This is a genomic window from Corallococcus sp. BB11-1 (assembly GCF_026626625.1).
Classification (GTDB): Bacteria; Myxococcota; Myxococcia; order Myxococcales; family Myxococcaceae; genus Corallococcus; species Corallococcus soli.
In genome coordinates this window covers 1-230,686 of sequence record NZ_JAPNJY010000044.1, presented here as the reverse complement: position 1 = coordinate 230,686, position 230,686 = coordinate 1, and the positions used below count along the sequence as shown (strand labels likewise).

The following is a 230,686-nucleotide window of genomic DNA, read 5'->3' as shown; positions in this document are numbered from 1 at the left end:
GCGACCGCTTCCGCATCCCGGACATGCTCGCCAACCGCGCGGACACGTACAACCTGGGCGACATCCTGGACGGCAAGGAGGACCTGTTCGCGCTCAGCTACCTGGAGAACGCGCTCACCTCCAACCCGGTGCTGGCGCCGCTGGGCACGCGAGACCCCCAGGACGTGCACCGCCTCATCCGGATGGCGAAGGGCGAGGAGGTGCCCGCGGGCGAGCTGAAGCACGGCTACGCGGCGGCGGAGCTCCAGGAGATCGTCGCCGTCTTCCAGCGCCTGTTCCGCGTGCAGCAGGTGCTGCTCAAGGTGAACCTCCAGTACATCGCGTCCGCCGCGCAGGACGAGCGCTTCCGCTCGGAGCCCGCGTTCAAGTTGCAGGGCAGCTACCGCAACATGAACAAGATGGCGGAGAAGGTCGTCTCCGCGATGACGGACGACGAGCTGGAGCGTCGCATCGACGACCACTACCAGGGCGAGTCCCAGACGCTCACCACCGCCGCGGAGCAGAACCTGCTCAAGCTGGCGGAGATGCGCGGGCGCCTGACGCCGGAGAAGGCGAAGCGCTGGGAGGAGATCAAGCAGGGCTTCGCCCGCGTCAAGCGCATGGGGGGCAAGGAGGACGACCCCGTGGCGCGCGTCACCGGCCAACTGGGCGCCATCGAGGAGCAGCTGGGCGCGGTGCGCGACGCCGTGGTCCAGGCCGCGGCCCAGGCGGGCAGCGCCCCCGACGTCGACCCCATGGTGGAGGTGGCCCCGCACCTGGAGGCCCTGCGCGAGGCCGTCCTGGAGGTGGCCCGCGTGGGCCGCGAGGCCGCCGCGAAGCCGCCGCCGATTCCCCCGGCCCCGGCCCCGGTGGTCGTCCCGTCCGCTCCGGCGACGGACCTGGCGCCGTACCTCAAGCACCTGGCGCAGCTGCTCAAGGCGCTCACGGAGCGCGTGGCGACCGCATCCGAGGCGCCCACGCTGAGGAACGTCCCGCTGGCCGCGCCGGCCCCCGACTTCGGGCCGTACCTGGCGCAGCTCTCCCACGCCATCACCGCGCTGGCGGACCGGCCGGTGTCCGTGTCCATGCCGGCCCCGTCCCCGGCGGAGTCGCTGCAGCGCGCGGCGAGCGGCCCGACTCCGGCGGAGCTGAGCCGGCAGATCGAGCTGGTGGAAGGGGCGCTCCTGCCGTTGGAGCGCGCCGCCCGCCGCAACGTGCAGGGCGAAGGGGAGGGCATCAAGGCCCTCCAGGTCTGGCAGGGCATCACCGAGGCGCTGGAGCTGCTGCGCGGCATGCTGCGGCGCTAGCGTCCTCCCCGGAGCGGTTCGCGCCTACTTCTGGGGCGCGAACTGCTCCGCCCCGTCCACCGCCTTGTCGTCCAGCACCTTCTCCAGCGTGTCGGTGAGCTGCTGGCCGTCGCTGGCGGTGACGCGCAGCTGGAAGCTGCCTTCGCCCACGCCCTCGTCGGTGACGAAGTAGTTGTAGCTCTCGCGCCGCAGGCTCTTCCAGTCGCCGCCGCGCTTCCACTCCAGCTTCTTGATGGGCAGCCGGTGGTTGCGCACCTGGATGGCCGTCCACCAGGGGTTGCTGCCTTCCTTGAAGTGGTACTTCACGGGGCCGGCGACGTCGCAGGACACCGGCGTCCAGGTGATGTCCACCCGGCCGTCCTTCATCTCCGCCACCTTCTCGAAGGCCTCGCGGCTCAGGTCCAGGTGTCCCTTGTCGCAGTCCGGGCACTGGTCCACGATGCGCACGCGCAGGGAGCCCTTGGGCCCGACGACGTCCACGCACTGCCCGCAGGCGGCGCTGTTGTCGTACTGGTCGGCGTTCATCGCCGCCACCATCAGGTCGCCGCCCTTGTCGTAGCTGCAATTGCCGCTGCCGTTGGCGTCGTAGTAGGTCGCGATTCCCTTCTGCTCCTCGCCCAGGGTCACGCCGCCACCCGAGGCGGAATCACCGCAGCCTCCGCAGGCGAACGAGGCCAGGGCCACCAGCAACGAGGGGTTCCAGAGAGCGGGTCTGTTCATGCCGCGCAGCATACATGCGTGCTCCCGAGCCCTGGCCAGACGTCCCCGGGGGCCCTGCTCCTGTTCAGTGCCGCGCCCGAAAAAGACCCCGCCCGTCACCGGGACATTCCGGTGACGGGCGGGGACCCCCTTGCTGCATGCCCTGGGTGTCTCCCCCGGGGATTACCGGCCGCGGGCGGACGCGCTGGTGAGGGCGCGGGCCTGGCCAATCAGCTTGACGAACTCGGTGCGCTCCGTGTCGCTGCCCACGGCGCCCTCCGCCAGCTTCTGCGCGGTGGCCAGGCTCCAGCCCTCCGCGGCGGGCGCGGCGCGGAGGATGTCCGCGGTGGCGGCGACGGCGGCGGCGAAGCGGAAGTCGGGCGACGCGGCCTCCAGGGACGCCTTCATGTTGGCGTTCGTGAGCGGGAAGGCCTGCTCCTTGGCCTCCGTGCCGTTGGGCGCCTTGGCGCGGATGCGCACCGTGGCCAGCTCCTGCGCCTCACCCGTCAGCTCCACCTCGTACAGCGCCGTGACGGTGTGGCCCGCGCCAATCTCACCCGCGTCCACCTTGTCGTCGCGGAAGTCCTTGTCCGCGATGTCGCGGTTCTCGTAGCCCATCAGGCGGTAGCGGCTGACGGCCTTCGGGTTGAACTCCACCTGGAACTTCACGTCCTTGGCAATCACTTCCAGCGTGCCGGTGAGCTGCGTCTCGAAGACCTTGCGCGCCTCCTTCATGCTGTCCACGTAGAAGCTGTTGCCGTTGCCCTTGTCCGCCAGCTGCTCCATCAGCGAGTCGTGGTAGTTGCCCATGCCGAAGCCCACCGTGGTGAGGGTGACGCCCTCGGACACGTACTTCTGCACGCTGGCGAGCATGTCCTTCGCGCTCAGGTTGGGGCCGATGTTGGCGTCACCGTCGGTGAGCACCACCACGCGGGACACCACGCTGCCGGACGCCTTCTTCACCGCGTGCTTGTAGGCCGTCTCCATGCCGGAGCCCATGGCGGTGCCGCCGCCCGCGGCCAGCGTGTCCAGGGCCGCGTGGATCTTCTTCACGTCCGTGGCGGGCGTGGGCGCCAGCACGTCCTTCGTGGAGCCCGCGTAGGTGACGAGCGCCACGGTGTCGTTCTCGTTGAGGTTCTTCACCGCGACCTTGATGGACTCCAGCGCCAGCGGCAGCTTGTCCGACGACGCCATGGAGCCGCTGGTGTCCACCAGGAACACCAGGTGCGCGGGCTTGCGCTGCGAGCGGGAGACGACCTTGCCCTGCACGCCCACGCGCACGAAGTGGCGCCGCGCGTTGAAGGGCGAGGGCGCGCCCTCCAGGTGCACCGTGAAGGCCCCCTCCTCCGGCGGGGTGTAGCGGTACTTGAAGTAGTTGACGAACTCCTCCACGCGCACCGCGTGGGTGGGGGGCAGCTGGCCGTTCTGCAGGTAGCGCCGCGCCATGGAGTAGGAGGCCGTGTCCACGTCCGCCGCGAAGGTGGACAGCGCGTCCTTCGTCGTCTCGGTGAAGGCGTTGGGCTTGTAGGCCTCGAAGGTGTTGCCGCCCTCGGTCAGCGACTTGTCCTCCGCCAGCATCTCCTTCTTGGACTTCTCCATCACGGGGGCAGGGGCCACCACCCCTCCGCCCCCGGCGCCGACACCGGAGATGCCCAACGCCACGCCGGACGGCATCGGCTTCGCGGGCATCAAGGCCAGATGCTGGGACGGCGGCGCGCGGCGCACGGGCTCCGGCGCGGTGCTCGGAGGAGGCGGGGCGGAGAGCGCGGCGACGCGGTCGGTGGATTCATCCTCCACGGGACCGGGGGGCGTGGGGGCGTCATCCCTGGGCGCGGAGTTGGCGCGGGAAGGGCGCGCTTCGGCATGGGTCAGCGCCTGTGACTCCGCGGGGGAACGCGAGGTGGAGCACGCGGCCACGAGGCTGGCGGAGAGCAGGGCACCACTGAGGAAGGACACGCGGCGCTTGGAGAAGAAGGCGGACATGAAAGGCTCCCGGACTGGAAGTAGCAGGCGTGCCCTTCAAAACGACCGACGTCCGGAATGGGTTTATCCGGTGAATTTTTCCCGGCCCCGGGCGTGGCCCGCGCTTGCGTGGGGAAACCCCATTTGCGACGGTGTCCGCCCATGGAGACGACACGACCGTTCCGGATTCTGGGCATCCAGCAGATCGCCATCGGGGGGCTCGACAAGGGCGCCCTGCGCAGGCTGTGGGTGGACACCCTGGGCCTCCAGGCCCATGGCACCTACCGCAGCGAACGGGAGAACGTGGACGAGGACATCGTCGTGGCGGGCGCTGGCCCCTTCAAGGTGGAGGTGGACCTGATGCAGCCCGTCAACCCCGACGGCCGTCCGAAAGTGCACGACCCGGCGCTCAACCACGTGGGGCTGTGGGTGGACGACCTGGCCACGGCCGTGAAGTGGCTGGAGGGGCAGGGGATGCGCTTCGCGCCGGGCGGCATCCGCAAGGGCGCGGCGGGCTTCGACGTGTGCTTCATCCACCCGAAGGCCAGCGATCAGTTCCCGCTGAGCGGCGAGGGCGTGCTCATCGAACTGGTGCAGGCCCCGCCGGACGTCATCCGCGCCTTCGAGCAGGCCGCATCCACGGGCCACTGAGCGCCAGCTGGCGGATGCGCGCGAAGCCGTTCTTGAGCGCGCGCTCCGCTGGATCCACCGCGAGGCACAGCGCGTACGTGCACGCGATGAGCAGCGCCAGCAGGCCCGCGTACTGGAGCCACCCGCTGCGATCGCCCCAGACGCGTTGGAACGAGAAGCCGAACGTCCGGTAGAACAGCAGCATCTCGTGGAAGAAGTACGCGGACAGCGACGCGGTCCCGAACACCTCCAGGAAGCGCCGGCCCCGTGAGGGCTTCGCGTCCGGCGCCATCCGGCCCTCCACCCACAAGAGCCCGAGCAGCACCGCGCAGACCCACATGAAGCGGGTGGCGGAGTTGGACGGGTTGGTGACGAAGAAGCGATGTGGGGGATAGAGGCCGCTGAGCAGGTGCGGCATGAGCGTCCCGGCGAGCCCCACCGCGATGAGGAACACCAGGGCCCGGGACAGTCCCGCGCGGCCCCACGCGCCCGCGATGGTGCCGCAGAAGGCGCCCAGCCACGCGAAGCCGATCCACGGCAGCAGCGGGAAGGGGGACCAGGAGGACTTGCGCAGGAACGACGCCCACGGCTCGCCGGCGGTGTCGGTGAAGGGCGCGAGCGCGAACGCCACCATCGCCAGGACGAGCGCCGTGGTCGCGAGCACGCGCGGGCGCGGGGCCAGCAGCGCGGCCAGGGGCAGGGTGAGCAGCAGGCACAGGCCCACGCAGTGGAGGATGTCCAGGCGCAAGAGCCACACCGGCTCCTTCAGCACGGGGAACCACGCGGCGTTGACCAGCGCGGCGACGGCGAACACCTCCGCGATGCGGCGCAGGTTGCGACGCACGCGGTCCTCCAGCACGCCCCCCGCGGCGCTGCGCACCATCAGCAGCGAGAGCGCGAACCCGGCGGAGTAGATGAACGCGGGGGCCACCAGGCCGTCGATCTTCAACAACCAGCCGGTCCATACGCTCTTGCGCAGCTCGGGGGTGAGCAGCGCCAGCGCGTGGCACTGGATCATGAACAGGACGGAGATTCCGCGCAGCCAGTCGATGGCGCGCACGCGCTCGCGGGAGACAGGGGTCGGCAGGGGCAGGGTGCTCAAGGCGGCGCTACCCTATGTCGGTCCCGCGGGCGGTTGCACGCACCCGCGGGACCGGCGCCGTCACCGGAGCCGCAAGGGCCCTACCAGGTGACGGCGTCGAGGTACGCCGTTCCCTTCCAGGTGCCGCTCGTCTGGAACTCCACGCCCAGTTGATACAGGGGCGTGGTGGACCCCGAAGGCAGCTTCACGGTGACGGTGTTCCAGGCCCCCGCCTTGAGGCTGCCCACGGCGAACCAGGTGCCCGTCCAGCGCCAGTTCGCGGCCGCGCCCTCCAGCGCGTAGGGCTGCACGCCGAGGAGCTTGCTGCCGGTGGGGAGCCAGAAGCGGAACGTCACCGTCCTGCCCGCCGGCACGGCCGCGTTGGCCACGGCCACGGTGCCCTTGCCGGAGGTTCCGTTGAAGGTCACGGCCAGCGAACGGGTGCCCGCGTAGGCCTTGGAGGTGCTGGTGCTGACGGGCGAGAGGGCGGCGCCGGACGCGCTCCACCCCTGCGTGCTGGACTCGAAGCCGTACTTCGAAGGGTCGGAGGACGTGCCCGCATCGGACGAACCGGTGCCGCCATCCATCGTCCCCGCATCCGGCCGGGTGCCGCCGTCGGTGCCGCCGTCCACGCCGCCGTCGGTGGGGGGCGTGCCGGCGTCGACAGGTGGCGTGCCCGCATCGGGCGTACCGCCGCCCGGAGGCGGCAGGGTGGTGCCGGCCGCGGGGAGGGAGAGTCCGCCGGCCTGGAGGAACGCGCCCGCGCGCTTCTTGAGGTAGGGCTGCCCGTCGGTGGCGAGGTCGTTCTGGTAGGAGCTCTGGCCGCCCGCGCCCGCGCCGTACATCAGGGCGATGACGCCCACGTTGGCGAACTTGCGCCGGTGCGCGTCGCCGCTCGCGCCGAAGAAGTACTCGGTGCGGTTGTCCTTGTAGCCCTGGCGCGCCCCGCCGCTGTTGTTGACGTTGAGGTGGTTGGAGTTGCCCAGGGGGATCTGCCACAGCACCCAGCGCTTGCCGGTGGTCTGGTTGAACAGCCGCAGCCACTCCGCGTAGCGGTTGTAGGAGCGGGACGTGATGGACGCCGTGTCGCTCATGTCCCAGGTGTGGTCCGCGCCCTGCGTGAGCCGGTAGAAGTCCGCGTCGCGGTCCAGCGGATCCCCCACGAGCACGTCGTAGGTGGAGCCCGTGGCGTTGGCTGCGAGCCCCGCCGGGTTGATGAACGCGACGACCTTGTCCACCTCCGGCTGGAGCGGATCCGTGAGCGAGTTGAACGCGATGTCCTTGCCGCTGGCCCAGGCGGAGATGTGCAGCCCGAGCACGACGTTGTTCGCGCCCACCGCCTTGCGCAGCTGGAGGAACGCCAGGCTCCAGCCCGCGACGGTGTCGGGCAGGCCCGCGAGCTCCGGCATCCCGGAGGCGGCGATGGCCGCGGCGGCGTGGGAGTTGGAGTTCGTCTGGAACTGGAGGAAGCCGACGGCGTCGGGTTCGACGTGCACGACGACGGGGCCCCCGTAGGCCTTCGCGCGCTGGAGGAGCAGCTTCACGTCCTCGAAGTAGGCACGCATCGTGGTGGCGTTCTTCAGCTTCGCCAGCGTCTGCTGCTCGCCACCGCCCGGCTCACCGAAGAGCTGGTAGTAGGTGACGACCGGGACGAAGCCCTGCGCCTTCGTCTCGGTGAAGAAGCTGGTGGCCCAGGCACCGTCGCGGGCGCCGTAGCCCCAGTTGTCCGCCCAGCCCTTGGTGAAGTAGCGGTAGCGCGCGTCCCACGGGACGTCGCTGTCGCGCATCCAGTTCTGGCCGGCCTCCTCGAAGAGGCCCACCATCAGGCGGTTCTGGAACGCGGGAGGCACGGGGCCCTGCACACCCGTGGCGGCCTGGGCCGACAGCGCCCCCAGACACGTCAGCGTCAGCAGCGCCGCGAGGGCGCGTCGAATGGGGTTGGTCATGGAGGCGCTAGTACGCTTCAGCGCTCTCATGCCTTCCGGCTCCCGCGACTTCGCCCCCCCGGTCGTCAGGCCTCCTGTCACACCACCAGGGGCTCGCTCAGGGGGCGCAGAGCAGCCCGGGCTCGGGGGCTTCCCGGTCCTGGTACGCGAGCAGGCACGCGAGGGCTTCCGGATCCACGGAGTCCATCAGGTATGTGCGGCGCCACAACATCGCGGCGAAGCGCTTGGGGAGCTGTGCATCGGGCGCGATGAGCGCGCGGCGCACGCCGTTGCTGCCCTGCGCGGCACGGGCCTGCGCGGCCTCCAGCTTCGCGACCTCGTCGGCGCAGCCCTCCGGGCAGTTGTAGAGGAACACCGCGTGCCCGTGCTCCAGGTTGTGCAGCCACGAGCAGCGCGGCTGCTCCTCGGTGTAGCTCCGGCAGGGCAGCCACGTAGGGCAGTGCAGGCCGGAGTTGGGAGGGTTCTCGCCGTTGCCACACGCGGCGCTGCTGCACGAGCTTACGTGGCTGGCGTCGGTGACGCCCGACAGGGGGAAGACGAATGCCTCGCAGCCCTCCATGCCGCCCGGAGGCGGCTCGTCGGAGGAATCACAAGCAAGGCTCAACGCGAGGAGGAGGGCAGGGAGGGCGCGAAGCATCCGCCCCGTCATATCGCAATCCGCTCCCGCTCAGCCCGGAGCGACACCGCGTCGCTCCACGTCGACACCGTTCAGTCCCCGGAAGCCCATGCCCTCCAACAGCCGCAGGAAGTCCGCGGGCGGCAGGCTGCCACTGACGGCGTATCGCACGACGCCCTCCTCGGCGGTCTCCTCCAGCGTCGGTCGTTCCCCGCCCCGCATGAGCCCCTGGATTTCCAGGGGCACGCGGCTTCGCAGCGTGAAGTCCACCCGGCCGGGCAGGTAGCCGGTGTTGGCGGCGATGACGACGTGGTCCGGCATCCGCTGGGCCCACCGCACCGCGACCAGCGGATGCACCTGGGTCTCCGAGCTGAAGAGCAGCAGGGCCACGTTGCCCGCGAAGCGCGGCGGCGTCTTGGCGCAGCGGGCCACCTCGCGCTGGACCTCCAGGCGACAGTCGCGCAGCGCATCCACGCCCAGCACGCGGCTCTCGAGGATGTCCGAAGCGCTGCCCGCGCGGAGCAGCACCTGCATCGCCAGCGGCGTGGCGATCCGGTGCGAGCGCGTGGCCGCGTTCAACAGCGAGACGGTCTCCACCACGGCCGTCCGCTTCGCCCGCCGCAGCGCGTCCTTGAGGAAGGGCATCGGCGCATCCGGCCCCAGCGCCGCCACGGTGCCCAGCGCGGCCAGCCACTCCAGGGGTCCCGGCACGACGAAGTGCGACATGAGGACGTAGGTCAGCACGCTGGTGTTGGCGACGGGCTCGTGGCCGTGCGCGGTCAGCACCTGGACCTCGGGAGAGAACCCCTTCGCGCCCCGGCGGTCATGGCGATCCACGACGAGCGTGGGCACGCCCGGCAGCAGCGTCCCGCCCCAGCGGTTGCCCATGTCCAGCACCACCAGCGCCTCCGCGGGCGCCGTGCCCAGGCGCTCCAGGAAGGTCTCCGTGTGGAGGTCCTCTCCCTTGCCCGGTAGCCGTGCGGTCGGGCGCGCGCCCAGCGACTGGAGCGCTCGCAGCATCAGCACGCCGGACGCCAGCCCATCCGCGTCTGGATACGGCACGACGAGGACGTGCTTGCCCCGGCAGTCCTCCAGGAACCGCCGGGCCTTCGCCAGCTCCGGTTCCGGTGCGGGCCAGCTGACATCGCGGGTGTGTCCGAGCAGCATGGTGCAAAGCTGCCACTCCCTGTAGCTGCGCGGCAGGGACGGCTCGTCGTGGCCGGCTGCTCTCCGGACGACCCCCGGGCGCGCGAGGTCATCGCGCACGGACGTAGTGACCCTTTGCCTCATGGAAGGCCCCTCCACCTATCGGCTGGGCTATGTGGCCCACACTGGACCTGCGGCCGAAGTTCCACCTGGCGTCCCAGAAGGCGGGCGGTCGGCCGGGCGCGCACGCGGACTTCATCCTCCCGGAGGACTTCCGCGCCATGGTGTCCGCGCTCGACGGGCCGGCGGACTTCATGCTGGAGGCGAAGGAGAAGGACCGCGCCGTTCTTGCGTTGCGTCAGACAGCAGGACCGCGACGCTCACCCAGGGAGCAGGACGTGCGGCGTCCTTGACTTCACGGGTGCGAGGGCATGCCAGTTCCCCTAGTGTCCACGCCCATGACCCGCTACCTCCTCCAGCAACCCTTGATGCGCGCGGCCCTGGCCGCCCTGTCGCTCGTGGCCATCTCCGGTTGCGCGCAGACGACGCCCGCCCCCGCCTCGAAGTCCCCGGTCGCCGAGGCCACCCCCGCCGAGGCGAAGCAGTTCGCCGAGAAGCTGAACGCGGACCTGAAGAAGCTCTGGACCCGGCAGGCCACCGCCGACTGGATCAAGAGCACGTACATCACCGACGACACCGAGCGGAACGTGGCCGCCATCAACGAGGAGGTGATGGCCTACGTCAACGGCGCCATCAAGGAGTCGCGCCGCTTCGACGGGCTGACGCTGGACGCGGACACCGCGCGCATCCTGCACCTGCTGCGCGTCTCCCAGACGTTGCCCGCCCCGGCCAACGCCGCCCAGCGCGCGGAGCTGGCCGCCACCGCGGCGAAGCTGGATGGCCTGTTCGGCAAGGGCAAGTACTGCGGCAAGGACGGCAAGGCGAAGTGCCGCGACCTGGGGGATCTGTCCGACGTGATGGCGCAGAGCCGTGACGAGCCCACGCTGCTCGAAGCGTGGCAGGGCTGGCACTCCATCAGCCGCCCCATGCGACCGCTGTACACCCAGCTCGTCAACGCCTCCAACGCGGGCGCGAAGGACATCGGCTTCAACGACCTGGGCACGCTGTGGCGGTCGGGCTACGACATGCCGCCCGAGGAGTTCGAAAAGGAGGCGCAGCGCCTCTGGGGCCAGGTCAAGCCCATGTACGACGAGCTGCACTGCTATGTGCGCGGCCGGCTCGCGAAGCAGTACGGCGAGGCGAAGGTGCCCGCCGGCAAGCCCATCCCCGCGCACCTGCTGGGCAACATGTGGGCCCAGGAGTGGAACAACATCTACCCCCTGGTGGAGCCGTTCCCCGGGCAGGCCAGCCTGGACGTGGACGCCGCGCTGGTGAAGCAGGGCTATGACGCGCAGAAGATGGTGAAGCTGGGTGAGAAGTTCTTCACCTCGCTGGGCCTCAAGCCGCTGCCGCAGACCTTCTGGGAGCGCTCGCAGTTCACCAAGCCCCGCGACCGCGACGTCGTCTGCCACGCCTCCGCCTGGGACGTGACGTACGACAACGACCTGCGCGTCAAGATGTGCATCAAGCCCACCGAGGAGGACCTGGTCACCATCCACCACGAGCTGGGTCACAACTACTACTACACCTACTATTACAAGCTCCCGGTCCTCTTCCAGGCTGGCGCGAATGACGGCTTCCACGAGGCCATTGGTGACGCGCTCACGCTGTCCATCACGCCCTCCTACCTCCAGCAGGCGGGCCTGCTGAGCGCGGTGGAAAAGAACGACAAGAACGTCATCAACCTGCAGCTCAAGGACGCTCTGGAGAAGGTGGCCTTCCTGCCCTTCGGCCTGCTGGTGGACCAGTGGCGCTGGGATGTTTTCAGCGGGAAGGTGACGCCGGAGGACTACAACAAGAGCTGGTGGGCGCTGCGCCAGAAGTACCAGGGCGTGGGCGCGCCGGTGGACCGCACGGAGCAGGACTTCGACGCGGGCGCCAAGTACCACGTCCCGGCGAACGTGCCGTACACGCGCTACTTCCTGGCGCGCATCCTCCAGTTCCAGTTCCACAAGTCGCTCTGCGAGGCGGCCGGCATCACGGGCCCCCTGAACGAGTGCTCCATCTACGGCAACAAGGCGGCGGGGCAGCGGCTCCAGGCGATGCTGGAGCTGGGCGCGAGCAAGCCCTGGCCGGAGGCGATGTTCGCGATGACGGGCGGCCGGCAGATCGACGCGACGCCCATGCTGGAATACTTCGCGCCGCTGCGCCGCTGGCTCCAGGAACAGAACAAGGGACAGAAGTGCGGCTGGTGAGGTGAACAGGGAGTAGACAGCTTCTGGGAGGGGCGTCTAGGCTTGTCGCCGTCTTGTAGGGTTGACTCTCTGTGGGACCGGACGGCGACTCTCCCTGTCCGCGATGAAAGAAGAACAAGGCAATGGCGACCGGTACCGTGAAGTGGTTCAACGATGCGAAGGGCTTCGGTTTCATCACGCAGGATGGCGGCGGCGAGGACGTGTTCTGCCACCACACCGCGATCAATGCGGACGGCTTCCGCTCGCTGGCCGAGGGCCAGAAGGTGGAGTTCGAAGTCGCCAAGGGCCCCAAGGGCCTGCAGGCGCAGAACGTTCGCGCGATCTGAGCCGGTCGTCTTCCTGACGACTTCTTGAAGCACCCGGAAGGTCCGATCCCCCAGGATCGGGCCTTTCGTATTTCTGGGCGGTGGACTTCTGGTCGAACCGGTGCCTAGTGTGCGCCCGTCTTGTAGGGTTGACTCTCTGTAAGGACCGGACGGGCGTCCCTGCCCATCCGTGATGAAAGAAGAACAAGGCAATGGCGACTGGTACCGTGAAGTGGTTCAACGATGCGAAGGGCTTCGGTTTCATCACGCAGGACGGCGGGGGCGAGGATCTCTTCTGCCACCACACGTCGATCCAGGCGGATGGCTTTCGCTCGCTGGCCGAGGGCCAGAAGGTGGAGTTCGACGTCGCCAAGGGCCCCAAGGGCCTGCAGGCGCAGAACGTTCGCCCCATCTAGTCCCGTCGTCTTCCTGACGACGTCCTGATGCATCCTCAGAAGGTCCGATCCCCCGGGGTCGGGCCTTTTGTATTTTCCGGAGCCCGCATGCCCGCCCCTACCTCCCGCGTCGCGCGTCTGCGCTTCCTCCCGCTCATGGCCGCGCTCGGCTGCGCCACCACCTCCACCCCCACGGCCCCGGTGGACGCCCGGAGCGCGGTGGCCCCCGCGGCGCCGGTGACGCAGGAGGCGCTGGCCGCGCTCAAGGCGGAGCTGGTCGCGAAGCACGGCGAGGCGCAGAGGGCCCGCATCGAGCGGGGCGTGGAGCAGGTGGCCTCGCTGTGGCGCGCGGAGGATGGGGACCTGGCGGCGTTCGCGCGCGAGCAGTTCCTGCCGGAGGGGCCACTGCTGGACGCGACGTTCCGGCGCATGGAGGGCCTGTTCGAACAGTTCGACGGGCACATGAACGAGCTGGGCCGCGAGCTCCAGTGGTTCACGGACCTGGACCTGGGGCCGCTGCTGCCGGTGGAGCTGCTGCTGGCGGCGTATGACCCTTCCTCCAACGTCACGTCGGACCTGTTCCAGGCGAAGCCGGGCTTCGTCGCGCTGCTCAACTTCCCGCTCACCACGCTGGAGGAGCGGGTGAAGGCGGGCCCGTCCTGGACGCGGCGGCAGTGGGCGGAGGCGAAGCTCGCGTCGCGCTTCAACCGGCGCGTGCCCGCGGCGGTGGATCAGCAGGCGGCGAAGGCCATCGCGGCCGCGAACCTCTACATCGCCGAATACAACGTGTGGATGCACCACCTGGTGGACGCGAAGGGCCAGCGCCTGTTCCCCAAGGGTCTGCGGCTCATCAGTCACTGGAACCTGCGCGACGAGCTGAAGGCGGACTACACGGACGCGAAGGGGCTGGCCAAGCAGCGGATGATCGTCCAGGTGATGGAGCGCATCGTCACCCAGTCCATCCCCGCCGCCGTCATCGACAACCCGCGCGTGGACTGGGATCCGTTCACCAACGCGGTGACGGTGGCGCCGCCGGAGTCGGTGGAGGCGAACGCGCCGGAGCGCCCCGCGAAGGCGGACGTCGCGCCGGAGCCGGACACGCGCTACGCGAAGCTGCTCGCCACCTTCCAGGCGTCGCGGCGGGCGGATCCATATTCGCCGGTGGCCCCCACGCGCATCGCGCGCAGCTTCGAGCTGGAGCGGGGCCTGCCGGAGGAGCGGGTGCGTGCCCTGCTCACGGAGCTGCTCGGCTCGCCGCTGGTGCCGCGCGTGGCGAAGCTCATCGAGTCCCGGCTGGGCCGCCCGCTGGAGCCGCAGGACCTCTGGTATCCCGGCTTCCGGCCGGGCGCGAAGGTGCCGGAGGCGCAGCTGGATGCGCTGACGCGCAAGCGCTACCCCACGGCGGACGCGTTCGCGCGCGACATCCCCCGCATCCTCCAGGCCCTGGGCTTCACGCCGGAGAAGGCGAACGTGCTCGCGTCGTACATCCGCGTGGATGCGTCCCGGGGGGCGGGCCATGCCCAGCCGGCGCTGCGCCGGGGAGACTTCCCGCGCCTGCGCACGCGCGTGGAGCCAGGGGGCATGGACTACAAGGGCTACAACATCGCGGTGCACGAGCTGGGGCACAACGTGGAGCAGGTCTTCAGCCTGTACCAGGTGGACCACACGCTGCTGTCCGGCGTCCCCAACAACGCCTTCACCGAAGCGCTCGCGTTCGTCTTCCAGGCGCGCGACCTGGAGCTGCTGGGCCTGGGCCAGCCCGACGCGGCCAGCGAGCGCGAGCGGGTGCTCAACGACTTCTGGCAGTCCTGGGAGATCGCCGGCGTGGCGCTGGTGGACATGGCCACCTGGCACTGGATGTACGAACACCCGGACGCCACGCCCGCCGAGCTTCGCGAAGCGGTGGCCCAGGTGTCGCGCGACGTGTGGAACCAGTACTACGCGCCGGTGCTGGGCCGGAAGGACAGCCCGCTGCTGGGCATCTACAGCCACATGATCAGCTACCCGCTGTACCTGCCGGACTACCCGCTCGGGCACCTCATCGCGTTCCAGATCGAAGAGCACCTGAAGCAGTACGGACCGCTGGGCGCGGAGTTCGAACGCATGGCCATCCACGGCTCCGTCACGCCGGACGAATGGATGCGCCACGCCACCGGCGCCCCCGTCAGCGCGGAATCGTTGTTGCGGGCCACTGCCGCGGCCCTGTGATATCCGGGCCTTTCTTCATTCACCTCTACTGAAGGAATGGCCATGAATCCTATCTTCCGTGCGGTACTGCTGGGCTCGCTGTCGACGGTGGTCGGCTGTGCTTCGATGAAGGGCGGCACGAAGCCGGAGCCCACCGAGCCGACGACGCAGCCGCCTCCCGTGGCGTCGCTGGTCGACAACTGCGACCCCACGCAGAAGGAGATCTCCACGCAGGCCGACGCGCTGGCCAGCCCGTACGGCATCGACCAGCACGTGGCGAAGAACTTCGCGAACGGCAAGGTGTCCTGGCTGATGACGGACAGCGCGTACCAGAAGTTCGTGGTGCAGACGGGCGCGAAGAACTTCGGCCGCTGCAACGACGTGGCCTGCTACCTGTTCGCGGCGCCGTCGGAGACCATCCAGGGTGCGGTGGAGAAGTCGAAGACGGCGGACGGGAAGCATGATCCGGCGGTGCTGGGGCAGGCGCTCGGCCTGCCGGCGAAGAACTTCGAAGGGCCGCTGCGGATGATGACGCTGGACCTGGCGGACCGGAAGGTCTGCGCGCGGCTGCCGGTGGAGGCGGACCCCGGCGTGTGGAAGTGCACCACGCCCGAGGAGACGGACTGCTTCAAGTTCGGCGGCTACACGTCCGGCGGCGTGCCGGAGGTGATGGTCATCAACGCCCCGGTGGCTGACGCGCAGGTGGCGGAAATCCCGTGAGTGACGAGGAGGTGCTCCTCCAGAGCCCGCTCCTGTACCGCGTGCTGCGCGGTCGGGGCGGGGCGCTGTCCATCGAGGTGGTGGTGGGCGGCTTCGTCCAGTTCGAGGTGCGCGTGCTCCTGAACGACGAGGAGCGCGAGTCCTTCGCGCGGGAGGGGCGTGCCTTCGCGGACCGGCTGGCCCAGGCCATCATGGCGGATCCGCCCTTCGGCGGTCGGTCGGTGCGCTCGCCGGTGTGAAGCTCTCGCGGGGGCCCGTGTCGCACGGGCCCCCGTCGTGTTGAGCGCCGGGCCTACTGCCCGCCGGCGGTGTTGCCGGGCACATCCACCAGCTCCACCTCGAACTGGAGCACGGCGCCGGAGGGGATGCGCGAGCCCGTGGGCGGACGGTCGCCGTAGGCGGTGGCGGCGGGGCAGGTGAGCTTCGCCTTGCCGCCGACCTTCATCTTCTGCACGCCCTGGGTCCAGCAGGGGATGACGCCGTTGAGCGGGAACTCCACAGGCACGCCGCGCTTGAAGGAGCTGTCGAACTCCGTGCCGTCGATCAGCGTGCCCCGGTAGTGCACCTTCACGGTGTCGGTGGGGCGGGGGCTCTTGCCGGTGCCGGCCGTCAGCTCGCGGTAGAGGACGCCGGAGGGCAGCCGCGTGGTGGAGGGCTCCTTGGCGGCGCGCTCCAGCGTGGCGACGTTGGCCTGGGCCTGCCGGTTCTTGGCGAGCACCTGGATCCGACCGCTGAACTCCTTGGGGTCGACCGCGGGCGCCGTGCCGGTGAGCGCGTCCTGGAGTCCCCGCTGGACGATCTGGATCTCCTCGGGTGACAGCGCGAGCGTCGTCACGTTCTGGCCCAGCGACACGCCGAGCGAATAGAGCGTCTTCTGATCCTCGGTCTGGAGCTCCGGGGCGGGGGCCTTGGTGGCCCCGGCCGGAGCGGCCGGCTTGGACGTCTTCGTCGGGGCCTGTGCCTGGGCGAAGCCCGGAGCGCCGAGCGCCAGCACCAGGGCCGCCATCCACTGCATACGCATGCTTCCGCCTTTCACGAGCATGGGGGGACTATAGCCAACGCGCCCCGAGGGGCGGGGCGAACGTGCGCGGGCAGCTCGTGCACAGGACAGCGCGAAGAATCCAGCGAGCGGAAAAACGCGGAGTGCGCGCAGCCGTGGATCACGCCGTTTTCTTGCGCGCATGACGACTGACCGTACTGTGCCTCCAGGTCGCTGCACCCCCGCAGCAGCCTGTTGCACCAGCCGGAGGTCATGAGCCAATGAGCGAGAAGCGGAAGGCCAATCGAGCGCCCCTGGACATCTACCTCAACAAGTACATGGGCGGCGTGCCGTACATGACCCGCGCCGCGGACATCAGCCAGGAAGGCGTCAGCCTGTCGCGCCTCATCGAGCCCCAGCACGAAGCCCGTCGCGTCGGCCTCCAGTTCCAGCTCCCCGGCTCCGAGGAGATCATCTACGCCGAGGGTGAAGTCGTTCGCGAATGGAAGGAGTTGGGCCGCCGCGAGCAGTCGGGCGTGCGCTTCACCCTGCTCACCGAGCGGCACCGCAAGATGATCGACGCCTACGTCGACCGTCACGCGAACGAGAACTGACGCTCGGCGTTACCCTCCGCGTGTGCCACCGCGACTGCGCGGTGCCACCGGCGGTTCGCGGTGCGCATGGAAGTCGGGTCCGGTGGAGCCGCCCATGCCCCGGGTCGCCTTGACTTCGCGCGGAGTGGCCCCCTTGAATGCCCGGAGTGGTTTCCTGTGCGCTCGCCGCATCCTCGGCGACAGCGGGAGGAGTGCTCCGTGAGACGTTCGCTGTGGGGATTGTTGCTGGTCGTGCCGCTGACGGCGCTGGGCCAGGGCAAGGACGCGAAGGTCGCCGCACCCGCCACCACACCCGCCGCGGGTGAAGCCGCGCGCACCGTCGCCGCGCCTGGCGCTCCCGGCATCAACTGGGAAGGCCAGGTGCTGCGCGCCACGGGCTCCGGCGCACCGGACCTGAAGGCGGCCAATCCCGCGCAGGCGCGACTGGGCGCCGAGCGCGCCGCGAAGATGGACGCGTTCCGCAACCTGCTGGAGCGGGCCAAGGGCATCCAGGTGAGCGCCGGCCGCACCGTGGCCGACGAGTGGGCGCGCGAGGAGGTGAAGGGCCGCGTGGAGGGCGCCATCAAGGGCTACAAGGTCGTGGCCCGGCGCTACTTCTCCGACAGCGGCGTGGAGCTGGACGTGGAGGTCCCGCTCGCGGCGCTCTCCGCGGCGCTGATCCCCGCGCAGGACGCGGCCATCGTGCTCAACGCCGGAGGCGCGAAGAAGTACACCGGCCTCGTCGTGGACGCGCGAGGGTTGGGCCTCAAGCCCGTGCTCGCGCCCCGGCTGGTGGACGCGGCGGGCAAGCCGCTCTACGGCGCGACGGTGCTCACGGAAGAGGCCCGGAGCGCCACGGGCGTGGCGGCCTGGTTCGACAGCCTGGACGCCGCCAAGAAGGCTTCGCTGGTGGGGGACAAGCCGCTGGTGGTGAAGGCCGCGGAGCTCCAGGGCTCGGACCTGGTCCTGAGCGCGGAAGGGGCCCGCGCGCTCACCGAGGCGAACACGCGCTTCCTGGCCGAGGGCCGGGTCGCCATCGTCACGCAGTAGCCGCCGGTTTCGCGGCAGCCCGAGGAACGCCGATGCTCCTGATCCGTGCCATGCACTGCCCGCTGCTGGGGGACAAGACGCTCCAGACGCGGAAGGTCCCTGCGACGGGCGTGTCGGAGCGCCCCGTCGAACCGACCGTGGCGCCGTGATGCGCACCCGGTGGACGGCGGTGCTCCCGCTGGCGGCGCTGCTGACGGCCGGCTGCGCGGCGAAGCAGGAGCAGCCCGCGACGATGGCCCGGGCGCGTGAGCTGATGGCCGCAGCCGAGGGCAAGCGCGGCGACGTGGTGCTCCGGTGCGAGCCCGCGGACGCCGAGGTGCTGCTGGACGGCGTGCAGCAGGGCCTGTGCAGCGACTTCTCCAGTGCCTCCCGCAGCCTGCGCCTGGGCGACGCCGGCTTCCATCAGGTGCAGGTGAAGAAGCGGGGCTTCTGGCCCTACACGACCTACTACGAGCCCAGCGGGGCGCGGGTGACGCTGAAGGTCAAGCTGCGCCCCACGGCGCCCGAGGCTGGAGGCGACGCTCCGTGATGCGCCAGGGTGCAGGACACGCTGGAGTCTGATCTCGGAGGTGACGCCGGGGCCGTGGACGGAGAAGTCCATCCCGCTCCAGGCGTCCCGGCGGCTGGTGGTGGACGCGGAGCCAGGCCGCATTTGGGTCGGCACCCTGGAGCGCAAGGTGGCGGGCGACCCCTTTGGTCCGTTCTCGCGCGCAATCCGGAGCCGAAGACACCGTAGGATGGGGGGACCAGGAGGCGGTCATCGGACGTCGCAAGAAAGGCAGTGAGCGCGCGGTGAGGGCCCCCCAGAGGGCCCTGGAGTCCGTGGCCCCCCCGGAAGTCTCCCCCGTGCTGCACGTCGTGCACCCGGAGCCCGTGCCCCCGCCCGGCGACCCCGCGGCCCTGGACGAGGCGGCGGCGCGCCGGGTGGACCTGGTGTGGTCCGGCGCGATGGTGGGCTCGCTGGCGCTGGTGTTCGCGCTCCTGTCGGTGTTCGGCGGGGTGGCGGTGCCGGTGCTGCTGGCGCTGACGGGCGCGTACGCGTTCAACCCGGTGGTGACGCTGCTGGAGAAGCGCGGCCTGGACCGGACGCTGGGCACGACGGTGCTCTTCGTGGCGGGCACGCTGCTGATGGTGGGCGCGGGGCTGTACCTGGTGCCGGTGTTCCGCGACGAGGCGGCGAAGCTGCCCGGCTTCTTTTCGCGCGCCAGCACCCAGGTGGTGCCGCAGGTGGAGTCGCTGCTGGGCATGTCGCTGCCGGAGCTGGTGAGTCAGCGCACCGCGGAGCTGGGCGAGAAGGCCTCCGAGCTGCTCCAGAGCGCGGGCCCCACGGCGGCGCGGCTGGTGGCGAGCTTCGCCGGCAACACCGCGCGCTTCGTGACCACGCTGCTGGGCCTGTCGGTGGTGCCGGTGCTGGCGTTCTTCTTCCTCCAGGACTACCCGCGCCTCATGGGGAGCATCAAGGACCTGCTGCCGCGTCGCTCGGTGGCGCTGGTGAGCCAGCGCTTCCGCGAGGTGGACGAGGTGCTGTCCGCCTTCGTGCAGGGCCAGCTCGCGGTGGGCGCCATCCTGTCGGTCATCTACGCGGCGGGTCTGTCCGTGGCCCGCATCGACCTGGCCATCGCCATTGGCCTCATCGCCGGCTTCGGCAACATGGTGCCCTACCTGGGCACGGGCATCGGCGTGGTGCTCGCGATGATGGGCGTGCTGCTGTCGTGGCAGGGGCCGTGGCAGCTGGCGGTGGTGGCGGCGACCTTCGTGGTGGGGCAGATGCTGGAGGGCTTCGTCATCACCCCGCGCGTCGTGGGTGAGAAGGTGGGCCTGTCCGCCGTGGCGGTCATCCTCGCGGTGCTCGCGTTCGGAGAGCTGTTCGGCTTCGTGGGCATCCTGCTGGCGGTGCCGGCCAGCGCCATCCTGAAGGTCGTCCTGAGCGTGGTCATCCAGCGCTACCGCCGCACCGACCTCTACAAGGGAGGAGCCGGCGGTCCGTGACGGAGCTGGAGAAGCTGCACCAGGAGATCATCGCGTGCCGGGCCTGCCCCAGGCTCGTGGAGTGGCGCGAAGAGGTGGCCCGGGTGAAGCGGCGGGCCTACCGCGACTGGGAGTACTGGGGCAGGGCCGTCCCCGGCTTTGGCGACCCGAAGGCCCGGCTGATCATCGTGGGGCTGGCCCCCGCGGCGCACGGCGCGAACCGCACGGGCCGGTACTTCACCGGGGACCGCTCCGGGGAGTTCCTGATGGCGGGCCTGCACCGCGCGGGCTTCTCCAACCAGTCCCGGAGCGACCGCATCGACGACGGGCTCAAGCTGACGGACGCCTTCATCGTCGCCGCCGCCCGGTGTGCCCCGCCGGACAACAAGCCGCTGCCGGAGGAGCTGGCCCGGTGCGCACCGTTCCTGGACCGGGAGATGGCCCTCCTGCCCGGCCGGGTGCTGCTCGCCCTGGGGGCCATCGGGTGGAACGCCGCGCTGGCGTCCGCGACCCGCACGGGGGGCGTCATCCCTCCACCACGGCCCGCCTTCGGCCACGGCGCGGAGTTCCGGCTGCCGGACGGCCGGTGGCTCGTGGGCAGCTACCACGTCAGCCAGCAGAACACCCAGACGGGGAGGCTCACGCCCGCCATGTTCGACGCGGTGATGAAGCGGGTCCGCGTGTTGTTGGAGGACGCGGGGTAGGGCGCGCGCCGGGAAGAGAAGCCCCCGCGTTCGTGTTTCCTTGACAGGTGTGGGAGCCCGCTGTTATTCCCCGCGCCCATCCGCACGACGGGTCGTTAGCTCAGCGGTAGAGCACTACCTTGACACGGTAGGGGTCAGTGGTTCGATCCCACTACGACCCATCATCAGTAAGCGTTCCATCTCGCGGGCGGCAGGCTTCCAAAGAGCCTGCCGCCCGTGGCTTTTCCAGCGCAGGGGTTTTCAAGCCATGTCCGAATCCATCACGGTGACGCTCCCCGACGGCAGCCAGAAGCAGACGCCTCGGGGGACGACCATCGCGGACTTCGTGAAGGGCAGCATCGGTGTGGGGCTCGCGAAGGCGGCCCTGTTCGCCCGGGTGAACGGCCAGGACGTGGACCTGTCGCGCCCGCTGGACGAGGACGCGAAGCTCCAGATCTTCACGCCCAAGAGCCCGGAGGGCCTGGACCTCATCCGCCACGACGCCGCGCACGTGGTCGCCAGCGCCGTGCAGCGCCTGTTCCCCGGCACGCAGGTGACCATCGGTCCCGCGACGGAGGAGGGCTTCTACTACGACTTCTTCCGCGAGAAGCCCTTCACGCCGGAGGAGCTGGAGAAGATCGAAGCGGCCGCCAACGCGGAGCTCAAGCAGGACATGCCCTTCGTCCGCACGGAGGTCTCCATGGAGGACGCCGTGCGTCTCTTCGAGGAGAAGGGCGAGAAGTTCAAGGTGGAGATCGTCAAGGACATCGCCGCCAAGGGCGCCAAGACGCTCACGCTCTACACCCACGGCGACTGGGTGGACTTCTGCCTGGGGCCCCACGCGCCCAGCACGGGGAAGATCGGCGTCATCAAGATCCTCTCCTCCAGCGGCGCCTACTGGCGCGGCGACCACCGCAACCCGATGCTCCAGCGCGTGTACGGCACGGCGTTCTTCGACAAGAAGGCGCTGGATGCGTACATGACGCGCATCGAGGAAGCGAAGAAGCGCGACCACCGCAAGCTGGGCAAGGAGCTGGACCTCTTCCACTTCCACCCGTACGCGCCGGGCGCGGCCTTCTGGACGCCCAAGGGCACCACGCTCTACCAGACGCTGTCGGACTGGATGCGCTCGCTCACGGCCGGTGACGGCTACGTGGAGATCAAGACGCCCCTGATGTTCAACAAGGGGCTGTGGGAGACCAGCGGCCACTGGGGCAAGTACAAGGAGAACATGTTCCTGGTGCTCGACAGCGAGTCCGGCGAGCACGACTTCTCCCTCAAGCCGATGAACTGCCCGTCGCACCACCTGTTCTACGGCTTCAAGAAGCACAGCTACCGCGACCTGCCCCTGCGCCTGCACACCCAGGACGTGCTGCACCGCAACGAGGCGGCCGGGTCGCTGGGCGGCCTCACCCGCGTGCGCCAGTTCGCCCAGGACGACGCGCACATCTACTGCACGGAGGCCCAGATCACCGACGAGGTGAAGCGCTTCGTGAAGCTGCTGGATCGCGTCTACAAGGCGGTGGGCCTCACCTACGCGGTGAAGCTGTCCACGCGCCCCGTGCAGCGCCTGGGGGATGACTCGCTCTGGGACCGCGCGGAGGAGGGCCTCAAGGCCGCGCTGGAGTCGCTGGGCCTGGAGTACGAGCTGGCCCCGGGCGACGGCGCCTTCTACGGCCCGAAGATCGACTTCGCGGTGTCGGACAGCATCGGCCGGCGGTGGCAGCTGGGCACCATGCAACTGGACTACCTGGCGCCGGAGCGCTTCGACCTGACGTACGTGGGCGAGGACAACGCCCCGCACCGCCCGGTGGTCCTCCACCGCGCCATCTTCGGCTCCTTCGAGCGCTTCACCGCCATCCTCATCGAGCACTTCGCCGGCGCGTTCCCGGCGTGGCTGGCCCCGGTGCAGGCGACCCTGGTGTACGTGGCGGACCGTCAGCTGGACTACGCCCGCAAGGTGCGCGACGACCTGCGCGCCAAGGGCTACCGGGTGGAGCTGGACGAGCGCGGCATCACGCTCAACGCGAAGATCCGCGAGGCCCAGCTCCAGAAGATCCCCTTCACCCTGGTCGTGGGTGACAACGAGGTGGAAGCCGGCGCCGTGTCCCCCCGCCGCTACGGCGGCGAGGACCTCAAGTCGATGAAGCTCGCCGACTTCGAGGCGCTGCTGGCCAAGGAAGCGGCCCTGCCCTGACCCGGGGTAGGGGGTTGTAGGGACGGGGAGTACGCGGGACGGCGGGGGTTTCAGCGGTGGCTGTAGGAAACGCTACCCCCAACGGCTTGAAAGAGTGATAGAGGCTTCCGCTCAAAGCGTCCGCGAACCGTGTGTCGTGGACCGCCGTCAGCCGCGATGGCTGCCGTGCCGACAGGAAGCAGAAGGAAGGATTGGGACCATGCCCAAGTTGAAGACCCGCAGTGGCGCGAAGAAGCGCTTCCAGGTGAAGAAGAGCGGCCAGGTGAAGTTCGGCAAGGCCTTCAGCAAGCACCTGTTTACCTTCTCCAAGACGCCCAAGCAGAAGCGCGGCAACCGGGGTACCGGTCACCTGCGCGACATGGACGCGAAGAAGGTCATCAAGGAGCTGTTCCCCTACGGGGCCTGAGTTTTTCCTCGGGCTTGGACCATCCGTGAGTCCTGGCGGAGCGGCGTGAGGCCAGCACCCCAGGGTCACCTTCAAGAAGTCAGGAGTGTGTCATGCGCGTCAAAAAGGGATTCAAGGCTCGTCGTCGTCGTAATCGCATTCTCAAGCTGGCCAAGGGTTTCCGCGGCCGCCGCAAGAATTGCTACAAGCGCGCCAACCAGGCCGTGGAGCGCGCCCTGGACTACGCCACCCGCGACCGCGCGGTGCGCAAGCGCAACTTCCGCTCGCTGTGGATCGTCCGCATCAACGCGGCGGCGCGCACGGTGGGCCTGTCCTACTCGAAGCTGATCGCCGGGCTGGCGAAGGCGAAGATCGGCCTGGACCGCAAGGTCCTGTCCGACATGGCCATCGCGGACCCCGCGGGCTTTGCCGCCGTCGCCAACATCGCGAAGGCAGCCTGAGACCCGGCCGGCTCCTGAAGCCGGCCCCCTGAAGCCAAACGGGCTGCCTCCAACACGGGGGCGGCCCTTTTTTTTGCCCGGCGTCGGATGGCGCCCGGGGCGTGCAATGGAAGGCGGGAAGAGGACCATGCGAGACCGGTTGCAGGCGTTGGCGGACGCGGCGCGCCAGGAGATCGCGGGCGTGTCGGAGCCCTCGCAGGTGGAGGCGCTGCGCATCCGCTACCTGGGCAAGAAGGGCGAGCTGTCCGCCATCCTGGGCGGCATGGGCAAGCTGCCCCCGGACGAGCGGCGGGCGCTGGGCGAGGTGGCCAACACCGTCAAGGCGGAGCTGGAGCAGCTCCTGGCGGACGCCGTGCGCCGCGCGGAGGACGCCGCGCTGGAGGCCCAGCTCAAGGGCCCCAAGCTGGACGTGACGCTGCCAGGGCGCGCGGTGCTGCCCGGTGGACGGCACCCGGTGTCGCGCACGATGGAGGACATCGTCCGGACGTTCGCGCGGCTGGGGTTCGAGGTGGCCGTCGGGCCGGAGATTGAACTCGACTACTTCAACTTCGAGGCGCTGAACCTCCCCAAGGACCACCCCGCGCGGGACATGCAGGACACGTTCTACGTGGACGAGCCCACGCTGGGCCACGCGAAGAAGGCGGACAGCCCGTCGCTGCTTCGCACGCACACGTCGCCGGTGCAGGTGCGGCACATGCTGTCGCGCAAGCCGCCCATCCGCGCGGTGATGCCGGGCCGGGTGTACCGGCGCGATTCGGACATCACGCACACGCCCATGTTCCATCAGGTGGAGGGCCTGCTGGTGGACAAGGACGTGAGCTTCGCGGAGCTGAAGGGGACGCTGGACGCGTTCGTGCGGGCCTTCTTCGGTTCGGACACGCGCACGCGCTTCCGTCCGTCGTTCTTCCCCTTCACCGAGCCGTCGGCGGAGGTGGACGTCACCTGTGCGTCGTGTGGTGGCAAGGGCTGCCGCGTCTGCAAGCAGACGGGGTGGCTGGAGGTGCTGGGCAGCGGCATGGTGCACCCGAACGTCTTCACCGCGGCGGGCTACGACCCGAAGGAGGTGACGGGCTACGCGTTCGGCATGGGCGTGGAGCGCCTGGCCATGCTGCGCTACGGCATCGACGACCTGCGGATGATGTTCGAGAACGACGCACGCTTCCTCGCGCAGTTCTGATTCCAGCCGGATGGGCAAGAGGGTGGACCTGTGAAGATTTCGGTGAAGTGGCTGGGTGATTACGTGGCGCTGCCGCCGTCGGTGGACGAGCTGGCGCGCAAGCTGACCGCGGCGGGGCTGGAGATCGAGGGCGTGGAGCGCCCCGGCGAGGGCCTGCGCGGCGTGGTGGTGGCGCAGATCCGCGAGTCGGTGCAGCACCCCAACGCGGACAAGCTGTCCGTCACGCAGGTGGACATCGGCGGGTCGGCGCTGTTCCAGGTGGTGTGCGGCGCGAAGAACTTCAAGGTCGGCGACAAGGTGCCGCTGGCCACGGTGGGCGCGAAGCTGCCCAACGGCATGGAGATCAAGCAGGCCGCGCTCCGGGGCGTGGACAGCTTCGGCATGCTCTGCTCGGCGAAGGAGCTGGGCATCACCGAGGACTCGGCGGGCCTGCTCATCCTGCCGGCGGACACGAAGCTGGGCCTGCCCATCGCGGAGGCGCTGGGGCTGGATGACTCGGTGCTGGAGGTGAACGTCACGCCGAATCGGCCGGACGCGCTCTCCCACCTGGGCGTGGCCCGTGAGGTGGGCGTGGTGACGGGCGCGGCGCTGAAGGTGCCCGAGCCGAAGCCCGCGGAGTCCGGCAAGCCGGTGGCGGAGCTGGTGAAGGTGCGCATCGACGCGGCGGAGCGGTGTCCTCGCTACGCGGCGCGCGTGGTGGAGAACGTTACCGTCCAGCCGTCGCCGCAGTGGATGCAGGACCGGCTGAAGGCGTGCGGCGTGCGCGCCATCAACAACGTGGTGGACGTCACCAACTTCGTGCTCCTGGAGTACGGGCAGCCGCTGCACGCGTTCGATCTGGAGAAGGTGGCGGGCCAGGAGATCGTCGTGCGCACCGCGAAGGCGGGCGAGAAGCTGCGCACGCTGGATGACAAGGAGCGCACGCTGGACGCGGACGATCTGGTCATCGCGGACCGGGACCGCGCGCAGGCGCTGGCGGGCGTGATGGGCGGCGGGGACAGCGAGGTGACGCAGGGCACGAAGCGCATCGTCATCGAGTCCGCGCACTTCGTGGGCTCCGGCGTGCGCCGGTCGGCGAAGCGGTACGCGCTGCACACGGAGGCGTCGCACCGCTTCGAGCGCGGGGCGGACCTGGACGCGGTGTTGCCGGCGCTGGACCGGGCCGCGCAGCTCATCGCGGAGCTGTCGGGCGGCACGGTGGCGCCGGGCCGGGTGGACGTGCAGCCCTCCCCGAAGCCGCCGCGTCGGGTGACGCTGCGCTACGGGCGGGTGGAGAAGGTGCTGGGGGTGGTTGTGCCGGAGGCGGAGTGCCGGCGCATCTTGGGGGCGTTGGGGTTCAAGAACGTGGAGGACGGCGCGGGGCAGACGACGTTCGAGGTGCCCCGGGCGCGCGTGGACGTGGAGCGCGAGGAGGACCTGATGGAGGAGGTCGCCCGCGTCTTCGGCTACGACAACATCCCGGCCCGGCTGCCGCGCGGCCTGGACACCCTGGCGCCGGAGCCTGCGCAGATGGAGGCCGAGCGTCGGCTGCGCCACTCGCTGGGCGGGGTGGGACTGAACGAGGTGGTGAACTACTCGTTCGTGGCGCCGAAGTCGCTGGAGGTGCTGGGCGGGAAGGAAGCGCCCATCGCGCTGATGAACCCGCTGAGCGTCGAGCAGTCGGTGATGCGCACCAGCCTGCTGCCGGGCCTGTTGGAGAACCTGTCGCGCAGCGTGCGCCACCAGGTGGAGACGGTGGGGCTCTACGAGACGGGCCGGGCGTACTTCCGGGACGCGCAGGGCGGGCAGGGGATGAAGCCCGCGTCCCGCGAGGTGCCGCGCGTGGCGGGCCTGGTGTGGGGCGTCCGGGGCGGTCGGAGTTGGACGCAGAAGGACGCGCGCGTGGACTTCTACGACGCGAAGGGCGCGGTGGAGGCGCTGCTGCACGCGCTGCACGTGGAGGGCGCGACGTTCGCGCCGGCCGAGCCTCCGGCGTACCACCCGCGAAGCTGCGCGCAGGTGGCGCTGGCGGACGGGACGGTGCTGGGGCACGTGGGCGAGGTGCACCCGCGGGTGACGAAGGCGCTGGGGCTGCCGGAGGGCGTGTTCGTGTTCGAGCTGGACACGGAGCCGCTGTACGCGGCGGCGAAGCTGGTGCCGCAGGCGGCGGGGCTGCCGAAGTACCCGGCGGTGTTGCGCGACCTGGCGGTGGTGGTGCCGGTGGAGCTGCGCAACGAGGAGGTCCGCCAGGTCATCCTGGAGGTGGGGGCGCCGCTGGTGGAGGACGCGTTGGTGTTCGACGTGTACACGGGCAAGCCCATCCCCGAGGGGAAGAAGAACCTGGCGTACGCGCTGAGGTATCGCTCGGCCGAGCGGACGCTGACCGACGTGGAGGTCACGACGGCGCACCAGCGCATCATCGCCGAGGTGAACCAGCGGCTGGGGGCGGCCCTGCGCGCCTGAATTCCTGAATGAAGTCAGGACGTTGACACGGTTCGGGGAAGGCTGACACCATGCCCCGCGTTCACCGGCCAGCACGGGTGCCAGAGGACTCGCATGACGAAAGCGGACATCATCGAGGGGGTCTACGAGAAGGTCGGCTTCTCGAAGAAGGAGTCGGCGGAGATCGTCGAGCTCGTGTTCGACACCGTGAAGGAGACGCTGGAGCGCGGGGACAAGATCAAGATCTCCGGGTTCGGAAACTTCCAGGTGCGCCAGAAGAAGGCGCGCGTGGGGCGCAATCCGCAGACGGGCAAGGAGATCGAGATCAGCGCGCGTCGGGTGCTGACCTTCCGGCCGAGCCAGGTGCTCAAGAGCGCGTTGAACGGCGAGGCCCCTCCGGAGAACCACGCGGAGATCGACGCCCAGGAAGAAGCGGCGGCGGACGCGGCGGAAGCCCGGGGCGAGGACTTCGACGAGGGAATGGAAGAAGGCGACGAGTAAGTTTTCCCACGGAACCCTTCACCTCGCGCTTGACCCAGGAGAGCGGCGAGGGCATAAGGGCGCACCGTTTCACGACGGCGGTTTTCGGGGCGTAGCGCAGCCTGGTAGCGCACTTGCTTGGGGTGCAAGTGGTCGCAGGTTCAAATCCTGTCGCCCCGACCAAAATGAAGGCCCTGGAGTTTCCGGTGCAAGCCGGTGACTCCAGGGCCTTTGTTTTTCTAGGGCGCCATGGACCTGCTCCGGTTCGGTGGGCAGGTAGGCTGCGCTGATAGCCTCTTACCGCGTCTTCGAGAGCAACCTCCGCGCCCTCTGGAGACACACGCCAGGGCACACGGTGGCCGCGTCACACTGCTCATTCTTTCACCGAGACCTGATGAGGAGGCCGGGCCTCCAGGCTCTTCGTGGAAAGGGTGCCGAAAAGGCGGTTGCCCGTGTCCGTCGTCCCTACGCCCATGTATTGATTTTCGGAAACGCGGGCGAAGAAGAAGTGAACGCCCGGAAAGGCGCCTTCCAGGCGCTTCGCCGTAGTAGCCGGCCCCACGAGCGCGACCACGATGAGTCGGCCCGCGCCCCGCTCCTGGAGTTGGTTCAAGACGGGTTCGAGCGAGGCACCCGTGTTCACCACGGAGTCTATGAGGATGAAGGTACGGCCCTCGATGGAGGGCAACTGCGCCAGCTCCGCATCGGACAGGCCACGCTCACGCTGGGGCGAGATGTGCACGACGGGTGCCCGCCTCAGTACCTCGCGCACCCCGTCGGTGGCGTAGAGTCCGGCACGCAGCAAGGGCAGAAGGACGATTTCCTCTTCCCGCGCCACCTGCCACCCCTTCCTCAGCCCTTGGGGGTGTTGGATGTCGCAAGGCTCAAGATCCAATAGCTCCGCCAACTCACCGGCCAGGAATCTGCCCAGTTCGACGTGGGACTGCGTCAGCTCCCAGGGAGTGATGTCGGTGCGCCGCGAGCGGGTCGCGAGCAGGCGGATGAGGTGTCGGTCCGAATAGTGCTTCAGCGGCATGCTGTGCCTCTCTCGGTGTCGGAACGCCCACGACAGATCAGCCGGTGGGCGGATTCGAAGGTCAGCTGGGAGATTCCCGGTACTGGCTGTCCGGCTGGCGCGATGTGGTGAAGCGAGTGGTGGTCGTCAAGGTGGGACAACAGGTCCGCGCTCATCCGATGGTTCAAGACGACCACCGCATGGTTCGCAGCCAGCATCATCTCCGTGTCCACGTCCGAATCCCCCAGCGCCATCACTTCGGTCGCGATGCTCCGAAAACGCTGACAGACCCATCCCTTCTCCTCTCGACCGAACACGTACGGCAGGGCGGGATTGATTCCGCCAATCACGCCGATGTGTCCCAGTCCCTCTCGGTCGAGGAGTCCTCGCCAGATGCGGGGAATGCCCGCCGAGATGACGAAGACCGCCGCCTCCTCCGCCGCGCGTCGCAGGAAGCCCGCCGCCCCCGGGTACAGCGGTGCTTCTCGCGCCACGGCAGTGCCCACTTGCTCGAAGGTGGACGCCGACAGACCCAGATGGACCTCCGCGTGGTAGCGAAACGCGCTGAAACAATACCCGTCGCGCTTGAAACGATCCTGGATGGGTTGCGGATCCATTCCGGCTTGCTGGAGGAACAGCCGGCTGGTGTCGAGGGGCGACAGGGTCCGGTCTCCATCGGCGAGGACGACCGGCCGGCCCCGTACCGCCTGCAGCAGTGGCAGGATGGCGGCATCGAGCCGCTGGATATTGGAAGCCTCGTCTTGGGGAAGCAGGTTCATCAGGTCAGCAGCCCTGTCAGTTGGCGCGCGATGACTTGATCATCGCCCATGGGTAGCTCATGCAAGCGCATGTCATGCTCCCTGGCGATGCGAAGGCAGGCCTCCCGCTCGCCAGCAAGCTCCGCGTGAAGGAGGCTGCCGTCCAGATTGCGGCGCTTGGTCAGGTCATCGCGCCGACGCTGCAAGATGACCTCTGGAGGCCCTTCCAGCAGGATGAGTTCTCGGAAGAAGTGGCAGTCCAGTTCGGTGAAGACCTGCTCCACCTGCGCCGTGGCGGGATTCAAGAGGGTGGTGTGCCCATCGCAGAGAATGTCGCGCCCAGTGCCTTCCTGGCGCGTCTCCATCCACCGGATGGCTTCCTCCCGGTAGTGCTGCTTGACGTCGGGGGGAAGGCTGTCGAACCGGGCGAAGTCAGCGCCTGCCAGCTCCCGCAGGATGGCCGAGCCAACGACATAATCCACTTGAGGAAGAGCTGGCAGGATGGAACGGATGAGGGTGGTCTTTCCGACTCCCCGGACTCCCACCAGACAGATGCGTCGAGGTGATCGCGGCTTGGACATCTACTCCCCCTGTGATGACAGCGAACGCATGAGCCTGAACGAATCGCGATTGGACTTTTCGCTCTTGGAATGAAAGGTGCGGCACGCGCAACGGAAGTGCTCTTCCCCCGGATTGCCTTTGCGGAAGGGGAAACGACCCCAGGCCCCCCCACGTACGCCGACGCGGTCCGTATCCAGGCGCCCCACCGGGTCGATGACCTCACCTCGCTGGAAGGAGCGGAGGTCATCGCGCACCGATTCGTAGACGAGCCCATGCATGTCATGCAGACCCCAGGCGTTGGGTTTCAGCAGCCCCACCTCATGCAACTGGGCGTTGGAGTTCTGCTTGTTCCAGGCGAACTCGTTCAACCGTTCGGGGTCGTCTCCAAAGCAGTACGCTCCTGCGGAGCCGGCCCGGCAGGCGTACTCCCACTGCGCTTCAGTCGGCAGATCGAAGCCCCCACCGCCAGGGAGCGCGTTCAGCCGTTGTAGAAACTGTTGGATGTCGTGGAAGTCCACCTGAACGATGGGAAACTCGGGATGGCGATCCCGGTGGATCAGGTGCGGCAGGCTCCCCATGACGGTCTCCCACAGGGACTGGGTGACTGGTCTGCGGCCCAACATGAAGTCGCGCGATAACACCACCCGGTGCCGGGGGCGCTCCTGTCTGACCCGGTCGTCGCCCATCAGGAAGGCCCCGGCCTTCACGCGCACCATGCCGGTGAGCATTCGTTGCACGAGCGGATGGGAGGACGTGGTGAGCCGACGGGGTGCGCCCGCGGAGCGCGTCCCCTGGGAAGGGGGGGCCGCGCGAGCCGCAGGCTCCACACGCGGGGTAGGGTTCACCGAAACGGCCTTTTCGGCACCCTCCATCAGCGCGGTGAGGAGCGCTTCGTCGCTGGAGACGTCGTAGGGCTGCCAGATGTCGCCTGTCGAGGGAACCAGCAATCCCAGGCGTTCGCCTTCTTCACGGAGCCACTGCAGGGGATCACCACCGACGGCATGCTCCAGGTCCTGGAGGCTTCGCTGCCGTGCCGCCCCTTCGGCTCCCTCGGGTGCTTGCCGGGTGACTTCGTCCCGGAGCAGCGCTCCGACGTATTTCGACCGGTCCGGCACGAAGTCCAGTTCGGCGCGAACCGCGTCCAGGGCATGCCAGGCTTCGAGTCCTCCGACAATCCATGCATGAGGCTGCGAGGCGGCTTCCCCCGGTGCCTCGGGGTGCAGGACGCCGGGCCACTGCCAGAGGAAGCGTCCGAGAATGTGCCTGACGACGGGGGGGCACCAGAAGGACACGCCCAGCTCGCGCGACTCGTGGCGCCCCTTCTCGCCGCCGTAGGCGAGCAGGTTCTCCGAAGTGATGAGTCCTCGGCAACCATCCACGAGGAGGAGCTTGGCGTGGTTCTCCATGGGCTCGCGGCTGGTGAGCAACCGAGCACCCAGGATGGTTCGAGCGTCCTCCACGGCGGTACGCGCCCGTTGGAGCTGCTCTCGCGACTGCTTGTCCGTGGGCCTACGTCCTGCCCATTCCCGGCCCCACACCACCCGCACCCGCCGTGGGTTCCGGCTGCGGCCACTGAGATCCCGGAGGACCGCGCCATCAAGCGCACTGTCCGCGAGGCGGTCCGATGCGAGCAGCAGGTCGCTGCGCGCCGACCGCGCCTGGGCGACAAAGACATCGCGGGTCTGGTGCGCGTCGACCAGTTCGAGCCGGGTCCTTGCCAGGAAGGGATGCAGGGCCGCACGCACCGCCCGCAGTGTGGGCGCCCATCCTGGATGGGGTGTCCCTTGCTCGGGAGGCAGCGCACGCGCGAGCAGCCCGACCGCCTGCTTCAGGCGCTCCAGATGGTGCCTTGCGGATTCGAGGAGCGCGGGCGCTTGCGCTCCACCGCCGTCGAGGGCCTCCCGGAGTGATGCAACCGCCTGGATGGCGGCGTCACCCTCGATGTTGTCCGCGATCCGCTCCAGCAGCGTGAGCGCGAAGGTCCGGTCACGGCCCGCGAGACTGCATTCAAAAACGACGGAGCCCGGTCTGCTGCTGGCTGGATTCCAACTCCCCACCATCCAGTCTCCCTTGCTGGTCAGGAGGACCTTTTCATGGGAGCGATGACTGGCCGCGACCAGGATGCAGCGCTCGGCCAGATCCGCATCCAGCTCCTGGAGCCGTTGCCGGTAGGCCTCGAGGTCGCGTTGTTGCTCGGCGGGAAGCGCGTCGCTGGCGTGGCCGTAGACGACGAGGATGCGTGTGGAGCGGGGGGCTTCGCCAAGCGCCGCCGTCAGGCCCTCACCCTCGCGAAGATTGCCTGGGTTGAGGAAGGCGCTGGTGAGGAGCAGCCAGGGGATGCTCGTCCCTTCCGTGTCCGTGGCCCGCGCCAGTCCCTGGCAAAGCTCCGCCAGGGCGTCGAAGTGGCGGTCGGTGGGACCCGCCACCGGCCACACCCGTTGCCCGTGGGTGAACCAGCGGAGCCACTCCTCCTCCGCGGGCTTCGCGAGCAATTCGCCCAGGCGTTCCACCCGCTTCCTGACGAGCGGCTCCGGGCCGAGCGCGGCGGTCTCCACCGGAAGGCTTTCCACTTCGGCCACGAACCGCTCGAGGGGGCTGTGCGGAAGCTCGACGAGCCGGGTCCGGGGGGCCGCCTTCTGACCGAAGAGCTGGGGGGCGTATTGAAAGAGGGCAGGTTCCAACTCGGCGAGCTCATTCGGAAGGATTCGCTCCGCGTCTCCGTAGAGCGGGAAGCAGATGTCCTTGCGGCCACCCACGCGAAGCGGGCTTCCAAGGAAGGCCCGGCCTCGAGCGGGACCCTCCAGGTCCACCGCCCCCAGCTTTCGCACCAGGTCGGCAAGGTCGTGCTCCGCCGAGTCCAACAATGCCTGGGGGGCAGCGGCTGCCTCCAGCCGACAGTCGGCATGCTGCTTGTAGTCCCAGTCGAACTGGGTGGCCGTCGTGCGCGACAGCAGCACGCCTCCGATTCCCGACATCCACCACTCACCTGGAAGGGTCTGGACATCGAACAGCTCACGGGCGAGGCCCTCCCGTCCCAGGGCGTGATACCGGGCGGCGAGGGTGGGGGCGACGAGGATCGCGCCGGTGCTCCACTCCGGCACCGCCCAGCGCAGATCAATGAGTTCACGGGTGAGCTGGCGGGCCAGCAGGGGCTCTTTGGGTACTGGCCAGGGCGGATCCTGTTCGATTTGTGAAAGCGAGGAGCCCTGGATGATCCGCTCCACCCAGGCCAGCAACCAGAGGGCGTGGGGGTGGGCGCGCGGGATGCAGATGCTCGCCGAAACAAAGAAGCCGGGCAGCAGGACGAATGTCCTGCGCACGCCTCGCGGGGCGGCTCCCGAGGAGCGATTACCCATGGGTGGGCAGCTCCTCGGAGGAAAGAATCCGCGCGCAGCGCTTGTCGACGGCGGCTTCTTCGTAGGCCTTCCACACCGCGTGAAGCCAGTGCGCGTCTTCCATGTGGCGAAGGACGTGGGCCGAGCAACCCACGACGACCTGCCGGCAGCGCGTGCGGGAGAACATGACGTTCAGCCGTTCAGGCTCGGTCATGAAGCCCCATGCGTGTGCTCCCAGGCTGTTATTGCGCACGAGTGAGAGGACCGTCAGGTCGGCTTCCCGACCCTGATATTCATCCGTGGTGCGCACCACCTGTTCGAAGGCGGTGTCCGTGAGCCGTTTGCACGCATCACGCAGCTCTTGTGAATCGAGCAGCAATCGCTTCTGGTCGTTGTAGGGCGTCAGGATGACGAGATCCACCCGGCGCGCGGGATGGAGGCAGCGCAGATAACGGACGATGACGTCCCGTTCATGCATGTTGTCGCGGACGCCGCGCTTCTCCGGGTCCTCCGTTGCCTCCGGACGCTGGGTCATGTGCGGCGTGTCGAGCCAGAGCAGCGGTACGTCCAACTCCTGGGGGATGACTCCCGCCAGGGGCGCACCAGGCGGCTTGCGGTGGTGGAAGGGACGTCCGTAGAACACGTGTCCCACCAATTGTGAGAGCGGTGCCTCCATGCGGAATTGCTCCTCCAGGCGGTGCCGTGTCTCAAGGCGGTTGAACAGGTATTCGAAGGGGCGCAGCCAGCCACCCTCATCTGCGGAGAGGGGACCGTGCTCGCGCGCGAGCGCCTCCAGTGACAGGAAGGTGTCTCCGAAGCGCGCCAGCAGCTGTTCCCGGTGTTCGGGCTGGTCCCTTGCCAGCGCCAGGGTGGCCTGCCACGCGGTGATGGCCTCGCGTGTCCGGCGCTCCTGGTACGGCGGAAGCTGGCGCTGGTCGCCAATCATCAGCACGGTTCGCCCAAGGCACAGGGCATGGAGGAGTTCGGACGGATAGCACTTGCCCGCTTCCTCGATGATCACGAGGTCGAACGAAGTCTGTCCGACGAAGTCCGTCAAGGACGCATCCAGGGTGGTGCAGAAGTAGAGGTTGGAGGCCTTCTCCGCGAGCGAATGAAGCCGCTGGTCGTGCTGCTGGACCGTGGATGCCTGGAAGCGGGTCCAAGCGGAGGAGCCGGGTGCCCAGGTGAGTTCCGCCAAATCGCGCGCGAGCGTGGTGCCCAGGAAAGTGCGTTCCAACGCGTTGAGCCCGCGGCGCTGCCGTGCCAGCGATACCGAACGGAAGGCCCGGTAGGGCGCTGCCCCCGCGTCCAACTGCTCGGTGATCTTCCGGAGGATGTGGTCGAGCGCGAAGTGCTCCTTCGCGCAGATGAGCACGCGTCCGCCGGGAGAGGCCGCCAGGAACCGTCGGACCACCTGCACGGCCAGATGGGTCTTGCCGGTGCCGGGGGGACCCTGGACGGCGAAGACGCCCTCCCTGGAAAGGATGGCATCTTCCAGCGATTCTCTTTGCTGGGGGTTGTTCTTGAAGGGCGCCACCCGCGTGGCACCCAGGAGGTGCGGTGCCAGCCGCGGATGCTTGCCGGCGAAGGCGGTGAAGATCCGCTTGCGTCCCATCAACGCCAGATCTCCGGGGAGGAGGGGATGGACGAATCCCGAGGGCAGCGGCCTTACGCCTTCGTCCCGGACATAGATCAGCGGCTGGTCCTCATGGACGCCAATCCAGCGGACTCGCGCATCAGGTTCCTGGCGACGCGCCAGCGGCTGGGGTTGCCGTTGGGAAACGGCCAGCAGCGGCGTTGTCCGAGACGCCTCCAGGAGCGAATCCCAGAGTTCCTGGGGCGAGGGCCGCGTGAGGTCCGGGAAGTGGGGGTCCTTCCAGCGGGGCTCCAACTCGAGGATGAACTGTCCCTGGGGGTCGAGACCCATCCGGACGGCTTCCTCGCGACGCAGCATGCGATAGCGATACACCTGGGCAAGCTTGTCCAGGTGTTCTGCCTCGGTGAGCAGGTGGAAGATGGAGGGCGCGTCTGGTGCCTGCCGCGCGCGGTGCAATGCCTGCTGTTGCTCCGCCTGGATGAGTCTTTCGAGCGCGGTCCCTTCCTCGGAGTCCAGTGCCCCCAGGAGTGACTCCACGAACCGCGCATCCCCGTCCCTGGGCCTCGGTACTTGTCGGGAGGGCGAGAGGACCCAATCACGAACGTGGTGGAGGTCCCGGCGGCGCTCCTGCACCGTCAGTGGGCCCGGCGGGCGGGGAAGAAACCAGGTCACTGGTGGGACCCAGCGCCCCGACACGGGGAAGAAGGGGGCGAATCCGGCTATTTGATTCGCATGACAGTCGAGCAATGAGAGGAGTGCGGGCAGCAACTCCTCGTCGCGCCAGCGTTGGAATGAGCGGGGATCCGCTTCGGGTCCGGATGCGGTGCCGACAAGTCGCGCCTCGTCCGGAAACACGAGCTGGAGCCGGCCGGCTTCGTACCGGACATCGTTGCTGTGGAGCAGTCCGGTGGCGCGCGCGCGCAGGAGCCTGTGCCGGTGTCGCACATAGTCCTCGAACAGCATCCGATGGTTCGGATGGAGGTCAATGGAGCACTGGAGTGTGGCGCCCTGGCGTTCCCAGGAAAGGGGCGGCGGCGGTGGACTCATGGGGCGATCGGCCTATTCATCGCCATCAATTGGCGCTTCCGCGTTCCGGGCGGCAGCGGACATCGCGCGTGCCTTGAAGTCCTGCTGGGCGCCGGTGCGGTCGGCCCGGGTCTGGATGGCCCGGGCCCGTTCGACGGTCATTCGCACGGAGGTGCGCGAGTTCCGCACACCCGGCCTGTCGCGGTCGCCATCAGGTCCGCTTCGACCCGTCTGGCCATCTCGCCCCTCGTTGCCTCGGCTCATTTTCGCCTCCCGTTGGCTAGCATAGCTCAAGCAGGAAGCGCGCAAGCTCACCGCACCGGGGGGGGCATATTGATGGCAAGCGATTGCGCCAGGGCGGGTGGGAGGTCCGGCACCTCTTCACGGGCCTCGGATCTGACAATATTCACTTTCTGCGAGCCACCGAGGAAAGCTCCCACGGGTATAGCTGTGATCCCTCCGACCCTTGTCGTTCCAGCTGACGGAGTCTCTGAATCGGTTTCGGAATAAGCTCACTGGTGCTTTGACTTGATAGCGCTCCTCGCAAACGAACTGAATCCAGTCCTCATCCATGAGGTCGGAAATCTCATCCTGCTTGAGTCGAAAGTATGGTTTGCTTCCCAGGTCCTTCATTGTCATCTCCCGTCTCGATTGATGCTCTCCAGGATTGGAGAAAAACCTTACTCCGCAATCCTCTCTTTGATCATACCTCTATGGCATGAGCTCACGCTCCGCCATGTCGAAGGAGCCACGGATTCACGGTGACGCGCCCGCCTCCACGTCCGAGAGCGCGAAGTCATCCATGGTCAGCGTGCCGACCTGATCGATGGACAGCCCCATGCTGAGGGCCCGGGCCTCGGAGGGGGCCGCGGGTGTCGTCCACTCGGCGAAGGTGTAGCTGGTTCGCGCGGGCAGCAGAGGGCCCTGGGACCAGTAGATCCAGGCGCCCGCGCTGTTCCGGTAGTACGCCTTGAATCGCACCTGCGTGGTGGCCTTGTACCAGGCGGAGATTCGGTAGTGATGCCCCGCCGTGGGCGTCGGCGTGCAACTGCTGTCGTCCTGGCGGGTGATGAGCTTCCGGTCTCCGCTGGTGATCTGCGTGATGCGCACCTGCTGCGCCCAGCTGCCTCCGTGGGCGTCCTGTGTCCGCGTCCACGAGAAGGTGTTGGAGCCGAAGCCGCCGCGCTGCCAGCAGTCAGGCGTCCCGTCCCCGTTTGCATCCGACTCCAGCGAAGGGTTCTTCAGAAGTTGCGAAGGCGGCCAACTGACGGGGGGCTTCAGCACCCCGCCGATGACCGCATCCATGGTGGCGACCGTGGTGCCCCTCGACACCCGCGTGGCCAGCCAGTCCACGAACGCCGTCAACGTGGCGGGCGCGATGGAGTACGTCTGCGGCGGATTGCACGGCCCGCAGATGTGGTGGAAGACGATGGGCACCCAGCCGCCCCCTGATTCCTCGGCGCGCAGGACTTGGTTCTTCAGGTCCGTCAGCGTGGTGCTGGCCTGCACGGAGCCGTGGGTCCGGATGGCGTACGCGTCCGCAGGGGGCACGGGCTCGGCGTAGGGGTTGCCGGAGCCTCCGGTCGCCGTGCGCAGTCCTCCGCTTTCCCTCGCGGAGTTGTAGTTGCAATCAATGACGATCTGCCGCGTGGTCGCATCCTTGTCCCCGAAGGGGTACGCGAACGACGTGACGCGGAAGCCGGCGTTCAACAGGGCGACCCGGTCGTTGCAGATCTCCTTGCGCTGATCGTTCGCGGACAGCTCGGTGAGGTGCGGGTGGGTGAGCGTGTGGCCGCCAATCTCGTGCCCGGCGTCCCGGAGGGCGCGCACCTGCGCGAGCGTGAGCCGGCCAGACTGGCCCATCCGCGTGCTGTGGACGAAGAACGTCCCTCGCATTCCCCGAGCCTGCAGGATGGAGGCTCCTTGTGCCTGGCTGGCCAGGCCATCGTCGAAGTTCAGCGAGACGATGACCTGACCGGGCAGGAGGGCGATGGGTTCCATGGCGGGCGCTCCCCGTGCGCGCGCAGGCTGGGATGGATGGCCGCACCGGGCGCGCACGAGGCAACGGCGCGAAGGCCTCACCTCAAGGGTGTGCATGGTGAGCAGGTCCTGTCCCGCCCACCTGACCCTTCCGAACCTGGGGGCGTGTGCCCCGCCGCAACCCCTTCGTAACCAGGGCGCGGGGGCTCCCCATCCCCGCTGGCGAGCGTCACGGGGGCCGAAGGTGCCCGGCCCGCCTCACGCTCCTGCTACTCCAGCTTGGACGTATTGAGGACCTGAAGCTCCGTCGTCACCAGCGCCGGGTCCGCGAGGATGTCCGCCTCGTTGAAGAGGATGGGCCGCAGCTGCTTTCCGGCGAAGAGGTCCGTCTGATCCGCGAACCGGGGCGAGTCGGGGTCGGCGTTCTCGGAGTAGGAGAGGACCGCGTTCGCGCGGGGACCCTGGGGCGTGAACTCCATCACCATCAGGAAGCTCGTTCCGAAGTCGACGAGGTAGCCCTCCTTCTCGGTCAGCCCCGTGCCGGGTGACACGAGCGCTCCCTGCGGCTGCGGCTGGGGCAGCAGCGTCGCGTTCGCTCCCGAATAGCCGACGACGTTGGTGACGCCCTCGAAGGCGGCCCCTCCGTGCATCGGGATGACCCGGTCCTCCTTGCGCGCGAACTGCACGTCTCCCAGCCGGGTTCCCACAGCGATGCCCGCCTTCGTCAGGATCGCCACGGCTTCACCCAGCTTCTGGTTCACCGGATCCGTCCCCTCCACCGGGGCCGGCGTCAGCCCGGACGGCGTGGTGGCGGCCTGGAGCGGATCGAACGGCTGCGCGAAGAGATTGCCCTTCTGCGTCAGGTCCGAACGGCTGAACCCGTTCAGGAACTCGCGCCACACGATGGCGCCCTTGCGGTCCAGGTCCAGCCGGCCATCCCACGACGCCAACAACTGACAGGCCTCCGTGATGTCCACCGCGACGCCCTCGACCATCACGGGGTCCGCGCCCTGGCAGCGCTGCACGACGGGGGCTCGCAACTGCTCCGCCACCCAGGTGCGGTTGCTCAGGATGGCCTGCTCCAACTCGTCCAACGTGAAGCGCCCGTCGCTCCCGGACGCCGCTCCTTCTCCCTGCTCCGTGATGAGGGAGAGGTTCATGTGCGAACGGGTGCTGAGCCGGCCCCGTGTCCCGAAGATCTCATAGCCAAAGGGCAGGTCGAGCAACGGCGCCGCGGGGTTCGCGAAGGTCGCGGGATCGTTCGCGTTGAACACGTAGTCGTTCCGGACGAGCTGCGGCGCGACGGGCGCTGGCACCAGGCCCCTCGCTTCGCCGTCCAGGCCCACCCACTCGTCACGGGACGTGCTGCCGTCCAGCAGGATCAACCCCAGCGACGCGAACACCGGGGCGTCCGGCGTGGTTTCGAGCGAGGCGCGATAGGCCTCCACGGTCTGCGCGCTCAGCGCGGGGACGGGGGAGGCATCCACGTAGCGCGTGTCGCCGTCCGCGCTCGCCAGCAGGGTGTTGACCCAGGGCGCGCCTCGCACCGTGCGCTCCACCTGGGTGGCCTCCTCCAGGCTGCGGGCCACGTTCATGCGCAGCCAGTGCTCCGCGAAGCGATCATTGCCTTCGGTGGCGTCCCGCACCGTGTAGGCGAGCTCGCTCGACCAGTCCGCTCCGGGCCCGCTGAGCATCGGGCCGTGGTGGCTGCGCCAGTACGTGCGCTTCTCCGTTCCCAGGCTGCCGTCGTCCTGGCGCACGGCGATGGTGTGCTCCTGGCCCGTCATCCGGCGGACCTGGCCGTCGTACAGGTACGCCGTGGGGTCTCCCGGCACCAGCTTGAGCCGGTACAGCGTCAGGTGGCTCGATGCCGTCACCGTGTGCGTCCAGGCGACGTTCCGGTTGAAGCCGATGTTGATGACCGGCACACCCAGGAGCGACACACCGTACACGTCGAGCTTCCCCGGAATCGTCAGGTGGCTCTCGTGGAAGCGGAGACTTCCCTCCCAGGGGAAGTGGGGGTTGGCGACCAGCATGCCGCGGCCTCCGGCCGTCTTCTCCCGACCCAGGGCCCAGCCGTTGCTGCCCAGCTCGTCCTTGCGCGGCGACAGGGCGAGGGGACGCGACTGGGGACCCTGGCCTCCCGCGCTCACCAACGGCGGCTGCGCGTTCGCGACGTAGCCGAGCAGCGGAATGAGCGTGTCGAACAGCGACAGGTCCAGGTGGTACGCCAGCAGGTCGAAGGCGCTGATGGGCTTCACCCAGTTCGCGCCCTTGCACGGCGCGGGACGCTGATCCGCGGGCGTGTCCTTGAGGTACTGGTTGTAGCCCGCAGCGTAGCCCTTCACGAGCTCCTGCATCTCCTGGGACTGCGCGGCGAAGGTGGCCTCGGCGCGAGTCCGGAGCGCGAGCCCCCGGTACGTGAAGTCGCTCTCCACGTAGGCGTCCTGGGGTCCCCGACCGAAGTACCGCGCACGCTCGCCCCGGACCTTCAGGAACTGGTCCGCGAGGATGCAGACCGCGTCCTGCGCCTGCGTGTAGCCGACTCCCGCCCCCAGGGCCCGGTAGTCGTTGGCCTGGATGTGGGGGATGCCGTGGGTGGTCCGGTGGATCGTCGCCTTCAACCTCGAAGGCGCCGGCGTTTCATTGCCCTCACAACCGCAGAGCACCGTCAGTGTCAGGAACAGGGAAACAGGGGCGGATCGCATGACTCTTGCCTACCTCTTGGAGAGGGACCGACAAGGGCATTCCTAGTCTAGCCACCTATTCGTGGCTAGATAGGACATTGCCGTGCGCGCGTACGACGTCTGGGGTTGGGCGCCTATGTCAGCAGTCGCTTCAGCCGCTCCGCCAGCGTCCGCACGTTCGGGGCGCGCAGCACGCTGTAGTGGTTGCCGGGCACGTCCAGGAGCAGGAGTCCGTCCTGGGCGAGCGCACTCCAACCCCGGTCGTTCTGCTCCGCCGCCGGCCGCTCGCTGGCGCGCAGCACGACGATGCGGCCCGCGAGGGGCTGGGGCTGGTAGTGCTTCATGGCGCGCAGGTTGTTGGCGAAGACCTCGAAGAGGGTTCGCACCTGCGGCAGCTGCACCTGGGGGCTGAGCAGGCCTGACTCACGCCCCTGGACCATCAGGTCCTCGAGCGCCGCGTCCAGGCCCCGTTCGAGCACCGCCGGAGCGGGGATCCCCACGTCCTGACCGGAGAGTCCGCCCTGGTCGCTGGCGAACTGGGCCAGCACCTGACCGGGATCCTCGACGTCGATGCTGACGCGCACCTCGGTGGCGTTGCTCGGGTCGATGAGGGTCAGCACCTCCACGGTGTCACCGGCGGCCTGGAGCTGGCGGGCCATCTCGAAGGCCACCAACGCTCCCATGGACCAGCCTCCCAGGCGGTAGGGGCCCTGGGGTTGGACAGTGCGGATGAGCCCGACGTAGGTCGCCGCCATCTCTTCGATGGTGCTGGGTGACAGCGGCTTGCCATCCAGCCCCGGCGACTGGAGCGCGTAGAAGGGCTGATCCGTCCCCATCCCCTGCGCCAGCTCCGCGTAGCTCAGCACGTTGCCGCCGACGGGGTGGACGCAGAAGAACGGACGGCGGGTTCCTCCGCGCCGGATGGCGACGAGGGGCGAGAAGGTCTCGGGCAGCTCGCGCAGGAGCGCGGCCAGCTGCTCCACCGTGGGCGCCTGGAACAGCGCGGACAGCGGCAGCTCTCGCTTCAGGTGCTCGCGGATGCTTGCCATGAGCCTCACGGCGAGCAGCGAGTGGCCTCCCAGTTCGAAGAAGTGGCTCGTCACTCCGATGCGCTGGATGCCGAGCACCTCCTCCCAGATCGTGACCAGCTCCTGCTCCAGGTGATCTCTCGGCGCCTGGTACTCGCCCGTGGTCCGGGCGAGCCCCGCGTCGGGCGTGGGGAGCGCGTTGCGATCAATCTTGCCGTTGGGCGTGAGGGGGAAGGCGGCGAGGGGAACGAAGACCGACGGCACCATGTACTCGGGCAGCTTCTGCTGGAGGTGCGAGCGCAGGTCGTTGGGGTGGACGTTGGAGGCGACGACGTAGGCGACGAGGCGCGGGTCCCCGGTGGGCGAGTCGCGCCGGGCGAGGACGAGCGCCTGCTGGACGGCGGGGTGCTGGCGCAGGGTGGCTTCGACTTCGCCCAGCTCGATGCGGAAGCCTCGCAGCTTCACCATGAAGTCGGTGCGGCCCAGGTACTCCAGTTGCGCATCGGCGCGACGGCGCGCGAGGTCCCCGGTGCGGTACATGCGGGAGCCGGGCGTGGAGCTGAAGGGGTCCGGGACGAAGCGCTCGGCGGTGAGGTCCGCGCGGCCGAGGTAGCCGCGCGCGAGGCCGGCACCTGCCAGGTACAGCTCGCCCGGGACACCGATGGGCTGCGGGTGCAGGTGGTGGCTGAGGACGTAGGCGCTCGTCTCGGGAAGGGGCAGGCCGATGGTGGGCTCGGCGGGGCCTTGGGGGACGCGGGAGAAGGTGGAGTAGGTGGTGTCCTCGGTGGGGCCGTAGAGGTTGAAGACGTGCTCGACGGAGCCCGTGGCGTAGAGGGCGCGGGCGAGGGTGCCCGGGAGGGGCTCACCGGCGAGGTTGAGGGTGCGGGCGGAGGGCGGGATGGCGCCCCCGCGCAGCAACTCCGCGATGGCGGAGGGGACGGTGTTGATGAGCGTCACCTCGGAGGCGGCGGGCAGGCTCGGCAGGGCCAGGGCGTTGTCGGCGAGCAGGACGGCGCCGCCGCAGGCGAGGGGGGCGAAGAGCTCGAAGACGGAGAGGTCGAAGCAGACGGAGGTGGCGGCCAGCGTCCCCTTGAGCTGGGCGGGGGAGAAGGTGGCGAGGGCCCAGTCGAGGAAGGCCGTGGCGCTGGCGTGGGAGATGGCGACGCCCTTGGGCGTGCCGGTGGAGCCGGAGGTGTAGATGACGTAGGCGAGGTTTGCCTCCGTCACGTCGGAGCTGGGGGCGGACGCAGGCCGTGCGGCGACGCTCTCCGGGAGGGCGTCGAGGCAGAGGGTGTCGAGGCCCTGGGTGTCGAGCTGGAGCGAGTCGAGCAGCGCCTGGTGGGAGAGCAGCAGCCGTGCGCCGGAGTCAGCGAGGGTGAAGTCGAGGCGCTGGCGGGGGTAGGCGGGGTCGAGGGGCACGTAGGTGCCGCCGGCCTTGAGGATGGCGAGCAGTGCGACGAGGAGGTTGGCGGAGCGCTCCAGGCAGAGGGCGACGCGGACTTCGGGTCCGACGCCGAGGGAGCGCAGGTGGTGGGCGAGCTGGTTGGCGCGGGCCTCCAGCGTCGCGTAGGTGAGGCGCTCGGAGCCGACGACGAGGGCGGTGGCGTCGGGGGTGCGCGCCACCTGCTGGGCGACGAGGTCGTGGATGAGGCCGCGACGCAGCTGGGTGCGCGTGTCGTTCCACTCCACCAGCAGCGTGTGACGCTCGGCCGGCGTCAGCATGGGCAGCTCGGTGACGCGGGTGTCGGGACGGGCCACCGCGGACTCGACCAACACCTGGAGGTGCTGCACGAGCCGCTGGATCGTCTCTTCCCGGAAGAGCGCGGCGCTGTAGGTGATGGTGCCTTGCAGCCCTTCCGGTGACGTGGCGAAGGCGAACGTGAGGTCGAACTTCGCGGCGTGGTCCTCCACCTCCACGGGGCGGATGGACAGCGCTCCCTGGGGCGCGACGGGGCTCGAAGCGGGCGTGTTGTTCAACAGGAGCATCGCCTGGAAGAGCGGCGTGCGGCTCAGGTCTCGTCGCGGGTGCAGCTCCTCGACCAGCTTCTCGAACGGCACGTCCTGGTGGGCCTGGGCTCCCAGCGTCGTCTCTCGCGCACGGGCGAGCAACTGCCGGAACGTGGGCGCGTCCTCCATCCGGGCTCGCAGCGCCAGCGTGTTCACGAAGAAGCCGATGAGGCCTTCCAGCTCCTCGAAGCGACGGCCGGCGATGGGTGTGCCGATGACGACGTCATCCTGGCCGGAGTAGCGCGCGAGCAGGGCCTGCGTGGAGGCCAGCAGGACCATGAAGAGGGTCGCTCCCTCCTCCTGTCCCAGCGACTCCAGCGCCTGGCTCACCGAGACGGGAAGCCGGAAGTGGACGGCGCCTCCTCGCTCGGATTGCACGGGTGGACGTGGGAAGTCGGTGGGCAGCTCCAGCGCATGCGGCGCACCCGTGAGCTGCTGCTTCCACCACGCCACCTGCCGCTCCAGCACCTCGCCCTGCAACCACGAGCGCTGCCACACGGCGTAGTCGGCGTACTGGATCGGCAGTTCGGGCAGCGGCGAGGGACGGCCCTGACGGAAGGCCTCGTAGAGCGCGGACACCTCGCGCACCAGCACCCCGCTGGACCAGCCGTCGGACACCACGTGGTGGAGGTTGAGGAGCAGCACGTGCTGGTGCTCGGAGAGCCGCAGCAGGTGGGCTCGCAGGAGCGGGCCCCGAGCGAGCTCGAACGGTGTCGCGGCTTCTTCCCGGGCCAGGCGATGGGCCTCGGCCTCCGCGGTGGCGTGCGTGCTCAGGTCCACGACCGGCAGCCGGAAGGGCGTCGGCGGGTGGATGTGCTGCACGGGCGCGCCGCGTTCTTCATGCAGGGTGGTGCGCAGGGCTTCGTGGCGGCGCAGCAGCTCCGTGAAGGCCTGCTCCAACGCGCTCACTTCCAGCACGCCTTCGAGTCGCAGCGCGGCCGGGATGTTGTAGGCCGAGCCTCCGGGCTGGAGCTGTTCGAGCAGCCACAGCCGCTGCTGTGCGAAGGACAGCGGCAGGGATCCGTTCGTCCTCGTCGTGGCGACCAGGGCGGGCAGGGCCGTGACGCCGTGGGCCTGCTCCACTCGCAGGGCGAGCTGGTCCAGGACCGGCGCTTCAAAGAGGGCGCGCAGCGGCAGCTCCACCCCGAAGCTGGCGCGGACTCGGGACACCACCTGCGTGGCCAGGAGCGAGTGCCCTCCCAGCTCGAAGAAGTGGTCGTGACGGCTGATGCGATCGACTCGCAGCACCTGCGCCCACAGCTCGGCGAGCCGCTGTTCCGTGGACGTTCTGGGGACGACGTAGCGCTCACGCCTCGCGGTGCCTGCCTCCGGCACGGGCAGGGCCTTTCGGTCCACCTTGCCGTTGGGCGTGAGCGGGAAGGTGTCCAGCGCGACGAAGGTCGCGGGCACCATGTACTCGGGCAGCCGCTGCTTGAGGAACGCGCGCAGATCGTTCGGATCCAGCGCGGTGGTCGGCACCACGTACGCGACGAGGCGCTGGTCTCCCGGGACATCCTCGCGGACCAGGACCGTGACGTTCTGGATCGCGGGGTGGCCCTGGAGCGCGACTTCGATTTCACCCAGCTCGATGCGGAAGCCGCGCAGCTTCACCTGGAAGTCGATGCGGCCCAGGTACTCCAGCGTGCCGTCTTCCTTCCAACGGGCCTTGTCACCGGTGCGGTACATGCGCTCGCCAGCGTCGGTGCCGAAGGGATTGGGGACGAAACGCTCGGCGGTGAGGTGAGGACGGCCCAGGTAACCGCGCGCGAGGCCTTCGCCCGCGATGAAGAGCTCCCCTGCCACGCCCACGGGAACGGGGTGCAGACTCCCGTCCAACACGTAGGCCCGCGTGTTGAGCAGCGGTCCGCCCAGGGTGGGCTTCGAGCCCCGACGGACGGCGAAGGTGGTGGCGTCGACGGTGCACTCGGTGGGGCCGTAGACGTTGAAGGAGCGGGTGCGCTCGGAGACGGCCAGCGTGTTCCAGGTGGCCTCGTCGAGGGCTTCACCGCCGGGGACCAGCAGGGTGGGGGCGACGTTGCCTTCGAGCAGCCCGGCCTGGAGCAGCAGCCGCAGCAGGGACGGGGTGCAGTCGATGGCGGCGACCCGGTGCTGGCGCTGCCAGGCCACCATGGCCTCCGCGTCCTGACGCGTGGCTTCGGGGACGATGCACAGGCAGTGGCCGTCGAGCAGTTGGACGAGCTGCTGCACGGAGGCGTCGAAGGCCAGCGGAGCGTTGAGGCTGACGCGCGTGCCTGAGGGCAGGCCCTGGTAGACGGTCCGCTTCAGCGCCGCGCGGAGGTTGATGACGGAGCCGTGGCGCACCATCACGCCCTTGGGCGTGCCGGTGGAGCCGGAGGTGTAGATGACGTAGGCGAGGTGCTCCGGGGTGGCGATGGGCTCCAGGTCGTGTTGCGGCAGTGAGGCCCAGGGCGTCTCGCGCCCATCGACGCTCACCACGGAGAGGCCCTCCGGGAGCCCGGAGGTGGGGAGGTGGCGCTGGGTGAGGAGCACGGGGGACACGCAGTCCTGGAGCGCGAAGGCGCGGCGCTGCTCGGGCCACGACGGATCCAGCGGGACGTAGGCGCCACCGGCCTTCATGACGGCGAGCAGGGCGACGAGCATGTCCACGGAGCGCTCGAAGCAGAGCGCGACGCGGACCTCGGGCCCGACGCCCAGGGTGCGCAGGTGGCGTGCGAGCTGGTTGGCGCGAGCGTTGAGCTGCGCGAACGAGAGCACGGTGTCGTTGAAGCGCACGGCGGGCGCTTCCGGCGTGCGGGCGGCCTGCTGCGCGAAGGCGACGGGGAATGTGATGGTGGAGGTCTGTGCCTCACCGGTTTCGTTCCAGGTGTGAAGCAGTTGCTGGCGCTCATCGGACGTCAGCAGGGGCACTTCGGACAGGCGCAGGTCTGGCTGCGCGGTGAGGACTTCCAGCAGCGTCTGGAAGTGCGTGGCCATGCGCGCCGCGGTGGCCTGGGAGAGCAGGTCGACGCGGTACTGGAGCGAGCCGATGATCCCTTCCGGCGTCTCGTTCATGTCGAGCGAGAGCTCGAACTTCGCGAGGTCCTCCGCGTCGTCTCCCAAGGGGCGCAGGGACAGCGAGGGCAGTGCCTGGGCCTGCACCGGCAGATTCTGCATGGAAAAGAACGCCTGGAAGAGTGCTGAGCGGCTCAGGTCTCGCTGAGGCTGGAGTTCTTCGACCAGCTTCTCGAACGGGACATCCTGGTGCTCGAAGGCGCCGAGGGTGGATTCGCGCACCTGGGCCAGGAGCTGGCGGAAGGAGCGGGTGGTGTCCACACGGGCGCGCAGCACCAGCGTGTTGACGAAGAAGCCGATGAGACCTTCGGTCTCCATGTGACGGCGGCCCGCGATGGGCGTGCCGACGAGGAGGTCGTCCTGGCCGCTGTAGGACGACAGGAGGAGCTGCCACGAGGACAGCATCACCATGAAGGGTGTTGCGCCTTCGCGCTGCGCCAGGGACTCGACGGCCCGGCTCAGCTCACGCGACAGGCGCACCGGCACCTTGGCACCCCGGTTGGAGGGGACCGGCGGACGCGGGAAGTCCGTGGGCAGGTCCAACTGCGTGGGAGCTCCCGCGAGCTGCCGCTTCCACCAGCTCACCTGTCGCGCGAGCACGTCGCCCGCCAGCCACTGGCGCTGCCAGACGGCGTAGTCGGCGTACTGGATCGGCAGTTCGGGCAGGGGTGAGGGACGGCCCTGGCGGAAGGCCTCATAGAGGGCCGCCACTTCGCGCACCAGCACTCCGCTGGACCAACCGTCGGAGATGACGTGGTGCAGGTTGAGAAGCAGCACGTGCTGTTGCTCGGAGAGCCGCAGCAAGGTGGCTCGCAGGAGCGGACCTCGGGCGAGATCGAACGGACGCCGGGCATCGGCGTGCGCCAGGCGGCGGGCTTCCGTCTCCGGAGCCTCGTGCGTGCTCAGGTCGAGCACCGCGAGGGGGAAGGGCGCGGGCGCGTGGATGCGCTGCACGGGCGTGCCGCTCTCGTCATGCAGGGTGGTGCGCAGGGCTTCGTGACGGTGCACCAGCTCCGTGAAGGCCTGCTCCAGCGCGGCTGCGTCCAGGGCTCCGTCCAGCCAGAGGGCGAACGGGATGTTGTAGGACGGGTCTCCGGGCTGGAGCTGATCGAGGAACCACAGCCGCTGCTGCGCGAAGGACAGGGGCAGGGGGTCGTTCGTCCTCGGCATGGGCCGCGGGAAGGGCAGCGCGCCGGTGCTATCCGCGTGCTCGATGCGCAGGGCGAGCTGATCGAGGGTCGGCGCCTCGAAGAGGGCGCGCAGCGGCAGCTCCACCCCGAAGGCGGTGCGGATGCGGGACACCACCTGCGTGGCCAGGAGCGAGTGCCCTCCCAGTTCGAAGAAGTGAGCCTGACGGCTGATGCGCTCGACTCGCAGCACCTGCGACCACAGCTCGGCGAGCCGCTGTTCCGTGGACGTCCTGGGGGCGACGTAGTGCTCGCGTCGCGCGGTGTCTGCCTTCGGTGCAGGCAGGGCCTTGCGGTCCACCTTGCCGTTGGGCGTGAGCGGGAAGGTGTCCAGCGTGACGAAGGTCGCGGGCACCATGTACTCGGGCAGCCGCTGCTTGAGGAATGCGCGCAGGTCGCTGGGGTCGGGATTGGACGCGACGACGTAGGCGACGAGGCGCTGATCCCCCGGGACATCCTCACGGACCACGACCGTGACGTTCTGGATCGAGGGGTGGCCCTGGAGCGCGACTTCGATTTCGCCCAGCTCGATGCGGAAGCCGCGCAGCTTCACCTGGAAGTCGATGCGGCCCAGGTACTCCAGCGTGCCGTCTTCCTTCCACCGGGCCTTGTCGCCGGTACGGTACATGCGCTCGCCAGCGTCGGTGCTGAAGGGATTGGGGAGGAAGCGCTCGGCGGTGAGGTGGGGACGGTCCAGGTAGCCGCGAGCGAGGCCTTCGCCCGCGATGAAGAGCTCTCCGGCCACGCCCACGGGAACCGGTTGCAGGTTGGGGTTCAGCACGTAGGCCCGCGTGTTGAGCAGCGGGCCGCCCAGGGTGGGCTTCGAGCCCTGACGGACGGCGAAGGTGGTGGTGTCGACGGTGCACTCGGTGGGGCCGTAGACGTTGAAGGCGCGGGTGCGCTCGGAGGCGGCCAGCGTGTTCCAGGTGGCCTCGTCGAGGGCTTCACCACCGGGGACCAGCAGGGTGGGGGCAGCGTTGCCTTCAAGCAGCCCGGCCTGGAGCAGCAGCCGCAGCAGGGACGGGGTGCAGTCGATGGCGGCGACCCGGTGCTGGCGCTGCCAGGCCACCATGGCCTCCGCGTCCTGACGCGTGGCTTCGGGGACGATGCACAGGCAGTGGCCGTCGAGCAGTTGGACGAGCTGCTGCACGGAGGCGTCGAAGGCCAGCGGTGCGTTGAGGCTGACGCGCGTGCCGGTGGGCAGGCCCTGGTAGACGGTCCGCTTCAGCGCCGCGCGGAGGTTGATGACGGAGCCGTGGCGCACCATCACGCCCTTGGGCGTGCCGGTGGAGCCTGAGGTGTAGATGACGTAGGCGAGGTGCTCGGGGGTGGCGATGGGCTCCAGGTCGTGTTGCGGCAGTGAGGCCCAGGGCGTCTCGCGCCCATCGACGCTGACCACGGTGAGGCCCTCAGGGAGCCCGGACGTGGGGAGGTGTCGCTGGGTGAGGAGCACGGGAGACGCGCAGTCCTGGAGCGCGAAGGCGCGGCGCTGCTCGGGCCACGACGGATCCAGCGGGACGTAGGCGCCGCCGGCCTTCATGACGGCGAGCAGGGCGACGAGCATGTCCACGGAGCGCTCGAAGCAGAGCGCGACGCGGACTTCGGGCCCGACGCCCAGGGTGCGCAGGTGGCGTGCGAGCTGGTTGGCGCGGGCGTTGAGCTGCGCGAACGAGAGCACGGTGTCGTTGAAGCGCACGGCGGGCGCTTCCGGCGTGCGAGCAGCCTGCTGCGCGAAGGCGATGGGAAACGTGATGGCGGAGGCCGGCTCATCACCGGTTTCGTTCCAGGCGTGGAGCAGTTGCCGGCGCTCGCCGGACGTCAGCAGGGGCACTTCGGACAGGCGCAGGTCTGGCTGCGCGGTGAGGACTTCCAGCAGCGTCTGGAAGTGCGTGGCCATGCGCGCCGCGGTGGCCTGGGAGAGCAGGTCGACGCGGTACTGGAGCGAGCCGACGATGCCTTCCGGCGTCTCGTTCAAGTCGAGCGAGAGCTCGAACTTCGCGAGGCCCTCCTCGTCGTCTCCCAGGGGGCGCAGGGACAGCGAGGGCAGAGCCTGGGCCTGCACTGGCAGGTTCTGCATGGAGAAGAATGCCTGGAAGAGCGCTGAGCGGCTCAGGTCCCTTCGGGATTGCAGCTCCTCGACCAGCTTCTCGAACGGGACATCCTGGTGCTCGAAGGCGCCGAGGGTGGACTCGCGCACCTGGGCCAGGAGCTGGCGGAAGGAGCGGGTGGTGTCCACACGGGCGCGCAGCACCAACGTGTTGACGAAGAAGCCGATGAGGCCTTCGGTCTCCGCGTGACGGCGTCCCGCGATGGGCGTGCCGACCAGGAGGTCGTTCTGGCCGCTGTAGCGCGACAGGAGGAGCTGCCACGAGGACAGCAGCACCATGAAGGGTGTTGCGCCTTCGCGCTGCGCCAGGGACTCGACGGCCCGGCTCAGCTCGCGTGACAGGCGCACCGACACCTTGGCACCCAAGTTGGAGGGGACCGGCGGACGCGGGAAGTCCGTGGGCAGGTCCAACTGCGTGGGGGCGCCTTCCAGTTGCTGCTTCCACCACGCCACCTGCCGCGCGAGCACGTCGCCCGCCAGCCACTGGCGCTGCCAGAGGGCGTAGTCGGCGTACTGCACGGGCAGCTTAGGCAGGGGTGAGGGACGGCCCTGGCGGAAGGCCTCGTAGAGGGCCGCCATTTCGCGCACCAGCACTCCGCTGGACCAGCCGTCGGAGATGACGTGGTGCAGGTTGAGCAGCAGCACGTGCTGTTGCTCGGAGAGCCGCAGCAGGGTGGCACGCAGCAGCGGGCCTTGGACGAGGTCGAACGGACGGCTGGCGTCTTCCCGGGCCAGACGGCGCACTTCGGACTCGGGGGCTTCATGCTCGCTCAGGTCGAGCACCGCGAGGGGGAAGGGCGCGGGTGCGTGGATGCGCTGCACGGGCGTGCCGCCCTCGTCATGCAGGGTGGTGCGCAGGGTCTCATGGCGACGCACCAGCTCCGTGAACGCCCGCTCCAGTACGGCCGCGTCCAGGGCTCCGTCCAACCGGAGGGCGAACGGCATGTTGTAGGCCGCGGACCCGGGGTCGAGCTGTTCGAGGAACCACAGCCGCTGCTGCGCGAAGGACAGCGGCAGGGCCGTGTCCGTCCTCGGCGAGGACCTCAGTGCGGGCAGTGCGGTGGTGCTCCCGGCCTGGGTGATTCGCTGTGCGAGCTGTTCGAGGACCGGAGCCTCGAAGACGGCGCGCAGCGGCAGCTCCACCCCGAAGGTGGCGCGGACGCGGGACACCACCTGCGTGGCCAGCAGCGAGTGGCCGCCCAGCTCGAAGAAATGATCCTCACGGCCCACGCGCTCGACGCGGAGCACTTCGGACCAGAGCGCGGCGAGCTGCTGCTCCGTGGGCGTGTGCGGAGCGACGTAGCGCTCACCCTTCGCGGTGCCTGCCTCCGGCGCGGGCAGGGCCTTGCGGTCCACCTTGCCGTTGGGCGTGAGCGGGAAGGCGGCGAGGGGGACGAAGACCGACGGCACCATGTACTCGGGCAGCTTCTGCTGGAGGTGCGAGCGCAGGTCGTTGGGGTGGACGTTGGAGGCGACGACGTAGGCGACGAGGCGCGGGTCCCCGGTGGGTGAGTCGCGCCGGGCGAGGACGAGCGCCTGCTGGACGGCGGGGTGCTGGCGCAGGGTGGCTTCGACTTCGCCCAGCTCGATGCGGAAGCCGCGCAGCTTCACCATGAAGTCGGTGCGGCCCAGGTACTCCAGCTGGGCATCCGCGCGACGGCGTGCGAGGTCCCCGGTGCGGTACATGCGAGCGCCGGGCGTGGAGCTGAAGGGGTCCGGGACGAAGCGCTCGGCGGTGAGGTCCGCGCGGCCAAGGTAGCCGCGCGCGAGGCCTGCACCGGCCAGGTACAGCTCGCCCGGGACACCGATGGGCTGCGGGTGCAGGTGGTGGCTGAGGACGTAGGCGCTCGTCTCGGGAAGGGGCAGGCCGATGGTGGGCTCGGCGGGGCCTTGGGGGACGCGGGAGAAGGTGGAGTAGGTGGTGTCCTCGGTGGGGCCGTAGAGGTTGAAGACGTGCTCGACGGAGCCCGTGGCGTAGAGGGCGCGGGCGAGGGTGCCCGGGAGGGGCTCACCGGCGAGGTTGAGGGTGCGGGCGGAGGGTGGGATGGCGCCCCCGCGCAGCAGCTCGGCGATGGCGGAGGGGACGGTGTTGATGAGCGTCACCTCGGAGGCGGCGGGCAGGCCCTGGAGCGCGAGGGCGTTGTCGGCGAGCAGGACGGCGCCGCCGCAGGCGAGGGGGGCGAAGAGCTCGAAGACGGAGAGGTCGAAGCAGACGGAGGTGGCGGCCAGCGTCCCCTTGAGCTGTGCGGGGGAGAAGGTGGCGAGGGCCCAGTCGAGGAAGGCGGTGGCGCTGGCGTGGGAGATGGCGACGCCCTTGGGCCTGCCGGTGGAGCCGGAGGTGTAGATGACGTAGGCGAGGTTTGCCTCCGTCACGTCGGAGCTGGGGGCGGAAGCAGGCCGTGCGGCGACGCTCTCCGGGAGGGCGTCGAGGCAGAGGGTGTCGAGGCCCTGGGTGTCGAGCTGGAGCGAGTCGAGCAGCGACTTCTGGGAGAGCAGCAGCCGGGCGCCGGAGTCAGCGAGGGTGAAGTCGAGGCGCTGGCGGGGGTAGGCGGGGTCCAGGGGCACGTAGGTGCCGCCGGCCTTGAGGATGGCGAGCAGGGCGACGAGGAGGTTGGCGGAGCGCTCCAGGCAGAGGGCGACGCGGACTTCGGGTCCGACGCCGAGGGCGAGCAGGTGGTGGGCGAGCTGGTTGGCGCGGGCCTCCAGGGTCGCGTAGGTGAGGCGCTCGGAGCCGACGACGAGGGCGGTGGCGTCGGGGGTGCGCGCCACCTGCTGGGCGACGAGGTCGTGGATGAGGCCGCGACGCAACTGGGGGCGCGTGTCGTTCCACTCCACCAGCAGCGAGTGACGCTCGGCCGGCGTCAGCATCCGCAACTGGGACAGCGGCAGCTCCGGCGCCGCGATGGCCGCATCCAGCAGCACCATCAGGTGCGTGACCATGCGGGCCGCGGTGTCCGGATGGAACAGGGCGGTGGCGTAGGTGAGGCTGCCCGTGAAGCCCTGCTCCTCGCGCTGGAGCGTCAGGTCCAGATCGAACTTCGCCATCCCACTGTTGACGTCCACGGCCCGCAGGTTGAGTCCGGGCAGGGACAGCTCGGAGACGGGCGCGTTCTGCAGGACGAAGAGCACCTGGAAGAGGGGGCTGCGGCTCAGGTCGCGCGCCGGATGCAGCACCTCCACCAGCTTCTCGAAGGGCAGGTCCTGGTGCTCGTACGCGCCCAGCGTGGTGTCGCGAACCTGCGCCAGGAGCTGGCGGAAGCTGACGTCACCCTTCACCTGCGTGCGCAGCACCAGCGTGTTCACGAAGAAGCCGATCAGCGCTTCGGACTCCACGTGCCGGCGGCCCGCGATGGGCGAACCCACCGAGATGTCCTCCTGCCCCGAGTAGCGCTGCAACACGAGCTGCCAGACGGCCAGGAGCACCATGAAGGGCGTGACGCCCTCGCGCTTCGCCAGGGCCTCCACCGCGTCACTCATCGCTCGCGGCAGGTGCACCGGCACCACCGCGCCCTCGAAGGACTGCCGCGCGGGACGCTGCTTGTCCGTCGGCAGCTCCAGGTGCGCCGAGGCCCCCGTGAGCTGGCCGCGCCAGTAGTCGAGCTGCGCGTCGAGCACCGGGCCCCGCAGCCAGTTCCGCTGCCACGCGGAGTAGTCCGCGTACTGCACGGGCAGCGCCGGCAGCGGCGAGGGCTGACCCTGGAGGAAGGCCGCGTACAGCGCCGCGATCTCCCGCACCAGCACGCCCACGGACCAGCCGTCGGAGATGACGTGGTGGATGTTCAGGACCAGCACGTGCTCGGTGTCGCCCAGCTTCAGGAGCAACGTGCGCAGCAGCGGGCCCTGTGCCAGGTCGAATGGACGGCGGGCCTCCGCGGTGGCGAGGCGCAAGGCCTCCTCCTGTCGCGCGGACGCGTCGGGCAGGTGCGTCAGGTCCGTCACCGGCAGCGGCAACGGCGCGGGCGCGTGGATCTCCTGGAACGGCTCTCCCGCTTCGATGCGGAAGGTGGTGCGCAGGGATTCGTGGCGACGCACCAGCTCCTCGAAGCCGCGCTGGAGCGCGCCCACGTCCAGCGTGCCCTCCAGCCTCAGGGCCGCGGGGATGTTGTACGTCGTGTCCGTCGGGTCGAGCTGGTGGATGAACCACAGCCGTTGCTGCGCGAAGGACAGGGGCAGCACCGCGCTCCGGTCCGCGACCGTCAGCGGCGGGGCCCCGAAGGCCGGACGGCTGGGATCCTGGAACGCCTGGATCCGTTGCGCGAGCGCGGCCACGGTGGACGCCTCGAACAGGACGCGCAGGCCCAGCTCCACGTTGAAGGCCGTGCGCAGGCGCGCGACGACCTGCGTGGCGCGCAGCGAGTGACCGCCCAGCTCGAAGAAGTTGTCATTCACCCCCACGCGCTCGACGCCCAGGACGTCCGTGAAGATGCGGGCGAGGGTCTGCTCGGTGGCGCCTCGCGGGGCCACGTACTGGCCTCGCGTCACCACCGCGACTTCAGGCTCGGGCAGGGCCTTGCGGTCCGTCTTGCCGCTCGACGTCAGCGGCAGCACGCCCAGGTGCATGAAGACGGAGGGCACCATGTATTCGGGCAGGCGCTCCAGGAGGAAGGCCTTCAGCGCCGCGGCCTCCAGCGGGCCCGCGTCCCCGGTGACGTAGGCCACCAACCGTGCGTCGCCGGAGGCGTCCGGGCGCACCACGGCCACGGCCTCGCGCACGTCGGGATGCGCCTGGAGCGCGGCTTCGATTTCGCCCAGCTCGATGCGGAAGCCGCGCAGCTTCACCTGGAAGTCCGCTCGGCCCAGGTACTCCACCGTGCCGTCAGGCAGCCAGCGCGCCAGGTCGCCCGTGCGGTACATGCGCGCGCCGGGCGTGGCGCTGAACGGATCCGGAATGAAGCGCTCGGCGGTCAGGCCCGGGCGGCGCCAGTAGCCTCGGCCCACCTGCACGCCCGCGAGGAACAGCTCTCCGGGCACGCCCACCGGCACGGGCTGGCCATGGCGATCAAGGACGAGGAGCCGCGTGTTCGCTCCCGGGCGGCCGATGGGCACCCGGCGCAGGTCTTCCGAGCGCGGGCAATGCCAGTACGTCACTTCCACGGCCGTCTCGGTGGGGCCGTAGAGGTTGTGCACCTCCGCGACGGGCAGGCGCGCTTGGGCCCGCCGCACCAGGTCCGCGGGCAGGGCTTCGCCGCTGCACATCACCCGGCGCAGGTGCGTCAGGCCCTCCAGGCCCGGCTCCTCCACGAAGACGCGCAGCATGGACGGCACGAAGTGCGCGGTGGTGATGCGCTGCTCGGACAGCAGCCGCACCAGGTAGGCCGGATCCTGGTGGCCACCGGGCCGCGCCAACACCAGCCGCGCCCCCGTCATCAGCGGCCAGAAGAACTCCCAGACGGACACGTCGAAGCTGAACGGCGTCTTCTGCAACACCGAGTCTTCCGACGTGAGGCCGTCCTTCTCCTGCATCCAGCGCAGGCGGTTGACGACGCCCGCGTGGGCGTTCATCGCGCCCTTCGGGCGCCCGGTGCTGCCCGACGTGAAGATGACGTAGGCCAGCGCATCCGCGGTGGCCCGCGGCGCCGGGGCCGTCGTGGGGTGCCGGGCGATCTGTTCCCAGCCGGTGTCCAGGCTCACGACGTGCGGCCGTGCACCGGCCCCGCCGTCCAGGGGCAGCTTCGCGACGAGGTGCTCCTGCACCAGCAGCACGGAGGCCTCGGTGTCCTCCATCATCCACTGGAGGCGATCACGCGGATAGGCCGGATCCAACGGCACGTAGGCCGCGCCGGCCTTGAGCACGCCCAGCAGCGCGACGACCAGCTCCACCGAGCGCTCCAGGCACAGGCCCACCAGCGACTCGGGGCCCACGTTCAGCGCGCCCAGGTGGTGCGCGAGCTGGTTGGCCCTCGCGTCGAGCTGCGCGTAGGTGACGTGCTGTCCCTCGAACGTGACGGCGATGGCGTCCGGGCTCTTCGCGACCTGCTGCTCGAAGAGGTCGTGGATGCGCTCTCCGCGCGGGTACTCCACGCGCGTGTCGTTCCACTCCAGCAGCACCTGCTGACGCTCGTCCTCCGTGAGCAGGGGCAGGCGCGACAGCGGCTGGTCCGGCGACGCGACGACGGCCCGGGCCAACAGGGTCAGGTGTCCGGCGAGGCGGGCGGCGGTGGCCTCGTCGAAGAGGCGGGTGGCGTACTCGAGCCGGCAGTACAGGCCCTCGCGCTGCTCGTACACGTCCAGTCCCAGGTCGAACTTCGCGGTGCCCGTGGGCACCTCCACCTGCTTCAATTGGAGCGACTGCGGCGCGGAGGCGTCGGAGTCCGGCGTGTTGAGGACGTTGAGCAGGACCTGCACCACCGGGGTGCGGCTCTGGTCACGCGGCACCTGGAGCAGGTCCACCAGCCGCTCGAACGGGGCCTCCTGGCGCGCGTACGCGCCCAGCGCCTGCTGCCTCACGCGGCCCACCAGCTCGCGGAAGGTGGGGGCGCCTTCCAGCTTCGCGCGGAACGCCAGCGTGTTGACGAAGCAGCCGATGAGGCCCTCCACCTCCGGCCTCGTGCGAGCCGCGATGGGCGTGCCCACCGCGAAGTCGTCCTGGTTCGCGTAGCGTCCCAGCAGCGTCTGGTAGAGCGCCATCAGCACCATGAACGACGTGGCGCCTTCCTTGCGCCCCAGGGTCAGCAGGGGCTCCGACACCTCCCGGGGGATGTGGAAGCGGTGCACCTCGCCCGCGTAGGACTGCACGGCGGGGCGGGGGCGGTCCGTGGGCAGCTCCAGCGCGGGCACCCCGATGAGCTGGGCCTTCCACCAGCGCAACTGCTCGTCCAGCATCGCGCCTTCCAGCCACTTGCGCTGCCACACCGCGAAGTCCGCGTACTGCACCGGCAGGGCCGGGAGCGGCGAAGGCAGGCCCGCGCCGAAGCACGCGTAGAGGACCGTCAGCTCCTGCGCGAGCACCACCGTGCACCACGCGTCGGAGACGACATGGTGGAGCACCAGCCCCAGCACGTGCTCCTCCGCGCCCAGCCGCATCAGGTGCGCCCGCACCACCGGGCCCGTCGCCAGGTCGAACGGGATGTCGGAGAACTCCCGGCAGCGGCGCAGCATCCGCTCCTCGCGCTCCTCGCGCGTGTCACCCGGGATCTCCTCCAACGGCATGGGCAGATTGCCCGTCGGATGGACCACCTGCACCGGGCCGCCATTGGACAGCGCGTACGTGGTGCGCAGCACTTCGTGCCGCTTCACCAGCTCGTCCAGCGCGGCCTGGAGGGCCTTCGTGTCCAGCGGGCCGGTGAGCCGGAAGTTGACGGTGTTGTTGTAGGCGACGTTCGCCGGATCCAGCTGCTGGAGGTACCAGAGCCGCTCCTGCGGGAAGGAGAGCGGCAGCGACTGTGCCCTCGACGTGCGGGGGATGGGCGGCGGAGCGCCCGGCACCGACGCGGTCCTCTGCGCGGGCGGCGGCGGCCTGGCGGGGGACTCGGTGGCCGGGCGCGGCGCCACGGGCGGAGGCAGGCGGGCGGCGGGGAGGCTCACGGACTCCACGCGTCCATCCGCGCGCAGGCGCGCCGTGCGGCCCGTGCGGTACAGCTTCACGGCCCCGTCCAGCGGATGGGGCACCAGCCGGCGACGCTCCTCCTCGGCGGAGCGCCACAGCGCCCACGGCACGCCAGCTCCGCCCAGGGCCAGCTCACCCACCACGTTCGCGGGCACCGGCTGGCCCGCGTCGTCCAGCACCCAGACCTGGAGGCCCGTCGGGACACGCTCGCCGGGGGCCCGGGGCAGCAGCGCGCCTTCGACGGCGCCGCCCGCGAGCAGCACCTCCACGCCCGAGGCGCGTTGCAGCGCGGACGCCAGCTCCGACGACGCGCCTTCCAGCACCAGCGCCCCGAACGGCGCCAGCGCCTCGCGGGCTCCGGGCAGGTCGGTCAGCGCGCGGGCCAGCCGCGCCGTGGTGTTCAGCAGCACCGCTCCGGACTGGCGCGCCAGCTCCAGCAGCTCGCCCACGCCCTGCTCACCCTCCACCAGCACCTGCTCCTGCCGGGCAGCGGCCTCCGCCTCCGCCAGGGTGCGCACCTTCGCCAGCCGGCGCAGGCCCTCCAGCACCACCGGCGTCTCCAGGCCGAAGTCGATGAGGCACGTCACCTCGTCCACGTCCGCGGCGCGCACGTCGCGCAGCCGCTGCAGCCCGCTGTCCACCGTGCCGATGAGGCCCGTCACCTTCGCGTGGTGTTCGAAGGTGTGCTCCAGGAGCACGTCCAGGTCCTGCGAGGAGAACTTGTCGATCTCCCCCTGGTGGCCCTGCGCCGCCAGCAGCGACGCGGTGATGTCCGCGGAGCTGCGGAAGTAGCTCAGCAGGGGCTTGCGCACGATGCGCAGCACCTCCTGGTCGTCGTCGCCCAGGTACGTGTGGAGCATGCAGGTGATGTGGCCCCGGCCCGGGTGCCCGTTGCGGCGCCACGCCTCGCGGTACAGCGCCACCTTCGGCTTCAGCTCCTCCAGCGAGTGCGCGAAGAGGCCGGTGAGGATGCCCGCGCCCAGCTCGCCCGCGAGCCGGAAGGTCTCCGGGTTGGCGGTGGCGGTGAGCCACACCGGCAGCTCCTTCTGGATGGGCTTCGGACGCAGGCCCACCTCCACCATGGCGCCGTTGCCGCCCGGGCGCCGCAGCTGTTCGCCCCGCCACAGCGCGCGCAGCGTCTCCAGGTGCTTGAGCAGGATGTTGCGGCGATCCGCGTAGTTCTGCGGCGCGAAGGTGAAGTCCCGCACGTGCCAGCCCGTGGCCACCGACACGTCCACGCGTCCGGCGGACAGGTTGTCCACCACGGCCCACTGTTCGGCGACGAGCAGCGGATCATGCAGCGGCAGCACCACGCTGCCGGAGCGCAGGCGCACGTTGCGCGTGACGGCGGCCATCGCCGCGGCCACGACGGCCGGCTGCGGGTAGATGCCACCAAAGGAGTGGAAGTGCCGCTCGGGCGTCCACACGGCCGCGAAGCCGTTCGCGTCCGCGAACTTCGCGCCCTCCATCAGCAGCTCGTACTTCGGGCCGCTCATGGAGTCCTCGTCATTGGCGAAGTAGCTCAGGCTCACGTCGAGCGCGCGCGCACGCGGGCCCCCGCCGTTCAACCGCACGAGCTGCGCCGTCACCTGCTCGGACGGGAAGACCACGCGCAGGCCGCGCGAGAGCGCCCACAGCGCCTCCAGCTCCGGCCGCTCCGCCGTGGCCTCGGTGGCCGCGAGCCAGGCGCTGCCCTCGGCGGGACGCAGGCGCGCGTCCAGTCCGGCGAACAGCTCCGTCAGCGCGGCATGTCCCAGCGCCCACGCGGGCTGGCCCGCCCCCGCGGGCAGCAACCACGCGACGGTCTCCTCCAGGGCCGCGACCGTGCCAGTCACCGGCCCGTCCGAGTGCTCCAGCGCGTCCTCCACGTGCAGCACGCGCGAGGGCTCCAGGCGCGCGGCGGTGACGACGCCCTTCCACGTCACGATGCGCGGCGAGGAGGCGCCTTCCGGGGCGTAGACGGCGAGGTTGCCCAGGTCGGTGGGGCCGAGCGCCACCACGGCGGCGCCGGCCTCCAGCACGCCCCACAGGGCCGCGAGCTTCTCCGGCGACGGCCGCAGGCACACGACCACCGGCTCCCCGGGCTTCACGCCGTGCGCCCGCAGGCGGGACGCCAGCGCGCTGGCGCGGGTGGACAGCTCCGCCCACGTCCACGCGCGTCCTTCCCGGCTCAGGGCCACGGTGTCCGGATGACGGCGCGCGCGGTCGGCCAGGAGCGCGGGGAGCGCGGGCGCGGTGGGGACGGGGAGGGGACGGGGCCAGGCGCTGCGTTCGACCTCGGTGGCGAGCGACAGGCGGGAGAGCCGCTCATCGGGCGTCGCTAGCGCGGACGTCAGCAGCGTCTGGAAGTGCTCCATCATGCGCCGGGCGGTTGCCGCGTCGAAGAGTTCGGTGGCGTACTCCAACGCGCCGTGCAGGCCCGCGGGCCCCTCCGACAGGATGAGCGTCAGGTCGGACAGCGTCGCGCCCCATTGCACGGGCAGGCCGGGGATCTCCACGATGGACGTGCGCACGCCCATCGTGTCCTGCGCGTTGACGTGGGTGACGGCGTTGCTGTGGTAGACGAAGACGGTGTCGGCCATGCGGTCCTGGCCGATGTCCTTGCCCGGGACGAGCTGCTCCACCAGGTACTCGAACGGCACGTCCGGGCGGGCCTGCGCGTCCGTCACCTCCTGGCGCACGCGCTCCAGCAGCTCGCGGAAGGACGGGTCCCCCGCGAGGCTGGTGCGGAACGCCGCCGAGTGCGCCACGTAGCCGATGAGCGACAGCAGCTCCGGACGCGTGCGGTTGGCGATGGGCGTCCCGACGATGATGTCCGTCTGCCCCGTGTAGCGGTGAAGCAGCGCGTTCCACGCCGCCAGCACCGTCATGTAGCCGGTGAACCCCTCGCGCTTGCCAAAGGCCACCAGCTCCCGCGCGAGCGCCTGCGGGAACGCCACGTCCATGCGCTCCGACGTCAGCGGGCTCTTCTCCGGACGCGGACGGTCCGTGGGCACGCCCAACTGGCGCGGCATGCCCGCGAGCCGGGTGCGCCACCACTGCTCCTGCTCCGGCACCAGGTGTTCGGCGAGCGTGCGGCGCTGCCACGCGCCGAAGTCCGCGTACTGCACGCCCAGGGGCGGCAGCGGGGACGGCTTGCCCTGGAGGAAGGCCCCGTAGATCTGGCTCAGCTCGTGGATGAAGATCGCGATGGACAGCGTGTCGCAGACGACGTGGTGGATGCAGACGAGCAGCAGGCGCACGTCCTCCGCCTGCCGCAGCAGCGTGGTGCGCAGGACGGGGCCGTTCACCAGGTCGAAGGGACGCGCCGCGTCCTCGCGGGCGAGGCGCCAGGCTTCGGCTTCGCGCTCCTCGGGCGTGCCGGTGAGCTCCACGCGCTCCAGCGGGATGCGCACGTGCGGGTGGAAGCGCTGCACGGGACGGCCTTCCACCTTGTCATAGGTGGTCCGCAGCGCTTCGTGGCGGCGGACGATCTCCTGGATGGCGCGCTCCAGCGGCTCCTCCGCCGCCTTGCCCTCCAGCTTGAGGACGACGGGGATGTTGTAGGCGGACAGGCCGGGCAGGTGCTGCTCCAGGCGCCACACGCGCTCCTGCACGAAGGACAGGGGCAGCTCGCCCGCGCGGGACAGGGCCTCCAGCGGCAGCTCGCGCGTCTGCACGGCCGCGGGGGCCTGCTGCAACATCGGCTCGATGCGCGCGGCGATGCCCGCCACGGTGGGCGCTTCGAACAGGGCCGCCAGGGGCACCTGGACGCCGAACGTGTCACGCAGCTGGTTGAGCAGCTGCGCGGCCATCAGCGAGTTGCCGCCAATCTCCAGGAAGTTGTCGTCGCGACCGACGAAGTCCAGCGCCAGCCGTTCGCGCCAGAGCGCGGCCACGCGCTCCTCGATGTCGCCTCGCGGGGCGTCCGCGCGCGCGGGGGCTCCCGCCGTTTCAGCGGCAGGCGGCACGGCGACCCGGGCCAGGGGCGCCGATTCAGGGCCCTGGGCCACGGGGGCCGGCTGGGCGATCCCGGACCGCGCGGACGTGTCCGGCGAAGGCGCGGCGAGCGTTCCCTGCGAGGACGGGGAGACCGTCACCACGGGCGCCGGTGCCTGCGCAGGGACGGGCTCAGCGCGCGGTGCGGTGGCCGGCGCCGTCACGGGCGCGGTGGCGCGCGAGGCGTCCACCCAGACGCGCTTGCGCTGGAACGGGTAGGTGGGCAGGTGGATCCGCAGCCGCTGCTCGTGGGCGTAGAACGCCTTCCAGTCCAGGAAGAGCCCGGTGGTCCACAGCTCGCCCAGCGACGCGAGCAGGCCCGCGTGCTCCGGAGTGGAGCCGCCGCGCCGCACCGAGGGCACCGCCTTCACGCGGTCCTTGTCCTGGCCGAAGCACGCGCGCATCAGCGGGGTGAGGTCCTGGCCGGGCCCCACCTCCAGCAGCACGCTGCATCCCTCCTCCAGCAGCGCCCCCACGGAGTCCGTGAAGCGCACCGGCTGGCGCATCTGATCCGCCCAGTAGCGCGGCGCCGCCAGCTCGCCCGGGCGGGCCCAGGTGCCGGTGAGGCCGGAGACGTAGCGCACCGTCGGCTCGGCGCGGGCCAGCGAGCCCACGACCCGGGACAGCTCCGGCATCAGCGGCTCCACGTCCGCTGAATGGAACGCGTGCGGCGCGGGCATGCGCACCGCCCCCGCGTTGCGCCGCTTCAACTCCTCCTGCAACCGCTCAATCTCCTCCACCGGCCCGGAGACGACGCACCGATCCGGCGAGTTGTGGGCGGCCAGGGTCAGGCGGCCCTTCAGGAGCGGCACCACCTGCGCCTCGGACAGCGCCACCGCGAGCATCGCGCCCGGCGGCATGCGGTGCATCAGCTCACCGCGCGCCACGGCCAGCTTCAGCGCGTCCTCCAGCGACAGCACGCCGGCCACGCACGCGGCCGCGTACTCACCGAAGCTGTGACCCAGGACGGCATGGGGCCTCACGCCCCAGTCCATCCACATCCGCGCCAGGGACACCTCCACGGCGAACAGCGCGGGCAGCGCGACGCGCGTGTCGGCCAGCAGCGCGGACTCCGGAGCCTGGGGACCCGGCGTGGCCTGGAGCAGCGTGGTGACGCGCTCGCGCAGCGGGGCCTCCAGCAGCTCAAGGCACGCGTCCAGGTGCGCGCGGAAGGCGGGCTCCGCCTGGTACAGCTCGCGGCCCATGCCCACCTGCTGGGCACCCTGGCCGGGGAACACGAAGGCCACGCGGCGGCGGCGCGCGGACTCCGCGTCCTTCACCGTCACCGGCGTGTACGGCTTGCGCAGCTGCTTCGCCAGGTCCGCCGGGTCGCGGGCCACCACCGTGCGCCGATGGTCGAACCCCTTGCGGCCCACCGCGTGGGTGTAGGCCAGGTCCGCCATGGACAGGTCGGCCCGGGCCTCCGCGTGCGTCGCGAGCCGCTGGGACGCTGCCTCCAGCGCCTCGGGGGTGCGCGCGGAGAGCAGGACGACCTGGTGGGAACGCGTGGTGGAACCGCTGTGCGACATGGGGGCTTCCTCAAGCACGGCGTGGGCGTTGGTGCCGCCGACGCCAAAGGAACTGACGGCGGCGCGACGCGGCGTCTCGCCGGCGGGCCAGGGCCGCAAGGTGGTGTTGACGAAGAAGGGGCCCGCGTCGAAGTCGATCTGCGGGTTGGCCTTCTCGAAGTGCAGGCTGGGGGGAATCTCCCCGTGGTGCAGCGCGAGCGCGGCCTTCATCAGGCCCGCCAGCCCGGCCACCGTGTCCAGGTGGCCCATGTTGGTCTTCAGCGACGCCAGCGGGATGGTGCCCCGGTGCTCCGGCCCCAGCCCGTACGCCCGCTGGAGCGCCGCCACTTCAATCGGGTCGCCCAGCGGCGTGGCCGTGCCGTGCGCCTCCACGTACCCGATGTCCTTCGGCTGCACGCCCGCGCGTGACAGCGCCTGGGTGATGACGGAGACCTGGCCCAGCACGCTGGGCGCGGTGAAGCCGGACTTGTCCCGCCCGTCGTTGTTCGTCGCCGTGGCGCGGATGACGGCGTAGATGGAGTCGCCGTCCCGCACCGCGTCGTCCAGCCGCTTGAGCACCACCGTGGCCACGCCGTTGCCGGAGATGGTGCCCTTCGCCTTCGCGTCGAACGCGCGGCAGTGTCCGTCCGGAGAGTAGATGAGCCCCTCCTGGTACACGTACCCCGTGCGCTGGGCCGCGGTCATCCGCGTGGCCCCCGCGAGGGCCACGTCGGACAGGCCCGCCAGCAGGTTCTGGCACGCCAGGTGGACCGCCACGAGCCCGGTGGAGCACGCGGTGTAGACGAGCGTGCTCTCTCCGCGCAGGCCCAGCTTCCATGACGTCTTCTGCGCCATGCTCTGGTGCGTCGCGGTGCCGTACAGCTCGAAGAAGGCGGCGCCGTCCAGCGGCATGTGCTGCTGGACCGCCTGCGCGTAGCCGGAGTCGTTCGCGCCCGCGTACAGCGAGATGTCCCCGGGGAACTGCTCCGGTTCGATGCCCGCGTCCTCCAGCGCCGCCCAGGTGCATTGCAGGAACAGCCGCTGCTGCGGATCCGTCCACTGCGCCTCGCGCAGCGACATGTCGAAGAACGCGTGGTCGAACTGGTCGATGTCGTCCAGCACGCCGCCGGCGGGGACGAAGTTCGGGTGCTGCCACAGGTCCATGCCCTCGGGCAGGCCGGGCAGGTGCTCCAGCTCCTCCGGCGTGAAGCGGGAGATGGACTCCACGCCCTCGCGCAGGTTCTTCCAGAAGTCCTCCACGGAGCCCGCGCCGGGGAAGCGGCCCGCCATGCCGATGATGGCGATGTCGTTGCTCCCCGACGCCTGGGGCGCCTTCGCGCGTTGCGGCGCCACGGGCGCGGCCGCGGGCGCGGAGGTGCGGCCCAGGGCCCCGCCCGACTCACGCTCCAGGCGCTGGGCCAGGCCGTGGACGGTGGGGTGCTCGAAGAGCCACACCACGGGCAGCTCGTGGTTCAGCTCCTCACGCAGGCGCGCGGAGACGCGCACCACGGACAGCGACGTGCCGGCCAGGTCCTCGAAGAAGTGGTCGTGCACGCCCACGCGTTCGAGTCCCAGCTCGCGCGCCCAGAGGGCCGCGATCTTCTCCTCCAGCGGGTTGCCGGGCTCCACGAAGCGGCCCGGACCGGCGATGGCGCCCGGGACGGGCAGGGCCTTGCGGTCCAGCTTGCCGTTCGGATTCAGGGGCAGCGCGGGCAGCAGGACGAAGGCCGTCGGCACCATGAACTCGGGCAGCCGCTGGCGCACGTGCTCGCGAAGCTCCGCGGGGGTGACGGGCGTCCCCGCCGCGGCGTCCGTCAGCGCGGGCACGGCGTAGGCGACGAGCCGCTTGTCGCCAGGGATGTCCTCGCGCACCAGGACGGCGACCTCGCGCACGCCGGGCGAGGAGATGACGGCGGCCTCGACCTCCGACAGCTCGATGCGGAAGCCGCGCACCTTCACCTGCGTGTCGATGCGGCCCAGGAAGTCCACCGTGCCGTCGGGGCGCCAGCGCGCCAGGTCTCCCGTGCGGTAGAGCCGCTCGCCGGGAAGTCCGCCGAAGGCGTCTGGCACGAAGCGCTCGGCCGTCAGGTCCGCGCGGGAGAGGTAGCCCCGCGCGACGCCGTCTCCGCCGATGCACAGCTCACCGGGCACGCCCACCGGGACGGGCCGCAGGCGCGCGTCCAGGATGTACACCTGCGTGTTGCCGATGGGCGGACCAATGGAGACGCTGACGCCCACCGCCTCCGCCCGCGTCAACCGCGCCGCGGTGGCGTAGATGGTGGCCTCCGTGGGGCCGTAGGCGTTGACGACGGGGACGTGCAGCGTCTCCAGCACCTTGCGCGTGTGCGCGGGGGACAGGACGTCGCCGGCCACGATGATCTGCCGCAGGCCGCGCAGCAGCTCCAGGCCCACGTCCACCACCTGGGAGAAGAGCCCGGTGGAGAGCTGCAGCGTGGTGACGCCATGGCGCCGCAGCACGCTGCCCAGCAGCTCCAGGTCCGTGGGAGGCCTGGGCGGGAAGACGGCCAGCTTGCTGCCCGTCAGGAGCGCGACCCACAGCTCGATGCCGGAGATGTCGAAGGAGATGGGCGACATGAGGAGGAACGTCTCCTCGGGCCCCATGTCCATGTACTTCACGCCGTAGAGCATGCGCAGCACGCCCCGGTGCTCCACCGCCACGCCCTTGGGCCGGCCCGTGCTGCCGGACGTGAAGTCCACGTACGCCAGGTTGCGCGAGAGGGGCCGGACGCCCGTCGGCGTCACGGGCTGCGCGTCCAGGTGCAGCTCCTCCACGAAGAGGCACGGCACCGCGTCGGACACCGGCAGGCGAGGCCGCAGCGCTCGCGTGGTGAGCAGCAGCCGGGGCGGCGCGTCCTCCACCATGTAAGTCAGCCGCTGCGACGGGTACGCGGCGTCCAGCGGCACGTAGGCGCCGCCGGCCTTGAGGATGGCCAGCAGCGAGATGACGAGCTCGGAGGAGCGGTCCAGGCACACGGCCACCAGCGCGTCCAACCCCACGCCGTTCGCGCGCAAGAGGTGCGCGAGCTGGTTCGCGCGCGCGTCGAGCTGCGCGTAGGTGAAGCGCTCGTCCTCGAACTCGAGCGCCATCGCGTCCGGGCTCAGGGCCACCTGACGCTCGAACAGCTCCGGGATGGAGGCGTCGCTCGGGTAGTCCACCCGGGTGTCGTTCCAGTCCACCAGCATTTGCTGACGCTCGGCGGGCGTCAGCCACTCCAGCGAGGCCAGGGGCGCCTCCGGCGACGCGAGCACGGACTCCAGGAGCACGCGCAGGTGACCGGCCATGCGCACCGCCGTGGCGGGCTCGAACAGGTCGGTGCTGTATTCGAGCATGCCGCGCAGACCGTCCGGGGACTCGGAGAGCATCAGGCCCAGGTCGAACCGGGCCGTGGCGTTCTCCACCTCCACCGGGCGCAGCGTGAGGCCCGGGGCCTCCAGCTTCCCCTGGGGCGCGTTCTGCAGCGCCAGGAGCACCTGCACCAGCGGGTTGCGGCTCAGGTCGCGCTGGGGCTGGAGCTCCTCGACGAGCTTCTCGAAGGGCAGGTCCTGGTGCTCGTACGCGGCGAGGGTGGTGTCGCGCACCTGGGCGAGCAGCGCGCGGAACGAGTCCTGCCCGCGCACGCGTCCGCGCAGCACCAGCGTGTTGACGAAGAAGCCGACCAGCCCCTCCAGCTCACCGTGGCGGCGGCCCGCGACGGGCGAGCCGACGAGCAGCTCCTCCTGGCGCGTGTAGCGCGAGAGCAACAGTTGCCACACGGCCAGCAGCGCCATGAACGGCGTGGCGTTCTCCTGCCGCGCGAGCTTCACCAGCCCCTGGGTCAGCTCCAGCGGCAGGTGCACCGGCAGCAGGCCTCCGCGCGAGGAGCGCATGGCCGGGCGGGGCTTGTCGGTGAGCAGCTCCAGGACGTGCGGCGCCCCGGCGAGCTGCTCCTTCCACCACGTCACCTCCTGCGCGAGCACGTCGCCCTGGAGCCACTGGCGCTGCCACGCGGCGAAGTCGGCGTACTGCACCGGCAGCGGCGGCAGCGACGGCGTCTGCCCGGTGGCGAAGGCCGCGTAGCCAGCGGCCACCTCGCGCACCAGCACGCCCATGGACCAGCCGTCGGAGACGACGTGGTGCATGTTGAGCACGAGGACGTGGTGCTCCGCGTCCAGCCGCAGCAGGCGCGTGCGCAGCAGGGGGCCCGCGCCCAGGTCGAACGGCGCTCCAGCCTCCTCCGCGGACACCCGCCGCGCCTCGGCCTCGCGGGCTTCGGGCGGCACGGCGGTCAGGTCGGTGAGCGGCAGCGTCCAGGCCGCGGCCGGGTGGACCTGCTGGATGGGCTGGCCGTCCTTCAGCGCGAACGTGGTGCGCAGGGCTTCGTGGCGCGCGACCAGGTGCTCCAGGGCGCGGCGCAGGGACTCAATGTCCAGCGTGCCTTCCAGCCGGAGGGCCACCGGGATGTTGTACTGACTGGTCCCGGGCTGGAGCTGATCCACCAGCCACAGTCGCTGCTGGGAGAAGGACAGCGGCAGGTCCGCGTCGCGGCGCACGGGGCGCAGCGGCGGGAGCTGGGCCGTGGTCGCGCGCGAGAGCAGCAGCGCCTCCACGTGTCCGGTGAGCCGGGCCACGGTGGACGCGTCGAAGAGCGTGCGCAGCGGCAACTCCACGCCGAAGGTGGAGCGCACGCGCGAGACGAGCTGCGTGGCCAGCAGCGAGTGGCCGCCCAGCGCGAAGAAGTCGTCGTGTAGCCCCACGCGCTCCAGGTTCAGCAGCTCGCCGAAGAGCGCGGCGATGCGCTGCTGGAAGAGCGTCAGGCTCTCCGGCACGGAGGACGTGGACGCGGTGGCGACGGACCGGGCGTCCGGCGCCGGCAGCGCGTGGCGGTCCAGCTTCCCGTTGGGCGTCAGCGGGAGCGCGGGCAGGGACACGAAGGCGGACGGCACCATGTGGGCCGGCAGCCGTTCGGTCAGGAACGCGCGCAGGGCGGCGGTGTCCGGTTCGGAGGCGCCGGGCACCACCCAGGCCACGAGGCGGTGGTCGCCCGGGGCCTGTTCGCGCACCAGCACCACGGCCTGGCGCACCTGGGGGTGCTGGAGGAGGAAGGCCTCCACTTCGGCCGGTTCAATGCGGAAGCCGCGCAGCTTCACCTGCGCGTCCACGCGGCCCACGAAGTCGAGCGTGCCGTGCGCGTTCCAGCGCGCCCGGTCGCCCGTGCGGTACAGCCGCGCGCCGGGGACGTCGCTGAAGGCATCCGGCACGAAGCGCTCGGCCGTCAGCGCGGGCTGGCCCAGGTAGCCTCGCGCGAGCCCGACGCCGCCCAGGTACAGCTCCCCTGGGACGCCCGTGGGCACGGGCTGCCCGTGCGCGTCCAGCACGTAGGCGCGCATGCGCGTCAGCGGACCGCCAATGGGGATGGCGGTGGACTCGGCCGGCAGGCCGGAGACCTCCTGCGACGTGGCGCAGACGGTGGCCTCCGTGGGGCCGTACAGGTTCACCAGATGCCGGGGGCCGTGCTCGCCCAGCACCTGGAGCGCCGCGCGTGCGTCCGCCTTCTCTCCGCCGAAGAAGAGGTAGCGCATGCCCTCGAAGGCCGACGGCACCTCGCGCGCGACCTGATGGAAGAGGGCCGTGGTGAGCAGGGCCGTGGTGGCGCCCACCTCCTTGAGCCGCTTCGCCAGCGCTTGCGGTGACAGCGTCACGTCGCGCGGGATGACGGCCAGCCGCGCGCCGTTGAGCAGCGCGCCCCAGATTTCGAAGGTGGCCGCGTCGAACGACGGCGTGCCCACCTGGGCCATGCAGTCCGCCGGACCCAGGTCCATGAGGTCCGTGTCGCGCACGAGGTGGACGATGGAGCGGTGGGTGATGCCCACGCCCTTCGGCAGGCCCGTGGAGCCGGAGGTGTAGAGGATGTACGCGAGCTGATCCGCGGCGACGCGCACACCCTGGGGCGCCTCGGCGGACTGGCGGGAGAGCGCCGCCGCGTCCGTGTCCAGGCACACCGTGGGCAGCGAGTGCTCCGGCAGCGAGCCCCGCAGCGACTGCTGCGTCACCACCGCCGCCACGCCCGAGTCCTGGAACATGAACGCCAGGCGCTGCCGGGGGTAGGCCGGCTCCAGCGGCACGTAGCAGCCACCGGCCTTGAGGATGCCCAGCAGGCCGACCATCAGGTCCAACCCGCGCTCCACGCACAGGCCGACGCGCGCCTCCGGCGGGAGGCCGAAGGAGCGCAGCTGCCGCGCGAGCTGGTTGGCGCGGGCGTCCAGTTGCGCGTAGGTGAGGCGCTGTCCGTCGTGCTCGACGGCCTCGGCCGAAGGGGCGCGCTGGACGTGCGCTTCGAAGAGGCTGGGGAGCGTGTCCTCCACCGGGGCGGTGGTGCGGGAAGCGTTCCAGTCCACCAGCACCCGCTGCCGCTCCAGGCCCGACAGGAGCGAGAGCGTGGACAGCGGTGCATCCGGCCGGTCGCACAGCGCGTCGAGCAGCACGCCGTGGTGCTCCATCATCCGCGCGATGGTGGCCGCGTCGAACAGGTCCGTGACGTAGCCCACGGAGCCGGTGAAGCCCTCGGCCGTCTCCTCGAAGTTGAGGTCCAGGTCGAACTTCGCGGTGGTGGCTTCGGCCTGTTGGAGCTTCAGGCTCAGGCCGGGCAGCTCCAGCGCGCCCAGGTGCGCGTTCTGCAACGCGAAGGACACCTGGAACAAGGGAGAGCGGCTGGCGTCACGTTGCGGCTGGAGCGCTTCGACGAGCTTCTCGAAGGGTACGTCCTGGTGCTCGTAGGCCGCGAGCGTGGTGCGCTTCACCTGGCGCAGGAGGGCGCGGAAGGACGCGCTCGCGTCGATGCGCACGCGCAGCACCAGCGTGTTGACGAAGAAGCCGATGAGGCCTTCGGTCTCCGCGCGGTTGCGGTTGGCGATGGGCGCGCCGACGCTGACGTCATCCTGGCCGGAGTAGCGCGAGAGCAGGAGCTGGAAGGAGGCCAGCAGCGCCATGAACGGCGTGGCGCCTTCCTGCCGCGCCAGGGCCTTGAGGGCGCTGGAGATGGGGGTGGACAGCCGGACGGGCAGGGACGCGCCTCGGAAGGACTGGATGGCGGGGCGGGGCCGGTCGGTGGGCAGCTCCAGCGCGGCGGGCGCACCCGCCAACTGCTGGCGCCAGTAGTCCAGCCGCGCGTCGAGCGCCTCGCCCTGGAGCCACTGGCGCTGCCAGACGGCGAAGTCGGCGTACTGCACCGGCAGCGCGGGGAGGTCCGGGGACTGGTGGGTGGTGAAGGCGCGGTAGAGGGCGGCGAACTCGCGCACCATCACGCCCACGGACCAGCCATCCGACGCGATGTGGTGCGTGAGGACCAGCAGGACGTGCCGCCGGGCCTCCAGGCGCACCAGCACGGCGCGGAACAGCGGGCCTCGCGACAGGTCGAACGGACGCGACGCGTGCTCCGCGATGAGGCCGCGCAACTGGAGCTCACGCTCCGAGGGCGACAGGGCCTCCAGGTCGATGCGCTCGAAGGCGCACGCGGCGGGCGGGGCGATGCGCTGCACGGGGCCGGAGCTGCCCGTGTTGAAGGTGGTGCGCAGCACTTCGTGACGCCGCACCAGCGCATCCAGGGACTGCTGGAGCGCGGCGGGGTCGAGCTCTCCGTCCAGGTGGAGGACCCCCGGGACGTTGTAGACCGTGCTGCCGGGTTCGAGCTGATCCAGGAACCACAGCCGCTGCTGCGCGAAGGAGAGGGGCAGGGTGCCTTCGCGCGTCACCGGCACCAGCGGCGGTGCGTTCAGCGCGAGAGAGCGGGCGCGCAGGATCTCGATGCGCTCCGCGAGCGCTTCGAGCGTGGGGGACTCGAAGAGCGCGCGCAGCGGCAGCTCCACGCCGAAGCCCGTGCGGAGGCTGGAGACGAGCTGCGTGGCCAACAGCGAATGACCGCCCAGGGCGAAGAAGTCATCCCCGGCGCCCACCGTGTCCAGCTTCAACACGTCGGCCCAGAGGCTCGCGAGCTGGCGCTCGGTGTCCGTCTCTGGCGGGCGCGACGCGGCGCGCACCACGGAGGCCGCGTCCGGGGCGGGCAGCGCCTTGCGGTCGACCTTGTTGTTGGCGTTGAGCGGCAGCGCGTCCATCAGGACGAAGGCCGCGGGCACCATGTATTCGGGCAGGTGCTGCTTGAGCGTCGCGCGCAGGGAGTCCGGCGTGGGGGCGCTGGCGCCTTCCTCTGCGGGCGCGGACGGGACGACGTAGGCGACCAGCCGCTTGTCCCCGGGGCTGTCCTCGCGCACGACGACGATGGTGTCCCGGACGCCGGGCACCTGGCGCAGGACGGCCTCGATTTCACCCGGCTCGATGCGGAAGCCGCGCAGCTTCACCTGGAAGTCGGTGCGGCCCAGGAAGTCCAGGGCGCCGTCCGCCAGCCAGCGGACCTTGTCGCCCGTGCGGTACAGGCGCCCGCCCGGCGTCGTCGCGAAGGGGTCCGGGACGAAGCGCTCGGCCGTCAGGGCCGGCTGCTGGAGATAGCCCCAGGCCAGGCCTTCACCGCCGACGTACAGCTCACCGGGCACGCCCACCGGCACCGGTTGCAGGGCCGGGTCCAGCACGTAGGCCGTGGAGTTGGAGATGGACCGGCCGATGGGCAGCGAAGCGCCCACGGGCGTCCCCGGCTCAAGGGGCTGGCTGGTGGAGAAGGTGGTGTTCTCGGTGGGGCCGTAGACGTGGAAGAAGCGCGTGCCCGGGCGCATGCGCAGCAGGTGCTCGCGCGCTCGCGCCAGGGGCATGGCTTCGCCGCCGGCCATGAGCTGGGACACGCTCGCCAGGGCTTCAGGTTCGTGCTGCACCAGCTGGGCGAAGAGGGCCGTCGTGATGAAGAGCGAGGAGACCCGGTGCTGCCGCAGCAGCCCGGCGATCTCGTCCAAGGACAGCGCATGCGGCGGGGGCAGCACGAGCCGGGCGCCGTGGAGCAGCGGGCCCCACAGCTCCAGCGTGGAGGCGTCGAAGGCGACGGGGGCCAGCTGGAGGAAGACCTCCTGGGGTCCGAAGCGCAGGAAGGTGTTGTCCCGCACCAGCCGCGTGACGGCGCGCTGGGGGATGCACACGCCCTTGGGCCGGCCCGTGGAGCCGGACGTGAACATCACGTAGGCCAGGCTGTCGCCCCCCACGCCCGTGACCTCCAGCGGGGAGTCCTGCTGGGACGCGAGCCGCGCCCGCCAGTCCTGGTCGAGGGTGAAGGTCGACGGGAAGAGCGGTGAGAGCGCCGCGGCGAACCGGGGCTGCGTGACGAGGATGCTGGCGCCGACGTCCTGGATCATCAGCCCCAGGCGCTCACGCGGGAGCGAAGCGTCCAGGGGGACATAGGCGCCCCCCGCCTTGAGGATGGCGAGGATGGAGACGACCAGCTCGAAGGAGCGCTCCAGCGACACGGCGACGCGCGTGCCAGGGCCGACGCCGAGCACCCGGAGCGGATGCGCGAGCTGGTTCGAGAGCTGGTCGAGCCGCGAGTAGCTGAGCACCTCGTCACCGTGCACGAGGGCGACGGCGTCCGGGGTGAGCGCGGCCTGGCGTGCGAAGAGGGCCGCGAGCGACGGCTCGCGCGGGTAGTCGCGGGCGGTGGCGTTCCAGTCCACCAGCACCCGCTGGCGCTCGTCACCCGTCAGCAGCGAGTGCGTGGACAGGGGGGCATCCGGCTCCGCGCACAGCGCGCCCAGCAGCACGGCGTGGTGCTCCATCATCCGCGCGATGGTGGCCGTGTCGAAGAGGTCGGTGCTGTAGCCGATGGTGCCGGCGAGGCCCTCGGGGGTCTCCTGGAGGTTGAAGTCCAGGTCGAACTTCGCGGTCGCGGTGTCCGGGTCCTGCAGCGCCAGTCGCAGGCCGGGCAGCTCCAGCGAACCCGCGGGCGCGTTCTGGAGCGCGAAGATGACCTGGAACAGCGGTGAGCGGCTCAGGTCCCGCTGGGGCTGGAGCGCTTCGACGAGCTTCTCGAAGGGGACGTCCTGGTGCTCGTAGGCCGCGAGCGTGGACTGCTTCACCTGACGCAGGAGGGCCCGGAAGGACGTGCTCGCGTCGATGCGCGCGCGCAGCACGAGGGAGTTGACGAAGAAGCCGATGAGGCCTTCGGTCTCCGCGCGGTTGCGGTTGGCGATGGGCGCGCCGACGCTGACGTCATCCTGGCCGGAGTAGCGCGAGAGCAGGAGCTGGAAGGAGGCCAGCAGCACCATGAACGGCGTGGCGCCTTCCTGCTGCGCCAGGGCCCTCACCGGATCCACGACGGCACGGGGCAGCCGGACGGGCAGGGACGCGCCTCGGAAGGACTGGATGGCGGGGCGGGGCCGGTCGGTGGGCAGCTCCAGCGCGGCGGGCGCACCCGCCAACTGCTGGCGCCAGTAGTCCAGCTGCGCGTCGAGGACGTCCCCCTGGAGCCACCGGCGCTGCCAGACGGCGAAGTCGGCGTACTGCACCGGCAGCGCGGGGAGGTCCGGGGACTGGTGGGTGGTGAAGGCGCGGTAGAAGGCGGCCAGCTCGCGCACCATCACGCCCAGCGACCAGCCGTCGGACACGATGTGGTGCAGCGTCACGAGCAGCGCGTGGCGCGTGGGCTCCAGGCGCAGCAGGGTGGCCCGCAGCAGGGGCCCGTTCTTCAAGTCGAACGGACGCAAGGCCTCTTCGGAGGCGAGGCGTCGGGCCTCGGCCTCGCGCGCCTCCGGGGCCAGGGTCGTCAGGTCGATGACGGGGAGGTCGGTCAGCCCCGTCGGATGGATGCGCTGGACGGGCGTGTCGCCCTCCGGCGGGAACGTGGTGCGCAGCACCTCATGGCGCTCCACCAGGGCGCGCAGCCCCTGCTCCAGGGCCTGCTCGTCGAGTTCGCCCTCCAGCCACACCACGCCGGGCACGTTGTAGAAGGCGCTGTCCGGCTGGAGCTGATCCAGGAACCACAGGCGCTGCTGCGAGAAGGACAGCGGCAGGGCGCCCTCGCGCGAGGCACGCACCAGGGGCGGTGCCTGCTTCGCGGCGTCGGGGTTGGCGGCGTCCAGGCGCGCGGCCAGCGCGGCGAGGGTCGGGGCCTCGAAGACGGCCCGCAGGGGCAGCTCCACGGCGAAGACCGCGCGCACGCGGGACACGAGCTGCGTGACGCGCAGCGAGTGGCCTCCCAACGCGAAGAAGTCATCCTCCGCGTTCACCGCTTCGGTGTTGAGCACCTCTGTCCAGAGGGCCGCGAGACGGCGCTCGGTGTCGGTGGAGGGCGGGCGCGAAGGGACGCGCGCCACGGCGCTCGCGTCCGGCGCGGGCAGGGCCCGGCGGTCCACCTTGCCGTTGGCGTTGAGGGGCAGGGCCTCCAGCACCATGAAGGCCGCGGGCACCATGTACTCGGGGACCCGCTGGCGCAGGTGTTCGCGGAGCTCCGCCGGGGACGGCCCGGCCGCGTCGGAGCCGCTGGGCACCACGTACGCGACGAGCCGCTTGTCGCCCGGGACGTCCTCGCGCACGAGGACCACGGCTTCGCGCACGCCGGGCACCTGACGCACGGCCGCTTCGACCTCGCCGGGCTCGATGCGGAAGCCGCGCAGCTTCACCTGGAAGTCGGTGCGGCCCAGGAAGTCGAGCGTGCCGTCGGGACGCCAGCGCACGGAGTCGCCCGTGCGGTACAAACGCGCACCCGGGGTGGTGCTGAAGGGGTGGGGGAGGAAGCGCTCGGCGCTCAGGGCCGGCTGGTGCAGGTAGCCCCACGCGAGCCCTTCACCACCGACGTACAGCTCGCCGGGGACGCCCACGGGCACCGGCCGCAGCGCCGGGTCCAGCACGTACGCCGTCGAGTTTCCAATCGGCCGGCCGATGGGGACGGCGGTCTCCACGGTGCTGTCGCGGGTCAGCGCGTGCGTGGTGGAGAACGTGGTGTTCTCCGTCGGGCCGTAGCCGTTGAGCAGCACCGACTCCGCGGACATGCGGGAGAGGTGCTCGCGCACGCGCTGCACGGGCAGCACGTCGCCACCCGCGAGCACCTGGGACACGGTCGCCAGGGCGTCCACGTGGTGCAGGACCATCTGTTCGTAGAGCGCCGCCGTCAGCCAGAGCGTGGTGACGTGGTGCTGGCGCAGCAGCTCCGCCACCTCTGCGAGTGACAGGTCCCGCGCGGGCGCGAGCACCAGCCGGGCGCCGTGCAGCAGCGCGCCCCAGAGCTCCAGGGTGGACGCGTCGAACGCGGCGGGGGCCAGCTGGAGGAGGACCTCCTGGGGCCCGAAGCGCAGGAAGCCATTGCCGCGCACCAGCCGCGCGACGGCGCGCTGGGGGATGCACACGCCCTTGGGCTGGCCCGTGGAGCCGGACGTGAACATCACGTAGGCCAGGCTGTCGCCGCCCAGGCTCGGGACGTCCAGCGCGGAGTCCGGCTGGGACGCGAGCCGTGCGCGCCAGTCCTCGTCCAGGCTGAGCGTGGCGGGGACGAGCGGCGCGAGGGCGTCCACGAAGCCCTGCCGGGTGATGAGCAGCCTCGCGCCGACGTCCTGGATCATCAGCGCCAGACGCTCACGGGGATGCGAGACGTCCAACGGCACGTAGGCCGCGCCCGCCTTGAGGATGGCGAGGATGGAGACGACCAGCTCGAAGGAGCGCTCCAGGCCCAGGACAACGCGGTCCCCAGGGCGGACCCCCAGCGCCTGGAGCTGGCGGGCGAGCTGGTTGGAGAGCGCGTCGAGCCGCGCGTAGGTCAGCGAGTCTCCGTCGAAGGAGAGCGCGACGGTGTCCGGGGTGCGGCCCGCCTGGGCCTCGAAGAGCGCGGCGAGGCCTTCCGAGGACGGGAACTCCGCGCGGGTGTCGTTCCAGGCGTGCAGGACGTGCTGACGCTCCTTGGGCGTGAGCAGCGACATGTCCGCCAGCCGCGCCTCCGGGGCGCCGACGATGGACTCCAGCACCGTGGCGACGTGGCCCAGCATCCGCTGGACCGTGGCCGCGTCGAAGCGGGCCTCGTCGTAGGTGAGTTGCAGCTCCAGGTCCGTGGCGTCCGGAAGCACCACGAAGCTCAGCGGATAGCCGGTGCGCGCATGCGTGCGCGCGAAGCCGTCCACCGGCAGCCGCGCCGTCATCTCCGACGCGAGTCCCCGGCGCGGCAGGTTCTCGAAGATGACCAGGCTCTCGAAGAGGGGCTGGCCCCGGGGCACGTCGCTCCACCCCTGCACGTCCACCAGCGACACGTATTCGTAGTCACGCGCCGCGAACTGCTCCGCCTGCAGCGCCTTCAGCCACGCCAGCACGGTGGCGTCCGAAGGCAGCCGCACCCGGCTCACCTGCGTGTTGATGAACGTGCCCAGCATGCCGTCCACGCCGGGCAGCGAGGGCGGGCGTCCGGACACGACCGTGCCGAAGGCCACGTCCTCCTGTCCGCTGTGCCGGCCCAGCGTCAGCGCCCACGCGCCCTGCACCAGCGTGCTCAGCGTCACCTGGTGCTGCCGCGTGAAGGCCGCGAGCTTCCCGCTCAGCACCGCGCCCGGTCGCAGGGACTGGGTGCCGTAGGCCTCCACCTCCGAGCCATGTCCAGCGGGGCGATCCGCCGTGAGCGGCGTGGCGGCGGAGAAGCCCGCCAGTCGTTCGCGCCAGAAGCGCTCCGCCTGGGCCCGGTCCTGCTTCGACAACCAGCCGATGTAGTCCCGGTACGGCCGGGCCGGCTCCAACTGGGGCTCCTCGCCCCGGCTGAGCGCGTCGTAGGTGAGGAACAGCTCCCGCATGCACACGGGCAGCGACCAGCCATCCATCACCAGGTGGTGGTAGCTGAGCATGCACCGCGTGAGCGCGGGCCCGCACTTCACCAGCGTGAAGCGCAGCAGCGGCGCCGCGGACAGGTTGAAACCCTCGCGCTGATCAGCCTCCAGCCGGGCCGCGAAGCGCGCCTCCTGGGCCTCCGCGGGCACCTGCGTCCAGTCCTCCAGGCGCCACGTCGGTTCAATCTTCCGACGCACCGCCTGGAGGGGGTCCTTCATGCCTTCCCAGAAGAACGCCGTGCGCAGCGGCGTGTGCCGCTCCACCATCCGCTGCCACGCGCGCTGGAGCGTGGCCACGTCCAGCTCACCGCGCCAGGACCAGTAGACCTGTTCCACGTAGGTGCCCGGCGCGCCGAGCGTGTGGAACAGCAGGCCCTGCTGCATGGGCGAAAGACGGTAGATGTCGTCGACGTTCTTCATGGTGTAGCCCTAGCCCTCCGACCCGTCTGCATCGTTGATGAGCGCCGCGAGCGCCCCCAGCTGCGAGTCATCCAGGCCCGCGAGGGGGAAATCCACGGATGACAGCGCCGCCTTCGTGTCCTGCGCCTCGCTGCCCAACGTGCGCAGCGCCGCGAGGACGTCTCCGGCGAGCTTCGACGCCGTTCCCTGCGTGTACGTCCCGTCGTCGTAGGCGCAGCGCACGTGCAGGCACCCGCCGGACAGGAACGTCTCCACCGCCAGCGCGTACCCCCCCGTCACACGGTGGGCCCCGGGCGTCAGGGCCGCGCCGAAGGGCGCCGCGTCCTCCGCCGGATCCACCGTGCCCAGGTGCCGCACGATCAGCTCCGCCCGGGGCAGGCGGCGCAGGCGCTCGGCCAGCTCGCCGTGAGGCCCGTCGCGCAGCAGCCCGAAGCCGATGCCCCGGCGCGGCACGCGGCGCATGCGCTCCTTCGCGGCCTTGAGCGCGTCACCGGCCCCCTGGCCGCGCTCCAGCTCCAGCAGCAGCGGCCAGGTGACGTCGAAGCAGCCCACCGTGCGGGAGAAGTCCTGGCCGTCGAACGCGTCGCGTCCGTCCGTCACGACGTCCACCCGCAGCCGTCCGCCGCCAGTCCAGGTCGCCAGCGCCTGTCCCAGCGCCGCCAGCGCGCCCTCCGCCACGTCCGCGCGCCACGTGCCGGACAGCTTCTCATGGAGCCGCCGCGTCTCGTCCTCCGACAGCGACACCTCCACGACCCGCGCCGCCCCCGACGGGCTCCCCGCGCGCTCCACCGGCAGCTTCGTGGCGCCTTCCGTCGCGGCGCCCGTCCACACCGACTCCTCCTTGCGCAGCGAATCCGAGGCGGCTTCTTCCGCCAGCCGCTCCGCCCAGCGCTTGAAGGACGCCGTCTTCGCGCGCAGGGCCGGCCCGCCGCGCGCATGGCGCACGGCCGCGGACAGGTCCTCCACCAGCAGTCGCCACGAGGCCCCGTCCACCACGAGCCCGTGCGCGGCGAACAGCAACTGGCTACCCGCGCCGCCCTCCAGCCGCACCCACGCGGCCGACACGAGCGGCCCCGCACTGGCGTCCAGCTTCGCGCGGAGCTTCTCCTCCTCGCCGTGCAGCGCCGCCTCGTGCTCGGCGGCCGGCAGGGCGCGCAGGTCCACCTCCGCGAACGACACCTCCGCGCCCGGAGCGGTGCCCGCCTGCTGCCAGCCGGACACGCCCCGCGTGAAGCGCAGGCGCAGCGCGTCGTGGTGCGACAGCACGGTGCTCAGGGCTTGGGACAGCACGGCCGCGTCCGCCGGACCGCGCACCGCCACCCGGGCCACCCGGGTGGACGCTCCCTGCGCGGACTCCAGCAGCCGGCGCTGCTCGGGCGTGAGCGGGGCAGGGCCCACCACCGGGCCCTGTTCGGCCTGCTTCGCCACGATGCCGGCGATCATCGCCGCCAGCTCCGCGATGGTGGAGTACTGGAAGAACTGCTGCGGGCTGAGCTGCAAGCCGGACTGGCTGCCGCGCGCGATGATCTGGATGGCCTGCACGGAGTCGCCGCCCAGCTCGAAGAAGTTGTCGTTCACGCCGACACGGTCGATGCCGAGCACCGTCTGCCAGGCCTCCGCGATGCGCTGCTCGATGTCGTTGCGCGGCGCCACGTACTCCGTCTTCAGCTTGGGACGGGCCTGCTGCTCGCCGGGGGCGCGCGTGTCGCCCACCGCCTGGAGCACCCGCTCACGGACGACCTCGTCCGTGTGGGCGATGGTCGCGTGCAGGTCGCGCACGGACACCACCACCTGGGACGCCAGCGCGGACGCCAGGATGCGCTCCAGCGCCACCACGCCCTCACGCGGGGAGATCTCCTGGCGCTCCTCGGTGGGGAGCACCTTCGCCAGCGCGGACTCGCGGGCGGCGGCGGCCAGGGCGCGCAGCTCGGCGGCGGGGTCGTTGACGCGCTTCTGCGTCAGCCGCTCCACCTCCACCAGGACGCGGCCCTGCTCGTCCATCATCGTGAGGTCGAAGGCGAGCGTCTCATCGCCGTTGGACGACTCGTTGGCCCGGAAGCGCGCGTGGCTGTACACGCGGCGCGGCAGCTCGCCGTGCAGGCGCAGCACCTTGTAGCCGAAGGGCAGGTAGTAGCCGTGCTCCGCCAGGAAGCTCTTGGCGATGCCCGACGTGCGGTCGATGAGCGACGGGTGGAAGAGGAGCTGCTCGAAGTCGCCGGTGAACTCCGGCATCAGCTCCAGCACCATCAGCAGCTCGTTGTCGCCCGGGAGGATGGCCTGGACGCTGCGCCAGCGCGGCCCCAGCTCCTGCTCGTACTCGGCCTCCAGCGACTGCGGGCGCGGCTTGTCGCAGCGCTTGCGGATGGCCTCCAGGTCCTCCACGCGCGCCACGCGGGGTCCGCCGAAGCGCACCCGGCCCGCCGAGTGGTCCGTGCCCTTGCCCACTCCGCCCGGCGGCAGGCTCTTCACGCCCCAGCGGTAGCCGTCCCCGTCCTTCTCCAGGGTGAGGCGCACCTCGCGCGTCTCGTTCTCCGGCACGCGCAGCGGCGCGAGGAAGTAGTTGTCCAGCAGCTCGATGGTGCGGCCCCTGGCCTCGTCCGCCACCGCGGCGCGCACCATCTCGAAGTACGTCACGCCCGGCACCGTGGGGTTGCCGAGGATGCGGTGCTCGTCCGTCACCCACTGCGAGCGCGGCTCGCCGAAGGTGCCGGAGAAGACCTTGCGCTGCGGCGTGTCCACGAGGCAGCGGTGGACGAACGGGTGCGGAATCGCCCGGCCCTCGCCCGTCTGCGTCGCCGGGCGCGCGGCCATGCCGACCTCGTCCCACGCGCCCCAGTTGATGGACACCGCGTAGGTGCCCGTGCGGGCCTGGAACGCGCGGGTGAAGGCGTCCAGGTACGCGTTGGCCGCCGTGTAGTCCACCTGACCGAAGCGGCCCACCACCGTGGTGAGCGACGAGCAGGCCGCGAAGAAGTCCAGCCGCTCGCCCTCCAGCACCGCCCCGAGCACGCGCGTGCCCGTCACCTTGGGCGCGAGCACCGCCGTCGCCGCCTCGCGCGTCTTCAACTGGAGCAGGCCGCCGCCCGGCACACCGGCCGCGTGGATGACGCCATGGAGCGCGCCGAAGCGTTCGCGCGCGGTGGCCACCACGGCCCGCATGCGCTCCAGGTCCGTCACGTCCGCGCTGAGCGCCAGCACCTGCGCGCCCTTCTCCTCCAGGCGCTGCACGGCCTGGATGCGGCGGCGCGTGGCCTCGTCAGCGGAGGCCTCCAGGTGCTTCGCCCACTCCTCGCGCGGAGGCACCACCGCGCGCCCGACGAGCACCAGCCGCGCGCGGCACTTCTCCGCCAGCGCCTCCGCGAACGACAGGCCGATGCCGCCCAGGCCGCCGGTGATGAGGTACACGCCGCCTTCACGCAGCGGCACCGCCGATTCGGGGCCTTCCTCCAGGCGCACCTCCTCGAAGTCGCGCACCCAGCGGCGGCCACCGCGGAAGGCCACCACGGGCTCCTCCGCGTCCGCCGCCAGCTCCGCCGCCAGCAGCTCCACCAGCCGTCCGGCCTGGAAGCTGGTGGGCGCGGGCAGGGTGACGTCCACGCTGCGGCAGTGCACGTGGGGCAGCTCGCGCGGAATGACGTTGGTGGGGCCCAGCGCCACGGCCTGCTCCGGCGACACCAGGTCCCCGCCCGTGACCTCCTGCATGCCGTTGGACACCAGCGTCAGGCGCACCGGCTTGCCCGTCGTGTGCGCGCCCAGGGCCTGCGCCAGGTGCAGGGGGCTGAAGAAGGAGCGCTCGACGACGTCCTCCGTCGCCGCGCCCGAGCCCTCGGCGGTGATGCCGGTGAGGTGGACGATTCGCTCCGGCAGCCGTCCGTCCGCCGCCAGCTCCGACAGCAGCGCCGCGTAGTCCTCGCGGCGGCTGGGGTTCAGCTCGTACGCGTCCGCGCCCGTGCGGCGGAACTCACGGCCCTGGCTGACCTCCACCAGCGCGTGGCCCTGCTGGCGCAGTCGCGTGGCCAGCTTCGCGCCCAGGCCCGCCTTGTCCTGCAGGAGCAGCCACGGCGCCGCCTTCGCGTCGGCGGCTCCGACAGCGGCCACCTTCGGCGCGGACTCCTTCCACACCGGCAGCCAGAACCAGCCCGCCACGTCCTGACGCTTCTCCAGCGAACCGCCGCGCTTCGCCTGGGCGCTGGTGGAGGAGCGCAGGTCCACCCAGTAGCGCTGACGCTCGAAGGGGTAGGTGGGCAGCGGCTCGCGGCGGCGCGTCTCGCCGTCGAAGTAGCCCGGCGCGTCCACGCCCAGCAGCCACAGGTGGCCGAGCGTGCGCAGCAGGTACTCCGCCTCCGGCGTGGCTTCGCCCACGGAGGGCAGCGTGGTGTGCATGGACTGGGTGGGCTTCTTGCGCGGGTGCCAGCGCGCCAGCGACTGGAGCGCCTTGCCCGGACCCACTTCCAGCAGCACCGCTTCGGACTCCTTCAGCAGCTCATCCAGGCCGTCCGCGAAGCGCACCGGCTGGCGCAGGTGCTTCGCCCAGTAGTCGGGCGACGTCGCCTGCTCGGCGGTGATCCACGTCCCCGTCACGTTGGAGATGAAGCGCAGCTTCGGCGCGGAGGGCTTCGCCTTCGCCACCGCGTCCCGGAAGGCGCCGACGATGGGGTCCATCATCGCGGAGTGGAACGCGTGCGACGTGCGCAGCCGGCGCGCCAGCACGTCCTTGGCCGCGAGCCGCTTCTCCAGCGCCTCGATGGCCGCGGGGGGACCCGCGACGACGCAGGAGCCCGGCGCGTTGGCGGCGGCGACCTCCAGGCCCTCGCTCAACAGCGGGCGCACGTCCGCCTCCGCGAGCTGCACGGACAGCATGGCGCCCGGCGGGCAGGACTGCATCAGCCGGCCCCGGGTGGCCACCAGCCCCAGCGCGTCCTCCAGCGTGAAGACGCCGGCCAGGCAGGCCGCGACGTACTCGCCCACGCTGTGGCCGATCATCGCCGCCGGCTCCAGGCCCCACGACAGCAGCAGCTTCGCCAGTGCGTACTCCACGACGAAGAGGGCCGGCTGGGTGACGGCCGTCTGCTCCAGCTTCGCGGCGGCCTGCGCGTCCTGCGTGTCGGCGCCGAACACCAGCGGCTTCAGGTCCAGCCCGTGGCGCTTCGACAGCAGCTCCAGGCAGCGGTCCGCCTCCTCACGGAAGACGGCCTCGTTCCGGTACAGGGACGCGGCCATGCCCGGGTGCTGCGAGCCCTGGCCGGGGAACATGAACATCACCGGCCGGGTGACGCGCTCCTGGGTGCGGGTGATGACGCGATCCGGGGACAGCGTCGCCAGCGCCTGCGCGGCCTCCTCCACGGTGCGCACCACGACGAAGCGGCGGTGCTCGAAGGCCTTGCGGCCCATCTGGAGCGTGAAGGCCACGTCCGCCAGGTTCAGGTCCGGGTGCGCCTTCAGGTGCTCCGCCAGCCGCGTCGTCGCCGTCTCCAGCGCCGCGTCCGAGCGTGCGGACACCACCAGCAGCTGGTGCTCGCGCGAGGGCCCGGACGGCGCGCGCTCCGGCGCCTCCTCCAGGACGACGTGCGCGTTGGTGCCGCCCAGGCCGAAGGCGCTCACGCCCGCGCGGCGCGGGGCCGGGGCGTTCCAGTCCTGGAGCTTCGCGTTGACGTAGAAGGGGCTGCTCGCGAAGTCGATCTCGGGGTTGGGCTTCTCGAAGCCGAGGCTGGGCGGCAGCTGTCGGTGCTTCAGCGTCAGCGTCGTCTTGATGAGGCCCGCGATGCCGGCGGCCGTGTCCAGGTGGCCCACGTTGCTCTTCACGGAGCCCAGGCCGCAGTAGCCGTTGCGCGTGGCGCCGCCGCCCCGGAACGCCTTCGTCAGCGCCTTCACTTCAATCGGGTCGCCCATGGGCGTGCCCGTGCCGTGCGCTTCGACGTAGGTGATGGTGTCAGGGTCCACGCCGGACAGCGCGTGCGCCATGCCGATGACCTCGGCCTGGCCGTTCACGCTGGGCGCGGTGTAGCCGACCTTGTCCGTGCCGTCGTTGTTGAGGGCGCCGCCGCGGATGACCGCGTGGATGACGTCGCCGTCCGCGATGGCGTCCGACAGGCGCTTGAGCACCACCGCGCCCGCGCCGCTGCCGCCCACCGTGCCCTGCGCGTTCGCGTCGAACGGGCGGCAGTGCCCGTCCGGGGAACCGATGCCGCGCTCGGTGTAGAGGTAGCCCGTCTTCTGCGGGACGGTGAGGGTGACGCCGCCCGCCAGCGCCGTGTCGCACTGGAAGCTCAGCAGGCTCTGGCACGCGTGGTACACGGCCACGAGCGACGTGGAGCACGCGGTCTGCACCGTCACCGCCGGGCCCTTGAGGTCCAGCTTGTAGGCGACGCGCGTGGCCAGGTGGTCGTTCTTGTTGTGGATGACGGCCTGGAACGCGTTCACCGTCCCCGTCAGGTGGCCGGCCGACGACAGGTTGTAGAGCAGGTAGCCGTTGGCGCCCGCGCCCGCGTAGATGCCGATGGGCCCCTTGGCGCGCGACGGATCATGCCCCGCGGACTCCAGGGCCTCCCAGGCGCACTCCATGAAGAGGCGCTGCTGGGGGTCGGTGATCTCCGCCTCGCGCGGGGACAATTCGAAGAAGCGCGCATCGAACTGGTCGATGCCGTCCAGCAAGGCGCGCGCCTTGACGTACTTCGGATCCTTCAGCTCCGCGGGGTCGATGGCGGCGCGATCCAGCTCCTCGTCCTTGAGGAAGGTGATGGACTCCACGCCCTCCTGGAGGTTCTTCCAGAAAGCATCCGGGGTGCTGGCACCGGGAAACCGGCACGCCATGCCCACGATCGCCACGCCTTCCATCCGAGGAGCGTCCTGTTCGACGTCGCTGCTCATCGCTTACCCCTGGCCTTCATCAAGAGGGCCTGTTGCTGCATCGCCTGGAGTTGTTTCTTCGCGCGCTCGTCACGCGCCTGTTGCTGCCGGGACTCCTGGGCCGCGTTCTCCGGGGCCTGTCCCAGGTACTTCGCCAACGACGCCACGGTGGGGTGCTGGAACAGCTCCACCATGGAGAGGCGCCGGCCCATCAACACCGACAGCTTCTCGTGCACCTGCACCATGAGGAGCGAGTGGCCCCCCAAATCGAAGAAGCTGCTGTGCAGGCCCACCCGGTCCACCTTGAGGGCCTCCTGCCAGATGGCTGCGATGCGCTGCTCCAGCTCCGTGACGGGCGCCTCGTAGGACGCCGCGTCCGGGCGCGCCGCGACCGGCTCCGGCAGCGCGCCCCGGTCCACCTTGCCGTTGCGGTTGAGCGGCAGCCGGGGCAGCGCCATGAAGAAGGTGGGGAGCATGAACTCCGGCACCCGTTCGCGCAGGAAGGCGCGCAGCTCCAGCGCCAGGTTGGCCATGGCCAGCTCGCCGTCCGCGGGCACTCCACCGCGGGGCACGAAGTAGGCCACCAGCCGCGCGTCCTCCTTCGTGCCGCGCACGACGACGACCGCCTCGCCCACCTGCGGGTGCGAGCGCAGCTGCGCTTCGATTTCCCCGGGCTCGATGCGGTAGCCCCGCACCTTCACCTGGAAGTCGGCGCGGCCCTGGAAGTCGATGCGGCCATCCTCGCGGTAGCGGCCCACGTCGCCCGTGCGGTACAGGCGCGCACCCGGCGCGGGGCTGAACGGATCCGGCACGAAGCGCTCGGCGGTGAGGTCCGGCCGGCCTTCATAGCCCCGGCCCACGCCCGCGCCGCCGATGAACAGCTCGCCGGGTACTCCCAGGGGAAGCTCCCGCAGGCCCGCGTCCAGGACGTGCACCCGCACGTTGCCCAGCGGCCCGCCAATGCTCGGCTGCGCCGAGTCCGCGATGGGGCACGCCGTGGCGTTCACCGTGCATTCGGTGGGGCCGTACATGTTGACGAAGCGCGTGCGCGTGAGCGGCGCGAGGTCCGCCCAGGTGCGAGCGTCGATGGCCTCTCCGCCCACCAGCACCAGGGCCGGGGAGAAGTCCGCGTCGCGTCCCAGGCCCTGCGCCAGCAGCGGTCCCAGCAGCGACGGCGTGCAGTCCACGACGTCCACGGCGTGGCGCTGGACCCACGCGCGCATGCGCACCGCGTCCGGCCGCACCTCTTCCGGGACGATGTGCAGCGAGTGGCCGTTGAGCAACTGGAGCCACTGCTTCACGGAGGCGTCGAACACGAGCGGCGCGTTGACGCTCACCCGCAGGCCGGGGCCGCGCCCCTGGTAGACGACGTCGCGCAGCGTGGCGGCCAGGTTGAGCGCCGAGCGGTGCGGGATCATCACGCCCTTGGGGCGGCCCGTGGAGCCGGACGTGAAGATGACGTAGGCGGCGTTCTCCGGGGAGAGCGTCACGTCAGGCGCCTGGGGAGACGCGGCGGCCAGGGCTTCGGTCTCCTGGTCCAGGCAGACGAAGGCATGGGCACCGTCCGGCAGGGACGCGCGCAGGTGGGAGCGGGTGACGACGAGTGGCGCGCCGGACTGCTGGATGACGTAGGCCAGTCGCTCACGCGGGTAGGTCGGATCCAGCGGCACGAAGGTGCCCCCGGCCTTGAGGACGCCGAGCAGCACCACGAGCTGCTCCACGGACCGCTCCAGGCACACCGCCACGCGCGTCTCGGTCCCGACGCCCCGCGAGCGCAGGTGTGACGCGATCCGGTTGGCCCGTTCGTCCAGCGTGGCGAAGGTGAGCTGTTCGTCCTCGAAGGCGACCGCCACGGCGTCCGGACGGGTGCGGGCCACGGCGTCGAAGCGCGCGGGCAGCGTGTCCTGCGTGTCGTGGTCCCGGGCGGTGCGGTTGAAGTCCGTCAGCCGGAGGAGCTCCCCAGGGCCCACCCAGGACAGGGACTCCAGCGCGCGTTCGGGCGTGGCCACCGCCGAGGCGAGCAGGGTCTCCAGGCGCTCCAGCAACCGGGTGGCCTCCTCGGAGGTGTACGCGGCTTCGTCGTGGTGCAGCTCCAGCGACAGCGGCCCCTGGCCGCGCACCAGGGCCAGGGTCAGCTCGGCGCGCTCCGCGTGAGCCTCCAGGTGGGTGAGGGACAGCGTCAGCCCCCCCGCGCGCACGGGCTCCGGCCACGCGACGTCCTCGAAGGCGAAGGAGCGGAGGGGCGGGGCGCCGCTGGTGCCGGGCAGGGCGCTCGATGCGTCGAAGTCGTCCTGCCACGCGGCCGTCTCACGAACGCTTCGCGCCACGTCGCGCACGAGCGCTTCGAAGCTCGCGCCGTGCGATGCGCGCACGGGCAGCCAGCGCTCGAAGAGGCCGAGCGCCGCGTCCAGGCCCTCGTAGCCACGGCCTTCAACGCGCACGGAGACGCACGCATCATCGCCGCCGGCCATGCGCGCCAGCAGTCGGGACCAGCCCGCGAGCACGACGTCCGCCAGCGGGACGCCCAGCCGGAGGGCCAGTGCCTCCAGGGCCGTGGCCGTGTCGGGGGACAGCGCGCGGGACTGACGACCGATGCGCAGGCCGAGCGCGTCCGTGCCCGTGCGGCGCGTGGGCAGGGAAGCGCCGATGGCGCCCGTCAGGTCGCGGTCCTTCCAGAAGCGCCGTCCGTCCGCGCTGTCGTCGGATTCGAGGATCTGGTGGAAGACCTCCGCCACGTCCGCGTACTGCGGAGGCGGCTCTTCGTCCGCCGCCGCCGGGGCCGTCAACGCACGCCCCAGCTCGCGCGCGAGCACTGCGAACGTCTGGCGATCCGCGGAGAGCGCGGGCACCTCCACGATCAGCGCGTGCCGGTCCTGGCCCAGCACCGCGAGCCGCCACGGCTTCAGCACGTCCAGCGAAGCAGCCGCCGCCGACTCAGCGCCTGGCGCCTCCAGCCGCGCGGCCTGCTCGGCTTCGGGAAGTGCGCTCCAGTCGAGCACCTCCAGGACGGTGGCCGGGACCTCTCCGGGCACCTGCACCGCGGCGCTCGTTCCCGCGAGGTGACGGTAGGTGGTGCGCAGCACCTCGTGCTCGGAGACCAACCCGCGCACCGCGCGCTCCAATCGCGCCACGTCGAGCGTCCCCTCCAGGGCGAACACGGCCCGGGCACGCGAAGACGCCCCCGGAGCGGCGGTCAGGAGGGTCCAGAGTCTTGCCTGCTGGGGGGAGAGCCGGAATCCGGTTGGCTGCGTCACGCTGAAGGCTCCTGGAAGGGGACAGGGAGGGCGCGAGGCCCTCGGAGTCAGGCGTTCAGCCTGGAGGGGAACCAGGGGGCGCGGCCGCCACGGGGGCGACCTCGCTCCACGGGAACGGACGGGCCATGCCGGCCAGCACGCGCCGGGGCCCCACGAAGGACGAGCGCGCGTGGGCCGCGAGCAGGTTGTCGATGACGAGCAGATCTCCGCGCTCCCACGGGAACATCACCTGTTCGGCCTCGTAGGCGGCGCGCAGCGCCCGCATCACCTCCGGCTCGATGGGGCCGCCGTCGCCGTAGTACGTCTGGTTCGGCAGCTCCTCTTCGCCCAGGTCCGCCAGCAGCGCGGAGGCCACCGGCTCCGGCAGCGTGGAGACGTGGAAGAACGTGGCGTGGTTGAACCAGACGGGCTCGCCGGTGACGGGGTGCAGCCCCGCCGCGCGCCGCACCTGCCGCGTGCGCAGGCGGTTGCCGTCGCGCCACTCCACCTGGATGCCGCTGCGCTGGCAGTACGCCTCCACCTCCGCGCGGTCCTCCGTCTGGAACGCCGTCTGCCAGCTCAGCCCCAGGTGGTGGCCGAAGTTGCGGACGTACGTGTAGCCCTGCTCCAGGAACCGTGCGCGCACCTGGGCCGGCAGGCGCTGGAAGATGCGCCGCGTGTCCGCCAGCGGCGTCTCGCCACCCTGTTGCGACGGCAACACGCAGGCGAAGAAGAGGCGCGCCGGGAAGGTCTGGTTGTAGGACTGCTCGTTGTGCAGGAAGATCCGCTCGGACGGCGGGTGGTCCGTGGACGTGTAGATGTTGCCGCTCACCTGCGAGCGCGGCGACGAGCGCTCCTCGTAGGCCAGCGCCTCGTCCGCCAGGGCCTGGATGGCCCGGTCCATGGCCTCGGGCGTCGCCACGTCGAAGCCCCGGAAGAGCACGGCGCCGTGCTTGTGGATCCGCGCGTCCACGAGCGCGCGGTGCGTGCGGCCCCACTCGGCCAGCTCGATGCCCGGCAGCGAGGGGCGGGCCACCACGGGCAGGTGCAGTCCGGGCCGCAGCTCCTCGAAGCGCACCCAGTCCTGGCCGGAGCCGTCCACCTCGCGCCGGCGCAGCTTCGGGAGTGCGCGCTTCGGCTGGCCATCCGTCGTCATGATTCGCTCCCACCGCGACGGCGCACGCCGCGGAACAGTTCCTTGCGCGAGGACTGGAGCGCCTGCGCCCGCTCCTGCTGCCGCTGGCGCTCACGCTCCACCAGCACCCCGTGCAGCTCCTCCAACGTCGCGTCCGGCCGCGCGATCGCCGCCGCCAGCGTCGCTTCGTAGTCCCCGGCCAGCCGGGCGATGGTCGCCGCGTCGAACAGGGCGGTGGCGAAGCGCAGCACGCCCTGGAAGCGGCCCTCGGACTCGGCCAGCAGCACCGACAGGTCGAAGGGCGAGCCGCCGTCGTCGATCTCCAACTGGTGCAGCTTCAGCCCTGGCAGTCGCAGCGCGGGCAGCGGCGCGTTCTCCAGGACGAACATCACCTGGAACAGCGGGTTGTAGCGGGCATCGCGCGGCGGGCGCAGCGCCTCCACCAGCTTGTCGAAGGGGACGTGCGGGTGCGCCTGACCGCCCAGGGCCACCTCGCGCACGCGCCCGAGCACCTGCCGGAAGGTGGGGTTGCCCTCCAGGCCCACGCGCAGCACCAGCTGGTTGACGAACAGGCCAATGAGGTTCTGCGTGCGCGCATGCTCGCGGCTGGCCACGTCCGTGCCCACCACCAGGTCCGTGCGTCCGGTGCGCGAGTGCAGCACCACCAGGAAGCCCGCCAGCAGCGACATGAAGGGCGTGGTGCCTTCAGCCCGGCCCAGCTGCCGCAGCCCTTCGCTGAGCGCGGCGGAGAGCGCCACGGGCTGCCGGGATCCCTCGAAGTGCTGGCGCTCCGGGCGGGGGCGGTCCAGGGGCAGCTCCAGGAGCGGCGGGGCCCCCGACAGGCGCTCCTTCCACCAGGACACCTCTTCGTCCAGCAGCCCCCCGTCCAGCCGGCGGCGCAGCCACGCGGCATGGTCGGCGTACTGCACGGGCAGCTCCGGCAGCGGCGACGGACGGCCCTGCGCGAAGGCCGCGTAGAGCGCGCCCAGCTCCCGCACCACCACGCCCATGCTCCAGCCGTCCGATACGACATGGTGCAGCGTGAGCAGCAGGCGGTGCCGCGTGTCGGAGAGCTTCAACAGCTTCGCGCGCACCGGCAGCTCGCGCTCCAGGTCGAAGGGCCCGCGCGCCTCCTCGGCGGTGAGGCGCTCCGTCTCGGCGGCCTGCGCCGCCTCCGGCGTTCCGCTCAGGTCCACCACCGCGCCCGGGCGCGCCAGCGGCCCGCCCGCCGGAACGGCCGACGGGGTGAGGATGTCCTGTACGCGGCGGCCCTGGGCACGGGGGAAGCGCGTGCGCAGCGCCTCATGCCGGTGGACGATGGCCTCCAGGCTGCGGGTCAGCACGCCCACGTCCAGGTGGCCCTCCAGCTCCACCGCCGCCGGGATGTTGTAGGCCGCGCTGCCCGCCGCGAGTTGATCCAGGAACAGCAGCCGCTCCTGTCCCGGAGACAGCGGCGAGTCCCCACGAGCTCCCGCCACCAGCGGAGGCGGCGCGGCGCTGGGGTGGCGCAGCTCCGCGAGCGCCCTCGCGACGAGCGCCTCCAGGTGCACGCCCTCCAGGAGCAGCGCCACCGGCAGGTGGATCTCCAGCTCCTCCTCCAGCGCCGCCTTCAGCTCGACGGCGTGGATGGAGTCCAGGCCCAGCGCGGTGAGGGGCCGGGTCGGCTCCAGGGCCGACAGCGGCACGGCCAGGGCCCGTGACAGGTGCCCCCGCAGATACGCGCCCAGCAGCTCCGCCCGCTCTGGCTCGGACGCGGCCCGCAGGCCGTCGCGCGTCAGCCGAGGCGCTTCCGGCGTCACGGCGTCGGGGGCGCTCGCGGCGTCGGCGGCGGCCTCGGAGAGGGCCTCCTGGGCGAGGATCTCCAGCTCGTTCGCCAGGTACTGCGTGCGGCACGCGCGCCGCTGCACCTTGCCGCTGGACGTCTTGGGCAGTCCGCCCGCGGGGATGAGCACCACGGTGTCCACGGCCACTTCGTGCGCCTGCGCGATGGCGCGCCGGAGGGCGTCGATGGCGACGGAGGGCTCGCCCAGCACCTTGCGGTCCACCTCCTGCACCACCACGAGCCGCTCCTCGCCGCCCCGGTCCACGGAGAACGCGGCGGAGCACCCCGGGCGCATCGCCGGGTGGCTGGACTCCGCCGTCAGCTCCAGGTCCTGCGGGTAGTGGTTGCGCCCGCGCAGGATGATCAGGTCCTTGATGCGGCCCGCGACGAACAGCTCCCGGCCGGACACGAAGCCCAGGTCGCCGGTGCGCAGGTAGGGACCTTCCCCGGTGTCCGCGCGGCGGGCCCGGAAGGTGGCCTCGCTCTCCTCGGGCCGCTCCCAGTAGCTGCCCGCCACGCTCGGGCCGCGCAGCCAGATCTCCCCCAGCCGGCCCTCGGGCACGGGCTGGTGGGACTCGGGATCCACGATGAGCAGCTCCTGCCCGGGGATGCTCGCGCCGCTGCCCACCAGCGTGCGCAGGTCCTTCGCGTCCACCGCGTCGGAGGCGGCCGGGGCTTCCGCGCGGCCCTGCTGGAGGGCCTCCTGCCGGTACACGCGCTCCACCGGGGGCGCGGCCTTGAGCCCGCCCGACGCGATGAGCGTGGTCTCCGCGAGGCCGTAGCACGGATAGAAGGCCTCCTTGCGGAAGCCCGAATCCGCGAACGCGCGCGTGAAGCGCTCCAGCGTCTCCGCGCGCACCGGCTCCGCGCCGTTGAAGGCCACGTCCCACGCGCTCAGGTCCAGGGCCGCGCGCTGCTCGGGCGTCGTCTTGCGCACGCACAGGTCGAAGGCGAAGTTGGGCCCGCCGCTCGTCGTCGCGCGGTAGCGCGACACGGCCTCCAGCCAGCGCGCCGGCCGCTTGAGGAAGTCCAGCGGCGACAGCAGCACCACCGGGAAGCCCCCGCACAGCGGCTGGAGCACGCCGCCGATGAGGCCCATGTCGTGGTACGGCGGCAGCCAGATGACGCCGCGGCTGTCATCCGAGTGCTCGAAGCACTGGTGGATCGCCAGCGAGTTCGCCAGCAGGTTGCCGTGGCTGAGCATCACGCCCTTGGGCGTGCCGGTGGAGCCGGAGGTGTACTGGAGGAAGGCCAGCGCCTCGCGCGCCGTGCCCGGATCCTTCCAGCCACTCGCCTCGCCATCCTCCACCCCGTCGGTGGCGAGCCACGACAGGCCGGAGAGCGCGGCGGACTGCTCGCCCATGGACTCCATGAAGCCCTGGATGAAGCCCGTGGTGAGCGCGAAGCGCGCCCGCGCGTCCTGGATCACCGCCTCCAGCCGGGGCAGCGTGCGCGCCAGCCGCATCGGATCCGGCGGGTAGGCCGGCACCGCCACCGCGCCGGCATAGAGACAACCCACGAAGGCGGCCACGTACTCAAGACCCGGAGGGTAGAGCAGCAGCACCCGCTCACCCTGCGCACCGCGCGCCTGGAGCGCCGCGCCGATGGCTCGCGCCCGTCGATCCAGGTCTCCGTAGGTGAGGTGCGCCTCCTCCGCGTCGCCATCCACGAGGAAGGTGTAGGCGAGCTGGTCCGGACGCTCCTCCGCCCTGCGACGAGACAACTCCACCAGCGTTGACACTTCCAATAACAACCCTGGCGAGCGCATTCGTTGGGCCGGACGAGATGAGTCGAGCCTCGATACGCTCCCGGAGAACGTTCCTGGGAGTGCGGCGTGGCTCATGCAGCGTGGGCGGAATTATTCGCGGAAGTCGTAGAGTACAGTTAACACAGCACGTTACAAACTGTCCATGGAAGCGGGGCCATTCCGGGGGGAGCGCCTTGATACATCAGGCCTCTGACAAGGCCTTCCGCGCGGGCGTTATCAGGCAGGGCCTGGATGATCCGCGGACAGCGTGTCGCTGAGCTTCACCGTGACGTCGGGGCGGGTGTGCGGAAGCCGCTCCGCCAGGTACTCGGTGAGCACGCGCTCCATGCGCAGGGACTCGTCCTGGACCAGGCGCTTGAGTTCCGCCAGGTGCGTGAGGCTCTGGAGGACCGCGTCCGTGCCGACGCCGAAGTCGATGAGACACGCGACCTCATCCACGTCCCCGTCGAGCAGCTTGTCCACCATGGGGAGGCAGGACGTCACGGTGCCGATGAGCGCCCCGGAGCGGTAGTAGCGCTCGAAGGCGTACGAGGCCAGATAGTCCGCCCACTTGGGTTCATTGATGTCCACCTGGAGGTCCAGGCTCTTCACCATCGTCTGCATCAGCGCCACGTGCGCGCGCAGGTACGCGGTGAGCGGGCCGCGCACGGTGTCCAGCACGTCGTCCACGTCCTGCCCGACGAAGGTGTGCATCATCAGCGTGGCGGTGCGCGCGTCACGCGCGTGGCCGGCCTTGTCCGCCGCCGCGTGGTAGAGGCCGAGCTTCTCCAGGGCCTCTTCCAGGGGCTGGCCCAGCAGGGACGTGAGGACGTTGTAGCCGCCGGCGCCGGTGCGCTCGAAGAGGGCGGGATCCGTGGCGCACGTCACCCAGGTGGGCAGCCGGGGCTGGAGGGGGCGGGGGAAGATCTTCAGCTCCACCTCCTTGCCCACGCCGTCGCGGGCCGTCACGGACTCGCCGCGCCACAGCCGCTCGACCTTCTCCAGGTTCTCCCACATGACGTCGCGCTTGCGGGCGAAGTGCTCCGGGTACAGGGCGAAATCGTTGGGCACCCAGCCGGAGGCGATGGAGATGCCGGCGCGGCCTCCGGAGAGGTTGTCGACGATGGACCACTCCTCCGCGACGCGGAAGGGGCTCTGCAGCGGCAGCACCACGCTGCCCGCGCGCAGGCCGATGTGCTTCGTCATCGTGGCGATGCCCGCGGCGAGCAGCGACGGGTTGGGGTAGATGCCGCCGTGCTCGTGGAAGTGGCGCTCCGGCGTGGAGACGGACGAGAAGCCGTGCGCGTCCCCGAACTTCGCCGCCTCCAGCAGCAGGCGGTACTTGTCGGTGGTGCCGGCGTCCTCGTCCGCGAAGAAGAACAGGCCGAAGTCCAGCTTGCGCGAGCGGCGGCGGGTGGGCACCACGTAGGCGACGAGCTGGGAGTCCTCGACGCGCACGTCCACCTCGCGCACCTCCGGGTGCCAGGCCAGCAGGGCGCGCAGCTCCTCCGGCCCCACGGATGCGCTGGCGGTGGCGGTGGCGGTGCGGCGCGCGGTGCCGCCGTTGGCGTCCAGCACCTCGCCCAGTGAGGACAGCTCGCGGTCCGGTTGCGTGACGAGCACGTCCAGCAGCGCCGCGAGCTGGCCCACCAGGCGGATGACGTCCAGGGGCGCGAAGGCGTTCGCGTCATGGTGCAGCCGCAGCGCCAGCCGCTCTCCGGCCACGGCCTCCACCGTCAGCGGGCAGGGCGGAGGGGCGGCGACGTGGCGGAAGGCACCCAGGCCCTGAGCGCGGGCCAGGGGCTTCAGCGTGTCCTCGTCGGGCGGCTCCCAGGCGAGGACGGCGCTCTGGAAGAGGGCGGCGTCCTCCGGCAGCTTCAGCCACTGGCGGACCTGGGCCTGGGAGACGTGCTCGTGGCGCTGGGCCTCGGACAGCTCGGCCTGGAGGGCGCGCAGCCAGCGCAGGGGCGTGCCCTGGGCGGGGATGGCGAACCGGCGCGGCAGCAGGTGCGCGAAGCGGCCCACGAGCGGCCGGCCCTGGACGAGCGCGGCGGTGCGGCCGGGGACCTGGGCGCCGAACACGACCTCCGCGCTGTCGGTGTGGTGGCGCAGCATCAGCGCCCACGCGGCCTGGAGCAGCGTGCCCAGCCCCAGCTTGTGCTTGCGCAGGAAGGCCTGGACGTTGCCGGACTCCGTCGCGGGCAGCAGCAGTTGTTGCAAGCCCGTGACACCGGGCGCGGCGTTGGTGTCGGAGCGCGTGGGCAGCAGGGTGGGGCGCGGATCCTTCAGCGCCTCGCGCAGGTGGTGCTCCGCGTCCGTCAGGCCCTGGGCTTCCATCCACGCGAGGTACTCGCGGAACGGCCGCGCCTTCTCCAGCGCGGCGTCGGTCTTCTCACGGCCGGCCTGATACAGGCGCAGCAGCTCTTCCAGGCAGAGCCGCGCGGCGCCCGCGTCCAGGGCCGCCGCGTGCCAGGCGAAGACGAGGAAGGAGGACTCCGCGGAGGTGCGCACGACGGACAGCCGCACCAGCGGCGCGGCCGTCAGGCCCATGCCCCGCTTGCGATCCGCCTCCAGCCAGGACTCCAGGCCCTGGGGGGCCTCTGCCCGTTCCAGCGACGGGGAGAGCTTCTCGCGGACCACCTGCATGGGCTCAGGCATCCCCTGGAGGAAGAACGCGGTGCGCAGCGCGGTGTGGCGGCGCACCAGCTCCCGCAGGGCTTCCTCCAGCGCCGCTTCATCCAGGACGCCCCGGGTCGCCGCGACCAGGTGTTCGATGGGCGCTTCCGCCGGGGGCGACGATGGCATCAGCAGCCCCCGCTGGGCGGGGGTGAGCCGGTAGACGTCCTCGACGTTCTTCATGGTGCGCTCGACTCCTCGGCGGTCCGGTCAGCCTGAGACACCGGACACGGTGTGCTTGCGAGGGGGCGAAGTTATTATGGACACCGCCCTCCCGGGAATGACCCGAGGGGCCGTGTCACACATTGTTTCATGGCCCCAGCAGCCGGCCCAGGTGCGCGGCGACGTGCTGGACGTGCTCCGCCCGCAGCAGGCTGTAGTGATCGCCCTGGACCTCCTGGACCTGGGCGTGCGGGACCTGGGCCGTCCAGCCGCGATCCAGCGGATCCGATGCGGGGCGCTCGCTCGCGCGCAGCACGAAGAGCGGCCCTTCGAACGGCCCGGGCTCGTAGTGGCGCATCGCCCGAAGGTTGCTCGTGAAGACGTCGAAGAGCGTGCGCATCTGATCCGCTCCCGTCTCCGGGGCCAGCAGTCCGGCGGACTGGCCCGCGGCGCGCAGCCCTTCGAGGACGGACTCCACGCCGGATTCGGGCTTGGTGAGGTCCAGGGTCCAGGCCTCGCGGTTCACGAGCCCGGCGTAGTCGCTGGCGAAGCGCAGGGCGAGCTCTCGCGGATCCTCCGCGTCCGGTGCCTCCGACCTCGCCTGGACCGGGCTGGGATCGATGAGGGCCAGGACCTCGGTGGTCTCCCCGAGCGCCTGGAGCTGGCGCGCCATCTCGTAGGCCACCAGCGCTCCCATGGACCAGCCTCCCAGGCGGTAGGGGCCCTGGGGTTGGACGGCGCGGATGGCGTCGAGGTAGCTCGCGGCCATCTCCTCGATGCGCTCCAACGGCCGCTGGGCCCCATCCAGCCCCTGCGACTGGAGGCCATAGAAGGGCTGATCCGGTCCCAGGGCCCGCGCCAGCTCCGCGTAGCTCAGGACGTTGCCGCCCACGGGGTGGACGCAGAAGAACGGCCGGCGCGTGCCCTCGCGCCGGATGGGCACGAGCGGTGAGAAGGGCGCGGGCACCTGATGCAGCAGCTCCGCCAGCTGCTCCACCGTGGGCGCCTGGAACAGCGCGGCCAGGGGCAGCTGCCGCTTCAGGCGCTCACGGATGACGGACATGAGGCGCACCGCGAGGAGCGAGTGGCCACCCAGTTCGAAGAAGTGGCTCTTGATCCCGATGGGCTTGATGCCGAGCAGGTCCTCCCAGATGGAGGCCAGCTCCTGCTCCAGGTGACTGCGGGGCGCTTCGTAGTTGCCGGCGAAGAGGGCCGCCTCGGGAGCCGGGAGCGCCTTGCGATCCACCTTGCCGCTGGTGGCGAGGGGGAGGGCGGCCAGCGGGACGTAGACGAAGGGCACCATGTAGTCGGGCAGCCGCTGCTTGAGGAACGCGCGCAGGGCGTTCGGCTCCGGCGCCGCGTCCGACACCACGTAGGCGACGAGGCGTTGATCGCCCGGGACGTCCTCGCGGACCAGGACGGTGGCGTCCTGGATGTCGGGATGGCTTTGGAGGGCGACCTCGATTTCACCCAGCTCGATGCGGAAGCCGCGCAGCTTCACCTGGAAGTCGATGCGGCCCAGGTACTCCAGGGTGCCGTCCTGCGTCCATCGGGCCTTGTCGCCCGTGCGGTACATGCGCTCGCCGGGCTCGGTGCCGAAGGGGTTCGGGACGAAGCGCTCGGCGGTGAGGTGCGGGCGGCCCAGGTAGCCTCGCGCCAGGCCCGCGCCCGCGATGAAGAGCTCTCCGGCCACACCCACCGGGACGGGGTGCAGGTTCGCGTCCAGCACGTAGGTGCGCGTGTTGGGCAGCGGGCCTCCCAGCGAGGGCTTCGTCCCCGGGCGGATTTCGCAGACGGTGGTTTCGACGGTGCACTCGGTGGGGCCGTAGCAGTTGAAGGTGCGCGTGGTTTCGGACGCGGCCAGCACGTTCCAGGTGGCCTCGTCGATGGCCTCGCCTCCAGGGGCCAGCAGGGTGGGCGCGCCCGCGCCTTCCAGCAGGCCCGCCTGGAGCAGCAGCCGCAGCAGGGACGGCGTGCTGTCCATGGCCTCGACCCGGTACTTCCGCTGCCATGCCACCAGGGCTTCCGCGTCCTGCCGCGTGGCCTCCGGGACGATGCACAGGCAGTGGCCGTCGATGAGGTGGATCAACTGCTGCACGGAGGCGTCGAAGGTCAGCGGTGCGTTGACGCTCAGCCGCATGCCGGTGGGCACCCCCTGGTAGACGGTGCGCCGCAGGGCCCGTTGCAGGTTGAGCATCGCGCCGTACCGGATCATCGCGCCCTTGGGCGTGCCCGTGGAGCCGGACGTGTAGATGACGTATGCGAGGTTCTCCGGCGTCGCGCTCGGCTCCAGGTCGTGTTGGGGTAGGGTGGCCCAGGGTGCGTCCTTCGCATCCACATGCACCACGGACACGCCCTCCGGCAGCCAGGACGTGGCGAGGTGTTGCTGCGTGAGGACGACCGTCGCGGCGCAGTCCTGGAGCGCGAACGCGCGGCGCTGATCGGGCCAGGTCGGGTCCAGGGGGACGTAGGCTCCGCCGGCTTTGAAGACAGCCAGCAGGGCGATGAGCATGTCCACGGAGCGCTCGAAGCAGAGGACGACGCGGACCTCGGGGCCCACGCCCAGCGTGCGCAGGTGTCGGGCGAGCTGGTTGGCCTGGGCGTTGAGCTGCGCGAACGAGAGCACGGTGTCCTCGAAGGACACCGCAGGCGCATCCGGCGTGCGGACGACCTGCTGCTCGAAGGCGACGGGGAAGGTGACGTCTTGCGGAAGCTCCTCGCGGGTTTCGTTCCAGGCGTGGAGCAGCGTGTGCCGCTCGTCGGACGTCAGCATCGGCAGCTCGGCGACCCGGGTGTCGGGCGTGGCCACCGCGGACTCGAGCAACACCTGGAGGTGCTTCACGAGCCTCTGGATCGTCTCTTCCCGGAAGAGGTCGGCGCCGTAGGTGATGGAGCCCCGGAGACCTTCCGGTGACGTGGCGAAGGCGAACGTGAGGTCGAACTTCGCGGCGTGGCTCCCCACCTCCACGGGGTGGAGCGACAGTGCCCCCTGCGCCGTGGCGGGACTCGACGCGGGCGTGTTCTGCACGACGAGCATCGCCTGGAAGAGCGGCGTGCGGCTCAGGTCCCGTCGCGTTTGCAGCTCCTCGACGAGCTTCTCGAACGGCACGTCCTGGTGGGCCTGGGCGCCCAGGGTCGTCTCCTTCGCCCGTGCCAGCAGCTGGCGGAAGGTGGGCGCGTCGTCCAGGCGGGCTCGCAGCGCCAGCGTGTTGACGAAGAAGCCGATGAGGCCTTCCAGCTCCGCGAAGCGACGGCCAGCGATGGGCGTGCCGATGACGACGTCATCCTGGCCGGAGTAGCGCGCGAGCAGGGCCTGCGTGGAGGCGAGCAGGACCATGAAGAGGGTGGCTCCCTCCTGCTGGCCCAGGGACTCCAGCGCCTGGCTCACCGACACGGGCAGGCGGAAGTGGACGGAGCCTCCGCGCATGGACTGCACGGGCGGGCGCGGGAAGTCCGTGGGCAGCTCCAGCGTGTGCGGTGCACCCAGGAGTTGCTGCTTCCACCACGCCACCTGTCGCTCCAGCACGTCGCCCTGCAACCACGAACGCTGCCACACGGCGTAGTCGGCGTACTGGACGGGCAGCTCGGGCAGGGGCGAGGGGCGGCCCTGACGGAAGGCTTCGTAGAGCGCGACGAGCTCGCGCACCAGCACCTCGCTGGACCAGCCGTCGGAGATGACGTGGTGCAGGTTGAGGAGCAGGACGTGCTGCTGCGCGGACAGCCGCAGCAGGCTTGCTCGCAGGAGCGGCCCGCGAGCGAGATCGAACGGCGTTCCTGCTTCTTCCAGGGCCAGGCGCCGGGCTTCGGCTTCCGGGGCCTTGTGCGCGGCCAGGTCGACCACCGGCAGATGGAAGGCCATCGGCGGATGGATGTGCTGCACCGGCGCGCCGTCCGCCTCATGCAGGGTGGTGCGCAGGGCTTCGTGACGGCGCACCAGCTCCGTGAAGGCCTGCTCCAGCGCGCCCACGTTCAAGGCTCCATCGAGCCGGAGCGCGGACGGGATGTTGTAGGCCGACCCTCCGGGCTGGAGCTGTTCGAGCAACCACAGCCGCTGCTGCGCGAAGGACAGGGGCAGGGAGGCGTTCGTCCTCGGCGTGGCGACGAGGGCGGGCAGGGCCTGGGTGCTGGGGGCCTGCTCCACGCGCAGGGCGAGCTGCTCCAGGGTGGGTGCTTCGAAGAGGGCTCGCAACGGCAGCTCCACGCCGAAGGCGGCGCGGACCCTCGACACCACCTGCGTGGCGAGGAGCGAGTGGCCTCCCAGCTCGAAGAAGTGAGCTTGCCGACCGATGCGCTCGATGCGCAGCACCTGGGCCCAGAGTTCAGCGAGCTGCCGCTCCGTGCTCGTGCGGGGGGCGACGTAGCGCTCGCGCTGCTGGGTGCTGGCTTCCGGCGCGGGGAGGGCCTTGCGGTCCACCTTGCCGTTGGCCGTCAGCGGGAGGGTGGCCAGCGTGACGAAGGTCGCCGGCACCATGTACTCGGGCAGCCGCTGCTTGAGGAACGCGCGCAGGGCGTTCGGCTCCAGCGCGACGTTCGACCCTGGCGCCGTGTTCGGACCCGGGGTCGTGGTCGGACCTGGTGCCGCGCTCGGCACCACGTAGGCGACGAGGCGTTGATCGCCCGGGACGTCCTCGCGGACGAGGACGGTGGCGTCCTGGATGTCCGGATGGTTTTGGAGGGCGACCTCGATTTCACCCAGCTCGATGCGGAAGCCGCGCAGCTTCACCTGGAAGTCGATGCGGCCCAGGTACTCCAGGGTGCCGTCCTGCGTCCAACGGGCCTTGTCGCCCGTGCGGTACATGCGCTCGCCGGGCTCGGAGCCGAAGGGGTTCGGGACGAAGCGCTCGGCGGTGAGGTGCGGGCGGCCCAGGTAGCCTCGCGCCAGGCCCGCGCCCGCGATGAAGAGCTCTCCGGCCACGCCGACCGGGACGGGGTGCAGGTTCGCGTCCAGCACGTAGGTGCGCGTGTTGAGCAGCGGGCCTCCCAACGTGGGCTTCGTGCCCTTGCGGAGCGCGAAGGTGGTGGCGTCGACGGTGCACTCGGTGGGGCCGTAGACGTTGAAGGTGCGCGTGGTTTCGGACGCGGCCAGCACGTTCCAGGTGGCCTCGTCGATGGCCTCACCACCGGGGACCAGCAGCGTGGGCGCGCCCGCGCCTTCCAGCAGGCCCGCCTGGAGCAGCAGCCGCAGCAGGGACGGCGTGCAGTCGATGGCCTGGACGTGGTGCCGCCGCTGCCATGCCACCAGGGCTTCCGCATCCTGACGCGTGGCCTCCGGGACGATGCACAGGCAGTGGCCGTCGAGCAGTTGGACGAGCTGCTGTACGGAGGCGTCGAAGGCCAGCGGCGCGTTGAGGCTGACGCGCGTACCCGTGGACAGCCCCTGGTAGACGGTGCGCCGCAGGGCTGCGTGCAGGTTGAGAACCGCGCCGTGCCGCACCATCACGCCCTTGGGCGTGCCCGTGGAACCTGAGGTGTAGATGACGTAAGCGAGGTCTTCCGACGTCGCGCTCGGCTCCAGGTCGTGCTTGGGGAGCGTGGCCCAGGGGGCGTCCTTCACGTCCACGCGCACCACGGACACACCCTCCGGCAGCCAGGAGGTGGCGAGGTGTTGCTGCGTGAGGACCACCGTCGCCGCGCAATCCTGGATGGCGAAGGCGCGACGCTGCTCGGGCCATGCCGGGTCCAGCGGGACGTAGGCGCCGCCAGCCTTCAGGACGGACAGGAGGGCGACGAGCATGTCCACGGAGCGCTCGAAGCAGAGGGCGACGCGGGACTCGGGGCCCACGCTCAGCGTGCGCAGGTGGCGAGCGAGCTGGTTGGCCTGGGCGTTGAGCTGCTCGAAGGAGAGCACCGTGTCCTCGAAGGACACCGCGGGTGCTTGCGGCGTGCGGGCGGCCTGCTGTTCAAAGGCGGCGGAGAACGTGAGGCCTTGCGGCAGCGCTTCGCGGGTTTCGTTCCAGCCGTGGAGCAGTTGCTGGCGCTCGTCGGGCGTCAGCATCGTCAGCTCGGAGAGGCGCAGGTCGGGCTGGGCAGTGATGGCCTCCAGCAGCACCTGGAAGTGCCGGGCCATGCGGTTGGCGGTGGCCGGGGTGAGCAGGTCGACGCTGTACTGGAGGGAGCCGAGGAGGCCCTCCGGCGTCTCATTCAAGTCGAGGGAGAGCTCGAACTTGGCCAGGCCCTCCGCGTCGTCCCCGAGCGGGTGCAGGGACAGCGAGGGCAGGGCGAGCGCCTGCACCGGCACGTTCTGCATCGCGAAGAACGCCTGGAAGAGGGCGGAGCGGCTCAGGTCACGCTGCGGCTGAAGCTCCTCGACGAGCTTCTCGAAGGGGACGTCCTGGTGCTCGAAGGCTCCCAGGGTGGACTCGCGCACCTGGGCGAGCCACTGGCGGAAGGTGCTCGCTCCGTCCGCCCGGGCGCGCAGCACCAGCGTGTTGACGAAGAAGCCGATGAGGCCCTCCGTCTCCGCGTGACGGCGTCCCGCGATGGGCGTTCCGACGAGGAGGTCATCCTGGCCGCTGTAGCGCGACAGCAGGAGCTGCCACGCGGAGAGCAGCAACATGAAGGACGTGGCGCCCTCGCGCTGGGCCAGGGATTCGACGGCCCGGCTCAGCTCGGGGGACAGGCGCAGTGGCACCCGGGCGCCCCGGTTGGAGGGGACGGCAGGACGGGGGAAGTCCGTGGGCAGCGCCAACTGCGTGGGGGCTCCCGCGAGCTGCTGCTTCCACCACGCCACCTGGCGCGCGAGCACGTCGCCTGAGAGCCACTGGCGCTGCCACACGGCGTAGTCGGCGTACTGGACGGACAGCTCGGGCAGGGGCGAGGGGCGGCCCTGACGGAAGGCCTCGTAGAGCGCGGCCACTTCGCGCACCAGCACCCCGCTGGACCAGCCGTCGGAGATGGCGTGGTGCAGGTTGAGGAGCAGCGCGTGCTGCCGCTCGGACAGCCGCAGGAGGCTTGCTCGCAGGAGCGGTCCGCTGGCGAGATTGAACGGACGCGCTGCATCCGCGTGGGCCAGACGGCGGGCCTCGGCTTCCGCAGCCTCGTGCGCACTGAGGTCAACCACCGGCAACTGGAAGGCCGTCGGCGGATGGATGCGCTGCATGGGCGCGCCGCCCTCATCCACCAGGGTGGTGCGCAGGGCTTCGTGACGGCGCACCAGCTCCGTGAAGGCCTGCTCCAAAGCGGCAGCGTCCAGGGTGCCTTCCAGCCGGAGCGCGAAGGGCATGTTGTAGGACGCGTCCCCAGGCTGGAGCTGGGCGAGGAACCAGAGGCGCTGCTGCGCGAAGGACAGCGGCAGGCCCGCGTCCGTCCTCGGCGTGGGCCGCAGGGCGGGCAGCGCGGCCGTGTGTCCCGACTGCTGGATGCGCTGGGCGAGCTGCTCCAGGGTCGGAGCCTCGAAGAGGGCGCGCAGCGGCAGCTCCACGCCGAAGGTGGCGCGGACGCGGGCCACCACCTGCGTGGCCAGCAGCGAGTGGCCTCCCAGCTCGAAGAAGTGGTCCTCGCTGCCCACGCGCTCGACGCGGAGCACTTCGGACCAGAGCGCGGCGAGCTGCCGCTCCGTGGGCGTGCGCGGGGCGACGTAGCGGTCGCGCTGCGTGGCGCTGGCTTCCGGCGCGGGCAGGGCCTTGCGGTCCACCTTGCCGTTGGGCGTGAGGGGGAAGGCGTCCAGCGGCACGAAGACGGCGGGCACCATGTACTCGGGCAGCTTCTGCTGGAGGTGGGCGCGCAGCTCGCTCGGGTGGGCGTTGGCGCCGACGACGTAGGCGACGAGGCGCGGGTCCCCGGTGGGGGAGTCGCGGCGTGCCAGGACGAGCGCCTGCTGGACGGACGGGTGCTGGCGCAGGGTGGCTTCAATTTCACCCAGCTCGATGCGGAAGCCGCGCAGCTTCACCATGAAGTCGGTGCGGCCCAGGTACTCCAGCTGGGCATCCGCGCGGCGGCGCACGAGGTCGCCGGTGCGGTACATGCGAGCGCCCGGCGTGGGGCTGAAGGGGTCCGGGACGAAGCGCTCGGCCGTCAGCGCCGGACGGTTCAGGTAGCCCCGCGCGAGCCCCGCGCCCGCGAGGAACAGCTCCCCGGGAACACCGGGCGGCTGCAACTGGAGCCGGGCGTCGAGGACGTAGGCGTGGGTCTCCGGCAACGGCCGGCCGATGGTGGGTTCACCGGCACCCGCGGGCACCTCCAGGAACGTGGAGTAGGTGGTGTCCTCGGTGGGGCCGTAGAGGTTGAAGACGCGCTGGACGGAGCCCGTGGCGTGGAGCGCCCGGGCCAGGGTGCCGGGCAGCGGCTCTCCGGCCAGGTTGACGGTGCGCACCGAGGCAGGGATCGCCCCCGCGCGCAGCAGCTCCGCCATGGCGGAGGGCACGGTGTTGACGAGCGTCACCTCATCGCGCGCTGGCAGCGAGGCCAGCGCGAGGACGTTGTCCGCCAGGAGCACGGTGCCGCCACAACACAGCGGCGCGAACAGCTCGAAGACGGACAGGTCGAAGCAGACGGAGGTCGCCGCCAGCGTGCCGGCGAGCTGCGCGGGTGAGAAGACGCGGCAGGCCCAGTCGAGGAAGGCGGACGCGTTCGCGTGGCTCAGCGCCACTCCCTTGGGCGTGCCGGTGGAGCCCGACGTGTAGATGACGTACGCGAGCGCGTCGTTGGGAACCTCCACGCCGGGAGGCGTGCGCGAGCGTGAGGCCAGGGCCTCCTTCTCGGTGTCCAGGCACAGCACGGCCCGCGGAGCGTTGGCGGGGCCCAGCAGGTCCACCAGGGACTGGAGCGTCACCAGCAGCGAAGCCCCCGAGTCCGCGAGCATGCCCTCCAGTCGCTGCCTCGGGTAGGCCGGATCCAGGGGCACGTAGGCGCCGCCCGCCTTGAGGACGGCCAGGAGCGTCACCAGCAAGTCCTCGGTGCGAGGCAGCAGGACGGCGACGCGAACCTCGGGCCCCACGCCCCGTGCGCGCAGGGCATGCGCCAACTGATTGGCGCGCAGGTCGAGCGACGCGTAGCCCAGGCGCTGGTCCCCGACGATGAGGGCGGTGGCCTCGGGGGTGCGGAGCGCCTGCGCTTCGATGCGCTGATGGAGCGGGGCCCGGCGCAGGGGCTGGGCGTCGGCGTCCCACGCGGTGAGCAGTTGTTCGCGCTCCCCGGTGCTCAGCAGGGGCAGCTCCTGGAGCGGGGCTTCCGGATGGGCCAGTGCGCCTTCCAGCAGTCGTTGGAAGTGGCTGGCAAGCCGGCGGATGCTGTCCTCACGGAAGAGGTCGGTGCTGTACGTGATGGAGCCGGACAGCCCTTCAGGGGAGGCGGAGAAGGCGAAGGTCAGGTCGAACTTCGCGGTGACCTGCTCGACTTCGACGGGCTCGAACGAGAGCTGGGACGTCTGGGGGGCGCGATCGGTCGCGTTCTGGACCAGGAGCATCGCCTGGAAGAGGGGCGTGCGGCTCAGGTCGCGCCGAGGGCGCAGCTCCTCGACGAGCTTCTCGAACGGGACGTCCTGATGCGAGTGGGCCTCCAGGGTGGTCTCCCGCACCTGCGCCAGGAGCTGCCGGAACGACGCCGCGTCCCCCGGGCGGGCCCGCAGGGCCAGCGTGTTGACGAAGAGGCCGATGAGCCCTTCCAGCTCCGCGAAGCGCCGGCCCGCGATGGGCGCGCCGATGACGACGTCGCCCTGGCCGGTGTGGCGTGACAACACCGCGGAGGTCGCCGCCAGCAGTCCCATGAACAGGGTGGCGCCCTCCTGCTGGCTGAAGCTCTCCAACGTCCGCAGCAGCGACGCGGGGAGGCGGAAGTCCACCGAGGCCCCGCGCGTGGATGGGACGGGAGGACGCGCGAAGTCCGTGGACAGCTCCAGGTGCGCCGGCGCATCGGCCAGGTGCTGACGCCACCAGGCGACCTGACGCTCCAGCACGTCACCGTGCAGCCACGAGCGCTGCCACGCGGCGTGGTCGGCGTACTGCACCGGCAGCGCGGGCAGGGCCGTGGGCGTGCCGTCGCGGAAGCCCTGGTAGAGCGCGGCCACCTCGCGCACCAGCACGCCGGTGGACTCGCCGTCGGAGATGATGTGGTGCAGCGTCAGCAGCAGCACGTGCTGGGCCTCACCCAGCCGCAGCAGGTGGGCACGCAGCAGCGGTCCGGTGGCGAGGTCGAAGGGACGCGCGGCCTCCTCACCTGCGAGGCGTCGTGCTTCGGCTCCCGGATTGGCGGAGCCCGTCAGGTCCGTGTGGTGCAGGTGGAAGGACGCGGGCGGGTGGATGTGCTGTACGGGCACGCCCTCATGCTGCGCGATGGTGGTGCGCAGGGCTTCGTGCCGGTGCACCAGCGCTTCGAAGGCGCGCTCCAGCGCCGTCGCATCCAGGGAGCCGTGGATCCGCAGCGCCACGGGGATGTTGTACGCGGACGAGCCCGGTTGGAGCTGGTCCAGGAACCACATCCGCTGCTGGGCGAAGGAGAGGGGCGGCGGCGCGTCCGTGCGCGGGACGGGCACGAGCGGGGGGAGGTCCCTGGCGCGGCCCGCGTGCTCGATGCGCGCGGCGAGCCTCCGCAGCGTGGGCTCCTCGAAGAGGGCGCGCACGGGCAGCTCCACGTCGAAGGCCGCGCGGATCCGGGCGATCACCCGCGTGGCCAGCAGGGAGTGGCCGCCCAGGGCGAAGAAGTCATCCCGCGCGCCGACGGTGGGCACGCTCAGCACGTCGGACCAGAGGGCCGCGAGCTTCTGCTCGGTCCCGAGCCGGGGGGCTTCGTGGGCGTGCGCCTGGGCTTCGGGCACGGGCAGCGCCTTGCGGTCCACCTTGCCGTTGGGCGTCAGGGGCAGGGCGTCCAGCATCACGTAGGCGGCGGGCGCCATGGACTCGGGCAGCGTCTGCTGGAGGTGGGCGCGCAGCTCGGCGGCGTCGGGTGCGCGGGTGCTCGGGACGACGTAGGCGACGAGCCGCGCGTTGCCCGGTACGTCCTCGCGCACCAGGACGAGCGCCTGGGCGACGGCGGGGTGCTGACGCAGCAGGGCTTCGATTTCACCCAGCTCGATGCGCAGGCCGCGCAGCTTCACCTGGAAGTCGATGCGGCCCAGGTATTCGAGCGTGCCGTCCTCGCTCCAGCGCGCCTTGTCGCCCGTGCGGTACATGCGCTCGCCGGGGGTGGTGGCGAAGGGGTTCGGGACGAAGCGCTCGGCGGTGCGGGCGGGCTGGCCCAGGTAGCCGCGCGCCAGGCCCGCTCCCGCGATGAAGAGCTCACCGGCGACACCGACGGGCACCGGTTGCTGGTGCGCATCCAGCACGTACGTGCGCACGTTGAGCAGCGGCCCGCCCAGCGTGGGGCGCGTCGCCGGGCGGACGGCGAAGGCGGTGGCGTCCACCGTGCACTCGGTGGGGCCATAGACGTTGAAGGTGCGCGTTCGCGTCGATGCCGCGAGCGTCGCCCACGTCGTCTCATCCAGGGCTTCACCGCCGGGCACGAGCAGGGCCGGGGCGAAGTCTCCATCCAGCAGTCCCGCCTGGAGCAGCAGTCGCAGCAGGGACGGCGTGCAGTCCAGCACGTCCACGCGGAGCCCGCGCACCCACGGCACCATGGCCTCCGCGTCCTGACGGATGGCGTCCGGGACAATGCACAGGCAGTGGCCGTCCAGCAGTTGCACGACCTGCTTGACGGAGCCGTCGAAGGCAAGCGGCGCGTTGACGCTGACCCGCAGGCCGGAAGGCTGCGCTTCGTAGACGGTCCGCTTCAGCGCCGCATGCAGGTTGAGCACCGAGCGGTGCTGCACCATCACGCCCTTGGGCGTGCCCGTGGAGCCCGAGGTGTAGATGACGTAGGCCAGATTCCCGGGGCCGGCCCACGGCGCCGGGTCGTGCGTCGGCTCCGAGGCCAGGTGTTCACCCGTCGCGTCCAGGCACGGCGTCTGGAGGCCCGAAGCCTCCAGCTCTGCTGCCAACCGCTGGGGAGCGAGGACGACGCAGGCAGCGCTGTCCTGGATGGCGAAGGTCCTGCGCTGGACCGGCCAGGCAGGATCCAGGGGCACGTAGGCGCCGCCGGCCTTGAGGACACCGAGCAGCGCGACCACCATCTCCACGGACCGCTCGAAGCAGAGCGCGGCGCGCACCTCCGGCCCGACCCCCCGGGCTCGCAGCGCGTGGGCGAGCTGGTTCGCTCGGGCGTTGAGCTGGGTGAAGGTCAGGACTTCGTCCTCGTCGCGGACCGCGGGGGCGCCGGGCGTGCGCGCCACCTGCTGTTCGAAGAGGCCGTGGAAGGTGCTCTCGCGCACCGGCTCCCGGGCGGTGTCATTCCAGTCCACGAGCATCCGCTGGCGCTCCTCGGGCGTCAGCAGCGGCAGGTCGTGGAGGGGCTGCTCGGGCCTGGCGACGAGGGACTCCAGCAGCACCTGGAAGTGCCGCGCGAGGCCGGTGGCCGTGGCCCTGGAGATCCGCGCGGCGCGGTACTGGAGCACGCCCTGGAGTCCGTCCGGCGTGTCGCTCAGGTTGAGGGAGAGCTCGAACTTGCTGGGAGCCGCGAGCTCCTCCCCGAAGGGACGGAGCGTCAGGGAGGGCAGGGCGAGCGCCTCCACCGGCAGGTTCTGCAACACGAAGAACGCCTGGAACAGGGGCGTGCGGTCCAGGTCGCGTTCGGGATGCAGCTCCTCGACGAGCTTCTCGAACGGGACGTCCTGGTGTTCGAAGGCGCCCAGCGTGCCTTCGCGCACCTGGGCCAGCAGCTCCCGGAACGAAGCCACCGCGCCGGGCCGCGCGCGCAGCACCAGCGTGTTGACGAAGAAGCCGATGAGGCCTTCGAGCTCAGAGAAGCGCCGGCCCGCGATGGGCGTGCCCACCAGCAGATCGTCCTGCCCGGTGTAGCGCGAGAGCAGGAGCTGGTACGCGGCCAGCAGGACCATGAACGGCGTGGCCCCTTCCTTCCGGGCCAGTGCGTCGACGGCGTGGCTCAGCTCCCGGGGCAGGCTCAACGGGATGCGCGCTGCCTGCGCGGTCGGGGCGGAGGGGCGCGATGTCCCGGTGGGCAGCTCCAGTTGCGTGGGGGCACCGGCGAGGTGCTGGCGCCACCAGGAGACCTGCTGCTCCAGCACGTCGCCGTGCAGCCACGAGCGCTGCCACGCGGCGTGGTCGGCGTACTGCACCGGCAGCGCGGGCAACGCGGTGGAGCGGCCCTGACGGAGCGACTCGTACAGGGCGGCCATCTCGCGCACGAGCACGCCGGTGGACCAGCCGTCGGAGATGATGTGGTGCAGCGTCAGCAGCAGGACGTGCTGGGACCCACCCAGCTTCAGCAGGTGGACCCGCAGCAGCGGGCCGGCGGCGAGGTCGAAGGGGCGCGCGGCCTCCTCCGCGGCGAGCCGGTGCACTTCGGCTTCGGGGTTCGCGGCGGCCGTCAGGTCCGTGCGAGGCAGGTGGAAGGGCGCGGCCGGGAGGATGTGCTGCACGGGCGCGCCGTCGCGCTGCGGGAAGGTGGTGCGCAGCGTTTCATGCCGGTGCACCAGCGCTTCGAAGGCGCGCTCCAGGGCCTCGACGTCCAGGGGCCCCTCCGCGCGCAGCGCCACGGGCATGTTGTACGCGGGGGAGCCGGGCTGGAGCTGATCCAGGAACCACAGGCGCTGCTGCGCGTACGACAGCGGCAGGACGCCGTCGCGTGACGTGGGCACCAGCGGGGGGAGCCCGGGCAGACCCTTCGCGGTGGCGTCGATCCTCCGGGCCAGCTCGCGGAGGGTGGGCGCCTCGAAGTGCACGCGCAGCGGCAGCTCCACCCCGAAGGTGGAGCGGATGCGGCTGACCACGCGGGTCGCGAGCAGGGAGTGTCCCCCCAGCTCGAAGAACTGATCGTCCACGCCGATGCGCGGGATGCCCAGCACCTGCGACCACAGCTCGGCGAGCGCCTGCTCCGTGGGGGTGGAGGGCGGCTGGAAGCTTCCGCTCCCGGTGGGCTGCTCCGGCACGGGCAGCACCTTGCGGTCCACCTTGCCGTTGGGCGTCCGGGGAAGCGCGGGCAGCACGACCAGGGCCGCGGGCACCATGAAGCCGGGTAGCCGCTGCTGCACGTGCGCGCGCAACGCCGCTACGTCCGGGAGGGCGCCGGCCTGGGTCGGTGCCACGTAGGCGACGAGCCGACGGTCGCCGGGCACGTCCTCGCGCACCACCACCACCGCTTCGTACACGCCAGGGAAGGCGCGCAGGGCCTCTTCCACCTCGCCCAGTTCGATGCGGAAGCCGCGCACCTTCACCTGGAAGTCGATGCGGCCCTGGTACTCCAGCGTGCCGTCCGCCTTCCAACGGATCTTGTCGCCCGTCCGGTACATGCGCGCGCCCGGGACGGACGCGAACGGATCCGGCACGAAGCGCTCCGCCGTCAGGTGCGGCCGGTGCAGGTAGCCGCGCGCCAGCCCGGCCCCGCCCAGGTACAGCTCCCCGGACACGCCCACCGGCACGGGGCGCAGCTCCGCGTCCAGCACGTACGCCTGCGTGCCCGCGAGCGGGCGGCCGATGGACGGCGGCAGCGCGGACTGCTCCGACACCCGCGCGTACGTCGAATAGGTCGTGTCCTCCGTGGGGCCGTAGAGGTTGTAGACGTCCCGCACCGTCCCGGTGGCGTACAGCGCCCGGGCCAGCGCCGCCGGCAGCGGTTCTCCGGCGAGGTTGACGGTGCGCACCGAGGCAGGGAGCGCCTGCATCCGCAGCAGCTCCGCCATCGCGGAGGGCACCGTGTTGACGAGCGTCACCTCGTCGCGCGCCGGCAGCGACGCCAGCGCCAGGGCGTTGTCCGCCAGGTACACCCGGCCGCCACGGGCCAGGGGGACGAACAGCTCGAACACGGACAGGTCGAAGCTCACCGACGTCGCCGCCAGCACGCCGGCCAGCTGCTCACGGGAGAAGGTGTCCAGCGCCCAGTGCACGAACGCCACCGCGCTGCGGTGTGCCACCGCCACGCCCTTGGGGCGCCCCGTGCTTCCGGACGTGTAGAGGACGTAGGCCAGCGGATCCGACAGGTCGATGCGTGCCGGCCGGTGCGTCGGTTGATGCGCCACGGCCGTGAAGCCGTCCAGCAGCACGTCCTGGACGCCGGGGGCCGCCAGCCGCTCCGCCACCGAACGCTGCGTCAGCCGCACGGGCGCGCTCGAGTCCTCCAGCATGGAGGTCAGCCGCTCATGCGGGTACGCCGGATCCAGCGGCACGTAGGCGCCGCCGGCCTTCAGCACGCCCAGCAGCGCCACCACCAGCTCGGCGGTGCGCTCCAGGCACACGGCCACCGGAACGTCCGGGCCCACGCCCAGCGCGCGCAGGTGGTGCGCGAGCTGGTTGGCCCGCGCGTCGAGCTGCCGGTAGGTGAGCCGCTGCGTGCCCACCACCAACGCGATGGCGTCCGGGGTGCGCTCCACCTGGGCTTCCACCAGGTGGTGCAGGGCCCCGGCCGTCGAAGGCACCGGGCCCGTGCGGTTCCATTCGACGAGCACCTGCTCGCGCTCGGCCGCGTCCAGCAGGCTGACGTGGGACACGGGTGCATCCGCGTCCGCCGTCACCGCCGTGAGCAGCCGCGCGAAGTGCCGCGCCATGCGCGCCACCGTCGCCTCGTCGAAGAGGTCCGTGTTGTAGCCGAGCGTCCCGACGAACACGCCGTCGCGCTCCTCCAGGCCGAGGCCGAGGTCGAACTTGGCGCTGGTGTCCTCCACGGGCTCCATGCCCAGCACCAGGCCGGGCAGCGCGAGCGTCGTGCCCGGGGCGTTCTGGAGCGCGAACATCACCTGGAACAGCGGACCCCGGCTCAGGTCGCGCTGGGGGTGCAGCGCTTCCACCAGCCATTCGAAGGGCACGTCCTGGTGCGCGTAGGCCGAGAGCGCCGTGGTCCGCACGCGGGCCAGCAGCCCCGCGAAGGAGTCCCGCGCGTCGATGCGGGCGCGCAGCACCAGGGTGTTCACGAAGAAGCCGATGAGGCCCTCGGTCTCCGCGTGGTGGCGGTTCGCGATGGGCGAGCCGACGCTCACGTCGTCTTGGCCGGAGTAGCGCGACAGCAACAACTGCCAGGCCGCCAGGAGCACCATGAAGTCGGTGGCGCCGTGCTTCTGGGCCAGCTGCTTCACGGCGTCACCCAGCGCGCGCTCCAGCCGCACGGGGACGGCCGCGCCGTTGAAGGTCTGCACGGCGGGCCGGGGTCGGTCCGTGGACAGCTCCAGGGCCGCGGGCGCTCCCTCCAGGGCGTCGCGCCACCAGGCCAGCTCGCGCCCCAGCGTCTCTTCCCGCAGCCACTTGCGCTGCCACACGGCGTAGTCCGCGTACTGGAGCGGCAGCGGCGGCAGGGCGGGCGTCACGCCTTCGTGGAAGGCGCGGTACAGCTCGCCCAGCTCGCGCACCAGGATCGCGATGGACCAACCGTCGGTGACGATGTGGTGCAGCGTCAGCAGCAGCAGGTGCCGCTGGGGCTCCAGGCGCAGCAGCGTGGTCCGCATCAGCGGCCCGCGCGCCAGGTCGAACGGGCGCCAGGCTTCCGTCACCGCCAGCCGCCGGGCCTCCTGCTCGCGCGTCGCCGCGGGCACGGGCTCCAGGTCCACGACGGCCAGCGCCGTGAGCGACTCCGGGTGGACGTGCTGCACGGGCGCATCGCCTTGCAGCGGGAAGGTGGTGCGCAGCACTTCGTGACGCTGGACCAGGGCGTGGAGCGCCCGCCGCAGGGCCTCCGTGTCGAGCGCGCCCTCCAGCCGCACCACGCTGGGCACGTTGTAGGTCGTGCCGCCCGGCTGGAGCTGATCCAGGAACCACAGACGCTGCTGCGCGAACGACAGGGGAGGGGGCCCCGCGTGCTCCACCCGCTCCATCGCGGGCGCGGTGACGCGCGGCAGGTGCGCCAGGCGCTCCGCGAGCAGCGCCACCGTGGGCGCTTCGAACAACTGGCCCAGGGGCAGCTCCACGCCCAGCGTGGCGCGGATGCGGGAGACCACCTGGGTGGCCAGCAGGGAGTGGCCTCCCAGCTCGAAGAAGTCGTCGCTGACGCTCACGCGCTCCAGGTGCAGCACCTCCGCCCAGATGGCGGCGAGGCGGGCTTCCGTCTCATCGCGGGGCGCGGTGAAGGCGTCCGCCTGCGCCGGTGCCGGGGCCTCCGGCGCGGGCAGGGCCTTGCGGTCCACCTTGCCGTTGGGCGACAGCGGCAGCGCGTCCAGCAGGACCACCGCCGAGGGCACCATGTAGTCCGGCAGCACCTTCTGCACCCAGGCCCGGACCGCCTTGCCGTCCTCCTGCGTACCCGCCACGTACGCGACGAGCCGCTTGTCGCCCGGCACGTCCTCGCGCACCACGACCACGGCCTCCGCCACGCCAGGACACCGGCGCACCGCGGCCTCCACCTCGCCCAGTTCGATGCGGAAGCCGCGCAGCTTCACCTGGAAGTCCGTGCGGCCCAGGAACGCCAGCGTCCCGTCCGCCCGCCACTTCACCTGGTCGCCGGTGCGGTAGAGCCGCGTCCCCGGCAGGGTCCCGAAGGGGTTCGGGACGAAGCGCTCCGCCGTCAGCTCCGGCTGATCCAGGTAGCCCCACGCGAGCCCGTCGCCTCCGACGTGCAGCTCACCGGGCACGCCCACCGGAACGGGCCGACCGGCCGGATCCAGGACGTACGCAGTGGAGTGCGCCAGGGGCCGGCCAATGGGCACCTGGTGGTCCACCGCGTCCCCGTGCCGCAGCGCCTGCGTCACGGAGAAGGTGGTGTTCTCCGTCGGCCCGTAGCCGTTGATCAGCACCGCGCCCTGCGGCATCCGCGCCAGGTGCTCCCGGACGCGCACGGCGGGGAGCACGTCGCCTCCGGCCAGCAACTGGTTCACGCTCGCCAGCGCGTCCGGCTGGTGCTGCGCCATCTGTTCGAACAGCGCGGCGGTGAGCCAGAGCGAGTCCACCGCGTGCCGCGTCAGCAGCCCGCCCAGCTCCTCCAACGACAGCGCGTGCGGCGGGGCCAGCACCAGCCGAGCCCCGTGCAGCAGGGCGCCCCAGATCTCCAGCGTCGACGCGTCGAAGGCCACCGGCGCGGCCTGGAGCCAGGTGCGCTCCGGTCCGAAGCGCGCGAAGCCCTGGCCCTCCACGAGCCGCACCACGCCCCGGTGGGGCACGCACACGCCCTTCGGCTGGCCCGTGCTCCCGGAGGTGAACATCACGTAGGCCAGGGCCTCCGCGCCTCCGCGCGATTCGGGTGCGCTCACCGGCCGGGCCGCGAGCGCCTTCGCCTCCTCGTCCACGAGCACCAGCAGGGCGCCGGTCTCCGGCAGGTCATCCGCCAGCGAGGACTGCGTCAGCAGGACGCCCACGCGCGCCTGCGACAGCATGGACATCTGCCGCTGCGCGGGGGCCCCGGCGTCGATCGGCACGTAGGCGGCCCCGGCCTTCAGCACGCCCAGCAGCGCCACCACCAGCTCCACCGAACGCTCCAGGTACACGCCCACTCGCGCGCCCGCGGTCACGCCCAGCGCCCGGAGGTGGTGCGCGACCTGGTTGGAGCGCCGCTCCAGCTCCGCGTACGTCAGGGTCCGCTCCGCCTGGACCAGCGCGACCGCGTCCGGCGTGCGCGCGGCCTGCGCGAAGAACCGCTCGTGGATGGACGCATCGCGCGGGGAGTCCGACGCGGTGGCGTTCCACTCGCGCAGCAGCCGTGCCTGCTCCGCCGCGTCCATCAGCGGCAGCGCGCCGAGGGTCCGCTCCGGCGCCTCGGTGATGCCCCGGGCCAGCGTGGCCAGGTGGGAGGCCATCGCCTCCACCGTGGCGGTGTCGTAGAGGTCGGTGTTGTGGACGATGGCGCCGGTGAAGCCCTCCGCCGTCTCCTCCAGGTGCAGCGAGAGGAAGAAGGGCGACGTGCGCGGCTCCGGATCCAGCAGCCGCAGCGCGAGCCCCCGCACGGACAGCTCCGGCATCGGCGTGTTGTGCAGGGTGAACGTCACCTGGCACAGCGGCGGATGGCTCAGGCTGCGCTCGGTCTGGAGCGCCTCCACCAGCTTCTCGAAGGGCAGGTCCTGGTGCGCGAAGGCCCCCAGCGCGGCCTCCTTCACCTGGGCCAGCAGCTCGCTGAAGCGCAGGTCGCCACGGGGCTTCGCCCGCAGGACCAGCGTGTTGACGAAGCAGCCCACCAGCGCCTCGGTCTCCACCCGGTGGCGCCCGGCCACCGGCGAGCCCACGAGCACGTCCTCCTGCCCGGAGTACCGGTGCAGCAGCGTCTGCCACGCCGCGAGCAGCACCATGAAGGGGGTGGCGCCCTCGCGCAGTGCGAGCGCCTTGATCGCCTGGGACACGTCCTTCGGCAACCGGACTGGCACCCGGGCGCCATGGAACGTCTGGGCCGCGGGGAGCGGGCGGTCCGTGGGCAGCTCCAGCACGCGGGGCGCGCCCGCGAGCTTCGACTTCCAGTACCCCAGCTGCTGCTCCAGCACCTCGCCCTGGAGCGTGCGCCGCTGCCACACGGTGTAGTCCACGTACTGCACGGGCAGCGCGGGCAGTGAGGGCTCACCGCCCGCGGAGAGGTCCGCGTAGAGCGAGGCGATCTCCCGCACCACCACGCCCATGGACCAGCCGTCGGAGACGACGTGGTGCAGGGTCAGCAGCAGCAGGTGGCGCTGGGGCTCCAGGCGCAGCAGCGACGCGCGCATCAGCGGCCCTCGCGCCAGGTCGAAGGGCTTCAGGCCCTCCTCGGCGGTGAGGCGCGCGGACTCGCGCTCGCGCTCGTCCGGAGACAGGGCCTCCAGGTCCACGCGCTCCAGCGTCAGCGACGTGTCCCCGGCCAGCACCTGCACGGGGCCGTCCGCCTCCGAGCGGAACGTGGTGCGCAGCGCTTCGTGCCGCCGCGCCAGGTGCTGGAAGCAGCGCTCCAGCACGGCCACGTCCAGCGGCCCGTCCATCCGGATCGCGGTGGCGATGTTGTGGAAGGGGCTGCCGGGCTCCATCTGGTCCAGGAACCACAGCCGCTGCTGGGCGAACGACAGCGGGAAGGCCCGCCCGTCGCGGGCCTGGGGCAGCAGGGGCGTCGTCGCGACCGACGGCAGGGCCCGCGTCAGCTCGATGCGCGCGGCCAGCTCCGCCACCGTGGGGGCGACGAAGAGCTCGCGCACGGGCAGGTCCGCGCCCAGGGACTCGCGCACGCGGGAGATGACCTGCGTGGCCAGCAGCGAGTGGCCGCCCAGCTCGAAGAAGTTGTCGTGCAGGCCCACCTGCTCCAGCCGCAGCACCTGCGCCCACAGCGACGCGAGCGCCTGCTCCAGGGCGGTGCGGGGCGCCACGAACTCGCGCTCCAGCTCCGGGCGGGCGCCGTCGGGATCCGGCAGCGCCTTGCGGTCCACCTTGCCGTTGGAGGTGATGGGGATGGCCGGCACGGCGAGGAAGGCCGAGGGCACCATGTACTCGGGCAGCTTGCGGCCTGCCCAGCGGCGCAGCTCGGACACGGAGGGCAGGGTTTCGCCCGCGCGCGCCACCAGGTACGCCACCAGCCGCCGGTCTCCCCGCGCGGGGCCCCGGGCGTCCACCACCGCCTCGTGCACCGCCGGATGCTCCGCGAGCACCGTCTCGATCTCACCGGTCTCCACGCGGAAGCCGCGCACCTTCACCTGCTGGTCGGCGCGGCCCAGGAACTCGATGTTGCCGTCCGGGAAGAAGCGGGCCCGGTCTCCCGTCTTGTACATGCGCGCCCCCTCCCCGGCATGGAAGGGATCCGGCACGAAGCGCTCGGCGGTGAGCGCCGGGGCGTGGGCGTAGCCGTCGGCCAGGCACTCGCCGCCGATGAAGAGATCGCCCGTGACGCCCACCGGCTGGGGACGCAGGCGCGCGTCGAGCACGTAGTAGCGGGCGTTGGAGATGGGGCGGCCATACGGGATGGACGTCCACGCGGGCTCCAGCGCGCCCACGCGGAAGAAGTTGGACCAGATGGTCGCTTCCGTGGCGCCGCCCAGGCTGATGACCTGGGCGTGGGGGAAGACGGCGCGGATGGCGTCCGGCAGGGTGAGGGGGATCCAGTCGCCGGAGAGGAACACGCGCCGCAGGGCCGGGCCGCCCGCGCCGAAGTGGGTCGTCAACTGCTGGAGCGCGGCGGGCGCGCTGTCCCAGAAGGTGATGTCGCGCTCGCGCAGCATCGCGGCCAGCCGCTCTGGATCGCGCAGGTCCTTCGCGGTGGCGACGACCAACGTCCCGCCGACCGCGAGCACGCCGAACACGTCGTAGACGGACAAATCGAAGCAGGGCGAGGTGACGAAGAGCAGCCGCTCCGACGGGCCCACCTGGAACGTGGTGTTCACCCAGTGGATGAGGTTGATGGCGGGCGCGTGGCGCACGGAGACGCCCTTGGGCCGGCCCGTGGAGCCCGACGTGTGGATGATGTACGCCAGGTTGTCAGGCCGCACGTCCGTCGTCGGCGTGTCCTCGCGGCCGGTGCCCAGGTCCAGCCCGCCCTCGCCCAGACAGAGGACGCGCACGCCGGTGTCGCTGAACGCGTCCGCCAGGGGGGCCTGGGTGAGCAGGATGGCCGCGCCGGAGTTGCGCAGGATGAAGGCGGAGCGATCCGCGGGGTACTCCGCGTCGATGGGGACGTACGCGCCGCCCGCCTTGAGGATGCCGAGCATCGCGACCAGCAGGTCGAAGGAGCGCTCCAGGCAGAAGGCCACGGTCTGCTCCGGCCGGACGCCCAGCGACAGCAGGTGCCACGCGAGCCGGTTGGAGCGCAGGTGCAGCTCGCGGTACGTGAGCCGCTCATCGCCCAGCTCCGCGGCGATGGCGTCCGGGGTACGCAGGGCCTGGGCGATGAACGGCTCATGCAGGCAGCGCTCGCGCGGGAAGTCGGCGCGGGTGTCGTTCCACGCTTCGAGGATGCGCTGCTGCTCCGGGGGCGTGAGCCAGGCCAGGTCGTCCAGGCGCGCCTCCGGCCGGGCCAGGGCGGACTCCAGCAGCACGCCCAGGTGCGTCACCATCCGGGCCGCGGTCGCCGCGGTGAACAGGTCGGTGCTGTACTCGAGCGAGCCGCGGTAGCCGTCCCCGGTGTCCGTCAGGGACAGCACCAGCTCCAGCTTGGCCGTCTGGCTCTCCTGCTCCACCGGGACGAATGTCAGCCCACCGGCCTCCAGCGCTCCGCCCGGAGCGTTCTGCAGGGCGAACAGCACCTGGACGAGCGGCGGCCGGCTGAGATCACGCGCCAGGTCCAGGGCCTCCACCAGCCGCTCGAAGGGCACCGACGGGTGCGCGAGCGCGCCCAGCGTCGTCTCCCGCACCTGGCCCAGCAGCGTCAGGAAGCTCTCCGCGCCGGACAGGCGCGCGCGCAGGGGCAGCGTGTTGACGAACAGGCCGATGAGGCCCTCCCACTCCGGCCGCTCGCGACCCGCGACGGGCGTGCCCACGACGACGTCGTCCTGGCCGCTGTAGCGACCCAGCAGCGCCTGGAAGGTCGCGAGCAGCGCCATGAAGGGCGTGACGCCCTGGCGCAGGCAGAACGCCTCCAGCGCGGCGGTGAGCGCGCGCGGCAGGTGCACCGGCTGTGAGGCGCCGCGCGGGGACAGGGTGGCGGGGCGGGGGAAGTCGGTGGGCAGTTCCAACGAGCGCGGCACGTGGGCCAGCTGGCGCCGCCAGTACGCGAGCTGTGACTCCAGCGCTTCGGCCTGGAGCACGTCGCGCTGCCAGTGCGCGTAGTCGGCGTACTGCAACGGCAGCGGGGCCAGCGGCGCGGGCTGTCCGGCCCGGAAGGCGCGGTAGAGGGCCGCCATCTCGCGGATGAGCACGCCCATGGACCAGCCGTCGGAGACGATGTGGTGCATCGTCATCAAGAGCACGTGCCGCGTGCCGTGCAGCTTCAGCAGCGTCATGCGCAGCAGCGGACCGTGCTCCAGGTCGAAGGGCCGCACGGCCTCCGCCAGCATGAGGCGCGTGGCCTCCGCTTCGGGCTCCGCGTGCCCGGACAGGTCCACCACGGGCAGCGGCACGGGCGCGGCCGGACGGATGACCTGGACCGGCCTGCCGGAGGCGTCACGGAAGGTGGTGCGCAGGGCTTCGTGGCGGAACACCAGCGCGTCGAAGCCCTGGCGCAGCGCCTCCACGTCCAGCGCGCCCTCCATGCGGAGCGCCGCCGGGATGTTGTACGTGGCGGTGCCGGGCTGGAGCTGCTCCAGGAACCACAGGCGCTGCTGCGCGAACGACAGCGGGAGCACGCCGTCGCGAGGCGCGAGCTTGAGCGGCGCCAGCCGGCTGCCCGGCCCGGCCTGGAGCGCGGCATCGACCTGGATGGCCAGCCGCTCCACGGAAGGCGATTCAAAGAGGGCCCGCAGCGGCAGGGCGATGCCGAAGGCCGCGCGCAGGCGGGACAGGGCCTGGGTGGCGAGCAGCGAGTGGCCGCCCCGTTCGAAGAAGTCGTCCTGCGCGCCCATGTCCGGCACGCGCAGCACCTCCGCCAGCAGCAGGGCGAGCCGCCGCTCCGTGTCCGTGCGCGGGGCCACGTAGGCCCGCTGCGTGAGCGCGCCTTCCGGCGCGGGCAGGGCCTTGCGGTCCACCTTGGCGTTCGCCGTGAGGGGCAGGGCGTCCAGCGGGACGATGGCGGACGGCACCATGTACTCCGGCAGGCGCTGCTGGAGCGACGCGCGCAGCGCGCCGAGGTCCACCACCTGGCCCTCGGGGGGCACCACGTAGCCCACGATCCGCTTGTCGCCCGGCACGTCCTCGCGCACCACGGCCACGGCGGCGCGGATGCCCGGCGCCGCGAGCAGCGCGGCCTCCACTTCGGACAGCTCCACGCGGAAGCCGCGCACCTTCACCTGGAGGTCGGCGCGGCCCAGGAACTCCAGCACCCCGTCCGCGCGCCAGCGCGCCTTGTCGCCGGTGCGGTAGAGCCGGGCCCCCGCCTCGGCGCCGAACGGATCCGGCACGAAGCGCTCGGCGGTGAGGTCCGGCCGGCCCAGGTAGCCCCGCGCGACGCCGGGTCCGCCGACGTACAGCTCTCCCGGGACGCCCACGGGCATGGGCTGGAAGTGGTCGTCCAGCAGGTACACCCGCGTGTTGGAGATGGGCTGGCCAATGGGCACGGTGGTGCCCGGCTGCTCCGGCCGCGTCATCCGGAAGCACGTCGTGAAGAGCGTGGCCTCCGTGGGGCCGTAGCAGGCGGTGACGGGGATGCGCAGCGTCTCCAGCACCTTGCGCACGTGCGGGGCGGAGACGACGTCGCCGCCGGTGAGCAGCTGCCGGACGCCGCGCAGGCTCTCCGGCTTCAGGTCCACCACCTGCGTGAAGAGGCCGGAGGTGAGGTGCAGCGTGGTGACGCGGTGGTGCTCCAGGACGTGGCCCAGCAGCTCCAGGTCGCTGGGGGACTGGGGCGGGAAGAGCACCAGCCTGCCGCCAAAGGCGAGCGGCCCCCACAGCTCCAGGACGGAGGCGTCGAAGGACACCGGCGCGATGAGCAGGAACGTCTCTTCGGGTCCCAGGTGCGCGTAGCGGGGCGCGTGCAGCAGCCGCTGGATGCTCCGGTGGTCCACCGCGACGCCCTTGGGGCGGCCGGTGCTCCCGGAGGTGAAGACCACGTAGGCCAGGTTCCGTGCCGACACGCCGGTGACGGGCGGCGTGGACGGCAGGGCCTTCCAGCCGTCCTCCTCCACGAAGATGCGCCGCGCGGACTCCAGCTCCGGCAGCTTCGCGCCCAGCTCCCGCGTGGTGACCAGCACCCGCGCGCCGGAGTCCTCCAGCATGTGCGTCAGGCGCTGGGCGGGATAGGACGCGTCCAGCGGCACGTAGGCGCCGCCGGCCTTGAGGATGGCCAGCAGCGTCACCACCAGCTCCGGCGAGCGCTCCAGGCACAGCGCCACGGCCACGTCGGGGCCCACGCCCAGCGAGCGCAGGCGGTGCGCGAGCCGGTTCGCGAGCGCGTCCAGCTGCGCGTACGTGAGCCGGTGCTCGCCGGACTCCACGGCCACGGAGTCCGGACGCTGCGCGGCCTGCCGCTCCACCAGGGTGTGCAGGCAGGTGTCCGCGGGGTAGTCCGCGTCGGTCGCGTTGAAGCCCTCCATCACCTGGAGCCGCTCGGCCACGGGCATCAGGGGCAGGGTGGCCAGCGGCGCGTCGGGCGACGCGAGCGCGCCCTCCAGCAGCACGCGCAGGTGTCCCGCGAGGCGCTCGGCGGTGGCGGGCGCGTACAGGTCGGTGTTGTACGTGAGGGTTCCGTGGAAGCCGTCACGCGTGGGGAAGAGGGACACCTCCAGGTCGAACTTCGACGTGCCGGGGTCCAGGTCCAGGGGCTGCAACTTCATGCCCGGCACCTCCAGCACGCCCTGCGGCGCGTTCTGGAGGGCGAAGAACACCTGGAAGAGCGGCGGGAGGCCCAGGTTGCGCGCGGGCTGGAGCTCCTCCACCAGCTTCTCGAAGGGCACGTCCTGGTGCGCGTAGGCGCCCAGCGTCGCCTCGCGCACCTGATCCACCAGGGCGCGGAAGGACGCGGCCTGGCCGGGACGGGCGCGCAGCACCAGCGTGTTGACGAAGAAGCCGATGAGCCCCTCCAGCTCGGAGAAGCGGCGGCCGGCCATGGGCGAGCCGACGAGGATGTCGTCCTGCCCGCTGTAGCGGTGGAGCAGCGTGTACCAGGCGGCCAGCAGCACCATGAACGGCGTGGCTTCCTGCTGGCGGGCCCGCTCCTTCACCGCGTCCGCGAGCTCGCGCGGCAGGTGGAGGGGGACGACGGCGCCCCGGAAGGACTGCACCGGGGGACGCGGGAAGTCGGTGGGCAGCTCCAGCGTCGCGGGCGCGCCGGCCAGCGCCTCACGCCACCAGGCGAGCTGCGTGGGCAGTCCGTCGCCCTGGGTGAGGAAGCGGTGCTGCCAGAGCGCGTAGTCGGCGTACTGCACCGGCAGCGGGGGGAGCGCTGGAGGCTGTCCGGCCCGGAAGGACAGGTAGAGCGAGGCCAGCTCCCGCACCAGCACGCCCATGGACCAGCCGTCGGAGACGATGTGGTGCATCACCAGCGCCAGCACGTGCCGCGCGTCGTCCAGGCGCAGCAGGGTCGCGCGCAGGAGGGGACCGTGGGTGAGGTCGAACGGGCGGGACAGCTCCTCCAGGGCGCGCCGCCGCGCCTCCGCGTCGCGGGTCTCCGGCGGCAGCGCGCGCAGCTCCACCCATTCGAGCGGGACGGGCGTGGGCGGGTGGATGTGCTGCACGCCCTGGTCGCCCACCGACGCGAAGGTGGTGCGCAGCGCTTCGTGTCGCTGCACGAGCGCGTCCAGGCTTCGGCGCAGCGCCTCCACGTCCAGCGCGCCCTCCATCTGGAGGACCGCGGGCAGGTTGTAGGTGGCCGTGTCGGGTTCGAGCTGCTCCAGGAACCACAGGCGCTGCTGCGAGGACGACAGCGGCAGCGGGCCTTCGCGTCCGCTCGCCACCAGGGGCGGGAGCGCCAGCACGGCCGGGGCCTCGGAGCGGGGGCGCTGGCGCTCGCGCACGCGCTCCGCGAGCCGCGCCACCGTGGGCGACTCGAACAGCTCGCGCACCGCCAGCTCCACGCGGCAGCGGTCGCGCAGGGCCCCGAGCAGTTGCAGGCCGATGACCGAGTCCCCGCCCAGCTCGAAGAAGCTGTCGTGGATGCCGATGGGGTGGATGCCGAGCAGCCCGCTCCACACCTCGCAGAGCTCCGTCTCCAGGGCGTCGCGAGGCGGCGCATGGGAGACGCTCAGCTCCGGCCGGTTGCCCGGGTCGGCCGCGGCTTCCGCGCTCGGGGCCACGGTGTCGGCGGGTTCCTGGACGGGGGGCGCTGCCTGGGTGGCGCCCGGCGGCGGCGCTCCTGGCCCCAGGGTGGGCTCCAGCCAGTGGCGCTGCCGCTCGAAGGGGTAGGTGGGCAGCGACACGCGTCGGCGCGCCGCGCGGCCGTTGAAGGCCTTCCAGTCCACCTCCACGCCCGCCTGCCACGCCTTGCCCACGGCCTCCAGCAGGACGGGCACGTCGCGCTCGCGCTCCAGCGCGTGCGGCAGCGTGGGGGACACGACGACGCCCGCCGCGCGCTCCGGGTGCTGGAGCGTGAAGGTCGTCAGCGCGTTGCCGGGGCCCACCTCCAGCGCGAGCAGGTCCGGCTTGCGCAGCAGGGCCGTGATGCCCTGGGAGAAGCGGACGGCGCCGCGCAGGTGCCGGGCCCAGTAGTCGGGATCCGTGGCCTCCGCCGCCGTCAGGGGCTGGCCCGTGAGGTTGGAGTACAGCTCCACCTGCGGCGCCTTGCGCTCCACGGCGCGCACCGCGCGGGTGAAGGGCTCCAGGATGGGGTCCATCATGGAGGAGTGGAAGGCGTGCGACGTGTGCAGCCGCCGCGCCTTGAGCCCGCGCGCGTCCAGCAGCCGTTCGAGTGACTCCACCGCCGCCAGGGGACCCGCGACGACGCAGCGGCCGGGGGCGTTCACCGCCGCCAGCGACAGCTCCCTCCCCAGCAGGGGCAGCACCGCGTCCTCCGCGAGGGGCACCGCGCTCATCGCGCCCGGGGGCAGGCCCGCCATCAGCCGGCCGCGCTCGCACACCAGCGTCACCGCGTCCGTCACGGTGAAGACGCCCGCCAGACACGCGGCGACGTACTCACCGATGCTGTGTCCCAGCAGCGCCGTGGGACGCAGGCCCCAGTGCATCAGCAGCCGGGCCAGCGCGTACTCCACCGCGAAGAGGGCGGGCTGGGCCCACTCCGTCGCCTTCAGCCGCGCGTCCGCCTCCTCGCCCGCGCCGCCCAGCACCAGGGTGCGCAGGTCCGCGCCGCGCAGGGCGCGCACCCGCTCCGCGCACGCGTCGAAGTGCTCGCGGAACACCGGCTCGCGGCGGTGGAGGCCCGCGGCCATGCCGGCGTACTGCGAGCCCTGGCCGGAGAACAGGAACGCCACCGGGGGCCGCTGGGCGGCCTGCTGGCGCGTGGGCAGCCGCTCCGGTGTGGACAGCGCCGCGAGCGCGTCCTGCGCGTCGCGCACCACGGCGAAGCGGCGGTGCGTGAAGTGCTGGCGTCCGGCCTGGAGCGTGAATGCCACGTCCGCGAGCGGCGTCTCCGGCAGGTCCGCCAGGTGGTCCGCCAGGTTGTCGGTGGCGCGTTGCAGCGCTCCGGCCGTGCGCGCGCTGAGCACCAGGAGCTGGTAGGGCTCCGCGGGGGTGGAGGTCTCCGCGCGGGGCGGCTCCTCCAGGATGATGTGCGCGTTCGTGCCGCCGATGCCCAACGAGGACACGGCCGCGCGCCGGGGGGCGCCGCCCGGCGGGGCGTCCCAGGGCAGGGGACGGTCGTTGACGAAGAAGGGGCTCTCCGGCAGCTCCAGCGCCGGGTTGGGGCGCTTGAAGTGCAGGCTGGGGGGGATGACCCGGTCGCGCAGCGCGAGCGCGACCTTGATGAGGCCCGTCACGCCGGACGCGGCGTCCAGGTGGCCCACGTTGGACTTCACCGAACCGATGGCGCAGAACTGCTTGCGTTTGGTGGACTTGCGCCACGCGCGCGTCAGGCCCTGCAGCTCGATGGGGTCGCCCAGCCGCGTCGCGGTGCCGTGGGCCTCCACGTAGCCGATGCTGTCCGGCTCCACGCCCGCGTTGCCGAGCGCCTCCTGCACCACCTCCGACACGCCGTCCATGCTGGGGGCGGTGAAGCCGACCTTGTTGCTGCCGTCGTTGTTGATGGCGGTGCCCAGGATGATGGCGTGGACGGTGTCACCATCCGCCATCGCCCGGTCCAACGGCTTGAGCACCACGCAGCCCACGCCGCTGCCGAAGAGGGTGCCGCTGGCGTCCGCGTCGAAGCTGCGGCAGTGCCCGTCCACGGAGGCCACGCCCCCGGCGGAGTGCATGTAGCCATTCCGGGTGTGCACGAGCACGGAGGCCCCGCCGACGAGGGCGACGTCGCACTCCTCGTTGAGCAGGGCCTGGCAGGCGACGTGCGTGGCGACGAGCGACGAGGAGCACGCGGACTGCACCAGGTGGCTGGGGCCGCGGAGGTTCAGTTTGTAGGACACCCGCGTCGTCAGGTAGTCCTTGTCGTTGGCCAGCTGGAGCTGGAGCGGATCCGTGGCCAGCGCCACCGGGTTGCGCATCAGGTTGTAGAGCAGGTAGGTGTCCATGGCCGCGCCCGCGTAGACGCCCACGCGGCCCGGCACCTGCTGCGGGTTGTACCCGGCGTCCTCCAGCGCCTCCCACGCGCACTCCAGGAAGTGACGGTGCTGCGGATCCAGCAGCGCCGCCTCCCGAGGCGTGATGCCGAAGAACGCGGCGTCGAACTGCTCCATCTCCTCCAGGTACGCCGCGGCCCGGACGTACCCGGGCTGGGCCACCTGCTCCGCCGGCACGCCGCGCCGCACCAGCTCCTCCGGCGTGAAGAACGACACCAGCTCCGTGCCCTCGCGCACCTGCCGCCAGAAGTCCTGGACCCGTTCGGACTTCGGGTAGTGACCGGCGATACCGATGATGGCGATTTCAGTTCCGGTGCGGCTCATGGCGGTTCTCTCGTGCTGCGGACAGCTGGAAGGAAGGGGAGCGGCGGTGGTGCGCGCGACTAGCCGGTGGCGGCGGGGGAGGTCTCACCGGGCTGGGAGAAGTCCAGCCGCTGGTGCACGACCTGGATGCTGCCCAGGTTCTTCAGCGGCAGCAGGCTGGACTCCAGCACGGTGCGGGACACGTCCGCGGTGCGCTCCCACTGGCTGGGCGTGAGCACCAGGTCGTAGAGCGCGCCTTCGCGGTCCTCCAGTACGCCGGTGCCAATCCAGAACTTGGCGCGCGAGGACTTCGTGCTGCCAATGCCGATGGTGTTGGTGCCCGGCGACACGAAGATGACGATGCGCTGGCCGCCCATGATGAACTCGGCGGTCTTCTCCACCGTGTAGATGCCGACCACCTCGTACACGGCGCCCCGGAGGATCTTCTCCTCCTTCTGCTCGTGCGTCAGCAGGGTCCAGTCCTCCACGCCCTTCCACTGGATGTTCTGGCGCGCCCAGGTGAGGAACGTGTCCCGCTGCTTCTGCGGGAAGTCGTTGAACCCCATGGCCATCATCTCGTACCGCTCATCCAGCAGGCCGAAGTACTCCTCACGGCTGTAGAAGGCCGCGTCCCGGACGATGGAGAGCTTCACGTTGGACGGCAGGTGTTCGCTGAACGCGTCCAGCAGCGCCTGGAAGGAGCTCACGTAGCGCTCGATGTCCTCCGCGCTGATGTTGTCGTGGCGCTGGGGAAGGAACGTGTACATGAAGAACTGCATGTGCACGCCGGGCGCGTACCCCGCGGCGATCCCACTGAGGTAGTTGAGGATGTGGGAGATGCCGAAGAACTCCGCCCAGTCCACCTCGGGCGAGGACGGCAGCCGCCAGATCTTGTAGCCGCCCATGGGGTGCACCAGCTCGATGGGCTTCTGCTCCTTGAGCGCGGCGTCCACCGTGCGCGTGATGTTCTGCTGCGTGTCCGCGTCCACGGACCACTTGCGGAACTTCTTCGACAGGAGCTGCTTGAGGATGAAGGCCTTGGGGCCTTCGGTGTCCAGCACGGCCTGCTCCTGGGGGGAGAGGGGACGGCGGGCGGACTGCTCGAGCCGCGAGCGCAGGTGCTGCGCGACGCTCTCGGAGAGAGGGCTTTCGACCTTCATGGATGTCACCGCGGGAGGGTTCGTGTCGTCGGAATCGGAAGAAGAAAAATGAGGGAGGGTCGGGGCCCTGGGCTACTCGCCCTCGGGACCGCGCCTGGCAATGGCCCTGGCGCGACGGCGCGCACCCCGGCTCGCGCTGTCCTCGCCGGCGGGCGTGGCGGTCTCCGTCTGCGCGGAGGCCGCGTCCTCCAGGCCCCCCGCCGCGCCGCCCAGCAGCGTGGCCAGGGCGCCCAGCGTGGGGGCTTCGAAGAGCTGCACCACCGCGATCTCCCGCCCCAGGCGCTTCTTGATGCGGGAGACGATCTGGATGGCCATCACGGAGTCACCGCCCAGGTCGAAGAAGTTGTCGCGCAGGCCCACGCGGTCCACCGCGAGGACCTCCTTCAGGATGTCACCCAGCTGCTCCTGCAGCTTCGTTTCGGGGGCCTGGAAGGGGATGGGCAGCTCTGGCCGGGGACGCCGGATGGCCTGGGAGGACGCGTCCGTGCTGGCCTCCGCCTCCACCTCCTCCTCGGCGGCCTTGGAGGGCGACGTGTGGATGAGGCCGCGCGCCAGCAGGGCGTTCAGGTCGCGGGTGGACACCACCACCTGCGGCAGCTCCGCGCTCGCGAGCACGCGCCGCAGCAGGTCCACGCCCTCCTCCGGGGAGATGGCCTCCTGGCGGAGGATCTGCTGGAAGACGTTCTCCGCGGGGGCGGAGGCGGGCGCGGCGGCGGGTGCCCTCACGACCGCGGCGGCGGGCGCGGCGTCGCGGCTCGCCAGGTTCTTGTACATGGCGCCCACGTCGTTGACGCGCTTGAGCGCGAAGCGGGTGATCTCCACCAGCTCCCGGCCCGTGTCGTCCATGATCCGCAGGTCGAACGCCGGGGTCTCGCTGCGGTTGGAGCCCTCGCCGTGCGAGCGCGTGTGCACGTGGATGCGGCGCGTGAAGGGGTGCCGGAAGACGAGGCGCTGGTACGAGTACGGCATGTACGGCACCGCGCCCAGGATGAAGTCGCGCCCCGTGCCGATGGACTTGTCCAAGAGCGACGGGTGCAGCTTCATCACGTCCAGGTCGGAGGCGAACTCGGCCGGCAGCTCCAGGGTGGCCAGCACCTGCTGCTCGCCCCAGCGCACCTGCCGCACGCACTGCCACCGGGGACCGTGGTCCTCGTCGTGCGAGTCGTCGTCGGTGAAGACCTTCACCGTGGGGCAGCCCGCCGTGAGCGCCGCCAGGTCGTGCTGGGGCGCCGGGGTGGAGGCCAGCGGCCGCGCCCGTCCCATGACGTGACGGATGAGGTCCGCGCCCTCCGCGCTCCGGCTGCTGACGTGGAAGCTGAAGCCGTCCGCGCCCTCGTCCGTCAGCTCCAGCCGCGCCACGCGCTGGTCACCCACGCGCACCGACAGCGGGGTGAGGAAGTAGACGTCGGAGATCTCCAGGTCCTGGCGCTCCGTGCGCTGCGCGAACGCGGCGCGCACCATCTCCAGGTAGGTCGTGCCCGCGATGACCGGGTTGCCCAGGATGCGGTGGTCGTCGAGCACCCAGTGCGTGTCGACGCGGAGCACCGTCTCATACACCTCCGTGCCGGGGGCGGAGGGCATCCGCCGCGAAAGCAGGGGGTGTCCCAGCTCCACGGGTGCGCCGCTGATGGCCGCCGCGGGAGTCCGGACCGGCAACGCGGCCTTCGCGCCCGCGGCGTTGGCGAGCATCCCGACGTCGCGCCACGAACACCAGTCCACGGCGACGGTGAAGGTGGAGGACGTGAGGGACTTGTGGTGCGCCCAGGCGTCCAGGAAGGCGTTGGCCGCGACGTAGTCCGCCTGTCCGAAGCCGCCCAGCACGGAGGTGCGGGACGCGCAGTGGATGACGAAGTCGAGCGGCTGGCCCTCCAGGAGCGCATCCAGCACGAGCGTGCCCCGCACCTTGGGGGCGAACACGCGCTGCGCGATCTCATCCGTCTTGAGCTGGAGCGCGCCGCCCGCCGGCACGCCCGCCGCGTGGATGAGGCCATGCACGGCGCCGAAGCGCGCGCGCACGTCGGCCAGGACCTCGGCCATGCGCGCCCGGTCCGTCACGTCCGCGGCGACGGTCATCACCTCGGAGCCGCCGCGCTCCAGGTCGCGGATGGCGCGGATGACGTTCGCGTGGGGGGACTGGGGCTGCGACTCCAGCAGGGCGCTCCAGGTCGCGCGCTCCGGCAGCGGCTGACGTCCCAGCAGCACCAGCCGGGCGCCCCCCGCCATCTTCGCCACGTCCTGCGCGAGCACCAGGCCGATGCCGCCCAGGCCGCCCGTGATCAGGTACACGCCCCCCGGACGCAGCCGGGGCACGCGGCCTTCCGGTGCCTCCAGGCGCACGGACTCGTGCGTGCGCACCCAGCGGTGACGCCCACGCCACGCGGTCACGGCATCCGCCGCGCGCGACTCCACCTCCGCGAGCAGGTGCCCGACGAGCCCCGCCTCCCCGGTGCTGCCAGGGGTGGGCAGGGGCACGTCGATGAGCCGGCACCGCACGTTCGGGTACTCCTGCCCGATGACGAGGCACGGCCCCAGCAGGGTCGCCTTCTCCGGACAGAGCGTCTCCTCACCCGACACGGAGAAGAGCTGGCTTGCCAGCACCTGAAGCTCCACGGGCGTCGTGGCGTAGACGGCGCCCACCGCCTGGGCCAGGTACATCAGGCTGCGGAAGCCCGCCTCCTCCACGCGGGGCAGCACGTCCAGGCGCGAGCCCGCGGAGCGCTGCGGATCCACGCTCCACAGGTGCACGATGCGCGCGGGCGAGCGGCCCTGATCCTTCAGCTCCTGCAACAGCCGCCGGTAGTCACCGGGCGAACGGGGATCCAGCGTGTAGCGGCCCGCGGACGGCGCGGAAGCTCCCGAGCTGCCCCGCTCCACGCGCATCACCGTGTGGCCCCGCTGCTCCAGGCGGGAGGCCAGCAGCTCCCCCAGGCCGAAGGCGTCCACGAAGAGCAGCACGCGCTCGGGCTCGCGCGAGGCCGGCACCGGCGGCGCGGTCCGCTTCCACGAGGGGACGAAGAACCAGTCAGCGGGATCCACCCGGCGCGGAGGCAGCGGCTCCTCCGTCACGGCGCGCGTGGGGGTGCGCGGCGTCGGATCCAGCCAGAGCCGCTGTCGCTCGAAGGGGTACTGCGGCAGCGGGACGCGACGTCGCGACGCTCCCGCGTGCACGCCCTCCCAGTCCACCGGCGCGCCGGACATCCACAGGCGCGCGAGCGCGGCCAGCATCGCCCGAGGCTCCGAGGCCTCCTTCACGTCCTGCGCGAGCGAGCCCAGCACCGTCTGCCGGGGCGACTTCGCGGGGTGCAGCCGGGCGATGTTGAGCCAGGTCCGCCCCGGGCCCACCTCCAGCAGCAGCCGGTCCGGCTCCTGGAACAGCGCTTCGATTCCCGGCGACAGCCGCAGCGTGCGCCGCAACTGCGACGCCCACCACGACGCCTCCGCGACCTCCGTCCCCGTGACCCAGCCGGCGTGGACGCCGGAGAAGAAGGGGATGGTGGGGGCCTGGAAGGAGACGCGGCGCACGGCGGTGCCCAGCTCCGCGCTGATGCCATCCACGTCCGGTGACTGGAGCGCGCGGTCTCCCAGCAGGCGCCGGAAGGCGACGCCGCGCTGCCGCAGCCCCGCCTCCAGCGCCTCGATGCCGGCCTTCGGGCCGGACACCGTGCCCACCGACGGCCGCCCCACCCAGGCCAGGGACAGGCCGTGCGGGGGCAGCAGCGCCGCAAGCTCCTGCTCGGGGAGCATGACCAGCGTCATGGCGCCCTCGGGCAGGCGCTTCACCAACCGGCTGCGCAGCGCCACCAGCGTGACGGCGTCCGCGAAGGACACCACGCCCGCGACGCACGCGGCGGTGTACTCGCCAATGCCCTCGCCCAGCACCGCGCGCGGCTGCACGCCCCAGGCCTTCCACGTCGCCGCCAGCGCGTACTCCACCGCGAAGAGCGCGGGCTCGGCCACGTGCGTATGGGACAGGGCCTCCGCGGCCGCGGCCTCGGCGCCTGGACGGGGAAAGAGCAGGGGACGCAGGTCCATGCCCAGCGCCGTGTCCAGCGCCTTGAGGCTGGTGTCCAGGTGCTCGCGGAAGACGGGCAGCGCTTCGGCCAGCTCGCGCGCCATTCCCGGGTGCTGACTGCCGACGCCGGGGAAGAGGAACGCGACGGAGCGCGCATGGCCCTCCACCTTGCCCGTCCAGGTGCGCTCCGGAGGCAGGCGCTCCAAGGTCTCCACCGCGTCCGCCACCGAGCGGCAGGTGAGGGCGCGCCGCACCTCGAAGGGCCTGCGCCCCTGCTGGAGCGTGAAGGCCACGTCCGCCAGGTCCAGCTCCGGGTGCGCTTCCAGGTGCCGCCGCAGCTCGTCCGTCCGGGCCTCCAGCGCGCTCGCGGTGCGCGCCGACAGCACCAGCGTGTGCCAGCCGTCGGAGGCACGCGCGGCCTGCACGGGCGGCGCCTCCTCCAGCACCAGGTGCACGTTGGTGCCTCCGATGCCGAACGAGCTCACGCCCGCGCGCCGGGGATGCGTGGCCGGCCGGGCCCAGTCGCTCAGGCGCGCGTTGACGTAGAAGGGGCTCTTCTGCAGGTCGATGGCCGGGTTGGGCGACTCGAAGTGCAGGGTGGGCGGAAGCTGCTGGTGCTTCAGGCAGAGCACCGTCTTGATGAGCCCCGCGATGCCCGCCGCCGTGTCCAGGTGGCCGATGTTGCTCTTCACCGACCCGAGCGCGCAGAACTGCCGCCGCTGCGTCTTCGCCCCGAAGGCCTGGGTGAGGGCCTCCACCTCTATCGGGTCCCCCAGCACGGTGCCGGTGCCGTGACACTCCACGTACCCCACCGTCTCCGGGGGCACGCCCGCCACCGCCAGGGCCATGCTGATGGCGCGGCGCTGGCCTTCGGGGGAGGGCGCCGTGTAGCCGATCTTCGACGCGCCGTCGTTGTTGGCCGCCGAGCCCCGGATGACGGCATGGATGGTGTCGCCCGCGGCGATGGCGTCCTCCAGGCGCTTGAGGACGACGGCGCCGGCGCCGCTGCCGAAGACGGTGCCCTTGGCCTGGGCATCGAAGGGGCGGCAGTGTCCGTCCGGAGAGGCCACGCCGCCCTCCTGGAACAGGTAGCCCATGGTCTGCGGCACGCGCACCGCGACGCCGCCCGCCAGGGCCATGTCCGTCTGGTACGAGAGCAGCGCCTGACACGCCAGGTGCACCGCGGACAGGGCGGTGGAGCAGGTGCTCTGCACGGTGAAGGCGGGGCCGCGCAGGTTGAGCTTGTAGGCCGTCAGCGTGGCCAGGTGGTCGCCCCGGTTGGCGATGGCCGCCTGGAGCAGGCCGTGGGACTCGATGAGCTGCCGATTGCCGGCCAGGTTCTCCAGCAGGTACGTGTTGATGCTGAGCCCGCCGAAGACGCCGATGTCACCGGAGAACCGCTCCGCGTCGTAGCCCGCGTGCTCCAGGGCGTGCCACGCCACCTCCAGGAACACGCGCTGCTGCGGGTCGGTGATCTGCGCCACGCCGGGGTTCATCCCGAAGAAGCCGGCGTCGAACAGCTCCACGCCCTCCAGGGCCGCGTTGGCCCGCACGTAGGCGGGGTCCGCCAGCAGCTCCGGGGACACGCCCGCGTCCAGCAGCTCCGCCTCCGAATAGAAGCGGATGGACTCCACGCCGTCGCGGAGGTTCTTCCAGAACGCGTCCACATCCGAAGCGCCGGGAAAACGGCCCGCCATGCCGACGACGGCAATGCCCTCCAGCCCTTCCTGTCCACCGGTGCCGCTCATGTGTCACCCCTGCCCTTGCTGCGGTCCTTCTGACGCTTCATGGCTTCCACCCGTTTCCGGGCGGCTTCGTCCACGTCCTCGGTCGTCTCGCGCGCGGGCGCCCGGCCCGCCTCCAGGAACGCGACGAGCGAGGCCACCGTGGGATGGCGGAAGAGATCCAGCATGGACAGGGGCGTCTCCAGCACCTTGCCCAGGCGGTTGTGCGCCTGCACGAGCAGCAGCGAGTGCCCGCCCAGGTCGAAGAAGGCGTCGTGGATGCCCACCTTCTCCAGCTTCAGCACCTCCGCGAACACGGCCGCGATGCGGCGCTCCAGCTCGTTGCGCGGCTCCACGTAGGCGGCGCGCGCGCTGGACGCCACCGCCTCCGGCGCGGGCAGGGCCTTGCGGTCCACCTTGCCGGTGAGGGTGAGCGGCAGCGCATCCAGGAAGACGACATGGCGGGGCAGCATGAACTCCGGCAGCACCTGCCGCAGGTGCGTGCGCACCACGTCGTCGGTGAGCGGGGTCGCCACCGTCCTCGCGTCCAGCGCGGCGGAGGCCGACGCCGCCACCACCGCTCCGCCTTCGCGCCAGGCGTAGAGGTTGTGCCGGTCCGTGCCTTCCAGGAGCGGATCCTGATCCACCCGCACGCGGAAGCCCTTCGCCTCCAGCAGCGCGGTGATGCGTTGGGCCCGGCCCTCGCTCGCGTGGCCCCGGGCGTCGTGCACCTCCATCACCACCTGCTGGATGGCCGGCCAGTGCTCCGCGTCGATGCCCTCCAGCACGTCCAGCTCCGCGCGTTGTACGTCCACCTTCAACAGGTCGACGTGGCGGATGCCCTCCTCGCGCATCACGTCGGACAGGCGGCGCAGGCGCGCCGTGTGGCGCTCCTCGGCGAAGCGGCCCTCCAGCAGCTCGTCCGCGTTGGTCAGCAGCGTGTCCGCGGCCGAGTCCCCCGCGGTGCGCTGGTTGCGGAGGAACGTCTTGATGACGCTCACCTCGTCCTCGGGGTTCGCGTACTCGGACTGGCCGGACATCATCGTGTAGCGGCTGTAGTACGTGAACGTCGCGGAGTGCTCGTGGTTGGACAGCCCCACCGGGAACACCTTCACCCGGGGGCCGTACAGCTCGCAGTTCGCGGCGGCCGTCTCGTACAGGGGCGCGAGCGGCTCGAAGGCATACACCTGGCAGTCCGGCGCGTTCAGGCTGGCGAACAGCGAGAACATGCCGATGTTCGCCCCGACGTCCAGGATGACGCCCCGTGCCGGGAGCTGGACGCCGTGGCGGATGTACAGCCGCTCGTGGAACAGCTCGCGGTAGAGGTAGTCCGTCTCGTTCTTGTTCTGGTGGAGGACGGCCATGCCGTTGGGCAGCGCGTACCGGGCGCGCGAGTCCAGCCGGGACCCATGGCGGCGCTTGGGGACCACGTAGGCCACCAGCTGCTGCTCACCCTGCGCATCGGGGCGGGCGACGACGGCGGCGTGCTTCACCGACGCGTGGCTCCCCAGGGCCTGCTCAATCTCCTCCAGCTCGATGCGGAAGCCGCGCACCTTCACCTGGAAGTCCGCGCGGCCCATGAAGGCGAGCTGCCCCTGCTCGTTGAAGCGCATCACGTCCCCGCTGCGGTACATCCGCGCGCCAGGGACGCCGCTGAACGGGTCGGGCAGGAAGCGCTCCGCGGTCAGGTCCGGCCGGCCGTGATAGCCCCGCGCCACGCCGTCCCCGCCGATGAACAGCTCACCGGGGACGCCCACGGGAACGGGCCGTCCGTCCGCGTCCAGCAGGTACACGCGCACGTTGGCCAGCGGTCCACCGATGGTGGGCTCGGGCGCCTGGGCCGTGACGGCCACCGCCGTGGTGTCCACCGTGCACTCGGTGGGGCCGTAGAGGTTGAACGCACCGCGCCCCTCCTGGGCGAGGCGCTTCCAGAGGTCCGGGGTGATGGCCTCGCCTCCCAGCAGCAACACCGGCAGCTGGGCCAGGCTCACGCCGTCCTCGTTCTCCAGCAGCAGCCTCAGTTGCGTGGGCGTGAGGTCCAGCACGTCCAGCGGGCTCTCGCGCAGCGAGGCCGCCAGCGCCTTGCCGTCCAGCCGGATGCGGTCGGTGAGCACGTGGAGCGTGTGGCCCTGGCACACCTGGATGAGCTGCTTCACGGAGGCGTCGAAGGCCAGGGACGCGTTGAGGCCCACCGCGAGCCGGGGCCCGCGTCCGCGATAGACGGCCTGTTCGAGCGCCGCGCCCAGGTTGGCGAGCCCCCGGTGGCGCACCATCACGCCCTTGGGCTGGCCGCTGGAGCCGGACGTGTAGAGCACGTAGGCGACGTGCTCCGGATCCAGGGGCAGCGAAGGATCCGCGTCGCTACGCGCGGCGAGCTGCGCGGCGTCCGCGTCCAGGCGCACCCGGGCGCCGGTGAAGCCCTCCAGGCGCCCCTCCAGCTCCGCCGTGGTGACGGCGACGGACGCGCGCGTGTTCTCCAGGATGAAGACCAGCCGCTTCGCCGGCAGCTCCGCGTCGAGCGGCACGTAGGCCGCGCCCGCCTTCAGGATGCCCAGCAGGGCGACGATGGCGTCCACCGACCGGGGCATGCACAGGCCCACGGCGTCCCCCGTCGCGACGCCCATCGAGCGCAGGTGCGCGGCGAGCTGGTTCGCGCGCCGGTTCGCCTCGCGGAACGTCAACCGCACGCCCTCGCAGACCAGGGCGATGGCGTCCGGCTGGGAGGCCGCCACGGTGGCGAAGTGCTCGTGGACGCAGCCGCCCTCCACGTTCAACGCGGTGGCGTTCCAGCCGTGCACCACGCGGCGCTCCTCCTCCGCGTCCAGCAGGCGCAGCGTCCCCAGGCGCGCTTCGGGGTGCGCGAGCAGCTCGCCCAGGAAGACGCGGTAGGCCTGGAGGAAGCGGCGCATGTCCGCCTCCTCGAAGCGGCCCGCGTCGTACTCCAGGCGCAGCGCGAGGCGGCGGCCGTCGTCCGTGACGGCGAGCATCAGGCCCGCCACGTCCTCGTGTGCCTCCAGCCGCTCCAGGTGGAAGCGCGTGCCCGCGTGCTCCTCGTCGGGCCAGGAGACGAAGCGGAACGCGCACGGGGCCTGCGAGGCGGACGGCACCAGCGAGGGGTAGGCGTCCGCGTCGAAGGCGATGGCGTGCTTGCGGTGGGCCGCGTGCGTCTGGCGCAGCCGCTCCAGCAGATCCGCCAGCCGGTAGTCGGAGGGGATCGTCGTCACCACCGGCAGCGAGCGGGCGAAGGTGCCCAGCGCGCCTTCAAGCTGTTCGTACGCACGGCCATCCACCCGGAGCGTGGACACCACCGGCCCGCGTCCCGTCAGCCGCCACAGGAGCCCCTGGAACGCGGCGTGCGCGAGCGTGTCCAGCTCCACGCTGAAGCGGTCCGCCAGCGCGCGCAGCGGCCCGGTGTCCGCCACCTCCGCCTCCATCACCTGGAAGGACGTTGGGGCCCGGGCGCCTTCCTTGCGCTCGTAGGGCAGGGTCGTGGGCGCGGGGAGGGACTCCGCCAGCTGGCGCCAGTACGCGGCGGCCTCGGCCTTGTCCTCGCCCGCGAGGAACTCGCGCTGCCAGTCCGCGTAGTCGATGTACTGGAGCGGTTCGTCCGGGCCCGGGTCGCCCGCGTAGGCGCGCCCCAGCGCGGTCGTCAGGTCGCGCAGCGCGAACGGATCCATACACAGCGCCGGCAGCTCCAGCCAGAGCCGGTGACGCTGGGCGTCCTCCGAGTGCACCGTGCAGCGCAGCGGGCCTGCCTCCGGGGCCTGGGCCACGGGCTCCTGGGGAGGGACACCCCGGTGGAGTCCGACGGACAGCTCCGCCACGGCCTGGAGCGGCGTGCTCATGCCGGCCAGCCGCGACAGGCGCGTGCGCAGGACTTCATAGCGCTGGCCCGTGTCGGCCAGGGCCCGCTCGAGCGCGTCCACGCGCAGGGGACCCGTGAGGGAGAGCTCCGCGCGCACCCGCTGCGTGCCGGCCGGGCCGCCGGTGGCCCAGAGGCGCCGCTGCTCGGCGGAGAGGGGGTAGCCCTCGATCTCGTCGATGCTCATCGTCGTGTTGCTCCTGCGTACGGAAGGAAGAAGGGAAGGGGAGGACGGGGCGGCGCGCTGCTCAGCCCGGGCCCGGGCTCACGTACAGCTCGGCCATGGCGACCAGGATGGAGCGCTCGCCCTCGAAGGGGTCGCGTCCGTGGACCGCGAGGAAGTTGTCCACCATGAGGACGTCGCCCTTCTGCCAGGGGAAGCGCACGGTGGCGTCGGCGTAGACGCCGCGGATGCGCTCCAGGACTTCGGGCTCCAGCGGGCTGCCGTCGCCATAGAAGGCGTTGCGCGGCATCTCGTCCGGACGGAACTGGGCCCGCAGCGCTTCTCTCACCGACGCAGACAGGTTCGTCTCATGGAAGATGGGCGCGTGGTTGAACCACAGCGCTTCGCCGGTGCGCGGGTGGGTGGCCATCACCTGCCTCACCGCGCGCGTGCGCAGCCGGTCGCCGTCGCGCCACTCGCAGGTCATGCCGCAGCTCTGGCAGTAGCGCTCCACCTCCGCGCGCTCCTGCGTCTGGAACGCCTCCTGCCACGACAGGTCCACGCCCTCGCCGTAGTTGCGGACGTACATGACCTTCTTCTCCAGGAAGCGCTGACGGATGTCCTCCGGGATGCGCGCGGTGACAAGGCGCTCCGGCGCGAGCGGCGTGGCGCCGCCCACCGGCGAGGGCACGTCGCAGTAGAACCACAGCCGGGAGGGCCAGTTGTGGGAGTAGGACATCTCGTGGTGCAGCGGGATGGACTGGTCCGCGGCGAACTCGGTGGAGGTGTAGACGTTGGGCGCCACCTGCGTGCGGGGCGCGGCGCGCTCCACGTAGTCCAGCAGCTCGCTGCTGAGCGCCCCCACGAAGGCGCGGAAGGCGAAGGCATCCGGCACGCGGAAGCCGCGGAACAGCAGGGCGCCGGACTCCTGAAGCTTCGCGTCGATCCACTCGCGGTGGTTCGCGGCCCAGTCCGCCGGATCCAGGTCCTCCAGCGTGGGCTCCACGACGAGCGGGAAGCCCTCGGCGTCAGGGAGGCTGCCCACCTTCACCAGCGACGTGGTGGACAGCTTCATGGGCGCGCGGCGGCGCGAAGGGATGCCGGGGCCAGCGATGTCGGGTTTGCGCGTCATGTGTTCTCTCGGGTGCGCGGGGCGTCAGGCGGGGAGCGGCCCGTCGAAGACCACGTCCGCCCAGCGGCGGGGGTCCGCCATGGCGACCACGACCTTGCGCTCGCCCTTGAAGGGCTGGCGACCGTGTCCCATGAGCATGTTGTCCAGCAGCAGCACGTCCCCCACCTGCCACGGCACCGCCACGCGGGCGCGCAGGTAGGCGGCGCGCAGCAGCTCCAGGACCTCCGGCTCGATGGGAGCGCCGTCGCCGTAGAAGGTGTTGTTGGGCATCTCCTCCTCGGCGTAGAGCGAGCGCAGGTGGGCGACGAGGGGCGCGGGCAGGGTGCTGACGTGGAAGAACGTGGCGTGGTTGAACCAGGCCAGCTCACCGGTGGTCGGATGGCGGGCCACGCACGGGCGCCGCTGGCTGGTGCGCAGCCGGCCCTGGCCCAGCCACTGGAAGTCGATCTGGCTGTCGCGGCAGTACTGCTCCACCTCCGCGCGCTCCGTCGTCTGGAAGGCCTCCTGCCACGACAGGCCCAGCCCGTCACCGAAGTTGCGCACGTAGCGGTAGCCGCGCGCCACGAAGCGCTCCACCACGTCGCGCGGCAGCTCGCGCAGGATGCGGCGGGTGCTGGTGATGGGCGTGGCGCCGGCTTCGGTGGGCGCCGTCACGCAGTGGAAGTAGATCTTCTGCGGGAACGTCAGGTTGTAGGACTGCTCCGTGTGCGGAAAGATCTCCTGGTCGGACGGGTGCGACGTCGACGTGTAGATCTGATCCTTCACGACCTCGCGCGGCGACGAGCGCTCCGTGTAGGGCAGGGGCGCGCCGGACGTCGCCCGCACGAAGTCCGCGAAGCCGTCCACGCCGCCCATGCGGAAGCCGCGCAACATCAGCCCGCCCACCCGGGCCAGCTCCTCCTCCAGGTACGCGCGGTTTTCGCCCGCCCACTGCACCAGCTCCAGCCCCTCCACGCGGGGTTCGAGGATGAGCGGACAGTCCTCGCCTTCGGGGAGCCGCGTCGTCACCAGCTCCGTGCGCGACAGCTTCACGGGGCGGCGTGAGCGCGCCCCCAGTCCAGACAGGGCGTCCTTCATGAGGTGGGGTCTCCTGACGTGCCGGGTGGAGGGGTGCCGCCGTCCGAGCCAGCGCCACGGCGCCGCCGGGTGCCCAGCCGGCCCAGGGCGCCCTGGAGCTGGGGTGTCGCGTCGTCGTCGGAGTCCAGGGCCAGCGCCGCCAGCCGCGTGTCCGGGCGCGCCAGCGAGTCCTCCAGCAGGCGCACGAAGCGGCGGTGCAGCCGCTCCACGCTGGACGCGTCGAACAGGCGCGTGGCGTAGGTCCAGTGACAGCGCAGCCCTTCGGGCGTCTCCGATGCCCACAGCGTGAGATCCAACCGGGACACGCCGGAGTCGAACAGCAGCGGCTCCACCTCCAGGCCGGGCAGCGACACGCGCTCGCGCGGCTGGTTCTGGGTGCCGAACGCGGCGCGGAACAGCGGAGGCCGGCCTCGCCCCAACTGCTCGTAGGGGAGCTCGGCGTGGGCGGCGGCGCCCAGCGAGCGCTCCTTCACGCGGTGCAGCACCTCGCTGAACGGGGGATCGCCGCCCAGCGGCGTGCGCAGCACCAGCATGTTGACGAAGTTGCCGATGACGCGCTCGGTGCCCGGGGCGGCGCGGCCCAGGTCCGCGACGCCCACCGGGACGTCCTCCTGCCCGGTGGTGCGCGCGAGCAGCGTCTGGAAGACCGCGAGCATCCACATGAACGGCGTCACGCCCTGCCGGGCGCAGCCCTCCCGCAGGCTCGCCGCCAGCTCAGGTGACAGCCGCGTGCTCAGCGTGCCGCCGCGCGCATCCGGCGGGCCTCCGGGCTCACGGTCCGTGGGCAGCTTCAGCGCGGTGGGGAGTCCCGCCACCTCCGCGCGCCACCAGTCGAGCAACGACTCCAGGTGCGCGCCCGTCAGCCGCTGGCGCTGCCACACCGCGAAGTCCGCGTACTGGTAGGGCAGCGCGGGCAGGGTGGGCGTCACGCCCGCCTGGAAGGCGGAGTACAGGGCCGTGAGCTCCTGGATGATCAGGCGCATGGACCAGCCGTCCGCGACGATGTGGTGCACGGTGAAGAGCAGCGCGTGCCGCGCATCCTCCAGCCACAGCAGCCGGGCCCTCAGCAGGGGGCCGTGCTGGAGCGCGAACGGAGCCCTCGCCTCCGACAGCGCCACCTCCTGGAGGCGGGCCTCGCGGGCCTCCGGGGCGAGCGCGCGCAGATCCTCCACCGGGATCGCCAGGGGCGCGGCGGGCAGGATGCGCTGCACCGGGCGCCCATCCACTTCGGGGAAGCAGGTCCGCAGGGCCTCGTGGCGGCGGGTGATCTCCAGCAGGGCCGCCTCCAGCCACTCCGTCCGCAGCGTCCCCCGCAGGCTCAGGGCCGAGGAGATGTTGTACCCGCCGCCGCTCGGGTCCAGCCGCGAGGCGAGCCACAGCTCCTCCTGCGGAAACGACAGCGGCAGCGTCCCCTCGCGAGGCACCGGGCCAGGCCGGAGCGCCAGGCCCGGCCCGGAGTCGAGCGCGCCCTGACAGCGCCGCGTCAGCTCCGTGAGCGTGATGCTCCCCAGCAGCTCGGGCAGCGGAATGGACAGGCCGAGCGCCGACTCGATGTCGGCCCGCAGCTCCACCGACGCCAGCGAGTCCAGGCCCAATTGCACGAGCGGGGCCTCGCGGTCCACGCTGCCCGGGGCCACGCGCAGTGCCACCGACGCGCGCGCCAGGAGCCAGTCCGCGATCCGCGCGTCGCGCATGTCCGACGTCAGGGCGCGCAACGCGTCCAGCGGCGGCAGCTCCGGGACGGCTGAAGGCGCCCCGTCGTGCGCAACGGAGGCGTCGAGGGCCACCACCTGGAGCTGGCCCTCCAGCCAGGCCGCCCGGGTGGCGCGGCGCTGCACCTTGCCGCTCGACGTCTTGGGCAGGCTGCCGGGCTCGATGAACACCACCTCGTCCATGTGGACGCCGTGCTCCCGCACCACGGCCTCGCGCAGGCCGCGCGCGCACTCCGTGGCGTCGAACGCCTTGCGCGTGTCCACCTCCTGCACCAGCACCAGCCGCTCCGCGCCGTGGGCCTGCACGCCGAACGCCGCGGAGCATCCGGGCCGCAGCGCCGGGTGGCTGGCGACGGCGGTCCGCTCCAGGTCGTGGGGATGGTGGTTGCGGCCCCGGACGATGATCAGGTCCTTGAGGCGCCCGCTGACGAACAGCTCGCCTTCGCGCAGGAAGCCCAGGTCGCCGGTGCGCAGGTAGGGGCCTTCGGCGGGCGCATCCGCGCGCCGCGCCTGGAAGCTCTCCGCCGTCTCCTCGGGGCGGTTCCAGTAGCCCTGGGCGACGGAGGGCCCGCGCAGCCACACCTCCCCGACCTTGCCTTCGGGCAGGGGCAGCCGCCGCGTGGGATCCACGATGAGCAGCTCTTGATCCGGCAGGCGCACGCCACAGCCCACCAGTTGGAGCGCGCCCGGCTCCGTGGCGGCGACGGGCACGGCCTCGTTGTCCGCCAGCGCGTCCTTGCGGAAGGCGCTGAGCTGGGGCAGCGCCGCTCCCTTGCCGGAGGCGATGAGCGTGCCCTCCGCCAGTCCGTAGCAGGGATACATCGCCTGGGGGCGGAAGCCGGCGGGCGCGAAGGTGTCGCGGAAGCGCTCCAGCGTGGCGGGGTGGATGGGCTCCGCGCCATTGAACGCGAGCCGCCAGGAGCCCAGATCCAACGCCGCCACCTGCTCCGGGGTCGCCTTCCGGACGCACAGCTCATAGGCGAAGTTGGGGCCGCCGCTGGTGGTGGCGCGGTAGCGGGACACCGCCTGCAACCAGCGCAGCGGGCGCGCCAGGAAGTCCATGGGCGACATCAGCACGACGGGGAAGCCCACGAAGAGCGGCTGGAGGATGCCGCCGATGAGGCCCATGTCGTGGTACGGCGGCAGCCAGATGACGCCCACGCTGTCCGCGTCGTGCTGGAAGCACCGCTGGATGGCCTGGGAGTTGTGGAGCAGGTTGGCGTGGGTGAGCACCACGCCGCGCGGCGAGCCGGTGGAGCCGGACGTGTATTGGAGGAACGCCACCGTGTCCGGCGTCGTGTCCGGCGCCTTCCACGCGCCCGCGTGTCCCGGGGCCGCGTCCTCGATGGCCAGCCACGAGGCCCGCGCGAGTGCCCCGGACTGTTCGAACAGCCCCTGGGCCATGTCGCGGATGAAGGAGGGGGCCAGGACGAAGCGGACCTGCGCATCCGCGGTCAACGCCTCCAGTCGGGGCAGGGTGCGCGCCAGCCGGGTGGGATCCGGCGGGTAGGCGGGGACGGCGACCGCCCCCGCCTGGAGACATCCCAGGAAGGCCACCAGATAATCCAGCCCCGGCGGAAACAGCAGGAGCACGCGCTCGCCCCGCGCCCCGGCCTCCTGGAGCAGGCCGCCCACCTCCAACGTGCGCCGCTGCAGCTCCGCGTAGGTGAGGCTCCCGCCCTCGCTCTCTCCGTCATCCAGGAAGACGAAGGCCCGCGCTTCGGGCGTTGATGCAGCGCGCAAGGCCATGATTTGAAGAAAGTTCATAGAGCTGGGTTTTGAGCGGCCGTCCTGTGAACCATTATTAAAATGTTCTCGCCCTGGATGGAAACCGAAGTCAGAAAAAACCCAGGTTTCTCACCGCCTGAGCGGGTATCAGGCGAGCATCAGTGGAGCGGTTTGTTTCAGGCCGGAAGGGAGCACGGGATGTCGTTCATGGTGTTGGTCCAGCAGTCAGGAGCCCGGGCGCGCACGGACGGGGAGCGCCGCGTCGCCGCCGAGCGGATGGCGCGCATGCAGCGCTATGGCGCGGACCTCAAGGCGCGAGGCCTGCTCCTGGCCAGCGACTCGCTGCGCTCCGACGAGGAGGGCGTCCGCATCCAGGTGCGCGACGGCAAGCGCACCTTCAGCGACGGCCCCTTCACCGAATCGAAGGAGATCGTCGGGGGCTTCTTCCTCATCGACGTCCACACGCGGGAAGAGGCGCTCGCCATCGCCAGCGAGTGTCCCGCCGCGGAGTGGACCATCGTCGAGGTGCGTCAGAGCGGACCCTGTTTCGACGATTGAGCCCTGCGACGAGGTGAGCAGGCATTGCGACGCGTCGGGCGCGATACCGAGCGGTGTATTAACGTGTTTAGCCCGCCAGAATTGCTAGTCCGGTCTCGTTGCTGATACGCCCGGTGCACCTTCCCCCCCAAGAAAGGTGCACCGCATGCAACGTCGTTCCCGTTTCAGTTCCCGCAGTCTGTTCTCTCCGTTCCTCGCCGCCTCGGCGCTGGCGCTGGGCTGTGGCCCCGTCTCCGAAGAGGCTCCTGCTCCCGCCGTGGCTCCCGCGGAGGTCGCCCAGCCGCTGGCCGTGGGCGGCTTCGCGGAGATGCATCACCACATGTTCGCCGAGGAGGCCTTCAGCGGCGGCTGGTTCCACGGCGACCACACCGGCTCGCTCGCGAGCTGTGACGGCGGTGCTCCGGAGAGCGACCACGCTCGGGTCCGCATGGACCTGCGCAACATGCTCAACCTCTGTCCCAACTCCGGCAGCGTGAACCTGGGCGGCGTGCCCATCCTGTCCGACGTCTTCGGCGTCGGCGGCGCGGTGGCCTCGGAGGTCATCGGTCAGGTGGAGGGCACGCAGGGCGACACCGGCCTGCACCTGGGCCGCAAGGACGTCCACACCCAGTGGCCCCGCTGGGACACCATCGCGCACCAGCAGGCATGGGAAGGCTGGCTCAACAATGCCCGCCAGGGCGGCATGTCCCTGGTGATGGTGTCGCTCGTCAGCAATGAGTTCCTCTGCAAGGCGCTGCCGTACCAGAACCTCAAGCGGCCTTGTGACGAGATGATGGACGTGGACATCCAGTTGCAGATGGCCCGCGACTTCGACGCCCGCACCTCCTGGGCGGAGATCGCCCTGTCGCCCGCGCATGCCCGGCAGATCATCGCCTCCGGCAAGCTGGCCATGGTGCTCTCCATCGAGTCCAGCAAGCTGTTCGGCACCAAGGACTGGCGCTCGGAGCTCAACCGCGTCTATTCGCTGGGCGTGCGCTCGTTGCAGCCCGTGCACCAGCTGGACAACCGCTTTGGCGGCGCCGCGCCCCACAACGCCATCTTCCAGGTCGCCCAGTTCCTGGAGAACTGCCACATCGACACCGACTGCGGCCTCACCGGCTCCGGCTTCACGCTGGGCTTCGACGTGGACGCGAACTGCCGCAACACCAAGGGCCTCACCGCGGACGGCAAGGCGCTGGTCCAGGAGATGATGGGCAAGGGGATGATCATCGACATCGCCCACATGTCCGAGAAGAGCGTCCAGGACGCGTATGCCGTGTCCCAGGCGAACACCTACTACCCGCTGATGATCTCCCACGGCCACTTCCGGGAGATCATGAACCCGGGCCTGGCCGCCAACGAGAAGACCACCCCGTCGTGGGTGGTGCGCTACGTGCGCCAGACGGGCGGCATGTTCGGCCTGCGCACCGCGCACGACGAGACGCGCGACTACACCCGCACGCCCGTGGCCAACTCCTGCCAGGGCTCCACGCGCTCGCTGGCGCAGGCGTACGAGTTCGGCCGCCAGGGCCTGAAGGTCAACATGGGCTTCGGCGCGGACCTGAACGGCTTCATCCAGCAGACGCGGCCGCGCTTCGGTGACTTCGGCGCGTGTTCGGCGGGCTTCCGCGCGGAGGCGGATGCGCAGCGTGAGCAGCAGCGCGTCTCCGGCCCGGGCCGCCTGGGCACGGACTTCGACATCTACGGCCTGGCCCACGTGGGCCTGCTGCCGGACGTGGTGAAGGACCTCAAGCAGCTGGGCGTGAACACCAGCGGCCTGGAGGGCTCGTCGGAGAACTTCATCCGGATGTGGGAGCGCGCGAACGGCGCCCGCTCCGGCATGGCGGACGCGGCGACGGACATCGACACCAGTGGCGTCGCGGCCTACGTCCCCAAGGCCACCCGTGAGGCGGCGTTCCCGCAGATCTGCGGCAAGGCCTACGCGCCCGCCACCAAGTACGTCGCGGAGACGTGCCGCTTCAACCAGGAGTGCCGCAGTGGCTCCTGCAACGCGATTGACGGTTGCAGCGGCCTGAACGGCACCTGCACCTGCTCCAGCGACTCGCACTGCGGCGCCACGCAGTTCTGCGGCTGGGGCACCAACTCCGGCAAGTGCGTGGAGAAGCGCCCCAAGGGCTCCATCTGCTCCAGCGGGCGCGAGTGCCAGTCGAACAAGTGCTCGTGGCTGATGTGCACCTGATGTCCTGACGTCCTGACGTCCTGATGTCCTGCGGGGCGGCGTCCTTCCGGGCGCCGCCCCGTTTCGTTGCACCGCTTCACGCGGACGTCAGTGGGGACCGCCAGCCGAGCGCCCCGTGCGTCACACCGGGACGTCCTGCGCGTTGCCGGACCCCTGTTGGGACCCCAGGTTCCCTTCGGGTCCTCCGTCATGCGAATCCCTGCTCGCGCCAGCCACCTGCCTGGTTCCTTCGACGCCGTGGGCGCGCCCGGCGCCCCTGTGCACTGCCCGGGCTCCAGGCGCGAGGCGGGAGGGCGAGGGTGGCGGAGGCTCGTTCGCGTGCCCGCCCCGGACCTCAAGACGGCGCATGCGTGGCGCAGGGCGCTGGCATCGCCCGCGCGGTTCATCGCGGGGCCATCCCCGTGATGACCGAACCGGAATCAAACGCCCAGGCACTGGGACGCTCGCGGAGCGAGTCGCTCCGGCAGCTCCAGTGGGTGCTCGGCGGCCTGGTGCCCGCGGCGAGCGCGGCCTCGATCTGGGTGGGGGCGCTCGCGCTGATGGGCTGGGTGCTGGGGATTCCCAGCCTGGTCCTCGCGCTCTCCGCGTCGGCCACGGGCGTGATGACTCCGGACCTGGCCCTGGGGATGATCGCGACGGGCGCCGCGCTCAGGTTGCTTCACGCGGACCCCGGGCGTGGGTGGCGCCGGACGCTGGGCCGCGGGTTGGCGCTGGGGGCCGTGGCGCTGGGGCTCGGCGCCCTTGGATGGCACGCGCTCGGGGGCATGGCGGGCGCCCACCGGCTGCTGCTCGGGGTCCGAGGCGGGGGACCCTTCGTGCCTTCCGGGTGGGCGGTGTCCGGCGGCGCGCTGGGGCTCTGTCTGACGGGGCTCGCGCTCCTATTGCTGCACGTCCGGACGCGCTGGGGGGGGCATCCCGCCCGATGGCTGGCCCTGGGCTGCGCGCTGATGGCGTCGTGGGTGTTGTTCGGCTTCCTGTTCTGGGAGCCGGGGGCCGGGACCGCGTCGCGCGACCCCGGGGCCCCGGCCTCCACGGCCATGGGGCCGCACTCGGCGCTGCTCCTGTTGCTGCTGGCGCTCGCCATCCTCTCCGTCCATCCCGAGCGGGGCTTGATGGGCATGCTCCTGCGCGAGGACCTCGGTGGCCTGCTCGCGCGGCGGCTGCTTCCCACGGTCATCCTGGCGCCCCTGGTCGTGGGCGGGGCCCGGCTGCTGGGCACGCGCCTGGATTTCTTCGGGACGCCGCTCGGCATCACGCTCTTCGCGGGCCTGACGATGCTCGCCTTCCTGGCCGCGGCGTTCTGGAACGCGAAGGTCCTCTCCGGGCTGGACGCCAGGAGCCAGCAGGCGGAGGAGGTGCTGCGCAACAGCGAGGAGCGCTTCCGGACCTCGTTCGAGGACGCGCCCATCGGCATGTCGCTGGTCGACCTGGACGGGCGGTTCCTCAACGTGAACGCGTCGCTGCTCCACATCCTCGGCTATTCGCGGGCCGAGCTGCTCTCGCGGACGTTCCAGGACCTCACCGTCCCGGAGGACCTGGGGGTGGACCTGATGAACGTGCGCCGGCTGCTCCAGGGCGACATCGACTCGTACCAGATGGAGAAGCGCTACCTCCACAAGGACGGGCACGCCGTCTCCACCCTGTTGACGGCCTCGATGGTCCGGGACGCCCAGGGGGCGCCGCTGCACTTCATCTCGCAGATCCAGGACATCACCGAGCGCAAGCAACTGGAGCATGCGTGGCGCCTGCTGGCGGAGGCCGGCCCCCGGCTGGCCGAGTCACTGGAGACACGGACGACGCTGGCCACCGTGGTGGAGCTGGCCGTGCCGGCGCTGGCGGACTGGTGCCTGGCGGACTTCGAGGGGGAGGACGGGCGCGTGCGCCGCGTGGAGGTCTCCGCGGCCACCCCGGAGCTGGAGCGGCGCCTGCGGGCCATGCTCCAGGCCTATCCCCTCAACGTGTTCCGGCGCGGAGGCCTCACCGCGTCCGTGCTCCGGACGGGAAAGCCGGTGTTGATGCCGGAGGTCTCCGATGCGGCACTCGAAGCGGCGGCGGTGGATGCCGGGCACCTGGAGTCCCTGCGGCGCCTGGCCCCACTGTCCGGGATCATCGTGCCGCTGCGGATCCGCGAGCGCCTGGTGGGGGTCGTCATCCTCGCGACCTCCGTGTCCGGGCGCCGCTACGGGACGCGTGACCTGGCGCTGGCGGAGGAGCTGGCCCGGCGTGCCGCGCTCGCGCTGGACAACGCGCAGCTGCTGGAGAAGTCGGCTCAGGCCATCCGCGTCCGCGATGAGGTGCTGCGCATCGTCGCCCACGACCTGCGCGCGCCCCTCAACGTCATCGCCCTGAGCGCCGGGGTGCTCCGCAAGGGGCTGCCCGAAATCGGCGCCGCACGGCGACCCCTGGAGTCCGTGGAGAAGTCGCTCCAGCGTGCGAACCGGCTCATCCAGGACCTGCTGGACGTGGCGCGCCTGGAGGGCGGAGGCCTGTCGGTGGAGCGCGAAGCGCTGGAGGTGGCGCCGCTCATCCGGGAGGCGGTGGAGCTGCACCGGGCGCTCGTGGAGGCCCGGTCGCTCCAACTGGTGGCCAGCATCCCGGAGGCGCTGCCCGCCGTCTTCGCCGACCGCGAGCGCGCGCTCCAGATCTTCTCCAACCTCATTGGCAACGCGCTCAAGTTCACGCCCGAAGGAGGGAAGATCACCCTGCGCGTCCAGGCCGAAGGGGGCTGGGTGCGGTTCTCGGTGCGCGACACCGGGCCGGGCATCTCCCCGAAGGAGCTGCCGCACCTCTTCGAGCCCTTCTGGCAGTCCCGAGCGAAGCGCAAGGAGGGCGCGGGGCTGGGGCTCGCCATCGTGAAGGGGCTCGTCGATGCCCACGGGGGACAGCTGGGCGTGGAGAGCCACCCGGGGGCAGGGAGCACGTTCTTCTTCACCCTCCCGGCGGCGCTGTCGGCGGAGGCGCACGCCCCGGCTCCCGCGTGAGCCGGACGCACGAAAAATGACGGGCCCCCGCGGTGCTGGAGGCGGAGGGCGGAGGGCCCTCCACTTCCGGCGCCACGAGGGCCCGGGGACGGCTGGGGATGGCTTAGCGCAGCTGCAGGAACGAGAACGACAGGCCGCTGTGCGTCGCGACCAGCTTGCCGCTCTGGTCGGTCAGCTCACGGAAGTTCGTCGTGCTGCTGCTGTTGGTGAACTCCGTGAACAGCGTGCGGTCACCCGCGTGGAAGAGGAAGGAGCTGCCCGTGCTGGCCGGCAGGGTGTCCACCAGCGTGGCCGCGGTCATGTCCGCCTTCAGGTCCAGCTTCCACCACTTCCACGCCACGGCGCTCGCGATGACGCGCGGGTGCGTGCCCTCCACCACCGTGTAGGTCGACTCGTCCAGCACGCGCAGGTAGCCCGAGCCCGTGGGGCCCTGGAGCAGCGAACCCGTGGCGCTGCCGTTGGTCAGCGCGCCCAGCGACTTGTAGAAGGCCGCGTCGAACTTGGCCGTCTGCGGATCGAACTTCAGCAGGCAGGGCTCGGGCACTTCCGGGTTCGCCATCGCGGTGCGCTTCACCGCGGCGCCGTAGGCCTCCGTCGCCAGGTACACCTGGTTGTCCGCGCCGACCACGCCGTCACGCACGTAGCCGCAGCGGTCGTCGGTGGCGATCTGGGCGGTGTCCGTCTCCGTGTCCAGGACGACGATGCCCGCCTTCTTGGTGATGCCGATACCCGCGGACGGACGCCACGCCAGCGGCATCAGCACCTTGGTGCCCACGCGGAGGGGGTTGGACGCGAACGACAGGACCGTCCCGTCGATGGTCATGCCCGGCAGGGGGATGGTGCTCGTCAGCGACATGTCCTTCGGGTTCCAGACGACGATCTGCGCGGTGCGGCCATCGAAGTAGTAGGCCTTCGTGTCCGACGCGAACTGGAACTGGTTCTGGTACTCGCCAATCGTCGTCAGGCCCCTGGGCGCGAAGCTCACCTCGCCGGCCTTCTCCAGCTTGTTGTCGGCCGTCACGTTGTAGCGGGTGACGACGGCGGAGCCGCTGCTGGAGACGAAGAGGGCGCCCGTCTTCTCGATGCCGGAGCCCAGCGCGCGGCCGGGGATCTCCGTGGCGTTCGCGAGCGACAGGGGCTCGGTGTGGTCCACCTTGTCCGTGAGGATGACGTAGCTGGTGGACGTGGACTCCACGCTCACCTGCGCGACGAACGCGTACAGCGGCGTCGTGGGGGTGCCGCTGTCCGGAGGGTCGACCGGATCCTTGTCGTCACCGCAGGCCGTGACGAAGCTGATGGCGAGGGCCGCGAGGACACGGCCCGAGGTGCGGAAGAAGGGTGAGGGCTTCAAGGACTTCCCTTTCGATGGGGTGGGGGTGCTGCGTGTGGTTGCGGGAGGCCTGACCTCAGCGCTCCAGCGTGAACTTGGCGGCGAGCGTGCGGCCGGGGCGTTGGACGCCGAAGAAGTCGAAGGTGCGGGCGTTGGTGAGGTTCTGCAGGTCCAGCGTCCAGCTCATCGTCGTGGGCGTGTCCCGCATCACGTACGTCAGCGCCACCGAGTGCGTGAACTGGGTGGCGACGCGATACTTGGTGTCCGCGGCGCCCAGCTCCGCCCAGGCCAGGAAGAACTCGTGCACGTAGCGCGAGCGCAGGGTGACGAGCAGCTCGTCCCGGGAGCGCAGCAGCTCACCCACCTTCACCTGGGCGCTGCCGTTGGCCATCAGGTAGGGGCGGTTGGGGACGCGCTGGCCGTCGAAGGCGCCGAAGTTGCCCTCGCTGGATACGTTGCGCAGGTCCTGCCACGTGGCGTTGGCGTCCAGCGACAGCAGCTGGCCCGCGGACGTCCAGCCCGCGGCGCCGACCACGCCCAACGCGCGCGCGGCGTAGACGTTCTGGTAGACGAAGTAGCTCTCCTGGGCGGTGAGCGTGATGAGCTGATCCGCCAGGCGCGCGAAGCCGCCCACGTTGGCGCGGAAGGTCCCGGCGCGGCCGGGCAGCGACGTGAAGCCCAGCCCCAGGTTGATGTTGTGGCTCGTCTCCGGGACCAGCTCCAGGTTGGTGTCGATGAGCAGCCCGTCACCGAAGAGCTCGTCCGGCCGGGGCAGGCGGGTGGCCCACTCGTAGGACGCCTTCGCGACCAGGGTGGGGGACAGGCGCAGGCGCAGGCTGTCGCCCACACCGAACTCGTGCGTGGTCCGGCTCAGGTCCTGGAACTCGCCGCTGCCGAGCAGCTTCTTCGCGCTCGTGGACTGGAGGTAGTCCTTGGCGAAGGCGATGTTCTGGAGCCGGCCCTCCAAGGCGTCGTACTGGTACTCCAGGCCCGTCACCAGGGAGGCCACGTCGCGGTCCGCGGAGAGCGGATCCGCCTGCCCCAGCGCTTGGAGCGCGCGGTCCTCGCCGGTGCGCACGACGAACGTGGGCGCCAGCGCGAAGCGCAGCAGGTGCGGGCCTCCCAGCAACCAGCCCGCGTTGAAGCGCGCGAAGCCGGTGTGGTTGTTGACGTAGCGCTCCACCGCGCCGTCGCTCATCTCCCCCTGGGTGGGCAGGGTGTAGAAGCAGCGGCCGTACCAGTCGTAGCGGCACGAGCCCACGTCCAGGAAGCGGCTGCGGCGGAAGGTGTAGCCGGCCACGGCGTCCACGGAGGGGCCCTGGCCAAAGGCCTGCTCGTAGCGCAGCGTGGTGCCCGCGGAGCCCTCGGCGCCCGTCACGTCGCCGTAGACCTGCGTCATGGACGTGTTGTGCTGGATGTCCCGCTCGGTGGCGTTGAAGAAGGCGCGCAGCAGCAGGCGCTGGGCCCACGGGCGGTCCACGTAGCCGACCTCCAGGCTCGCGCCTCCGGCCAGATAGCCATCGTGGAAGCGGGGGAGCCGCGCGGGCACCAGCTTGCCCGCGTCGTTGAAGACCTCCACGTTCACCGGGTAGTCGTTGCGGGCGGTGTCGAAGAAGCCGTGCGCCCGCACCAGCAGGCCGGTGGACTCCTGGAGGTGGCGGACGCTCGCGGTGAGGCGGTGCGTGTCGAAGGCGCCCAGCTCGTAGGAGCCCGCCATGCCCGTGCCGGACACGTTCTGGTCGGTGATGAGGTGGATGGCGCCGCCCAGCACGTCCGCGCCGAAGCGGATGGGCACGACGCCCTGGTAGACCTCCATCCGCTGCACCAGGTTCACCGGGACGTTGGCGAGCCCCGGTCCGTAGCCCGCGAACTCCAGCGGGATGCCGTCCACGAAGAAGCGCACCTGATCATCCGACATGCCCGACAGCGACACGCGCGTGTTGCTGCCCAGGCCCGCGGCCCGCCGCACGTCCACGCCTTCGGTGCGCGCCAGCGCCGTGCCCAGGTCGGCGGTCTCGTAGGCGATCTGCTCCGTCTCGATGACCTGGACGGACTCCGCGGACTGGCGGCGGCGCTCGGCCGCGGACTCGCCCACGACCGTCACTTCGATGGTGTTCTCTTCGGTGCTGGAGGGCACCTCGATGGGCTGCTTCGCGTCCGGGCTGGACGCGGGCTCCGCCGGAACGCCCCCGGGAGCGGCGGCGTCGCTCAGGGCCACCGGGCCCGCCGGGGAGGCGCTCTCCGGGAGCTGGAAGGCGTAGGTGTAGACGATGCGGAAGCGCTTCACGACGCCGTCGCGCTTGCCGGGCTCGAAGCGGAACTGGAGCGCGGCGGCGCGCGCGGCCTCGTCGAACCCGTGGCCTACGGGCTCCATCACCTCGGCCTCGGTGACCTGTCCCTGGACGTCCACCTTCAGCTGCAGGCGCACGTTCGCTTCCAGGCGCGCCGCCAGGGCCTCGGGGGGGTAGGGCGCTTCGATCTTCTGGAGGAGCTTCGGCGCTTCGATGACTGGCGCCGCCGGAGCGGAGGGCGTGGCCTCCGGCTCCTGCGCGGCCCCGCCCGCCTGCATCGCACCCGCGTGCGCCGGACCGCCCAGACACAGGCCCGTCAACAGCGCCACGCCCGCCCCGAACCGCCGCCAGCCACTCGCGATTATGAAAATGGTTCTCATTATCAACGGCGCGACGTTTAGCCGCTTCGCTTCGGGACTGTCAAGGCCGCGTGGCCCCTCAGGCCGCTCGGGCCTGGGGGGCGCGCACGGTGTGGAGGCCGTCGGCGACGCGGAAGGCGAGCTGGAGCGCCTGATCCGCGTTGAGGCGGGGGTCGCAGTGCGTGTGGTAGCGGCTGGACAGGTCGTCCTCGGAGACGTCCAGCGGGCCGCCCAGGCACTCGGTGACGTCCTGGCCGGTCATCTCCAGGTGGAGGCCCCCGGGGTGGACGCCCTCGGCGGCGGCGACCTGGAGGAAGGCCATCACCTCCGCGAGGATGCGCTCCAGCGACCGCGTCTTGTAGCCGTTGCTGGCCTTGTGCGTGTTGCCGTGCATCGGGTCGATGGACCACACCACGGGGCCGCCGTGGCGGCGGGTGGCGGCCATCAGCCGGGGCAGGGCGGTGGCGACGTTCTCCGAACCGAAGCGCCCGATGAGCGTGAGCTTGCCCGGGATGCCCTGGGGGTTGAGCGTGTCGACGAGGCGCAGCAGGTCGTCCGCCTCCATCGTGGGGCCGCACTTGAGGCCGATGGGGTTCTGGATGCCGCGCATGAACTCCACGTGGCCGCCGTCCAGCTGGCGGGTGCGCTCGCCAATCCAGAGCATGTGCGCGGACGTGTCGTACCAGCCGCCCGTCGCCTCATCGAAGCGGGTCATCGCCTGTTCGACGTTGAGGAGCAGGGCTTCGTGGCTGGTGAAGAAGTCCACCGGGCGCACGGCGCCCTCGGCCTCTGGCCGGTGTCCCAGCAGGCGGGTGAGGTCCGTGTAGCCCTCGCGAGCGAAGGCGCGCACCAGCTGCAGCGTCTCCGCGGACTGGTGGTACGCGCGCAGCAGGCGCTGGGGATCCGGCGTGCGCTCGCGGGCGTTGAAGTCCATGCCGTTGATGATGTCGCCCCGGTAGCTGGGCAGGGTGACGCCGTCGACGGTCTCCGTGGCGTTGGAGCGCGGCTTGGCGAACTGGCCCGCGATGCGACCCACCTTCACCACCGGGCACCCACCGGCGAACGTGAGCACGCCGGCCATCTGCAACAGGAGCTGGAAGGTGTCCCGGACGTTGTCGGCGGAGAACTCCTTGAAGCTCTCCGCGCAGTCACCGCCCTGGAGGAGGAACGCCTTGCCTTCGGCGACCTGTCCCAGCGCGTCGCGCAGCCGCCGCGTCTCCTCCGCGGGGATGAGGGGCGGCAGCTTCGCCAGCTCCGCCTCCACGCGCGCGAGGGCGGGGAGGTCGGGGTAGTCATTGGGGATGTAGCGGACCGGCTTCGCGCGCCAGGAGGAGGGAGACCAGGAGGAGTTCGTCACGGGAGCGCCGTATCTTTCGGAGGCAGGATTCCCTGCGCGACGCAGGAGTCGAGGTAGCGGTAGAGGAGCTTCCGGTCGGTGGGAGGGCAGACGACGTCCGTCCCCTCCAGCGCGGCCAGGAGCCGTTCGCAGCGGATGGGACCCAGGCCGAAGGCGGGCGTGGAGTCACCGCTGCGCAAGTCGAAGAACGCCAGGGTGGCGTCGTGGCCCCCGGAGCCGCGCGCGACACGCTCGCGCCACTCGGGGACATGACAGAGGTCCAGCGGATAGCCGTAGTCGCGCACCCAGCCGAACAGCTCGGACAGGCGCACCTCCGCGGTGGGCGTCAGGTTGAACACCGCGCCCGGATGCGAGCGGCGCGCGAGCTGGACGATGGCGCGGGCCACGAAGTCCACCGGCGTCCAGACCTCGCCCACGTCCAGCAGGGGCAGGGCGCGCACGGGGAGCCCCGCGAGCACGATGCGCCACACCAGGTCCTGCGTGTTGACGAGCGCGGTGTCCGGCGCGCCCACCACGCGGCCCAGGCGGTACACCGTCGCGGGCAGTCCGCGCTCCGACGCCTGCTGCACCAGCCGCTCCGCGATCCACTTGCTCTGCTGATAGCCGTCGCGCAGGCCCGGGTGCGCGGGGACGAAGGCCTCCGGCACGTCCGGCGCCAGGTTCGTCTGCGGCGCCACCGCCAGCGTGGACACGTAGTGGAAGGGCTTGGGGCGCACGGCGGCGGCCAGGCGGAGCAGCTCGCGCGTGCCCCGCACGTTGACGCCCTGGAGGCTGCCGTACTCGCGCACCACGCTGACGACGGCGGCGTTGTGGAGGATGGCGTCGCACTCGGCGGCGAGCCCGTGGAAGCGCGCGGCGTCCAGGCCCAGCATCGGCAGCGACAGGTCCGCCGGCAGCGCCAGCACCCGCGCCTCCAGCCCCGCGGTGGGGAGCTGCTGGCCGACGAGCGCGGTGCGCAGCCGCTCCATCGCCTGCGCCTCGTCCTTCGCGCGGACCGGGCAGATGACGCGGATGTTCGGCTGCGCCAGCAGCTGGTGGAGCAGGTGCGCGCCGACGAAGCCGGTGGCGCCCGTGAGGAGGACCTGGCGGAAGTCGGCGCCCAGGCGGGTGGACTCCCGCGCCCAGGCCTCGCCGGTGGTGGCGGGCACGATGTCCAGGCCCAGCTCCGCGTCCGCGAGCATCGCGGCGGTGAGGCCCCCGGGCTCGGAGCCCTCCGCGCTGCCGCGCTCCAGCGCCTGGGCGAGGCCCGACACCGTGGGGTGACGGAAGACGGTGGCGACCGGCACCTCCCGGCCCACGGCGATGCTCAGCCGGTTGGCGACCTGGATGCTCTGGAGGGACTGGCCGCCCAGCTCGAAGAAGTCGTCCTGGAGCGACGACGCAGCGCGGCCCAGCACCTGCTCCCACACCTCCAGCACCGTGCGCTCCAGCGGCGTGGCGGTGGCGAGCAGCGCGGCGCTCTCATCCGGAGGCAGCGCGTTCTTCAGCGCGTTGCGGTCGATCTTCCCGTTGCTGGTGCGCGGCAGGCGCTCAGCGAACGCGAAGGCGCCGGGCACCATGGGCGCGGGCAGCGCCGTCAACAGGTGCTTGCGCAGCTCCGCGGGCGTGGGCTCAGGCGAGGCGACCAGGTGCGCGCACAGCCGGCGCGACCCGCCCGGCAGCACCTGCCCCACGACGGCGGCCTCGCGGACACCCGGATACTTGAGCAGCACGGTCTCGACCTCGCCCGGGTCGATGCGGTGCCCGCTGATCTTGAACTCGTCGTCCACGCGCCCCACGAACACGAGCTGGCCGTCGTCGCGCACGCGCACCTTGTCGCCGGTGCGGTAGGCGCGCGGCTGGCCTTCGAGCAGCGCCAGGGTGGTGAAGCGCGCGGCGTTCAGCTCCGGGCGGTCCAGGTAGCCCCGGGCCAGCGCGCCGCCCATCAGGTACAGCTCGCCCTCCTTGCCCGGCGCCGCCAGCCGGCCCTGCTGCGTGACGACCGCCGCGACGACGCCCGGCAGCGGACGGCCGATGGGCACCTCGTCCCCGGACGCGAGCGCGTCAGGCCCCGCGAGCGTGGCGACGGTGGCCACGACGGTGGCCTCGGTGGGGCCGTAGGTGTTGAGCAGGCGCACGCGGTCGCCCGCGACGTCGCGCCAGCGGGCGATGCGCTCCGGCAGGGCCGCCTCACCGCCGATGATGACCGTGCGCAGGGAGTCGGGCAGGCAGGCCGCGCCGGTGGACAGGCTGTAGGCCAGCTCGTGCCAGAAGGCCGTGGGCAGGTCGAGCAGCGTGATGCCGGCCTCCGCGCAGGCCTCCATCAGCCGGGGCACGGACTGGAGCATGTCGTCGGTGCGCAGCACCAGCCGCGCGCCCGCGCACAGCGTGACGAAGATCTCCTCGACGCTCGCGTCGAAGTGGAGCGGGGCGAACTGGAGCACCCGGTCATCAGGGCCCACGGCGTAGCGCTGCGTCGCGCCCGCGACGAAGTGGGCCAGCGCGCTCCGGGGTACCTGGACGCCGTTGGGCTGGCCGGTGGAGCCGGAGGTGTAGATGACGTAGGCGAGCCGGGCCTCCGCATCGGACGCCGGAACGACCTCGGCGTGCGCGTCCAGCCGCTGCACCACCAGGATCCCGGGCGCCGTGGGGTCCGCGTCCGGCGTCGGGCGCTCCGACACCAGCATCACCGCGGGCCGCGCGTCCTCCAGGATGGCCGCGTTGCGCGTGGCCGGTCCGGACGGGTCGATGGGCAGGTAGCCCGCGCCCGCGAACAGGATGCCCAGGCTGGCGACGATGGCATCCGTGCCACGGGGCACCTTGACCGCCACCGCCGTGTCCGGCGTCACGCCCGCTTCCAGCAGGCACTGCGACAGGGCCCGGGACGCCGCCAGCAGCTCACAGTACGTCATCCGCCAGGGGCCGTGCTCCAGCGCGACCGCGTCCGGCCGGGCCTCGGCCTGCGCCTTCAGCAGCTCCAGCACGGGGCGCACGGCGGGCACCGGCCCGCCATCCAGCACGGACGCGTCCATCCCCGCGACGGCGTTGGCGCCCCAGCTCGCGGGCCCCCGGCGCACGGGCTGCTCCGGCGCGGCGAGCAGGGACTCCAGCAACTGGAGGAAGCCGCGCTGGTGCTCGGCCAGGGATTCCTCCGTGTAACAGGAGGGGTTCGCGTCCAAATCGACGCGCAGGTCCTTGCCGCCCGAGCGCGCGTGGAAGCCGAAGGACAGGTCCTCCACGGGACCGGCGGAGATGTTGTGCGCCGTGCCCGGGACGCCCGCGAAGTCCAGGGCGTAGTCGAACGGCATGATGTTGACGACAGGGCCGAACAGCTTGCGCTGGCCACCGACGAGGCGCAGGTCGCGCCGGAGCTGCTCGTACCGGTAGCGCAGGTGGGGGCGCGCGGCCTTCAGCTCCGCGGCCACGTCACGGGCCAGCGCGTACAGCCCCGCGTCCGGCCGCACGGCGATGCGCAGCGGCACGATGTTCATGGCCATGCACGGCACCTTCAGCGCCGCGGACCCCAGCCGCCCCATCACCGGCAGGCCCAGCACCGCCTCCTGCGCGCCCGTCCGCTGGTGCAGGTAGATGGCCGTCACGGCCAGCACCAGGTCGGACCAGCTCACGCCCGCCTGCTTCGCGCCGGCCTGCAACGCCGCCATCGTCTGCGGCGACAGGTGCTCCGAGCGCCGGAGGAAGCGCGACGACATGGGCGCGGCCTCGGCGAGCAGCGCGGGCACGGGGGCGTCCTCGAAGCGGCCCACCCAGAAGTCACGGTCCTTCTGGGACTGGGGGCCCTCGCGGTAGGCCACGTCCTCGTCCAGCACGGGCCCCAGCCGGTTGAAGCCCAGGGGAGGCATGCGTCCGTCGATGTCCGCCGTGTACAGCTCCGCCACCCGCCGCGCGAGCAGCGAGAAGCCATAGCCGTCCATCGCGATGTGGTGGATGCGCTGGAACCAGAAGGCGCGCTCCGGCCCCACCGTGAGCAGGGCCTGGGAGAACAGCGGCCCCTTCTCCAGGTCCACCGTGCGGCCCAGGTCCTTCCACATCCATTCGCGCGCGGCGGCCCACGGGTCCGCCTCCGCGCTCAAGTCCACGCGGTGCAGCGTCCAGTCCGTGCCCACGTCCAGGCGCTGCACGGGGCCGTGCTCGCCCTTCACGAAGCGCGAGTGCAGCGCGTCCGTCTCCGCCACCGCGCGGCGCAGGGCGGACTCGAAGCGCACCGGATCCACGGCGCCCTTGAACTCGATGCACTCCCCGGCGTTGTACACCGGGCTCTGGAGGTCGAGTTGCTGTCCCACCCAGATGCCGTGCTGGGCCGCGGACAGCGGGCGGTACTGCTCCTGGGATGGGTGCATGACGGGGGACTCCGGACAGGAAGGGGACGGCGGACTACGAGGCGCGCGCGCCGGGCGCCACGGGGACAGGCTGCTTGGAGGCCAGCAGCGCGTACCAGTCGGTGAGCGTCGGCTTCTCGGCCAGCTCCACGAAGGACACCTCCGTGCCGTGCTGCCGCCAGCGCTCCACCAGGCTCATCAGGCGGATGGAGTCCATGCCGCGCTCCAGCAGGTTGTCGTCCTCGCCAATGGACGCCGCGGACTCCATCAGCAGCTCCGCCACGTCCGCGCGAAGCTGGTCGCGGTCCACCGTCTGCGTCGTGGAGGGGAGGGGCATGGCGGTCATGAGCTGCTCCGTGGAGGTGACGAAGGCGACGAGCTGCGAGGCGTAGTCGAGCGCCAGCCGGTGCTTCTCCAGCGAGAAGTCCGCCACCGCGTCCGCGACGAGGAAGGGGCGCACCTCGCTCATGGAGCCGTCGCTGGCCGTCTGGAGGCAGCCGATGTGCGCGTAGATGCCGCAGATGATGAGCTGGTCGCGGCCCTGCTCGCGCATGAGCTCCATCAGGCGCGTGTTGCGGAACGCGCTGTAGCGCCACTTGGTGAGCAGGATGTCGCCCTCCGCCGGGGCCAGCGCGTCGATGATCTTCTGCTTCTGCTCCGGCCCGCCCCGCAGGCCCTTGCCCCAGAAGTCCAACTGGAGCCCGCGCTGCTCGGGCGTCTGATCCGGCGGCTGGGCGGAGTACACGACGGGGATGCCCAGCTTCGTGCAGTGCGCGCGCAGCCGCTGGATGTTGGCGACCAGCTCCGTCACCGGGGACTGGCCCTGGGTGAAGGCGTCCACGAAGTAGCGCTGCATGTCGTGGATGAGCAGGACGGCGCGCCTGGGCTCCGGCGTCCAGGCGATCTTGTTGCGCGGCAGGTCCGCCGGGCCGGGCATGGAATAGGGGGCGATGGCAGGCAGGGCCATGGAGGGCTCCAGGTTCAGCAGGTTCAAACAGGAGAGGGGTTGAGGGACTGTCGGAGGCTGTCGCGCAGCGCCTTCTTGCTGACCTTGCCCACGCCCGTCTGGGGGAAGGACGCGACGAACTCGATGCGGTCCGGGATCTTGAAGGCCGCGAGCCCGCGCTGGCGCAGGAAGGCGTTGAGGGCGGACGCGGCCGGGGCCTCGCCGCGCGGGATGACGACGGCGCAGGTGCGCTCGCCCAGGAACTTGTCGGGGATGGCCACCACCGCCGCGTCGCTCACGGACGGGTGCGCGAGCAGGTGGTTCTCCACCTCCTCCGCCGCGACCTTGTCGCCGCCCCGGTTGATCTGATCCTTCGCGCGCCCCTCCACCACGAGGCAGCCCGCCGGCGTCAGGCGCACCAGGTCGCCCGTGCGGTAGAAGCCGTCCGTCGTGAAGGACCGCGCGTTGTGCGTCTCCGCGTTGTAGTAGCCGCGGATGGTGTACGGCCCGCGCGTGAGCAGGTGCCCCGTCTGTCCGGGCGCCACCGGCACGTCGTCGTCGTCCACCACGCGCAGCTCGTCCGCGTCCGACATGGGGCGGCCCTGCGTGGTGACGATGAGCGACTCGGGGTCGTCCAGGCGCGTGTAGTTCACCAGGCCCTCCGCCATGCCGAAGACCTGCTGGAGCGCGCAGCCCAGCGTGGGGCGCACGCGCGCGGCGGCCTCGTCGCTCAGCCGGGCGCCGCCCACCTGGAGCACCTGGAGGCTGGACAGGTCGTGCCGCTTCGCCTGCGCCGAGTCCAGCCACACCATGGTCAGCGGGGGCACCAGCGCGGTGACGGTGACGCGCTCCCGTTCGATGAGCGGGAAGGCCACGTCGGGGCTGGGGTGCAGCGCCATCACCGCCGTGCCGCCGGCGTAGAAGGTACCCAGTACGCCAGGTGAGCTCAGCGGGAAGTTGTGCGCCGCCGGCAGCGCGCACAGGTACACCGTGTCACGGTTGAACCGGCACACGTCCACGCTGGCGCGCAGGCTGTAGATGTAGTCGTCGTGCGTGCGCGGAATCAGCTTGGGCACGCCGGTGCTGCCGCCTGACAGCTGGAAGAACGCCACGTCCGACGGGGCAGGGCCCTCCAGCGCCACCGGGTCGCAGGGCACGGAGGCCAGCGCGGTGAACGGGCCCGCGTCGCCCAGCACCAGCACGTGCTTCAGCGTGGGCGTGGCCGCGCGCACCTGCTCCGCGAGCGTGCGGTAGTCGAAGCCGCCGAAGCGGTCCGGGATGACGTACGCCACCGCTTCGGTGAAGGCGCAGAAGTAGCCGATCTCCGACGCGCGGTGCGCGGGCAGCGCGAACACCGGCAGCGCGCCCATGCGGAAGAGCGCGAAGATGACCTCATAGAACTCCGCGACGTTGGGCAGCTGCACCACCACGCGGTCCCGGGCGCGGATGCCCAGCGCATGGAAGCCCGCGGCCATCCGGTCCACGCGCGCGTCCAATTCCGCGTACGTCCACCGGTGCGTGCCCGCCACCAGCGCGACGTGCGTCCCGAAGTCCCGGGCCCGGTCGCGCAGGAGCTGACCGAACGTCTCCCCGCGCCAGTAGCCCGCCTCGCGGTAGCGCCGGGCGAAGTCCTCCGGCCACGGGGGACAGCCCGCCAGGTGTTCGCGCGCGGAGCTCACGGCTGCACCCCGGCGCCCAGGCCCATGGCCTGGAGCATGGTGCGGAACTTCGCCTCGGTCTCCGCCAGCTCCGCCTCCGGCGTGGAGCCCACGACGACGCCCGCGCCCGCGAACAGCCGCAGCGAGTTCGCGTCCGCCTCCGCGCAGCGGATGGTGACGGCCCACTGCCCGTCGCCGTTCGCGTCACACCAGCCCACCGTGCCGGTGTAGTAGCCGCGCTGGAACGGCTCGATGTGGCCAATGGCCTCGTGCGCCAGCTCCGTCGGGTGGCCGCACACCGCGGGCGTGGGGTGCATCGCCAGCGCCAGCGTCAGCGACGTGATGGACGGGTCCTTCAGCTCGCCCTGGATGCGGCTGGAGAGGTGCCACATCGTCTGGGTGCTCACGAGCGACGGCCCCCTGGGCACGTCCAGCGTCTTGCAGTAGGGGCGCAGCGCTTCGGCCACCGCGTCGATGACGACCGCGTGCTCGTGCAGATCCTTGGGGGACGTCATCAGCCGCGCCGCCCGCGCCTGGTCCTCCAGCGGATCCGTGCTGCGCGCCGCGGAGCCCGCGAGCGGATTGGCGATGACCTGCAACCCGGAGCGCGACACCAGCAGCTCCGGGCTGGCGCCGATGAGCGTCCGCCGGCCCGCGCCGGGCGCCGCGTCCTCGCGAGGAGGCAGGTCCACCGCGAACGTGTAGCCGTGCGGGTTGCGCCGGGCCAGGTTGTGCAAGAGCTGGCGCAGGTCCACGGGCGTCGCCGTGTCCAGGTGCAGCGAGCGCGACAGCACCACCTTGCGCAGCGGCCCGTCCTGCATGAGCTTCAGCGCCGCCGCCACGCCGTCCAGGTACGCGGCCGGCTCCGGCACGGGGCGCATCGTGTAGCGAGACGCCAGGGGGAGCTGCGCGGGGGAGGCCGCGTCGAACACCAGCGGGCCCGCGCGCTGCAACGTCATGGGCACCACGAGCTGCGCCTCCACCCGGCCGTCGAAGGGCACCGCGCCCACCGCCACCGGGATGTCGTGCGCCGCCTCACGCGAAGCGTCCAGCACCGCCGCCACCCGCGCGGGCAGGCCCTCCAGGGAGTTCGTTCCACCCGAGTGCGGCACCGTGGCGAACACGCCGCGCGCCAGCATGGTGCGCCTGGGGGACGCGAAGAAGAACGACGAGCCGGCGTCGTAGTCGCGCAGCAGCCGCGTCGCCAGCGACTCCTGCTCCGACTCCGCCGTCAGGGCAGGGGACACCCCCATGCCGTCCACGGGCAGCGCCACACCGCGCGGTTCTTTGGTGCCCGTAACGATTTTGGTATCAGGAATCATTCTCAACTCGGTGGGATGCGAGGGGACACGAAGGGCCACCCCGCGAGAGGGAAGGGAGGGAAGGCAACGGGCGTGGGCGCGCGTCAGACGCCCAGCGTGGCGCCGCCGTCGATGCACAGGTCGTGCATCGTGATGTGGCGGGCCTGGTCGGACGCCAGGAACACCACGGAGTCGGCGATGTCGTCCGGCGTCGCGATGCGGCGCAGGGGGATGCCGGTGCGGAAGGACTGCAACGAGCCCGCGATGACGGCCTCCGGCCCGCGGTCATCCGACCAGAGCGCCCGCTGCATGGCGGTGTCGGTGGAGCCGGGGGACACGACGTTGCAGCGGATGCCGTGCTCGGCCAGCTCCAACCCCAGACACTTGGTGAACATGGTGGAGGCGGCCTTGGACGCCGCGTAGGCCGCCATCTGCATGCGCGGCACGCCCGCCGCGTTGGAGCCCACCGTGACGATGGCGCCGGAGCGCCGGGGCACCATGTGCCTGGCCACCGCGCGCGAGACATGGAACACGCCGTGGGTGTTGACCGCGAAGGTGCTCATCCAGTCCGCGTCGCTCTGGGTCAGCACCGGGCCCATGCGCAGGATGCCCGCCACGTTGGCCAGCACCTGGATGGGGCCCAGCTTCGCTTCGATGTGCGCGACCGCGTCCTCGACGCCGTCCTTGTCCCGCACGTCCACCTTGAACGCGGTGGCCTTCAAGCCCTGCTGGCGAAGCTCCGCCACCAGCAGCTCCAGCCCGGCGCCATTCTGGTCGAACACGGCCACGGGCATGGTGCGCGCGAGCTTGCGTGCGACGGCCGCGCCAATGCCCTGGGCCGCGCCCGTCACCACCGCGAGTCCTGTCGTCGCACCCATCATCCGCTCACCCGAACCGTCTGTCTGAAAATGAGAACGGTTCTCAGAATCAGAATCCGGAAGTGCCATGGTCGTGAATTCCTGTCAAGAAGGCTCAGGCCCGAAATGACCCACCGCGTGAGACGTTGCGGTGGGGCGGGCGGATTGTTTGCGATTGTTTCAGGCGGCGGTGGCGGCGGCGGTGGCGGCCGCTTCGCGCAGCACCTCGCCGGCGGCGGCGATGGTGTGATCGATCTGCTGTTCGGTGTGCACGGCGCTGATGAAGTTCAGGTCGCGGCGCAGGATGACGCCCCGGCGGGCCATGCCGGCCTGGAAGGGGATCATCTTCTGGATGTGCTGGGGGATGTCCTTGCTGAAGCGGAAGAAGGGCACGGCGTCGTAGCCGATGACCTCCAGCGAGGAGCCCGTGGCCTTCGCGTGGGCGTTGACGCCGTCGCGCAGGCGGCGGCCCATGCTGGCGATGTGCTCGATGTAGTTCGTGCTCTTGTATTCGTTGAGCACGGCCTCGCACACGGCCAGGGAGAGCATCTCGCCGCCGAAGGTGGTGGACACCTGGAGGTCGCTCAGCTTGGAGAGGTGCTTCTCCGGGCCGGCGATGGCGGACAGGGGCATGCCCGCGGCGATGCCCTTGGACAGCGTGACGAAGTCGGCCTGGACGCCGAAGAACTGCTGCGCGCCGCCCAGGGCCAGGCGGAAGCCGGTGACGACCTCGTCCAGGATGAAGAGCACGCCGTGCTTCGCGCAGGTGTCCTTCACCGCCTGGAGGAACTCGCGGGTGATGGTGCGGTTGTAGGGGATGGCCAGCAGGACGCAGGCCAGCTGCGCGCCGTGCGCTTCGATGTGCGCGAGCAGGGCGGGCTCGTCCGGGGGCGTGAAGAGCGGCAGGCGGGTGGTGAGCTTCGCGACGGCCGCGGGGATGCCCGGCGTGTCGTACATGAAGTGGTCGTGCCAGCCGTTGTAGCCCACGGTGACAATGGACTCGCGGCCGGTGATGTGGCGCGACAGGCGCACGGCGGCGGACGTGGCGTCCGCGCCCGTCTTGAAGAAGCGGGCCATCTCCGCGCCCGGGATGACGTCCACCAGCGCGCGCACGGAGGAGACCTCCACGGGCGTGGGCAGCGAGTGGATGATGCCCTCGGCCAGGTGCTTGCGGATGGTCTCCGCGACGGCCGGGTGGTTGTGGCCCAGCATGTTGGCGCCCAGGGCCTGGATGTAGTCGATGTACTCCTGGCCGTCCGCGTCCTCCACCAGCGCGCCCTGGCCCTTGGTGAGGAACACGGGGAAGGCGCCGGGGGCGAAGTGGTCCGGCTTCTTCATCATGGTCTGGGTGACGCCGGGGACCAGCTTGCGGGCCTCGGCGAGGAGCTGGTTGGAGCGCTCCAGTTTGATCTCACCCACGATGGGGCGCGGCAGGGACGGGTGGCGGGCTGTGGCCTGGGACATGGAAGGGTCCTTGTGTTCAGGGGTGGAGGAGGTGTCAGGAAGCAGGGGTGGCGCTCACCGGGACGGCGCGTCCGGCGAAGACCCAGAGCAGGCCCAGCGCCAGCACGGACACGCCCGCGGCGAGCCAGCCCAGGGGGCCGAAGCCGATGAGCGCGCCGTCGGACGCGGTGGACAGCAGCAGTCCACCCATCCACGCGGCCAGCCCGGAGGCGCCGTCGCTGGCGGCCATGTTCACCGCCAGGTAGCGCCCCCGCAGGGTGGGCGGCACCCGGGACGCGACGAGCGCCATGGTGGGGATGGCCCGGCCGGAGGTGAGCGTCATGAAGCCCACGAACACCAGCGCCACCACCGGCAGCGGGGACGGCGACAGGTGCGTGAAGAGCAGGTGCGGCACCATGGAGAACACCAGCAGGCCGGCCAGCACCCGCGCGGGGCCCAGGCGATCCGCCAGCCCGCCAATCCACCGCGAGCTCAGGAGCGTCGCCGCGCCGCCGGCCAGGTACACCCAGGGCAGCTCCGACAGCGACAGGCCCAGGTTGCCCACCATGAAGGCGCCCAGGTAGGGGATGAGCAGGAAGCTGGCGAACACCACCGTGAACGTCAGCCCCCAGCCGAGCGCCAGCCGGGGCGTCCACACGGTGGCGGGCGCCAGGGCGTCGGGCGCGGTGCCCGCGCGGACCAGGTGCCCGTCCACGCGCGGCAGCAGGCGCAGCAGCAGCAGCCACACGCCGCCCGCGACGGCCGCGAGGACGAAGAAGGGCGCGCGCCAGCCCCAGAGGTTCGCGACGCCCAGGCCCAGCGGCACGCCCGCGACGGCGGACAGCGCGTACGCCGTCATCACGGTGCCAATGGCCTGGCCCCGGCGCTCCGCGGGCACCACGTCGCTGACGATGGCGATGACCACCGCGCCCATCAGCCCCGCGCACGCCCCGGCCACGGTGCGCGCCACGAGCAGCCCCACGGCCCCGGTGGCCATGCCGCACAGGAGCGTGGCGGTGATGAAGCCCGCGTAGAGCATCAGCAGCGTCCGCTTGCGCTCCAGGCGATCCAGCCAGAACACGCCCAGCACGCCCATGGCCGCGGACGCGAGCGTGTACGCGGACACCAGGGCCCCGAAGCGCGTCGCCGACAGGTCCAGCCGCTGCATCAGCAGGGGCCCCAGCGGCATCAGCATCATGAAGTCGACGACGTGCGTGAACTGCACCGCCGCCAGGAGCGACAGCAGCGTGCGCTCACGCGCGACGGGGGATGGAGCACTCAAGACAGTCACCAGGAATCCAGACGCACACGCCGGCCCGGGCAATGCCAGACGCCAGACAAGGCCCGGCCTGGACCCGCCGCGCCTCGCGACGGACCCGCCGTGTTCGTTGTAAGTCAGAGAATGATAATGAGAATCATCCTCATAAATGAGCGGGAGTCAATGGAAAAGCGGGTTTCATGACGCAATCGTCCGGAGGCGGGCTTGTGGGCACCGTGCGCCTTGACGGGGTGGCGTGTGGGCGGAAGGGTGGCCTCCGAGGCCGTCCGTCCCCGTCGTTCTTTCCGCAGAGGTGTCGAAGGTGAAGAAGCTCGTCAATGCGCCGCGCGAAGTGGTCCGGGAGATGCTTGAGGGGGTCGTGGCGCTCGCGCCGGGGCAGGCGTTGCTGGAGGGGGAGACGGTGGTGGTGCGCGCGGACGTGCCGGCGGCGCTGGGGGCGCGGCGGGTGGCGATTTTGTCGGGCGGTGGCAGCGGACACGAGCCGGCGCATGCGGGCTACGTGGGCGCGGGCATGCTGCACGCGGCGGTGGCGGGGGACGTGTTCACGTCGCCCAGCGCGGACGCGGTGCTGGCGGCCATCCGCGCGGTGGCGGGCACGGCGGGGGCGCTGCTCATCGTGAAGAACTACACCGGCGACCGGCTCAACTTCGGGCTCGCGGCGGAGCTGGCGCGGGCGGAGGGCATCCCCACGGAGGTCGTGGTGGTGGCGGACGACGTGGCGTTGCGCGACACGGTGGAGCCCGCGCGGCGGCGGGGCATCGCGGGCGTGGTGCTGGTGCACAAGGTGGCGGGCGCGGCGGCGGCGGCGGGTGCGTCGCTGGCGGAGGTGGCGCGCGAGGCGACGGAGGCGGCCAGTGCCCTGGGCAGCATGGGCGTGGCGCTGGGGCCATGCACGGTGCCGGCGGCGGGCCGGCCGGGCTTCACGCTGGGCGAGGGCGAGGTGGAGCTGGGGCTGGGCATCCACGGCGAGCAGGGGGTGCGCCGCGTCGCGCTCCAGCCGGCGGACGCGCTGGTGGACACGCTGCTGTCGGCCATCGTGGAGGACCGGGGCATCGGCAAGGGCGAGCGGGTGGCGCTGATGGTCAACGGCCTGGGCGGCACGCCCCCCATGGAGCTGGCCATCGTGACGCGCCGGGCGCTGGCGTTCCTCGCGGAGCGGGGCGTGCAGGTGGAGCGGGCGTGGCAGGGCACGTTCCTGTCCGCGCTGGAGATGCCGGGGTGTTCGCTCACGCTGCTGAAGGTGGACGACGCGCGGCTGGCGCGGCTGGACGCGGCCACGGAGGCGCCGGCGTGGCCGGGGAAGGGAGCGCTGGTCGCGCAGCGCCGGGTGGTGTCCCCCAGGGGCCCGCTGCCGACCATCCAGGGACACCCGAAGCCGCAGCCGCAGATGGGGCAGGTGAAGGCGGGAGCGCTGGCGGTGGCGGACGCGTGGGATGCGGCGGAGGAGAAGCTGACGGAGCTGGACAGCGCGGCGGGGGACGGCGACCTGGGCTTGAGCCTGGTGCGGGGCGCGGCGGCCATCCGCGCGTTGCCGGAGGGCGCGTGGGCCACGCCGTCGGGGGCGCTGACGGAGCTGGGGCAGGCGCTGCGCAGGAGCATCGGCGGCAGCTCCGGGCCGTTCTACGCGACCGCGCTCCTGCGGGCCTCGCGCCACCTGACGAACAAGGTCCCGGACGCGGCGGACTGGGCCAAGGCGTTCCAGGTGGCCGTCGAGGCGGTGTCGGAGCTGGGCGGCGCGAGGCCCGGGGACCGGACCATGGTGGACGCGCTGCACCCGGCGGCGGAGACGCTGGGGCGCGCCGTGCGCGAGGGGAAGTCCCTGGGGGCCGCGTGGGCGGAGGCGACGCTCGCGGCGGAGCAGGGAGCGGAGGCGACCGCGAGCATGACGGCGCGGCTGGGGCGCGCGAGCTACCTGGGCGAGCGCGCGAAGGGGATTCCCGACGCGGGCGCGGCGGCGGTCGTCATCTGGATGAAGGCGCTGGGGTGACCTGTCGTTGACAGCTGCCTGGCCGCGCCGTCGCTCTTGGCCCACCTGGTGGTTGGGAAGTACTGCGAGGGGCTGCCTCTGTTCCGCCTGGAGCAGCGCTTCGCGCGTGACGGGGTGCCGGTGGACCGGGGGACGATGGCCCGGTGGATGGAGGACGTGGGGGCGACGGTGGGCACCACCGTGGTGGCCGCCATGCGTGACGAGGCGCTCGCCACCGCCTTCTGCATCGCCACGGACGCCACGGGCGTGGCGGTGCAGCCGGTGCCCGTCGAAGGCCCGCGCCAGGCGTGCCGACGGGGCCACTACTTCGTGCAGGTGGCCGACAAGGACGCCGTCTTCTTCGAGTACACGCCGAAGGAGACAAGCGCCGCGGTGCTGGAACTCTTCAAGGGCTTCAGCGGGTACGTGCAGGCCGACGCGAAGAGCGTCTACGACGCCCTCTTCCGTCCCGCCAAGGATGAGCCGCCGGACGGAGAGACCGAGGTGAGACACGAGGTGGCGTGCTGGGTGCACTGCCGCAGAGGTTTCTGGGAGGCGACGGTGGCCAGAAGCGTCGTGGCTCGCGAGGGCCTGGCGCGCATCGGCCGCATCTTCGAGTTGGAAGCGACGTGGCGGGACAAGCCCCCGGAGGAGATTCACCGGCTGTGACTGGCGCACCTGCGCCCGCACGTGGACGCCTTCTTCAGCTGGGCCGAGGCGGAGCACGAGAAGGTGCGGGAGGAGCGCGGGCTGTTGCGCAAGGCGCTCGGCTACGCCGTGCGCCACCACGAGGCCCTGCGACGCTTCCTCGAGGACGGACGGCTGCTGCTGGAGAACAACCGCTCCGAGAGGGAGTTGAGGAGGATTGCCGTCGGAAGAAAGGCGTGGCTGTTTGTCGGCAGCGATGACCATGCCCAGAGCGCTGGCCACCTATTCACTCTCATCGCCACCGCGCGGCTGCACCGCCTCGACCCCGAGGCCTACCTGAGGGACCTCTTGCGCGTGCTGGCCCACTGGCCCCGCGAGCGCTACTTGGAACTGGCTCCCAAGTACTGGGCCGCCACGCGAGCCCGCCTCATGGCCGCCGAGCTCGACGCCGAGGTGGGCGAGCTCACCATCCCGGAACCGCTCGCGACCCCGTCCGAAGAGCAGTCGTCGCCGCGCTGAGAGAGTCCTGTTCACCCTGTCAGGATGATGCGACCGCCCGGCTCACGGAAGACGGGGCTCGTGCAGCGGATACACAGAAATCACGAGGAACATCCGGGGGTTGGGTGAAGTCGGGAAAATTCGGGGTCCGATTGCGTGTCCGCGAACTTCGCGGCGACTGCTCCCGGTTATCGCGAATTGGAGATGGTGTCTCGCATCCTTCAGAAGGGGAGGGCGTGGGTGAGCGGCGCACGGAGCTGCAGCCGTGTCGCAGAGTCTACCACCTCCTGGGCAGGCTCTACCTCTTGTTGTCCGGCCCGCAGTGAGCGCCCTGGTTGAAGCGATGCCGGTTCCGCCTTCCGATGGGGGGGCTTTGCTCGAGGCCCGCGCTGGTAGCGCTGTGCGGAACGCCCTGCCTGCAGCGGCGGTAGCGCGGGCCGTTCCTCCAACGGCATAGGTCGAGGCTGCCCCTGCGCCGCGGTTAGGACGAACTGGCGCGGCTTGGGACGCAGTCTCTCGACCGGGGCAGGCGACCAGCTCGGCCAGTCGCTCACCTCCTCCTCTTCCTCGAAGCCTCGGACGTTCAACCAGGCGGAGGCCGGATCTCGAACCTTAAGGGGGCGCCGTGCGCCGGTGTTTCCGGCTCCCTTCGCCGGCACAGGAACTCGATGGCGTCGTGCGCCGCGCTAACTGACCTTTACCCTCTGCCGGACTAGACTTGACGCACCCATGACGTAGCGACCGATTATTGGGTAGGCACAGGTTGTGGGCGCCGTAATGAGGCTAATCGTGAGCAAGGGGTGGAGCTATGTCGGCCAAGAATGCAGAAGCGAAGGCGCACCAGGATCACTCCGTTCCGGTCAACAAGTACAAAGCGGCCGCCCTCGTGAGGATGTCACCCCAGTTACTGGAGTGGCTTACGAAGTACGCGGCCAAGTCCGGACATTCGCGAAAACTTGAGTGTGCAAAGGGCCCCGATGGCGAGTTGCTTTTTGATGCGGAAGCGCTCAAGAGCTTTTCGGCATACCTTGCAGAGCCATGGCCTGCTGAGCAGGGCAAGCGTCCGAATGTTCCATCTGGTATCGAGCAAGAAATTCAAGAAGAAGCGTCATTCGGGTGCGTGATCTGTCGTCGCCCCAAGGGCGAGTTTGCTCACATTGACCCAGTCCATAACAGTAAAAACAACCACCCGCATAATCTGATCTATCTCTGTCCAAATCATCACGATGAGTTTGATAATCAGAAGCTGATTTCGAAGTCCGACATTGAAAGGACGAAGAGGCAGGTTCTTGATGCTCGAACGGCCATATGGCGGGCTCACGCAGGGCTCCTTGATGAAATCCTCGCGCTGATTAAGCAGCTTCAATCGGTGAACGTCGCGACCCAGAAAGAGCACTTCCCGGCGTTGGATGCCATCAAGGACGAGTTGCTCAAGCACATCAAAGCTCATGCACTTGCTCCCGCCCTAAAGAAGACAGCGCCGGGGTTTGCAAAGAAGCTTGAGGTTGCGCTTGGCGACAATGCCGCTCCTGTCGAGAAGGTTATCGACGAACGTGCCAAGTTTCTCGAGGAAACGGGACTTGTAGAGTGTCCTCTGTGCGATGGGTCTGGCAGTCACAACAACTGGGAGTGCCCCGTTTGCCGAGGCGAAGGAACAGTCGCGGAGAATTTGGTCGGCGAAATCGACCTGGAACCGTACCGTCAGGAGGAATGTCCTCTCTGCAGCGGAAGTGGCAGCCACAATAACTGGGAGTGTCCTGTCTGTCGTGGCGTTGGCACCGTTGATTCGCACTCAATCAACGAGATTGATCTTAGTGGTTACAAGCAAGCCGAGTGCCCGCTGTGCGAGGGGAGCGGGAACCACAATAACTGGGAGTGTGCGTTTTGTCGCGGAGCCGGGAGTGTCGACGAAGGCAAATTGGAACACTTCGACCCGAGCGATTACGAGCAGGCGACGTGCCTTCTCTGCAAGGGACGCGGGACTCACAACAACTGGGAATGCCCCATCTGCCGAGGCGTCGGAAAGGTTGATGCAGTAGCGCTCACGGACATAGACCTGAGTCCCTACCAGCAAAAGAAATGCCCGGTTTGCAAGGGGAGCGGGAGTCGCAACGAGTGGGAGTGTGGGTTTTGCCGAGGTGTCGGAACGGTTGACGTCGCCGCCCTTGAGAACTTCGAGCCGTCCGCGTGGGAGGACGAAGATCCCGATAGCTAAGAGCACCCAACGAAGGTCAGGGATGGACTGGTCGCAGGCACGGACTGGGCCCAGGTTGAGGGGCATGGTCCGCGAACCTGTCCCCCCGACGCCTTCTGGCGTAGCCGACCGACGGCGGGTGTTCTGCGGGCACATCACCGCGCCACGCAGCGTGGTCGCCGCGCCGCCCCGAGCGACGCGCCAAGGGGCCCATTCTCCAGTCCCTTGAAAGCGCTTCGAGAGCACATTTGCCCACGTCGCACGCGCGGCCCAGCGACGTGATGCGGCTGACGCGCTCGCGGACCGTAACCGTCCGGCCAACGACGTGCCGGATCGCTTGAAGGCGGACGGGAGGCGTGCGGTGTCGAGCGGCGCGAGGGAGGGGACCGCGAGGTTTCAGGCCGCGTCGGCTGCGCGCAGGCGCTTCCACTCGTGCGGTAGCAGCTCGCCGATGCGGGCGTTCGGGTGCGTCTGGACGCGCAGGAGCACGTCGGCGAGGTAGTCCTCGGGATTGACGCCGTTGGCCTCGCAGGTGGCGACGAGGGCGTAGAGGCCCGCGAGGTTCTCGCCCGCGGCCTCGTGGCCGACGAAGAGGAAGTTCTTCCTGCCCAGGGCCGCCTTTCGCAACGCCGCCTCGCTGCGGTTGTTGTCCAAGGGCAGGCGCGCGTCGGAGGCGAAACGGGTGAGTGGAGTTGCCCCCGTCAAATCGGACAGCTCAAGGTTGAGAGTTAGCAGTACGGAACTCGCGGGGTGACTTCATCTTGAGGCCCCGGTGAGGGTGGCAGCGGTTGTAGTCGTCGAACCAGGCGGGCAACTGCGCCAGGACATGGGCTGCCGAGTGCAGCTCGTTGACGTACACGTAGTCGCGCTTGAAAGTCTTCACGAAGGCCTCGGCCATGCCGTTGCTCTGGGGGGAGTACGAGGGCGTGGTGCACACCCGCAGGCCGAGACCCAGGCCGAAGTCGCGGGTGTCCTTGGCGGTGTAGACGGGGCCGTTGTCCGACAGCCACTCCACCGGGTGGGGCGCCTTGGGAGTGCCCGGGCCGAAGCGGGCCTCGAGCGTCTCGACCATGAGGTCCTGGATGGTGAGCGCGGTGGGCGGCTGGGCGGCGGCCTGGAAGGCGATGGCTTCGCGGTCGCAGCAGTCCAGGCTGAAGGCGACGTGGACGCGCTCGCCATTCCAGCAGCGCACCTCGAAGCCGTCGGAGCACCAGCGCAGGTTGGACTTGAGCGTCACCACCTGGCCCTCGTGGGTGCGCGTCGGCTTGCCGGTATGGCGTTGCAGCAGCAATTGGCCCTGGCGCATGAGGCGGTAGACGCGCTTGTGGTTCACGCCGGGCCTGCCCTGGGCTCGGCGCTGCCGGGTGAGAAACGCGCACGCCCTGCGGTAGCCGTAGGTGGCTCTCTGCCCGACAACGGCCTTGAGTTCCTCGAGGACCTCGGCGTCGGCCTGGGCGTCCGGGCGGCGGGGCTGCCGAGGGGAAAGGGGGCGGTGCAACGTGGAACGGGCGACCGCGAGGGCCCGGGCCACCGCGCTCACAGAATGCCTCCCAGCTTGGACAAGGCCGCGGGCGACAATAGTTTTTTTTCGCGCACCAGCTCCACCGCGTCCCGGAGGATTTCCGCCTCCTGCGTCTTCTTACCCAGCAGCCGCTGCAGTTCGCGCACCTGGGCCTTGAGCGCCTGGACCTCGGATTCGGGCACTACGGCTTCGCCGGCCTGCAGCCCCGACACGCCACCCGACTCCTTCAACTGCCGCCACCGGAACAGCAGGCTGGCGTTGACGCCGTACTTGCGGGCCACCAGGGAGACGTTGCTGCCCGGCGCCTCGCACTCGGCCACCAGACGCAGCTTCTCCTCCGCCGAGTACCGGCGGCGGCGCTTGCTCTCGGGCCCCTCCGGGGCTCTCTCGTGGGTCTTCTTCTCCATCATCAGACTCGCTTTCTAGCCGATCGAGCCTGTCCGACTCTTCAGGGGGCTACACCAGTGAGGGCGTCCCACTGTTTTCGGGCGTAGGAGAGGGCTTGCCCCAGCGGCCCCTTGGGCAGGTGGCGCGGAGCCTGCTCCTCCAGCCAGGTGCCCAGCGCGGCGAGGACCGGGGCACTCTTCTGCTGGCGCAGTTCGCGGTGAGCGTCGGTGCGCACGATGCGCGCGACGCGGGCTTCGGCCTCCACCCGGTAGAGGGCGAGGATGAAGTCCAAGGCTTCGCGGGCTTCCGGTGCGGTGGGCAGCGCGTCGAAGAAGCGTCGGCGCACGTGCGCCCAGCAGCCGACGCGCACGCGGCCTTCGGGCAGCGTCACCGCGTTGTAGCCCGTGTACGCATCCACCACGAGCGCGCCCCGGGTGCCGCCCAGGACGTCCTGGGGCGTCGTGCCTGCCCGGCTCAGGCTGAAGCGATAACCCAGCAGCCACTCGCCCTGCTGCGTCTGGGTGAGAAAGGTCCAGAGGTAGCCCTGGCGCGTCTTCTTCACGTCCAGCACGCGCACCGGCGTCTCGTCGGCCCACACCACCTCGGCAGCCGCAATGACTTGCAAGAGGTGGGAGGAAAGCGGCAGGAGCACCGAAGCGGCCTGATGGAAGAGGTCCGTCAGGGTGCTGCGGCTCATGGGGACACCGCCGCGCTCAATTCGCTGGGCGAGCCGGTGCAGGGGCATGGCATCGGCGCACTTGGACGTCACCACCTGCGATAGGAAGCCCGGGCCGTACTCGCCCTTGTCCACCACCCTCGCGGGTGCGGGCGCCGTCACCACGCCCTGGCCGCAGGTGCAGGCGAGGACTTCCTGCACGTGCACCTGGCGCTCGAAGCAGGCCGGCACGTACTCGTACACCACCGAGGTGCGGCCCTTCCCCAGCGGCTTCAAATCCTCGCTGCCGCACACGGGGCAGTGGCGCGCCTCGGGTGGCACCGCGTGCCGCACCTCGCGCGTCGGGGCCTCCTGGGCCTTGCGCGCCGAGCGCTCGCGCCGTTTCTCCAGGGCCGCGACCGCCCGCGCCGCTTCGTCCTCGGGGCTCGCGGCTTCCTGCCGCAGCTCGCTGGCCACGGCGGGCATCCGCTCGGCTTTCCTGCCGAAGACGTGGCGTTGCAGCGCCGCCATCTGCCCTTGGAGGGTGGCCAGCTCTCCGCCGATTCGGCCCACCTCGGCTTTGAGTTCCTCGGCTTCTTCCCGCCAGGGGCAGAAGTGGTTCTGGGGCAGCACGCGGGGCACTCTTGAGTAACGCCCCACCCCGGGGCCCTGGTGCGCCCGGTGCGTCTCAGCTGCCCGTGCGGCCGGGCGGCATCCAGGCGGGCTGCCGCTTCACCTGGGCCACGTCGATGCCGTCCAGCAGCATCGCCAACTGCGTCGAGTCCAACTGCACCGACTTGGCGTCCGCCTCCACCCGGGGCAACCGGAATCGACCCGTCTCCAGCCGCTTGTAGAGCAGCACGAAGCCGCCCCGGCTCCACGTCAGCACCTTGATGCGGTCGCCCCGGCGCGAGACAAAGGCGAAGAGGTGGCCCGAGTAGACGTCCTCACCCCACGCCGTGCGCACCAGCGCCATCAGCCCGTCGATGGACTTGCGCATGTCCACGGGCTCCGTGGCCAGCACCACGCGCACCGACGCGGGAAGCGCGAACACCGCCTCACCGTCCCAGCGCCGCGACGAGACGCGCGACGTAGGCCACGTCGGTGCCCACGGCGAATCGCACCCGGGCTCCGCTTGCCGCCACCACTTCCAGCACGGACTCGGATGCCACGGGGGCCATCGCCACCTGCACGGGCAACAGACGCACCGGCTCGGCTCGCGCCGGCTCGGCCCGCCGACGCCGGTAGACCCACGACTGCAACGTGCTCAGCCGCACGCCTCGCGCCAACGCGAACTCCCGCTGCGTCTGCCCGCTGGCCTCGAACGCTTCCGCGATGCGCGCCCACTCCGGCTTCTCCACCTGCTTCGCCATGCCCACCAGCGTCCGTTGCGCCCAGCGCCCACGGCAATCCCTCACGGCACGTCGTTGGCCGGACGGTTACCGCGGACCAACTCGAGGCGGGCTGCGTCCACGTCATGCTGCCGCACGTAGTCGTCACTGTGGAGAGGCTGGAGGTACTGCCCCTCCAGGCCGTCAGCGACAAGCAACTCGCCCATGCGCGGGCTGTCCGCGCGAGTGCCGTCCAGGGCTTCCTCAGCACGGTGTTGGCGCGCGGCGCGAAGCTGCCACGCTCTAACGTCGAGGAGCAGATGCCGATGCTCGCCGGCTGGGTGCAGAGCCACCTGCGTGTGAAGACGGAGAGCCGCTACTGGCTGGACGACCAGGCGCGCGCGGAGCCGGGCAGCGGCGTGTTAGGCGAAGCCTTCCGAGAGGCACGAGCCGCGAAGGTGGAGATGCCCGTGGACCCGCTTCTTCACATCGATCTGGCGTGGCCATGCGCTTGACGATGATTTCGGGCCACTTGGCAGAGCGGAGACGCGCGAAGTCTGCGCCTCGCTCGCCTTGATGCGCTTTCCAGCGTGGTTTCGCCCAACGTACGCCTCAGCGACCGAATATGGGGTAGGCACAGCCGAGCAGCGGGCGGCGTGGGGCGCGATCACTACGCGTGGAGCGACCGAGCCCCCGAGCACGTGAGGCACTCCTTGTCGTTGCTGTGCCCATTGACGCGCTTCTTCGACTGAACCTCCGCAACGCTCGGCGTCTTCGTGCCCTTGACGATGGCAGCGGAGAGTTCGAGGACGCGCTTCGCGTCGGCGATGTACATAAGGCCCCGAGCACCCTCGAAGCCGCAGTTGAGCGCGGCCAGCGCTTGTCCCTGCCGGATCGCGAATACGATGGCGTCGAAGTCGGCCACCGCCTCGTCGGGGGATGCTCGCTTACGCATTAGTCCGTGGATGAACCCTGCCGTGGTCCAGTCGCCAGCGCCAGCGGCGTCGAGCAGCTCCGGGGCGGAGAAGGCGGGAAGTTCATTCCACGCCCCCGCACGCCCGTTGGCGCGCACGCGGAGTCGCAGCCCCTTCGCGCCGAACGTTTCGATCTCGACCGGCACCTTGGTCTTGGCGACGACGTCGTGGACGCCCTCGATGCGATCATTCGCGTATTTCACAACGTGAGCCGCCTTCAGGCACTCAGCGAAGAGCCGCTCATCCTTGATGCCCGAGGGCTCGAACACGACGAGCGCACCGTTTGCCCGGCTCTTCTGCGCGAGTTCAAGCGTGCCCGGTGCGACGCGGTCGAAGTAGAACACCGAATGAGAGGGAAGCTTTGCTGAGATCGTCGCCGCCTCGCTAGTCAGCAGCGGTCGATATGCCGGGAGCGTCGCTCCACATACTGGGCACGCTCGGGAGAATCGGTGGCGAGGGCGCCCCCTCGCGTCCAGGTAGTTTTCCTGGACGATGATCGGCGTTCCTCGACCAGTCTCGACCTGCAGGAGCTTGGTGTTGACGTGCCACTTCGAGAGATCGTCGACGAGTTCTCGGCCGACATGGTCGTCGCCGATACGCCCAACGGCGTTCGCATGCCAACCGAAATACGCCAGGATCGTAAGAACGTTGCCGCACGACCCTCCCGCGAAGCGCTTCTCGGTAGCAGTGGTCCCGACGGAGTTTCGGATGACGTCAAGGACGATGAACCCTGTTCCCACACAACTGTGCTGATGGGCTTCACGCGGCATAGCATTCCCCAGAGAGCCACATCGTGAACAGCGTCGGCAAAGGCTCCGGGCCGACCGATTTATCGACGTGGTACCCCTGCGACTCGACGTGGGCAACGCCCACAATCACCTTCGGATCTCGTCGGCCGAGCTCGTATGCAGCAAGCAGCACGCCGATCGACGCGAGCTTCGAGGACATGGCTGAGAGCGCGACCTTGCATCCTCCCAGCGGCTTGAGCGCGCGGTCGTAGTGGAGGATGGACCGCATAATCTGCCGATACACCTCGAAGGGATTAGATTCGGCGGCGTAGATAATGTTGCGTGGCTCGACACGGAGCTGGTCGAAAAGCAGCTCCCGGTATTCGATCATGATGGAATCCCCCTCGCGTGGGTCTTGCGCTGGCGAGGGAAGCAGCGGGCAAATCTCGTCAGGCATGACAAGACTGTGAATGCGTTCCAATTGGGCCTGCTGACGCTTGCCCAGGACCGGAATCCAGATCTTCGGCTGGCCACTGGTGGATTCACTCTCAAGAGCAGCCGCAGCGAAGCCGAAGAGATAGTTCGCGCTCTCCTCCAAGCCTTCGTCGACAATAGCGTTGTCCGAAGTCGGTGAGTGCGAGACGATCACATGCAGATTTCGCTTCTCGCCGTCCTCCTGCTCCACGTCGAAGAGAGCTAGGAACTTCGCCAGCAGCGGCAAGTAGAGCCCTCGGGGCAATGCGCTGATATCGACAACAACGTCGGTGTAGGACCTGAACTCGGCTGACGATGCAAATACCTTCGCGATGCTCCGAGCACTAATCCGTCGTCCTTCTTCCGAGAACATCGCGATGTCGCGGTGCCCGATTTCTCCGCGGCCTCGGACGAGCTCAGCGAGCCGGTCACCATTCGTCTTGCGCTGATCCACGTGGGAATGCGATGCCGACTCGGCACCCTCATGGAAGGCGAGCAGAATTACATCGCGCGCACCTTCGCCGCCGAGGCTCAGAATTTGTTCGATGCCGTCGCACATGCGCGAATCGAACCCATGCCCGAGCACGAATAACACGTTCCTTTTCCGCTCGGCCAAGAACATCTGCCAGAACTCGTTGAAGTGCCGCCCTTCACGAAGGAAGTAGTCACGCCAGCGAAGGCTGCCGGTGGTCATATTAAGAGCCGCTCCTGTCGCGATGGGCGAAATCCGAGCGTCGGCCACGTCATAACGTCTTGAAGGCGCTTCTCGCGGAAGCCACCGTAGTGCAGCGGAAGGTCGTACTTCGCGCACACGAGGCGGTTCAGGTACAGGACGACCACACGCCCCGACGGTCGCGGGCGATCAACGTCGGGGAGCAAGAGGTTGTATTGCAACGCCGTCGTGAGGACGTCTCCGAAGGCTGCGAAATCAGGGCGCGTCTTTCGAGTGTCGGGGTCGTACAGAGAACTGCAGTCCGCCATCGATAGTGAGAATCCGGTCACGCCCGGAGCATAGGGGGCGTTCGGCTGGTAAGTCTCCTCGCGGCAGAAATGCCCGATGGCGTCGAGAAAGTTGAGAGCAGCCCGACCATTCCGTGCCCGACGTGGAAGGTCCTTCATACGCTCGTCGAACGCATCCTTGATGATGCGTTCTTGGCGTTGCGGCGACAGGCTCGTAGGTCGGCGCATCACTGCAGCCGCCAAAGACTCCTCGAACAGGTCGCCAGCAAGACGAATGAACTGCTCCACGTTGAAAGAGCCAAGGCTCGCCAGCCTACTGAGTCCGAAGTAGTAGGGGAAGCCGAACTCTTTGCTCAAAAAGAGTTCGGCAGCACCGCGCTCGGATGCCTCTTCTTTGTCGTCTAGGTCCTTCGCACTGAGCAACTCGGGGAATAGGTTCTGCTGGGGCTTTCCTGCATGTCGTGCGATTAGGATCTCAAGTGTTCGCCACTTGATGAGCTGGTGGCGAAGACTGCCGTCTATTTCGACGCGGGATTTCACCCAGTCGGCGTACTGAGGCTTTGCGGCAGCGAGCGCTTCGACGCGTCTGCGAACGACACTCAGCGCAGCCTGCGTCTTTTCCTGCCAGGCTGGGGCCTCAAGATCTGCTTCAATGGTGGGCGCAAATGCGTCGGGCGCGTTGGTTCCTGCCGATTCAGCCGCCATGCGGGCGCGTCGTTCGGCAATGAGCTTCACCGCGGGCTCGAACTTGCCTTTCTTCCACTCGCGTTCGAGCGCGATCACGAGATGGTCGCGGCCACTCAACACGCCGTTCGCCAGGAGTTCCTCGTTAGCCAGTGCCTCGAAGCGCTCGGCAAGCCATACAGTTGAACGCGACCGCTGGTCGACGACAACTTCAAGCAGTGCCGAGCGTTGCGAAGGTGCCAGCTTCTGCATGTCGTCGAAGGTGATGAGCCAGCGAGTCTCGAAGGGCTTTCCGTCGAAGTGGATGCAGTTAGCATCGAGTAGGCGCAACGAGAGGAGCGCATCGTGTCCAGACGGACCAGAGCCGTCGGGGGACATCAGGGTGTCGATGAGGTCGGCGACGCGTTGCTCGATCAACTCAGCCCAGCGCTGAACGGTGACGCCCTCGGCGGGGAAGGTGAGACCAGGGATGATGTCGTCTGGTGGCGCAACGAGGCTGAGTCGGCCGAGATCGTCTGGGAAGCGAAGCCCGCGGATGACGAGGATTGCGCGAAGAGCCCCCAGGATGACCCGTGCATCGATGAGCGCAAGGAGTAGCCGCTTCGCGCGTGCGGGGTTCAATCCGACGTCAGCGAGCGCTGGGAACGTTCGTGCGCAGGGAAGCATGACGGACAGGATATTCGCGCCGTGATCCGATACTGCTCCAAGACCCTTAAGCTTGATGAAGAGGTCCTTGGTCGCGTCGTTGGTTTTCATGGCCACAAGATGCTGGAGCACCGATGGCGTAAACAATTTCAGTAGCGAGGTCTTCCCGCCACCTGGCGCGCTGCGGATAAACAGAGGGCGGCCGCTGAGCGCATCGTCGGGTAACAGATCGAGCACGCCATGACCGAACAGGCGCAGAAAGTCCGCGTCCGAATCGATGCTCTCGGCCGTTTGCAGACGGAAGGGGTTGCGTACGTCCTTCATGACTCCCTCCGGTGGCGACTCACGCGGGGGAACAAGGGGCGCACGGTGTCACTATCCTCGGCCCACAACACGAAGATGGAGTTGTTGGGGGTGTTATGATGGATGACTAGCGGCAGCCCTCCGTCCTTGTATCCAAACGGCACATCGCCCCCCCACTCAGGGTGCTTATTCTTTGCTAGAGGGTCGTAGTATTTTTTTATCAGCTCGACCACTGGTTCGGTGTGTGACGCCTGGAGTGAGATGCCATTGGCGATGCGCTGAACACACAGCACCGTGATATCGATCCCATGCGTCCTTCTGAGGACGTCCGCGCCTCTCTCAATGTTGGCCAGAGCTTGCGCCGTGGCGACGTAGAACACGACTACTAACCGAGTCTTCGGGAATGAGACGACGGTCCTCCATTCCTCACTCTCCTGCAGTCGCGTGACGAACTTAGCGAGCTTGCCCTTTGCTTGTTGACCATTCGCCGTTAGGCAGCTTGTCCCACTAGCCGTGAAGTCGTCGAGCAGAACGAGCGTCGGCGCGACATCCGTGTGTCCGCGCTCGTCGTTGAGCCACGTTCGGATCTCGCGGACCTTCTCTTTGGAGATCTCATAGCTGCTGAAGATCTGCTCGTGGCTCAGCTCTTTGTTGCTGCGACGGAACAGGTCAATCCGCGCACCGTCGCTCAAGCCGAAGAACAGGCTTGCAGCTTCGAGTTGCTTGAACGCGCCGGTTGCAAGGACTTGGCTGACACGAAATGGAGGCAGGATTGCATCCGTCGCGGCCTTCTCGATGAACAAGGGGCGAATCACGTCCGGGTACGCGATGGCGGCGAAGTGGGCCATCTCGGCATGCGACAAGAAGACGAGCCTACTAACGACGAATTCGTAGGCAGTCTTTCGTTCGTCGAGCGTGCTAAATTGTTCAAGCCAGAGAGCGAGGCTCTCGACGAAGCGCATTCCGGGGCTGAATTGTTGGTATTCGTCGTATTTGAGCGCAGCGAGGGCTTGAAGGACAGGCCGCTGCCGGGCGATATCCTCGTTCGTCCACTCCATCACGTTGCCAAGCAGGCGTTCGGCGAGTGCGTCTCTCATGGCACCGAACTCTCTTTCCAGGAGAACGTGCCGATACCACCGCGTGCCTTGACGGCGCGGAGGTAGAGGAGCGTCGCGTCAGGTCCTGAGATGCCACGAGGGGCCAGATTCCAGCACGCGTCGTTCAAGCTCGAGACCTCGTCGACGCTCAGCGACATCGGCTCGGCGAGGAGCGCGTAGTCGTTGCCTGGCCATGCGCCGCGGTCGCCGATGCAGAGTACGTCGCGGCCGTCGCCGATCTGCTCGCGCAACCAGGACACCAGCGAGCCCTTGCCCCGCGTCGGGCCAAGCACATCGAGCGAGTGCGAAGAGACGACGACGCGCACGCCTTCGCCATCGAGCGGCGCGAGGCGTGCCATCACGTGAGCCGCGAGCGCGTCGGTCCTCGTCGCGCCCCTGGGTTCGACCGTGATCTGTCGAGGCCGAGGATCAACCTTTGCGGCGGCAGTCAGCCAACCATCAGCCGACAGTAGTGCCTGCGCGCGCTTCAACACCTCGTCGTTCGGTTCGTCCCGGGCGGGCAAGTTGTTGTCGCCAAGGGCACCGATATCCGTCCCGTTGTAGTAGCCGATGTGGACACGGGCCCATAGCTTTCGGTCGAGAGCCTTCTGGAGTTCCTCACGGACCGATTTCCCTCGGCCAGTGGCGATACCGAGGTGGATGCCCGCCTTGAGTAGCCGCGAGCACTCAATCACGACATCCTCGCGAAGGCCGTCGAAGCGACCATCCTTGGTGCAGAGGGTGCCGTCGTAGTCGAGGGCGAGGGCTCCGATCGTGGTCGCACGAGCGCGGGCCAGGAATTGCTTAAGGCCTTGCTGGAACGTCTTGATGTTCGCGACGCCCTCGGGCGACGCCCAGAGCTTGCGCTCAATCGGCGCATCGATGGTCGGTCGGACACGAGGCGGGGTTAGTCGGTACAGCTTTCGGCCGAACTCGGGCACGTGTGGGCGCCCTGGGTCTTGGGCGCGCGTCTCTCCGATGCGGTCGACGAGATGGAACGCTTGGACGAGGAGGTCGATCGTCCCGGATGGCCCGTCGAGGGTGGTGTCCAGCCGTACGACCGGGATGCTCTTCGGAAAAAGCTTCAGAGTAGAATCCGCGATTGCGGCGGTCCCCGGCGTCACGAGAGCAACCACCACCGTCTCGGCGGACCGGTTGGCGAGCCAGAGATGTCTCCCATGGCCGAAGTTCCGGTAGTCAGCGAGTTGGGCGGCCGCGAGCGCAGACTCATTCAGCTTAGACTCGAGGTCGGTAGCGACTGGCGAGCCCCAGCCTCCGTGGAGGATCTGCACCATGTGCCGATTCTCGAAGATCGCTCCGGTCAACGACCTGCGTCGTGTCTTCGGTGGTGCGACCTCGAAACCATAGGCGCGCGCGATGAGCGTGCAGGTGGCAACCAGACTGTTAGTCGCGAGGAAGCCGTCCTTGCCCGCTGGGGCGTCCGCGGCGAACACTCGAGCCCGCGCAAAAGACGACGCAGCGTCCTTCAGGGGGTTCTCCGCACGCAGAGTAATGGCGGCAACTGCGGGAGCTTCATCGGCGATGCACGCGTCGAACGCTGCGAGGACGTCCTTGTTCTTACCGGAGGCCGAAGCGAGAAACACGCCGGCACGGTGTAACCCGGCGGGGATCGAGAGCACGTCGAGCGGCGTCGTGAAGTGCGCGGGGCGGCGATGACGCGTGCGGTGTAGGAGCGCCGCGAGGTGACACGCTGTCGAGGAGCCACCAGACCCTATCGCGACGAGAGGCCGGTCGGCAACGTCAGCAACGAACTTCTGGAGGCCCGTCACGTCGCGGGTCAACGCCCACGCGAGCGTGTCCTCTAGGGCCGCCAGCTCGCTCGCGAACGCTTTACCCATGACGACCTCCACCCCTATGCCCACGACCAGCCGCTATAATCCGCTCGGGTCGGTACGTGAACATCAGGCCGGCAATCGACGTCGCGTGCACGGTAGTAGGTCCTTCGCCCATGGCAAACCGCAACGCGCGGCTCTCTTGTGGCACGTGCACCCGATACCATACGAGGGCATCGGTTGGAATGCGTTCCCACTCCTTGCCAAAGGAGCCGCTCGTCATGGCCAACGAAATTCTGACCGTCGCCAAGGGTGCTGTGCCCCTGCGGGTGGCCGAAAAGACGGTCTACACGATGGCGCAGAAGTCCGAGCTGCCCTGCATCAATGTGCACGGGCAGTGACGATTCCGTCGCCAGGACCTCTGCGCGTGGATGGCGCCGCAGGTGAAGGGCCCGGGCGTACCCAGGCAACCGGCGAAACCAAGTGCGCCGACGCGGAAGCGAGGCTGGAGATGAACGAGGCCGGCACGTGTCGGGAGTACGTGGTCCCGAGTTTGTGGGGTGCTTCGAGAACATCAGCACTCCCTCGCCGAGCAGAAGTCCTTCGTGGACGGGCGCAGCGTCGTCGGTGGCAACAAGGCGCAGCCTCACGGGGCGTCGCAGTGACTGCTATCCACGCACTCCCCGACACGCCGCCCGCCCTACTGCGCCAGCCCTGGTTGCTGTAGGTGCGGCAGCCTGACGAGGGTGCCCGCCTCTTCGGGGATACTCTCTCCCTGTCCGGGTACACCCTGGACGGCACCATGTTCCTTCTGGGGCTGCTCGGCGACGGGAGTTCCGTCCTCGCGCCCTGGCGGCCCCGGTGGACGGGCGAGGACCTGGAAGAGGGCCCTCGTCGCGAGCGCTCCCTGCTCATCGACGAGGGACACGCGCCACCGCATGCGGCCTGGGCGCGGGAGGCCGCGCGCTACGCCGTCGTCTTCGGGTTGCTCTTGGAGGCCGAGGGCTCACGGCTCGGAATCGAAGAGGCGCCTCGAGGCGAGGCCCATGAGGGCCTGCCGGTGCGTACCGTCTACCTGCGTGGCCCCGTCGCCGCCCCGGCGGTGGCGTCCGAGACGGGCTTCGCCTGGCGCGGCGCGGTGGTGTAACGGGCCGGGGTAATGGATCGCAGTCGGGTCGGCCAAGCTGTTCGTAGCCGGGTCGGCCAAGCGGATCGCCCGTCAGAGAAGCGGGTGCGGCGGTCGGCTCAGGGCGAAGGCCGCCAGAAGAAACGTGGCCAGTGGGTGGGCTGAGTGCCTACCTGAGCGGTCATCCCATGCATCCTCACGCCCCACCGAGCACCGCCGGAGCGGTGCGCGGAGGGGCGCGCGCGGATGAGTTACCGGAGAGTCGACATGGACAGGTTGAGAGAGTTGGTGCGCCTGCACCGGATGGGGACGGGTGCGCGCGAAGTGGCCCGGCTGTTGAGGATGGGCCCGAATACGGAGCGGGCGTACCGCGCGGCACTCACGGCGGCAGGAATGCTGGAGGGACGCCCGGAGGAGGTGCCCGAGTTGGAAGCGCTCAAGGTGCTGGTGCTGGAGCACCGGCCGCTGAGGGTGCCCGCGCAGCAGACGTCATCACTGGTGGAGTGGCAGCCGCGCGTGGAGGCGTGGCTTGCTCAGGGACTGGGCGCCCGCGCGATTCACGACAGGCTGCGGCTGGAGGTGGAGGGCTTCAGCGCCAGCGATTCGGCGGTGAAGCGGATGGTGCGGCAGCTGCGCAAGGCGCGGGGCGTGCGGGCGGAGGACGTCGCCATCCCCGTCGTCACCGCGCCAGGGGAGGTGGCGCAGGTGGACTTCGGCTACGTGGGGAAGCTGCTGTGCCCCCGGCAGAAGGTGCCGAGGAAGGCTTGGGTTTTCGTCCTGGTGCTGGCGCACAGCCGCTACCTGGTGGCGGACGTCGTCTTCGAGCAGTCGCTGCCGACGTGGCTGCGGCTGCACGTGGAGGCCTTCGAGCAGCTGGGCGGCGTGGTACAGACGGTGGTGCCGGACAACTTGAAGGCCGCCGTGCTGCGCGCGGCCTTCACCCCGGACGAGCCGTCCGCCCTCAACCGCGGCTACCGCGAGGTGGCGCGGCATTACCCCCCTGTGTCAGGGAAGTTGTCGCCTCGGCTGAGCGGCCGGGATGACCACGCCTTGGGGGCGAGAGCAGGCAGGACGCAGTGCCGTACACGGATGGATTCAAGTCCCAGATGGTGAAGCGGATGGTGGGCCCCGGCGCGGTGAGTGCCGCGGCGCTGGCCCGCCAGGTGGGCGTGTCGCAGCCGACGTTGTCGCAGTGGTTGCGGGAGGCGAATAAGTTGGCGGCGATGACGCCCCCGCCCGAGGAGAAGAAGCCCGCCGTGCCTGCCGCGCCGAAGAAGTGGACACCCGAGGAGAAGCTGCGCGTGCTGGTGGCGGTCCAGGGGCTGACGGGCGAAGCGCTGGGGGCGCTGCTGCGCGGTGAGGGTCTGCATGAGGAGCAGTTGCAAGAGTGGCAGCAGGCGACGGCGGGAGCCCTATCGGGCGCCTCCACGCAGGCCCTGCCGGCCAAGGAGCGCAGGCGGCTGGCGGCGGCCGAGAAGCGGGTGAAGGAGTTGGAGCGCGAGTTGCGCCGCAAGGAGAAGGCACTGGCGGAGACGGCGGCGCTGCTGGTGCTCGAAAAAAAACTTCAGGCGACGGGCTGGGACGAGCGGGAGCTGGACGACGAGGACGACGCAGCGGACGAGAAGCGCGAGAAATGACGCTCGCCCACGTCGAGGAGGCCCTCCAGCAGGGCGTGCGCCTGGAGGCCGTCTGCGAGCGGCTCGGGGTGGCCCCTCGCACCATTCAACGCTGGAGGAAGCCGGCCACCGCGCAGGACGGGCGGTGCGGTCCGCGCACCCGGCCCGCCAACCGCCTTTCCGAAATCGAGAAGCGCCGCATGCTGGCGGTGGCCAACAGCGAGGAGTTCCGCGACGTCTCGCCCAAGCAGCTGGTGCCGAGACTCGCGGACCGGGGCGAATACGTGGCCAGCGAGGCGAGCTTCTACCGGGTGCTGCGCGAGGCAGGACAGCTGGTGCACCGGGGCCGCGCGAAGCCTCCCACGCCGCGCCCCAGGGCCGAGCATACGGCCCGCGCGCCCTGCCAGGTGTGGAGCTGGGACATCACCTACCTGAAGGGGCCGGTGAAGGGCTGCTTCCTCTACCTCTACCTCGTGGTGGACGTCTTCAGCCGCCGCATCATGGGCTGGCGCGTCCACGAGGAGGAGTCGTCCGCGCACGCCGCGGCCCTCATCCGCCAAAGCTGGCACGAGGCGGGCTGCCCCGAGGACCTGGTGCTGCATTCGGACAACGGCGGCCCCATGAAAGGCGCCACGATGCTGGCCACGCTGCAATGGCTGGGCGTGGCCCCCTCCTTCAGCCGACCCCGCGTCTCGGACGACAACGCCTTCTCCGAGGCCCTCTTCCGCACGCTGAAGTACCGCCCCTCCTTCCCCCAGCGAGCCTTCGCCTCGACGCGGGACGCGCAAGCGTGGGTGGTGCGTTTCGTCACCTGGTACAACACCGAGCACCGGCACTCCGCCATCCGCTTCGTCACGCCGGAAGCCAGGCACTTCGGCCTCGACGTCGCGCTGCTCGCCCAGCGCCACCAAGTGTACCAGCGTGCTCGCGCGCGTCACCCCGAGCGATGGAGCCGCGACACGCGCGACTGGACGCCCGCGGGCCCCGTGCGCCTCAACCCCTCACCGGAAGGACAGGAACTGAAGCGCATCGGCTGAACCCTTTCATGCGACAACTACCTTGACGCTCACCGTTACGGCTTCAAGGTGGACCCGACGCCGCCGTACGCGCCCCAGAAGAAGGGCAAGGTGGAAGCGGGCGTCAAGTACGTCCAGTCCAACTTCTTCAAGGGGCGCGAGGGTGTACCGCACCGGATTGTTGAGACACCAGATTGGTTGTAATCAGGCCGCCTGCTTCGACTGCATCAGCGCTCGCCGGGCCTGACTCGGCGAGAGGAAGTTGTGGCGCTCCAGCAGCCAGTGATCGTTGTACCGGTGAGCCCACTCCAGCAGGGCCCGCCGCAGTTCCTCCACGGTGGAGAAGGTGCGCACCCAGAGCAGCTGCTCCTTGAGGGCTCGGATGAATCGCTCGGCGCAGCCGTTGCCCTCGGGACTGCGGACGAAAGAGGGGCTGGATGCGTGGAGTTGCCCCCGTCAAATCGAACAGCTCAGGGTTGAGAGTTAGCAGTACGGAACTCGCGGGGTGACTTCATCTTGAGGCCCCGGTGAGGGTGGCAGCGGTTGTAGTCGTCGAACCAGGCGGGCAACTGCGCCAGGACATGGGCTGCCGAGTGCAACTCGTTGACGTACACGTAGTCGCGCTTGAAAGTCTTCACGAAGGCCTCGGCCATGCCGTTGCTCTGGGGAGAGTACGAGGGCGTGGTGCACACCCGCAGGCCGAGACCCAGGCCGAAGTCGCGGGTGTCCTTGGCGGTGTAGACGGGGCCGTTGTCCGACAGCCACTCCACCGGGTGGGGCGCCTTGGCGGTGCCCGGGCCGAAGCGGGCCTCGAGCGTCTCGACCATGAGGTCCTGGATGGTGAGCGCGGTGGGCGGCTGGGCGGCAGCCTGGAAGGCGATGGCTTCGCGGTCGCAGCAGTCCAGGCTGAAGGCGACGTGGACGCGCTCGCCATTCCAGCAGCGCACCTCGAAGCCGTCGGAGCACCAGCGCAGGTTGGACTTGAGCGTCACCACCTGGCCCTCGTGGGTGCGCGTCGGCTTGCCGGTATGGCGTTGCAGCAGCAGTCGGCCCTGGCGCATGAGGCGGTAGACGCGCTTGTGGTTCACGCCGGGCCTGCCCTCGGCTCGGCGCTGCCGGGTGAGGACAGCGCACGCCCTGCGGTAGCCGTAGGTGGCTCTCTGGCCGACAACGGTCTTGAGTTCCTCAAGGACCTCGGCGTCGGCCTGGGCGTCCGGGCGGCGGGGCTGCCGAGGGGAAAGGGGGCGGTGCAACGTGGAACGGGCGACCGCGAGGGCCCGGGCCACCGCGCTCACAGAATGCCTCCCAGCTTGGACAAGGCCGCGGGCGACAATAGTTTTTTTTTCGCGCGCCAGCTCCACCGCGTCCCGGAGGATTTCGGCCTCCTGCGTCTTCTTGCCCAGCAGCCGCTGCAGCTCGCGCACCTGGGCCTTGAGCGCCTGGACCTCGGACTCGGGCACCACGGCTTCGCCGGCCTGCAGCCCCGACACGCCACCCGACTCCTTCAACTGCCGCCACCGGAACAGCAGGCTGGCGTTGACGCCGTACTTGCGGGCCACCAGGGAGACGTTGCTGCCCGGCGCCTCGCACTCGGCCACCAGACGCAGCTTCTCCTCCGCCGAGTACCGGCGGCGGCGCTTGCTCTCGGGCCCCTCCGGGGCTCTCTCGTGGGTCTTCTTCTCCATCATCAGACTCGCTTTCTAGCCGATCGAGCCTGTCCGACTCTTCAGGGGGCTACACCAGCGGTGCTGCTGGACCTCTTCAGCCGCAAGGTGGTGGGCTGGGCCATGGACGAGCGAATCGACCGCGAATTGGTGCTGTCCGCGCTCGACATGGCGCTCCTGGAACGGCCTGCGCCAGCGCTCCATCACTCCGACCGCGGCAGTCAATACGCGAGCGAGGACTACCGCCGGCTGCTTGAAGTGCGAGGCATCGAGTGCAGCATGTCGCGCAAAGGCAACTGCTGGGAAAACGCGGTGGCGGAGAGCTTCTTCTCCACATTGAAGCTGGAGCTCGTCTACGTCACCCGCTTCAAGACGCGCGAGCAGGCACGGTGCGCACTGTTCGAGTACATTGAGGTATTCTACAACCGGAAGCGGCGCCACTCCGCCCTGGGCTACCTCAGCCCCGCCGAGTTCGAGCGAGTGGCCACAACGAGTAGGCTGGCCGCGTAACCAACCTGTCTACGGAACCGGGTCACGCCCAGGGCGGTACTTCAGCGTCTTGAAGTGGGCCTCGCTGAAGGGGTTGTCGTTGGAGACGTGGGGCCGGGAGTGCGTCTTCGTCACGCCGAGGTCCGCCATCAGCAGGGCCACGGGCTTGGACGTCATGGAGGAGCCACGGTCGGCGTGAATCGTCAGCTGGCCGGGTTGAATGCCCTGACGCTCGCAGGTTTGCGCCAGGAGCTTCTGGGCGAGCGCGGCCGACTCGCGGTGCGCCACCAGCCAGCCGACGACGCAGCGGCTGAAGACGTCCATGACGACGTAGAGGTAGAAGTACGTCCACTTCGCCGGGCCGTGCAGCTTGGTGATGTCCCAGCTCCAGAGCTCGTTCGGCTTCGTCGCGTGCACCTGGGGCGCTGGGTGGTTGGGGTGGCGCAGCTGGTTTCTGCGCTCGCGCACCTCCTGGTTCTCGGCCAACACCCGGTACAGCGTGCGCTCCGAGCACAGGTAGCGCCCCTCATCGAGCAGCTGCGCGTAGACTTCCGCGGGCGCTGCATCCACGAATCTCGGCTCATGCAGCACGGCGAGCACCTCGGCCCGCTGCTCGGGGGACAAGGCCCGCGGCTGACGGTGCTCCCGGGCCGGCCCCTGCTTCGGCCGCAGTCGGCGGTAGAAGGTGGCTCGTGGCAGGCCCATCACCTGGCACACCGGCGCGATGCCCAGCTCGCCCACGGCCTCGCGTGCCGCGGCCATCAGGGCTCCTCGTCTTGCTTGGGCAGTTCCACTCCCAGGATTTCCGATACTTTTTTTTGGAGCTCCAGCAGGGCCTCGGCGCGTTTGAGTCGCGCCTGGGAGCGGGCCAACTCTTTCTCCAGCTCGGCGATTCTCCGCGCACCTGGCTCGGCCACCTTCGCCGGGGGGCCTCGCTTGGAGGGCGCCAGGGCCGCCAGCCCTCCGGCCTTACGTTGGCGCCGCCACACGCTCAAGAGCGAGGAGTACAGCCCCTCGCGCCGCAGCAGCGCTCCTACCTCACCGGGCTTCGTGCAGCGGTCCGCTTCCTCGAGGATGCGTCGCTTGTCCTCCGCCGTGAAGCGACGACGCTTCGCCTTCTCCACCACCTCGGTCTCCCCAACCCGAGCCTCTTTCACCACCGGATTCATTGTTCCTGCCTGGCTCGCCCTGCACGCTAAACTACCGGGTACGAACTGTCTCACTCACGTTGGCAGAGAGGGCCGCGCGGTGAGGGCCTCCACCTTCGCCATCAGCTCGACGATGACCGCGTCGCGCGCGCTGCCACCTGCGCTTCCAATTCCGCGATGCGCGCATCCTTGGGGTCGAGCTCCGCCACGCGTGGCGGTGTGTCACGCCACAGCCGCCACCGTCGAGCGCCGTCCCGCCCACCGTCCGCTGCCTGGCAGTCCCTTCAAGCAGGCACTGTCCGGTGAACGGTTACCGGAATTTCAGGGAAGGAAGAAGGACCCTTCCCGGCTGGCCCCTCACGCAGGGGCGTCATCCGTTCTCGGGCAGGTACAGGGTGACGCCCACATCCGGGTCGAAGAGGGTGCGCTTCCTCGCCATCTTCCCGACCAGCTCCAGCAGCGTGTTGGGGAACGTGAACCGCTGCACGAAGGCATTCCTCCAGTCCTTCCAACCATGGGAGTCGAATAGATAGTAGGCATCTTCGTTCCGGGTGAGGGCCACGGTGTAGCCGCCCATCACCAGGGCCACCCCCATCCGGGGTCGCTGCTTCAGGATGGAGGCCAGCTCCTCGCCCAGCCGCTCCACACGGACCGTTCCCGCGCCCTCCAGCCGGAGGCCGCGCCGGGTGATCTCCGCTTCGGGAATCTCCAGCGGGTTGTAGTAGGGCGCCTGGGGTTGCAGGACCCCGGGGTCCACGACCCTGTCGCAGGACAGGGCCAGCGCTTCCATCAGCAGGGCCTCGTCCTCTGTATCCGTGAGCATCCGTTGGTAGAGCGCCGTGCCTTCCAGCAGGACGTTGTCGATGCCGTCGGAGTCGAGCCCGTGGTTCAGCATCGCCGCGATCCCCAGCACCGCCATCGCCGAGCACGCGGTCCGTCCACCCGGGATCTGGAACTGGTTGAGGCTGCCCTGGATGCAATGGGTGTCGAGCGGTGTGCCCCCCTGCTTCTGCTCCTTCAGGTAGTCCCGCAGCAACTTGAGGATTCCTTCCTCCAGGTCCCGCGTCCGCGGCGAGCCCACGCGGATGGAGAAGTCCCGCGGCAGGTTCCGGGCGCCGGGCTTGAGCGTGTCGTACCGCTGCGATTCGGGGGTGAGGTCAAAACCCCGGGGACGGATGCCGATCTGCTGGATGGCGCGGTAGGCATTGCGGAAGGCGCGCGCGAACTCGTCCAGCGGGGTGGCGTGCGTCAACAGCAGGGACGTGCCCACCTGGGAGCAGAGGCCGAAGAACTCGCTCAGGTGCTGGTCCGTCACGCCTTCGGCGCCCTTCTTCCAGGCGAGGTAGCTCTGGGTTTCGGGTTCATAGGGCGCGCCCCGGATGGCGACCGCGGTCGGTGTATTCAACGCCTTGCTGATCAACACACACGTCTGGCAGGCCAGCTTCCGCGGCTCCTGTCCCAACCCATCCACCATCAAGGACACCTGGTGGAGTGAGAACAGCAGCGCGTCCACCGCCTGCTTCTGGAGCTCCCAGGTCTCGAACTTGGCCCGGGACTGACGCTCGCGCAGCGAGTCCGTGAGCAACAACTGCCGGTTCTCCGCCCACTTTCGTGAGAACGGCGTGGTGCAGAAGATGCCGCCCGTGGGGGCGTGGTCGCTCGTCTTCGCCCACCAGTCCAGCGCGTTGTGGTTCGGATCCACCGGGAGCAGGCCCCGGGCGGGAGAGAAGATACCCGTGTGGTGGAGGGCAAAGGTCCGGCTGATGACGAAGAAGTCGGCGCGCTTGTTGAGCATGAAGCGGCCCTCCACCTGGGCCCAGTCCTTCACGTAGCCCTTCTCCTCGTAGCTCTCCTTGTTCTTCTTTGAGCTCACGCTGCGGTGGTGCAGCGGGGTCTGGTTCGTCGCGGAGACGGTCACCGCGAGCTCCAGCCCCAGCGCGTCCATCTTCACGTGGAAGAGGTCGCTCCACTGCCGCCGCTTGCTGTCGCTGTCAAACTTCAGCGTGGCTTCGGGATCGACGTAGTAGTCGCCCGCAATGATCCAATGCGTCTCGCGTTCTTGCGCGATGTGCTCGAAGAACCCAGACACCTGCTCGTACTCACCCTTGCGGCCCAGGCCCTTCCCCGCCGGAGAGGTGTGGACCACGCCAATGTGGACCGCGTTCCTCTTATCGCCGTTGACGACGAGGTCGTAGACCACGACCGGGCGCCAGTGCATGAAGTGGGTGTTGAGCTGCTGGTACTGCAGCTTCCGTGTGGCGACGAGCTCCTTCACGGTGTGCGGGTACTTGGTCTTCCATCCCGAAGGCTCATGGGTGCGCTTGACAGACTTCGCCCACTGGATGGGGGCACCCGTGTCGCTGTTTTCGTCCTTGATGACCTGCGCGCCATTGAAGGCCCGCCAGCGGAGCTGGATGCCGGAGCTGTTCCTGTAGATGATGGGATACCACTCGTTCTGGCTCTTCCCGAGGGTCCAATTTCCGTCGCCGGCCTTGAAGAGATAGCCCTCGACGTCCCCATCGTCCTCGAGCCCGTCGTCTTCTTCGCCATCCTCCGGCTCGCCATTGTATCTCGGGTAGACCGCCTGCATCTGGGGACCCATCACCAGCGTGAGCCCGTGGCCGGTGAAGTCGATGGCCTTCAGCAGCGGAAGCCCCTTCTTGTTGACCTCCTGGAGCACCAGGACGTCCAGCCAGGGGTTGCGCTCGAAGAGTAGCAGGAGGATGGCCTGCTTGGCCTTGGCGGTCCTGTCCCCGAAGTGGTTCAGGTTGAAGGTGCCGACGCCCAGGTCCAGTCCTGGGTCCAGGTGCGGCGCCTCCTCCATGACCAGGGGGACCAGCTTCTTGGGCTCCAGGCGGCGCCGCTTCGCTGGCGGCTGATAGGGCAGGATGACCTGTCCGGGGGTGTCCTTCTGGTTGTGCTTTCGCTTGAGGTCCGGTTGCGTGCTGAAGGATTGAAGCTTCGTTCGTGCCTCCTGGGCCCGCTCGGTGAAGTCCTGGTCCCGATGGAAGAACAGGACCAGACCGGATCGAAGGGTGAAGGTCTCCCGTTTGGCGAAGGCCTGCTTCTTCTTGAAGCCAGGGCCGCCCTCCTTCATCGAGTTCTGGGCGCCACAAGCCCGGCACCGCGCCGGCTTGAGCATGTAGAAAGCCTGGAAGCCGCAAATGGTGCAGTGGAAACGCATGCCTTCTCCTTGGGGTACACACCAACCGCCGCCTCCATCCTCACGCGCCCAACATCGTGATGCCATGGCGGGTGCTGTTGGGCCCCTTCGCGCTGAACCCGGGGTTGAACCGTGTACGTGACGAAGCGGCCCCCGGGCTTCAGGTGGGCGTGGATGTTGCAGATAGTGCGAATAGAAGGCCTGTTGAGGGTGGGGGCTGGAGCGGAGGTACCGAGGAGGGACGCTGACGGGTGCCGCCGAGCTGTGCGCCAAGCCGGTGGAGAAGCCGTGCAGCCCTCATGGGGCACACGCCCGCTCAGCCCCGAACAGGTTGGTGGAACCTCAGGCGGTAAGACTCCCTGTGGGAAGAGTTGCCGTGAGGGTCTAGCCTGTTTGGGTGGAAGGGATTGCGCTACCGGGCCCAACCTTCTTGTTCTAGCAATGCCATGACGCGCTCGCGGACCTCGTCGCGAATCTCCCGCACTCGCTCCAATGGCTTGCCCTTCGGATCCTCCAAAGGCCAATCGCCACGCTTCAGTCCGGGCACGAAGGGGCACGCGTCCCCGCATCCCATGGTGATGAGCCATTGGGCACCTTGCGCCAGCTCATCGGTGAGGCGCTGGGGGTGGGCGGATGACAGGTCGACGCCGGCCTCCGCCATCACGGTCTGGACCTCGGGATGGACACGCGCTCCCGGTTGGGTCCCCGCGGAGAGGGCCCGCGCCCTGGCCGGATCCGCCAGGAGGTTGAAGCAGGCCGCCGCCATCTGCGAGCGGCCGGCGTTGTGGACGCAGGCGAAGATGACCGACGTCATGGTGACGACTCCTGGGCTGGCAGGCGGAGGCCCGCGCGCTTCGGGACGCGGCGGGCCGGGAGCAGGTCGATGAGCGATTGCGCTTCGTCCCAGCCCACGCTCGGCAGCACGACGTAGGAACCCGCGACGTCGATCCTCACGTGCCCGATGCCGTAGCCGCGCTCCAGCGGGCCCTGTCGCGCGCGGACGGACTGGATGCGCGCGCGCTGGACCACCGTGGTGCGCCTGCGCCAGAAGCCCTGTCGCACCACCACCAGCGCGTCGGTGATGAGCCAGCCCTGGAAGCGCCAGTCGAACCACGCGGCCAGGAGCTGCGCGGGCACCAGGCCCCAGGCGAGCGCCCCCCACGGGCCCCAGAACCACGTCGCGGGCGCGGCCACGAGCACGCCCAGGCCCACCGCGCGGATGCGCGCACGCAACAACGCCTTCGGATGCGCGGGCTTGAGGGGCAGGGCGTCGATGGCGTCCGGCAGCTCCGGAACGAACTCGCGCAGCAGGCCGGGCATGCTCGCGGTGGGCACCACGGGCACCAGCAGCTCCGCGCGCTCCGTGGCCTCCTTGCCGGCCCGGACACCCGCCGTCTCCACCTCCACCGAGCCGAAGCCCAGCGCGCGCCGCAGCAGGGGCTCATCCAGCACCACCTGCTGGATGCGCGCCCGCCGCACCGTCACCTGCCGGCGCGTAATGAGGCCGCCCACCGCGCGCAGGTGCGTGCCGGTGTCCACCAGCCGGAAGCCATGGAAGCGCAGCACCGCGCGGGCGCCGCTCACCACCCACAGGCCGAACAGCCCCGCGAGCGCCGCCACCGTCGCGGCCAGCCACCCCATGCCGGGCGCCGCCACCGCCTCCCAGTGCGCCTCCATCCAGGGGAGCAGCAGCTTGTGGAAGGTCTCGGTGATCTCATGCAGGGCGCCCATCACCACCGCGAGCACGCCCACCCCCAGCGCGGTCGCGCCGTAGAGCAGCAGCGCGCCCAGCCGGGCCTCGGAGAGCACCCGCTCGCCCGGCGCGGCGTCTCCCGGCGTGGCCGGGAGGAGCCCCGCCGGACCTTCGCCGCGCACCACCTGGAGCGCGTCGATCAGCGCCTGCGCGTCCTCCGGTGTCAGGCCTCGCAGGTGGCCGTCCGCCTTGCCCCCGGAGGCCGTCTCCACCTTCACCTCCACGAGCCCGAGCAGCTTCGACACGAACGGCTGGAGCACCTCCGTGTTCTGCACCCGCGCCGCCTCGATGAAGCGCGAGGTGCGCGTGAAGATGCCGGAGCGGATCTCCAACTGGGCGCCGTCCAGGCGGTAGCTCAGCGTGGCCACCTCATAGAGCCCGATGGCGAGCATCAACAGCGCCAGACCCACCACGATGACCCAGAGCACGGTGGGCAGGCCGCGCTCGCCCGCGAAGTACGTGGGCAGCAGCGCGCCCAGGAGCATGCGCCCCACCATCCCCGTGAGGGGCACCAGCGCCGCCAGCGGCGCCTTGGGACTCAGCCGCTTCCAGGCAACTTCTCCCGCTGCGACGGGCAGGGCCTCCGCGGACACGGACACGGGCTCAGACGACATCGTCCGCCTCGCGCCGCACCAGCTTTTCGCGCAGCGCATCCGCCGTCTCCCGGGCCAGGCCCGGAATCTCTCCGTCCGCGCCGCTGCCCGCGGCGGTGAAGATCTGGAGGCGCGCCAATCCCAGGGAGCGCTCGATGGGGCCCTGGTGGACGTCCACGTGCTGGATGCGGCCCGCGGGGATGGACACCACCTGGTGCATCAGCACGCCGTGGGAGATGACCAGATCATGCTCGCGCAGCGCCCAGCCCCACCGCTCATGCGCGCGTTGCGGATACCACGCCGTCAGCACGCTCAGCCCCAGCACGACCGCGCACGGCAGCAGGAAGGGCCAGTGCTCCACGCCCGAGAACGACAGCATCAGGGCCACGCCGAAGGCCACGGCCCCGTACACCCCGATGCGCAGCAGCGCCCGGATGCGGAACAACGTGAGCGCTCCGCGAGGGAGGCGTTCCAGCGTCGGCAGGGGAGCGGTCATGGGCGATTCCTCCGGGGACTCCCCGAATGTACCGCCATCCAACCCCTCCCGCTGGAACTTGACTGTAAAACTGAACGGGGCTTCAGGTTCTTCCTGCCTGCTGAAACAGCGGAGCGTCGCGCCGTCCCCTCACGGGGCCTGCGCGATCTCCGAGCTCGTGAAGAGCACCCGGCCCAGCTCCTCGATCGTGATGGAGAGGACCACGGTGTCGCTCACCGAGTGGATCCATCGCGTGGGCACGTCAGCCCGGCCCGCGTGGAAGTAGTTCCAATACACCCCCAGCTGCTCGGAGCTCTCCGAGGCCAGCTTCACCTGGAACGATTCGACCTTCCAGGTCTCGTCGTTGATCGTCAGGGTCTCCACGGTCCCCAGCTTCTGTCCTCCCGCCGCGACGACCGTACGGCCCTGGGCGACGCTTTCTGCAAAGCGCATGTGCCAACTCCTTTCCTCACTCACAAGGATGGGGATGCCGCGAGCGCTCCGCCGCTGTTCTCACGGCTTCCCACCCGGGTCCGGGTGGCTTGCCTGCCCTGCGGCGCCTGCTCGATGCGGATGAGCTTCAACCGGGCGAGCAGGCGCATCACCTGCCAGGTGGGATCAAATTCGAAGCGCTTCGCCGCGAAGTCGGGGCTCGCCGGCCGGGCGTGGTGGTTGTTCTGGAACAGCTCGCCCATGCACAGCACGTCCACGGGCAGCGTGTTGCGGGACGCGTCCCGGCTGGCGAAGTTGCGGTAGCCGTAGCGGTGTCCGCACCAGTTGACGATGGCGCCGTGCACCGGCCCCATCACGAAGTGCATGGGCAGCAGCGCCCAGTGCCACGGGCGCGTGGCGAAGCGCTTGTAGAACAAGGTGTAGAGCGCGCCGAAGGCGATGCGCGTGGGCCATTGGTTGAAGACCCGGTCCACGGCGGGCCACTCGGGGTAGCCCCCGAGGAAGCGCGGCTCGGAGGCGATGCGGCCGGTGAGCAGGCCCGCATAGCGGCGCGCCGTGTGGAGCATCATGCGCAGCGGGTTCTTCTGGTGCACGGGCGAGTGCGGATCGCGTTCGGTGTCCGCGTAGGCGTGGTGCTCACGGTGCAGGATGGCGTAGGCCCTGGGGTCCAGGTAGCTCGACCCCTGGACCAGGGCCGTCGACAGGTGCAGGGCCCGCTCGGTGCGCGGCCCCGCCGTGAACATGCGGTGCGCGGCGTAGCGGTGCTGGAAGAGGCTCTGGAAGAGCACGCTCAGCGACCAGTGGGAGGCGAAGAAGAAGGGAACCATGCAGGGAGAACCTCCCGGCATGTCACCCCCCTGTCAGGCCCGGCCCGAAACCACCGCGCCTCCGTGGCCAGGCGCACCTGTTGCGCGAAGCCCTCCCTATGAGGGCTCGGCCTGGAACGGCCGGGAGTCCAGGGGCAGCTCCAGGGTGAAGGTCGTCCCAGTGGTGTCCTCGCTCGTGACGGTGACCTTCCCGCCGTGCGCCTGGGCGCAGCCCCACACCAGCGTCAATCCCAGTCCCCAGCCCCTGGCGGGCCCGCCCTGCGCGGCGCGCGTCCGGGTGAAGGGCTGGAAGATGCTCTCCTGTTCGGCGCGGGGAATCATGGGGCCGTGGTTGTGAACGGCGGCCCGCGCCCCTGACGGGGTCCTGGCGATGGTGAAGGTGATGGGCTGACCGGGCGCTCCGTACTTGAAGGCGTTGCTCCCCAGGTTCCACAGGGCGCGACGCAGCTCCTCGGCGCTCCAGATGCCCTGGACGCGCTCCTCCGCGACGAGGACGAACTGCTCTCCGTGGACGGCCCGCAGCTCCTCGACGACCTCCTGGGCGACCCCTCCGAGGTCGCACTCATCCAGGCGCAGCGGCAGCCGCTCTCCCGCGCGGATGCGATTGGCGTCGAGCAGGTCCCGGACCATCCGGTCCGTGCGCTCGATGTTCCGGTCGATCCTCAACGCCAACTCGCGCCGCTCATCCAGCTTCTCGGGGAAGCGCATGAGCATCTGGGCCCCCATCCTCGCGGCGGACAGGGGGCCGCGCAGGTCGTGGGCCAGGACCGAAACGAACCGCTCGCGCAGCGCACGTTCCGCCTTGAGGTCCTCGATCTTCTCCCGCAGGTCCGCGTACAGCCTGGCGTTGTCCAGGTGGACGCTCAGGTGTTGCCCGAGCGATTGGAGCCGCGTCTTCTCCCGGATGGTGAACTCCCGGACCTCGGAGATGCCCACGTACAGGACCCCCATCAGTGCATGGTGGGGAGGAAGCCGGACGCCGAGCACGGAGCGGATGCCGCTGTTGCGGAGCGTGTCGCTCACTTCCATGCTCGTGGTCCTGGCGTCCCGCAGCGTGCTGGTCTCCTCTCCCGCGGCCGCGACCGTTCCCGGGAAGGACGACAGTGCCAGTGACGTGGCGTAGTGCTCGAAGTCCTCATCCGCGGCGCCCGCGGAGGCCGCGGTCACGAGCTTCTGGGTCGCCGGCTCGTACAGGAGCAGCGCCACGCTCTGGGCTCCCATCGCTTCGCGGATGAGCTCGAGCACCTCCTTCAGGCGGTCGCGCAGGGTCGCTGCGTCCGAGCCCAGCGCCTCGCTGGCCACCTGCTGGAGCAGGCGCAGGTAGCGCTTCTCCGTCTGCTCATCTTCCAGCAGGTGCTTGCTGAAGAGGTCCGTCACCGCCGAGGAGGCCGCATGCAGCTCGGTGAGGAGCCACTCGACGTCCTGGGCCTCGGGTTGCTGGTCGTGCGGAGCGCTGCTCCACATCTGGGTGATGCACCGTCCCAGGAGGGCGAACTCCTCGACGACCTCCGCTACGTGGAAGCCCTGGCGAAGCCGCGCGGACACATGGCTCTGGACGTATTCCTGCTGCTTGCTGATGCCGGTCCCGGGCGTCTCCCCCCCCTTCTCGGCGAGGGAGGACAGGTACGTCGGCATGATGTTCCTGAACTCGGGCGCCCCGAGCCCCCGGGCCGACGCGGTCCGGTTCGCCTCCGCCGTCCACCGCCGGATGATTTCCGCGTGATGCGTTCGAATGATGTCCGCGACACTGACCATCGCCATTGCGCTTCCTGGGGCACTGGAGGTCCCTGGAGCCGCGCTAGCACTGCTGCATGGGACGAGCGACCAGGGCGGCGCCGGGGTGTTGCGATCCGGGCATTTCAAAAAAGGTGGAGGGAGCGGGTCGCCAGCGCAAGGGCTTGATTGCTGGCGACGGTGCGGTCGCCTGCCGGAGGTTCGTGTCCTTCCCGCCGGTTCAGCCCCGTCGGGCGCCCGCGGGTTCCACGGGAGGTGGGGCGTCCACGTTGATGCCGTCGCGGCGCAACTCGTCTGACTGCGCGAGCTGGGCCTGGGTTCCCGGCGGCAGTGCGTACCAACCAGGGTCGCCTTCGCCGTCCAGCCTCGCCCTGACCTTGAGCAGGGTGAACATGCCGCCCATGGTGATCTCGTCGTAGGGCCCCTTGCCGCCCACCATGGCGATGGAGTTCGCGGGCACGGGCATGTGGTGCATGCCGCCCATGTCCCCCATGCCCGTCTGGCCCATGGTCATGTAGCCGGGCAGCAGCGGGCGCACCTTCGCATCCAGGCCCCCGGGCTTCACGCCGATGAGGTTGGGCAGGTCGTGGCCCATCTGGTTCATCACGTGGTGGGTCATGTGGCAGTGCATGGCCCAGTCGCCGGGTTCGTCCGCGACGAACTCGATGGTGCGCGTGCTGCCGGTGGGCACCAGCACCGTCGTCTCCGGCCACTGCGCGCTGTCGGGGATGCGGCCTCCGTCCGTCTCGGTGATGCGGAACTGGTAGCCGTGCAGGTGGATGGGGTGGTGGTCCATCGCGCTCAGGTTGCCGAAGCGGATGCGCACGCGCTCGCCCTGACGCACGACGAGCGGCTCCGTGCCGGGGAACGCCTTCGCGTTCATCGTCAGGACGTTGAAGTCCGTCATCTCGTTGGGGTCCGGGCGGTGGGTGCCCGGGTCGATGCGCCACTCGTGCAGCATGATGGCGAAGTCGCGGTCCACGCGCGGGCCCACCGGCTTGCGCGGGTGGATGACGAACAGGCCCACCATGCCCAGCGCCATCTGGGTCATCTCGTCGTGGTGCGAGTGGTACATGCCCGTGCCCGACTGGCGCACCGTGAACTCGTAGCGGTAGGTCTCCCCCGGTGCGATGGCCTTCTGGTTGAGGCCGCCCACGCCGTCCATGCCGTTGGGCAGCAGGAGGCCGTGCCAGTGCACGGTGGTGTGCGCGGGCAGCCGGTTGGTGACGTAGAAGCGGACGCGGTCGCCCTCCACCACCTCGATGGTGGGGCCGTGCACCTGGCCGTTGTAGCCCCAGCAGGTGGCCTTGAGGCCGGGCGCGAACTCGTGCTCCACCTCCTGCGCCACCAGGTGGAACACCTTCACGCCGCCCACGTCCTTCCACGGCAGCTTCGTGCCGTTGGGCACCACGATGGGTTGGTAGTCCCGTCCCGCCCGTCCGGGCGGCAGGTGCGTCTGGCGTGCGACGCGGCCTCCAGAGGCCGCTGCGGAGTGATCACGCGGGGCCCTGGCGCCGGGCACGTCGGATTGGGCTCGGGCCTCGCGGCCCTGCATCAGCAGGGCCCCGGTGGCCAGCGTGGCGCCCGTGCGTGCGAGGAGGCTTCGGCGGGTGAGTGAGGGAGCGGGCTGCTCCGTGGGGGCCTGGGACTCCGTGTCCTCGGGCGCCCGGGGCGCTTCGTCAGTGGGCGTGGTGCTCATGGGTGGGTTCCGGGGAAGGGGGCAGGGGAGGCGTGGTGGGAGGAGGCGTGGCGGCAGGAGGCGTGGCGGCAGGAGGCGCGGCGGCCTTGGGGAGGCGTCCTCCCACGAGGCGCTCCAGGTCGGCGCGGGTGGACCAGTAGTCGCGGACGGCTTCCAGGTAGGCGCGCCAGGCTTCCACCTGTTCGCGCCGGGCGATGAGGAGCACCGGCAGGCCGATCTGCATCGCGTTGTACTGGCGCTGTGACTCCTCGACGATGGTGGCGCGCAGCGGGAGCACGACCTTGTGGTAGCGCTCCGCCATGTTCCGGAGCGTCACCAGCCGGGCCCTCGCGGCGCGCACCTCCGAGCGGGCGTTCACGGACAGCTCCGTCAGCCGGTTCTCGCCCTGGCGGTGCTGGGCCTCCAGCCGCGCGATGAGGGCTTGTCTCTGGTCGAAGATGGGCAGCTCCAGCGACAGCGTGGGGCCCAGGAGGCGGGGGCCGTTCGCGTCGCGGTGCGTGTGCACGCCCACCTCCACGCGGCCGAAGAAGCGCGTGCTGCGCGCCAGCTCCAGCGCGTTCCACAGCAGCGAGGCCTGCTTGCGGGCCGCGTCGATGTCCAGCCGCTGCCGGATGGCGAGCGTCTCCAGGCGCTCCAGCGACGTCTCCGAGGCTGGCACCTCCGGCAGCTTCTCCGTCAGCGTCCACTGGACCCGGGGGCCGAACAGGCCCATCAGCCGGTTGAGGTGTTCGCGGGCCTCGAACAGCGCCAGCTCATCCTGGGCGAGCTCCAGCCGGGCCTGCTCCAGCGCCGCCTGCTCGGTGGCGAGCGCCAGCACCGTGACGTTGCCCGCGGTGCGCTGCCGGGCCGCGAGGTCCGCCGCGGCATCAGCGGCCAGGAGCACCTCGCGGCGCAGGGCGACGAGCTGCTGGCGCGCCTGGACCTCGGTGAACGTCTGACGGACCTCCGCGGTGGTGACCAGGGCCTCGTGCGCGACACGCAGCGTGTCCGCGATGAACTGCTCCTTCGCCACGCGCTTGCGCAGGGGCAGCGTGAAGAGGTCCACGAAGCTCTGGGCGATGGAGAACTCCGATTCGGTGTTGCCGTCGGAGGACAGCGGGAAGCCGACGCTCCCGCTGAACGAAGGGTTGGTCAGCAGCCCGGCCTGCACCATGTCCGCCTGGGACACGCCCAGCTCCTCGTACGTGCCCTGGAGGGCCGGGTTGTTGAGCAACGCCACCTCCACCGCGCGATCCGACGTGAGGGCTCCGGCGAGCAGCGCCTCCAGGTGCTGTTGCACCTGGGCGTCCTCGGGGGTGCCCTGGTTCCAGCGAGTCTTCAGGCCCGTGCGCTCCTCCACGAGCGCCGCCACCTCCGAATGCCCGCGCTCCTTGCGCACGGAGGCGCAGCCACCCAGGAAGAAGACCGCGAGGAGGCAGGGGTATTTCCAGTGCACACGAGACCTCGGAACAGGGCGTGCCTGAACGGCAAGCCAGGATGCGAACCGCTGTCGAGCAAGGGACGGGCCAGGACGTTGGCCAGCGCAAACCCACGGAACGACGGAGTTCGGAGTCGCACGCAGCCGCTGCCTCCGAGGGCAGGGTGTGACCGTGGACGTCACACTGTGATGACCGGAGTGGGAGCTCGCGCGTCACGTCCCCGTGTCGGAGCGGGGTGGCAGCATCCCTGACGCCTGCCTGCGAGCATGGGGGCCTGGGGGTGGACGATGCGCGCGGACGTCGTGGTGTTGAGCCTGGCCCTGGCGCTCCTGGGATGCGCCGGGGTCGAGACCTCCGCCGGGCGAGGAGGCTCCAGGGTGCTCCGCCAGGGCTCCGCTTCGTTCTCCGAGACCTCCCGCGAGAGACGACCGGGTGTGGAGCTGGAAGACGAAGAGCTGGGGGAAGAGCGTCACCGTGAGCCGGTGCGCGTGCCGAGGGGAACGGTCATCCTTGGCGGTCGTCCCGGAGAGGTGTCGCGACAGGCGCTGGAGCTGGGCCTGCTGGATGTGGACGCCTTCGAGAAGTTGCTGGTGCGCGCGGGACTGGAGGACGTGGACGCGCTGCCGGTCCGCCGCAACCCCTTCACGCCCGACGACGCCGTCGAGGTGCTGGGGCGGCTGATGGAGAGGCCGGTGACGCTGCGCACCTTCCCGCCGCGCATGGCCGCGGGCTTTCTGCTGCGCGAGGTGCTGGAGCGAGGTGAAGTCTCCCGGGAGGAGCTGGTGCGCCGGGTGGCGCGCTTCGCCCGGGAGCAGGTGGCGGTGCTGCGGCCGGACGGGTACCTGGCGTGGGCGCTCGACGGGAGCACGCAGCAGAAGGTGGCGCCTGTCACATGGAAGGACGGGGCGTTCCGCGCGGGCCACTTCGAGCTGGGGCGCTTCTACAGCGGACGGGGCGGCGTCTTCCGCCACGTGGATGCGCGGTTGCGCGCCTCGGACTGGAGGCCCCTGGCCGAGGTGTACGACGACGCGGACGTCATCAACCGCTCGCTGGATGGCGCGGAGGACGCCTTCGTGGGGCTGTACCACGCGCTGGGGCAGGTGCTCTCGCGTCCGACGGACAGCCTCGCGGGGTTGAGACACCTGCCAGCGGGCGTGGTGGCGCTCATCGCGTCCTCGCCGGAGTACTGGGAGCGCTTCCTGCTCATGACGGCCGGGGAGCAGATTCGCGAGGTGGCGAAGCTGACGACGAACGTCCTTGTCACCTGGGGCGCGGCGTCAGCGACGACGCGCACGGTGACGGGGATGATGGCGGGTGCCGAGGCCACGGTGCCGGTGCTCTCGTTGTCCGCGGAGGGGGCGCTGGTGCTGGAGCGCATCGCGGTGCCGGTGGGGCGCGCGGCGGCGGTGTTGAGCAGTGGCCCTGGGGCGGTCATCGTCCTCCAGCGCGCCAACGCGACCACGAGCGGTGCCGCACCCTCGGCCGGACCCGGCAAGTGGGGGCCCGCCAGGGAGTCGATGTCGGAGCGCGCCCGGCGCTACCAGGAGCAGGTTTCAGGGCACTCGGCGGACGAGGCCTACTGGGTTGGCGATGTGAAGTTCGACGGCTTCACGGACGGCGTGCTACTGGAGGCCAAGGGGCCCGGTTATGCGAACAAGTTCCTCGACAACCTTGATCCCAAATCCTGGTTCAAGGACTCGGGAGCTGTCGAACTGGTCAAGCAGGCCAATCGGCAGATTTCGAGGGTGAGGGGAACGGGCATCCCCATCGAATGGCACATCGCTGAGAAGTCGGTCGCAGATGCCATCCGGAAGCTGTTCCAGGAAAACAAGATCAAGGAGATTGCTGTCATCCACACGCCAGCGCGATGAGGAGAGCCCCGTGACCGACACGTCTGTGCCCCAGAGCCAGCCTGAGACCTACTATTCCGGTGCTTATTGGGGACCCCGTAAAGAGTCGGCCGAGGAGTGTGCACGGCGCACCGCGGACTTCCTCAACCTGCTGGCTCAGTGCGATCCATTTCTGGCCCATTGGTACAAGCCGGCCCGGTCCCGCAAGGATGCGCGACAACACCCGCTCATGCCGCCAGACGTGTCCTCCCTCACCGAGTTGTTCCGGCGCGGCGTCAATCGGGAGAGCGGAGGGCCTCCCATCGAGTCGTTGGGCTACACCTTCTGGTTCGGCAACGGCGGTGGGGATTACGACAGCGCGGATCTCCGAATCCTTTGTGGTGGCCATGATGAGGCCGTTCTCAATTCGTGCGTGTTGAAGTTGCCCACGCTGGGACGTGGCGCGAACGCGGACGGGGTGCTCACCTCCCCCGTGTTGACGGGGGCGGTGAGAAGCATGGCGCTGGCTTGGGAGCCAGACTGGGCATTCGCCACTTCACACGCTTACGAGAGTCAGTCCCAGGAACCCGATTCAGCGCCATTCTCCCTGGGCTGGATCACCTACCTCTCGCGCCGCCTGGGCACGGTGCCCCCGCTGCCTGCCCCCGTGCGCATCGAGCCGGTGGAGGACAAGGGCACGCTGATCATCCTGACCCCCGAGCGCTTCACCGTGAAGAACCCGGAGCACCTCGCACTGGCCGAGCAGGTGCGGGGGCTCCTGGCCAAGGCAGGGCTGATGAAGCCCCTGGCTCCCTGAGCTTCGGGAGACGTGCTCAGGCAGTGACCTTGCGCGCCGCGCGGCGGGCCGCGATGTGGCTCCTGGGCACCGTGCATGTCAGGGGCCGGGTGAACGGATCGCATCCGGGTCGGAGCAGGGTGGATGCTGTCATGTCGCCTGCGTTCAACAGAGATGGCCGGGAGTGGAAGATGCGCACGGACTTCGTGGTGGTTGTGTGTCTGGCACTCGTGGCCGCCGGCTGCGCCGGGGTGGAGGCCTCTTCCGGGAGCGGAGGTGCGCGAGGGCTCCGGCAGCGGTCGGGCTACGCGTTGGACGGCTCCGGGGAGAGGCGCCGGAGCGCCGAGGCGGAAGGCGAAGAGCTGGGGGAAGAGCGTCACCGAGAGGCGGTGCGCGTGCCGAGGGGGACGGTCATCCTTGGCGGTCGTCCCGGAGAGGTGTCGCGACAGGCCCTGGAGCTGGGGCTGCTGGACGTGGACGCCTTCGAGAAGTTGCTGGTGCGCGCGGGGCTGGAGGACGTGGACGCGCTGCCGGTCCGCCGCAACCCCTTCACGCCCGACGACGCCGTCGAGGTGCTGGGGCGGCTGATGGAGAGGCCGGTGACGCTGCGTACCTTCCCGCCGCGCATGGCCGCGGGTTTCCTGCTGCGTGAGGTGCTGGAGCGAGGTGAAGTCTCCCGGGAGGAGCTGGTGCGCCGGGTGGCGCGCTTCGCCCGGGAGCAGGTGGCGGTGCTGCGGCCGGACGGGTACCTGGCGTGGGCACTCGACGGGAGCACGCAGCAGAAGGTGGCGCCTGTCACATGGAAGGACGGGGCGTTCCGCGCGGGCCACTTCGAACTGGGGCGCTTCTACAGCGGAAAGGGTGGCGTCTTCCGCCACGTGGATGCGCGGTTGCGCGCCTCGGACTCGAGGCCCCTGGCCGAGGTGTACGACGACGCGGACGTCATCAACCGCTCGCTGGATGGCGCGGAGGACGCCTTCGTGGGGCTGTACCACGCGCTGGGACAGGTGCTTTCGCGTCCGACGGACAGCCTCGCGGGGTTGAGACACCTGCCAGCCGGCGTGGTGGCGCTCATCGCGTCCTCGCCGGAGTACTGGGAGCGCTTCCTGCTCATGACGGCCGGAGAGCAGATTCGCGAGGTGGCGAAGCTGACGACGAACGTCCTTGTCACCTGGGGCGCGGCGTCAGCGACGACGCGCACGGTGACGGGGATGATGGCGGGTGCCGAGGCCACGGTGCCGGTGCTCTCGTTGTCCGCGGAGGGGGCGCTGGTGCTGGAGCGAATCGCGGTGCCGGTGGGGCGCGCGGCGGCGGTGTTGAGCAGTGGCCCCGGGGCGGTCATCGTCCTCCAGCGCGCCAACGCGACCACGAGCGGTGGTGCCGCACCCTCGGCCGGGCCCGGCAAGTGGGGGCCTGCCAGGGAGTCAATGTCGGAGCGCGCCCGGCGCTACCAGGAGCAGGTTTCAGGGCACTCGGCGGACGAGGCCTACTGGGTCGGTGGCGTGAAGTTCGATGGCTTCACGGAGGGCATCCTCCTGGAGGCCAAGGGGCCCGGCTATGCGGACAAGTTCCTCGACAACCTTACGCCCAAGGCCTGGTTCGAGATGTCGGGAGCGAAGGCCCTTGTCGAGCAGGCTCAGCGACAGCTCCGGGCCTCCTTCGGCACGGGAAGCCGCATCCGGTGGCACGTCGCGGAGCAGAAGACGGCCGAGGCCATTCGGGACCTTCTGCGGGGGAGGGGCATCACGGAAATTGAAGTCGTCTTCACTCCTCCACTACCTTGAGGCGAGGCCTCACATGACCGAAACCATCTACGCGGGTTCCTACTGGGGAGCGCGACAGGAGTCCGCGGAGGCGTGTGCGCTGCGCATGGAAGTGCTCCTGACGAGCCTGGCCAACGTCGACCCCGGTTTCGTCCAGTGGTTCCAACAGGGCAGGTCTCGCAATGCCGCGCTTCAACGCCCCATCGAGCCAAGAGCGACTGCCCTCGAAAAGCTGTTTCGCCGAGGCCAGGACCGAGTGTTTGAAGACCTCGGCTTCCGGATGAGTGGTTGGAATGGCGCGAGCGATGACCGCGACGCCAGTGGCTTCGACGTCACCTGTGGGGGGCACTCCCAGGCGACAGGCAACTTCTGTGTCTTCAATCTCCCCAGCCAGGGAACGCATTCGGAGCGTGTGCTGTCCACGCCTGTACTTGGCGGGCTCGTTCGGAGCATGGCGGTCGCCTGGGAGCCGGAATGGGCGATCGCGACCTCTTCGGCGCACCGAAACATGGTGACCGACAACCCCAAGCCCGGAACCTTTGTCGGCTGGGTCATGTACCTGGCCCGGGTCCGCGGCACCGTGCCCCCGCTGCCTGCCCCCGTGCGCATCGAGCCGGTGGAGGACAAGGGCACGCTGATCATCCTGACCCCCGAGCGCTTCACCGTGAAGAACCCGGAGCACCTCGCGCTGGCCGAGCAGGTGCGGGGGCTCCTGGCCCAGGCAGGGCTGATGAAGCCCCTGGCTCCCTGAGCTACGGGAGACGCGCTCAGGCGGTGGCCTTGCGCGCCGCCCGGCGGGCCGCGATGCGCTCCTGGACGCCGTGCACCAGCGCGTAGAACGTGGGCAGGGCCAGCAGCGTGAAGAGGGTGGAGGTCACGAGCCCTCCCACCATCACCACCGCCAGCGGCCGTTCGATCTCCGTGCCGTGCAGCGGCAGCACCAGCAGGGGCAGCAGGCCGAGGATCGCCGTGCCCGCCGTCATCAGCTTGGGCCTCACCCGGCCCAGGCTCGCTTCACGCACGGCCTCCGGGAAGGGCTTGCCCCGCGCAAGCAGGTCCTTCGTCTGCGACACGAGCACCAGGCCGTTCTGCACCGCGATGCCGAACAGGCCGATGAGGCCCACGAGGCTGGACACGTTCCACGTCTCTCCGGCGATGAGCAGCGCCAGGATGCCGCCCACGAACGCATCCGGCAGTGTCGCCAGGATGACCAGCGCCTCCGCCACCGAATCCAGCGCCAGGTACAGCAGGACGAACACCGCCAGCAGCGCCACCGCGATGGCCACCATCAGTGACTGCGCCGCGCGCTCCTGGCTCTCCACCTTGCCGCCCACGTCCACGAAGTAGCCCGTGGGCAGCTTCAGCTGCGTGTCCAGCACCTCGCGCAGCTCCGCCGCCGTGCCGCCCAGGTCCCGGCCGGACACGCCCGCCTCCACCGCGATGCGCCGGCTGCCCGCTTCCCTCCGCACGCTGCCCGCGCCGAACGTCTCTTCAATCGTCGCCAGCTGGCCCAGCGGGATGCGCGTGCCGTCGTGCCCGTCCACCAGCAGGTTGCGCAGCGCATTCACGTCCCCCCGGCGATGATCCGCCAGCTTCAGCACCAGGTCGTAGCGCCGCTGTCCCTTCCAGATCTGCGCGGCCTCCTCGCCCACCAATCCCACGCGCACCGCCTTGATGACGTCCCCGGGCGTCAGCCCCACCCGGGCCACCGCGGCGCGGTTCACCTGGATGCGCAGCTGCGGCAGCCCGCTCAGCTTCTCCACCCGCAGGTCCTCCACGCCCTCCACCTTCGCCATCAGCGCGCGCGTGCGCTCCGCGAGCGACGCCAGCGTGTCCAGGTCCGGCCCGAAGATGCGCACGGACAGGTCCGCCGGACTGCCGCCCAGCCCCTCGTCGATGCGCATCCCCAGCGGCGTGGTGAAGAGCGCGGACACGCCCGGCACCTTGCCCACCGCCTCCCGCATCCGGGCCTCCAGCGCCTCCCGGTTTCCGACGACGTCCTTCTTCAGCACCACCAGCACGTCGGAGAGGGTGTGCGGCATCGGGTCCTCGGTGCGCTCGGCGCGGCCCGTGCGGCGCACCACGTCGTCCACCTCCGGGAACTCCCGCAGCACGTCCTCCACCCGGTGGTTGAGCCGGTCCACCTCGTCCAGCGACGCCTCCGGCGGCAGCACCGTCTGGAGCAGGAAGGCGCCCTCGTCCAACCGGGGCATGAAGTCGCTGCCCACCATGAACGCCAGCCCCAACGCGGGCACCGTGATGGCCAGCGCCACCACGCGCACCAGTCCTGCCCGCCGCATGCAGGCATCCAGCAGCGGCGCGTAGACGGCCTTCGCCTTGCGGATGATCCACACGTCCTCCGGCTCGCCCTCGCGCGGGGCCCGCAGGAGGAGCCCCGACACCACGGGCACCAGCGTGAGCGCCAGCGCGAGCGACGCGGCCAGGCACGCCACCACCGCCGCCGCGAGCGGCTGGTACATGCGGCCCTCGATGCCCGTCATCGCGAACAGCGGGATGAACACCGACACGACGATGAGCGTGGCGAAGGCGATGGGCCGCCCCACCTCCAGCGCCGCGTGCAGCGCCTCGTCGCGCACCGCGCGGCGGCCCTTGCCCTCGCGCAGGTCGTGGATGACGTTCTCCACCACGATGATGGCCGCGTCCACCAGCAGGCCCACCGCGATGGCCAGCCCTCCCAGCGTCATCGTGTTCAACCCGACGCCCGCCGCCTTCAGCAGCAGCCCCGCCAGCGACAGCGACAGGGGCAGGGTGAGCGTGACGATGAGCGCCGCCCTCCAGTCCCCCAGCATGAGGAAGAGCACCAGCACCACCAGGAACGCGCCCAGCAGGATGGCCCGGCCCACGCCCCCCAGCGCGGAGCCCACCAGCTCCGACTGATCGTAGACGACGCGCAGCTGCACCCCCGGCGGCAGCGAGCGGCGCAGCTCCTCGATGGCCGCGCGCACCCCCTGCGTCACCCGCACCGTGTCCGCGCCGAACTGCTTGCTCACGCGGCAGCTCACCACCTCGCCCTTGAGCCGGTGGGCAAGGCCCCGCCGGGGCGCCGGGGCCTCGCGCACGTCCGCCACGTCCCCCAGCAGCACCGGCGTGTCGGCGCGCAGCGCGACCACGGTGTTGTTCAGGTCCTCCACCGTCTCCGCGCGGCCCATGGCGCGCACGGTCCACTCCATGGGGCCCTGCACCACGAAGCCCCCGGAGGCGTTGATGCTGGCGCCCTCCAGGCCGTGCTGCACGTCGTTGAGCGTGATGCCTCGCGCGACGAGCTGATCCGGATCCAACAACACCTGGAACTGGCGCAGGTAGCCGCCCAGCCGCTCCACGCCCGCGACCCCGGGCACCGCGAGCAGCCGGTTCTTGATGTCGAACTCCGCCAGGTCCCGGAGCGTCATCAGGTCCGCGCTGCCGGGCTCCGCCTCCAGCGTGAACTCGAAGACTTCATTCAGCCGTCCGGTGAGGCTGGACACGAGCGGCGCGTCGGTGCCGGCCGGCAGCTCCGCCTGCGCCTGGGCCACCCGCTCCACGATGTACTGGCGGCTGCGGAAGTAGTCCGCGTCCGGTTCGAACTCCACCGTCACCTGCGTGACGCCCAGCTGGGAGGTGGAGCGGATGCGGCGCACGTCGGGCAGGCCCGCCAGCGCCACCTCCATGGGGATGGCCACGGAGGTCTCCAGCTCCTCGGCGCCCATGGCCGGGTTCTGCACGATGATGTTGAAGATGGGCGCGGACAGGTCCGGGAACACGTCCTGCCGCAGGTTCTTCAACGCCACCGCGCCAAACGCCGCCAGCGCCAGGACGAGCACCACCGTCAAACCGGGACGGGCGAACGACGCGGTGAGGATGCGCCCCGTCAGCGATGCGCGGGGATCAGTGGCCATGGTCGTCGCCCCCGCCCCTGGACTTCTCCACCTCGGCCTTGAGCAGGAAGGCGCCGTCCACCACCACCTGCTCTCCGACGGAAAGCCCCGACAGCACCTCCACCAGCGCGCCCACGCTGCGCCCCCGGCCCACCTCGCGCTGCTCGAAGACGCCGGGCTCCTTCATGGGGATGAAGGCCACCCAGCCGTTCTCCAGCCGCTGGAGCGCCGCCGCCGGCACCGCCGTGAGCGTGGCGTTCGAATCCCCCAGCGGCACGGACGCCGTCGCGGACATGCCCGGCCGCAACAGCCCCTTGCTGTTGTCCAGCTCCAGGCGGACGGGGATGGTCCGGCTGGAGGGGTCCACCTGCTGACCCACGTGGCCCACCTTCGCGGGGAACTCCTGGCCCGGGAACGCGGCGAAGGTGACGCGCGCCTCGGTGCCGGGCTTCAGGCGCACCGCGTCCCGCTCGAACGCGTGCGCGATGAGCCACAGCGACGACAGGTCCCCGATGCGGAAGAGCGGCTGGGAGGGGTCCGCCATCTGCCCCAGCCGCGCCGCGCGCTCGATGACCGTCCCATCGATGGGGGCCTTGAGCACGAAGTTCGGGGCGCCGTCGCTGGAGGCGCCGCTGGCGCCCAGGGACGTCAGGGAGGCCTTCGCGGCGGCGACCTCCGCCTCCGACGCGGCGGCCTCCGCTTCGGCGGCCTGCACGTCCTTGCGCGCGACGATGCGCTCGTCGGCGAGCAGGCGCTTGCGGTCCGCGGCCTGCCTCGCGGCGGTGGCGCGGGCCTGGGCGGCCTGGAGCTCCGCGCGGGCCCGGCCCAGCGCCGGACTCTGGAGGTCCGCCAGCCGCTGGCCCTGCTTCACCGCCTGGCCCGTGGTGACGACGACGGCGGCCACCCGCGCGGGCACCGGCGTGGACACCTCCGCGTAGGCGTCCTCGCTGAAGGTCAGCTCCCCCAGCACGGTGACGCTCTCCCCACCGGGGCGGGCCTCCACCTTCGCGGTGGTGACGCGCAGGTCCCGGAGCATCTCCTGGGGGATGTGCACGTGGACCTCGTCCTCGGGCTCGTCGTGGGACTTCGACGGGGCCGCGGGGTCGTGTCCCTCCTCGTGCGCGTCGTCGTGTCCAGGCTTGTTGGCCTTGCAGGAGGCGAGGCCCACGACGAGGACGGTCAGCAGCAGCAGGGGGGACTTCATGGCGTGACTCCCTGTTCCATCGCGTATCGCACCCGGGCAAGGGCGAGCTCCAGCAGGCTGTCCAGCCACGCCGTCCGCGCCTCCAGCGTGTCGCGGCGGATGAGCATGAAGCCCGCGAGATCCAGCTCCCCGGCGTCGTAGGAGCGCCGCGCGAGCGTTTCATTGTCGGTGAGCAGCGGCAGCGCTTCGGTCTCCAGCAGCTCCAGCGCTTCCAGGCGCGCGCTGTAGCGGTGTCCCGCCACGGAGATCTGGTTCGATACGGCCAGTCGCGCGACCTTCAGCAAACCCGTGATGCGGCCTTCCTCGGCCTCTGCCCTGGCGCGCGCCTCCTGCCCCCGGCTGAAGACGGGCAGCGGCACGCTGAGGGTTCCCAGGAGGGCCGTCTCGGCCGCCTCGCGCTGGTAGCGCACGCCCAGGGTCACGTCCGGCAGCGCCTCGCGCCGACCCAGGCTGGCGGTGGCCCGGGCCTGCGTGTGTTCCTCCTCCAGGGCCGTGAGGTCCGCGCGCTCCAGCGTCTTGCCCCCGGGCCTGGGGAGCGGCGCCAGCGCGAGCGTCCTCAGGTCACCCTGGACGCCAGGAACCTCTGGGATGGAGGCCCCCCCCAGCAGGGCGCGCAGCTCCGACATCAAGGCCTCCGCCTCTCCCCTGGCGAGCGTCTCCTCCGCCCGGGCCCGCGCCCGGGCGACCCGCGCCACGTTGACGTCCACCACCGGCACGTCCCCGGCTTCGAAGCGGCGCTCGGTGGCGTGGACGGTGTCGTGCAATGCCACCACGGAGGCACCCGCCAGCTTCACGCGCTCCTGGGCGTGGAGCACGCGCAGGAAGCACGCGGCCACCTCGCCCAGGGTGAGCCGTTCGGCGTCGCGCAGCGCGGCCTCCTCGCGTGAGAGGCCCGCCCGCGCGGCCTCCCGGCGCAGGCCCTGCTGGCCGCCAATCTCCAAAGGCTGCGAAAGTCCCACCGCGAGGTCCAACCCCCGCGCGCCCGTGACGAGCCGCCGTGGACCCGCCTGGACGTCGAGCTGTGGATTGCCGCGCAGCAGCGGCGCGGCGCCCGCCACCGCCCCCCTGGCGGCCTGGACATGGGCGCGGGCCTCCATCAGGGCGGGGGCCCGCTCCCGGGCCAGGGCCAGGGTTGCTTCGAAGGTGAGGACGGGACCTCGCCGCAGCGGTTGGATGCTGAGCGAAGGGGCCGAGGACGCGCCAGCAGGGCACGTCACGAGCAGGGCGGCGGCGAGCCCGAAGGCGGCCGTCGCGGAGCGGGTGGACACGGGAGGGACCTTTGGACAGGCGGGCACCGCGCGCCAGCGGTCCCGGTCTGGGGCCGGGCACACCGGGGGCGGAGCGCGTGCGGAAGACGACGGACGCGGGGCCTAGACCAGGGAGGCTATCGGGACGTGCTGGATGTCATCCGCTTCAGCGGATGACGGTTCGGCGTCCTCGAGCGTGATGCGACAGGCGCGGGGTGGGGGAATCACGAAGCCCGGCGGCGCGGCGGCGACGGCCAGGGGCTTCACGTGGCTGCAACAGGCGCAGTCCACGCAGGTGGGTGCGCACTGTCCATGGGCGTCGTCATCCGAGCACCCCGTGACACAGATTTCCGACGGCGCCGGTCCGAAGACGTGCGCGAGCCCGCCTCCCGCCGGAGCGAGGATCATCAGGCAGATGAAGAGCCAGAGTCGGAGCACCGGGCAGCTTCCTAGCACGGCCCGGCGCGACTTCACACACAGGCAGGCGCGGGAGCGCTCCGAAGCAACGCTTCAGGAGCGCCCGCCAGCACCCGGTCCGTCTCAGGTGCCAATGCCCTTGCGCAGCCGGTTCCAGTCGAAGTTGGCCGCCGGGTCGTCCTTGCGGCCCTTGGGCACCGCGATGTCCTTGTGCCCGAGGATGTTGCCCGCCGGCACCTTGTACTCCTGCTTGAGGTAGCCCACGAGCTGCGTCAGGGACTTGTACTGGGCCTCCGTGAAGGCCGTCTTGCCGCTGCCGTCGTTGACGATCTCGATGCCGATGGAGCGCGCGTTCATGTCCGTGGGCACGCCATGGAGCGCGGACTTGCCCGCGTGCCAGGAGCGCTTCTCGTCACCGACGAGCTGGTAGATCTTCCCGTCCGTGTCCAGCATGTAGTTGGCGGACACCTTGCTCTGCGGATTGCGCATCCACGCCAGGTCGCCCTTGCCGTTGTTGGTGCCGGTGTGGTGCAGGATGATGGCGTCGATGTCCGTGCCGTTGCGCGAGTCCGAGTTGGGCGACGGCGTGTTGATGACCTCCGGCTTGGTGAACTTCCCCGGCTGGGTGGGCGTCGTCGGCGTCGTGGGCTTCGCCAGCGCCTTCTTCAGCGCCGCGGCCGTCTGCTCGCCGTAGAAGCCGGTGGTGGGCAGCTTCTGGTCGCCCTGGAACTTCTTCACCGCCGCTTCCGTCTGCGCCCCGAACGTGCCCGGGCCCGACGCCACCTGCGCCTTCGTCAGGTAGCCCAGCTTCTGCAGGCCGTCCTGGAGCTGCTTCACCTTCGGACCGCTGTCTCCCTTGCGCAGCCCGGCGGGCGGCGCCGTGACCGCGGGGGCCGTGGCCGCCGTCCGCGGGGTCGCGGCGGGCGTGAAGCTGGAGGAAGAAGGGCGGATGCTCATGGCGGAAAATCCCAGTAGAAGTGGACAACTGTGACTGTGGCGATTATCGCGAGTCAGGGCCCGGGAGTTGTGTGTCGGCGCCACAAAGAGAACAGCCCCGGGGGCCACGGACGTGCCGGGCACCGGGGCCGCGGAGGAGGGCGTGTCGCGCCGGACGCGTCAGGAGCCGGTGGCGCGGCGCGGCAGCTCGGAGAGGCCCGGCGGGTCGCCGTGCACCAGCGAGTAGGGGTCGAGCGGATCCCCGCCCAGCCCCTCCAGGGTCACCCAGGTGCCCAGCCCCATGCGCCGCGCGTACTCCAGCAGCATGCGCGTGACGACCTGATCCTCCAGCGCGTGGCCGGTGGAGTCGAACACCGTGTTGCGCTCGCGCCAGCCCTGGAACTCCTCTGGCTGCTGCACCACCGTGGCCAGGTCCGGGCCAATCTGATCCGGGTGGAGCTGCTGGCACTCGCCCTCCAGCCGCGCCTGGCCGGGCAGATCCGGGCACACGAGGCTGCGGCGCAGCAGCGCCAGCGGCAGCTCCGTCTTGCCCGGACGATCCGCGCCCACCGCGTTGATGTGCGCATGCGGCTTGAGCGCGTGGCCGGAGATCACCGGCCCGGAGCCCGGGGCCACGGTCGTCGCGGTGCAGAGGATGTCCGAGCGCGACTCCAGATCCGCCAGCAGGGTGGGGCGCACGTCCAGCCCCAGGAACGCCACGCGCCGCACGAAGGAGCGCGCCGCTTCCGGATCCACGTCGTGCACCAGCACCTGCTCCAGCCGGAACACGCGGCTGAGCGCGTGCAGTTGGGTGACGGCCTGCGCGCCACAGCCCACCAGCCCCAGCACCTTGCTGTCCGCAGACGCGAGGCACCGGCTGGCCACGGCCGACGCCGCCCCGGTGCGCAGCGCGGTGGCGAACACCCCGTCCATCACCGCCATCAGGTGGCCCGTGCGCGCGTCGTACAGGCTGTGCGTCGCGATGAGCGTGGGCAGCCCCGCGTCCAGGACGTTGGCGGGGCAGGAGCCCACGACCTTCATCGTCAGGGTCTCGCCCCGCCGCAGGACGGGCATCCACTCGAGCGCTCCCAGGGGACGCGCCTCCGCCGTGAGGGAGAAGCCCTCGCGCTTGTGCACCTGGGTGACGGAGTCGTCCAGCTCCCGCAGCGCCACGGTAAGCGACTGGATGAGCTCATCCATCAAGGCATTCAGGCCCACGCCCGCCACGATGGCGCGCAGGTCGGTGGGACTGATGAGGAGCGTGCGAGGAGCCGGGGCCGTCATGTGTCGAGACTTTACGCCCCTGCCAGGAATTGCAACCTGCCATTGATGAGCAGGAATTCCTGCCTCGCTGTGTCTTTTGAATACAGGTGCAGAGGGTAGGGAACAAGGCGGAGCCCGGGGGCTGTTGGACTTGCGCTCCGCCACCCGAGCACACTTCCCCAACGCCCGAGGGACAACCTCCGTGATGCACCCTGGTCCCAGGACTCCCCTGCTCAGCGCCGTTTCCGACCTGCTCGCGGCCCGCACGTCCTCGCCTTCGAACGAAGTCCGCCGCGCCCGTGTGCTGTTGGTGGACGACGTCCCGGCGAACCTGCTGGCGCTGGAGGGCATCCTGGAACCGTTGGGGCAGCAGCTGGTGTCGGTGCGCTCGGGCGACGAGGCGCTCAAGGCGCTGCTGCTGGACGAGTACGCGTGCGTGCTCATGGACGTGCAGATGCCGGGGCTGGACGGGCTGGAGACGGCGAAGCTGGTGCGCTCGCGGGAGCGCACGAAGCACCTGCCCATCCTCTTCATCACCGCGCTCAGCCGCGAGACGGCCTACATCACCCGGGGCTATGAGACTGGCGCGGTGGACTTCCTGCTCAAGCCCGTGGATCCGGACATCCTGCGCGCGAAGGTGTCGGTGTTCGTGGAGCTGTACCTCCGGGGCGAACAGCTGCGGCAGCAGGCGCTGGAGCTGGCGGAGCGGCGGCGCGTGGAGGACGAGCTGCTGCGCGCGGCGGAGCTGGAGCAGCAGCTGGTGGGCATCGTGGGACACGACATCCGTTCGCCCCTGGCCGCCATCCTCACCACCGCCAGCCTCCAGCTTGCGCGCGAGGCGCTGCCGGAGGGCCAGCGCAAGGCCTTCGAGCGGGTGGTCCGGGGCGGCGAGCGCATCCAGCGCATCGTGGACCAGCTGCTGGACTTCACGCGCGCCCGGCTGGGCGGCGGCATCCCGGTGGTGCCGCGTCCGGGCGACCTGAACGAGCTGTGCTGCAAGGTGGCGGACGAGCTGCGCGCGGCGCGCCCCGACCGCGCCATCGTCTGTGAATTCACCCGCGACAATCTCCCGGGCACGTGGGACCTGGACCGGCTGGCGCAGGTGCTGGCCAACCTCCTGGACAACGCCCTGAAGTACAGCCCCGGCGACAGCCAGGTGCGCATCCGCACGTCCGAACAGGGCGAGCACACCGTCCACGTGGAGGTGCACAACGGCGGGGCGCCCATCCCCACGCACGTGCGCTCCACGCTGTTCCAGCCCTTGCGCCGGGGCGTCGACACGGACGGCCGCGAGAGCCTGGGCCTGGGCCTCTACATCGCGCACAGCATCGTGGAGGCGCATGGAGGGACCCTCCGGGTCGAATCCACCCTGGAGGCGGGCACCACGTTCTTCCTGTGCCTGCCGCGTCAGGCCCTGGGCGACGCGCGCCGCCTCTCCGCCTGCGCTGAAGCCGCGCGGCCGGAATCGCTGACCGCCTGAAAAGACAAGTCCCGTCGCGTCAGGAGGATTTTGCAGTGCTGGCTGATTACTTCAGCCAAAGGCATACAACTATCCGCCCTGATGAAAACCTCTCAAACTCTCAGCGAACGTCTGGGCACTTTGCTACAATGCCAGACGTCCGGGAGGTGAGGTGCCCCCGGGCGTACATGTCCGCTTTGGGGAGGGTGCGAGACAATGACGACCGACAACTCGATGTGGATTCCCGTGGATGGAAGCGACCCGATGAGGGCGTGGATCCGTCGTCCTGCATCCGGGAGTGGTCCGGCGTTGGTGGTGCTGATGGTGGAGGCGTTCGAGGGGAACGACCACCTGAAGCACATGACCGAACACTTCGCGGAAGAGGGTTACGTGGTGGTGGCGCCGGACCTCGCGTCGAGGGGGGAGCCGGAGGAAGCGGATTTGAAGGCGGTGGTGGCCTACGCGCGGGCGCTGCCGGAAGTGACGGGCCTGAAGGGCAAGAAGCAGGTGGGCGCGCTGGGCTTCGGACTGGGCGGCACGCTGGCCGCGCAGCTCGCGGTGCACGGCCAGGTGGACTGCGCGGTGGCCTACTGCGCCCCGGGGATGGAGGACGTGCTCGCGGAGGCCGGGCCTGACGCGTCCCCGGTGGTGCTCAACTTCGCGGAGTGGGACGGCTTCGTGCCCCCGTCCGCGGTGGCGCGCGTGCGCCAGCACGTCACGCCCGACGTGGAGCTGTACGTGTACCCGGGGGTGCGGCACGGCTTCTTCCGCGAGGGGTCGCCGGCGTACCACCGGCCCTCGCAGATGATGGCCCACACCCGCACCATGGCGCTCCTGCGCCGCACCATGGGCCCCCGCTACGATCTGTCCACGCTGTGGGACCGGCACACGGAGCTGGAGTTCGCCGTCCGGGACGCCGACGCGACGATGGCCACCATGGTGGCGCACCCGTACGTCAACAGCGTGCCGGTGATGACGGGCGGTGTGGGTGCCAACTACCTGCACCGCTTCTACGAGAACCACTTCATCCACGCGAACCCGAAGGACACGAAGATGATCCCGCTGTCACGCACCGTGGGTGCGGACCGCGTGGTGGACGAGTTCATCTTCTGCTTCACCCACGACGTGGAGATGGACTGGATGCTCCCGGGCATCGCGCCCACCGGCAAGTACGTGGAGGTGCCCCTGGTCGCGGTGGTGAACTTCCGCGGAGACAAGCTCTACCACGAGCACATCTACTGGGATCAGGCGACGGTGCTGGTGCAGCTGGGCCTGCTCGACCCCCAGGGCCTGCCCGTCTCCGGCGCGGAGTCCGCGCGCAAGCTGCTGGATGAGACCCTGCCCTCCAACACCCTGATGGAGAAGTGGGACGAAAGCGCGCCCACGAAGCGCCAGGCCGGCTGAGGAAGTGGGGTGACGCCCGCGCCCCGGGGTGGTGTCTACCCAGGGCGCGGTGTCTGACTTTCACGCCGGAAGACGCGCGGGGGCATTGCGCGGGCTCTCCAGGGGTGTTCACAATGAGGCACCTCACTGGATAGTCCAGGGGGGCTTCGTTTCCCAGATTCACTCTGGAGTGGCCTCCGCGCGCTGGCGACAGCGTGGAAGGAGGCCGCCACCGACGCCCGGATGCGACTTTCCCTGTCCCAGAAGCTCTCGCTGGCGCCGCTGCTGGTGGCGCTGTTCTTCACGGTCCTCTTCTTCGGGTACCTCCTCCCGCGGATGTCCTCCGCCTTCGAGGCGCAGGGGCGGGAGGTGGGGGTGGCCCTGCCCGCGGCGCTCGCCTCCACGCTGGCGGGGGTGATGGCGGAGGGGCAGACGGAGCGGCTCCAGTCGCTGCTGGACCCGGTGGCCCGCAACGGGAAGGTGGCCTACGTGGCCGTCTTCGACGGGGCGGGACAGCTGCGCGCGGTGTCGGGGGAGTTCGGCCCGGCCATGCGGGAGCTGCGGGACAGGCTGTCCCGGGCCACGGGGGACGCGACGTTCTACGTGCGCGACGCGGAGCTGCTGGACCTGAGCGCGCGCATGGCGAACGGGGCGGGCAGCGTGCACGTGGGCTTCAACCGCACGGCGGCGCGCGCGCAGGTGCGGGCCCTCACCACGGGTGTGAGCGTGGTGGTGGTGCTGGCGCTCGTGGCGTTCGTGGTGGCGGGCGCCGTGCTGGCGCGCCGGGTCGCGGGGCCGCTCGTTCAGCTGACGGAGGCGGCGCGGCGCATCGCGGAGCACGGCGACCTGCGGGAGATGGTCCGCATCGACTCCAATGACGAGGTGGGGCAACTGGCGGGCGCCTTCACGCTGATGGTGACCAAGGTCAAGGATTTGCTCGTGCAGTTGCAGCAGTCGTCGGACCTGCTCAAGGGGTCGGTGGACCACCTGAACGACTCCGCGGGCCGGCAGAACGAGATGGTGTCGCGCCACGCCGCCGCGCTCCAGGAGACGCAGGTGACGGCGCAGGAGATCCGCCAGACGTCCGTGGTGGCGTCGCGCGCGGCGGAGACGGTCATCGACGTGGCCGAGCGCGCGGAGGCCCTGGGCAAGACGGGCGAGAGCGCCATCGGGGAGAGCATCGAGGGCCTGGTGGACCTGCGCTCGCAGGTGGAGCAGATCGCCGAGCGCATCATGGCGCTGGGCGAGCGCACCGAGCAGATCTCCGGCATCACGGAGACGGTGAAGGACCTGGCGGACCAGTCGCACCTGCTGGCGGTGAACGCGGCCATCGAGGCGGCGCGCTCCGGGGAGCACGGCAAGGGCTTCGCGGTGGTGGCCCGGGAGATCCGCGGGTTGGCGGACCAGTCCATCCGCGCCACCAATCAGGTGCGCGGCATCCTGGCGGACATCAGCACCGCCATCTTCGCCACGGTGGAGATCACCGCCGCCGGCACGCAGCGCATGGAGTCCGGGCTCGCGCAGGTGCGCATGTCCGGGGACACGCTGCGCCAGCTGTCCTCCATCGTGCGCGACAGCGTGGTGTCCGCCCGTCAGATCTCCCAGACGGTCAACCAGCAGGCCACCGGCATCGAGCAGATCTTCACCGCCGTGAACGAGCTCAACGCGGTGATGGGCGACACGGTGAAGCGCATCTCCACCACCAGCGAGTCCGCCGTGGCGCTCAAGATGCTGTCCGAGCGCGTGGCCGCGATGGTGAAGGACTACCGGCTGTAGGCCGCGCCCCGGACCTCTGGCCCCGGACGTCTGGCCCGGAAGTTCGGCTGACGCCCGGGAGGCCCCCGGGCCTTCAGGAGCGGACGTCCGGCGAGCGGGCCTCGCGCAGGGTGGGCCGCGGGCGGGGCAGGAGCCGCTCCAGCACCTGGCCCACGGTGCGCGCGGTGGCCGCCCCGGGTTCGTTCACCCGGGCCGCGAGGAACGCCGCGCCCAGGCGGGCCACCGCCGACACGACGAAGAGGACGTGCAGGTTCGCCCAGACGTGGCCGCCCAGCATGAACTGCTGGGGGATGCGCGCGGCCAGGGCGCCGCCCAGGGCCGCCGCCGCCGCGTACGCCAGGCCTCCGGCGGTGGCGAACGCCGCCAGGTAGAAGGGCCGTCCCCGGCGCGGCGCCACCGTGAGGGGCAGCGCGAAGATGGCCAGGCCGTGGCCGCTCCACAGCGCGCCCGCCAGGAGCACGTCGAACAGCAGCGGCCACAGCATGCCCGCGGACGGCATCAGCCACAGCAGCGGGATGACGCTGATGCCCAGCGAGCAGGCCATCAGCACCGGCTGCGCGCCCAGCCTGTCGATGGCGCGGCCCCACATGGACGCGGTGAGCACGCGCACGCCCGCCACCGCCGCCGCGTGCAGGGCCATGATGACGAAGGTCATCTTGAGGTTCTGCAGGGAGTGCAGCGCGAAGAAGGGCGCGGACACGCCCACCGCCGCGTTCCACGCCACCTGGTACACGAGCACGCGCCGGGCCCCGTCGTCCTTCCACGGCAGCAGCGCGTCCTTCAGCTCCAGCCGGGGCGTGGTGCCGGGGGGCGCCGGATCATGCTGCGCGGCCATCATCAGCGTGGTGACGATGCCCATGACGCACGCGGCCAGGGCCAGCAGCGGCAGGGCGTAGCCCACGCCGTCCAGCATCCGCAGCCGGTCCATCAGCAGGCCCGCGGTGAGGGACGCGCCGGTGCCCATCAGCGTGGTGAGCGCGGTGCGCTTGCCGAAGAAGCGGCCCCGCACGGCGCGCGGCACCAGCTCCCCCATCCAGGCCACCCACGCGTTGTTGCCCACCACGGCCAGGAGCGCGGACAGGCCGGCCACCGCCAGCAGCAGGTGCTGCTGGCCCTCCAGCGACAGGTCCAGCCACGGCAGGAGCGCCAGGGGCAGCATCACCAGCCGTGACAGGCACACGGCCGTGAGGGCCACCCGCCGGTGCCCGAAGCAGAGGGTGAGCCACGCGGCGGGGAACTGCACGAACTGGGCGAAGAACGGCAGCGCCGTCATCACGCCCACCAGGAAGGGCCCCAGCTTCAGCGCGATGGCCCACGCGGTGAGCACCGTGGCGCCCGCGCACGCGGTGAACACCTCCGCGAACATCCCCTCCACGATGGACATGCGCAGCGACCCGCGCAGCCGTTGGTGGACGGGCGGACCCTGGGGGCCGTCCGACGGTGGGGGCGCCCCCAGCAGCGGCGCTGACGAGCCGGGCAGTGAAGCGCCAGGGCGGAAGAGCGGAACGCCGGTGGCGAGGGAGGCGAAGCTCTGGACGAGGTGGCGGCGAAAGGCGGCGGGGGACACGCGGCCCCAGATGTCCCACGGCCTTCCCGTCCCCCTCAACCGGACCCCCGGTGTGGCCCGGGCGCACGGCCGGCCACCAACCGGCCTTATCCCTGGCGTTCCTCCCGCTGCGTCCCCTCGCTTGCTGGGCAGGTGGGATTCAGGTGCGGTTCACGCGGTCTTGAACTATATGAACGACCGGAAGGAGACCGCGCACATGGATGTCGCTCACGAGCTGACGGAGTTTCTGGGGCAGGTGGAGCAGCGGCTGAACGCCTTGCTCGCGGATGGCGACGTCGGACCGGACGTGGAAGGTGACACGCTGATGAACGCGGCCCGGCACCTGTGCCTGGGCACGGGTGGCAAGCGCGCGCGGCCCATGCTCGTGCGCCTCTTCGGTGGCGCGGTGGGCGTCCCGGCGGCGCGGCTGGTGGACGTGGGCGTGGCGGCGGAGATGATCCACTCGGCCAGCCTGCTGCACGACGACGTGGTGGACGCGGGCATGTACCGCCGGGGCCGCCCGACGGTGAACGCCCGGTGGGGCAACATCGTCGCGGTGATGAGCGGCGACCTCATCCTGTCCACGGCCCTCACGCAGCTGTCCCTGCTGGACGCGCGCGTGGTGCAGAGCGGCCTGGCCATCGTCACGGAGATGACCCGCGCGGCCATCGCGGAGGTGGAGGCGCGCGGCGACATGAACCTGCCGCTGACGCGGTTGCGCTACATCGCCGAGGGCAAGACGGGCTCCCTGTTCGGCTGGTGCGGCAAGGCGGCCGCGACGCTGGCGGACCAGCCGGACGCGGTGGCCCGCTTCGACGCGTTCGGCCGGCACCTGGGCGTGGCGTTCCAGATCGCCGACGACATCCGCGACATCCTGGGCACGGACGTGGGCAAGCCCCGGTACGCGGACGTCCATTCGCGCACGCCGTCGCTGCCCATCCTGCTGGCGGTGGCGCGGGATGAATCGCTGCGCCGCAAGCTCAAGGACGCGTGGGCGTTCTCCGTCATCACCCCGGAGCGCACGCGGGAGATTGGCAACGCCATCGAGGCCACCGGCGCGGTGGAGGCCTCCATGTCGATGATGAACACCGAGATTGAAGCGGCGCTGGACAAGCTGGGGCCCTATTCCAAGGACGCTGCGGGCGCGGAGCTGGCCAGCTGGGCGCACCGGCTGGCCGAGGGCATCGCCGACCAGGTGAAGGGGCGCGCTGCATGAAGGGCTACCTGTGGACGGGGGGGGATCCCGGGAGCCAGAAGACCACAGCGCCGCCGGAGAATGGCCGGCTGGCGCCGTGGGAGGCCATCGCCGTGGAGGCGGTGGGCAACGTCATCGAGTTCTGGGGCTTCAAGCGCAACCAGGGCCGCGTGTGGGGCCTGCTGTACCTGCGCGGCGAGCCGCTGACGGCGGGCGAGATCGAGCGCGAGCTGGACCTGTCCAAGGGCGGCGTCTCCATGCTGCTGCGCGACCTGGAGCGCTGGGGCGTCATCCAGCGCGTGCGCGTGCCGCAGGACACGGTGTGGCGCTACGCGGCGGAGACGGACCTGGTGCGGATGGTGACGCACGTGGTGGAGGAGCGCGAGGCGGCCTTCGTCACCCGCATCCGGGCGGACCTGTCCGAAGCGCGCCGGCTGGCGGAAGGCGCTGGCGGCATCCCCGTGGAGCGGCTGAGGAGGCTGGAGCGCATGGCCACGCTGGCCGAGCACGTGGAGCGCGCGCTGCGCCTCTTCATCAAGACGTCCCGCCTGGATGTGGCGGGCGTGCTGGGTGCGTTCCGCGACGGCGCCCTTTCGCGCAAGGGCTAGTGGTAGGAGGGCGGTCATGGACTCGCACTACGATCAGGTGATGAAGGCGCGCGCGCAGGCGGATGCGGACGCGCCCCGGCTGTACTTCGCGTACTCGACCATCCTGGACCGGGCCGCCTTCGAGGAGTGGAAGGGCCAGCACAGCTACGGCTTCTTCGAGCTGCCGGAAGGGCGGCTGGCCGAGGCGCTGGACGTGGACCTCGTCTACGACTTCCCCTCGCGCTGGTGGGGCGGCCGGGTGGCGGGCCTCACCGACGTGCCCGGGGCTCGCGTGTACGGCCGGCTCTTCGAGATCGCCGGCAAGGACTGGCCCATCGTCCAGCACAAGGAGGGCTTCGTCACCAGCATGTGCGTGGAGCGCACGGTGCGCGTGCTCGTGGACGGACAGGAGCTGGAGGCCACGGCGTTCGTGACCAACCCGCGCCGAGCGTCGTCGGACGGACCGGTGAGCCCGCGCTTCGTGGAGGCCCTGGTGCGCGGAGCCCGGAGCGCCGGGCTGCCGGCGGACTACGTGGAGAAGCTGGGCCGCGGCGAGACGCGCTGAGCACGGGACGGTTGTCGCGCCCCCTCCGGCTCATGACTGCGCGGAGGGTTCCACGTTGAGTTACGGCGAGGCGCGCTGAACGCTCGGGGCCTCTTGCTGCGAAGCCCCGGCTCATGGCGGTGTGGCGGGTTCCACGTTGGGCTACGGCAAGACGGGCTGAGCACTCAGGGCCGCCTGCCGCGAAGCCCCGAACTCATGGCTGCGCGGCGGCCCGGGCTGCTCGCTGTACGAGCGCCGGCCTCGTCTTCGTTGGTGAAGCAGCCGCCTTCCGGGACAACGCCGTGACCTTGTAGTTGCGGACCCCCTCCGGGAAGGACCTTCCTTGGGCTTTCCTGGCCCGGTCGTTCCCCCTCGCTTCGTATGGATTCGCCGCGAGGAACTCCCTGGTGGATGAGGAGCGCTACTCCTTATTTCGGTCCCGTTGCTGCACGGCGCTCGCCAGGCCATCCTGCTTGCTTGGGCTCTGACGCCTCCGCATGGCATCCGCAGGCTGCTTTCCGGGGGAATGGTGATGAAGCCCTCCCGTTCGCACCCACGAACTCCTGACTGAACGGATGTTTAGCGAGGCCGTCGCGTTGACGGAGCGCGCCCCCGGGCCCGGCTGCGCCCGGCTCCCTCACTTCCTGGGGTGGCAGCCTCGTCGGCACCTCTGCCTTCGGCGCTTCCGTGGGTTCGGGGGAGGGGAGCGCAGTGGACCGGCAGCCAGTCCGCATGGCCCACCAGCCCCAGCAAGGTTTCAGAGAGGCAGCGCGCCATGTGCTCCCTCTTCCTGAGCGCGGCTTGGGACGCGCGGCGCCCTCAGCTGCCTTGATCCGCCAAAGATGCCAGGAGCAGTGTGGCCTGAACGAGTGCTGAACAAACCTTCAGCCATTTTCCTGAAGGTCGCGCGAGGGCTGAATGGACCTGAACAAACCTTCAGGCATTCCAGCCCACCCGAGTGTCACCATGCCTACATGCTCAAACGAGCAGCCCCTTCCAGGAGGGCAACTGCCCCTCTCCTCGCCGTTGCATTGAAACATTTAAATGATTGTCATTGTGATTCAATCACAGTCATTGATTTGTATTTGCATGTCATTTGGTTGGTGTTTCATGTGTGTCTTTGGGTGGTGGGTGGAGGTCAACGGATCCGGAAACGGCGCGAACCGGCTTGACCCCGGAAGGGCGTTGTGGCTTCATGAATTTGATTTCGATAATCAAAATCAACTGGAGGTCGCGATGCGCGGTCAGGGATGCTGCAGGGCGGTGCTGGCGCAGGGCCCGTGCGCTGAAGTGACGCGGTGCAGTTGTGGGCACATCCACCTGGCGGTGGGACCGGTGACGCTCCGCCTGGAGGAGGACGTCCTGCGCGCGCTGGGGCACACCGTGTTGGAGGCCATCCAGCGGCTGGAAGAGGGATCGCACCCGGCCCACCGCGAAGCCGAGGCGTCGGAGCCGCTGGCCGCTCCCGCCACCGCTCACGGGGCGCCCAATGGCGGGTGGAAGCAGTGAGTCCTCAGGGCACGCTGCGGTGGGGTGGCATCCGCTCCGCTCGCGAGCGGCGACTGGGGGATTCGGTGGGCTCGCCTTCCGCCACGCCGGCCCAGCCGTTGTCGGTGCGCCTGGAGGAGGGGACGGGGATTGCCCGGCGACAGGCGGAGCAATCCACGTTCCTGGAGGCGCTCTTCCAGGGCTCGTGGAACGGCGGGGTGTATGGCCAGTTCGTGCGGGCGCGGCACTACGTGAACCACCTGCGTCAGCTGCACGTCCTCTACGAGGCCTTTGAAGCCGTGCTGCCCGGGGTGAAGGATGCGGCGCTCGCGAGGGTGCTGCGGCTGCCGGAGCTGCGGCGGGCCTCGGCGCTGGCGTCGGACCTGGACTGGTTCTGCGGTGATACGCGCACGCAGCCGTTCGCCTGCGCGGAGACGCGGCTGCACGCGGAGCGCATCCACGAGGTGGCCACGGAGGCGCCCCACCTCCTGCTCGCGCATGCCTACGCTCGCTGCGTGCTGGACCTGTTCACGGCCCCCCAGCGCGCGGAGCTCGTCTCACGGGCGTTCGAGCTGGAAGGGGTTCGTGGCGCGGCCTTCTACAACGCCGTGTCCGCCGGCGAATTGCCTGCCTTCGAGCGACGGTTGGCGGCGCGGCTGGATGAAGTCTCCCTCGGTGAGCTGGAGTCCCAGGAGGTGGTCCAGGAAGCGCGGCTGGCGTTCCGCATCCAGGGGCTCATCTGCGACGAGCTGGCGCGCGACGCCCCCGGCATTGATGACGCGCGCGGCCCCTTCAATCCCTGACGCATCCGGACGACCGGGCCCGGGTCGGGGTGATCCAAAACCCATGGCGGGGTGATCCACTCCCAGTGGTCACTTCGTTGCCTGGGAGGGCGATATGCCCTTTTGTGACAGGCACGCTAGGATGGCTGATCGTGACGACCCAGATGACTTCCCACATCGATCGCCGCTCCTTCCCCCGGCTCCACGCCCCCCTCTATTCGCGTCCCGCGCGGATGAAGCTTGGGGAGAAGAAGCAGGTGCTCGATGTCAGCCTCGGCGGCGCGCGCATCTACTCGGATGAGCCTCAGGACGTCGGGTCGCGGTTGGATCTGGAGTTGTTCCTGCCCGACGGCAGCTCCCTGGAATGTACGGCCCGCATCGTCTGGGCCGTCAAGCTACCCAAGGACGCCGTGGCCCGCTTCGAGGTAGGCCTGTCCTTCATCGACGTGCCGGAGGCCACGCTGGAGCGGCTGAAGACGGTGCTCGTCGCGGATGAAACAGAGAGCTGACGTCGTGTCGCATGGGGTGTCGCAGGGCGGCCCTGACTTCCGGGCGCCAGGACCGGTTCCTCCACCGCGCTAGGCCTTCGACGACGCGCCGTCCAGCTCGCGCAGGTCGTCCGCCTCCAGCTTCACGCTGAACGCCCCGAGCAGCTCCTTCACCTGCGGCACCGACGTCGCGCTGGCGATGGGCGCCACCACCGTGGGCCGCGTCGCGAGCCACGCGAGCGCCACCTGCGCCTCGGTGGCACCCCGGCGTCGGGCCACCTGCTTCAGCGCGGCGACGACGGCCCAGCCCTTCGCGTTGCCGTACTTCTTCAACACACCGTCCGCGCGCTGCGACCTGGGCGGCGGCTGTCCCTCCTGGTACTTGCCGGTGAGGAAGCCCGACGCGAGCCCGAAGTAGGGCGCCACCGCGAGCCCCTCCTTCTGGCTCAGCGGCTGGAGCGCGTCCTCGAAGCGGGAGCGCTCCACCAGGTTGTACTCCGGCTGGAGCACCTGGTAGCGCGCGAGCCCCAGGCGCTGCTGCGTGGCCAGGGCCTCCGCCGCCCGCTCCGCGGTGTGGTTGCTCAGGCCCAGCGCCTTCACCTTGCCCGCCTTCACCAGCGCGTCGAAGGCGCGGAGCGTCTCCTCGAGGGGCGTGTTCGGGTCGTCGTAGTGCGCGTAGTACAGGTCGATGCGCTCCACGCCCAGCCGGCGCAGGGACGCCTCCACGCTCTTCTCGATGTGCTCGCGGGTGAGGCCCTTGCCCAGCGCCGTCTCCGCGCCGACCTTCGTGGCCACCACCACGCGGTCCCTCGTTTTGCGCGAGGCCATCCACCGCCCCAGCACCGTCTCCGATTCGCCGCCCTGGTGGCCGGGGATCCACCGCGAATACACGTCCGCGGTGTCGATGAAGTCGCCGCCGCCCTCGATGAACGCGTCGAGCACGGCGAAGGACGTCGCCTCATCGCTCGTCCAGCCGAAGACGTTCCCACCCAGACACAGCGGGAACACCTCCAGCCCTGTCGTCCCCAGCTTCCGCTTCGTCACTGCCTGCGAGGCCATTGGCGCGTCCTTTCCGTGCCGCGTGAAGGCCGGATGGAAGGACGCGCCAGGGCGCCCTTCCTAGCCCGGGGTGAACCACACCACCGACAGCGGGGGCAGGGTGAGGGCCGCGGATGACGGCTGCCCGTCCCAGCCGGTGGGCTCGGTGTGCACCTGGCCCTGGTTGCCCAGGCCGCTGCCGCCGTACTCCCCCGCGTCGCTGTTGAGCAATTCCACATAACGGCCCTGGAGCGGGAAGCCCACGCGATAGTTCTCGCGCGGCACCGGCGACAGGTTGGCCACGCACACCACGTGACGCCCGGGGGTGCGCGAGCGGCGCACGAACGCCAGCACGTTCGCCGCGGAGGCGTCCGCCTGGAGCCACTGGAAGCCCACCGGTTCGCTGTCCGCGTCGTAGAGCGCTGGCAGGTCGCGGTAGACGCGGTTCAGGTCGCTCACCAGCTTCTTGATGCCCTGGTGGCCCGGGTCTCCCAGCAGGTGCCAGTCCAGGCTCTTGTCGTGGTTCCACTCGCCCGGCTGGCCGAACTCGCCGCCCATGAAGAGCAGCTTCTTGCCCGGGTGGGCCCACATCCACGCGAAGAGCGCGCGCAGGTTGGCGCGCTTCTGCCACGGGTCCCCCGGCATGCGGCCGTAGAGGCTGCCCTTGCCGTGCACCACCTCGTCGTGGCTCAGCGGCAGCATGAAGTGCTCGCTGAACGCATACAGCAGGCCGAAGGTGAGCTGGTTGTGGTGGTACTGACGGTGGATGGGGTCCTTGCCGAAGTACGACAACGTGTCGTGCATCCAGCCCATGTTCCACTTGAAGTGGAAGCCCAGGCCGCCCTCGCTGGTGGGCTGGCTCACCTTGGGCCACGCGGTGGACTCCTCCGCGATGACGACGACGCCCGGGTGCTTGCGGCGCACGGTGTCGTTGAGCTCGCGCAGGAACTGGATGGCCTCCTCGTTCTCGCGTCCGCCCCAGCGGTTGGGGATCCACTCGCCGTGCTTGCGGCTGTAGTCCAGGTAGAGCATGGAGGCCACCGCGTCCACGCGCAGCCCGTCGATGTGGTACTCCTCCAGCCAGAACAGCGCGTTGGCGATGAGGAAGTTGCGCACCTCGTTGCGGCCGAAGTTGAAGACGAGCGTGCCCCAGTCCGGCTGCGCTCCCTTGCGCGGATCCGCGTGTTCGTAGAGCGCCGTGCCGTCGAAGTCGCCCAGCGCGTGGCTGTCGCGCGGGAAGTGGCCCGGCACCCAGTCCACGATGATGCCGACGCCCTCCTGGTGCAGGTAGTCAACCAGGTAGCGGAAGTCGTCCGGGTGGCCGAAGCGCGACGTGGGCGCGTAGTAGCCGCCGACCTGGTAGCCCCAGGAGCCGCCGTAGGGGTGCTCCGCCACGGGCAGCAGCTCCACGTGCGTGAAGCCCAGCTCCTTCACGTAGCGCGCCAGCTCCGGCGCCAGCTCGCGGTACGTCATGGGCCGGTCGCCGTCCTCCACCACGCGGCGCCAGCTTCCCAGGTGCACCTCGTAGACGCTCCAGGGCTGGTGCACGGCGTCCGGATGCTTCTCCCGGGCCTCCAGCCACGCGGTGTCGCCCCACGCGTAGCGCGCCAGGTCGTGCACCACCGACGCGGTGGCGGGCGGCGTCTCCGTGCGGAAGGCGAACGGATCCGACTTGAGCAGCCGGCCGCCGCCGTGGCCCGGGCGGATCTCGAACTTGTAGCGGGTGCCCTCGCCGACCTCCGGGACGAACAGCTCCCAGATGCCGGAGGAGCCCATGCGCCGCATGCCGTGCAGGCGCCCGTCCCAGCCGTTGAAGTCACCCACCACGGACACGCCGGACGCCGTGGGCGCCCAGACGGCGAAGGACGTGCCCTTCACCCCGTTGTGGTGGATGAGGTGCGCGCCCATGCGCTCCCAGAGCCGCTCGTGGCGGCCCTCGCCCGCGAAGTAGAGATCCAGCTCCCCCAGCGTGGGCAGGAAGCTGTACGGGTCGCGCAGCGTGAAGACCTTCTTGCCCGGGTACTCCACCTCCAGCAGGTAGCCGAACGGCTCCGTGCGGCCGTTGATGCGCGCCTCGAAGACGCCGCCGGTGCGGTGCACCATGGGCACCTTGCCGCCGAACTCCGGCAGCACGTGGATGGACACGGCTTCGGGCCGGTAGGCCCTCACCACCATGCCGTCCCCGTCCGGGTGGACGCCCAGCACGGAGTGCGGCTCCGGATGGCGCAGCTCCACCACGCGTTGCAGCTCCGCCTCCACCTGTGCTCTGTCCGCCGGCTTCCTCACGGGGCATCCTCCATCCGCAGCAGGGCCTCGACGGGGATTCGCACCCAGTCGGGCCGGTTCGCCAGTTCGTAGCGCACCTCGTACAGCAGCTTCTCCAGCTCGAAGGCGCGCAGCATCACGTCAAAGGCCTCGTCGTTGTCGGGCAGGAAGGGCGCGCCGCGCGTCGCGGACCGGTAGCCCTCCAGGAAGGCGTCGCGGGTGGGGCCCACGCGCCCGCGCGGCTGGCCGCCCTCCAGCGCCACGGTGGCCTCCGCGTAGTCGAAGGAGCGGATCATCCCCGCCACGTCGCGCAGCGCGCTGTACTTCTCCCGCCGCGCGGTGAAGGTCCGCGAGGGCTCTCCCTCGAAGTCGAAGAACAGCCACTGGTTCTCCGCGCGCAGCACCTGGCCCAGGTGCAGGTCGCCGTGGATGCGGATCTTCTGGCCGGAGGGCGCCACCTGCGCCAGCTTCTTCGCGTACGCGATGAGCCCGTCGCGCCGGCCCTCCAGGTCCGCGTGCAGGCGGCCCGCGTCCGCCAGCGTCACGCCCAGCTCGCCCACGATGGACGCGCTCCAGCGCTGCAGGTCCTCCAGCAGCAGCGGCTCCGGGGAGAAGGCCAGGTCGTCCGGCCCCGCGGAGGCGAAGGCCTTGTGCAGGTCGCCCAGGCGCGCGCCCAGCTCCCGCATGTCCGCCAGGAAGCCTTCGCCCAGCGCCTTCTCCTGGCGCAGGCGATCCAGCGTGTACTTCCAGCCGTCCACCGCGTCCGGCACGAAGCGGTGCGCCAGGGCCAGCGTCGCGCCCGCGGGGCCCTCCAGGTTGAGCGCGCCCAGCAGCTGCGGCGTCGCGCGGAAGGACGTCTTCGTCGCGAGGAAGCGGCCCACCTCGTACTCCGGGTTCACGCCTGCTTCGAGCTTGCGGATGACCTTGATGATGACGCGCTCGCCCAGCACGAGCGACGTGTTGCTCTGCTCCACGTTGAGCCGGCGCACCGTCAGCGGATCCGGCAGGGCCACGCCGCTGTCGGTGGAGGAAATCCACTCGCCCACCACGCGGCCGGAGCCGGAGGGCAGCTCGCGGCCCTCACGCGCCAGGCCGAAGAGGGCGCGCACGCAGGCGTCGTCCTCCAGCGCGCTGACCAGGCCTTCGGGCGTCTGGCGCGCCTGGAGCTGATAGCGCTCCGGATGGCCCAGCTCGTACACCACCTCCACGATGGCGAGCGTGAACGAGCACGAGCCCAGCTCCATGTTCACGTGATCCGCCACGCTGACGCTCTTGATGGGCCACGCCTTGCCGGCGAACCATCGCTGGGCCTTGAGGAAGTCGGGCAGCTTTGTCAGGTCCAAGGGTGTCACGCGCGTTTACTCCTTCCCCGGCAGAGGCTTGTCCAACCGGAACCACAGGAACATGTAGGGGCCCATTGAAAGCTGGTAGGGCAGGTCGCTGATGCGGGGGAACGCCGTCTCTCCAATCAGCTCCACGGGGACGGAGCCACTGAGCTCGCGCAGGTCCAGCACGGCCGGCTGCGCGAAGCGCGACAGGTTGCAGATGACCAGCACGGACTGCCCCTGCCATTCGCGCACGAAGGCCAGCACCTTGCGGTTCTCCGTGGCGAGGAACTTCAGCGTGCCCATGGCGAACACGGGGTAGCGCTGGCGGATGCCGATCATCCGCTTCACCCACTGGAGCAGGCTGGACTTCTGCCGCTCCTGGGCCTCCACGTTGATGGACTGGTAGCCGTACACGGGGTCCGCGATGACGGGCGCGAAGAGGCGCGCGTAGTCCGCGCGGCTGAAGCCCGCGTTGCGGTCGCCGGTCCACTGCATGGGCGTGCGCACGCCGTTGCGGTCGCCCAGGTAGATGTTGTCGCCCATGCCGATCTCGTCCCCGTAGTAGAGGACCGGCGTGCCGGGCAGGGTGAACAGCAGGCTGTGCATCAGCTCGATGCGCCGGCGGCCGTTGTCCATCAGCGGCGCCAGCCGGCGGCGGATGCCCAGGTTGATGCGCATGCGCGGGTCGGTGGCGTACTCCCGGTACATGTAGTCCCGGTCCTCGTCCGTCACCATCTCCAGCGTCAGCTCATCGTGGTTGCGCAGGAAGATGGCCCACTGGCAGTTGTCCGGGATGTCCGGCGTCTGCTGCATGATCTCCACGATGGGCGTGCGGTCCTCGCGGCGCACCGCCATGAACAGGCGGGGCATCACGGGGAAGTGGAAGCCCATGTGGAACTCGTCGCCTTCGCCGAAGTACACGCGCACGTCGGCGGGCCACTGGTTGGCCTCCGCGAGGAGCACCTTGCCCTGGTACTCGGAGTCGATCGTCTTGCGCAGGCGCTTCAGGAACGCGTGCGTCTCCGGGAGGTTCTCGCAGTTGGTGCCCTCGCGCTCGAAGAGGTAGGGCACGGCGTCGCAGCGGAACCCGTCCACGCCCATGTTGAGCCAGAAGCGCATGACGTCCAGCATGGCTTCCTGCACTTCAGGGTTGTCGTAGTTGAGGTCCGGCTGGTGGCTGAAGAAGCGGTGCCAGAAGTACTGCTTGGCCACCGGATCCCACGTCCAGTTGGAGCGCTCCGTGTCGGTGAAGATGATGCGCGCGCCCTTGTACTGCTCGTCGGTGTCGCTCCAGACGTACCAGTTGCGCTTGGGGCTCTTCGGGTCGCGGCGCGCCTCCTGGAACCAGGGGTGCTGGTCGCTGGTGTGGTTGACCACCAGCTCCGTGAGGATGCGCAGGCCGCGCTTGTGGGCCTCCTCCACCAGCCGCTGGAAGTCCGCCAGCGTGCCGTAGTCCGGGTGGATGCCGTAGTAGTCCGCGATGTCGTAGCCGTCGTCGCGCAGCGGTGACGGGTAGTGCGGCAGGAGCCACAGGCAGTCCACGCCCAGCTCCTGGAGGTAGGGCAGCTTCTCGATGAGGCCCGGGATGTCCCCGTGGCCGTCCCCGTTCGAGTCGTGGAATGCGCGGATGTGCAGCTCGTAGATGAGCGCCTTTTTGTACCAGAGCGGATCCAGGTCCATACGCCTCTCGGAGGGTGTCACTCGAAGTAGTCGAACGCGTGCTCGGTGCGGCGGAAGCGATACACGGCATACACGGCCGCGGGCTGTTCCGGCGTCAGGCGCACCTGCACGTCCGGTCCCTGCCACAGGGAGCGTTGGTCGGCCATCAATTCATGCACCTGGTACGTCTCTTCCGGCTTCACGCCCAGCCA

At 70.6% G+C, this 230,686-nt stretch carries 109 protein-coding genes, 2 tRNA genes and 6 pseudogenes (1 of these 117 cut by a window edge); 47 read left to right on the top strand and 70 right to left on the bottom strand.

What is annotated here, in order from left to right:
• On the top strand, positions 1–1,286 hold the 3' portion of the coding sequence (locus OV207_RS37030; RefSeq protein ID WP_267559778.1) for a DNA repair ATPase. The gene continues 4,255 nt to the left of window position 1, outside the view; 1,286 of the gene's 5,541 nt are visible here — the last part of the coding sequence; its start codon lies beyond the left edge, outside the window; the stop codon is at positions 1,284–1,286.
• Positions 1,287–1,310: 24 nt separating this feature from the next.
• Here OV207_RS37030 and OV207_RS37025 read toward each other — a convergent pair whose 3' ends face one another.
• The gene (locus OV207_RS37025) at positions 1,311–2,006 is read right to left on the bottom strand and encodes an expansin EXLX1 family cellulose-binding protein (protein ID WP_267559777.1); all 696 of its coding nucleotides are present in this window, start codon (positions 2,004–2,006) and stop codon (positions 1,311–1,313) included.
• A 162-nt stretch (positions 2,007–2,168) separates the two neighbouring features.
• Positions 2,169–3,968 (bottom strand): vWA domain-containing protein, encoded by a 1,800-nt coding sequence (locus tag OV207_RS37020; RefSeq protein ID WP_267559775.1) that lies wholly within the window; start codon positions 3,966–3,968, stop codon positions 2,169–2,171.
• A 141-nt stretch (positions 3,969–4,109) separates the two neighbouring features.
• Between OV207_RS37020 and OV207_RS37015 the strand changes: the two genes are divergently transcribed.
• Positions 4,110–4,598: a VOC family protein gene (locus OV207_RS37015; protein WP_193430115.1), complete on the top strand. Its 489-nt coding sequence runs from the start codon at positions 4,110–4,112 to the stop codon at positions 4,596–4,598.
• Here the strand turns inward: OV207_RS37015 and OV207_RS37010 are convergent.
• The 4 genes from OV207_RS37010 to OV207_RS36995 form a co-directional block, all read right to left on the bottom strand.
• Positions 4,558–5,679 carry a heparan-alpha-glucosaminide N-acetyltransferase domain-containing protein gene (locus tag OV207_RS37010; RefSeq protein WP_267559774.1) on the bottom strand — a complete coding sequence of 374 codons (1,122 nt, stop codon included), beginning with the start codon at positions 5,677–5,679 and terminating at the stop codon, positions 4,558–4,560. The genes OV207_RS37015 and OV207_RS37010 overlap by 41 nt on opposite strands.
• Before the next feature lie 80 nt (positions 5,680–5,759).
• Positions 5,760–7,604 carry a hypothetical protein gene (locus OV207_RS37005; RefSeq protein ID WP_267559773.1) on the bottom strand — a complete coding sequence of 615 codons (1,845 nt, stop codon included), beginning with the start codon at positions 7,602–7,604 and terminating at the stop codon, positions 5,760–5,762.
• 97 nt (positions 7,605–7,701) lie between these two features.
• Positions 7,702–8,241, bottom strand: coding sequence for a DUF3105 domain-containing protein (locus OV207_RS37000; protein ID WP_267559772.1), 540 nt, complete (start codon positions 8,239–8,241; stop codon positions 7,702–7,704).
• A 30-nt stretch (positions 8,242–8,271) separates the two neighbouring features.
• Complete coding sequence (locus OV207_RS36995; RefSeq protein WP_267559771.1) at positions 8,272–9,387, bottom strand: hypothetical protein; 1,116 nt, start codon at positions 9,385–9,387, stop codon at positions 8,272–8,274.
• Between the two features lie 152 nt (positions 9,388–9,539).
• On the opposite strand from OV207_RS36995, the gene OV207_RS36990 reads away from it, so the two are divergent.
• The 7 genes from OV207_RS36990 to OV207_RS36960 all read left to right on the top strand — a co-directional run bounded on the left by OV207_RS36990 (position 9,540) and on the right by OV207_RS36960 (position 15,527).
• A complete protein-coding gene (locus OV207_RS36990; protein WP_267559769.1) occupies positions 9,540–9,779 on the top strand; it encodes a hypothetical protein in 240 nt (79 codons plus the stop codon).
• A 45-nt stretch (positions 9,780–9,824) separates the two neighbouring features.
• Positions 9,825–11,681 carry a M2 family metallopeptidase gene (locus OV207_RS36985; protein WP_267559768.1) on the top strand — a complete coding sequence of 619 codons (1,857 nt, stop codon included), beginning with the start codon at positions 9,825–9,827 and terminating at the stop codon, positions 11,679–11,681.
• A gap of 122 nt (positions 11,682–11,803) precedes the next feature.
• Positions 11,804–12,007, top strand: coding sequence for a cold-shock protein (locus tag OV207_RS36980; RefSeq protein ID WP_193430108.1), 204 nt, complete (start codon positions 11,804–11,806; stop codon positions 12,005–12,007).
• 191 nt (positions 12,008–12,198) lie between these two features.
• Complete coding sequence (locus OV207_RS36975) at positions 12,199–12,402, top strand: cold-shock protein (RefSeq protein WP_120610828.1); 204 nt, start codon at positions 12,199–12,201, stop codon at positions 12,400–12,402.
• An 87-nt stretch (positions 12,403–12,489) separates the two neighbouring features.
• Complete coding sequence (locus OV207_RS36970) at positions 12,490–14,589, top strand: hypothetical protein (RefSeq protein ID WP_267559767.1); 2,100 nt, start codon at positions 12,490–12,492, stop codon at positions 14,587–14,589.
• Between the two features lie 42 nt (positions 14,590–14,631).
• Complete coding sequence (locus OV207_RS36965; protein ID WP_227028027.1) at positions 14,632–15,288, top strand: hypothetical protein; 657 nt, start codon at positions 14,632–14,634, stop codon at positions 15,286–15,288.
• Positions 15,285–15,527, top strand: a complete 243-nt coding sequence (locus OV207_RS36960; RefSeq protein WP_193430105.1) for a hypothetical protein — start codon at positions 15,285–15,287, stop codon at positions 15,525–15,527. The genes OV207_RS36965 and OV207_RS36960 overlap by 4 nt, the downstream gene beginning before the upstream one ends.
• 53 nt (positions 15,528–15,580) lie before the next feature.
• Here OV207_RS36960 and OV207_RS36955 read toward each other — a convergent pair whose 3' ends face one another.
• Positions 15,581–16,309 carry an FKBP-type peptidyl-prolyl cis-trans isomerase gene (locus tag OV207_RS36955; protein WP_267559766.1) on the bottom strand — a complete coding sequence of 243 codons (729 nt, stop codon included), beginning with the start codon at positions 16,307–16,309 and terminating at the stop codon, positions 15,581–15,583.
• Positions 16,310–16,548: 239 nt separating this feature from the next.
• Here OV207_RS36955 and OV207_RS36950 point away from each other — a divergent pair, with 239 nt between their 5' ends.
• From OV207_RS36950 to OV207_RS36890, 13 genes and pseudogenes are all read left to right on the top strand, one after another.
• Positions 16,549–16,881: a PilZ domain-containing protein gene (locus OV207_RS36950; RefSeq protein WP_120530970.1), complete on the top strand. Its 333-nt coding sequence runs from the start codon at positions 16,549–16,551 to the stop codon at positions 16,879–16,881.
• Between the two features lie 198 nt (positions 16,882–17,079).
• Positions 17,080–17,910, top strand: a complete 831-nt coding sequence (locus OV207_RS36945; protein ID WP_267559765.1) for an LPP20 family lipoprotein — start codon at positions 17,080–17,082, stop codon at positions 17,908–17,910.
• A 148-nt stretch (positions 17,911–18,058) separates the two neighbouring features.
• Entirely contained in the window at positions 18,059–18,439 is a 381-nt protein-coding gene (locus OV207_RS36940; protein WP_193430102.1) for a PEGA domain-containing protein, read from the top strand.
• Between the two features lie 317 nt (positions 18,440–18,756).
• The gene (locus OV207_RS36935; protein WP_420715296.1) at positions 18,757–19,899 is read left to right on the top strand and encodes an AI-2E family transporter; all 1,143 of its coding nucleotides are present in this window, start codon (positions 18,757–18,759) and stop codon (positions 19,897–19,899) included.
• Positions 19,896–20,582: a uracil-DNA glycosylase gene (locus OV207_RS36930; RefSeq protein ID WP_267559764.1), complete on the top strand. Its 687-nt coding sequence runs from the start codon at positions 19,896–19,898 to the stop codon at positions 20,580–20,582. Before OV207_RS36935 ends, OV207_RS36930 begins: the two co-directional genes overlap by 4 nt.
• An 89-nt stretch (positions 20,583–20,671) precedes the next feature.
• Positions 20,672–20,743, top strand: a tRNA-Val gene (locus OV207_RS36925).
• A gap of 86 nt (positions 20,744–20,829) precedes the next feature.
• Positions 20,830–22,758, top strand: coding sequence for a threonine--tRNA ligase (thrS, locus tag OV207_RS36920; protein ID WP_193430100.1), 1,929 nt, complete (start codon positions 20,830–20,832; stop codon positions 22,756–22,758).
• A gap of 199 nt (positions 22,759–22,957) precedes the next feature.
• Positions 22,958–23,164, top strand: coding sequence for a 50S ribosomal protein L35 (gene rpmI / locus OV207_RS36915; RefSeq protein ID WP_193430099.1), 207 nt, complete (start codon positions 22,958–22,960; stop codon positions 23,162–23,164).
• 92 nt (positions 23,165–23,256) lie between these two features.
• The gene (gene rplT / locus OV207_RS36910) at positions 23,257–23,604 is read left to right on the top strand and encodes a 50S ribosomal protein L20 (RefSeq protein ID WP_120530963.1); all 348 of its coding nucleotides are present in this window, start codon (positions 23,257–23,259) and stop codon (positions 23,602–23,604) included.
• Between the two features lie 127 nt (positions 23,605–23,731).
• Positions 23,732–24,781 carry a phenylalanine--tRNA ligase subunit alpha gene (gene pheS / locus OV207_RS36905; protein ID WP_193430098.1) on the top strand — a complete coding sequence of 350 codons (1,050 nt, stop codon included), beginning with the start codon at positions 23,732–23,734 and terminating at the stop codon, positions 24,779–24,781.
• A gap of 30 nt (positions 24,782–24,811) precedes the next feature.
• Complete coding sequence (gene pheT / locus OV207_RS36900) at positions 24,812–27,223, top strand: phenylalanine--tRNA ligase subunit beta (protein WP_267559763.1); 2,412 nt, start codon at positions 24,812–24,814, stop codon at positions 27,221–27,223.
• 93 nt (positions 27,224–27,316) lie between these two features.
• Positions 27,317–27,595 (top strand): annotated as a pseudogene (locus OV207_RS36895) (integration host factor subunit alpha); the annotation flags it as partial.
• Between the two features lie 193 nt (positions 27,596–27,788).
• Positions 27,789–27,865: transfer RNA gene (locus OV207_RS36890), tRNA-Pro, on the top strand.
• Positions 27,866–28,055: 190 nt separating this feature from the next.
• Here the strand turns inward: OV207_RS36890 and OV207_RS36885 are convergent.
• The 20 genes from OV207_RS36885 to OV207_RS36790 all read right to left on the bottom strand — a co-directional run bounded on the left by OV207_RS36885 (position 28,056) and on the right by OV207_RS36790 (position 140,739).
• Complete coding sequence (locus OV207_RS36885; RefSeq protein WP_267559761.1) at positions 28,056–28,718, bottom strand: uracil phosphoribosyltransferase; 663 nt, start codon at positions 28,716–28,718, stop codon at positions 28,056–28,058.
• Positions 28,709–29,476, bottom strand: coding sequence for an HAD family hydrolase (locus OV207_RS36880; RefSeq protein WP_267559760.1), 768 nt, complete (start codon positions 29,474–29,476; stop codon positions 28,709–28,711). The genes OV207_RS36885 and OV207_RS36880 overlap by 10 nt, the downstream gene beginning before the upstream one ends.
• Entirely contained in the window at positions 29,476–30,036 is a 561-nt protein-coding gene (locus tag OV207_RS36875) for an ATP-binding protein (protein ID WP_267559759.1), read from the bottom strand. The genes OV207_RS36880 and OV207_RS36875 overlap by 1 nt, the downstream gene beginning before the upstream one ends.
• Positions 30,037–33,372 (bottom strand): SUMF1/EgtB/PvdO family nonheme iron enzyme, encoded by a 3,336-nt coding sequence (locus OV207_RS36870; RefSeq protein WP_267559758.1) that lies wholly within the window; start codon positions 33,370–33,372, stop codon positions 30,037–30,039. It lies immediately after the preceding gene.
• Entirely contained in the window at positions 33,365–35,911 is a 2,547-nt protein-coding gene (locus OV207_RS36865; RefSeq protein WP_267559757.1) for an AAA domain-containing protein, read from the bottom strand. The genes OV207_RS36870 and OV207_RS36865 overlap by 8 nt, the downstream gene beginning before the upstream one ends.
• An 819-nt stretch (positions 35,912–36,730) precedes the next feature.
• A complete protein-coding gene (locus OV207_RS36860) occupies positions 36,731–37,975 on the bottom strand; it encodes a polysaccharide deacetylase family protein (protein WP_267559756.1) in 1,245 nt (414 codons plus the stop codon).
• A 248-nt stretch (positions 37,976–38,223) separates the two neighbouring features.
• Positions 38,224–40,662 (bottom strand): penicillin acylase family protein, encoded by a 2,439-nt coding sequence (locus OV207_RS36855; protein ID WP_267559755.1) that lies wholly within the window; start codon positions 40,660–40,662, stop codon positions 38,224–38,226.
• 113 nt (positions 40,663–40,775) lie between these two features.
• Positions 40,776–77,180 (bottom strand): non-ribosomal peptide synthase/polyketide synthase, encoded by a 36,405-nt coding sequence (locus tag OV207_RS36850; protein WP_267559754.1) that lies wholly within the window; start codon positions 77,178–77,180, stop codon positions 40,776–40,778.
• Positions 77,181–77,189: 9 nt separating this feature from the next.
• The gene (locus tag OV207_RS36845; protein ID WP_267559753.1) at positions 77,190–84,047 is read right to left on the bottom strand and encodes an SDR family NAD(P)-dependent oxidoreductase; all 6,858 of its coding nucleotides are present in this window, start codon (positions 84,045–84,047) and stop codon (positions 77,190–77,192) included.
• On the bottom strand, positions 84,044–87,280 hold the full coding sequence (locus OV207_RS36840) for a non-ribosomal peptide synthetase (protein ID WP_267559752.1): 3,237 nt from the start codon (positions 87,278–87,280) through the stop codon (positions 84,044–84,046). Before OV207_RS36840 ends, OV207_RS36845 begins: the two co-directional genes overlap by 4 nt.
• Before the next feature lie 55 nt (positions 87,281–87,335).
• Positions 87,336–88,415: a TauD/TfdA family dioxygenase gene (locus tag OV207_RS36835; RefSeq protein WP_267559751.1), complete on the bottom strand. Its 1,080-nt coding sequence runs from the start codon at positions 88,413–88,415 to the stop codon at positions 87,336–87,338.
• Positions 88,412–91,945 (bottom strand): condensation domain-containing protein, encoded by a 3,534-nt coding sequence (locus tag OV207_RS36830; RefSeq protein ID WP_267559750.1) that lies wholly within the window; start codon positions 91,943–91,945, stop codon positions 88,412–88,414. Before OV207_RS36830 ends, OV207_RS36835 begins: the two co-directional genes overlap by 4 nt.
• A gap of 255 nt (positions 91,946–92,200) precedes the next feature.
• On the bottom strand, positions 92,201–94,822 hold the full coding sequence (locus tag OV207_RS36825) for a MupA/Atu3671 family FMN-dependent luciferase-like monooxygenase (RefSeq protein ID WP_267559749.1): 2,622 nt from the start codon (positions 94,820–94,822) through the stop codon (positions 92,201–92,203).
• 127 nt (positions 94,823–94,949) lie between these two features.
• The gene (locus tag OV207_RS36820; protein ID WP_267559748.1) at positions 94,950–124,169 is read right to left on the bottom strand and encodes a non-ribosomal peptide synthase/polyketide synthase; all 29,220 of its coding nucleotides are present in this window, start codon (positions 124,167–124,169) and stop codon (positions 94,950–94,952) included.
• Positions 124,170–124,228: 59 nt separating this feature from the next.
• The gene (locus OV207_RS36815; RefSeq protein WP_267559747.1) at positions 124,229–125,308 is read right to left on the bottom strand and encodes a hypothetical protein; all 1,080 of its coding nucleotides are present in this window, start codon (positions 125,306–125,308) and stop codon (positions 124,229–124,231) included.
• A 72-nt stretch (positions 125,309–125,380) separates the two neighbouring features.
• Positions 125,381–131,068 (bottom strand): SDR family NAD(P)-dependent oxidoreductase, encoded by a 5,688-nt coding sequence (locus tag OV207_RS36810; RefSeq protein WP_267559746.1) that lies wholly within the window; start codon positions 131,066–131,068, stop codon positions 125,381–125,383.
• Positions 131,065–135,093, bottom strand: a complete 4,029-nt coding sequence (locus tag OV207_RS36805) for a non-ribosomal peptide synthetase (RefSeq protein WP_267559745.1) — start codon at positions 135,091–135,093, stop codon at positions 131,065–131,067. Before OV207_RS36805 ends, OV207_RS36810 begins: the two co-directional genes overlap by 4 nt.
• Positions 135,094–135,154: 61 nt before the next feature.
• Positions 135,155–136,201: a TauD/TfdA family dioxygenase gene (locus tag OV207_RS36800; RefSeq protein WP_267559744.1), complete on the bottom strand. Its 1,047-nt coding sequence runs from the start codon at positions 136,199–136,201 to the stop codon at positions 135,155–135,157.
• A 24-nt stretch (positions 136,202–136,225) separates the two neighbouring features.
• Positions 136,226–137,278, bottom strand: coding sequence for a TauD/TfdA family dioxygenase (locus tag OV207_RS36795; RefSeq protein ID WP_267559743.1), 1,053 nt, complete (start codon positions 137,276–137,278; stop codon positions 136,226–136,228).
• On the bottom strand, positions 137,275–140,739 hold the full coding sequence (locus OV207_RS36790) for a condensation domain-containing protein (protein WP_267559742.1): 3,465 nt from the start codon (positions 140,737–140,739) through the stop codon (positions 137,275–137,277). The genes OV207_RS36795 and OV207_RS36790 overlap by 4 nt, the downstream gene beginning before the upstream one ends.
• A 177-nt stretch (positions 140,740–140,916) precedes the next feature.
• Between OV207_RS36790 and OV207_RS36785 the strand changes: the two genes are divergently transcribed.
• From OV207_RS36785 to OV207_RS36775, 3 genes are all read left to right on the top strand, one after another.
• On the top strand, positions 140,917–141,276 hold the full coding sequence (locus OV207_RS36785; protein ID WP_267559741.1) for a YciI family protein: 360 nt from the start codon (positions 140,917–140,919) through the stop codon (positions 141,274–141,276).
• 145 nt (positions 141,277–141,421) lie between these two features.
• Positions 141,422–143,455 carry a membrane dipeptidase gene (locus OV207_RS36780; protein ID WP_267559740.1) on the top strand — a complete coding sequence of 678 codons (2,034 nt, stop codon included), beginning with the start codon at positions 141,422–141,424 and terminating at the stop codon, positions 143,453–143,455.
• Positions 143,456–143,805: 350 nt separating this feature from the next.
• Positions 143,806–146,436, top strand: a complete 2,631-nt coding sequence (locus OV207_RS36775) for a sensor histidine kinase (RefSeq protein ID WP_267559739.1) — start codon at positions 143,806–143,808, stop codon at positions 146,434–146,436.
• A gap of 103 nt (positions 146,437–146,539) precedes the next feature.
• Here the strand turns inward: OV207_RS36775 and OV207_RS36770 are convergent, their stop codons facing one another.
• From OV207_RS36770 to mxcK, 10 genes are all read right to left on the bottom strand, one after another.
• Positions 146,540–147,787: a hypothetical protein gene (locus tag OV207_RS36770; RefSeq protein WP_267559738.1), complete on the bottom strand. Its 1,248-nt coding sequence runs from the start codon at positions 147,785–147,787 to the stop codon at positions 146,540–146,542.
• Between the two features lie 55 nt (positions 147,788–147,842).
• Positions 147,843–150,386 carry a TonB-dependent siderophore myxochelin receptor MxcH gene (mxcH, locus tag OV207_RS36765; RefSeq protein WP_267559737.1) on the bottom strand — a complete coding sequence of 848 codons (2,544 nt, stop codon included), beginning with the start codon at positions 150,384–150,386 and terminating at the stop codon, positions 147,843–147,845.
• A 109-nt stretch (positions 150,387–150,495) separates the two neighbouring features.
• Positions 150,496–151,773, bottom strand: a complete 1,278-nt coding sequence (locus tag OV207_RS36760; RefSeq protein WP_267559736.1) for a 3-deoxy-7-phosphoheptulonate synthase class II — start codon at positions 151,771–151,773, stop codon at positions 150,496–150,498.
• The gene (gene mxcG, locus OV207_RS36755) at positions 151,770–156,110 is read right to left on the bottom strand and encodes a myxochelin non-ribosomal peptide synthetase MxcG (protein WP_267559735.1); all 4,341 of its coding nucleotides are present in this window, start codon (positions 156,108–156,110) and stop codon (positions 151,770–151,772) included. The genes OV207_RS36760 and mxcG overlap by 4 nt, the downstream gene beginning before the upstream one ends.
• 34 nt (positions 156,111–156,144) lie before the next feature.
• A complete protein-coding gene (locus OV207_RS36750) occupies positions 156,145–157,056 on the bottom strand; it encodes an isochorismatase family protein (protein WP_193429573.1) in 912 nt (303 codons plus the stop codon).
• Positions 157,057–157,079: 23 nt separating this feature from the next.
• Positions 157,080–158,714 carry a (2,3-dihydroxybenzoyl)adenylate synthase gene (locus OV207_RS36745; protein WP_267559734.1) on the bottom strand — a complete coding sequence of 545 codons (1,635 nt, stop codon included), beginning with the start codon at positions 158,712–158,714 and terminating at the stop codon, positions 157,080–157,082.
• The gene (gene dhbC / locus OV207_RS36740) at positions 158,711–159,946 is read right to left on the bottom strand and encodes an isochorismate synthase DhbC (RefSeq protein ID WP_267559870.1); all 1,236 of its coding nucleotides are present in this window, start codon (positions 159,944–159,946) and stop codon (positions 158,711–158,713) included. Before dhbC ends, OV207_RS36745 begins: the two co-directional genes overlap by 4 nt.
• Positions 159,947–160,098: 152 nt before the next feature.
• Positions 160,099–160,875: a 2,3-dihydro-2,3-dihydroxybenzoate dehydrogenase gene (locus tag OV207_RS36735; RefSeq protein ID WP_324291599.1), complete on the bottom strand. Its 777-nt coding sequence runs from the start codon at positions 160,873–160,875 to the stop codon at positions 160,099–160,101.
• Positions 160,876–161,031: 156 nt separating this feature from the next.
• Positions 161,032–162,315, bottom strand: a complete 1,284-nt coding sequence (gene mxcL, locus OV207_RS36730; protein WP_267559733.1) for a myxochelin B biosynthesis transaminase MxcL — start codon at positions 162,313–162,315, stop codon at positions 161,032–161,034.
• 34 nt (positions 162,316–162,349) lie between these two features.
• Positions 162,350–163,585, bottom strand: a complete 1,236-nt coding sequence (gene mxcK, locus OV207_RS36725) for a myxochelin export MFS transporter MxcK (RefSeq protein WP_267559732.1) — start codon at positions 163,583–163,585, stop codon at positions 162,350–162,352.
• 289 nt (positions 163,586–163,874) lie between these two features.
• Here mxcK and dhaL point away from each other — a divergent pair, with 289 nt between their 5' ends.
• The 4 genes and pseudogenes from dhaL (at position 163,875) to OV207_RS36705 (ending at position 168,900) form a co-directional block, all read left to right on the top strand.
• On the top strand, positions 163,875–165,560 hold the full coding sequence (gene dhaL / locus OV207_RS36720; RefSeq protein ID WP_267559731.1) for a dihydroxyacetone kinase subunit DhaL: 1,686 nt from the start codon (positions 163,875–163,877) through the stop codon (positions 165,558–165,560).
• Between the two features lie 18 nt (positions 165,561–165,578).
• Positions 165,579–166,445: pseudogene (gene tnpC, locus OV207_RS36715) on the top strand (IS66 family transposase); the annotation flags it as partial.
• Positions 166,428–166,706, top strand: coding sequence for a transposase domain-containing protein (locus OV207_RS36710; protein ID WP_267559868.1), 279 nt, complete (start codon positions 166,428–166,430; stop codon positions 166,704–166,706). The pseudogene tnpC (OV207_RS36715) and the gene OV207_RS36710, both read left to right, overlap by 18 nt.
• Positions 166,707–167,493: 787 nt before the next feature.
• Complete coding sequence (locus OV207_RS36705) at positions 167,494–168,900, top strand: zinc finger domain-containing protein (protein WP_267559729.1); 1,407 nt, start codon at positions 167,494–167,496, stop codon at positions 168,898–168,900.
• Between the two features lie 375 nt (positions 168,901–169,275).
• Here OV207_RS36705 and OV207_RS36700 read toward each other — a convergent pair.
• From OV207_RS36700 to tnpA, 5 genes and pseudogenes are all read right to left on the bottom strand, one after another.
• Positions 169,276–169,566, bottom strand: a pseudogene (locus OV207_RS36700) (transposase domain-containing protein); the annotation flags it as partial.
• 28 nt (positions 169,567–169,594) lie between these two features.
• A protein-coding gene (locus OV207_RS36695) for an IS3 family transposase (RefSeq protein ID WP_420715295.1) occupies positions 169,595–170,811 on the bottom strand; the annotation gives its coding sequence in 2 pieces (ribosomal slippage) (positions 169,595–170,469 and positions 170,469–170,811; 1,218 coding nt in all).
• Positions 170,812–170,849: 38 nt separating this feature from the next.
• Positions 170,850–172,076 (bottom strand): IS66 family transposase, encoded by a 1,227-nt coding sequence (gene tnpC, locus OV207_RS36690; RefSeq protein ID WP_267559726.1) that lies wholly within the window; start codon positions 172,074–172,076, stop codon positions 170,850–170,852.
• 55 nt (positions 172,077–172,131) lie between these two features.
• Positions 172,132–172,497 (bottom strand): IS66 family insertion sequence element accessory protein TnpB, encoded by a 366-nt coding sequence (gene tnpB / locus OV207_RS36685; RefSeq protein WP_267559725.1) that lies wholly within the window; start codon positions 172,495–172,497, stop codon positions 172,132–172,134.
• Positions 172,498–172,501: 4 nt separating this feature from the next.
• Positions 172,502–172,816: an IS66 family insertion sequence element accessory protein TnpA gene (gene tnpA, locus OV207_RS36680; RefSeq protein WP_267559724.1), complete on the bottom strand. Its 315-nt coding sequence runs from the start codon at positions 172,814–172,816 to the stop codon at positions 172,502–172,504.
• Between the two features lie 104 nt (positions 172,817–172,920).
• Here tnpA and OV207_RS36675 point away from each other — a divergent pair, with 104 nt between their 5' ends.
• Positions 172,921–173,289, top strand: a complete 369-nt coding sequence (locus OV207_RS36675) for a hypothetical protein (RefSeq protein ID WP_267559723.1) — start codon at positions 172,921–172,923, stop codon at positions 173,287–173,289.
• Positions 173,290–173,444: 155 nt separating this feature from the next.
• Here the strand turns inward: OV207_RS36675 and OV207_RS36670 are convergent, their stop codons facing one another.
• The 5 genes from OV207_RS36670 to OV207_RS36650 are packed head-to-tail and all read right to left on the bottom strand — an operon-like array spanning position 173,445 to position 180,498.
• Positions 173,445–174,488: a PfkB family carbohydrate kinase gene (locus OV207_RS36670; RefSeq protein WP_267559722.1), complete on the bottom strand. Its 1,044-nt coding sequence runs from the start codon at positions 174,486–174,488 to the stop codon at positions 173,445–173,447.
• Between the two features lie 19 nt (positions 174,489–174,507).
• Entirely contained in the window at positions 174,508–175,644 is a 1,137-nt protein-coding gene (locus OV207_RS36665; protein ID WP_267559721.1) for a hypothetical protein, read from the bottom strand.
• Complete coding sequence (locus tag OV207_RS36660) at positions 175,641–177,563, bottom strand: hypothetical protein (protein ID WP_267559720.1); 1,923 nt, start codon at positions 177,561–177,563, stop codon at positions 175,641–175,643. The genes OV207_RS36665 and OV207_RS36660 overlap by 4 nt, the downstream gene beginning before the upstream one ends.
• A complete protein-coding gene (locus tag OV207_RS36655; protein ID WP_267559719.1) occupies positions 177,560–178,639 on the bottom strand; it encodes a hypothetical protein in 1,080 nt (359 codons plus the stop codon). The genes OV207_RS36660 and OV207_RS36655 overlap by 4 nt, the downstream gene beginning before the upstream one ends.
• Positions 178,636–180,498, bottom strand: coding sequence for an HAD hydrolase family protein (locus OV207_RS36650; RefSeq protein ID WP_267559718.1), 1,863 nt, complete (start codon positions 180,496–180,498; stop codon positions 178,636–178,638). Before OV207_RS36650 ends, OV207_RS36655 begins: the two co-directional genes overlap by 4 nt.
• Positions 180,499–181,234: 736 nt before the next feature.
• On the opposite strand from OV207_RS36650, the gene OV207_RS36645 reads away from it, so the two are divergent.
• The 3 genes from OV207_RS36645 to OV207_RS36635 all read left to right on the top strand — a co-directional run bounded on the left by OV207_RS36645 (position 181,235) and on the right by OV207_RS36635 (position 184,211).
• Complete coding sequence (locus OV207_RS36645) at positions 181,235–181,579, top strand: hypothetical protein (RefSeq protein ID WP_267559717.1); 345 nt, start codon at positions 181,235–181,237, stop codon at positions 181,577–181,579.
• Between the two features lie 246 nt (positions 181,580–181,825).
• Positions 181,826–182,671 (top strand): DDE-type integrase/transposase/recombinase, encoded by an 846-nt coding sequence (locus tag OV207_RS36640; protein ID WP_267559716.1) that lies wholly within the window; start codon positions 181,826–181,828, stop codon positions 182,669–182,671.
• Positions 182,635–184,211, top strand: a protein-coding gene (locus OV207_RS36635) for an IS3 family transposase (RefSeq protein WP_420715294.1) whose coding sequence is annotated in 2 segments (ribosomal slippage) — positions 182,635–183,120 and positions 183,123–184,211 — 1,575 coding nt in all. Because the reading frame shifts where the segments join, the coding sequence is not laid out codon by codon here. Before OV207_RS36640 ends, OV207_RS36635 begins: the two co-directional genes overlap by 37 nt.
• Before the next feature lie 183 nt (positions 184,212–184,394).
• Here the strand turns inward: OV207_RS36635 and OV207_RS36630 are convergent.
• Both OV207_RS36630 and OV207_RS36625 read right to left on the bottom strand, forming a co-directional pair.
• Positions 184,395–184,631, bottom strand: a pseudogene (locus OV207_RS36630) (integrase core domain-containing protein); the annotation flags it as partial.
• 29 nt (positions 184,632–184,660) lie between these two features.
• Positions 184,661–185,878 carry an IS3 family transposase gene (locus OV207_RS36625; protein WP_267559715.1) on the bottom strand — a complete coding sequence of 406 codons (1,218 nt, stop codon included), beginning with the start codon at positions 185,876–185,878 and terminating at the stop codon, positions 184,661–184,663.
• 54 nt (positions 185,879–185,932) lie between these two features.
• Here OV207_RS36625 and OV207_RS36620 point away from each other — a divergent pair.
• A pseudogene (locus tag OV207_RS36620) lies at positions 185,933–186,364 on the top strand (IS3 family transposase); the annotation flags it as partial.
• 30 nt (positions 186,365–186,394) lie between these two features.
• Here the strand turns inward: OV207_RS36620 and OV207_RS36615 are convergent.
• From OV207_RS36615 to OV207_RS36570, 10 genes and pseudogenes are all read right to left on the bottom strand, one after another.
• Positions 186,395–187,512, bottom strand: a pseudogene (locus OV207_RS36615) (IS3 family transposase); the annotation flags it as partial.
• Between the two features lie 349 nt (positions 187,513–187,861).
• On the bottom strand, positions 187,862–190,675 hold the full coding sequence (locus OV207_RS36610) for a hypothetical protein (protein WP_267559714.1): 2,814 nt from the start codon (positions 190,673–190,675) through the stop codon (positions 187,862–187,864).
• A gap of 391 nt (positions 190,676–191,066) precedes the next feature.
• Positions 191,067–191,468 (bottom strand): low molecular weight phosphatase family protein, encoded by a 402-nt coding sequence (locus OV207_RS36605; protein ID WP_267559713.1) that lies wholly within the window; start codon positions 191,466–191,468, stop codon positions 191,067–191,069.
• Entirely contained in the window at positions 191,465–193,021 is a 1,557-nt protein-coding gene (locus tag OV207_RS36600; protein ID WP_267559712.1) for a PH domain-containing protein, read from the bottom strand. The genes OV207_RS36605 and OV207_RS36600 overlap by 4 nt, the downstream gene beginning before the upstream one ends.
• Positions 193,011–193,496 (bottom strand): PH domain-containing protein, encoded by a 486-nt coding sequence (locus OV207_RS36595; RefSeq protein WP_267559711.1) that lies wholly within the window; start codon positions 193,494–193,496, stop codon positions 193,011–193,013. Before OV207_RS36595 ends, OV207_RS36600 begins: the two co-directional genes overlap by 11 nt.
• Before the next feature lie 129 nt (positions 193,497–193,625).
• Positions 193,626–193,928 (bottom strand): PRC-barrel domain containing protein, encoded by a 303-nt coding sequence (locus OV207_RS36590; protein WP_267559710.1) that lies wholly within the window; start codon positions 193,926–193,928, stop codon positions 193,626–193,628.
• Positions 193,929–193,948: 20 nt separating this feature from the next.
• Positions 193,949–194,755, bottom strand: coding sequence for an acyl-CoA desaturase (locus OV207_RS36585; protein ID WP_267559709.1), 807 nt, complete (start codon positions 194,753–194,755; stop codon positions 193,949–193,951).
• Between the two features lie 96 nt (positions 194,756–194,851).
• Positions 194,852–196,516: a sensor histidine kinase gene (locus OV207_RS36580; RefSeq protein ID WP_267559708.1), complete on the bottom strand. Its 1,665-nt coding sequence runs from the start codon at positions 196,514–196,516 to the stop codon at positions 194,852–194,854.
• A gap of 193 nt (positions 196,517–196,709) precedes the next feature.
• Positions 196,710–198,188 carry a multicopper oxidase family protein gene (locus OV207_RS36575; protein WP_267559707.1) on the bottom strand — a complete coding sequence of 493 codons (1,479 nt, stop codon included), beginning with the start codon at positions 198,186–198,188 and terminating at the stop codon, positions 196,710–196,712.
• The gene (locus OV207_RS36570; RefSeq protein ID WP_267559706.1) at positions 198,169–199,623 is read right to left on the bottom strand and encodes a TolC family protein; all 1,455 of its coding nucleotides are present in this window, start codon (positions 199,621–199,623) and stop codon (positions 198,169–198,171) included. Before OV207_RS36570 ends, OV207_RS36575 begins: the two co-directional genes overlap by 20 nt.
• A 270-nt stretch (positions 199,624–199,893) precedes the next feature.
• Here OV207_RS36570 and OV207_RS37715 point away from each other — a divergent pair, with 270 nt between their 5' ends.
• The 4 genes from OV207_RS37715 to OV207_RS36540 all read left to right on the top strand — a co-directional run bounded on the left by OV207_RS37715 (position 199,894) and on the right by OV207_RS36540 (position 204,745).
• On the top strand, positions 199,894–201,477 hold the full coding sequence (locus OV207_RS37715) for a Tox-REase-5 domain-containing protein (RefSeq protein WP_324291598.1): 1,584 nt from the start codon (positions 199,894–199,896) through the stop codon (positions 201,475–201,477).
• A gap of 10 nt (positions 201,478–201,487) precedes the next feature.
• Entirely contained in the window at positions 201,488–202,252 is a 765-nt protein-coding gene (locus OV207_RS36555) for an immunity 52 family protein (protein WP_267559705.1), read from the top strand.
• Positions 202,253–202,383: 131 nt separating this feature from the next.
• Positions 202,384–204,015, top strand: coding sequence for a Tox-REase-5 domain-containing protein (locus OV207_RS37710; RefSeq protein WP_324291597.1), 1,632 nt, complete (start codon positions 202,384–202,386; stop codon positions 204,013–204,015).
• Positions 204,016–204,028: 13 nt separating this feature from the next.
• Positions 204,029–204,745 carry an immunity 52 family protein gene (locus tag OV207_RS36540; RefSeq protein WP_267559704.1) on the top strand — a complete coding sequence of 239 codons (717 nt, stop codon included), beginning with the start codon at positions 204,029–204,031 and terminating at the stop codon, positions 204,743–204,745.
• A gap of 16 nt (positions 204,746–204,761) precedes the next feature.
• On the opposite strand, the gene OV207_RS36535 is transcribed toward OV207_RS36540, so the two are convergent.
• The 6 genes from OV207_RS36535 to OV207_RS36510 all read right to left on the bottom strand — a co-directional run bounded on the left by OV207_RS36535 (position 204,762) and on the right by OV207_RS36510 (position 212,957).
• On the bottom strand, positions 204,762–207,890 hold the full coding sequence (locus tag OV207_RS36535; RefSeq protein ID WP_267559703.1) for an efflux RND transporter permease subunit: 3,129 nt from the start codon (positions 207,888–207,890) through the stop codon (positions 204,762–204,764).
• Positions 207,880–209,073, bottom strand: coding sequence for an efflux RND transporter periplasmic adaptor subunit (locus OV207_RS36530; protein ID WP_267559702.1), 1,194 nt, complete (start codon positions 209,071–209,073; stop codon positions 207,880–207,882). The genes OV207_RS36535 and OV207_RS36530 overlap by 11 nt, the downstream gene beginning before the upstream one ends.
• Entirely contained in the window at positions 209,070–210,341 is a 1,272-nt protein-coding gene (locus tag OV207_RS36525) for a TolC family protein (protein WP_267559701.1), read from the bottom strand. The genes OV207_RS36530 and OV207_RS36525 overlap by 4 nt, the downstream gene beginning before the upstream one ends.
• Positions 210,342–210,443: 102 nt before the next feature.
• Positions 210,444–210,758 carry a hypothetical protein gene (locus OV207_RS36520; protein ID WP_193429593.1) on the bottom strand — a complete coding sequence of 105 codons (315 nt, stop codon included), beginning with the start codon at positions 210,756–210,758 and terminating at the stop codon, positions 210,444–210,446.
• A gap of 102 nt (positions 210,759–210,860) precedes the next feature.
• A complete protein-coding gene (locus tag OV207_RS36515) occupies positions 210,861–211,694 on the bottom strand; it encodes an N-acetylmuramoyl-L-alanine amidase (protein ID WP_267559700.1) in 834 nt (277 codons plus the stop codon).
• Positions 211,695–211,853: 159 nt separating this feature from the next.
• The gene (locus OV207_RS36510; RefSeq protein ID WP_267559699.1) at positions 211,854–212,957 is read right to left on the bottom strand and encodes an ornithine cyclodeaminase family protein; all 1,104 of its coding nucleotides are present in this window, start codon (positions 212,955–212,957) and stop codon (positions 211,854–211,856) included.
• 184 nt (positions 212,958–213,141) lie between these two features.
• Here OV207_RS36510 and OV207_RS36505 point away from each other — a divergent pair, with 184 nt between their 5' ends.
• The 3 genes from OV207_RS36505 to OV207_RS36495 all read left to right on the top strand — a co-directional run bounded on the left by OV207_RS36505 (position 213,142) and on the right by OV207_RS36495 (position 217,554).
• The gene (locus tag OV207_RS36505) at positions 213,142–214,416 is read left to right on the top strand and encodes a hybrid sensor histidine kinase/response regulator (protein WP_267559698.1); all 1,275 of its coding nucleotides are present in this window, start codon (positions 213,142–213,144) and stop codon (positions 214,414–214,416) included.
• Between the two features lie 195 nt (positions 214,417–214,611).
• Positions 214,612–215,799, top strand: coding sequence for an alpha/beta fold hydrolase (locus OV207_RS36500; protein WP_193429597.1), 1,188 nt, complete (start codon positions 214,612–214,614; stop codon positions 215,797–215,799).
• 222 nt (positions 215,800–216,021) lie between these two features.
• On the top strand, positions 216,022–217,554 hold the full coding sequence (locus OV207_RS36495) for a methyl-accepting chemotaxis protein (protein WP_193429598.1): 1,533 nt from the start codon (positions 216,022–216,024) through the stop codon (positions 217,552–217,554).
• A 73-nt stretch (positions 217,555–217,627) separates the two neighbouring features.
• Here OV207_RS36495 and OV207_RS36490 read toward each other — a convergent pair whose 3' ends face one another.
• Positions 217,628–219,121 carry an MFS transporter gene (locus OV207_RS36490; protein ID WP_267559697.1) on the bottom strand — a complete coding sequence of 498 codons (1,494 nt, stop codon included), beginning with the start codon at positions 219,119–219,121 and terminating at the stop codon, positions 217,628–217,630.
• A gap of 196 nt (positions 219,122–219,317) precedes the next feature.
• Between OV207_RS36490 and OV207_RS36485 the strand changes: the two genes are divergently transcribed.
• The 6 genes from OV207_RS36485 (at position 219,318) to OV207_RS36460 (ending at position 224,205) form a co-directional block, all read left to right on the top strand.
• The gene (locus OV207_RS36485; protein WP_267559696.1) at positions 219,318–220,316 is read left to right on the top strand and encodes a polyprenyl synthetase family protein; all 999 of its coding nucleotides are present in this window, start codon (positions 219,318–219,320) and stop codon (positions 220,314–220,316) included.
• Positions 220,313–220,903, top strand: a complete 591-nt coding sequence (locus OV207_RS36480; protein WP_267559695.1) for a GbsR/MarR family transcriptional regulator — start codon at positions 220,313–220,315, stop codon at positions 220,901–220,903. The genes OV207_RS36485 and OV207_RS36480 overlap by 4 nt, the downstream gene beginning before the upstream one ends.
• Before the next feature lie 16 nt (positions 220,904–220,919).
• Positions 220,920–221,447 (top strand): gamma-glutamylcyclotransferase, encoded by a 528-nt coding sequence (locus OV207_RS36475; RefSeq protein ID WP_267559694.1) that lies wholly within the window; start codon positions 220,920–220,922, stop codon positions 221,445–221,447.
• 1,215 nt (positions 221,448–222,662) lie between these two features.
• Positions 222,663–222,935, top strand: coding sequence for a hypothetical protein (locus OV207_RS36470; protein WP_267559693.1), 273 nt, complete (start codon positions 222,663–222,665; stop codon positions 222,933–222,935).
• On the top strand, positions 222,932–223,717 hold the full coding sequence (locus tag OV207_RS36465) for a heme oxygenase (biliverdin-producing) (protein WP_267559692.1): 786 nt from the start codon (positions 222,932–222,934) through the stop codon (positions 223,715–223,717). The genes OV207_RS36470 and OV207_RS36465 overlap by 4 nt, the downstream gene beginning before the upstream one ends.
• A 131-nt stretch (positions 223,718–223,848) precedes the next feature.
• Positions 223,849–224,205: a PilZ domain-containing protein gene (locus tag OV207_RS36460; RefSeq protein WP_267559691.1), complete on the top strand. Its 357-nt coding sequence runs from the start codon at positions 223,849–223,851 to the stop codon at positions 224,203–224,205.
• Between the two features lie 69 nt (positions 224,206–224,274).
• Here OV207_RS36460 and OV207_RS36455 read toward each other — a convergent pair whose 3' ends face one another.
• From OV207_RS36455 to treS, 4 genes are read right to left on the bottom strand one after another with little or no spacing between them, the layout of a single operon-like run.
• Positions 224,275–225,243: an aldo/keto reductase gene (locus OV207_RS36455; protein ID WP_267559690.1), complete on the bottom strand. Its 969-nt coding sequence runs from the start codon at positions 225,241–225,243 to the stop codon at positions 224,275–224,277.
• 60 nt (positions 225,244–225,303) lie between these two features.
• Positions 225,304–227,508 carry a 1,4-alpha-glucan branching protein GlgB gene (gene glgB, locus OV207_RS36450; protein WP_267559689.1) on the bottom strand — a complete coding sequence of 735 codons (2,205 nt, stop codon included), beginning with the start codon at positions 227,506–227,508 and terminating at the stop codon, positions 225,304–225,306.
• Entirely contained in the window at positions 227,505–228,839 is a 1,335-nt protein-coding gene (locus OV207_RS36445) for a phosphotransferase (RefSeq protein WP_267559688.1), read from the bottom strand. The genes glgB and OV207_RS36445 overlap by 4 nt, the downstream gene beginning before the upstream one ends.
• Positions 228,840–228,845: 6 nt before the next feature.
• Positions 228,846–230,495 carry a maltose alpha-D-glucosyltransferase gene (gene treS / locus OV207_RS36440; RefSeq protein ID WP_193429608.1) on the bottom strand — a complete coding sequence of 550 codons (1,650 nt, stop codon included), beginning with the start codon at positions 230,493–230,495 and terminating at the stop codon, positions 228,846–228,848.
• Positions 230,496–230,686: the final 191 nt, after the last annotated feature.

What these genes read in the sequence shown, in the direction of transcription:
- OV207_RS36485 (WP_267559696.1), top strand. Translation starts at nt 219,318, where the DNA reads ATGGATGTCGCTCACGAGCTGACGGAGTTTCTGGGGCAGGTGGAGCAG.
- OV207_RS36995 (WP_267559771.1), bottom strand. Translation starts at nt 9,387, where the DNA reads ATGCTGCTCGGACACACCCGCGATGTCAGCTGGCCCGCACCGGAACCG.
- OV207_RS36825 (WP_267559749.1), bottom strand. Translation starts at nt 94,822, where the DNA reads ATGAAGAACGTCGAGGACGTCTACCGGCTCACCCCCGCCCAGCGGGGG.
- OV207_RS37025 (WP_267559777.1), bottom strand. Translation starts at nt 2,006, where the DNA reads ATGAACAGACCCGCTCTCTGGAACCCCTCGTTGCTGGTGGCCCTGGCC.
- OV207_RS36750 (WP_193429573.1), bottom strand. Translation starts at nt 157,056, where the DNA reads ATGGCCCTGCCTGCCATCGCCCCCTATTCCATGCCCGGCCCGGCGGAC.
- OV207_RS36835 (WP_267559751.1), bottom strand. Translation starts at nt 88,415, where the DNA reads ATGACGACGGATGGCCAGCCGAAGCGCGCACTCCCGAAGCTGCGCCGG.
- OV207_RS36480 (WP_267559695.1), top strand. Translation starts at nt 220,313, where the DNA reads ATGAAGGGCTACCTGTGGACGGGGGGGGATCCCGGGAGCCAGAAGACC.
- OV207_RS36505 (WP_267559698.1), top strand. Translation starts at nt 213,142, where the DNA reads ATGCACCCTGGTCCCAGGACTCCCCTGCTCAGCGCCGTTTCCGACCTG.
- OV207_RS37000 (WP_267559772.1), bottom strand. Translation starts at nt 8,241, where the DNA reads ATGCTTCGCGCCCTCCCTGCCCTCCTCCTCGCGTTGAGCCTTGCTTGT.
- OV207_RS36955 (WP_267559766.1), bottom strand. Translation starts at nt 16,309, where the DNA reads ATGCGTATGCAGTGGATGGCGGCCCTGGTGCTGGCGCTCGGCGCTCCG.
- OV207_RS36500 (WP_193429597.1), top strand. Translation starts at nt 214,612, where the DNA reads ATGACGACCGACAACTCGATGTGGATTCCCGTGGATGGAAGCGACCCG.
- dhbC (WP_267559870.1), bottom strand. Translation starts at nt 159,946, where the DNA reads ATGGGGGTGTCCCCTGCCCTGACGGCGGAGTCGGAGCAGGAGTCGCTG.
- OV207_RS36515 (WP_267559700.1), bottom strand. Translation starts at nt 211,694, where the DNA reads ATGAGCATCCGCCCTTCTTCCTCCAGCTTCACGCCCGCCGCGACCCCG.
- OV207_RS36815 (WP_267559747.1), bottom strand. Translation starts at nt 125,308, where the DNA reads ATGAAGGTCGAAAGCCCTCTCTCCGAGAGCGTCGCGCAGCACCTGCGC.
- OV207_RS36585 (WP_267559709.1), bottom strand. Translation starts at nt 194,755, where the DNA reads ATGGTTCCCTTCTTCTTCGCCTCCCACTGGTCGCTGAGCGTGCTCTTC.
- OV207_RS36845 (WP_267559753.1), bottom strand. Translation starts at nt 84,047, where the DNA reads ATGAGCAGCGACGTCGAACAGGACGCTCCTCGGATGGAAGGCGTGGCG.
- OV207_RS36640 (WP_267559716.1), top strand. Translation starts at nt 181,826, where the DNA reads ATGGACAGGTTGAGAGAGTTGGTGCGCCTGCACCGGATGGGGACGGGT.
- OV207_RS36705 (WP_267559729.1), top strand. Translation starts at nt 167,494, where the DNA reads ATGTCGGCCAAGAATGCAGAAGCGAAGGCGCACCAGGATCACTCCGTT.
- OV207_RS36950 (WP_120530970.1), top strand. Translation starts at nt 16,549, where the DNA reads ATGAGCGAGAAGCGGAAGGCCAATCGAGCGCCCCTGGACATCTACCTC.
- OV207_RS36735 (WP_324291599.1), bottom strand. Translation starts at nt 160,875, where the DNA reads ATGATGGGTGCGACGACAGGACTCGCGGTGGTGACGGGCGCGGCCCAG.
- OV207_RS36870 (WP_267559758.1), bottom strand. Translation starts at nt 33,372, where the DNA reads ATGGGTAATCGCTCCTCGGGAGCCGCCCCGCGAGGCGTGCGCAGGACA.
- OV207_RS36470 (WP_267559693.1), top strand. Translation starts at nt 222,663, where the DNA reads ATGCGCGGTCAGGGATGCTGCAGGGCGGTGCTGGCGCAGGGCCCGTGC.
- OV207_RS36850 (WP_267559754.1), bottom strand. Translation starts at nt 77,180, where the DNA reads ATGAAGAACGTCGACGACATCTACCGTCTTTCGCCCATGCAGCAGGGC.
- OV207_RS36820 (WP_267559748.1), bottom strand. Translation starts at nt 124,169, where the DNA reads ATGAGCCGCACCGGAACTGAAATCGCCATCATCGGTATCGCCGGTCAC.
- OV207_RS36875 (WP_267559759.1), bottom strand. Translation starts at nt 30,036, where the DNA reads ATGTCCAAGCCGCGATCACCTCGACGCATCTGTCTGGTGGGAGTCCGG.
- OV207_RS36805 (WP_267559745.1), bottom strand. Translation starts at nt 135,093, where the DNA reads ATGAGCATCGACGAGATCGAGGGCTACCCCCTCTCCGCCGAGCAGCGG.
- OV207_RS36940 (WP_193430102.1), top strand. Translation starts at nt 18,059, where the DNA reads ATGCGCACCCGGTGGACGGCGGTGCTCCCGCTGGCGGCGCTGCTGACG.
- OV207_RS36575 (WP_267559707.1), bottom strand. Translation starts at nt 198,188, where the DNA reads ATGAGCACCACGCCCACTGACGAAGCGCCCCGGGCGCCCGAGGACACG.
- tnpA (WP_267559724.1), bottom strand. Translation starts at nt 172,816, where the DNA reads ATGGCGAAGCAGGTGGAGAAGCCGGAGTGGGCGCGCATCGCGGAAGCG.
- OV207_RS36580 (WP_267559708.1), bottom strand. Translation starts at nt 196,516, where the DNA reads ATGGCGATGGTCAGTGTCGCGGACATCATTCGAACGCATCACGCGGAA.
- OV207_RS36970 (WP_267559767.1), top strand. Translation starts at nt 12,490, where the DNA reads ATGCCCGCCCCTACCTCCCGCGTCGCGCGTCTGCGCTTCCTCCCGCTC.
- OV207_RS36650 (WP_267559718.1), bottom strand. Translation starts at nt 180,498, where the DNA reads ATGGGTAAAGCGTTCGCGAGCGAGCTGGCGGCCCTAGAGGACACGCTC.
- OV207_RS36675 (WP_267559723.1), top strand. Translation starts at nt 172,921, where the DNA reads ATGCTGCCGCACGTAGTCGTCACTGTGGAGAGGCTGGAGGTACTGCCC.
- OV207_RS36980 (WP_193430108.1), top strand. Translation starts at nt 11,804, where the DNA reads ATGGCGACCGGTACCGTGAAGTGGTTCAACGATGCGAAGGGCTTCGGT.
- OV207_RS36530 (WP_267559702.1), bottom strand. Translation starts at nt 209,073, where the DNA reads ATGAAGTCCCCCCTGCTGCTGCTGACCGTCCTCGTCGTGGGCCTCGCC.
- OV207_RS36885 (WP_267559761.1), bottom strand. Translation starts at nt 28,718, where the DNA reads ATGCCGCTGAAGCACTATTCGGACCGACACCTCATCCGCCTGCTCGCG.
- OV207_RS36795 (WP_267559743.1), bottom strand. Translation starts at nt 137,278, where the DNA reads ATGAAGGACGCCCTGTCTGGACTGGGGGCGCGCTCACGCCGCCCCGTG.
- OV207_RS36655 (WP_267559719.1), bottom strand. Translation starts at nt 178,639, where the DNA reads ATGAGAGACGCACTCGCCGAACGCCTGCTTGGCAACGTGATGGAGTGG.
- OV207_RS36865 (WP_267559757.1), bottom strand. Translation starts at nt 35,911, where the DNA reads ATGCTGTTCGAGGACTATGTGCGACACCGGCACAGGCTCCTGCGCGCG.
- treS (WP_193429608.1), bottom strand. Translation starts at nt 230,495, where the DNA reads ATGGACCTGGATCCGCTCTGGTACAAAAAGGCGCTCATCTACGAGCTG.
- OV207_RS36780 (WP_267559740.1), top strand. Translation starts at nt 141,422, where the DNA reads ATGCAACGTCGTTCCCGTTTCAGTTCCCGCAGTCTGTTCTCTCCGTTC.
- OV207_RS37005 (WP_267559773.1), bottom strand. Translation starts at nt 7,604, where the DNA reads ATGACCAACCCCATTCGACGCGCCCTCGCGGCGCTGCTGACGCTGACG.
- OV207_RS36990 (WP_267559769.1), top strand. Translation starts at nt 9,540, where the DNA reads ATGTGGCCCACACTGGACCTGCGGCCGAAGTTCCACCTGGCGTCCCAG.
- OV207_RS36810 (WP_267559746.1), bottom strand. Translation starts at nt 131,068, where the DNA reads ATGAGCGGCACCGGTGGACAGGAAGGGCTGGAGGGCATTGCCGTCGTC.
- OV207_RS36610 (WP_267559714.1), bottom strand. Translation starts at nt 190,675, where the DNA reads ATGCGTTTCCACTGCACCATTTGCGGCTTCCAGGCTTTCTACATGCTC.
- mxcG (WP_267559735.1), bottom strand. Translation starts at nt 156,110, where the DNA reads ATGCACCCATCCCAGGAGCAGTACCGCCCGCTGTCCGCGGCCCAGCAC.
- OV207_RS36510 (WP_267559699.1), bottom strand. Translation starts at nt 212,957, where the DNA reads ATGACGGCCCCGGCTCCTCGCACGCTCCTCATCAGTCCCACCGACCTG.
- OV207_RS36800 (WP_267559744.1), bottom strand. Translation starts at nt 136,201, where the DNA reads ATGACGCGCAAACCCGACATCGCTGGCCCCGGCATCCCTTCGCGCCGC.
- OV207_RS36645 (WP_267559717.1), top strand. Translation starts at nt 181,235, where the DNA reads ATGTTCCTTCTGGGGCTGCTCGGCGACGGGAGTTCCGTCCTCGCGCCC.
- OV207_RS36535 (WP_267559703.1), bottom strand. Translation starts at nt 207,890, where the DNA reads ATGGCCACTGATCCCCGCGCATCGCTGACGGGGCGCATCCTCACCGCG.
- OV207_RS36660 (WP_267559720.1), bottom strand. Translation starts at nt 177,563, where the DNA reads ATGAAGGACGTACGCAACCCCTTCCGTCTGCAAACGGCCGAGAGCATC.
- mxcL (WP_267559733.1), bottom strand. Translation starts at nt 162,315, where the DNA reads ATGTCCCAGGCCACAGCCCGCCACCCGTCCCTGCCGCGCCCCATCGTG.
- OV207_RS36855 (WP_267559755.1), bottom strand. Translation starts at nt 40,662, where the DNA reads ATGCGATCCGCCCCTGTTTCCCTGTTCCTGACACTGACGGTGCTCTGC.
- rpmI (WP_193430099.1), top strand. Translation starts at nt 22,958, where the DNA reads ATGCCCAAGTTGAAGACCCGCAGTGGCGCGAAGAAGCGCTTCCAGGTG.
- OV207_RS36475 (WP_267559694.1), top strand. Translation starts at nt 220,920, where the DNA reads ATGGACTCGCACTACGATCAGGTGATGAAGGCGCGCGCGCAGGCGGAT.
- OV207_RS36605 (WP_267559713.1), bottom strand. Translation starts at nt 191,468, where the DNA reads ATGACGTCGGTCATCTTCGCCTGCGTCCACAACGCCGGCCGCTCGCAG.
- OV207_RS36785 (WP_267559741.1), top strand. Translation starts at nt 140,917, where the DNA reads ATGTCGTTCATGGTGTTGGTCCAGCAGTCAGGAGCCCGGGCGCGCACG.
- OV207_RS36790 (WP_267559742.1), bottom strand. Translation starts at nt 140,739, where the DNA reads ATGGCCTTGCGCGCTGCATCAACGCCCGAAGCGCGGGCCTTCGTCTTC.
- OV207_RS36540 (WP_267559704.1), top strand. Translation starts at nt 204,029, where the DNA reads ATGACCGAAACCATCTACGCGGGTTCCTACTGGGGAGCGCGACAGGAG.
- OV207_RS36975 (WP_120610828.1), top strand. Translation starts at nt 12,199, where the DNA reads ATGGCGACTGGTACCGTGAAGTGGTTCAACGATGCGAAGGGCTTCGGT.
- OV207_RS36455 (WP_267559690.1), bottom strand. Translation starts at nt 225,243, where the DNA reads ATGGCCTCGCAGGCAGTGACGAAGCGGAAGCTGGGGACGACAGGGCTG.
- OV207_RS36860 (WP_267559756.1), bottom strand. Translation starts at nt 37,975, where the DNA reads ATGGAACCCATCGCCCTCCTGCCCGGTCAGGTCATCGTCTCGCTGAAC.
- OV207_RS36595 (WP_267559711.1), bottom strand. Translation starts at nt 193,496, where the DNA reads ATGACCGCTCCCCTGCCGACGCTGGAACGCCTCCCTCGCGGAGCGCTC.
- OV207_RS36965 (WP_227028027.1), top strand. Translation starts at nt 14,632, where the DNA reads ATGAATCCTATCTTCCGTGCGGTACTGCTGGGCTCGCTGTCGACGGTG.
- OV207_RS37715 (WP_324291598.1), top strand. Translation starts at nt 199,894, where the DNA reads ATGCGCGCGGACGTCGTGGTGTTGAGCCTGGCCCTGGCGCTCCTGGGA.
- OV207_RS36665 (WP_267559721.1), bottom strand. Translation starts at nt 175,644, where the DNA reads ATGACCACCGGCAGCCTTCGCTGGCGTGACTACTTCCTTCGTGAAGGG.
- thrS (WP_193430100.1), top strand. Translation starts at nt 20,830, where the DNA reads ATGTCCGAATCCATCACGGTGACGCTCCCCGACGGCAGCCAGAAGCAG.
- OV207_RS37710 (WP_324291597.1), top strand. Translation starts at nt 202,384, where the DNA reads ATGTCGCCTGCGTTCAACAGAGATGGCCGGGAGTGGAAGATGCGCACG.
- rplT (WP_120530963.1), top strand. Translation starts at nt 23,257, where the DNA reads ATGCGCGTCAAAAAGGGATTCAAGGCTCGTCGTCGTCGTAATCGCATT.
- OV207_RS36495 (WP_193429598.1), top strand. Translation starts at nt 216,022, where the DNA reads ATGCGACTTTCCCTGTCCCAGAAGCTCTCGCTGGCGCCGCTGCTGGTG.
- OV207_RS36600 (WP_267559712.1), bottom strand. Translation starts at nt 193,021, where the DNA reads ATGTCGTCTGAGCCCGTGTCCGTGTCCGCGGAGGCCCTGCCCGTCGCA.
- OV207_RS37015 (WP_193430115.1), top strand. Translation starts at nt 4,110, where the DNA reads ATGGAGACGACACGACCGTTCCGGATTCTGGGCATCCAGCAGATCGCC.
- OV207_RS36590 (WP_267559710.1), bottom strand. Translation starts at nt 193,928, where the DNA reads ATGCGCTTTGCAGAAAGCGTCGCCCAGGGCCGTACGGTCGTCGCGGCG.
- OV207_RS36985 (WP_267559768.1), top strand. Translation starts at nt 9,825, where the DNA reads ATGACCCGCTACCTCCTCCAGCAACCCTTGATGCGCGCGGCCCTGGCC.
- pheS (WP_193430098.1), top strand. Translation starts at nt 23,732, where the DNA reads ATGCGAGACCGGTTGCAGGCGTTGGCGGACGCGGCGCGCCAGGAGATC.
- OV207_RS36880 (WP_267559760.1), bottom strand. Translation starts at nt 29,476, where the DNA reads ATGAACCTGCTTCCCCAAGACGAGGCTTCCAATATCCAGCGGCTCGAT.
- OV207_RS37020 (WP_267559775.1), bottom strand. Translation starts at nt 3,968, where the DNA reads ATGTCCGCCTTCTTCTCCAAGCGCCGCGTGTCCTTCCTCAGTGGTGCC.
- OV207_RS36625 (WP_267559715.1), bottom strand. Translation starts at nt 185,878, where the DNA reads ATGATGGAGAAGAAGACCCACGAGAGAGCCCCGGAGGGGCCCGAGAGC.